The 230,686-nt window shown below is 40.3% G+C and carries 194 protein-coding genes, 4 tRNA genes, 4 pseudogenes and 2 CRISPR repeat arrays (2 of these 204 only partly in view); of the genes and pseudogenes, 74 read left to right on the top strand and 128 right to left on the bottom strand.

Annotation, left to right across the window (positions count from 1 at the left end):
• On the bottom strand, positions 1-212 hold the 5' end (the start) of the coding sequence (locus LKM37_05500; GenBank protein ID MCI1720454.1) for a M6 family metalloprotease domain-containing protein. It extends 1,945 nt beyond the left edge of the window; 212 of the gene's 2,157 nt are visible here — the first part of the coding sequence; its start codon is at positions 210-212; its stop codon lies beyond the left edge, outside the window.
• 46 nt (positions 213-258) lie between these two features.
• Between LKM37_05500 and LKM37_05495 the strand changes: the two genes are divergently transcribed.
• The 8 genes from LKM37_05495 to alr all read left to right on the top strand — a co-directional run bounded on the left by LKM37_05495 (position 259) and on the right by alr (position 9,560).
• Positions 259-1,245 carry a PCMD domain-containing protein gene (locus tag LKM37_05495; protein ID MCI1720453.1) on the top strand — a complete coding sequence of 329 codons (987 nt, stop codon included), beginning with the start codon at positions 259-261 and terminating at the stop codon, positions 1,243-1,245.
• Complete coding sequence (locus LKM37_05490; GenBank protein ID MCI1720452.1) at positions 1,245-2,354, top strand: hypothetical protein; 1,110 nt, start codon at positions 1,245-1,247, stop codon at positions 2,352-2,354. Before LKM37_05495 ends, LKM37_05490 begins: the two co-directional genes overlap by 1 nt.
• 26 nt (positions 2,355-2,380) lie before the next feature.
• Positions 2,381-4,072: a lipid A phosphoethanolamine transferase gene (locus tag LKM37_05485; GenBank protein ID MCI1720451.1), complete on the top strand. Its 1,692-nt coding sequence runs from the start codon at positions 2,381-2,383 to the stop codon at positions 4,070-4,072.
• Between the two features lie 69 nt (positions 4,073-4,141).
• Entirely contained in the window at positions 4,142-4,885 is a 744-nt protein-coding gene (locus tag LKM37_05480; GenBank protein ID MCI1720450.1) for a glycosyltransferase, read from the top strand.
• 27 nt (positions 4,886-4,912) lie between these two features.
• On the top strand, positions 4,913-5,656 hold the full coding sequence (locus LKM37_05475) for a lipid-A-disaccharide synthase N-terminal domain-containing protein (GenBank protein MCI1720449.1): 744 nt from the start codon (positions 4,913-4,915) through the stop codon (positions 5,654-5,656).
• Positions 5,657-5,697: 41 nt separating this feature from the next.
• Positions 5,698-7,335: a hypothetical protein gene (locus LKM37_05470; GenBank protein MCI1720448.1), complete on the top strand. Its 1,638-nt coding sequence runs from the start codon at positions 5,698-5,700 to the stop codon at positions 7,333-7,335.
• Between the two features lies 1 nt (position 7,336).
• On the top strand, positions 7,337-8,311 hold the full coding sequence (locus LKM37_05465; GenBank protein MCI1720447.1) for an SDR family NAD(P)-dependent oxidoreductase: 975 nt from the start codon (positions 7,337-7,339) through the stop codon (positions 8,309-8,311).
• A 142-nt stretch (positions 8,312-8,453) separates the two neighbouring features.
• Positions 8,454-9,560: an alanine racemase gene (gene alr, locus LKM37_05460; GenBank protein MCI1720446.1), complete on the top strand. Its 1,107-nt coding sequence runs from the start codon at positions 8,454-8,456 to the stop codon at positions 9,558-9,560.
• Between the two features lie 13 nt (positions 9,561-9,573).
• On the opposite strand, the gene holA is transcribed toward alr, so the two are convergent.
• The gene (gene holA / locus LKM37_05455) at positions 9,574-10,614 is read right to left on the bottom strand and encodes a DNA polymerase III subunit delta (protein MCI1720445.1); all 1,041 of its coding nucleotides are present in this window, start codon (positions 10,612-10,614) and stop codon (positions 9,574-9,576) included.
• A gap of 77 nt (positions 10,615-10,691) precedes the next feature.
• On the opposite strand from holA, the gene LKM37_05450 reads away from it, so the two are divergent.
• The 6 genes from LKM37_05450 to LKM37_05425 all read left to right on the top strand — a co-directional run bounded on the left by LKM37_05450 (position 10,692) and on the right by LKM37_05425 (position 17,443).
• The gene (locus LKM37_05450; GenBank protein ID MCI1720444.1) at positions 10,692-11,084 is read left to right on the top strand and encodes a type I restriction enzyme HsdR N-terminal domain-containing protein; all 393 of its coding nucleotides are present in this window, start codon (positions 10,692-10,694) and stop codon (positions 11,082-11,084) included.
• 29 nt (positions 11,085-11,113) lie between these two features.
• The gene (locus LKM37_05445; GenBank protein ID MCI1720443.1) at positions 11,114-12,523 is read left to right on the top strand and encodes a CCA tRNA nucleotidyltransferase; all 1,410 of its coding nucleotides are present in this window, start codon (positions 11,114-11,116) and stop codon (positions 12,521-12,523) included.
• 121 nt (positions 12,524-12,644) lie between these two features.
• A complete protein-coding gene (locus tag LKM37_05440) occupies positions 12,645-13,292 on the top strand; it encodes a hypothetical protein (protein MCI1720442.1) in 648 nt (215 codons plus the stop codon).
• Between the two features lie 298 nt (positions 13,293-13,590).
• Positions 13,591-14,937 carry an aldo/keto reductase gene (locus tag LKM37_05435; protein MCI1720441.1) on the top strand — a complete coding sequence of 449 codons (1,347 nt, stop codon included), beginning with the start codon at positions 13,591-13,593 and terminating at the stop codon, positions 14,935-14,937.
• A gap of 164 nt (positions 14,938-15,101) precedes the next feature.
• Positions 15,102-15,401, top strand: coding sequence for a cation transporter (locus tag LKM37_05430; protein MCI1720440.1), 300 nt, complete (start codon positions 15,102-15,104; stop codon positions 15,399-15,401).
• Between the two features lie 29 nt (positions 15,402-15,430).
• On the top strand, positions 15,431-17,443 hold the full coding sequence (locus tag LKM37_05425) for a copper-translocating P-type ATPase (protein MCI1720439.1): 2,013 nt from the start codon (positions 15,431-15,433) through the stop codon (positions 17,441-17,443).
• 143 nt (positions 17,444-17,586) lie between these two features.
• On the opposite strand, the gene LKM37_05420 is transcribed toward LKM37_05425, so the two are convergent.
• Positions 17,587-18,843, bottom strand: a complete 1,257-nt coding sequence (locus LKM37_05420) for a hypothetical protein (GenBank protein ID MCI1720438.1) — start codon at positions 18,841-18,843, stop codon at positions 17,587-17,589.
• Between the two features lie 105 nt (positions 18,844-18,948).
• Between LKM37_05420 and LKM37_05415 the strand changes: the two genes are divergently transcribed.
• A tRNA-Ser gene (locus LKM37_05415) sits at positions 18,949-19,035 on the top strand.
• Positions 19,036-19,053: 18 nt separating this feature from the next.
• On the opposite strand, the gene LKM37_05410 is transcribed toward LKM37_05415, so the two are convergent.
• A complete protein-coding gene (locus tag LKM37_05410) occupies positions 19,054-19,905 on the bottom strand; it encodes a leucine-rich repeat domain-containing protein (protein MCI1720437.1) in 852 nt (283 codons plus the stop codon).
• A gap of 110 nt (positions 19,906-20,015) precedes the next feature.
• On the opposite strand from LKM37_05410, the gene LKM37_05405 reads away from it, so the two are divergent.
• Positions 20,016-20,102 (top strand) — tRNA-Ser (locus tag LKM37_05405).
• 363 nt (positions 20,103-20,465) lie between these two features.
• On the opposite strand, the gene LKM37_05400 is transcribed toward LKM37_05405, so the two are convergent.
• Positions 20,466-21,572 (bottom strand): leucine-rich repeat domain-containing protein, encoded by a 1,107-nt coding sequence (locus tag LKM37_05400; GenBank protein ID MCI1720436.1) that lies wholly within the window; start codon positions 21,570-21,572, stop codon positions 20,466-20,468.
• 262 nt (positions 21,573-21,834) lie between these two features.
• On the opposite strand from LKM37_05400, the gene LKM37_05395 reads away from it, so the two are divergent.
• The gene (locus LKM37_05395; GenBank protein MCI1720435.1) at positions 21,835-22,860 is read left to right on the top strand and encodes a WYL domain-containing protein; all 1,026 of its coding nucleotides are present in this window, start codon (positions 21,835-21,837) and stop codon (positions 22,858-22,860) included.
• A 12-nt stretch (positions 22,861-22,872) separates the two neighbouring features.
• Here the strand turns inward: LKM37_05395 and LKM37_05390 are convergent, their stop codons facing one another.
• Positions 22,873-24,087: an aldo/keto reductase gene (locus tag LKM37_05390; protein MCI1720434.1), complete on the bottom strand. Its 1,215-nt coding sequence runs from the start codon at positions 24,085-24,087 to the stop codon at positions 22,873-22,875.
• Between the two features lie 192 nt (positions 24,088-24,279).
• Between LKM37_05390 and LKM37_05385 the strand changes: the two genes are divergently transcribed.
• From LKM37_05385 to LKM37_05375, 3 genes are read left to right on the top strand one after another with little or no spacing between them, the layout of a single operon-like run.
• The gene (locus tag LKM37_05385) at positions 24,280-24,597 is read left to right on the top strand and encodes a type II toxin-antitoxin system RelE/ParE family toxin (GenBank protein MCI1720433.1); all 318 of its coding nucleotides are present in this window, start codon (positions 24,280-24,282) and stop codon (positions 24,595-24,597) included.
• 1 nt (position 24,598) lies between these two features.
• Positions 24,599-24,910: a HigA family addiction module antitoxin gene (locus tag LKM37_05380; GenBank protein ID MCI1720432.1), complete on the top strand. Its 312-nt coding sequence runs from the start codon at positions 24,599-24,601 to the stop codon at positions 24,908-24,910.
• Positions 24,911-24,913: 3 nt separating this feature from the next.
• Positions 24,914-26,188 (top strand): hypothetical protein, encoded by a 1,275-nt coding sequence (locus LKM37_05375; protein MCI1720431.1) that lies wholly within the window; start codon positions 24,914-24,916, stop codon positions 26,186-26,188.
• Here LKM37_05375 and LKM37_05370 read toward each other — a convergent pair.
• Positions 26,175-26,531, bottom strand: coding sequence for a multidrug efflux SMR transporter (locus LKM37_05370; GenBank protein MCI1720430.1), 357 nt, complete (start codon positions 26,529-26,531; stop codon positions 26,175-26,177). The two genes, LKM37_05375 and LKM37_05370, sit on opposite strands and share 14 nt — an antisense overlap.
• A 167-nt stretch (positions 26,532-26,698) precedes the next feature.
• On the opposite strand from LKM37_05370, the gene LKM37_05365 reads away from it, so the two are divergent.
• Together LKM37_05365 and ybaK are read left to right on the top strand one after the other, a co-directional pair.
• Positions 26,699-27,994 (top strand): transglutaminase-like domain-containing protein, encoded by a 1,296-nt coding sequence (locus LKM37_05365; protein ID MCI1720429.1) that lies wholly within the window; start codon positions 26,699-26,701, stop codon positions 27,992-27,994.
• Between the two features lie 147 nt (positions 27,995-28,141).
• The gene (ybaK, locus tag LKM37_05360; GenBank protein MCI1720428.1) at positions 28,142-28,627 is read left to right on the top strand and encodes a Cys-tRNA(Pro) deacylase; all 486 of its coding nucleotides are present in this window, start codon (positions 28,142-28,144) and stop codon (positions 28,625-28,627) included.
• A gap of 128 nt (positions 28,628-28,755) precedes the next feature.
• Here the strand turns inward: ybaK and LKM37_05355 are convergent, their stop codons facing one another.
• The 7 genes from LKM37_05355 to LKM37_05325 all read right to left on the bottom strand — a co-directional run bounded on the left by LKM37_05355 (position 28,756) and on the right by LKM37_05325 (position 35,610).
• Complete coding sequence (locus LKM37_05355; GenBank protein ID MCI1720427.1) at positions 28,756-29,448, bottom strand: hypothetical protein; 693 nt, start codon at positions 29,446-29,448, stop codon at positions 28,756-28,758.
• A 27-nt stretch (positions 29,449-29,475) separates the two neighbouring features.
• Positions 29,476-30,168 (bottom strand): hypothetical protein, encoded by a 693-nt coding sequence (locus LKM37_05350; GenBank protein ID MCI1720426.1) that lies wholly within the window; start codon positions 30,166-30,168, stop codon positions 29,476-29,478.
• 340 nt (positions 30,169-30,508) lie between these two features.
• Positions 30,509-31,198: a hypothetical protein gene (locus tag LKM37_05345; protein ID MCI1720425.1), complete on the bottom strand. Its 690-nt coding sequence runs from the start codon at positions 31,196-31,198 to the stop codon at positions 30,509-30,511.
• Positions 31,199-31,225: 27 nt separating this feature from the next.
• Positions 31,226-31,918: a hypothetical protein gene (locus tag LKM37_05340; protein MCI1720424.1), complete on the bottom strand. Its 693-nt coding sequence runs from the start codon at positions 31,916-31,918 to the stop codon at positions 31,226-31,228.
• A 27-nt stretch (positions 31,919-31,945) separates the two neighbouring features.
• Positions 31,946-32,638: a hypothetical protein gene (locus LKM37_05335; protein ID MCI1720423.1), complete on the bottom strand. Its 693-nt coding sequence runs from the start codon at positions 32,636-32,638 to the stop codon at positions 31,946-31,948.
• Between the two features lie 8 nt (positions 32,639-32,646).
• Entirely contained in the window at positions 32,647-33,987 is a 1,341-nt protein-coding gene (locus LKM37_05330) for a C10 family peptidase (protein ID MCI1720422.1), read from the bottom strand.
• Between the two features lie 249 nt (positions 33,988-34,236).
• A complete protein-coding gene (locus tag LKM37_05325; GenBank protein MCI1720421.1) occupies positions 34,237-35,610 on the bottom strand; it encodes a tryptophanase in 1,374 nt (457 codons plus the stop codon).
• A 275-nt stretch (positions 35,611-35,885) separates the two neighbouring features.
• Between LKM37_05325 and LKM37_05320 the strand changes: the two genes are divergently transcribed.
• Complete coding sequence (locus LKM37_05320) at positions 35,886-38,519, top strand: bifunctional YncE family protein/alkaline phosphatase family protein (GenBank protein ID MCI1720420.1); 2,634 nt, start codon at positions 35,886-35,888, stop codon at positions 38,517-38,519.
• Positions 38,520-38,581: 62 nt separating this feature from the next.
• Here LKM37_05320 and LKM37_05315 read toward each other — a convergent pair whose 3' ends face one another.
• The 11 genes from LKM37_05315 to LKM37_05265 form a co-directional block, all read right to left on the bottom strand.
• Positions 38,582-39,874 carry a hypothetical protein gene (locus tag LKM37_05315; protein ID MCI1720419.1) on the bottom strand — a complete coding sequence of 431 codons (1,293 nt, stop codon included), beginning with the start codon at positions 39,872-39,874 and terminating at the stop codon, positions 38,582-38,584.
• A gap of 59 nt (positions 39,875-39,933) precedes the next feature.
• Entirely contained in the window at positions 39,934-42,087 is a 2,154-nt protein-coding gene (locus LKM37_05310) for a carbohydrate-binding domain-containing protein (protein MCI1720418.1), read from the bottom strand.
• A gap of 178 nt (positions 42,088-42,265) precedes the next feature.
• A complete protein-coding gene (locus LKM37_05305; GenBank protein ID MCI1720417.1) occupies positions 42,266-43,207 on the bottom strand; it encodes a helix-turn-helix transcriptional regulator in 942 nt (313 codons plus the stop codon).
• Positions 43,208-43,430: 223 nt separating this feature from the next.
• On the bottom strand, positions 43,431-44,771 hold the full coding sequence (gdhA, locus tag LKM37_05300; GenBank protein ID MCI1720416.1) for an NADP-specific glutamate dehydrogenase: 1,341 nt from the start codon (positions 44,769-44,771) through the stop codon (positions 43,431-43,433).
• Positions 44,772-44,954: 183 nt separating this feature from the next.
• Positions 44,955-45,971 carry a 2-oxoacid:ferredoxin oxidoreductase subunit beta gene (locus LKM37_05295; GenBank protein ID MCI1720415.1) on the bottom strand — a complete coding sequence of 339 codons (1,017 nt, stop codon included), beginning with the start codon at positions 45,969-45,971 and terminating at the stop codon, positions 44,955-44,957.
• 12 nt (positions 45,972-45,983) lie between these two features.
• Complete coding sequence (locus LKM37_05290) at positions 45,984-47,816, bottom strand: 2-oxoacid:acceptor oxidoreductase subunit alpha (GenBank protein ID MCI1720414.1); 1,833 nt, start codon at positions 47,814-47,816, stop codon at positions 45,984-45,986.
• Between the two features lie 240 nt (positions 47,817-48,056).
• A complete protein-coding gene (locus LKM37_05285; GenBank protein ID MCI1720413.1) occupies positions 48,057-48,650 on the bottom strand; it encodes an OmpH family outer membrane protein in 594 nt (197 codons plus the stop codon).
• 85 nt (positions 48,651-48,735) lie between these two features.
• Complete coding sequence (locus LKM37_05280) at positions 48,736-49,329, bottom strand: OmpH family outer membrane protein (protein MCI1720412.1); 594 nt, start codon at positions 49,327-49,329, stop codon at positions 48,736-48,738.
• Between the two features lie 39 nt (positions 49,330-49,368).
• Positions 49,369-51,867, bottom strand: coding sequence for an outer membrane protein assembly factor BamA (gene bamA, locus LKM37_05275; GenBank protein MCI1720411.1), 2,499 nt, complete (start codon positions 51,865-51,867; stop codon positions 49,369-49,371).
• A 17-nt stretch (positions 51,868-51,884) separates the two neighbouring features.
• Entirely contained in the window at positions 51,885-52,580 is a 696-nt protein-coding gene (gene uppS / locus LKM37_05270) for a polyprenyl diphosphate synthase (protein MCI1720410.1), read from the bottom strand.
• A gap of 65 nt (positions 52,581-52,645) precedes the next feature.
• Positions 52,646-53,596, bottom strand: coding sequence for an NAD(+)/NADH kinase (locus LKM37_05265; protein MCI1720409.1), 951 nt, complete (start codon positions 53,594-53,596; stop codon positions 52,646-52,648).
• 120 nt (positions 53,597-53,716) lie between these two features.
• Here LKM37_05265 and LKM37_05260 point away from each other — a divergent pair, with 120 nt between their 5' ends.
• The 5 genes from LKM37_05260 to LKM37_05240 all read left to right on the top strand — a co-directional run bounded on the left by LKM37_05260 (position 53,717) and on the right by LKM37_05240 (position 59,115).
• On the top strand, positions 53,717-54,442 hold the full coding sequence (locus LKM37_05260; protein ID MCI1720408.1) for a pyridoxine 5'-phosphate synthase: 726 nt from the start codon (positions 53,717-53,719) through the stop codon (positions 54,440-54,442).
• Between the two features lie 83 nt (positions 54,443-54,525).
• Positions 54,526-55,146: an OmpH family outer membrane protein gene (locus LKM37_05255; GenBank protein ID MCI1720407.1), complete on the top strand. Its 621-nt coding sequence runs from the start codon at positions 54,526-54,528 to the stop codon at positions 55,144-55,146.
• Complete coding sequence (locus tag LKM37_05250) at positions 55,147-56,337, top strand: glycosyltransferase (protein ID MCI1720406.1); 1,191 nt, start codon at positions 55,147-55,149, stop codon at positions 56,335-56,337.
• Between the two features lie 6 nt (positions 56,338-56,343).
• Entirely contained in the window at positions 56,344-57,297 is a 954-nt protein-coding gene (locus tag LKM37_05245) for a phosphoribosylaminoimidazolesuccinocarboxamide synthase (protein MCI1720405.1), read from the top strand.
• Positions 57,298-57,336: 39 nt separating this feature from the next.
• On the top strand, positions 57,337-59,115 hold the full coding sequence (locus LKM37_05240; GenBank protein ID MCI1720404.1) for an ABC transporter substrate-binding protein: 1,779 nt from the start codon (positions 57,337-57,339) through the stop codon (positions 59,113-59,115).
• Here the strand turns inward: LKM37_05240 and LKM37_05235 are convergent.
• The 8 genes from LKM37_05235 to LKM37_05200 all read right to left on the bottom strand — a co-directional run bounded on the left by LKM37_05235 (position 59,112) and on the right by LKM37_05200 (position 67,151).
• Positions 59,112-59,927 (bottom strand): glucosamine-6-phosphate deaminase, encoded by an 816-nt coding sequence (locus tag LKM37_05235; protein MCI1720403.1) that lies wholly within the window; start codon positions 59,925-59,927, stop codon positions 59,112-59,114. The genes LKM37_05240 and LKM37_05235 overlap by 4 nt on opposite strands.
• 53 nt (positions 59,928-59,980) lie before the next feature.
• The gene (locus tag LKM37_05230; protein MCI1720402.1) at positions 59,981-61,594 is read right to left on the bottom strand and encodes a DNA repair protein RecN; all 1,614 of its coding nucleotides are present in this window, start codon (positions 61,592-61,594) and stop codon (positions 59,981-59,983) included.
• A gap of 1 nt (position 61,595) precedes the next feature.
• Positions 61,596-61,928 carry a DNA-directed RNA polymerase subunit omega gene (locus tag LKM37_05225; protein ID MCI1720401.1) on the bottom strand — a complete coding sequence of 111 codons (333 nt, stop codon included), beginning with the start codon at positions 61,926-61,928 and terminating at the stop codon, positions 61,596-61,598.
• Positions 61,929-61,939: 11 nt separating this feature from the next.
• Entirely contained in the window at positions 61,940-63,103 is a 1,164-nt protein-coding gene (gene bamD / locus LKM37_05220) for an outer membrane protein assembly factor BamD (protein MCI1720400.1), read from the bottom strand.
• A 45-nt stretch (positions 63,104-63,148) separates the two neighbouring features.
• On the bottom strand, positions 63,149-64,114 hold the full coding sequence (gene trxB, locus LKM37_05215; GenBank protein ID MCI1720399.1) for a thioredoxin-disulfide reductase: 966 nt from the start codon (positions 64,112-64,114) through the stop codon (positions 63,149-63,151).
• Positions 64,115-64,194: 80 nt separating this feature from the next.
• On the bottom strand, positions 64,195-65,142 hold the full coding sequence (locus LKM37_05210) for a nucleoside recognition protein (GenBank protein ID MCI1720398.1): 948 nt from the start codon (positions 65,140-65,142) through the stop codon (positions 64,195-64,197).
• 25 nt (positions 65,143-65,167) lie between these two features.
• The gene (locus LKM37_05205) at positions 65,168-66,583 is read right to left on the bottom strand and encodes a PorT family protein (protein ID MCI1720397.1); all 1,416 of its coding nucleotides are present in this window, start codon (positions 66,581-66,583) and stop codon (positions 65,168-65,170) included.
• A 7-nt stretch (positions 66,584-66,590) separates the two neighbouring features.
• Positions 66,591-67,151 (bottom strand): sigma-70 family RNA polymerase sigma factor, encoded by a 561-nt coding sequence (locus LKM37_05200; GenBank protein MCI1720396.1) that lies wholly within the window; start codon positions 67,149-67,151, stop codon positions 66,591-66,593.
• Between the two features lie 171 nt (positions 67,152-67,322).
• Between LKM37_05200 and LKM37_05195 the strand changes: the two genes are divergently transcribed.
• Entirely contained in the window at positions 67,323-68,084 is a 762-nt protein-coding gene (locus LKM37_05195) for a NigD-like protein (GenBank protein ID MCI1720395.1), read from the top strand.
• Between the two features lie 130 nt (positions 68,085-68,214).
• Here LKM37_05195 and LKM37_05190 read toward each other — a convergent pair whose 3' ends face one another.
• From LKM37_05190 to LKM37_05175, 4 genes and pseudogenes are all read right to left on the bottom strand, one after another.
• Positions 68,215-68,793: a rubrerythrin family protein gene (locus LKM37_05190; protein MCI1720394.1), complete on the bottom strand. Its 579-nt coding sequence runs from the start codon at positions 68,791-68,793 to the stop codon at positions 68,215-68,217.
• Positions 68,794-68,819: 26 nt separating this feature from the next.
• Positions 68,820-69,248: a transcriptional repressor gene (locus tag LKM37_05185; GenBank protein ID MCI1720393.1), complete on the bottom strand. Its 429-nt coding sequence runs from the start codon at positions 69,246-69,248 to the stop codon at positions 68,820-68,822.
• A 156-nt stretch (positions 69,249-69,404) separates the two neighbouring features.
• Positions 69,405-71,667 (bottom strand): annotated as a pseudogene (locus LKM37_05180) (inorganic phosphate transporter).
• A gap of 166 nt (positions 71,668-71,833) precedes the next feature.
• Positions 71,834-72,775, bottom strand: a complete 942-nt coding sequence (locus tag LKM37_05175; GenBank protein ID MCI1720392.1) for a DMT family transporter — start codon at positions 72,773-72,775, stop codon at positions 71,834-71,836.
• Between the two features lie 186 nt (positions 72,776-72,961).
• On the opposite strand from LKM37_05175, the gene LKM37_05170 reads away from it, so the two are divergent.
• The 3 genes from LKM37_05170 to LKM37_05160 all read left to right on the top strand — a co-directional run bounded on the left by LKM37_05170 (position 72,962) and on the right by LKM37_05160 (position 76,128).
• Positions 72,962-73,663, top strand: coding sequence for an amino acid racemase (locus tag LKM37_05170; GenBank protein ID MCI1720391.1), 702 nt, complete (start codon positions 72,962-72,964; stop codon positions 73,661-73,663).
• A 53-nt stretch (positions 73,664-73,716) separates the two neighbouring features.
• Positions 73,717-74,952: a dicarboxylate/amino acid:cation symporter gene (locus LKM37_05165; GenBank protein MCI1720390.1), complete on the top strand. Its 1,236-nt coding sequence runs from the start codon at positions 73,717-73,719 to the stop codon at positions 74,950-74,952.
• Positions 74,953-75,648: 696 nt separating this feature from the next.
• The gene (locus tag LKM37_05160) at positions 75,649-76,128 is read left to right on the top strand and encodes a pyridoxamine 5'-phosphate oxidase family protein (protein MCI1720389.1); all 480 of its coding nucleotides are present in this window, start codon (positions 75,649-75,651) and stop codon (positions 76,126-76,128) included.
• Between the two features lie 59 nt (positions 76,129-76,187).
• On the opposite strand, the gene LKM37_05155 is transcribed toward LKM37_05160, so the two are convergent.
• From LKM37_05155 to LKM37_05145, 3 genes are all read right to left on the bottom strand, one after another.
• A complete protein-coding gene (locus LKM37_05155) occupies positions 76,188-77,429 on the bottom strand; it encodes a class I SAM-dependent methyltransferase (GenBank protein ID MCI1720388.1) in 1,242 nt (413 codons plus the stop codon).
• Positions 77,430-77,495: 66 nt separating this feature from the next.
• A complete protein-coding gene (locus LKM37_05150) occupies positions 77,496-78,833 on the bottom strand; it encodes a hypothetical protein (GenBank protein MCI1720387.1) in 1,338 nt (445 codons plus the stop codon).
• Between the two features lie 205 nt (positions 78,834-79,038).
• A complete protein-coding gene (locus LKM37_05145) occupies positions 79,039-80,328 on the bottom strand; it encodes an ATP-binding protein (protein MCI1720386.1) in 1,290 nt (429 codons plus the stop codon).
• A gap of 207 nt (positions 80,329-80,535) precedes the next feature.
• On the opposite strand from LKM37_05145, the gene LKM37_05140 reads away from it, so the two are divergent.
• A complete protein-coding gene (locus tag LKM37_05140; GenBank protein MCI1720385.1) occupies positions 80,536-81,003 on the top strand; it encodes a DNA-binding protein in 468 nt (155 codons plus the stop codon).
• A gap of 321 nt (positions 81,004-81,324) precedes the next feature.
• Here the strand turns inward: LKM37_05140 and LKM37_05135 are convergent, their stop codons facing one another.
• The 38 genes and pseudogenes from LKM37_05135 to LKM37_04950 all read right to left on the bottom strand — a co-directional run bounded on the left by LKM37_05135 (position 81,325) and on the right by LKM37_04950 (position 120,671).
• Positions 81,325-81,543, bottom strand: a complete 219-nt coding sequence (locus LKM37_05135; GenBank protein MCI1720384.1) for a hypothetical protein — start codon at positions 81,541-81,543, stop codon at positions 81,325-81,327.
• An 87-nt stretch (positions 81,544-81,630) separates the two neighbouring features.
• Positions 81,631-81,831, bottom strand: a complete 201-nt coding sequence (locus LKM37_05130; GenBank protein MCI1720383.1) for a hypothetical protein — start codon at positions 81,829-81,831, stop codon at positions 81,631-81,633.
• Positions 81,832-81,843: 12 nt separating this feature from the next.
• Complete coding sequence (locus LKM37_05125) at positions 81,844-82,221, bottom strand: hypothetical protein (protein ID MCI1720382.1); 378 nt, start codon at positions 82,219-82,221, stop codon at positions 81,844-81,846.
• A 261-nt stretch (positions 82,222-82,482) separates the two neighbouring features.
• Positions 82,483-82,662, bottom strand: coding sequence for a hypothetical protein (locus LKM37_05120; GenBank protein MCI1720381.1), 180 nt, complete (start codon positions 82,660-82,662; stop codon positions 82,483-82,485).
• A 78-nt stretch (positions 82,663-82,740) separates the two neighbouring features.
• Complete coding sequence (locus LKM37_05115) at positions 82,741-83,106, bottom strand: hypothetical protein (protein ID MCI1720380.1); 366 nt, start codon at positions 83,104-83,106, stop codon at positions 82,741-82,743.
• 2 nt (positions 83,107-83,108) lie between these two features.
• Complete coding sequence (locus tag LKM37_05110) at positions 83,109-83,324, bottom strand: hypothetical protein (GenBank protein MCI1720379.1); 216 nt, start codon at positions 83,322-83,324, stop codon at positions 83,109-83,111.
• A gap of 11 nt (positions 83,325-83,335) precedes the next feature.
• Entirely contained in the window at positions 83,336-83,953 is a 618-nt protein-coding gene (locus tag LKM37_05105; GenBank protein MCI1720378.1) for a hypothetical protein, read from the bottom strand.
• A gap of 440 nt (positions 83,954-84,393) precedes the next feature.
• Positions 84,394-84,657: a hypothetical protein gene (locus LKM37_05100; protein MCI1720377.1), complete on the bottom strand. Its 264-nt coding sequence runs from the start codon at positions 84,655-84,657 to the stop codon at positions 84,394-84,396.
• A gap of 22 nt (positions 84,658-84,679) precedes the next feature.
• A complete protein-coding gene (locus LKM37_05095; GenBank protein ID MCI1720376.1) occupies positions 84,680-85,531 on the bottom strand; it encodes a DNA-processing protein DprA in 852 nt (283 codons plus the stop codon).
• Between the two features lie 21 nt (positions 85,532-85,552).
• Complete coding sequence (locus LKM37_05090) at positions 85,553-87,088, bottom strand: hypothetical protein (GenBank protein ID MCI1720375.1); 1,536 nt, start codon at positions 87,086-87,088, stop codon at positions 85,553-85,555.
• On the bottom strand, positions 87,022-87,603 hold the full coding sequence (locus LKM37_05085) for a DEAD/DEAH box helicase (protein MCI1720374.1): 582 nt from the start codon (positions 87,601-87,603) through the stop codon (positions 87,022-87,024). Before LKM37_05085 ends, LKM37_05090 begins: the two co-directional genes overlap by 67 nt.
• A gap of 144 nt (positions 87,604-87,747) precedes the next feature.
• Positions 87,748-87,870 (bottom strand): annotated as a pseudogene (locus tag LKM37_05080) (DUF1848 domain-containing protein).
• 448 nt (positions 87,871-88,318) lie between these two features.
• Positions 88,319-88,504 (bottom strand): hypothetical protein, encoded by a 186-nt coding sequence (locus tag LKM37_05075; GenBank protein MCI1720373.1) that lies wholly within the window; start codon positions 88,502-88,504, stop codon positions 88,319-88,321.
• A gap of 374 nt (positions 88,505-88,878) precedes the next feature.
• A CRISPR array of direct repeats spans positions 88,879-90,013; the repeat unit is 36 nt; unit sequence ATCTACAATAGTAGAAATTTATAGGCTCATCTAGAG.
• A 247-nt stretch (positions 90,014-90,260) separates the two neighbouring features.
• Positions 90,261-92,222 carry a DEAD/DEAH box helicase gene (locus tag LKM37_05070; protein MCI1720372.1) on the bottom strand — a complete coding sequence of 654 codons (1,962 nt, stop codon included), beginning with the start codon at positions 92,220-92,222 and terminating at the stop codon, positions 90,261-90,263.
• Positions 92,223-92,367: 145 nt separating this feature from the next.
• A CRISPR array of direct repeats spans positions 92,368-93,113; the repeat unit is 36 nt; unit sequence ATCTACAATAGTAGAAATTTATAAGCTCATCTAGAG.
• A 182-nt stretch (positions 93,114-93,295) separates the two neighbouring features.
• Positions 93,296-93,568: a CRISPR-associated endonuclease Cas2 gene (gene cas2, locus LKM37_05065; GenBank protein ID MCI1720371.1), complete on the bottom strand. Its 273-nt coding sequence runs from the start codon at positions 93,566-93,568 to the stop codon at positions 93,296-93,298.
• 3 nt (positions 93,569-93,571) lie between these two features.
• Complete coding sequence (gene cas1, locus LKM37_05060) at positions 93,572-94,552, bottom strand: type V CRISPR-associated endonuclease Cas1 (protein ID MCI1720370.1); 981 nt, start codon at positions 94,550-94,552, stop codon at positions 93,572-93,574.
• Positions 94,553-94,554: 2 nt separating this feature from the next.
• Positions 94,555-96,558 (bottom strand): hypothetical protein, encoded by a 2,004-nt coding sequence (locus tag LKM37_05055; protein ID MCI1720369.1) that lies wholly within the window; start codon positions 96,556-96,558, stop codon positions 94,555-94,557.
• A 7-nt stretch (positions 96,559-96,565) separates the two neighbouring features.
• Positions 96,566-100,453, bottom strand: coding sequence for a transposase (locus tag LKM37_05050; GenBank protein ID MCI1720368.1), 3,888 nt, complete (start codon positions 100,451-100,453; stop codon positions 96,566-96,568).
• A gap of 21 nt (positions 100,454-100,474) precedes the next feature.
• Complete coding sequence (locus tag LKM37_05045) at positions 100,475-102,034, bottom strand: hypothetical protein (protein MCI1720367.1); 1,560 nt, start codon at positions 102,032-102,034, stop codon at positions 100,475-100,477.
• 14 nt (positions 102,035-102,048) lie between these two features.
• Positions 102,049-104,025 (bottom strand): AAA family ATPase, encoded by a 1,977-nt coding sequence (locus tag LKM37_05040; GenBank protein MCI1720366.1) that lies wholly within the window; start codon positions 104,023-104,025, stop codon positions 102,049-102,051.
• Positions 104,012-104,668, bottom strand: a complete 657-nt coding sequence (locus LKM37_05035; GenBank protein MCI1720365.1) for a hypothetical protein — start codon at positions 104,666-104,668, stop codon at positions 104,012-104,014. Before LKM37_05035 ends, LKM37_05040 begins: the two co-directional genes overlap by 14 nt.
• 267 nt (positions 104,669-104,935) lie before the next feature.
• Positions 104,936-105,118, bottom strand: coding sequence for a hypothetical protein (locus LKM37_05030; GenBank protein ID MCI1720364.1), 183 nt, complete (start codon positions 105,116-105,118; stop codon positions 104,936-104,938).
• Between the two features lie 43 nt (positions 105,119-105,161).
• On the bottom strand, positions 105,162-105,710 hold the full coding sequence (locus tag LKM37_05025) for a hypothetical protein (protein MCI1720363.1): 549 nt from the start codon (positions 105,708-105,710) through the stop codon (positions 105,162-105,164).
• 107 nt (positions 105,711-105,817) lie between these two features.
• A complete protein-coding gene (locus LKM37_05020; GenBank protein MCI1720362.1) occupies positions 105,818-107,467 on the bottom strand; it encodes a hypothetical protein in 1,650 nt (549 codons plus the stop codon).
• 3 nt (positions 107,468-107,470) lie between these two features.
• The gene (locus tag LKM37_05015) at positions 107,471-107,656 is read right to left on the bottom strand and encodes a hypothetical protein (GenBank protein ID MCI1720361.1); all 186 of its coding nucleotides are present in this window, start codon (positions 107,654-107,656) and stop codon (positions 107,471-107,473) included.
• Positions 107,632-108,591, bottom strand: coding sequence for a hypothetical protein (locus LKM37_05010; protein ID MCI1720360.1), 960 nt, complete (start codon positions 108,589-108,591; stop codon positions 107,632-107,634). The genes LKM37_05015 and LKM37_05010 overlap by 25 nt, the downstream gene beginning before the upstream one ends.
• Positions 108,592-108,626: 35 nt before the next feature.
• Positions 108,627-109,019 carry a hypothetical protein gene (locus LKM37_05005; GenBank protein MCI1720359.1) on the bottom strand — a complete coding sequence of 131 codons (393 nt, stop codon included), beginning with the start codon at positions 109,017-109,019 and terminating at the stop codon, positions 108,627-108,629.
• Positions 108,982-109,269, bottom strand: a complete 288-nt coding sequence (locus tag LKM37_05000) for a hypothetical protein (GenBank protein MCI1720358.1) — start codon at positions 109,267-109,269, stop codon at positions 108,982-108,984. The genes LKM37_05005 and LKM37_05000 overlap by 38 nt, the downstream gene beginning before the upstream one ends.
• A gap of 685 nt (positions 109,270-109,954) precedes the next feature.
• A complete protein-coding gene (locus tag LKM37_04995; protein ID MCI1720357.1) occupies positions 109,955-111,778 on the bottom strand; it encodes a DUF4153 domain-containing protein in 1,824 nt (607 codons plus the stop codon).
• Between the two features lie 599 nt (positions 111,779-112,377).
• The gene (locus LKM37_04990) at positions 112,378-113,940 is read right to left on the bottom strand and encodes a DASS family sodium-coupled anion symporter (GenBank protein MCI1720356.1); all 1,563 of its coding nucleotides are present in this window, start codon (positions 113,938-113,940) and stop codon (positions 112,378-112,380) included.
• 157 nt (positions 113,941-114,097) lie between these two features.
• The gene (locus LKM37_04985) at positions 114,098-114,889 is read right to left on the bottom strand and encodes an SdiA-regulated domain-containing protein (GenBank protein MCI1720355.1); all 792 of its coding nucleotides are present in this window, start codon (positions 114,887-114,889) and stop codon (positions 114,098-114,100) included.
• A 66-nt stretch (positions 114,890-114,955) separates the two neighbouring features.
• On the bottom strand, positions 114,956-115,429 hold the full coding sequence (locus LKM37_04980) for a CYTH domain-containing protein (protein ID MCI1720354.1): 474 nt from the start codon (positions 115,427-115,429) through the stop codon (positions 114,956-114,958).
• 63 nt (positions 115,430-115,492) lie between these two features.
• Positions 115,493-116,137, bottom strand: a complete 645-nt coding sequence (locus tag LKM37_04975) for a hypothetical protein (GenBank protein ID MCI1720353.1) — start codon at positions 116,135-116,137, stop codon at positions 115,493-115,495.
• Positions 116,138-116,218: 81 nt separating this feature from the next.
• On the bottom strand, positions 116,219-117,130 hold the full coding sequence (locus LKM37_04970; protein ID MCI1720352.1) for a lamin tail domain-containing protein: 912 nt from the start codon (positions 117,128-117,130) through the stop codon (positions 116,219-116,221).
• A 66-nt stretch (positions 117,131-117,196) separates the two neighbouring features.
• Positions 117,197-118,615 carry an OprO/OprP family phosphate-selective porin gene (locus LKM37_04965; protein ID MCI1720351.1) on the bottom strand — a complete coding sequence of 473 codons (1,419 nt, stop codon included), beginning with the start codon at positions 118,613-118,615 and terminating at the stop codon, positions 117,197-117,199.
• A gap of 297 nt (positions 118,616-118,912) precedes the next feature.
• On the bottom strand, positions 118,913-119,455 hold the full coding sequence (locus tag LKM37_04960) for a peptidoglycan bridge formation glycyltransferase FemA/FemB family protein (protein ID MCI1720350.1): 543 nt from the start codon (positions 119,453-119,455) through the stop codon (positions 118,913-118,915).
• 5 nt (positions 119,456-119,460) lie between these two features.
• On the bottom strand, positions 119,461-120,006 hold the full coding sequence (locus tag LKM37_04955; protein ID MCI1720349.1) for a hypothetical protein: 546 nt from the start codon (positions 120,004-120,006) through the stop codon (positions 119,461-119,463).
• A gap of 98 nt (positions 120,007-120,104) precedes the next feature.
• Positions 120,105-120,671 (bottom strand): flavodoxin, encoded by a 567-nt coding sequence (locus LKM37_04950; GenBank protein MCI1720348.1) that lies wholly within the window; start codon positions 120,669-120,671, stop codon positions 120,105-120,107.
• 204 nt (positions 120,672-120,875) lie between these two features.
• Here LKM37_04950 and LKM37_04945 point away from each other — a divergent pair, with 204 nt between their 5' ends.
• The 4 genes from LKM37_04945 (at position 120,876) to LKM37_04930 (ending at position 127,029) form a co-directional block, all read left to right on the top strand.
• Positions 120,876-122,024, top strand: a complete 1,149-nt coding sequence (locus LKM37_04945) for a hypothetical protein (GenBank protein ID MCI1720347.1) — start codon at positions 120,876-120,878, stop codon at positions 122,022-122,024.
• 22 nt (positions 122,025-122,046) lie between these two features.
• The gene (locus tag LKM37_04940) at positions 122,047-124,992 is read left to right on the top strand and encodes a hypothetical protein (protein MCI1720346.1); all 2,946 of its coding nucleotides are present in this window, start codon (positions 122,047-122,049) and stop codon (positions 124,990-124,992) included.
• A 37-nt stretch (positions 124,993-125,029) separates the two neighbouring features.
• A complete protein-coding gene (locus LKM37_04935; protein ID MCI1720345.1) occupies positions 125,030-126,025 on the top strand; it encodes a PrsW family intramembrane metalloprotease in 996 nt (331 codons plus the stop codon).
• A 62-nt stretch (positions 126,026-126,087) separates the two neighbouring features.
• Positions 126,088-127,029 (top strand): hypothetical protein, encoded by a 942-nt coding sequence (locus tag LKM37_04930; GenBank protein MCI1720344.1) that lies wholly within the window; start codon positions 126,088-126,090, stop codon positions 127,027-127,029.
• A 36-nt stretch (positions 127,030-127,065) separates the two neighbouring features.
• Here the strand turns inward: LKM37_04930 and LKM37_04925 are convergent, their stop codons facing one another.
• The 5 genes from LKM37_04925 to ileS all read right to left on the bottom strand — a co-directional run bounded on the left by LKM37_04925 (position 127,066) and on the right by ileS (position 133,418).
• The gene (locus tag LKM37_04925; protein MCI1720343.1) at positions 127,066-128,007 is read right to left on the bottom strand and encodes a DMT family transporter; all 942 of its coding nucleotides are present in this window, start codon (positions 128,005-128,007) and stop codon (positions 127,066-127,068) included.
• Positions 128,008-128,090: 83 nt separating this feature from the next.
• Positions 128,091-128,175, bottom strand: a tRNA-Ser gene (locus tag LKM37_04920).
• Positions 128,176-128,240: 65 nt separating this feature from the next.
• On the bottom strand, positions 128,241-128,915 hold the full coding sequence (locus tag LKM37_04915; protein MCI1720342.1) for a lipoprotein signal peptidase: 675 nt from the start codon (positions 128,913-128,915) through the stop codon (positions 128,241-128,243).
• A gap of 16 nt (positions 128,916-128,931) precedes the next feature.
• On the bottom strand, positions 128,932-129,267 hold the full coding sequence (locus tag LKM37_04910; protein MCI1720341.1) for a TraR/DksA family transcriptional regulator: 336 nt from the start codon (positions 129,265-129,267) through the stop codon (positions 128,932-128,934).
• 647 nt (positions 129,268-129,914) lie between these two features.
• A complete protein-coding gene (gene ileS / locus LKM37_04905; GenBank protein MCI1720340.1) occupies positions 129,915-133,418 on the bottom strand; it encodes an isoleucine--tRNA ligase in 3,504 nt (1,167 codons plus the stop codon).
• A gap of 111 nt (positions 133,419-133,529) precedes the next feature.
• On the opposite strand from ileS, the gene LKM37_04900 reads away from it, so the two are divergent.
• Complete coding sequence (locus LKM37_04900) at positions 133,530-134,060, top strand: CvpA family protein (GenBank protein ID MCI1720339.1); 531 nt, start codon at positions 133,530-133,532, stop codon at positions 134,058-134,060.
• A 9-nt stretch (positions 134,061-134,069) separates the two neighbouring features.
• On the opposite strand, the gene tsaB is transcribed toward LKM37_04900, so the two are convergent.
• From tsaB to xseA, 19 genes are all read right to left on the bottom strand, one after another.
• Positions 134,070-134,831: a tRNA (adenosine(37)-N6)-threonylcarbamoyltransferase complex dimerization subunit type 1 TsaB gene (tsaB, locus tag LKM37_04895; protein ID MCI1720338.1), complete on the bottom strand. Its 762-nt coding sequence runs from the start codon at positions 134,829-134,831 to the stop codon at positions 134,070-134,072.
• Between the two features lie 2 nt (positions 134,832-134,833).
• Positions 134,834-136,162, bottom strand: a complete 1,329-nt coding sequence (locus tag LKM37_04890) for an efflux RND transporter periplasmic adaptor subunit (GenBank protein MCI1720337.1) — start codon at positions 136,160-136,162, stop codon at positions 134,834-134,836.
• A 36-nt stretch (positions 136,163-136,198) separates the two neighbouring features.
• A complete protein-coding gene (locus LKM37_04885) occupies positions 136,199-137,596 on the bottom strand; it encodes a TolC family protein (protein MCI1720336.1) in 1,398 nt (465 codons plus the stop codon).
• Positions 137,597-137,669: 73 nt separating this feature from the next.
• On the bottom strand, positions 137,670-137,867 hold the full coding sequence (locus LKM37_04880) for a hypothetical protein (protein MCI1720335.1): 198 nt from the start codon (positions 137,865-137,867) through the stop codon (positions 137,670-137,672).
• Between the two features lie 48 nt (positions 137,868-137,915).
• Positions 137,916-138,122 (bottom strand): hypothetical protein, encoded by a 207-nt coding sequence (locus LKM37_04875; GenBank protein ID MCI1720334.1) that lies wholly within the window; start codon positions 138,120-138,122, stop codon positions 137,916-137,918.
• Between the two features lie 258 nt (positions 138,123-138,380).
• The gene (locus tag LKM37_04870; protein MCI1720333.1) at positions 138,381-140,522 is read right to left on the bottom strand and encodes a peptidase domain-containing ABC transporter; all 2,142 of its coding nucleotides are present in this window, start codon (positions 140,520-140,522) and stop codon (positions 138,381-138,383) included.
• A gap of 295 nt (positions 140,523-140,817) precedes the next feature.
• Complete coding sequence (locus tag LKM37_04865; GenBank protein MCI1720332.1) at positions 140,818-140,964, bottom strand: hypothetical protein; 147 nt, start codon at positions 140,962-140,964, stop codon at positions 140,818-140,820.
• Positions 140,965-141,232: 268 nt separating this feature from the next.
• Entirely contained in the window at positions 141,233-142,396 is a 1,164-nt protein-coding gene (locus LKM37_04860) for an AhpC/TSA family protein (GenBank protein MCI1720331.1), read from the bottom strand.
• Between the two features lie 110 nt (positions 142,397-142,506).
• Positions 142,507-142,911, bottom strand: coding sequence for an HIT family protein (locus tag LKM37_04855; GenBank protein ID MCI1720330.1), 405 nt, complete (start codon positions 142,909-142,911; stop codon positions 142,507-142,509).
• A 77-nt stretch (positions 142,912-142,988) separates the two neighbouring features.
• Complete coding sequence (gene greA, locus LKM37_04850; protein ID MCI1720329.1) at positions 142,989-143,462, bottom strand: transcription elongation factor GreA; 474 nt, start codon at positions 143,460-143,462, stop codon at positions 142,989-142,991.
• Between the two features lie 74 nt (positions 143,463-143,536).
• On the bottom strand, positions 143,537-143,839 hold the full coding sequence (locus LKM37_04845) for a hypothetical protein (GenBank protein ID MCI1720328.1): 303 nt from the start codon (positions 143,837-143,839) through the stop codon (positions 143,537-143,539).
• Between the two features lie 14 nt (positions 143,840-143,853).
• Positions 143,854-144,795, bottom strand: a complete 942-nt coding sequence (locus tag LKM37_04840) for a bifunctional riboflavin kinase/FAD synthetase (protein ID MCI1720327.1) — start codon at positions 144,793-144,795, stop codon at positions 143,854-143,856.
• 3 nt (positions 144,796-144,798) lie between these two features.
• Positions 144,799-149,061, bottom strand: a complete 4,263-nt coding sequence (glgP, locus tag LKM37_04835; GenBank protein ID MCI1720326.1) for an alpha-glucan family phosphorylase — start codon at positions 149,059-149,061, stop codon at positions 144,799-144,801.
• On the bottom strand, positions 149,058-150,530 hold the full coding sequence (locus tag LKM37_04830) for a glycoside hydrolase family 57 protein (protein MCI1720325.1): 1,473 nt from the start codon (positions 150,528-150,530) through the stop codon (positions 149,058-149,060). Before LKM37_04830 ends, glgP begins: the two co-directional genes overlap by 4 nt.
• Positions 150,531-150,590: 60 nt before the next feature.
• Positions 150,591-151,898, bottom strand: coding sequence for a glycosyltransferase family 4 protein (locus LKM37_04825; GenBank protein MCI1720324.1), 1,308 nt, complete (start codon positions 151,896-151,898; stop codon positions 150,591-150,593).
• On the bottom strand, positions 151,895-154,018 hold the full coding sequence (locus tag LKM37_04820) for an amylo-alpha-1,6-glucosidase (GenBank protein ID MCI1720323.1): 2,124 nt from the start codon (positions 154,016-154,018) through the stop codon (positions 151,895-151,897). The genes LKM37_04825 and LKM37_04820 overlap by 4 nt, the downstream gene beginning before the upstream one ends.
• 94 nt (positions 154,019-154,112) lie before the next feature.
• Positions 154,113-156,194, bottom strand: a complete 2,082-nt coding sequence (locus LKM37_04815) for an alpha-amylase family glycosyl hydrolase (GenBank protein MCI1720322.1) — start codon at positions 156,192-156,194, stop codon at positions 154,113-154,115.
• Positions 156,191-156,376, bottom strand: coding sequence for an exodeoxyribonuclease VII small subunit (xseB, locus tag LKM37_04810; protein ID MCI1720321.1), 186 nt, complete (start codon positions 156,374-156,376; stop codon positions 156,191-156,193). Before xseB ends, LKM37_04815 begins: the two co-directional genes overlap by 4 nt.
• Positions 156,377-156,382: 6 nt before the next feature.
• Complete coding sequence (xseA, locus tag LKM37_04805; GenBank protein ID MCI1720320.1) at positions 156,383-157,708, bottom strand: exodeoxyribonuclease VII large subunit; 1,326 nt, start codon at positions 157,706-157,708, stop codon at positions 156,383-156,385.
• 113 nt (positions 157,709-157,821) lie between these two features.
• Here xseA and yihA point away from each other — a divergent pair, with 113 nt between their 5' ends.
• The 7 genes from yihA (at position 157,822) to LKM37_04770 (ending at position 166,833) form a co-directional block, all read left to right on the top strand.
• Positions 157,822-158,469, top strand: coding sequence for a ribosome biogenesis GTP-binding protein YihA/YsxC (gene yihA, locus LKM37_04800; protein ID MCI1720319.1), 648 nt, complete (start codon positions 157,822-157,824; stop codon positions 158,467-158,469).
• A gap of 22 nt (positions 158,470-158,491) precedes the next feature.
• A complete protein-coding gene (locus tag LKM37_04795) occupies positions 158,492-159,439 on the top strand; it encodes a ribose-phosphate pyrophosphokinase (protein ID MCI1720318.1) in 948 nt (315 codons plus the stop codon).
• A gap of 39 nt (positions 159,440-159,478) precedes the next feature.
• Positions 159,479-160,327 carry an NAD(+) synthase gene (gene nadE, locus LKM37_04790; protein ID MCI1720317.1) on the top strand — a complete coding sequence of 283 codons (849 nt, stop codon included), beginning with the start codon at positions 159,479-159,481 and terminating at the stop codon, positions 160,325-160,327.
• Between the two features lie 21 nt (positions 160,328-160,348).
• Positions 160,349-160,633, top strand: a complete 285-nt coding sequence (locus tag LKM37_04785; protein ID MCI1720316.1) for a hypothetical protein — start codon at positions 160,349-160,351, stop codon at positions 160,631-160,633.
• A gap of 23 nt (positions 160,634-160,656) precedes the next feature.
• Positions 160,657-161,964, top strand: a complete 1,308-nt coding sequence (gene der, locus LKM37_04780; GenBank protein ID MCI1720315.1) for a ribosome biogenesis GTPase Der — start codon at positions 160,657-160,659, stop codon at positions 161,962-161,964.
• A gap of 251 nt (positions 161,965-162,215) precedes the next feature.
• Positions 162,216-165,344 carry a TonB-dependent receptor gene (locus LKM37_04775; GenBank protein MCI1720314.1) on the top strand — a complete coding sequence of 1,043 codons (3,129 nt, stop codon included), beginning with the start codon at positions 162,216-162,218 and terminating at the stop codon, positions 165,342-165,344.
• 19 nt (positions 165,345-165,363) lie between these two features.
• A complete protein-coding gene (locus LKM37_04770) occupies positions 165,364-166,833 on the top strand; it encodes a RagB/SusD family nutrient uptake outer membrane protein (GenBank protein MCI1720313.1) in 1,470 nt (489 codons plus the stop codon).
• 82 nt (positions 166,834-166,915) lie between these two features.
• Here the strand turns inward: LKM37_04770 and LKM37_04765 are convergent, their stop codons facing one another.
• The gene (locus LKM37_04765) at positions 166,916-168,418 is read right to left on the bottom strand and encodes a beta-lactamase family protein (GenBank protein ID MCI1720312.1); all 1,503 of its coding nucleotides are present in this window, start codon (positions 168,416-168,418) and stop codon (positions 166,916-166,918) included.
• Positions 168,419-168,653: 235 nt separating this feature from the next.
• Between LKM37_04765 and LKM37_04760 the strand changes: the two genes are divergently transcribed.
• Both LKM37_04760 and LKM37_04755 read left to right on the top strand, forming a co-directional pair.
• Positions 168,654-171,839 carry a TonB-dependent receptor gene (locus LKM37_04760; protein ID MCI1720311.1) on the top strand — a complete coding sequence of 1,062 codons (3,186 nt, stop codon included), beginning with the start codon at positions 168,654-168,656 and terminating at the stop codon, positions 171,837-171,839.
• Between the two features lie 19 nt (positions 171,840-171,858).
• Positions 171,859-173,334: a RagB/SusD family nutrient uptake outer membrane protein gene (locus tag LKM37_04755; protein ID MCI1720310.1), complete on the top strand. Its 1,476-nt coding sequence runs from the start codon at positions 171,859-171,861 to the stop codon at positions 173,332-173,334.
• Between the two features lie 124 nt (positions 173,335-173,458).
• Here LKM37_04755 and LKM37_04750 read toward each other — a convergent pair.
• The 4 genes from LKM37_04750 to LKM37_04735 all read right to left on the bottom strand — a co-directional run bounded on the left by LKM37_04750 (position 173,459) and on the right by LKM37_04735 (position 179,100).
• Positions 173,459-173,533 (bottom strand) — tRNA-Pro (locus tag LKM37_04750).
• An 83-nt stretch (positions 173,534-173,616) separates the two neighbouring features.
• Positions 173,617-174,891, bottom strand: coding sequence for a pyridoxal phosphate-dependent aminotransferase (locus LKM37_04745; GenBank protein ID MCI1720309.1), 1,275 nt, complete (start codon positions 174,889-174,891; stop codon positions 173,617-173,619).
• A gap of 45 nt (positions 174,892-174,936) precedes the next feature.
• On the bottom strand, positions 174,937-178,536 hold the full coding sequence (locus LKM37_04740) for an ATP-binding protein (GenBank protein ID MCI1720308.1): 3,600 nt from the start codon (positions 178,534-178,536) through the stop codon (positions 174,937-174,939).
• A gap of 33 nt (positions 178,537-178,569) precedes the next feature.
• Entirely contained in the window at positions 178,570-179,100 is a 531-nt protein-coding gene (locus LKM37_04735; GenBank protein ID MCI1720307.1) for a 23S rRNA (pseudouridine(1915)-N(3))-methyltransferase RlmH, read from the bottom strand.
• Between the two features lie 64 nt (positions 179,101-179,164).
• Between LKM37_04735 and LKM37_04730 the strand changes: the two genes are divergently transcribed.
• Together LKM37_04730 and LKM37_04725 are read left to right on the top strand one after the other, a co-directional pair.
• The gene (locus LKM37_04730; protein ID MCI1720306.1) at positions 179,165-179,617 is read left to right on the top strand and encodes a DUF4783 domain-containing protein; all 453 of its coding nucleotides are present in this window, start codon (positions 179,165-179,167) and stop codon (positions 179,615-179,617) included.
• Between the two features lie 58 nt (positions 179,618-179,675).
• On the top strand, positions 179,676-180,845 hold the full coding sequence (locus tag LKM37_04725) for a sigma-54 dependent transcriptional regulator (GenBank protein ID MCI1720305.1): 1,170 nt from the start codon (positions 179,676-179,678) through the stop codon (positions 180,843-180,845).
• Positions 180,846-180,861: 16 nt separating this feature from the next.
• Here the strand turns inward: LKM37_04725 and LKM37_04720 are convergent, their stop codons facing one another.
• Both LKM37_04720 and cmk read right to left on the bottom strand, forming a co-directional pair.
• A complete protein-coding gene (locus LKM37_04720; GenBank protein MCI1720304.1) occupies positions 180,862-181,995 on the bottom strand; it encodes a hypothetical protein in 1,134 nt (377 codons plus the stop codon).
• Between the two features lie 5 nt (positions 181,996-182,000).
• Entirely contained in the window at positions 182,001-182,738 is a 738-nt protein-coding gene (gene cmk, locus LKM37_04715; GenBank protein MCI1720303.1) for a (d)CMP kinase, read from the bottom strand.
• 105 nt (positions 182,739-182,843) lie between these two features.
• Here cmk and LKM37_04710 point away from each other — a divergent pair, with 105 nt between their 5' ends.
• The 5 genes from LKM37_04710 (at position 182,844) to LKM37_04690 (ending at position 188,170) form a co-directional block, all read left to right on the top strand.
• A complete protein-coding gene (locus tag LKM37_04710; protein MCI1720302.1) occupies positions 182,844-184,640 on the top strand; it encodes a helix-turn-helix domain-containing protein in 1,797 nt (598 codons plus the stop codon).
• Positions 184,641-184,714: 74 nt separating this feature from the next.
• The gene (locus LKM37_04705; protein ID MCI1720301.1) at positions 184,715-184,888 is read left to right on the top strand and encodes a hypothetical protein; all 174 of its coding nucleotides are present in this window, start codon (positions 184,715-184,717) and stop codon (positions 184,886-184,888) included.
• Positions 184,889-184,946: 58 nt separating this feature from the next.
• Positions 184,947-186,041 (top strand): 4-hydroxy-3-methylbut-2-enyl diphosphate reductase, encoded by a 1,095-nt coding sequence (locus tag LKM37_04700; GenBank protein MCI1720300.1) that lies wholly within the window; start codon positions 184,947-184,949, stop codon positions 186,039-186,041.
• Positions 186,019-186,585 (top strand): elongation factor P, encoded by a 567-nt coding sequence (gene efp, locus LKM37_04695; GenBank protein ID MCI1720299.1) that lies wholly within the window; start codon positions 186,019-186,021, stop codon positions 186,583-186,585. Before LKM37_04700 ends, efp begins: the two co-directional genes overlap by 23 nt.
• 67 nt (positions 186,586-186,652) lie before the next feature.
• On the top strand, positions 186,653-188,170 hold the full coding sequence (locus LKM37_04690) for a transglutaminase-like domain-containing protein (GenBank protein MCI1720298.1): 1,518 nt from the start codon (positions 186,653-186,655) through the stop codon (positions 188,168-188,170).
• A 43-nt stretch (positions 188,171-188,213) separates the two neighbouring features.
• Here LKM37_04690 and LKM37_04685 read toward each other — a convergent pair whose 3' ends face one another.
• Entirely contained in the window at positions 188,214-188,894 is a 681-nt protein-coding gene (locus LKM37_04685; GenBank protein MCI1720297.1) for a class I SAM-dependent methyltransferase, read from the bottom strand.
• Positions 188,895-189,253: 359 nt separating this feature from the next.
• On the opposite strand from LKM37_04685, the gene LKM37_04680 reads away from it, so the two are divergent.
• Together LKM37_04680 and LKM37_04675 are read left to right on the top strand one after the other, a co-directional pair.
• Positions 189,254-190,633: a GntP family permease gene (locus LKM37_04680; GenBank protein MCI1720296.1), complete on the top strand. Its 1,380-nt coding sequence runs from the start codon at positions 189,254-189,256 to the stop codon at positions 190,631-190,633.
• Positions 190,634-190,767: 134 nt separating this feature from the next.
• Positions 190,768-191,439, top strand: a complete 672-nt coding sequence (locus tag LKM37_04675) for a flavodoxin (protein ID MCI1720295.1) — start codon at positions 190,768-190,770, stop codon at positions 191,437-191,439.
• Here the strand turns inward: LKM37_04675 and LKM37_04670 are convergent, their stop codons facing one another.
• A complete protein-coding gene (locus LKM37_04670; protein ID MCI1720294.1) occupies positions 191,440-192,837 on the bottom strand; it encodes an insulinase family protein in 1,398 nt (465 codons plus the stop codon).
• Positions 192,838-192,905: 68 nt separating this feature from the next.
• Here LKM37_04670 and LKM37_04665 point away from each other — a divergent pair, with 68 nt between their 5' ends.
• The 17 genes and pseudogenes from LKM37_04665 (at position 192,906) to LKM37_04585 (ending at position 214,487) form a co-directional block, all read left to right on the top strand.
• Positions 192,906-194,894, top strand: coding sequence for a DNA polymerase III subunit gamma/tau (locus LKM37_04665; protein ID MCI1720293.1), 1,989 nt, complete (start codon positions 192,906-192,908; stop codon positions 194,892-194,894).
• A gap of 4 nt (positions 194,895-194,898) precedes the next feature.
• Positions 194,899-195,621, top strand: a pseudogene (gene lptB, locus LKM37_04660) (LPS export ABC transporter ATP-binding protein).
• Positions 195,622-196,011: 390 nt separating this feature from the next.
• Complete coding sequence (locus LKM37_04655; protein MCI1720292.1) at positions 196,012-196,527, top strand: hypothetical protein; 516 nt, start codon at positions 196,012-196,014, stop codon at positions 196,525-196,527.
• Positions 196,528-196,550: 23 nt separating this feature from the next.
• Positions 196,551-197,423, top strand: coding sequence for a 16S rRNA (cytosine(1402)-N(4))-methyltransferase RsmH (gene rsmH / locus LKM37_04650; protein ID MCI1720291.1), 873 nt, complete (start codon positions 196,551-196,553; stop codon positions 197,421-197,423).
• Between the two features lie 26 nt (positions 197,424-197,449).
• Positions 197,450-197,773, top strand: a complete 324-nt coding sequence (locus LKM37_04645; protein ID MCI1720290.1) for a hypothetical protein — start codon at positions 197,450-197,452, stop codon at positions 197,771-197,773.
• Between the two features lie 23 nt (positions 197,774-197,796).
• Complete coding sequence (locus LKM37_04640) at positions 197,797-199,932, top strand: transpeptidase family protein (GenBank protein ID MCI1720289.1); 2,136 nt, start codon at positions 197,797-197,799, stop codon at positions 199,930-199,932.
• Positions 199,919-201,448, top strand: a complete 1,530-nt coding sequence (locus LKM37_04635; GenBank protein ID MCI1720288.1) for a UDP-N-acetylmuramoyl-L-alanyl-D-glutamate--2,6-diaminopimelate ligase — start codon at positions 199,919-199,921, stop codon at positions 201,446-201,448. The genes LKM37_04640 and LKM37_04635 overlap by 14 nt, the downstream gene beginning before the upstream one ends.
• A gap of 42 nt (positions 201,449-201,490) precedes the next feature.
• Positions 201,491-202,771 carry a phospho-N-acetylmuramoyl-pentapeptide-transferase gene (mraY, locus tag LKM37_04630; GenBank protein ID MCI1720287.1) on the top strand — a complete coding sequence of 427 codons (1,281 nt, stop codon included), beginning with the start codon at positions 201,491-201,493 and terminating at the stop codon, positions 202,769-202,771.
• Between the two features lie 47 nt (positions 202,772-202,818).
• A complete protein-coding gene (murD, locus tag LKM37_04625; GenBank protein ID MCI1720286.1) occupies positions 202,819-204,159 on the top strand; it encodes a UDP-N-acetylmuramoyl-L-alanine--D-glutamate ligase in 1,341 nt (446 codons plus the stop codon).
• Between the two features lie 32 nt (positions 204,160-204,191).
• The gene (locus LKM37_04620; protein ID MCI1720285.1) at positions 204,192-205,499 is read left to right on the top strand and encodes an FtsW/RodA/SpoVE family cell cycle protein; all 1,308 of its coding nucleotides are present in this window, start codon (positions 204,192-204,194) and stop codon (positions 205,497-205,499) included.
• A gap of 44 nt (positions 205,500-205,543) precedes the next feature.
• Positions 205,544-206,569 (top strand): annotated as a pseudogene (gene murG, locus LKM37_04615) (undecaprenyldiphospho-muramoylpentapeptide beta-N-acetylglucosaminyltransferase).
• Between the two features lie 180 nt (positions 206,570-206,749).
• Positions 206,750-208,117, top strand: coding sequence for a UDP-N-acetylmuramate--L-alanine ligase (gene murC, locus LKM37_04610; protein MCI1720284.1), 1,368 nt, complete (start codon positions 206,750-206,752; stop codon positions 208,115-208,117).
• A gap of 11 nt (positions 208,118-208,128) precedes the next feature.
• Entirely contained in the window at positions 208,129-209,013 is an 885-nt protein-coding gene (locus LKM37_04605) for a hypothetical protein (GenBank protein ID MCI1720283.1), read from the top strand.
• A 61-nt stretch (positions 209,014-209,074) separates the two neighbouring features.
• Positions 209,075-210,502: a cell division protein FtsA gene (gene ftsA / locus LKM37_04600; GenBank protein MCI1720282.1), complete on the top strand. Its 1,428-nt coding sequence runs from the start codon at positions 209,075-209,077 to the stop codon at positions 210,500-210,502.
• Between the two features lie 34 nt (positions 210,503-210,536).
• Positions 210,537-211,928, top strand: a complete 1,392-nt coding sequence (ftsZ, locus tag LKM37_04595) for a cell division protein FtsZ (GenBank protein MCI1720281.1) — start codon at positions 210,537-210,539, stop codon at positions 211,926-211,928.
• 55 nt (positions 211,929-211,983) lie between these two features.
• Positions 211,984-213,606 (top strand): glutamate--tRNA ligase, encoded by a 1,623-nt coding sequence (gene gltX, locus LKM37_04590; GenBank protein ID MCI1720280.1) that lies wholly within the window; start codon positions 211,984-211,986, stop codon positions 213,604-213,606.
• Positions 213,607-213,611: 5 nt separating this feature from the next.
• Positions 213,612-214,487 (top strand): hypothetical protein, encoded by an 876-nt coding sequence (locus LKM37_04585; GenBank protein MCI1720279.1) that lies wholly within the window; start codon positions 213,612-213,614, stop codon positions 214,485-214,487.
• Between the two features lie 308 nt (positions 214,488-214,795).
• Here LKM37_04585 and LKM37_04580 read toward each other — a convergent pair whose 3' ends face one another.
• Positions 214,796-214,993 (bottom strand): cold-shock protein, encoded by a 198-nt coding sequence (locus LKM37_04580; protein ID MCI1720278.1) that lies wholly within the window; start codon positions 214,991-214,993, stop codon positions 214,796-214,798.
• Positions 214,994-215,185: 192 nt separating this feature from the next.
• Here LKM37_04580 and galE point away from each other — a divergent pair, with 192 nt between their 5' ends.
• On the top strand, positions 215,186-216,295 hold the full coding sequence (gene galE, locus LKM37_04575) for a UDP-glucose 4-epimerase GalE (protein ID MCI1720277.1): 1,110 nt from the start codon (positions 215,186-215,188) through the stop codon (positions 216,293-216,295).
• Positions 216,296-216,316: 21 nt separating this feature from the next.
• Here galE and LKM37_04570 read toward each other — a convergent pair whose 3' ends face one another.
• From LKM37_04570 to LKM37_04495, 16 genes are all read right to left on the bottom strand, one after another.
• Complete coding sequence (locus LKM37_04570) at positions 216,317-217,120, bottom strand: hypothetical protein (GenBank protein ID MCI1720276.1); 804 nt, start codon at positions 217,118-217,120, stop codon at positions 216,317-216,319.
• Between the two features lie 20 nt (positions 217,121-217,140).
• Positions 217,141-217,770: a uridine kinase gene (gene udk, locus LKM37_04565; GenBank protein MCI1720275.1), complete on the bottom strand. Its 630-nt coding sequence runs from the start codon at positions 217,768-217,770 to the stop codon at positions 217,141-217,143.
• 44 nt (positions 217,771-217,814) lie between these two features.
• Positions 217,815-219,209: an asparagine--tRNA ligase gene (gene asnS / locus LKM37_04560; GenBank protein MCI1720274.1), complete on the bottom strand. Its 1,395-nt coding sequence runs from the start codon at positions 219,207-219,209 to the stop codon at positions 217,815-217,817.
• Positions 219,210-219,304: 95 nt separating this feature from the next.
• Entirely contained in the window at positions 219,305-220,129 is an 825-nt protein-coding gene (locus LKM37_04555; GenBank protein MCI1720273.1) for a GDSL-type esterase/lipase family protein, read from the bottom strand.
• 21 nt (positions 220,130-220,150) lie between these two features.
• Positions 220,151-221,383 (bottom strand): alkaline phosphatase, encoded by a 1,233-nt coding sequence (locus tag LKM37_04550; protein ID MCI1720272.1) that lies wholly within the window; start codon positions 221,381-221,383, stop codon positions 220,151-220,153.
• A gap of 178 nt (positions 221,384-221,561) precedes the next feature.
• Positions 221,562-222,047: a biopolymer transporter ExbD gene (locus LKM37_04545; protein MCI1720271.1), complete on the bottom strand. Its 486-nt coding sequence runs from the start codon at positions 222,045-222,047 to the stop codon at positions 221,562-221,564.
• Positions 222,048-222,058: 11 nt separating this feature from the next.
• Positions 222,059-222,634, bottom strand: coding sequence for a biopolymer transporter ExbD (locus LKM37_04540; protein MCI1720270.1), 576 nt, complete (start codon positions 222,632-222,634; stop codon positions 222,059-222,061).
• A gap of 3 nt (positions 222,635-222,637) precedes the next feature.
• A complete protein-coding gene (locus tag LKM37_04535) occupies positions 222,638-223,045 on the bottom strand; it encodes a hypothetical protein (GenBank protein ID MCI1720269.1) in 408 nt (135 codons plus the stop codon).
• Positions 223,046-223,050: 5 nt separating this feature from the next.
• Positions 223,051-223,860 (bottom strand): MotA/TolQ/ExbB proton channel family protein, encoded by an 810-nt coding sequence (locus LKM37_04530; GenBank protein MCI1720268.1) that lies wholly within the window; start codon positions 223,858-223,860, stop codon positions 223,051-223,053.
• 114 nt (positions 223,861-223,974) lie between these two features.
• Positions 223,975-225,006 (bottom strand): type I asparaginase, encoded by a 1,032-nt coding sequence (locus LKM37_04525; GenBank protein MCI1720267.1) that lies wholly within the window; start codon positions 225,004-225,006, stop codon positions 223,975-223,977.
• Between the two features lie 59 nt (positions 225,007-225,065).
• Positions 225,066-225,893: a TatD family hydrolase gene (locus LKM37_04520; GenBank protein ID MCI1720266.1), complete on the bottom strand. Its 828-nt coding sequence runs from the start codon at positions 225,891-225,893 to the stop codon at positions 225,066-225,068.
• A gap of 3 nt (positions 225,894-225,896) precedes the next feature.
• Positions 225,897-227,027, bottom strand: a complete 1,131-nt coding sequence (gene dprA / locus LKM37_04515; GenBank protein ID MCI1720265.1) for a DNA-processing protein DprA — start codon at positions 227,025-227,027, stop codon at positions 225,897-225,899.
• Between the two features lie 131 nt (positions 227,028-227,158).
• Entirely contained in the window at positions 227,159-228,208 is a 1,050-nt protein-coding gene (gene queA / locus LKM37_04510) for a tRNA preQ1(34) S-adenosylmethionine ribosyltransferase-isomerase QueA (protein MCI1720264.1), read from the bottom strand.
• A gap of 89 nt (positions 228,209-228,297) precedes the next feature.
• On the bottom strand, positions 228,298-229,089 hold the full coding sequence (gene truB, locus LKM37_04505; protein MCI1720263.1) for a tRNA pseudouridine(55) synthase TruB: 792 nt from the start codon (positions 229,087-229,089) through the stop codon (positions 228,298-228,300).
• Between the two features lie 29 nt (positions 229,090-229,118).
• Positions 229,119-229,559, bottom strand: a complete 441-nt coding sequence (gene rpiB / locus LKM37_04500; GenBank protein MCI1720262.1) for a ribose 5-phosphate isomerase B — start codon at positions 229,557-229,559, stop codon at positions 229,119-229,121.
• Between the two features lie 59 nt (positions 229,560-229,618).
• Positions 229,619-230,686 carry the 3' portion of a S41 family peptidase gene (locus tag LKM37_04495; protein MCI1720261.1) on the bottom strand. Its footprint extends 684 nt past the window's final position, so the window shows 1,068 of its 1,752 coding nt (coding positions 685-1,752); the start codon falls outside the window, past its right edge; it ends in the stop codon at positions 229,619-229,621.

Below are 230,686 nucleotides of genomic sequence, written 5' to 3'. Positions count from 1 at the left end.
AGATAGCCGTCTTTTCCCTCAGCAACTATGTAGCCGGCCGCTGTTTTCTTATAGCCAAAATGTTCATCTCCGTAAAGACGCACAGCTACCCTGCTGCCATCCGGCTGCCTTATTTTTACTATATTTGATACCGCTTTTACTGCATAGGCTTCCGCTGCGCAGAACAATGAGCATGTTGCCAAAGCAATAAAACGGAGTATAGAATTTGCCATAAGCTCTATCGTTGAGGACAAATTTACAACTTTTAAATGATAATATATGAAACATACTGCACACAGATTGGCATTTTATTTTTCTCTGCTTACTGCTGCATTCTGTATATCAGCCAACTCCGATATTTATGCACAAAGCGGACAGGAGTATCTTATTGAGAAGGGGGGAACTTTTGACAGCTGGGTTACCAGAGAAATAAAAGAGTCCGGCATAATTGGCGGCAATACAAAAAACATTTACAGCATTGGTCCGGAAAGTGAAGTTAAAGGGGCTGTTGCCTACACGCCTCCTGCCGGCTGGGTGTGGGGATGTTCAAACGTGCTGGCAATTGTGAAAGGGGTAGTAAAGACTAGCTGTTCTGTTTTCCCTGAAAAAAGGGGGAGAGGATATTGCGCCAGATTGGAAACAAGAATGGAAGACGTAAGAGTTGCAGGCCTGATTAATATGCATGTAATAGCCTCAGGGACAATCTTTTTAGGGCACATGATTGAGCCTATAAGAAACACCCGCAACCCGCAGTCAAAGTGGACATGCGGAATTCCTTTTACCGGAAAACCTCGCGCAATCTCCTTTGACTACAAAGTAATTGTCGGGAATAAAAGGATAAAATCCACGGGCTTTAGCTCAATAAAAGTAATTGGAGATAATGATTATGCAGACTGCACGGTACTGCTGCAAAAGAGGTGGGAAGACAAGGACGGAAACGTCTTTGCTTTGCGCGTAGGTACTGGTGCAGAGAGATTTACAAGGACGGAAAATGAGTGGCAGAATGGGCATGTTCTGGAGATACACTACGGAAACATTACGGACAAGTCATATTACAAATCATACATGGGACTGATATCAAGTGAATTATCCAACTATACCATTAATTCAAAAGGAAAGTCAGTTCCCGTTCAGGAGATTGGATGGGCTTCCGCCAGCGAGAGACCGACGCATATAATAATCAAATTTTCATCCAGTTACGGAGAAGCTTATGTCGGAGATATCAGCAACCGGTTATGGATTGATAATGTGAAAATTGTGGAGTAATGAAGCAGCGTTTTTTACAACTGACTATTATCGCAACGGGATTGATTTTGTGCTGCAGCACTATGCAAGCGCAGAAGCAATCAGATACGGCACGCGTGCAGAAAAAAACAGATACAATACGTGCGCAGAAAAAGTTTGACTTTGCATTTATTGGAGGACCCAATTATGCCTCAGACACAAAGCTCGGGCTAGGTGCGGTGGCAACGGGAAAATATTATACAGTTCGCGACAGTCTTACCTCCCCGTCTAATGTGGCAATATTTGGAAATATCTCAACATCAGGATTTTTCAGCTTAGGCATAAGAGGAAATAATTTCTTTGAGGAGGACAGAAACAGAATAGACTATGAGCTAAAATTTTACTCATTTCCATCTAACATCTGGGGCTTTGGATATTATAACGGAGACAATGATTCAAACGAAAGTTCATATAAAAGAATTCAAGTATCATTCAAGGGAGACTTCATGCATGAACTAGCTCCCAATTTGTTTGCAGGTCCGCACCTTGAATATGATTTTATACGCGGCTCCAATTACAAAGATTCAACTTTCATAATCGGCCTGCGCAATATAACCAGGTCTTTTGGCTACGGCGCAGCAATATGCTATGATACAAGAGATTATATTCCAAATCCTTATTGCGGCACATACGTCAAACTATCCCAAATTAACTATGTTGAACCGGGACAGAAGCCCTATTTTAAGAGCATCTTAAATGCCGATTACTATAAAACCGTATGGAAGGGCGGGGTTATTGCATTAGACTATTACCAGGAATTCAGCTATGGCAAAACGCCATGGACAATGCTTGCGCTTATGGGAGGTTCCTACAGAATGAGAGGCTATTATGAGGGAAGATATAGAGATAAAAATTTAGTATGCTTCCAGGCAGAATTAAGGCAGAATATTTGGAGGAGACACGGCCTGACTTTCTGGACAGGCGCCGGAAATATCTGGGGCATAGATAAATTCCAGTGGGGACACACCCTGCCTAATGTTGGAATTGGCTACAGATTTAGGATTAAGAATAGAACAAATGTGAGACTGGATTACGGATTGGGAAAACATTGGCAAAGCGGTATCACATTTCAGATAGATGAAGCATTTTAATTGCAGCAGCAATTGCCTAGTATACAATGAATTTTAAATTATTAAAAAATCAGAAATTTATATTCTGGCTATTTCAGGCAGTGCTGATGATAACCAGCGTGCTGTTGCTGTTTACTGAACCATCGGGAGCTTGCGTAAAAATTGCAAACATCCTCTTCCCTCTTGGTGTCCAAATTATTCTGTTTTGCTTAACAAGGCGTCCCGGAATAGTTTTTCTTATTCTGTTTCCAAAACTTTTTTTTGACGCTTTTCAATTTGCGCTTATCAATCTTTACGGCGGCTCAATTATAGGCTCGGATATGTTTCTAAACGTTGTAACTACTTCTGCATCAGAAGCGGGAGAAGTCCTGGCCAGCCTTACCGGAACAATTCTGATGGTCTTTTTAATCTACATTCCGTCTATAATTCTTGCAATAAAATCTGCAAAGAGCAAAGAGAAAATAGAGTGGAGGTGGAGAAAAAAAATATTGTATTGCGGCGGAATCATTTTGGCTGCATCCATAATCTTCATAACATCCGCATGCCGCTTTAAGGATGATATCTATCCTGTTAACGTCATTTACAATCTTGAATATGCCACAAAGAAATGGAATAGAGTAGAGAAATATAATGAAACGTCTAAAGGCTTTACTTACAATGCATTCAGAGAGAACGGCAAGACAAGGGAAATTGTAGTGCTGGTTTTGGGAGAGACTTCCCGCGCTGCAAACTGGAGCCTGTACGGCTACTCCAGAGAGACCTCTCCGCACACAGATTCTCTTGCTTCCTCTTCAAATCCTGTTGTAGGAGGTGGCAGCAATCTTGTGGTTTTCAAGGATTTCTTGACGCAGTCTAATACAACACACAAAAGCGTACCTATAATTTTATCCCCTGCGGAAGCGGGAAGATATGGTCTGCTCTATAAATCTAAAAGTATTGTCTCCGCCTTTAAAGAGGCCGGATTTAAAACCATATACATTAAGAATCAGAACTATGACAAGAGCATAGTGCACAGTTATTACAATGAGGCAGATGAGAAAATTTCCGTCAGCAGCAAAATCCGCAGCGTTCCGGATGAGGCCGTTTTGCCTGAACTAAACAAGGTCCTGCAAAAAGACACTACCGGCAACCTATTCATTATAATCCACTTATACGGCTCACACTTTGCATATCACAGCAGGTATCCAAAGCAATTTGCCTATTATACTCCCGACAGGCCAAAGTCAATTTCTAAAAAATACAGAAAAGAGCTTATCAATTCTTACGACAACAGCATACTTAACACAGACTACGTAACATTCAAGATAATTGAGGCTATAAAGAGCCAAAATGCCGGCAGCGTTGTAATGTGCCTTGCAGACCACGGGGAGGATTTGATGGACGACAGGCGCGGAAGGTTCCTGCATGCCTCTTTAAATGCCACCTACTATCAATTGCACATTCCGTTTTACGTCTGGTTTTCTGACAATTACATAAAAAACTGTCGGGATAAATATGAGCAGACCATAAAACATTCCTCTGCGCCACTCTCCACAAATGCTGTGTTCCACTCCCTTCTGGATTACGCGGAAATTCACACAAAATACTTAGACTCAACTCTTTGCATAGGTTCTCCAAGGCTGGAGGAGAAAGAGAGAGAATATTTGACGGACCACGATATTCCAATGAAGCTCCGCCTGCTGCCTCTGACAAAGTATGACTATGAACAATTTGAGGCAAGAGGGATGAAAGTTCGCTAATTATGTTCTAAATGGAATTAATGCTTTCAATTCCGTTATATTGATTAAATTTGCGCACATTTTTGAAATATGAATCAGACATCAAAATACAGATTTACAATAATATCCCCTATTTTTAACGAGGAGGGAAATGTCCGCAGGCTGGCTGATGAGCTGGGCAAATTCATGGAGATTTCCAAGGAACCGTCAGTTTGCGTTCTATTTGTAAATGATGGTTCAGCAGATAATTCTTTGCAGCTCATTAAAGATGAGTGCTCAAAGAGGAAAAATTTCTTTTACATCTCGCTTGCCCACCGCACCGGATTAAGCGGCGCAATCAAAGCGGGATTTGATAATTGCTTCTCTGATTTTGTAGGATATATAGATGCAGATTTGCAGACAACGCCGGAAGACTTCAATTTGCTTCTGCCTTATATTATTGACTACCCGCTTGTTATGGGAATACGCGCAAACAGGAAAGATTCCGGCTGGAAAAACTTCCAGTCAAAATTTGCAAACGGTTTCCGCAAAATGTTTACTCACGACGGAGCAACTGATACGGGTTGCCCGCTAAAAATTTTGCAAACGCCGTATGCAAAAAGAATCCCGATGTTTACAGGCATGCACCGTTTTTTCCCTGCGCTGATTCAGCTGCAGGAGGGTGGAAAAATGAAGCAAATACCTGTAAGACACTTTCCAAGAACAGCGGGCGTCTCCAAGTACAATGTGTGGAACAGATTGATTGGACCTCTTAAAGATTGCTTTGCATATAGGTGGATGAAGAAGAGATACATCAATTATTCCATAGGGGAAGATAACATCAATTCCAAGTAAGTTCCCGATAGATAACATAAGCAGGCTATGCAGCAAGCAGTTATATCTCATTGGATTATATACGGACTGGGCTTTTTGGCACAGGGCTTTTTCTCTTTGAGAATTCTTGTCCAGTGGATAATGAGCGAGAAGGCAAAGAAAGTTGTATCCCCTACTATCTTCTGGGTATTCAGCATTGCGGGCTCTTATTTATTTTTTGTATACGGATGGCTCAGAAATGATTTTGCTATCATGTTCGGTCAGGTAATCTCCTATTACATATACATTTGGAACCTTAAGGTCAAAGGGGCATGGAATATAATAAGGACAGATTCAGGAGCTGAAAGCGCCGTCGCGGCAGAAGGGATAAAAGTTCCCGCTCCCCAATATTGGAGGCTGGCTCTGCTTGCAATACTTGTGATAACTCCGGTAATTGGAATCGGATACATCTTAAGTGATTGGCAAACGTTTAAGGCTCAATGTTTTTATAATGAATCAATACCTTCCATGCTTGTAATATACGGCTCGCTCGGCCAGCTTGTATTTACGCTCAGATTTATTTATCAATTTATCTACTCTAAAAAGAGAAATGAAAGCCACCTTCCGGCAGGTTTTTGGATAATCAGCCTGGCAGGTTCCGCAATTATTGTTTCATACGCGTTTATAAGACTGGACCCGGTTCTGGCACTAGGACAGTCCATCGGATTTATTTCATATTCAAGAAATTTGATAATTTTGCACAAAGCGGATAAAAAAGAGAAAGAACAAACCGCTGCAAAGTCCGATAAATAATTAACAAGGGTTACCGCAAAAGAGATAAGAGTTAAGGAGTTATGAAAAGACGTACAGTCATATTCATGCTGATTTTAGCGGCATTGCTGCCTCTTTTAATAATGAGGGAGTTTACCCCAAGCAATGAACTGCGTTATTTAAACATTGCTGATGAGGCAATTGCAAACGGAAACTTCTTTGCATTTACGGACCACGGAGTTCCGTACGCAGATAAGCCACCTCTGTATTTTTGGATTGCAATTGGACTTAAGAGTCTGTTTGGCAAGCACATAATGTTTTTGCTGAGTCTTCTATCCGTAATTCCGGCCTTTGTAATTGCCTGGATAATGGATAGATGGACGGGAGATAAGCTGCGTCCGGAAGAGCGGACCGCAGGAACTCTTATGCTATTCACATCACTGTACTTCCTGGCATCTTCTATTGTTTTGAGGATGGATATGCTAATGTGTATGTTCATAGTACTCTCATTATATGAGTTTTACAGAATGTACACAAACAAGGACGGAGAGATAGCGGCAAAAAATAAAACCAGAGTAAAGACAGCAAGGCAATATAGAATAAACAGAGCGCTGCTTCCGGTTTTTGTCTTCCTTGCTATATTTTCCAAGGGCGCCGTTGGATTCCTTGTCCCCGTAATATCCATACTTGTATTTCTTGCCGCAGACCGCAACCTGAGAGTAACGGGAAAATATCTTGGATGGAGATTCTGGACAATTTTACTATGCCTTTGCATTGCCTGGTTTACAGGGGTTTATATAGACGGTGGTTCATCATATCTGCACAATCTGCTGTTCAATCAGACAGTTAACAGAGCCGTAAATTCTTTCCATCATAAAAAGCCTTTCTGGTACTATGGCATTGCATACTGGTATGCGATTGCTCCTTGGTGCATTCTATGCATAGTTGCAATCATCAAAGGCTACTACAAGAGAATTATGCACGGCACACGGGAGAAACTTTTTGCATGCATTGCATTCTCCACAATCATAATGCTCTCATTCATAAGCTCAAAGATTGTCATATATATGCTGCCGGCAATTCCGTTTTTCATTTACCTGATGATTATTTTGCTGCCAAAGATGAATAACGGAGGATGGATAAAAGCTTCAATTGCAATCCCCGCGCTGCTGCTGATTATTGCATTTGCGGCATCGCTTCCAATGAATCAAATCATAGCTAAAATAAATGAGGCAAATCTCGGAAGTCCTCTTGAACTGCCTAAGTTATGGGCTCCGTATCAGATATTTACACTAATTCTTGCACTTGGGGGAATAGGAGCATTAATCTTTATTAAAAAGAAAAATCTGTCGGGAGCAATAATATCAATAGCCTCTTCCATTTTGATTATGCTGTTTGCAGGAAGTTTGTCTATGCGCAGTCTTAACAAATATGTTGGAATTAAAGAGGGGTGTGAGAGAGCAATTAAAACTGCTAAGGCAAATGGGGAGACGGTTTGCTATTATGACTTTAGTTCAGGCCCGAATCTTGATTACTATTTGAAGCAGCACGGGATGAAAATAAAAGAAATTGAAAAGAGCGAAATATCTGATGTAAAAGGAGTTATTGTATTTTGCAAGACTCGCGATATTAGAAAAGACAGTCTGCTGAACAAGAAAGTTGCGGCGCTGCCGAGGGAAGAAGGAGGAGGAGATATTTCCATAATTGAAATACCAAAATAATATGAAAATTTTAGTTACAGGCGCCGCCGGATTTATTGGAGCACAGCTAATTAAGACGCTTATAAAAAGAGGGCACTCCGTTATCGGAGTGGATAATCTTAACTCTTATTATGATGTTGAGCTTAAGAAAGGGAGATTAAAAGACATAAGGGCGGAGAAGAAAAATGCTGCGCGCTTCACATTCAAAAAGCTGGACATTACAGATTATGCATCTTTGGAGAGATTGTTCAAACAAGCTCATTTCCAGAAAGTTTGCAATCTTGCAGCACAAGCCGGAGTGAGATACTCTTTTGAAAATCCTGCTGCTTATGTGCAAAGCAATCTGCTGGGATTTTTTAATGTGATGGACCTTTGCGCAAAATATAAAGTAAAACATTTTATCTACGCAAGCTCCAGCAGCATTTACGGCAACAATGCCAAAGTCCCTTTCTCTGAAGAGGATAGAGTTGATGACCCGCAGAGTCTTTATGCCGCAACAAAAAAGTCTGATGAACTTATGGCTTATGTCTATTCTCACCAGATGAAGCTGTCTTGCACGGGACTAAGATTTTTTACTGTTTACGGACCTTGGGGAAGGCCTGACATGGCTCCGTTTGGCTTCATGAAAAACATATTGGAACACAAGCCGATACGTGTATTCAACAACGGAAAATTAAGCAGAGATTTTAGCTACATAGATGACATTGTGGAAGGCATTGTTAAAGTGATAGAAGGACCATCTAATTCTCCGCACCCTGTTTACAACATTGGAAATAGTCATCCGGTAGAACTTATGGATTTTATAGGAACCATAGAAAAGGTTGCCGGTGCAAAAGCCGTTAAGAAATTTACGGGGATGCAAAAGGGTGATGTCTACACCACTTACGCAAGCACAAAATTGCTGGAAAAAGATTATGGCTTTAGGCCCAACACTCCTCTGCTAAAGGGGATTACAGAGTTTTACAAATGGTATGTAAAATTCTATAAAGTAAAATAAACACAAAAATTTTCTCTCTTTGTAAATGCGCACCTGCAAAAAAAGCTGTTTTTCAACTACTCAGAAACGCTTTTGCAGATAACGCAACGCATTTTTTTATAAATTTGCGGCCGTTTAAGTGAACGTTCTTAAAAATAAAATAATGGATAAAGAGACTTTTGTTCAAATGGAGATTAGCTACAAGGCTGCTCTTCATAATTACAAGTATTTCAGAAGCAAACTGAAACCAAGCACTAAATTGCTTATTCTTATTAAAGCAAATTCTTACGGACACGGCGCTGTAGATTTTGCTAAACTTATGACCAAAGCGGGAGCTGATTATTTTGCTGTCGCTCATCCTGTTGAAGGCGTTGAACTTAGAAAAGGCGGTATTAAAAAACCTATTCTTGTTTTGACAGCAGGAACTGACTATTACAAAGAGATTATTCAGAACAATTTGGAACCCGGTATCCCAAATATTGAATCTTTGAAGAAATTTGACTCCGTTGTAAAAGCTATGAAAGTAAAGAGCTACCCTGTTCACATTAAACTAGATACAGGAATGCACAGACTTGGCTTTATGGAGAGCGAACTTCCTGAGCTTCTTAAATATTTAAAGGCTCACAAAGAGATAAAAGTTAAATCCATCTATTCACATCTTGCAGCATCTGATGAACCAAAGTGGGATAAATTTACTCTTGGACAGATTGCTCTTTATGACAAGATGGCTCCTCAAATTGACAAAGCAATTGGATATAAACCTATCCATCACATACTTAACTCCGCAGGAATTGAGAGATTCAGCAAGTACCAGAAAGACATGGTTCGCCTGGGCATTGGTATTTACGGCATCAGCGCTGTTAACCAAAAGTATGTAAAACCTGTCGCGAGCTTAAAGTGCAAGATTCTTCAGATTAAACACCTTGTACCTGCAGACGGTACGGTTGGATACGGCCGCCACGGCAAGATTGACAAGCCTACCGTAACAGCCACTCTTCCTGTTGGTTATGCAGACGGCATTAACCGCCACTTTGGACGCGGCAATGCCAAGTTCATGCTAAAAGGAAAGATGGTTCCTACAATTGGAAATATCTGCATGGATATGTGCATGATTGATATTACAGGCGTTAAAAATGCAAAAGTTGGAGACGTTGTAACAATCTTTGGAGAGAAACCAACAGCACAAGACCTTGCAAAAATCTTGGATACAATACCTTACGAGATTTTCACCTCTATAGCAAAACGTATTAAGAGAGTAGTTGTAAAGTAAATTTTTACGCAGGCTAAATTAATATTTTAGCCAGCAGTTCATTAAGAAGAGCGCCGTCCGGAGAAATTCCTCCCCCGGCGCTTTTACTTTTAAGATCACAATCTTTTATGTAGGCAACAACAGCCATTGTCTTAATTAATGGAAAATTGCGGGCGGCGTTTTCATATTCTTTCTCTCTAAAGCCAAACATTCCGCACTGCTGAGCCGCCTGAAAAAACGGGACTTTATCTCTAACCTGAACAGCCTCAGCCTTAAGCAGCTGATTAAAATAGTAGAACATAGCTCCAAGAGTCATTTGAATTGGAAACTTCTTGGGATTGTCTCCAAAAACTTCAGCAATGGAGAAACTTTTGCGCCTGTCTTTCTCCCCTATCGCCTTGCATAGCTCAAATGCATTAAACTCCCTGCTTATGCCGACATTCACCTCTATATCCTTGACAGTTATACGTTTACCATCAATGCACTTGAAGAGCTTATCAATTTCCAAAGTTATCTTGCGCAAACTTGTCCCGGTATACTGCCCCATGAGCTGAGCCGCATCCTGGTCAATTTCATAGCCGCTATTTTTCACATAGTCAATTATCCAGGAAGAAATCTTCCATTCATCCAGGGCGTAAGTCTCCAGAATTTCCGCAGCACCTTTTGCTTTCTTATAAAATCCGCTCCGTTTATCAACGCTCTTATTGGTAAAGGCGAGCGCCAGAACGGTCTCTTTTACAGGAGAATTAAGATACATTTCCAAAGGCTCCAGCGATGAAATTTGCTGAGCCTCCTTTACAATAATCAGCTGCCTTGGGGATTCTACAGGATAGCGTCTGCACAAAGAAACAATCTGCCCCGCATCAATATCCGACCCATAAACCAAAGTATAATTAAAATCCCTTGCCTCCGTGCTAAGTACGTGTTTATCAAGAGCTTTAAGAATCATATCCAAATAATAAGGCTCTTCTCCCATTAAAAGATAAACGGGACGGAACTTCCCGTTTTTAATATCGGACATTATAGAAGCAAACTTCTTTATGCTCCCCTCTTTATCAATTCTAGTTGCTGCCATACTCAAAATTAACGGCCTCTGCCGCAGCCCAAAATTAGACAAATTTATTATCATGGCAAATTCCTATCTTTGCAGATATGGAAGTGTTTGACCCGCTCAGAAAAAAAAATGTCGCCCTTACTCCGGAAGAGAATGTAAGGCAGAACTTTATAAAGTGGCTTAATCAAAAAAGAGGCTGGCCGCTCTCCATGATGATGAGCGAGACTGAAATTAAAATAGGCGCCGTAAAGTTCCGCTGTGACATTGTCTGCTATAATAAAACACTTGACCCTCAAATGATTATAGAGTGCAAAGCTCCTGAGGTAAAAATAACTAAGGACACATTTGAGCAGATTTGGCGTTACGCGCTTATCCTAAAAGTAAAGTGGCTGGCAATTACAAATGGAGTTGCTACCTTTGCCTGCGAGTATAACAGCAAAGAGGAGAAGTATGAATTTATAAGTGATGTTCCGCAGTACGGCGAGCTGTAGTTTCATCCCGACAGTTTAATAAAATTTTGATGAATTTTTTAGAGAATAAAATATTTGAGATTATAAGTAAAACTGCAGAGCAACAAGGCGTTAGAGCTTTTGTGATTGGAGGATACGTGAGGGACTGTTTCTTGCAGAGACCATGTACCGATATTGACATTGTTGCGGAGGGGAGCGGAATTGAACTTGCACGGGGAGTGGCAAAAAAAGTGAAGACAAAAGTTTCCGTCTTCAAAAATTTTGGTACCGCAATGCTTAAATATCACGGGCTGGAGGTTGAATTCGTGGGGGCCAGAAAAGAGTCATACAGAGCAGATTCCAGAAAACCAATAGTTGAAGATGGAACTCTTAAAGAGGACCAGGAGAGGAGAGATTTTACAATAAACGCCCTAGCGTTCAGCTTGCAAAAAGAGGATTACGGAAATTTAATTGACCCGTTCGGCGGAGTTGCAGACTTGCAGAAAGGTCTCATTCGCACCCCTTTAGACCCGGACGTAACATATTCAGATGATCCGCTGAGAATGATACGCGCAATCCGTTTTGCCGCACAGCTGCAGTTTACAATTGTACCTGAATCACTTGAAAGCATAAAGAGAAATAAGGAGAGACTTAAAATTCTGTCGAGAGAAAGAATAGCAGAAGAGCTTAATAAAATTTTAATGACTCCTAAGCCTTCTATCGGATTCCAGCTGCTGCAGGATACTGAACTTCTGCCCCAATTTCTTCCGCAGATCAGCAACTTGCAAGGCGTTGAGACTCTGGAAGGTAAAGGCCATAAAGATAATTTTGCACATACGCTAAAAGTGGTAGACAACATCTGCCCTCACACAGATAATTTGTGGTTGAGATGGGCAGCGCTACTGCACGATATTGGCAAGCCGGCGACTAAAAAATTTGAACAGGGAACAGGCTGGACCTTTCATAGTCATGACCTTATGGGAGCCAGAATGGTACCCGGAATTTTCAAGCAGCTGAAGATGCCTCTTAATGAAAAAATGAAGTATGTGCAGAAAATGGTAAGGCTTCATCTGCGTCCCATAGCGCTTGTGGAAGAGAGCGTAACTGACTCTGCAATAAGACGTTTACTTTTTGATGCAGGCGATGATATTGACGATTTGATGACATTGTGCGAGGCAGATATTACTTCAAAAAATGATGCAATTGTACGCAAGCACAAAAACAATTTTCAGCTTGTCAGAGAGAAACTTGTAGAGGTTGAGGCTAAAGACGCGCTGCGGAATTTTAAGAATCCTATTACCGGCGAGGTTGTAATGCAATACTTTGATATTCAGCCTGGGAAAGAGATTGGAGTATTAAAAGAATATATCAAAAATGCCATTCTGGATGGCGTCATTGAGAACAACATCAAGCAAGCGCTGGCCCTTATGAAGAAAAAAGGAAAGGAGATGGGGCTAAAGAAAAGAGCAGCCGCTCAATAATTCTTTATTTGTAGATAAAATCTTCTTGTTTGTCTAAATTATTGGAAAAAACAGCATCCCTTGCATACTTTCGCACAGGATTTGATAATTACTCAACCGTTGACGAAAAATAAAAAGAGAGATGAAAAAGATTTTAGTATCATTCCTGACAATCGGTCTTACATTAATGTATTCATTTACATTTGCACAAGACACAACTCATGTAAACGGTAAATTCAATCACCACATGATGGCCCCCGGTCCTCAAGTGATGACCGCGGAGCAAATTGCAAAAGCTGAGACAGAGAGAATGCAAAAAAATTTGCAGCTATCAGATCAGCAATATAAGAAAGTGTACAAAGTAAATCTTGCAGAGGCCCAAGTTCTTGCAGGAAGCAGCAATAAGAAAAATTCTGATAATCAGAATGGAGGAGGTTTCCAAGGTGGTCCTATGGGCGGCGGCCCCGGTGGAATGGGTCCCGGTATGGGACGCGGACAACGTCCGGATATGCAGCAGGGAGGTATGCACCAGAGAGATACAACGGGATTCAAGAGAGGTCACAAGATGATGCCGGGGTTTGCTCCTAAGTGCACGCCGGAAGAGGCAAAGGCTGCAAAAGAGAAGAAAATGGCAAGACTAAAAGAGATTCTTTCTGACTATCAATACAATATGTATGACAAAGAGCAGACAGAAAAAGAGATGAATGAGAATTGCCCTTTCTGTAAAGACAAAAAGAGTTCGCAGGATAGCAATAATACGCAGAGCAATACTCAGAGTACAAATAATTAATTGGTGCGATCATTAAAATTTACTTCATATTAGTTTAAAAATCAGGGGCCATTCACAATAACTTTAATATAACCCTACATAACCACATTTTGATGGTCCCTAACAGCCCGGCGTTAAAAACCGGGCTTTCTTTTTTATCCCATCACTACCCAATACTCAACCGGCCTCAACCAAAAAGAGAGATTCCCTACCATTTTTACAGATTAGGAAGATGCCATGATTATTTGAGAGTTAATTTTGCTTAAATTTACAAGGTGAAACAAAATCTGTCGAGATAAAAAAATTAAAAATTAAGAATATGAGCAACGATAATAATTCCGGGAAAAAAATCAGCCGCCGCAGAGCCATTGAGATTATGGGACTTGGAGTGGTCGGCGCAGCCTCTTTAATGTCATTTAAGAGCAATCCTTTTCTGAATGATATTTCTGAAAAGATTAAAAAGGGCGGGATTAAACTTGTAGATAAAAGGAAAAATCCTAAAAACGGAGACATGATTGCCATGCTGGGATTTGGCTGCATGAGGTTCCCTACAACTGGAGAAGGCGGAAGAAGAGCTCCTATAGATGTAGCTAAGACTCAGGAACTTGTAGACTACGCATACTCTCATGGAATTAACTATTATGATACTGCTTATGTTTATCACGGAGGAAAATCTGAGGGTGTTATTGGAGCAGCTCTAAAAAAATATCCGCGCAAGAGTTATTTTTTGGCGGACAAAATGCCGGGTTACAATGTGAAAGTTAAAGAGGACGGCCCAAAATTTTTTGAGGAGCAAATTCAACGTTGCGGCGTGGATTACTTTGATTATTACCTTCTTCACAGCTTGCAGAACCGCCAAAGCTATGACAAAGTTTATGAGGAGATGGGCTTGTATGATTACCTTGTTGAGCAGAAGAAAAAGGGAAGAATACGCCAGCTTGGATTTTCTTTCCACGGAGATATGCCGTTCTTTGATTATTTGATTGACAAGCATCCATGGGATTTTGTGCAGGTAGAATTGAACTATCTGGATTGGAAGGGACAGGATGCGGAACATATCTACAATGCTCTGGCTAAGAGGAATATACCTTGTATAATAATGGAACCTTTAAAGGGCGGAATGCTTGCTTCTCTTAGCACCGATGCAGATGCTATCTTTAAGAAAGCAAATCCTAATGCAACCGTAGCATCTTGGGCTTTCCGTTATGCCGGCTCTCTTTCTGACGTAATGGTAATCCTTAGCGGCATGACTTATATGGAACATCTGGAGGATAACATTAAAACATTTACCGGCTTTAAACCACTTACGGATGCTGATTATGAGACTATAAATCTGGCAGTTGCAGAGTATCAGAAGTTCAAGAGAATAGGTTGCACCGGCTGCAGATATTGTATGCCTTGCCCGTTTGAAGTTGAGATCCCGACAGTTTTTGCAACTTATAATCAGCTTGTTATGGATTCCAACATACCTGATATGAAGGCGCAAAATACTGATGATTACAAGAAAAAATCTAAGGCATTTTCAGAGGCATTTCATAAGGCATTTGCCAAGGGCGGCGGTGCGGATAAGTGCATGAAGTGCGGGACTTGCCTTCCTAAGTGCCCTCAGCATCTGGAGATTCCATCATTGATGTCCATGATTAACGGTACGCTTGAAAGCTTGTAATATTTGCAAAAAACATTCAATATTTCGCCGCAGCCGGCTCAGCCGCAGCCGATCCCTTTTGCGCTAGCAAAAATAGGGGAGGCGAGAATGGATAAGGCGAGACGAAACTATTGATGTTTTTTGCAACATAGTTGCAATCAATATTGAGTACATTTGCAATTGATATGACAGTAATCAAAAAAACATTCCCGATAAAAAATATGGCCTGCGCAATGTGCGTGGCTCATGTTCAAAAAGCGCTGGCAGCAGTACCGGGCGTTAAGGACGTTAACGTTAATCTTGCAAGTAACAGTGCATTAGTTGAGTACGATGATGCGGCCGTTACCCCGGAGAAGATGAAGGAGGCAGTTGTTGGGGCAGGATACGACATGGTCATTGATGCGGCAGGCGCAGCACCCGAGGCTTTGGACGAGTCTCAAAAAAAAAATTCAAAGGGCTTCTTAGGAAAACTATTTGGGCGGTAATAATTGCCGTTCCAATCATGGTCATAGGGATGTTTTTCAAAGGCACCCCGGGCAGCGGGCGTTACCTCCCCTATGCAAACTATATAATGTGGGCTCTTGCCACTCTCTCTCTATTTGTCTTTGGCAGAGACTTTTACAAGAACGCGTGGAATCAGGCAAAACATTTCTCATCCAACATGGATACGCTTATTGCGCTCTCTACCGGAACTGCATATTTGTTTAGCGTATTTAATACTTTGTTCCCCTCCGTATGGACAAGCCGCGGACTGGAGAGCAACGTCTATTTTGAATCTGCGGCAGTCATCATTGCTTTTATTCTGATAGGCAGGACATTGGAAGAGCGTGCAAAAAACAGCACCAACTCCGCCATCAAAAAGCTTATGGGACTTCAACCAAAAGAGGTAACAGTTATTATTGAAGATGAGCGAGTTACATCCACAAAGGAGTGTGAACAGAATGAGTGTGAAAAACGCCGTGCAAAAAAAATCATTACTCTCCCGATAGAGAAATTAATGCCCGGCGCAATTGTCATGGTTAAGCCGGGAGAGAAAGTAGCTGTGGATGGGAAAGTTACGGAGGGGTCCTCTTATGTGGACGAGAGCATGTTAAGCGGAGAATCTGTTCCGGTTCTTAAAGAGCAGGGAGCAAAAGTTTACGCTGGAACAATTAACCAAAGCGGAAGTTTTAATTTCCGCGCAGAGGAAGTTGGTGAGAAAACAGTTCTGCATCAGATAATTAAACTTGTACAGGAGGCTCAAGGCAGCCGCGCTCCTTCTCAAAAGCTTGCAGATAAAATTGCCGGAATTTTTGTGCCGGTTGTTATGTGCATTGCTCTTGTTTCATTTATTGCATGGAATATTTTTGGAAGCTCTAACTCATTCACATACGGGATGTTATCGCTGGTCACAGTTCTTGTAATTGCATGCCCTTGCGCGCTTGGTCTGGCCACTCCTACCGCAATTATGGTAGGAATAGGACGCGGAGCATCAGAGGGAATTTTGATTAAAGATGCGGAGTCTCTTGAACGAGCGCATAAGATTAATATTGTGGCAGTTGACAAGACCGGAACATTAACGGAAGGGAGACCGCAAGTGACCGATGCTTTTTGGGGAGAGAAAGAAAAAGAGAAATTTCAGCAGATTTTAGGAGCTATGGAGAGCAAATCTACGCACCCTGCAGCTCTCGCTATTTCAGAGGCTTACGGGAATTCATGTGCAACAGGTTCTTGCAATTCAACGGAAAAAATGACTGATAACAATTCCGGTGAAGATATAAAAATCACTGAATTTGAGAATCATGCTGGGCTTGGAATTTCAGCTGTTGCAGATGGCGTAAAATATTTTGCAGGCACGCCGGCACTTTTAAAAAATAATGGCATCGCGATAGATAATAAATTTTCTGTAGCCGCGGAACAGTTTGAGGAAGAGGCAAAAACAGCAATATTTTTTGCAAGCTCAAATGAGGTTCTTGCCGTAATTGCCGTTGCAGACAAAATAAAAGAGAGTTCAAAAGAGGCTGTCGGGATACTGAAAAACAATGGGATTGACGTTGCAATGCTCACTGGAGACAACGCACAAACTGCTGCAGTTATTGCAAAAGAGGCGGGCATTTCTAAATTCAAAGCATCAGTGCTACCTGCTGAAAAAGAGCAAATTGTGAGAGAATGGCAAAGCGCAGGAAAAGTTATTGCAATGGTTGGAGACGGCATCAATGACAGCGCTGCGCTTGCACGCGCGGACGTTAGCATTGCAATGGGAAGCGGAAGCGATATCGCAATGGATGCGGCAAAGATGACGATTGTTTCTTCTGATTTGCGCAAGATTTACAAAGCCGTGCGACTATCCCAAAAAACTGTCGGGACCATAAAGATGAACCTCTTCTGGGCCTTCATTTACAACATAATAGCAATTCCGATTGCCTCCGGAGTGCTCTACCCTTTCAACGGATTTCTGCTGAATCCAATGATTGCCGGAGCGGCCATGGCAATGAGCAGCGTCTGTGTTGTGAGCAACTCTTTGTTGTTGAACTTCAGAAAGTTATAATAGGCACCCTGTACCCCAGGCCGCAGGCCCGCGACCGTAGGGAGCGTGCCTTTCCGCGGCGGTAGCCGCGTAGACCACAAGGCATTACGCCGCTTTGTGGCGGAATGCTCTGCATGTGAGCAGAGCGAGCATGCAGAATGGCCCTATCTCTCATCCGCATCCTCCAAATTGGTAGTATCCCATTTGAAAGAATAAACCACACCATTGATTGGCAAGTTTACAGCTATCTGATTTACAGATGGATCATATTTGGCAAGCGCATATCCGCTAACTGCATTTTTTGGTGCAACCATGTAATTTTTAAGGTAACCGATGTTATTCTGCTGAACCTTAATCATCTCATTTGTCATATAGCCGTTAATCAGAACAGTCCCGACAACCGCAGACTCTTCAATTACAAAGGATGAAAAATCATGGGCAAAATTACTGCCCGGTGAGTGATAACCCCAATCATCATAATATGAACTGTTTATAGCGGCGTCCAAAGTTGCGGCGGTAACAATTGCCGCCATAGAAAGGCCAAATGCCGTCCATGCTTGCCTGTTATTTACCCGCCTAACATACTCATCATGAGAGAATAATCTGACTCTGCCGCCTCCGTCCGTGATTGACGCATTATCAAAATTGAAGTATGCATTCTCCGGAGAATTATTCTGTATGTAAACATTTACAACGTAATATCTTCCGTAATAGTGTCTGTACTTAACATTTATAGAAACGTATAAACCATTGAGAGTGTAATACTTCCAAACATCTCCGCTATTGTCCGTCAGATTTTTAACCTGCACATCAGAGGCCTGATTCCAAACCGGCTTCTTTGTCTGTGCGTCGTAATTTACTGAATATCCGTTGCCTGACTGAGTGTAAGTATCATTCTGCAACTTGCCGTTATCATAAACATACTGATAGCAAGTATCCCCTTTCTCTGTAAAAGTGGTCTTAATTCCATCCAAGGTCCCATCTTTGTAAGTTTCATGCTCTTTGATTAATCCGCTCTCATAATATTCTGTAAATTCTCCGTCATTCTGCCCGTTCTTAAAAGTCTGTTTAATCCAAACTTTTCCGGATGGATAATACGCCTCAAAAGCTCCGTCAAAAATGGTGTTGTTATCATCATTTTCATCCATGTAAGAAACGATTCCTTTTGCCCTAAGCAGATTGCCTTTTGTATAATAATCTTTGAAATCATTGTTCGCCCCTACAACTCTATAATACTCAGAGGATTGCTTATTGTCAGCCTTAGTGGCCTGCGAGTTAAAATAATATGTTCCCTGATAGCTCTGAACCTGCTGAACATTTTGGCTCCCGACAGTTTCATCTTGAGCTGCTGCAGAAACAGCAGAGACACCCACCGCCGCACAGCAGCAAACTATCGCGAAGAATAAATTGAACTTTTTCATTTTTAAAGAATTAAACACTCTTGTCTTTTGTCAAAACTACGCAAAAAACAGACCAAACAGATTTACAGCTAACCACTCACTTTTTGTACATTTGCAACCCATTAAGGAAAGATGCCGGAGCGGTTGAACGGGACGGTCTCGAAAACCGTTATGCGGGTAACCGTATCGGGGGTTCGAATCCCCCTCTTTCCGCAAAGATTATGAAGACTCTTAGTGCTCTCTTATCTGCTTGAAATTCTTCCAGAAAGGGGCCTTTAAGTAAAGTCCTCTTCTTCCCTTTGGTACATACAAGATACAATCTCGTCTCTCCGGAAATACAGTGTTGGCAGAGTCCTCAACTTTAATTGGCTTATCCCAATGCACATAAAGAGATTTTAAAGATATGCAGTAATTCAATGCATAATCTCCTATTTCTCTCACCGATTTTGGAATATTCAAAGATGTAATATTGCTTCCTTCCAAAGATTCATTTCCAATTAATTGCAGCGTATTTGGTAAATTAATGCTGCGCAGTCCTGTTCCTGACAAGGATAAATATTCAATGCTTTTAATTGATGATGGAATTGTTATAGACATCAATTTTTCACAATCCATAAAAGCTTGTTTTGTTATGTAACTCATAGAGTTGCTAAGAGTAACGGTTTTAAGACTTTTGCAGTCTTGAAAACAGAATTCCCCAATTCTCTTTACGGAATTTGGCAGAACAATAGAAACAATGCCGCTCTCGGAAAATGCCTCCTCGCCAATATTAATAATTGTAGCAGGCAAGGTCACAGATTTTAAATTTTCACACCCTTCAAATGCCCCGTTGCCAATGCCGGTAACTCTATATGTATGACCATTGTATGTTACAGACGCAGGAATTACACAAGAAGAAAAAACATAGTCCGTTCTTAATGTATCCATTTCACCACACCCTTTAACGACCATTGCATTGCCTTTATTGAAATTATAATATAGCTCCCCTATTTTGTATTTTGGAGCATCCGTATCTTGGCCTAAGCAGTTTAGACTTGCAGCACATACGATAACTATAGCTGACAATATATTTCTTAACTTCATTATCATTCCGATTATTTTTCTGCTAATTTAAATATTTTTATCCTCACGACGGGTTACTATGTCCTTGCTAGATTTTTCATTAATTTTTATACCTTTGCACACGCAAACGGGGAGAGATGGCAGAGTGGTCTAATGCGCCCGTTTGGAGGGCGGGTTGACGGGTAACCGTCACTAGAGTTCGAATCTCTATCTCTCCGCAAAACAAATTTCAGCAGCAGCCGCAAAATATTGCGGCTGCTTTTATTTTGGCGCAAGTCTGCCCAAACTTGTTTGAGGCAGGCGAAAGACAAAATAAAAAAGTAGCGGAACGCTGCTGCTGAAATCGCTTTGCAAGGGCCCCCGCGGCGAGCGGCAAGAGAATGCGCAGCGCAAAGCGCGAGCAAAATCTCTGCCGAGCGGCAAGAGAATGCCGGAACCTCAATCTCTGCAAAAAAACCATCCGGTGCCGGGTGGGTGTCGCACCCACAATCTGTCCGCCTTTCGGCACACTCCTACTACTGTTTGAGGCCATCCGGCTCCGGAGGTTCCATTCTGGATAAAAATAAAATCACAATAAAATTTCACTCACCTGCATAAGGGCAATTGGCACTTTTTTTTGATAAGTAACCAAAACATGGACAATCCTTAGATGTTTCCTTGAAATAATCACAAGTATTGCAGTCATATTTGCAGTCATTATAATAACACCTATAAGCGCTTAACAGTCTCCTAACAAATGGAGAATCAAGCACTAATTTATTACTGTCGCGATAATATAAAGTTCCATCTTGAGAATAAAATGTTTTATTCTCCGGGCTTATGTCTATATAAGGCGGACATCCCTCAAAATCAACTGGTGCTTCATAATAAAAAGAAGATGCTATTTTTTTAAGAGACGCGGGGAGTTTCATATATAACAATCCAGGAAATGAATAATATCCTATTGATTCAACACCTTCTGGAATGACAACTCTGCTAAACCAATAACCACAAACAAACGCGTCATCTTCAACAATTTTCACAGATTTAGGAATATGTATCTCATCTATTTTGGTAATGTAAAAACAAGCGTATGGTATCATTTCCAGATTATCTGACAACTTTACCTTTTTGCAGGCAGTAAAACAGAAAGCCCCATCCCCCAAGATTCTAACTGAGTCTGGCAAATTAATCTCAACAATATTTTCACAACAGGCAAAGGCAAGTTGACCAATTTCCACAAGAGAATTATTGAACTTTACTGAATTCATAGATGAATAGCCACAACATGCATAGTTTCCAATATATTCAACACCCTCTAAATGAATGTATTCACTCTTCTCCGGATAATGAACAATAGCTTTTTCATCTTCTGAAAAAACATAACCATCTTTAAATATAAAACTCTTAATCCGTTCAGAATTAGACAACACTTTATTTAAGATAGAGAGACGTGTGGAATCATCATAAACTCTAGAATACAAATGGCTTAAATAATCAGATTCATATCCATAATCATTCTTGGTTTTAGGAAATGAAATATTACCGATAACGATTTTTTTAATACAAACAGGTAGTTGTACATTGTTTAATGAATCAAATAAATCCTCATCTATAGCTCCTTCAAGTGTTAGCACTTGTACATCATTATTGGTCTTCAGCCATTCATTTATCTCTTGGATTTTAAATGTGTACTCCTTTTCAATCATAATATTCAATGATTAAAAAAAACCATCCGGTGCCGGGTGGGTGTCGCACCCACAATCTGTCTGCCTTTCGGCACACTCCTACTACTGTTTGAGGCCATCCGGCTCCGGAGGTTTCCGATTCTGGATGCAAAGTAAAATCACTATTGTGCAGTCTTTCTGCACACTTAAAATCTTTTTCATAATTCAGCTAAGAAATTCAGCCTTTGACAAAAAATGTCACAGCAAAACAATAAATTTGCGCTTGATATTAAGAAAGAACGGTATGCCAGTAACAAAAAACACAATGCTGCGACTTGCAACCATTGATAGATGTTTGCGTAACCGCTTTAGAAAGTGGACAATACAGGATTTGATGGATGCCTGTTCTGATGCGCTTTATGAGTATGAGGGAAGAGAAGAGGAGGTAAGCCTCAGAACAATCCGCTCTGACATTGCGCTGATGAGGAGTGACAAACTTGGCTACAATGCACCTATTGTTGTCACCGACAGGAAGTTCTATGCCTATGATGACCCGGATTATAGCATTACACAATTTCCACTGCACAAAGAAGACATTAACATACTGTTTGGAGCAATAGATATAATACGTCATTATCAGGCATTTACACAATTCAAAGGAGCGGAGGATGTAATCAGCAGATTGCAAGACCATATAAACACTACCGTTGAACATGAACAGCCAATCATATATCTAGATACAAATCAACAGCTTAGGGGACTTGACAAAATCAGCGTGCTGTACAATTTGATATCTGAAAAGAAGGTTGCAAAAATAACTTACAAATCATTCAAGTCTCTCTCCAGACACACATTAAGCGCATCGTGCTATATACTTAAAGAGTTCAATAACAGATGGTTTGTGCTATGCAGCATTAAGGGAGAAAGAGGTATTTTCAATCTTGCCCTGGATAGAATTGAGGAGATTTCAGAGGATGAAAAAGAGAAGTTTATAGAGAATACATTCTTTAATCCGCAAACATATTATGATGATATAATTGGTGTCACAAAGTCCAATGGAGACAAGGCACAACGTATTGTGTTGCAGGTAGATGCAGACCAAGCACCATATATTCTTACAAAGCCATTGCACAAATCTCAGAAGTTAGAAGAAGGTAATGAAAACGGTATCATAATTTCTTTGAACGTAATTCACAACCTGGAACTAGAGAGAATAATATTGAGTTATGGAGAGCACATTAAAGTGCTTGCACCAAGATTGTTAAAGCACAATATTTTGAAGAAGCTAAAACAAGCCTATGACAATTACGGGAAAGGTAAAGATGTTTAAGTCCCGATAGTATTAGTATCCAAACAGTTCAGCCGCTTTCTCCATTCCCTCTATAATCTTTACTCCAAACGGACATCTGGTTTCACATCCGCCGCATTTAACACACTCTGACGCGTGATGCGCAAGCAACTTGTAATGTTCGCGGACAGTCTCAGGCACAGCACTTTGTTTACTGCATTGCCTTCCGCATTGCCCTGCGTCCCGTTGCTCAGAATTACCTGATTTTGAATTCCTTGGCTTTGCAAGATTGTAAAATTTATTCACGCTTGCTATGTCAATGCCGGATGTGCATGGAGCACAATGTCCGCAATACATACAATGACCTTTCCACGTGAACTTTTTCATTGTGGAAATTGCAGAGGCATAATCCTTTTCTTTATCTGTCGCTGAGCACCAATCAATTGCAGATTTCATTTCAGCTGTGCTCTTGCACCCTACCATGACGGCTGCAACGGCCGGTCTTGTAAGTGCGTAATTTATAGCCTGTACGGGAGTCAGAGCCTTTCCAAAAGGAGAGTCAAGTTCGTTCAAAATATCCCCTCCGCCATATACCTTCATGACATCAATTCCAACTCCAAGCCGCTCGCAAGTCTCATATAATTTTTCCCTGTCCGCATCAATATTTTGCAAAGCGTTCTTATAATGATCCTCAGCCCATAAATCCTCAATGACTTCAGTGGCCGGCTGCATATCATAACAAGGATTAATGGAGAACATCAGAACATCTATAATCCCCGTTTCTACAGCCATTTGAGCCACCTTTGGATTGTGGCTGCTCATGCCAATGAAATGAATTTTTCCCTCTTGCTTATATTGCTGGGCAAGCTTAACAATCTCACCATCAAATACTTTGTGGAAATCTTTCTCAGCATCTATATAATGAATCATTCCAACATCCACATAATCAGTACCCAGTCTTGTCAGCAAATCATCAAAGGAATGTTTTGTTTTATCAATATTACGTGAACGCAAATACTGTTCCTTTTCCCAGATAGAGCACAAATGTCCCTGAATTATAAACTTATCACGCCTGCCTTTGATAGCTGCACCAAGAGCGGAACGCAAATCGGGATTAGAAGCATACAAATCAAAGAAATTTATCCCCGCCTTTTCTGCAAAATCAAAATCCCTTGCAACATCCTCTGGCTTCTTGCCGGAGAAGCCCTCGCACCCAAGGGCTATTGCACTTACATTCAGACCTGTACGGCCAAGTTTACGGTATATCATAATAAATAATACTCCATTAAATCATTACCCAAATTTACAATTTGTTTTATTGACTTCAATGCAAAATCGTAAACTCAAAGAATTATACGATATGGCATCCAAAAATTAAAATCACACTTTAGATTTGCAAAATAAGAAATAATATATCGTTCACTTTTTTTGTGAACATCAATTATTAATATTAATTTTGTGATGGAGATTATTTTTGATAAACAGTACCTTTCAGAGTTATACTACACTGGAGAATGCAAGGACAAACAACATAGATATCAACCTCAAATAATAACAAGATACATAAGAAGAATAGAACTGTTAGAAAGTGCAAAAACAATTTCAGAACTATATCAGTACAAATCCCTTAATTACGAGATTTTAAAGGGAGAAAAACAAGGGATATCATCAATAAGAGTCAATAGACAATATAGAATAGAATTTACCGTCACAACAATAAAAACAGAGACCACAATAACTATATGCAACATAATAGAATTATCAAAACATTATAAGTAGCATGGCAAATTTAGGATACGGAGCATACGCAACCCACCCAGGGGAGATTCTTAAAGAGGAGATAGAATACCGAGGCATTTCGCAAAGAAAGCTTGCAGCTGATATGGGGATATCACATACTGTTTTAAATGAAATTTTAAACTCAAAAAGGCCTTTGACGCCTAACACATCCCTTCTTTTTGAGGCAGCATTAGGAGTTGAGGCTGACACACTTATGCGTATTCAGACAAAATACAATATGCAAACCGCAAGAGGCGATAAAAAGCTGGCCAAACGATTGAATGAGATTAGAAAAATTGCAGCAATGCTGTAAAATATGAATATAAAATATCAAATATTAGCTCTTCTGGCTGTTGGAATATTATTTTCATTTTCAAATGCTTATGCCCAGCAGCGGATGCCTGTTCCGTACTACCAGCAACTTAGCAGCGCTAGCAGCAACAACGGCAGCAGCAGCAATGGCATCACAAGAATGACCGGCAAAGAGTTCATAAAATCTCTGGACACTGTAGGATTTTACAACGCACGCGGAGAATATCTCTCCATTAACCCGGCAGGAATGCGCCGCAGAGACTCATTGACAGTAAGGCAGATACTGGCAGGCAATGTACCTGATTCTTTGAAATATTTTAAGAATATTGTATTCACGACAGATATTGTTGACAGCATCCCTATTCTGCGCCGCAAGCACAGAGTTGAAATTCAGGCACTTCCGGATTATCTATCTGTCGGGACCAATGAAGATTTTATAAGAATGCCAATGACGCCAAAAGCGGCAATTGAAATAGCAGACTCCCTATACTGCTCTTTGCCAACTGCTTACTTGACTGATAAAATTGCAGATGCGGCAGAGGGCTCAATTGATCCATTCCCCTTCCGTCCGGTCAAAGACAGAAACTGTCAGCCTTACGTTTTTGAAGACAGCAACAATGCCATCAATGAATTGTTCAAAGTAAAAGGTTATCACTTTGGCCAGCTTATAAGCGGTCTAAAGAAAGATGTGATATTATCCTATAAAACAAACTATTACAGAGAACTTACAGATGAAGATTCTGCCTCATTAGCAGCAAGAGGTTATACTCCTGACGGAATATCCAGGTATGAAACAATCTACGGTTGGAGGCTGGAAAACGGGAAAAACATTCAGCCGTCATACAGCAAACATGTAAATTGGTATGTAGATTACAGCCACGGCATTCGCTTGATATACAGGACAATTAAAATAGACGGCAAGAAGTATGATATCTATGACGTTCTGCAAAGCCCTAAACTTTATAGAATTATAAGCGATGAACCAGAGTGCATGCAGAAGACGGAGAGTAACACGGAGATTGGCAATGAGCAATTTACCCCTAGCACATTGATAATCAGTTATGGAGAGAGGAAAGACACAACTGCTTTATATAAAGCCGTAAAGAAATATGGTGCAAGTTTCATCTACAAGTACAACAACTTTAACGCAATTGCAATCTCAATCCCAAAAGAGAAAAACATAGGTGATGCAATAATCTACTTCAAAAAGATAAAAGGCGTTCTGTCAGTTGAAAGAGATAGGATTTATCATTTGGATGGAGCTCCTAGTGCACAATAGACTTAGAGAAAATATTGATAATCAGGACTCCGCAAAGAATCAGAGATAGACCAATAATTGCGGGCCAATCAAGATGCTGTTTTAAAATAACAACACCAAGCAAAGCAATCAGCACCATTCCGGAACCGGCCCATACTGCATAAGCCAACCCCACTGGCATGGTTTTCAGAGTTTTATCCAAAAAGAAAAGCGCGGCAAAATAGGCAATCAGAGTGATGATTGTCATTCCAACTTTTGTAAACTGATTTGTAAACTTTAAGAGCAGCGCCCACGCAACCTCACATATAATGGCCAATATCAAGAAGATATACTGTTTCATTTTCCTTTCGATAACTTTCTGCAAAGTTACTCATTTATAGATGAATAACAAACTCGTAAGATTTTCTGCAAAAAGTTTCTTCAAAATTTTGAAGCAAAAGAAACATTTGTACGTCTAATAAGAAGAAAGAAGAAATTAATCAATAAAATGCGCTAGCCATTTTAACGCTTAGCGACAATTGGTAAAATATTATGAAACAGACATTTTTACAAAGTTGTGCCACAACGGCAATAATTTTAATGTTACCCTTTCTGGCAAATGCACAGAACAGCAAGAAGCAAGACAAAACATCACAAACAGTTAAGACTCAGACTATTGATACAGTAGCTGTTAAAAATTTTGAACAAGTAGTCAAAGATTTTGGCACCGCAGTTACAGAGCAGAGCAAATCTAAAAAACATGACTATAACGTTCTTGCAAAAGAATACAATGATTTTTATGCAAAGTACAAAGCGCTGCCTGACGAAATAAAAAAATACTATCGGGATGAAAAAGGATTTGACTTTAGCGCATTGTATTATAACCTAGCCTGTTACAACGCAAGAGTTGGCAATAAGCAGATGGCGCTTGCCGCAATTGACAGCGTTGCAAAATATGGCACCGAGTCTTACAGCTGGGCAATGAAAGATGAGGACCTTGCGTCCTTAAGAGGAGAGCAAAAGTTTAAAGATGCAATGACAGCGTTGAGAGAAAAGACTGATTATCAGCATATTTTACAGCAGTCTGCCCCTTATGCTCCCGACAGTGTAAAGTTTCATTTTACTTATGCCAACCCAGATGACAGCAATCTGGTGCGCGTGAGAATGAAATTTAATCTGGACAGCATTGCCGGTAACGGAGATGAACTCTCTAAGATTGAGAAGATTATGTTTTGGGTTCATAATACAATCCGCCATGACGGAATGCACGGAAACCCATCTCCATATAATGCAATAAATATGGTTGAGTCTTGCAAGAAAAGCGGAAATGGTTTGAACTGCAGAGGATTGGCAATGCTCCTAAATGAGTGCTACCTGGCAATGGGATTCAAATCCAGATACGTCACATGCATGCCAAAGGTTTACATCAATGATTGTCACGTAATTAATTCTGTGTATTCCAACACATTGCACAAGTGGATTTGGATGGACCCAACATTTGCCGCATTCATGATGGATGAAAATTACAATCTGCTTTCCATAGAAGAGGTGCGTGAAAGATTCAAAGATGGACGCACAGTCCGGCTTAATGATGATGCCAACTGGAACGGACAGAAAAAGTCACAACAAGAATATTTCGATTACATGAGCAAGAATCTGTACTATGTAGAGTGCATTAACCATACAGGCTTTGATACAGAGACTTACATTCAAGGACACAAATACACTCCGGAGGAAATTGCACAGCACACATACATAGATTTATGTCCGCAGAATTACAAGCCGGACAGAAGCAGCAAAGAGGTCACAACGGACAGCAAGCGGTTCTGGGAGAATCCATATAGATAATCCGTACAGGCTGGATTTTGCAAAATTCATTGATTATCAAAGTAGTGTGAAATGACGCTAAGCCATAATGGCCTGGCGTCATTTTTTAATTATCTAAAACTCAGCACGTTTTGCAAAATCCAGCCTGACATTGTAAATTTGCGCACAATGAAAATCAACAAAACAAACGCAGCACGCCTCCTGGACAAGGCCGGCATCAAGTATGAGCTTGTGCCGTATCAGGTGGATGAGGAGAATCTCTCCGCACAGCACGTTGCTGACAGCCTTGGAGAGGACATCAATCAGGTGTTTAAGACACTGGTTCTCAAGGGAGACCGCACGGGGCATTTTGTTTGCGTTGTTCCCGGTGATGAAGAGGTAAATCTGAAAATGGCAGCAAAGGTATCAGGCAACAAGAGCTGTGATTTGATTCCGCTAAAAGAGCTGCTGCCAACAACAGGCTACATTCGCGGAGGGTGCTCACCTATCGGGATGAAGAAAAAGTTTCCCACTTTTATTCACGACAGTTGTTTGCAATTTCCTTATATCTACGTTAGTGCTGGCATCAGAGGGCTGCAGGTAAAAATTAATCCTCAGGATTTAATTAAGGAGACCGGTGCAGCAATTGTGCCACAACTTTGCAAAACTAACTGATAATCAAATTATTAAAAAGCATCGCTAAGGCAAAAACAGGGGTAGCGCGCCTCTGTAAACATCTGTATATAAGAGATTTTTACAAAGTTGTGGCACAACATTGTTGTCGTTGCTATGTAACTACAATATTATTCCCAGCTCTCCGTCCAGGCAGGGTATGGCGGATATTTGGAATTCCAAACATCAACAGGCAATGCTTTTGACATTATTTCTTTTGCATATGACACTGATTCTGTTTTTCCCACATTTGAAAAATGCTCAGTAAAGGGACGATAAACGGTTCTTATCTCTGAGTACTTCCTGGTAGTAAGCCTTCCATGAAAAGCAAAGTCATCTCCATTTACTGCAATGGTTCCGTCTTCAAGCCCTACGAGTTTCCACTCCATTACAGCCTTTCCTTTGTAGAAGAAACTCAAAATTTTTGAATTGGAATCAACACTGCATGATAAATCATATCTTTTATATTCAGAGGGAACTACTCTGTACAAATAAACAGAATCTTTTCCTACAAATTTATAATAAGACACGGCGGGATTATCAACTCTGTTCATGTCTATACAAACATCCACAAAGTCAATAATTCCTTTAGAGTTTATGTTAAAAGAGGTAGTATAACGGCCGTACCAGATTGTAGATGTCAGGATTTTATTCAAGCTGCTGCAGTCAATGGTTGTATTTACAGACATTATTTTATTGGCACCGTAAAAAATCTTGTTAGGTCCAAGATTAGAGTAATCCTTAATGTCATCCTTGCTGCAACTTGCAGATACACAAATTATTATTGTAAGCAATAAACCTAAAGCACCATTAATTTTTTTCATAGTTGCTTCTATTTTATATTATCAATATTATTCCCAACTCTCCGTACAGGCAGGGTCTGGCTGATATTTGGAATTCCAAACATCAACAGGCAATGCTTTTGACATTATTTCTTTTGCATCTGACACTGCTTCTGCTTTTCCTGCATTTGAAAAATACTCAGTAAAGGGACGATAAACGGTTCTTATCTCTGAGTACTTCCTGGTGGTAAGCCTTCCATGAAAAGCAAAGTCATCTCCATTTACTGCAATGGTTCCGTCTTCAAGCCCTACGAGTTTCCACTCCATTACAGCCTTTCCTTTGTAGAAGAAACTCAAAATTTTTGAATTGGAATCAACACTGCATGATAAATCATATCTTTTATATTCAGGGGCAGCTACTCTGTACAGATAAACAGAATCTTTTCCTACAAATTTATAATAAGACACGCCGGGAAAATCAACTTTGTTCATGTCTATACAAACATCCACAAAGTCAATAATTCCTTTAGAGTTTATGTTAAAAGAGGTAGTATAACGGCCGTACCAGATTGTAGATGTCAGGATTTTATTCAAGCTGCTGCAGTCAATTGTTGTATTTACAGACATTATTTTATTGGCACCGTAAAAAATCTTGTTAGGTCCAAGATTAGAGTAATCCTTGATGTCATCCTTGCTGCAGCTTGCAGATACACAAATTATTATTGTAAGCAATAAACCTAAAGCACCATTAATTTTTTTCATAGTTGCTTCTCTCTTATATTATCCAAAGACATGAAACTGTCTTTATGATTGATATCATTCTAATTATCAAATGCAAGTGATTGTATAATACTGCATGTGATTTTTAGTTATTTAAGAAATATCATTAGCGAGAAGTAAGCCAGAGCGAAACTTTTCAAATGACTTTGCAGTAAGAAGTTTGTAGTAATGATAATAAGGCATAAAAAATAACAGGCATTTTGCCTGTTATTTTTTTGCCCGCGCGGAGCGCGTGCATTTCCGCGGCGGTAGCCGCGTTAACCACAGGGCAATGCGCCGCTTTGTGGCGCATTGCTTAGCAGTCTGCTATGTAACTACAATATTATTCCCAGCTCTCCGTCCAGCCGGTAAGTGACGGATATTTGGAATTCCAAACATCAACAGGCAATGCTTCTGACATTATTTGTGTAACACCGGAAAGACTCAACCAACGTTCAGTATAGGGGCGATAGACAGACCTTATCCCAGAGTACTTCCTGATAGTAAGCCATTTATAAAAAGCAAAGTCACGGCCATTTACTGCAATGGTTCCGTCTTCAAGCCCTACGAGTTTCCACTCCATTACAGCTTTTCCTTTGTAGAAGAAACTCAAAATTTTTGAATTGGAATCAACACTGCATGATAAATCATATCTTTTACATTCAGAGGAACCAACTATTCTGTACAGATAAACAGAATCTTTTCCTGTAAATTTATAAAGAGACACACCTGGAAAATCAACTTTATTCATGTCAATACAAACATCCACAGAGTCAATAATTCCTTTAGAATTTGTGTTAAAAGAGGTGGTATAACGGCCGTACCAGATTGTAGATGTCAAAATTTTATTCAAGCTGCTGCAGTCAATGGTTGTATTTACAGACATTATTTTATTGGCACCGTAAAAAATCTTGCTAGGTCCAAGATTAGAGTAATCCTTGATGTCATCCTTGATGCCATCCTTGCCACAACTTGCAGATACACAAATTATTATTGTAAGCAATAAACCTAAAGCACCATTAATTTTTTTCATAGTTGCTTCTATTTTATATTATCAATATTATTCCCAACTCTCCGTCCAGGCAGGGTATGGCGGATATTTGGAATTCCAAACATCAACAGGCAATGCTTCTGACATTATTTCTTTTGCATATGACATTGCTTCTGTTTTTCCTGCATTTGAAAAATACTCAGTAAAGGGACGATAAACGGTTCTTATCTCTGAGTACTTCCTGGTAGTAAGCCTTCCATGAAAAGCAAAGTCATCTCCATTTACTGCAATGGTTCCGTCTTCAAGCCCTACGAGTTTCCACTCCATTACAGCTTTTCCTTTGTAGAAGAAACTCAAAATTTTTGAATTGGAATCAACACTGCATGATAAATCATATCTTTTATATTCAGAGGGAACTACTCTGTACAAATAAACAGAATCTTTTCCTACAAATTTATAAAAAGACACGTCGGGAAAATCAACTTTGTTCATGTCTATACAAACATCCACAAAGTCAATAGTTCCTTTAGAGTTTATGTTAAAAGAGGTAGTATAACGGCCGTACCAGATTGTAGATGTCAGGATTTTATTCAAGCTGCTGCAGTCAATGGTTGTATTTACAGACATTATTTTATTGGCACCGTAAAAAATCTTGTTAGGTCCAAGATTAGAGTAATCCTTAATGTCATCCTTGCTGCAACTTACAGATACACAAATTATTATTGTAAGCAATAAACCTAAAGCACCATTAATTTTTTTCATAGTTGCTTCTATTTTATATTATCAATATTATTCCCAGCTCTCCGTACAGGCAGGGTCTGGCTGATATTTGGAATTCCAAACATCAACAGGCAATGCTTTTGACATTATTTCTTTTGCATCTGACACTGCTTCTGCTTTTCCTGCATTTGAAAAATACTCAGTAAAGGGACGATAAACGGTTCTTATCTCTGAGTACTTCCTGGTGGTAAGCCTTCCATGAAAAGCAAAGTCATCGCCATTTACTGCAATGGTTCCGTCTTCAAGCCCTACGAGTTTCCACTCCATTACAGCCTTTCCTTTGTAGAAGAAACTCAAAATTTTTGAATTGGAATCAACACTGCATGATAAATCATATCTTTTATATTCAGGGGCAGCTACTCTGTACAGATAAACAGAATCTTTTCCTACAAATTTATAATAAGACACGCCGGGAAAATCAACTTTGTTCATGTCTATACAAACATCCACAAAGTCAATAGTTCCCTTAGAGTTTATGTTAAAAGAGGTAGTATAACGGCCGTACCAGATTGTAGATGTCAAGATTTTATTAAGGCTGTTGCAGTCAATGGTTGTATTTACAGACATTATTTTATTGGCACCGTAAAAAATCTTGTTAGGTCCAAGATTAGAGTAATCCTTAATGTCATCCTTGCTGCAACTTGCAGATACACAAATTATTATTGTAAGCAATAAACCTAAAGCACAACTAAATTTTTTCATGACTTTATTTAATTATGAACATTTGACAGAATTCTTAAATCTTGGTTAAAGGTATATTTCTTATTTGGTTTGAATACACTTGCATTAACATTAGCGGTATAATTTTCATATTGAGAAGAATACTCATAATCCCTATTGCTATCAGAATAAAACGCCCCCCAGCCGAAATTGCAGTGAATGTATTTATAATATAGGTTATAATTGTATATATTGAGCACCGTGTTCTCAACTAAATTACCCTGTTCATCATAAGCCCTTACCTCATCAGTAATTTCTGAAAAACCATCAATAAGCCAAACATGACCTCTCTTAGCGTCCGTAGTATCTCCTCTGATGATAACAGGATGACTCTGCGTTAGTGATAATCTGACAGCCGGATATGTAAAGTCATGTGTATGGCTTTCGTGGACAAATCCCAATCTTGTTAAGCCTTTTTTTAAAAAATACCTACTTACTGATGAACCATCTGTGCCATATTTTATGCCCTCAGCGCACGCAACTGCATAAATAAATTTCGATACCTCATATTTTCTTATTGTATCTGAGTTTAAATCACTCTTGGTTTTCCCTTGGTTTATTATGCTCCAATTAAATGTATAAGTGATGCCGTCTTGGGTATAGGAGCTTGGATAATTGTAATATGCTGCTAATTGTGCAACCGCGATTGGTCCGCACCCCATATGTGGGTTTTTCCCCCTGCACTGTGCTCCCCCATAATTATTGGCATAATAGTTAAAAGGATCATCCTGATCCCATGCTGTTGTGATTAGAGGGCCATATTTTGCTGTTATTACTGAAGTTGTAATAGACTCATAACCATCCTTATCAGCCACCCCTTTGGTTTGGACTTTGTTGATGTGACTACTATTGCAAGAATCGATTTGATAATTATGGTATTTTTCAATAAGATTAAGGACGTAGTGCTGAATACTGCTTGTGTCAATGTCAGATAGGTTGAGATTGCCTTTTTCTGAAAACATATATATTGCACCATCATCGCGTTTGTCTGCAGAAGCAAGCGCATAGCCTTGATTATTAGAGAAGTTAAATAAATAGAAAGATGGGGCTTCCATCTTTCCTGCTTTAGTAAATGTACCTTTTCCCGAAATCAAGGATGATATCTTTACAAATGATGAAACAACTCTTGCATTGCTTGAGGAAGATTTGGATGAAGGGTCAAGTGCATTTAGAGTTTTTAGACAGAGATTCAACGATTGACTTTCTGATACTATGTAAGTGGAGTCCATCGCAACAATACTAACGGGGTCTGTTTTTGGTTCCGGCATCTTGCCGCAGCTGAAAAAAAGAACGGCAGAAAAAAGAAGCAAAAAAACTCTCAGTTTTTTCATAGTTGCTTCTATTATATGCTATCAAAATCATGAAACTTTCTTTATGATTGATATCATTCTGATTATTAAATGCAAGTGATTGTATAATACTGCATGTAATTTTTAGTTGTTTATGAAATATCATTAGCGAGAAGTAAGCCAGAGCGAAACTTTTCAAATGACTTTGCAGATAAGTTGTTTAGCGGACAAAAAAATAACAGGCAAAATGCCTGTTATTTTTTATGCCTCATTATCATTACTTGATGATTATTACAGGCGTTTAAGCTTAACGGTAAAGTGACGCATCAGCGGCGCCTCCCACTCTATTGCAACACCGTGAGTTATTGACTCTCTCCTGTCATAAACATTCTTAAGAGCGGCAGCAATCACATCCATGTGGTTATCTGTATAGACTCTTCTAGGAATAGCCATCCTCAATAAATCCAAACCTCCAAAACGATTCTGTCTTGTAACAGGATCTCTATCTGCCAAGATATACCCTATCTCACAGGCTCTTACGCCAGCCTCAAGATAAAGCTCGCAAGTCAAAGTCTGTGCAGGAAATTCCTCTTTTGGAACATGAGTCAAAACTTTATCCGCATCTACAAAAATTGCATGGCCGCCGGCAGGACGCTGATAAGGAATCCCGTATTCATCCAATTTATCAGCAAGATGCTGTACCTGATGTATTCTTGTATTAAGCATATCAAACTCAGTATTCTCCTCAAGACCAACAGCTAACGCATTCAAATCACGTCCGTTCAAACCGCCGTAAGTAATATATCCTTCAAACGGAATGCAGAACATTTTTGCCCCTTCATACCAATCTTTATTATTAGTAGCAATAAAGCCTCCCATATTCACGATAGCATCTTTTTTGGCACTCATTGTCATACCGTCAACATAAGAAAACATCTCCAGCGCAATCTCCTTAATGGTCTTATTTTCATACCCTTTCTCACGCACTTTAATGAAATAAGCATTCTCTGCAAAACGCGCTGAATCCATTACAATTGGAACTCCGTACTTCTTGCAAACCTCACTTGTCTCTCTAATATTCTGCATGCTAACAGGCTGACCACCAACAGTATTGTTAGTAACTGTCAGGACCATAAAAGGCACATTCCCCTTATTTTCCTTAAGAACTTTCTCCAGTTTTTCAATGCTTACATTTCCCTTAAAAGGAATCTCCAGCTGAGTGTCTTTTGCTTCATCTACAGTTACATCAATGGCCTTGGCCTTGCGGCTCTCAATATGACCTTTTGTTGTATCAAAGTGAGCGTTTCCTGGAATTACATTGCCGGGCTTTACCAAATAAGAGAATAAAACATTCTCAGCGGCGCGGCCTTGGTGAGTTGGAATCACATATTTAAACCCAGTGATTTTTTGAACTTCCGCCTCAAACTTATAAAAAGAAGTTGCGCCGGCATAGCTCTCATCTCCAAGCATAAGCGCAGCCCATTGTCCTTGGCTCATAGAGCCTGTGCCTGAGTCTGTTAGAAGGTCTATATAAACCTCCTCCGCCTTAAGTTGAAATACATTATAATATGCTTTTTTAAGCCACTCCTCACGTTCTGCGCGAGTGCTTTTTCTGATGGGTTCAACCATCTTTATTTTCCAAGATTCTGCAAATGGCAGTTCCATAATATCTATTTTTATTTAGGTTAATTTTTATTAGAATTTCAAATTTCAGTTACGCAATTTAATAAAATAATATCCATCGCGATAATTATTAAATCAATATTTGCATTTTTGCTTACACAAATGCGTCAAAACAGCATTTTAGATAAAATACAAACGGATAAAAAGAGGTGAATTCTCTTAACTTTGTGTGAAGAAATAATTCTGAAGAGAAGACTACTCCTTAAGAAGAGTAACTTTGAAGTGAGGAATAAATTTCAGAGAGAAATAATTTTATCATGAAAAAATTTTTATCCGTTTCCTCAATAGCTGCCGCAGCAATGCTATTAATTATGCCCGCTGTATTTTGCAATTATGCAACAGCACAAAGCAAAAAGAAAAGCAGGAAAACAGAGCAGCAATTTGAGAAAAGTTCCAGCAAATTAAAAAGGGCTGTAGCGCTTGGAGAGAGTCAGAAAGACTCTGCAGGAGAGGCAATTAAAGCGGAAGCTGTTACTCTTCCTAACGGATGGAAGCTGACTCCGGTTGGGAAGCAATTCAAACTTGGAGACCTCCCTCTTAACATGGCGGTTTCTCCAAATCAGAAGTGGCTGGCAGTGACCAACAACGGATACGGCAGGCAGTGCATTCAGCTCTTTAATACTAAGGAGGAGCGTGAGACTGACAATGTCACAATTCCTATGAGCTGGTATGGAATCTGTTTTTCTCCCGACAGTAAAACACTCTATGCGTCAGGAGGTAACGAGAATAAAATAAGAATATATTCTGTAAGCGATGATGGGAAACTTGCACAGGCTGACAGCATAGTAATGGGAAAACCATGGCCAAATCATATCAGTCCGTCAGGAATAGTAATATCAAAGAAATATGGTCAGCTGCTGGTAGTTACAAGAAGGGATAACAGCATTTATATTTACGGGCAATCCAAAAATAAAAACGCTGAATTACAAAACAGAAACAACAAATCTGGAAACAGCAGCGGAGAAGTTTATAACCAGCTGATTAAGAAAGTATCAGCAGGCAGCGAGTGCTATGATATAGTATTATCCAAGGATGAAGAGAATGCTTATGTTTCTTGCTGGGGAGGGAAAAAAGTAAAAGTTTGGAATCTAAAAAAGCAAGAGTGGACAGAGAGCTATGATGTTGGGAATCACCCAAATGAACTATGTTTGGATAAAGACGGAGAGCGTCTTTTTGTTGCAAATGCAGATGATAACAGCGTAAGTGTGATAGACTTGCAGAATAAAAGAGTTGAGGAGATTTTAAATGCGGCGTTGTTCCCTAATTCACTGGCAGGTAGTACAACAAATGGATTGTGCATTTCACCTAAGGGAAAGAAACTTTATGTTGCAAATGCAGATAATAATTGCGTCACAGTGTTTGACATTTCAGAAAAAGGAGAGAGCAAATGCCTGGGATTCATACCTGTAGGTTGGTATCCGACAAATGTAAAATGCGCATCGGGCAAACTTTGGGTTACAAACGGCAAAGGTCTTAAGTCAGCTCCAAACCCTTACGGTCCTGAGCCTGCGGATGTTAGAGAAGACTTTGGACATCATAGCGGAGACTCACACAAGACACAGGGCGTGGAGTACATTGCAGGGCTTTTCCTTGGCGCGCTATCAGAAATAGATTTGCCAGTAGATGATAAACTTGCTGAGTATTCAAAACAAGTATATGCCAATACACCTTATAATCAGGCAAATGACTTAACAGCAGAGGGCGAGCCGGGCAATCCTATTCCTGCAAAAGTTGGTAATCCAAGTCCTATCAAATATGTATTTTATATTATACAAGAGAACAGAACTTATGACCAAGTTCTAGGAGACATCAAGGAGGGAAATGGAGATTCTTCACTTGTGCTTTTTGGAGATAAGGTAACTCCAAATCACCATGCGCTTGCAAAACAATTTGTGCTGCTGGATAATTTTTATGTTAACGCAGAAGTCAGCTGCGACGGACATAACTGGACTGTAGGAGGTTACGCTAATGACTTTTTGGAGAAGACATGGCCAACCTACTATAGCGGCAGAGGAGATTATTATGCAGGAGAAGGAGCACAAGAGATGGGAAATAACACCAGCGGATTTATTTGGGACATGTGCAAGAAGATGGGAGTTTCATACCGCACTTATGGAGAATTTGTCTATAGAAAAAATGGAGTCCTTGTTCCATCTGTACCCTCTTTGGCTGACCATTTTTGCAAAACTTATGAGCCTTGGAATCTTGCCGTAAGAGATACTATCAGATACGGACAATGGGTCAAAGATTTTGATTCTCTGGTTGTTGCAAATGCAGTTCCGCATTTTCAAATTGTGAGAGTTCCAAATGACCACACAATGGGAATGAGAATTGGACAGCGCACTCCATTTGCATTTGCGGCAGACAATGATTTAGCTGTCGGGATGATAATAGACCACCTTAGCCACTCGCCTATTTGGAAGGAGAGCGTTGTTTTTATTGTTGAGGATGACGCGCAAAACGGTGCGGACCACGTAGATGCGCACAGAAGTCCTTGCTATATTGCAGGCGGTTTTGTAAAGCGCGGATTTGTAGACCACACCCCTTACACAACAACTTCCGTTCTCCGCACAATGGAACTTATACTTGGCTTACCGCCTATGACTCAATATGATGCAAGCGCGCGCTCAATGTGGAGATGTTTCTCTCCAACCGCAGATACAACTGCTTTTCATTTCCTTCCCGCCAACATCAATTTGGATGACCGCAATGTCAAAAAGGATAAATGGCAGGCAATGTGCGAGAAATACAATTTCAACAAAGAGGATGCGGTGCCCGATGTAGAATTCAATCAAATGTTGTGGCATGCAATAAAAGGAGACGGAACTCCTTATCCTGCAATAAGACGTTCCGCCTTCTTAACGTATACAAAAGATGCGGACGATGACTAAGGGTAATATTTACAATAAAAAAAGCGGGTATAGCCCGCTTTTTTATTGCACTCAATAATCTTTTACTGTAAAGTTCCTGAACCGGTTAAAGTGCTGTAGGTTAAGGTATAACCGTTTTTATTAATCGTTCCGTTATTGGTGATTGTGCCCACATAAGAATTGCCGGTCAAATTCCATGTTCCGTTAATAACAGCCTTAGTTGATTTGCCCGTGTTTGCATTATTGTAAGCCCCGCTCCAAACAATACCGCTGTTAACTGTTACTGTAGCAGTTCCGTAGGAGTCTACTAAAATATTTCCCGTGTAAGTTTTTCCGGAAGTACCCGCAAGTATCAGATATGCAACCGGACTTGTTGTTGACCACCTTGTATTGTAATCTACTTTCAACAAATTACCTGATGCAATGCTTAATGTTGCATCTGTTAAAGTAACCGTGCCCGTAGTGCTGGTAGTTATTTCAATTAGCGGAGCCGTTGAGCTTGTGGAAGTTAGCGTACCTCCGTTCACGTTTATTTTTCCGTCGTAACCGGATGCATCACCGGAGCCGCTCTGCAAAATCATCATTGCGCGGGAGCTTGAGCTGGATGAGATGGAGCTGTTATTAATTGTAATTGAGTTACTTCCCTCAATGACTCCAATTTCTCCCTGGGATGAAGAGCCTGTGATATTATTTACGGTGATTGTGCCGGTTGAATAAATTACCGCACAATCTGTTCCCGTAGTTTTGTATGTTCCTCCAGTAACTGTAACGGTACCGCCACCTCTATCTGTCGCTATTACAGAGCTGTTGCTGCCTGCTGTTGTGATAGTTAGATTGGTCGCATTAATAGTGCCGCCACCTGTTGCATGTATGCCTCGCGACAGATTGCTGGTGCAATTCATTGTAACGTCGCTTACTGTAACGGTTCCGCCATAGGCAACAATTGCATTTGCACCTTTAGCGCTTGTGGTAATTTTTCCTCCGCTCATAACAACTTTTGCAGAACTGCCTGATGCTAAGATAGCTGCATTGGTTCCGTAAAAACTGCTGCCGTCAGAATCTGAGGCATCTCCGGCGCTCTTTACAATTGTATCATTTGTGAGAGTCAATGTCCCGTTTGTAACTTTTATGGCATTTTGGTCTGCCGTTGTAGATGTGTAGGTCTTTCCTGATAGTGTGGTTGAACTCCCGTCAGACAGAGTATAAACTCCGCTGGATGAAGAAGTTGTAGTTGTTCCTCCGGTTGTAGTACCTCCTGTGGTAGTTCCCGTAGTAGCACCAGTACTTGCACTAGTAACGGTGCCGCTTCCTCCTGTGCATTCTGCAGCCAATATTGCAGCTGCAATAATAAATGCAAATAATAATTTTTTTTTCATAACCCTTAATATTAAATGGTTTTAGTACAATGTGTTATCCCAGATTAATTTTTAACTTTTTATCTCCCCGGCTGTCCTCCGCCGCCCGGATTGTCGCCTCCGCCGTTTGTAAACGTGCCAACTTTTGTCACGGTGCTGCTGGTTGTAAATGAGGTTATTTTTGAACCTCCGGAATATGTTGCATCCGTGTAATAATTATGGAAAGATGTTCCTCCGCTTATGCTCCCTCCGCCGTAAATATTATATGTAGAAGATGTTGCAAAGCTTGGAGTTGAGACCAGCAAAACCATTGAGCTGTAGGTCTTTGGAATCTTAAACATAATTACGCTGTTGCCGCTGGAATTTGTAATGTTTACGCAATTCCCCGCACCGCCTGAACCTCCGTAAAGCAGAGTGTTTTGAGTTGTAGAACTGGAAGGAGTGCTGCTGTCTCCTCCTGTGCCAATTATAATTCCGCCCGTAATAGTGAAAGTATTTTGGTCACAGTCAAATCCCGCCTCAGGTGTTGTAGTCCCGACAGCTAAAGTAACGCCGCCCGTAATTGTCATAGTACCATTGGAATCTATCGCATCATTATTTGAGCTGAAACAATAAGTTTTGCCGCCGTTAATAACAATTGATTTAGCCGCATTAATGCAGTCATCATAACTCTGCACCTCTATGGTACCGTTATTTATTGTCAGAATTGCCTTGCTCTCAATGCCTTCGCTCCCCTCTCCACCTGAAGTAACAACCGCAATTGCACCTCCGTCAATTGCAAGATTTCCCTCTGCCTTAATACCTTTTGGAGATGAATCATCATTACCGTACGTATACTTCTGACCTGTCGTGACAATACTAATTGTTCCACCTGAAAATGTAGCCGTCCCGTCAACAGAAATTCCTTTGCCAGCAGCACCAGTAGATTTTGCATCCAAAGTTGCGCCGCTAAAAGTCAAATTTCCATCTGCGTTTATGCATGCAGGAGAAGAAATATCTTTATCATCCGTATCATAAAATGCCGGACCGGTGGTTTTTAAAGTGAGCGTACCTCCTGTAATTGAGACGTTTGCATCACTCTTAATTGCCTTTGCCCCATTGCCTCCTGCCTGCAATGCAAGAGTTCCTCCGCTTATGGTTACGTCACCTGTAGAATTAATTCCATGTCCTTTCTCTCCCGTAGTTGTGCTTGTAATTTTTCCGCCGGTAACTTTTACATAAGGGGTAATTCCATTATCATCTACGCCATCATTATTAGTATCAACTTTTTCATAACTGGCTTTAAGTCCGTCACCGACAGATTTTATAACTATCTCTCCTCCATTAACTTCTATGGTTCCCTCTTCCGCCTCAACAGCATCTCCCGCAGAAGTAACATTCAGCAAACCGCCAGTCATCACAAACTTATCATTAACATGTATCCCGTCCTTAACGGCCCCGGTAACAAAAACAGTTGCTCCATGACGAATGCGAACATAATCGTCGCTGCATATTGCATGCTTGTAATTACCTTGTACAGAGAGCTTTCCGGTGCCGCTAAAAACAATTTGCCCCTCGCTGAAAAAAGTTCCCTTACAATCCTCCGCAGATGGAACATTAGAATAACTGCTGGCATCAGCAAGAGTATTAGTTGTACCGGAAGTAAGCACAGCAAAAGTTGTCTTTGAAGATTGAATATTAATTGCCGCCCCGGTAGTACTTGTAATATTTACTCCGTTAAAAATCAGCTCAAATTTCTTGTCGCTGTAAATTTTTAATGAACCGTCTGTTGTAGTTCCCGACAGCGTATAGTATACATTTTTTATTGTGGAAGTAATTGTCACATTTGCTCCATCCACAACTGCAGTGATACCGGAAGGGAGTGCGGACAACGCCGCAGATGTTCCTGAATATGTAATTGTTACAGGAGTTGAAAAAGTTGAATTTTCCAAATAATCATCATCGGCTGAATCAACAGCATCGCCGGATGAATCATCCGCTAAAGAATTTCCGGAACCATTTGCATTAATTGTGGTCTCCGTTGGAATTGTAATTGTAGGGTCTGAGGCAGAAGCTGTTGTCATACCGGTGCTTGAAACGCTGCCGGAACCATCAGATGAACTGCCGTCTTTTATACAGGAAGTAAGGAAGCAAAATGCTGTAAAACAAAAAAATAAGAACTTAAAATAATTGTTAATAACGCCTAAAGGGTTGCCCTCCTTGGGGCCATCCGCCTTTTCACTTTTGCGTTTCATAATTGTGTGGTTTTAACTTTAATATTTTTGGTCTAGTACGCTACAAAATTAGTCAAAACCAGTGCCAGTAATAAAATGAAAGCGGCGTATATGCCTAAAACATAGGGATATGCACCGCAATCAGCTAAAATTTATCGACAAACAGTTAAAATTTATCGACAAACAAATTTAACTTTTGCTAATTCTTTGATCTATAGTCATTTGGAGTGAAACCAACTTGCTGCTTAAAAAGCCTTGTAAAATGCTGCGGATACTTGAATCCCAACTCATACGCCACCTCGCTCACAGACCTTGTTCCCTCCAAAAGTTTCTCTTTTGCCTGCTCTATTACAAACTTTTGAATATGTTCCTGTGCAGAAATTCCTGTCTCCTTTTTCATTAAATCCCCAAAATAATTTGATGATAAATTTAACTTCTCTGCACACTGTGCAACACTTGGAACACCCTCATTTTCAGCCCTTCCGGAAGTGTAATATTGGTTAAGCAAACTTTCAAATCTTGTTAGAATATCTTTATTTTCATTCTCTCTTGTAATAAACTGCCTGTCATAAAACCTATCGCAATAATCAAGCAGCAGCTCTATATTGCGGACAATCAGCTTCTTGCTGTGCTTATCTATATCATGATGCAGCTCGCCCTGAATTTTCTTCATGCAGTCAATTACTATAGCACGCTCTTTTTCAGACAGATGCAATGCTTCATTAACTTCATAAGAAAAGAAATGGTAGTTTAAAATATTCTGTCCCAGAGACGTTCCTCTTATCAAATCTGGATGAAAAATAAGTCCCCATCCTTTTGGTACAATATGTTTCTCCTTTGTAATAAAGCCGTACACTTGTCCAGGCGCAGTTGTGACCACCGTACCCTCCTGATAATCATACTTCTGCCTGCCATATGTCATGTCTCCGCACTTAACCTCCTTAAGAAAAACACAGTAAAGAGAGTATGCCGCGCGCACTCCGGCTATCGGCGGCATAGTGGAAAAATCCACAACTGTCACCAGCGGATTCAAAGTTTCCAGCCCAAATAAATCATTGTATTTCTGGACGGTATCAATCTTTACAATCTCGCCGGTCTCCTTAGCTATCCCATTGAGATTATTGTTTTTTTGCGCTTTCATAACAAACTCTTTTTACAATGCTAATCTAACAATTTTAACATCACAAAGGTATTTCTATTATTCCCGACAGATTTATACTTATTACTTTTTGTCTTACCATTATTACTGAAAGCATAAAAATTTCACATAAAATTCATGAGCACAAGCATAAAAAAAAGAATACAAAAAGCATAAAAAAAAGCCCGCAGAAACTGCGGGCCTTTTCTTTATAAGTAGTTATCAATTAGATAATACCCTGATCAAGCATAGCGTGAGCAACCTTCATGAAGCCGGCGATGTTGGCACCCTTAACGTAGTTAATATAACCACCTTTCTCAGTACCGTATTCAACGCAAGCATTGTGGATGCTCTCCATGATAGAATGAAGTCTATCATCAACCTCTTTAGCAGACCAGCTGATATGCTCAGCATTCTGAGTCATCTCAAGACCTGAAGTTGCAACTCCACCGGCGTTAACAGCCTTACCTGGAGCAAACAAAATCTTAGCCTTCTGGAATGCCTCAATAGCTGCAGGCTGGCAACCCATGTTGGAAACCTCAGCAACTGCCCATGTACCGTTCTTCAAAAGCTCCTTAGCATCAGCCTCGGAAACCTCATTCTGATAAGCGCAAGGGAAAGCGACATCACACTTAACGCTCCAAGCTTTCTTTCCTGCAATAAACTTAGACTCAGGGAATTTCTTTGCAAATGGAGCAACGATGTTTTGGTTAGTAGCTCTTAGGTCAAGCATATAATCAATCATCTTCTGGTTCATTCCGTTAGGAATAGAGATGACACCATCGGGACCAGAAATAGCAACAACCTTAGCACCTAGCTGAGTAGCCTTTGTGCAAGCTCCCCATGCAACATTACCAAAGCCGCTGATGGCAACCTTAAGACCTTTAATGTCTTTGCCTGCCTTATGAAGCATATGCTGTGCAAAATAAAGAGCGCCAAAACCTGTAGCCTCAGGACGAACAAGTGAACCGCCCCATAGCTGGCCTTTGCCTGTCAAAACGCCTGTATTGTACTCTCTTGCAAGCTTCTTGTACATTCCGTACATGAAACCGATCTCTCTTCCGCCAACTCCTATATCACCTGCAGGTATATCTGTATCCTTGCCAATAACTCTCCACAATTCCATCATGAATGCCTGGCAGAATCTCATAACCTCATTGTCAGATTTTCCAACTGGGTCAAAGTCAGAACCACCTTTGCCACCACCCATAGGAAGGGTAGTAAGTGAATTCTTAAATGTCTGCTCAAAGCCCAAGAACTTTAAGATAGAAAGGTTTACAGAAGGATGGAATCTAAGTCCGCCTTTGTAAGGTCCTATAGCGCTGTTGAACTGAACACGATATCCGTTGTTAATTTGGATTTCGCCTTTATCGTCAACCCAAACAACTTTGAAAGAGAATATTCTCTCTGGGATAACAATTCTCTCTACAATTTTAGCTTTCTCAAACTCAGGATGTTTGTTGTACTCTTCCTCTATTGATTCAAGTACTTCTTTAACTGCCTGAAGATACTCTTTTTCCTGGCCGTACTTCTTTTCCAAGTCTGCCATTATTTTTGCTGCTTTCATATAATTATGAATTTATTAATGTTAAACTATTGTAAATAAATAAAATATTCTGTTTTAATTTTTTTTGTCTTTGCAGTTCTTTATTCAAAATCTCTGCCATATCTCAAAAAAGCATTCAAATTTATAACTTTTTTCTGCACAATGTGCTTATAATTTGAAACTTTTTTTTGCCGACAAATTCAATTACTTAACCTCCCATGTAGCGCCGCTGTGAAGCAGGTCATCCATGCACTTTACCTTGGCCTTGGATTTAACCTGGTCAATCTGCGCATAAATGCTGTCATCATAGGTCTTATCAGCTACATCTCTGATAACTCCCAAAGCAACAGGATAATCCGGATACTTCATATCTACAAGCATGCTGTGGATACCAAAGTTGTCCTCCTTAGAATTATGGACAAGCAAATCCTTCTCTGTAATTCCGTTCTCTCCAATCTTAACAACTTTAAGTTTAAGACCGTCAAGAATAATTCCTTTATCTCTGTTAGTTCCAAAAATCATAGGCTCTCCGTCCTTAAGAACAATTGTTCTATCTGCACGTACGGAGCGGTCAGAAATCTCAGCATGTGTTCCATTATTGTAAATCATGCAGTTAACAAGCATCTCAATAACAGAGGTTCCGTCATGCAATGCTGCTCTTACCATAATTTCCTGGTTTAAAGCAAGTTCTGAGTCCAAGCTTCTGGCAAAGAAAGTACCTCTTGCTCCAAGAACAAGTTCGCCCGGAGTAAACGGATACTCAATTGTTCCGTAAGGGGAAGTCTTTGTAACCATTCCATATTTGGAAGTTGGAGAATACTGTCCTTTTGTTAAACCGTATATTCTGTTGTTAAACAGGATGATATTTGTATCAATGTTTCTTCTGATTGCATGAATAAAATGGTTTCCGCCAATTGCAAGAGCGTCGCCGTCACCGGTCATCTGCCAAACGGAAAGATGAGGATTAGCAACTTTAATTCCTGTTGCAAGAGCAGATGCTCTTCCGTGAATTCCGTGGAATCCGTAAGTATTCATGTAATAAGGGAAACGGCTGGAACAACCTATACCTGAAACAAATACAAACTGCTCTTTGCTATAGCCCCTGGCCTCGCAAACCTCAGGCATTGCCCTTAAGACTGATGCAAGAACCGCATGATCTCCGCAGCCCGGGCACCACTTAACTATCTGATCGCTTTTAAAATCTTGTTGTGTATATTTCATAACTATTCCTCCTTATTTAAGATTCTTAACTGCATCTACAATCTCATGAACCATAAATGGCTGGCCCTGAACTTTATTAAATTGCTCATACTTAAACTGCGGAAGTTTAGCGCGCAAATAATCTGCAAATTGTCCGCTGTTTAGCTCGCATACAAGAATCTTCTTAAACTTCTTAAATACATCGGCAGTATTTTTTGGAAGCGGGTTGATGTAATCAAATCCTGCAAATCCAACTTTAACTCCCTCGTTAAGAAGCTGAGTAGTAGCTGTATATAGATGTCCGTAAGTTCCGCCGAAACCAACAAGAAGAATGTCGCCCTCTTGATTGCCAATAACTTCCTGCGCAGGAATGAAGTCTGCCATTGCAGCAACTTTTGCCGCACGGGCTGCAACCATTCTTGCATGGTTCTCAGGATCAGATGATAGAGGGCCGGCAGGAGCTTTCTCCAAACCACCTACTCTATGCTCAAGACCCGGTGTTCCAGGAAGAGCCCATTTTCTTACAAATGTCTTTGGATCTCTCTCATAAGGTTTAAATTTACCCTCGCACTTTGTTACGATAGGAGGCGTAATAGAAGGGAAATCCTTCATTGATGGAATCTTCCATGGCTCGTTGCCATTTCCAAGATAACCTTCTGACAAGAAGATAACAGGCATCATGTGCTCCATTGCAAATTTGCCGGCATAGAAAGCTGCTCTGAAACAATCAGATGGAGTGCGTGCGCACATTACCATGATTGGGCACTCTCCGTTTCTTCCGTAAAGAGCCTGATCCAAATCTGTCTGCTCGGTCTTTGTAGGGATACCGGTAGAAGGGCCGCTTCTCTGAACATCTACAATTACGATAGGAAGTTCCGTCATGCATGCAAGTCCCATTGCCTCAGACTTTAATGAAAGACCGGGACCTGATGTTGTAGTAACTGCCATGCTTCCTGCATAAGCAGCTCCAATAGATGTGCATATTCCTGCAATCTCATCTTCGCACTGCATTGTAACAACTCCAAGCTCCTTGTGAATTGCAAGTTCCTCTAGAATTGCTGTAGCAGGTGTAATAGGATAAGAGCCTGCAAACAAAGGTCTTCCGGATTTTTCAGAAGCAGCGATAAGACCCCATGCAGTTGCCTGGTTTCCGCTGATGCTTCTGTAAACTCCCGGTTCCAATTTTGCCGGTTCGATAGTGTAAGTATTACCTATTGCGTGAGTATTGTGAGCATAATTATAACCGTCGTTAAGTACCTTAATATTAGGAGCTACAAGCGCCGGTTTTTTTGCAAATTTTTTCTTTAGATAATCTTCCGTGAAATTAAGAGGACGGCTGAACATAAAATAACACATGCCCAATGTGAAGATATTCTTGCACCTTACAATTGATTTAGGGTCCAAGCCGCTATCCTTAAGGCTCTCTTTTGTTAGAGAAGTAATTGGCGCCCAAATAACGTTATAATCCTCTAGCTTAAGCTCTTTGATAGGATCCAATGTCTTAAAGCCGGCCTTTTCCAGTCCTTGCTCGTCAAATGAGTCCTGGTCCAGAATGATACTTCCGCCCGGTTTTGCAAACTTTGCATTTGCCATCAAAGCGGCCGGATTCATTGATACCAGCACATCTGCCAAGTCACCTGGCGTCTTTACATTTGCCTGTCCAATATGCACTTGAAAACCGGAAACTCCGGACACAGTCCCCTGTGGAGCGCGGATTTCTGCAGGATAATCCGGAAATGTAGAAATCTCATTTCCATAAAGAGCGGAAGCATCTGCAAACAGAGTACCTGTCAGCTGCATGCCGTCTCCGGAATCACCTGTGAATCTGATGACCACATCTTGTGCATCTATTACCTTGTGTTCCATTTTTTATTTAAATATTTAAATATATAATTACTATTAAAGAAATTTCCCAATTAAAATTCCCCTCTGCCGCCGGACACAAATATATGCAATTTTCTTATAGGTTACAAGAAAAAAGAAACAAATCTGTTACAAATTTTAACAAAACTTCATTTTTACCTTACATCCCTGATTTATAATAATTTGCAATAAAATAAAAAAGGCGTCCCTGACGGGGCGCCTTTAAATTAAGATTATTCAAACTTACTTTGCAGCCGGCTTTGATTCAGCAGCTTGCTGTCCAAATTGAGTAGGCTTCGTCTTGCTTGCAGGGATTTTAAGTTCTGCCTTGCATAGAGGAAGAATATCCTCGCTTTGAGTCTCATTGATGTAGATAAGAGCACCAATTGAGGTATCAAAAATGTAGGTAAAGCCATGAGACTTTGCAACCTTGTCAATAGCAGCCTGTGCTTTCTCAGCGACAGGTCCCATTAATGTCTCCTGGCGAGCGCTCAAATCTTTCTGTGCGGTCTCTCCGAATTGCTGCATGCGCTGCTGCAAATCATTAAGTTCCTGAGTCTTTGCATCTAGTATTGTCTGGCTCCAAGTAGCTTTATTATCCTGATAAGCCTTAGCTTTGGCATTAAAGTCATTCTGCATGCCAGTATACGTCTCCTCCAAATCACTAGAGTATTTCTGTATTTTAACTACAGCGGAATCTCTCTCAGGCATAAGTGCAACAAGCAGTTGAGAATTAATGTGACCAAATTTAAAAGTTTGCGCTGAAGCCTTTCCCGGAACCATTGTAACCGCAAGGGCGGCAAAAGCAACTGTCAGCAGTGTTAAAATTTTCTTCATGTTATTTCTAAAATTAATATTATTTATTTTTCTTTTTGAAAACTATCTCTTTAATGCCAAGGCTATACTATTCCAAGCCACTGAATTACTGTGCATTCAGTCTGCTTATTACAACGCTGCTCAAATCACTTTCAGCATTAGTATAAACCACACCCTTAAGAGAAGAGACGTCAAAGATAATCATAAAATCTCCCTCCTGGGCAACTGCGTTAATCGCCTTTTGTACTTTATCTCTTACCGGTCCAAGAAGCTCGTCAGATTTTTTCTGCATTGTACCATCCTGTCCAAAATAAGATTTCTGTAAGTCTTTTGCAGCTTTCTCCTTCTCAATTATCTCATTCTCTTTCATTTGCCTTTGAGTGGAATTAAGCGCAGATTTCTGCTGCTGGTAAGAATTATAAAGTTTCTCTATCGCAGAGTACTCATTATCAACCTTTGCCTTATACTGCTTGTTAAGAGCCTCAAGTTTTTCCTTTGCAACTTTGTACTCCGGAAGCGCCTCCAAAATTGTCTCCGTATTTACATATCCTGTTTTCTGAACTTTAGATACAGGACCGGTCTGAGACGTTACAACTTTTGGATTGACAACACCTTTTTTAACATACGCTCTGTTTGTCTGCGCGCAAAGCGGCATTGCGCAAAAAATACTTAAAGCCGCCATAACTAAATACTTCTTCATAAATGTTCCTCCTACATTAAAACTATTTATGTTTAATTTTTAAAACTGCTGACCAATCAAGAAGTGGAACTGGCTTCCGCCTCTCTTCATGCTCTCATTAGGAACCGGATCAAATCCATATCCCCAATCAACACCCAACATACCAACAACCGGAAGCATAACTCTAACGCCGACACCCATGGACCTCTTGATTTGGAATGGATTAAAGCTAGAAATGTCTTTCCAGCAATTACCTCCCTCCATAAATACAAGGGCGTAAATTGTTGACTGAGGCTGTAATACAACCGGGTATCTTAATTCAACAGTAAACTTATCATAAACGTGTCCTACGTAAGCATTATTCTCGGTTGGTGTCAAAGAGTAATTTGGATAACCTCTAAGTCCAATGATATCAGAACCGTACGTGTTATACCCGCTCATTCCGTCACCGCCGACTTCAAATCCTTCAAATGGAGAATACAAAGCCTTTTTGTAGTAACCCAAATAACCCCAGTTTGCAGATGTTCTCAAAACCAAATTGCCAATAAGCTTTAAGTAAACGTCACCTTTAAATGTCCATTTATGGTACTCAATCCATCTATATCTATCTTGGTCGGATTCTTTTTTGTAATCCTCATTTGACTTATTTCTAAACAAAGAGTAAGGCGGGGTAAGTTGCACGCTAGCAACAAAATCCGAGCCTGCTCTTGGATAGATTGGCTGGTCTGTTGAGTTTCTCTCCAGCGTTAAAGTATAACTAAAGTTGTGAGAGAATCCTGTCTTAAACAAGAAGTTATAATTCCAATTGTGCAGCTTGTAAGTCTGCCAGCTTAATGAGTGATAAAGGACAAAATAATTATCAGGCCATGATAAGCGGGTTCCTAAACCTGCGGACGCCCCAAATACCTCCATGTACTCATCTGAATTCTGATAGTAGTAGCTGGAGTTTGTCTGCCTTGTAAAGTATGTGGAAATGCTAAGAGATGTTGGTTTTGTTCCAAACAGCCAAGGCTCTACAAAGCTAGCTGACAATGCAGTATAATAAGTACCGCTGGTCTGGAATCTAATTGACAAACTCTGTCCGTCTCCAAGAGGAACGGGTCTCCATGCATGTTTCTTAAATATTCTCTTTATGGCAAAGTTGTTAAAGCTTACGCCCAAAGTTCCTACAAATGTATTGCCGCCCCAGCCTCCGGAAAGTTCCAGCTGGCTGTTTGGTTTCTCCTCCAAATTGTAAGCTATATCAACCGTACTGTTATTCTGATTAGGAATTAAACTGTATCCTTTTTCAGATGCGGCAGTCTCCGGATTGAAGTGTCCGATAGAGGCAATCTCTCTTATAGAACGCTCGAAATCAGACTGTGAGAAAAGGTATCCGGGCTTGGTAAATAAAGCTCGTCTTGCAATTTTCTCAGCAGTAATATTGTTTCCGTTGATGATAATTCTGTTAAATGTTGCCGGCTTGCCTTCATAAATTCTCATCTCAACATCTACTGAATCACTCTCAATATTTTTCTCTACCGGCTGAATGTTAAAGAACAAATAGCCATTATCCGTATAAAGTTTCTTTACATCCTGGTCTTGCTGCTTAGGGTCCCCGTTTAAACGTTTATCCATTGTAACAAGGTCATATATATCGCCTTTCTTAATTCTCAAAACTGAATTCAGCTGGTCCGCAGAATAGATGCTGTTGCCGGTCCAGGAAATATTTCTAAAATAATATTTATCTCCCTCGTCAAATTTGAAATCAATCTGCAACCTGTCGGGAGATATATAATACATTGTATCCTTGACAATTCTGGCGTCTCTGTATCCTTGCTCGTTAAAGGTGGATATCAGACTGTTCTTGTCATTCTTAAATTCTTTCTCATTAAACTTCTTGGATTTGAAGAAGTTGAAAAGACGCTTGTCCCTGGTCTTCTTCATGGACTTCATCAATTTCCAATCTCCCACATCCGTATTCCCCGCAAATGTAATCTTCTGAATTCTAACCCTCGGACCCCTATCTATATGGAAAGTTACTCTTACCGCGTTATTAATAACGGTATCAGTCTCTTGCGTAAGATTTACAGCGCATTTCAAGAATCCTTTCTCTGCATAATATCTCTTGATAATGTCTGTAGATGACTTGATTATGTAATCAGAAAGCTCAGAACCTTTCTTAAGTTTTAGCCTCTCATCCAAATCTGATTTCTGGCCGCTGCGCACACCCTCAAAAATCCATCGCGATACTCTTGGGCGCTCAACCAGGTGAATGCCAAGTGTAATAGTATCATTTTTTCCAATGGAATCTATATAGAGTCCGGCGTCAGAAAAATATCTCTGTGCCCAGATGCGCTTTAGAATGTCCGACACGTCGGAGCCGGGGATTGTGATTTTATCTCCTTTGGAAAGTCCTGTGAATGAGATAATCTGGTCCTCGCTCAAATACTTTATTCCGGTAACTTTTATTTTCCCGATAGTGTAGGTCTTTGGATTATCATAATCAACTTCCTGCGCCGCAAGGGAAATAGGAACAATGGCCAATGCCAACAATAAAAAAGCTTTTAGTAGTTTCATGTACTGCAGTTAATTTTTTAAACTTTTCCGTACCTTCTCTCCCTCTTAGAGTAGGCGTCTAAAGCTTGCCGGAGCTGAGTTTTGCGAAAATCGGGCCAAAGAACATCCGTGAAGTAATACTCTGTGTAAGCGGTCTGCCAAAGCATATAATTGCTTATCCTCTGCTCTCCGCTTGTGCGGATAAGCAGGTCAGGATCCGGTATGCCGGCCGTGCTAAGACAGCTCCCGACAGATTCTTCTGTAATTTGCTCTCCCGGGTGCTCGCTCATGAACTTGTTCAGAGCCTGCACTATATCCCATTTCCCGCTGTAGCTCAACATTACAATAAGGTTTGTCCCCGTATTGTTTGCGGTCAGAGCCATACAGTCATCTATCTCTTTTATAAGGGGTTTAGATAGTTTGGAAAAATTCCCTATAACCCTAAATCTAACATTATTTTTCATGAAAGAAGGAGTCTCCGCGGTGATGGCCTTAAGCATTATTCTCCACAACCCCTCGATCTCATCCTGCGGCCTGCCCCAGTTCTCCTCAGAGAATGCAAAGACACTCAAGTACTTTATTCCAAGCTCCACGGCCAGCTCGCAACACGCGCGGACGCTCTCAACCCCCTCCTTATGCCCTTCTATCCTCTCTTTTCCGCGTTGCTTAGCCCAACGGCCGTTTCCGTCCATTATGATTGTAACATGCTTTGGCAGTCTCATCTCCTGTGTCATTTCTCCCGATTTGTGAGGGGCAAAGATAACAAAATTATCAATGTATGAAAGTGCTCAGCTTAAGGTTATTTAAGATTCCGTTTATCGGCTCCCCAGAAGAATTTTTCATTAAGAGCTTTTATGAAATTATTATCTATGGAAACTATGCTGACGGTGCTTTTCCCTTTGGATATTTTTATTCTGGAATCTGAGCGGACATTGAAAAATCTATTATCGGCAGATACGAGCGCATCATTTGAACGAGTGCTGAAGAATACCTCTATTATAGAACTGTCGGGAACTACAAGAGGTCTGATATTCAAATTGTGAGGCGCAATTGGCACTATAAGCAGCACGTCTGACTGAGGCATTACTATGGGACCTCCCACGCTAAGGGCATAAGCCGTGGAACCCGTTGCGCTGCTGATAATTACACCATCCGCAAGATACCGCGGAAGCGTTGTTCCGTTTATGGAAATTTCCATATCCAGCATTGCAGTTCCGTTGCGCTGAATTGATATTTCATTTAGCGCGCAAGGATAAAAATCTAACGGCGTACCGGCATAATCTATCTTTAGCAAGCTCCTTTTTTCTGTTGAGAAATCTTTCCTTAACAGTCTGTCAATCCACTCATTGCCGCTAAAAGAGTCAGGTTCCGTATTGCTGTCCGCAACCTTTGCAGTTGTAAGAAAACCAAGGCGCCCAAAATTGATTCCCGCAATTGGAATATTTCTGTCCCTCACCAAAGCAACGCCGTTAAGAAATGTGCCGTCGCCTCCCAAAGAGAGAAAAAGTTCCGTGCTCTGCGGTATATCTTCTGAACCGGAAAATAGAGACGCTCCCTCCAGCGCATTGAGAATAGCTCCGCTTCCGGATGGTTTTGATTGAGCTTGATTTATACTGTTTATCAAATAATTATAAAAAGGCTCATAAAATATCAGCCTTATATTTTCATCAGATTTTAATCTTTGAAATAATAATCCAAGTTCCGGAAAACTCTCCTGTCCTATTGTCCTGCCAAATAATGCAATATCCATCTCTTTTGTATTATCTGCCCGCAGAATATCCTCCGGGCCTTATTTTTGTGCAAGTTATACATATTTTCCATACTTTTGCTCTGCGGGCAATTGTGTCCGATGATTTTTAAAGATTTAACAATGCAAAAAAATAATACAAGATTAAGCGTCAATATCAACAAGATAGCAACGCTAAGAAATGCCAGGGGCGGAGACATGCCAAATGTCGTAAAATGTGCCCTGGACTGTGAAAGATTTGGAGCTCAAGGAATTACCGTACATCCGCGTCCTGACGAGAGACACATTAAGAGGCAGGATGTTCTGGACCTTAAGCCGGTTCTGACAACTGAATTTAACATAGAAGGGAATCCCAGGGAACCGTTTATTGAATTGGTTCTTAGCGTATTGCCCGCGCAGGTAACTTTGGTTCCGGACGCGGTTGACGCCATAACATCCAACAGCGGCTGGGATACTATAAAGAATAAGAAGTTCTTGCAGGAAGTTTGCAAAAGATTCAAAGATGCAGGAATACGCGTCTCTATTTTCATAAACCCTGATATTGAGATGATAAAGAATGCCTCCGATTGCGGATGTGACAGAGTGGAGCTTTACACGGAAGCTTACGCAAAGCACTATAAAGAGAACAGAGAGCAGGCAATTGAACCTTATTATAAGGCTGCATCTGAGGCTGTTAAGTGCGGACTTGGATTAAACGCCGGACATGACCTTAATTTGGACAACCTGAAATATTTTAATGAGGTAATTCCGGGACTTATGGAAGTCTCTATAGGTCACGCGCTTATTTGTGACGCGCTGTATATGGGGCTGGAAAATACCATACAGGCATACAGAAGGCAGTTGGTATAATTTTACTATTTTTGCATAAGATATCTGTCGCGACAGTTATTAAATAGAATTCACACAAAATTTAAATAGAAAATTAATTTCTCATGAGACAATTAAAGGTAGTATTGTGCATTGCGCTTGCAGTACTTGCATGCTCTTGCAAACAGGGTTCAAAGTCTAACCAAACAAAGCAGATGGCTCTTCCTCCTGCGGGGAGCATAGTTTATGTACGTTTGGATACTCTTGTTAATCAGTACGATATGTTTAACGATATGAAGTCCGATTTGGAAGCTAAAGTTCAGGACATTCAGAATGATTTGCAGAGCAAGGGAAGAGATTTCCAGACTGACGCAAGTGATTTTCAAGCAAAAATCAACAAAGGCCTTTTGACCCGCGCACAGGCAGAGGAGCAGAATCAGGTTCTTTCTAACCGCCAGGCAGATCTTCAGAATTTGAGCCAGCAGAAACAAGCTGAGATTCAGCAAGAAGAGAGCGACATGTACAATAAAATTCTGGATAACGTAAAGGCATATTTAAAGAAGTATAATGAGAGCAAGAAGTTTGCTCTTATCCTTACCACAAGCGGAGCAACCAACACGGTTCTTGCAGGCGACGAGTCTCTGGACATCACAAATGATGTACTGGAAGGACTTAATAATGAATACGTTAAGAACAAGAAAAAAGATAAGGGAACAGAGGATACAACTTCCGATTCCAAAAAATAAATGAAGATTGCAATACTCTCTTGCTTTTATCCCTACAGGGGCGGAATATCGCAGTTTAACACTTATTTGCTGAAAGAGCTCTCAAAAAAGCACACCGTAAAGGCATTTAATTTTAAAAGGCAATATCCGGAATTCCTATTCCCGGGCAAGACGCAGTACGTTTCAAAAGATGATAATGCCGTACCCGTAGAGTCTGATTCTCTGCTGGATACGGCAAATCCTTTTTCTTACATCTCTACGGCCCGCAAGATTGCGGTGTGGAAACCGGACGTGCTGATAACACGCTATTGGATGAGTTACTTTGCCCCGTCACTTGGATATGTAGCAGGACGTCTGGGCAAATGCGCGACAGCTGAAAAATCAGAGTTCCCCCATTGCAGGCGCATTGCAATAATGGACAACGTTATCCCGCATGAGCATCACTTTTTTGACGCCCCTCTCACAAAATACTACATAAAACGCAATGACGGTTTTGTACTTTTGAGCAATGCCGTAAAGGATGATTTGCTTGCGTTATCTCCTAATTCTAATTGTGTTACAATTCCGCATCCGCTGTATTCCAACTTTGGAGAACTGATGAATACTTATGAAGCGCGCAAAGCGCTGAACATTCCCGGTGCGGACGGAAGCTTTGAGAGGTTATCAGTGGAGAACAGAAAAGTGCTTCTGTTCTTTGGACTTATAAGAGATTATAAAGGGCTGGATATTTTGCTGCACGCAATGCCTCTGCTGGACAAATCTTATTTTCTGGTTGTGGCGGGAGAGCCTTACGGAAGTTTTGATAAGTATCAGCAAATCATTGATTCTCCGGAATTTGCACAGTGCAGAGATAATATAATAGTAAACACTAATTATATTCCCGACAGTGACGTTAAAAAATATTTTTCTGCCTCCGATGCATGCGTTCTGCCATACAGAAGCGCAACTCAAAGCGGCATAAGTTCCATCTCATGGAATTTTAATGTACCGCTTATTACAACTCCGGTTGGCGGACTTATTGAGAGCGTTGGAAAGGCGGGGACAGGACTGCTAACAGAATCAATTACCCCACAGGGAGTTGCGGACGCAATAAAAAAATACTTTGCAGAAGGGTGCAAAGAGAAGTATATTTACAACATCAAAATGCTGAAGCAAAAGCTCAGCTGGGAGAATTTCTGTATTCAACTGGAAAATTTTATTAAAGCTATTTAATGCTATATGGACTCAATCGTAAAAACAAATTTTGACTTCAAGGGTCAGACAGGCAAGTACACCGGCAAGGTGCGTGATGTTTATTTTATTAATGACAAATATCTTGTCATGGTTGCAACAGACAGGATATCAGCATTTGACGTGGTTCTGCCGCGCGGTATTCCTTACAAGGGACAGGTGCTTAACCAGATTGCATCTCAGTTCCTGGACAAGACAACGGACATTGTCCGCAATTGGAAAATCGCCTCTCCAGACCCAATGGTTACGGTTGGGTACAAATGCCAGCCGCTTCCGGTTGAAATGATTGTAAGAGGTTATCTTACAGGAAGTTCATGGAGGTCATATAAAGCAGGTGCAAGAGAAATCTGCGGCGTAAAAATTCCTGACGGAATGAGAGAGCACCAAAAATTTGAGCACCCTATTATCACCCCTACCACCAAAGCGGAGATTGGAGGCCATGACCAGGATATCTCAAAGGAAGAGATTATAAAGCAAGGACTTATACCGGCAGATATTTATGAGAAAGTAGAAGACTACACTCTTAAAATTTTCCAGAGAGGTTCAGAAATAGCTGACAGCCACGGACTAATATTGGTAGACACCAAATATGAATTTGGCCTTTTGGACGGAGAAGTTTGCCTTATGGATGAAATTCATACTCCCGACAGCTCCCGTTATTTCTATAAAGAGGGGTATGCGGAGAAGTTTGCAAAGGGAGAACAGCAGAAGCAGCTGTCTAAAGAATTTGTGCGCGAATGGCTGATGGACAACGGATTCCAGGGCCAGGCAGGACAGAAAGTTCCGGAGATGACGGACGCAAAAGTATCTGAAATATCCAACAGATATATAGAACTTTATGAGGCCGTTACAGGCACAAAATTTGTAAAAACTCCGTATGACGATAAAGTGTACGAGAGAATAGAAGAGAACATTAAAAACATGCTTGCAAGGCTTGAATAAGCCTCTGTCCGCCGGCGGTTTTTAGCAAATATTTTTGTTATGAAGGGTTATAATAAATTTGCGGCGCTATGCGCGCTTGCTTTGTTTTCATTTGCAATATCCTTGCCCGCAACAACTTACGCACAAGTACCTGTTACCATTTCTAAAGAGATAGTAAAGGTTAACGGAAAGCTTATGTATGCGCATGGAGTAAAAAAACAGGAGACGCTTTACTCAATAAGCAAAGCATACAAGGTTACCATAGAGGAGCTGCAAAAATATAATCCCGCTCTGGCAAACGGACTGAAGGAGGGAACTCTGCTATATATCCCTGTAAATCCTGAAGAGGATGCAACTGTTAAAACTGCTGATAATGAGAAATCTGCAAAGAATAACAAGGATGCGGACAACTCAATTCAAAGCAGTAAAAATCAGAGTGCAAATGTTCAGGGCAGCACAAACGGAAAACCTGTCGGCGACAATAAATACATAGTACATGAAGTTAAGTGGTATGAAGATTTGGATGACATTGCAAATGAGTTCCATGTAGATAAGAGCGTGCTGATTAAAGAGAATAATATCACAGACCCTACCTTAAAAGGAGTTCAGACGCTTCGCATACCAATTGCTGCAATAAACAGCAAATCAACAGATTCTGCAGCAAGCGGCAAAAAAAATAATTCACAGGCAGCAAGCAAACAAGATAATTCTGCAGTCAGCAACAAGCAGGAGATTGCAGAGCGCAACGTAAATGCCGGCAGTGAAAATGTAGCGGCAGGCTCCGTCCCCGTTAAAGTTGCAATAATACTTCCGCTTAACAGCAAGAGCGCAAAGCCAAATACAAATTACATGGATTTTTACGCGGGAGCTCTTTTGGCTATTAATGATTTAAAGGAATCAGGCGCAAATGTCACAGTTAATACTTTGGACCAGAGTGAATTCAGCTCTTCACAGGCAATGATAAATTCCGGGAAGCTTACCGGCTGCAATCTAATCATAGGCCCTGTAAGAAGCTCTAGCATAAGAGATTTCATACCTTACATAAACAAGCACGCTATTCCCCTTGTATCACCGCTGGACCCTTCCGCAGATTCTCTTGTAAACAAAAGCAAGTATTTATTTCAGGTTCCTCCAACAGTAAATACTCAATTCCGCAACTTGGTTATGGAGGCAAAAAATGAATACGAGACATCTCCAAATGGCAACGTAGTTGTCATCTATCAAAATGGAGGAAATGATAAATGGGCCGCAAATGAAGTGATGCAACTGCTTAAAAAAGAGGGAATTAAATTCACCGAGATTGCGTATACAATCCTGCAGGGAAGAACTATCGGGAGTACCTTTAAACAGAAAATTGCAGCGGACAAAGAGAACATTGTTATTGTGCCCAGCTACAATGAGGCTTTTGTGAGCGACGTTTTAAGGAATCTTGACATTCTGGAGATGAATGATAAAATTTCTCTTTACGGCACTCCAAAATGGAGGTCATTTGAAGCTGTGGATGTCTCTGAGTATAACAAGTTTGAACTTAAGCTGTCCATGCCTTACTATGTAGATTTTTCTAACGAGGACGTTCAGAGATTTACAAAACAATTCAGAGCGCTTTATAATACGGAGCCTTCCGCAAATTCATTTAACGGATACGATGTTACAAAGTTCTTCTCCCTGCAAATTATCAACGGTTTAAACTCCGGCATTAATAATGAAGATGAGCTGGAGAAGGGTGAAATGTTGCAGCAAAGTTTTGGATTCCGCCGGAAAAACAGCAATGCCGGCTTTGAGAATGTCTCAACAACCGGCATCACGTATAAAACAGATTATACTGTAACCAAGGATTAATACTTTAACATATTTTCCGGGTCCAGATTATCCTTCTCAATATCTTTGTAATAGTTTACAGTTCCCACTTTTAGCTCAACCGTAGAAGCGTCGTCGCAAACTATAATTCCAAGCGGATGCATCTGAAGGATGCTAACTGTCCACATGTGATTAACTGACTCCTCAACTGCATGACGCAGTGCGCGAGCTTTGTTATGTCCGTTAACAAGAATCATAACCTCTTTTGCATCCATTATCGTACCTACTCCAACGGTGCAGGCAGTCTTTGGGACAAGATTAATATCATTGTTAAAGAACCTGGAATTAGCTATGATAGTGTCAGTTGTAAGAGTCTTTACTCTTGTTCTGGAAGAAAGTGAAGAGCCCGGTTCATTAAATGCAATGTGACCGTCCGGACCAACTCCGCCCATGAACAAATCTATTCCGCCAAAAGATTTAATTTTCTCCTCATACTCATCGCACTCTTTATCAGGGTCTTTTGCGTTTCCATTAAGAATATGAATATTCTCCGCAGGAATATCAATATGGCTGAAGAAATTCTCTTTCATAAAAGTATGGTAGCTCTCCGGATGGTTTTCCGGGATTCCTATGTATTCATCCATGTTGAATGTTACAACATTCTTAAAAGATATTTTTCCGGCTTTGTAAAATTTAATAAGCTCTTTGTAAGTGCCTATTGGTGTGGAACCTGTCGGGAGTCCAAGAACAAAAGGATGCTTCTTAGTTGGCTTAAAGGCATTGATTTTTTTAACTATGTAAGTTGCCGCCCACTTTGACAATTCACCATAGTCCTTTTGAATAATTAACCTCATGATATTTAACGTTTATAATTAGTTTTCTTTTTGTATCCCGACAGTTAGTGCATTTAAACTCCCAAAAGCACCTTTGCATTTTCAACTGCCGCGCTGCTCATTTTTTCTCCGCTGAGCAATCTTGCAATCTCCATAATTCTATCCTTGCTGCTGAGAACTTTTATTTTTGTCTGCGCATGCTTTGTGTTATCAAACTCCTTATACACAAGCAGATGCGTCTTTCCTTTTGATGCTATCTGCGGAAGGTGCGTTATTGCAAAAATCTGCATATTCTTTCCCATGTCGCTCAGCAATCTTCCCATCTTATCTGCTATGCTTCCGGAAACTCCAACATCAATCTCATCAAAAATCATTGTAGGCATTCCGATATATTCGGCCATCAATTTCTTTATGCAGAGCATTATTCTGGACAACTCACCGCCGCTTGCAATCTTCTGTATTTCAACCATTCTCTCAGCTCCGTTTGCGGTAAACATAAAATGGATTTCATCTTTGCCGGACGGGGAACACTCCGCAAGATTGGAGAGCTGAACATCAAACCTTGCATTGGGCATCTCCAAATCTTTTATTGCACCCTCCAATTTTCTGCTCAGCTTTGGAGCAAACTCTCTTCTTTTTTCAGAAATCAAAAGCGCAATGCGCTCTCTCTCCTTCTTGCTGTCCTCCAGTTCTTTTACCAGCTTAACATGCTGTTCATCACCCTTTTCTGTCTGTCTCAGCTTATCTGAAAAATCATCTTTGATTGCAATCAGCTCTTTTATTTCAGAACAATTAAAACGCTTAAGCAGAGCATACAAATCACTCATTCTGTTCTCTACTTCTTCCAGCCTTCCGGGAGAAACAACCACATCCTCCTCTTTTTTCTCCAGCTCGCCTAAAATATCTTTGCACTCAATTCTGCAACTCTCAATTCTTTTAGCCAAATCTGAAAAAACGGGGACAAAGTTAGAACACTTTTCCAAAAGCTGACCCGCATCCTTGAGATTTTGCAACGTAGATGTGCTATCTCCTGATAATAAATTAATTGCACCTGTAATGGAAGATTTTATCTCCTCAGCATTTGCCAGCTGCTTCTGTTCAGCATCCAGCTCCTCCAGCTCCCCCTCTTTTAAAGAGGCCTCATCTAATTTTTTAAATTGAAACTCTCTATATTCTCTATCCCGACGGTCAGCCGCAATTTGCGCCTCTAGTTTTTTCAGCTCTTCCTGCAGCTCAATAACTTTCTCATATTCAGCCCTATATTTAACCAGCAAATCCCCGGTACCGCTGAAATAATCAAGAACTTTAAGCTGGAAATCTTTGTCATTCAAAAGCAAATGCTTATGCTGGGCATGCACGTCTACCAGCCTGGATGATATATCCGCAAGAGCTGCGCTTGTAACAGGCTCATCATTAATGAATGAGCGAGATCTGCCGGAAGGAGCAATAACTCTCCTCAAAATGTAATCTTTCCCATCTGCCTCAAATTCACCCTCTACCACACAATTCTTATCAGCTCTCTTTAGAACATTTAAATCTGCCTTAACTCCCAATAAAAGAGAAATGGCGCCTAGCAAAATAGATTTGCCGGCACCTGTTTCACCCGTGATGATTATCAATCCGTCAGGGAAATCAATGTCCAGACTCTCAATGAGAGCGTAATTCTGTATGGTTAATTTCCTAAGCAAACTAAGACTCTATCTTACGCCAATAAATTTCTCCGTTCTGGAACTCTTTAATGGCGGTAAGCGTAGGCTTTGGAAGCTTCTCATAGTGGCGAGATATCTCTATCTGCTCTCTGTTCTCAAATGTCTCTTCCAGAGTATCAGCCATGTTATTATTGGAGAACTCCTCCAACTTGTCAGACAACTCTTTCTTTAGCTCTGCAGCAATTTGGTTAGCCCTTTTGGCAATAATAACCGTTGATTCATAGATGTTTCCGGTTGTCTGGGATAATTCTATAATATCCCTTGTAACAGTATTATCCGGAACTTTTTCCACTTTCTTCACTTTTTCGTCCATTATTTTTTCTCCTATTTATTTTCTGTTTTTTTATCGGCCGCCGCTTTAGCTGCATCTGCCTTCTCTTTTTCCGCCTTCTTTGCCGCAGCCTTCTCCTCTCTCTCTATTTTTCTTGCAGCTCTTACATCTGCCCTGTTCTCCTTCTCTATCTTTCTCTCCTCAGCTTTTCTTTGCTTTACAAGAGCCTTATCATCAGAGACTCCCAGCGCCACGCTGTTCTTGGCCTCCTCTATTCTTACAGCCTTTTTAGCATCTTTAACTGCCTGCTTTGCACTTCTCCTGTCTGCCTTAACAGTAGACTTTGTCTTTGGAACAACGCCCTCAACTGTCTGCTCACCTGTATTCTGCGCCTTTGCTATCAGAGTAGAATCAGTATCCTTCAAACCAGCTATCTTGCGCGCCTTTACAAAGTTAGCATCCAAAATCTTTCTTTCAACCGCATTAGGATATTCTCCTACAAAGTTATAATAATCGTCAACATAAGTCATATATCTCTCCTTCTGTTTCTCAGGAACGCTCATCTGGGCAAACTTGTAGGAAGACATTGCAGTGTAATATAAAACCTGCTCTCTGTATTGATTATTTGAATTATCCTTAAGTACTGTCTTTAACGCATAATGTGCTGCCTTGTAGTCCTGCATGTTATAATACAGCTTAGCAGCCTCAAAACTCTTTCTATCCAAACGCTCCTGGAACTCGGCCATCATAGCTTTGCAGATATTATAGTACTGGCTCTCAGGATGTTCATACATGAAACTTGTAATTATAGTCATCGCTTTTGAAGTTGGAGTCTGGTCCAATTCCCAGCGGTAAGTTCCTTCATACAAACATTTAATTCTCAAAAATTTAGACTCTTCTGTAAATGGGCTTCTAGGAAACACCTCCAAAAATTTAGCAAAATTCTGCTCCGCTGTTACGTAATCTCCGTATCTGTAGTTGCTCATTGCATTGTAGTACTGTACGGAATCTTCCTTTTGCGTTCCCTGCGTTGGAAGTATAAGACTCTCAAACAATTCCGCAGATTTTCTAAATTTGCCCTTGTTATAGTAGTCCATACCAGCTTTGAACTTTACGTCAACATCGTCGCTCTTAAGCAGCGCGTCGTAATAGCTTTTGCAACCCCCGGCAGCTAAAACCACAAATAACAACGCCGCCAATAATTTTAGATTTTTCATGTTTCCTATTTTGAATGCCCTGGTATAGGCAAATATAAAGCCAAATTATTCTCCCTGCAGGAATTTGTCCACCTCAACCGCGGCCTTGCATCCTGCCGCCGCAGCTGTAATTGCTTGTTTATAATGCAAATCCGCAACATCTCCCGCTGCAAAAATTCCGGGGACGTTAGTCTTTGGACTCCCGGGTTCCGTAATGACATAACCCTCGGCATCCATATTTATCCAAGGCTTAAATACCTCAGAATTAGGATGATGCCCAACCGCAAGAAACATTCCCCATACAGGAACAATTCTTACAACACCACGCTTGCCATTCACAACCTCAGCCTCAGCTCTATCCGCCAGCTTCTTGTCCAATATTTTAACTCCTGTCACACCACTCTCATCTCCAACAACTTCCAAAGGTTCGCACTGCCACAAAACCTCAATATTTTCTTTAGACGCAACCCTCTCCTGCATAGCCTTGGATGCTCTAAAAACATCTCTGCGCACAATCATAGAGACCTTTTTGCATATTCCCGACAGGTATACAGCCTCTTCGCATGCGGTATCTCCGCCGCCAACAACCGCAACCTCCTTATTCTTATAGAAAAAGCCGTCGCAAGTTGCGCAGGCGCTCACCCCGCTTCCGCGGAATTTCTGCTCTCCGGGGATATTAAGATATTTTGCAGAAGCACCTGTCGCGATGATAACAGTATCAGCAAGTACCTCTTTATCAGTATCTATTGTTAATGTAAACGGCCTCTTGGAAAAATCCGTTTTGGTTATTACTCCGCTGCGCACATCCACTCCAAACCTCTCCGCCTGCTGCTTCATGCGCGCAACAAGTTCTCCTCCGTCTATGCCGTCCGGAAAACCGGGAAAATTGTCTACCGTAGTTGTTGTGGTAAGCTGTCCGCCCAGCTCCATTCCGCTGTAAATAACCGGATTAAGATTGGCGCGGGCCGCATAAATTGCCGCCGTATATCCCGCCGGACCGCTGCCGGCTATTAAACATTTTATTCTCTCCATACAAATAATCTCCTCTGCTCAAAGGGCAACAACACCGCCTTTGGCAACGGGCTGCAAATTTAATAAAATCAGAGAGAAAATCAAGCGGACGCTTTCCTCCGGTCGCTCAGGAAAAATTCCAGGCGCTCCTCCCATACAAGAACAAATGAGCCAGCCCAGCGCGTAAGCAGGATTATCCACCAGATTCCTCCCACGGAAGTGAACAATATCAAATCTTCCAAATTACTGTGGGATATTGCAATATGAGAATTCAGCAATTGTATTTCTCTTTCAGAAACATGTCCGCTCTCTTTCTCCTGAAACATCACCGCGGCGCCATAGGCAAGCCCAAGCGTGTTAGCTACAATCCACAAGAATGATGTGTTTGGAGAGAGTCCGAAAAATTTAAGAGGCCAGTTAAGGAATCTGGAGATTACGTTTATGATGCCAAACTCTTTAAGTATCTTCTGCAGAACGGATAACAAGAATATCAGGATAATAATTTTAAGACATAATTTCACAAGAGAGATTATCCAATCCTTAAACATTATCCAAAACGGAGGATTTGCAATTGCCGCAGAACTTGCTGTTGTTGCCGCCTCCGCAGGCATTATGAGATTAAGAAAGAATGCCAATGCAATTCCGCTTAATGTTCTGATAATCACAATCCTTATAGCAGATGAGCCGGTCTTCTTCTGAACAGCCGTCTCTACAATCATGCTATGGGAGCACATTACCATCACGGCAAGAATTGTCATGCTGCGGCGCGTAAGCCCAAGAGTCACGGCTGCTGCAATTGCCGAGTAAACATTTACAAAGTAGCCGCTTACGTAGGCAAGAGATGCCTCGCCAGGCAGTCCCACAAACTTCATTATAGGACTTACCGCATTGGAAATCAATGGAATAATATTAAGCGCACGCAGAATAAAAATTACGGCGGAAACAGTTGCCGTAATCTCTACAATCCAAATTGCAGTCTTCTTTGCGGCAGGGATAACATCCTTAACGCAATTCCAAAGTCGCCTTCCAATTGATAAACGTTCGGTCATGGCGGCAAAGATAATCAGAAAAGTTCTAGTAGCTTAATCTTATGCCGGCTTGTAATGAAAGTCCAACGCGGTTGTTTGTACGGATACTTTCCAGCTGGAACGAACGTCCGTTTCCGTTATGCGTTCCACCAACGGAACCGGTGCATTTGCCGTTAACGTAAAACACCTCCATAGCCTTGGGTTTGAAGTAGTAAGAGACTCCCGGCTGGACATATATTCCTACATTTTTATACACTTTGAATTCAGCTCCGGCGTCTGCGGCAACTGAAAACTGCAGTCCCCTGACTTTAAATTTTCCAGAGCTAAGTTTCTTGTTGTCAACATTTTCCATTCTTCCTGCAACTCCTTTCTCAACCATTCCGCCACCCTCTGCATAAAGAGTAAATCTGCCTGCATTCACAAAATTCCATTTTGCCGCAACTGGAATCCCTATATAATGAATGTGCTGTCTCAAATTATACTCTCCCGCTGCAACATCAGAATTAAGCAGGGAGTAAACAACACCGCTCTCTATGGATAATTTTCCGCTGTGTCCAATTTTTCTCTCTACTGTTATCCCGACAGATATTGGCTGTTTATGGGAGTAATCCACAGGAGAAGGAGACACTGCAAATGCCTGTAACAGAGTATACATACTGCTGTTGTCTATAGGAGAGGAAGCATATAGGTCAGAAGAGCCGCTATTATTTTTTGTTCCTCCCGCATTGCGCATCATAAGTCCCGCAGTCCATCTTCCCGTACTTGAAACTCTTATAGGTTCCCCTGCTTCATAAGTTCTTCCAGTCTTCTTATATTTTTTATTGTAATTTTTAGAAGCAGTCAATCCATGCTCGCCGTTAACTCTCTGCTTAATAGTCTCTTGAGCGGGCTGAGCATTCCCCCCTACACTCTGCCAAAAACCGGGATTCCGTACTTGCGCCAACATTACAAACTGCCTGCGCTTTGCACTTGTTCCTTTTTGCAATGTTTGTGACTGCCCGTTTTCAAGCGGAGAACCAAAACGTATTTTCAAATCATAATTGCCCGGAGCATTTGCATTCTTTGTTGTAACTGCGTAGTGTGCTGCAGGAGAAGTGCTTGCAGATGCGACCAAAGGCGAAGCGGCAGAAGATGTTATGCCAGATGCCGGCTGAGATTCTGCTTGTAGTGTTCCCGTATCGCTCTTTTTATGGAGCGGAGAAAGTATCAGTACAGCCAGCACAACAGCTGCCGCAGCAAGGGAACTCCAAAGAATAATTCTTCTGCCGCCGGCAAAATGCCTTCTCTCACCAGACACAGCTCCAACCTGCCTGCTGCCGGCATCAATCTTAGCAAGATCATGCTCAAGGCTCTCCCATCCGCTTTTTAGCTTGTCTTCTGTAACAGGCTCATTAAAAGCATCTGCAGACTTTTTCACAGCTTTCAGCCAATCTTCATTAATATGTCTGTTATCTTTTAACACAATGTATCTAATTTACTTTTTCTATTCCGTTCTTTTGACAATAATCATTTATTTTATCCGCAAGAATTCTCTTTGCCCTGAGCAGCTGAGATGATGAAGATTTCTCTTTGATTCCAAGTGCCTCCGCAATTTCTCTGTGTGATTTCTCTTCTATCACAAACATGTTAAATACAGCACGATACCCGTCCGGCAACTCCTCTATAAATTTCATAATTACGGATTGCGGAATTCTCTCTATATCTGTCGCCGATGGCTCCTCTATTTTTTTTAAAGCCTCCTCACCTTCATTCTCCCCAATTCTCTTATTTTTTCTAAGCCACTCAAGAGCTTGATTTGCCATCACTTTAGAGAGCCAGGCTTTTAAGGAACCTTCACCTCTCCACTCAAACTTGTCAAAAGAACTAAATATTTTAATGAACCCGTCATGCATTACATCCTCAGCAGTCTCTCTATCAGACAAGTATCTCATACAGATACCCAAAAGGTACCCTGCATAAAGCCTGTACAGCTCTCGCCTTGCTCTGATGTCATTTTTCCTGCAAAGCAGGGAAATTTCGTTCTCCTGCATAACTTGTTCTAGTACTAAATGCTATTGAAAGAAAAATACTGCAAACGAATTTTAAAATAATTTTGTGCAGTATTTTTAACTTTGCCGCGTTTAATTAGTGGTTTCAAAGATAGAACTCATAAAACAAAAAGAGAACTATCGTGAAGAAAATAATAATAAAATTTATATAAAATGAAGATTACTAAGATTTTAACATTTGCCGTGTTACTTATTGCCGGCACAATTTTCACTAGCTGTTCATGGAATGACAGCAATGACAATGGAGGAAGCAATCTTGCCCTTGTTACAATTAATGTAAACACAGACAAAACAGTCTGGGGACTTACAGATGACAGCAAGAAAATTTATTTTAATCCCAATTCCACTATAGTATCACAATACAAAGCCGTTCAGGGACAAAGAGCTATAGTTTACTTTAATACTCTTTCTGAGGCAGTATCCGGATATGACTACAATGCCCAGGTTACCGCAATTCAGGATGTACTTACAAAGAATGTTGTAAAGGTAACTACGGCTGCAGAAGACACCCTTGGAAATGATGGAATTAAGATAATAAATGCCTGGATAGCAGGAGGATATTTAAACATGCAGGTGCAGATGTACTACAGCGGCACTGTAACGCATTATCTAAATCTTGCTGATAACCAATATAATCAGACAGCAGATGAGAAAAAGAGTGGTTATGTATCATTGGAGTTCAGACACAAAGCGGGTACGGATGCAAAGCTTGGCGGAACTCTTGTAACCGGATACGTATGCTTTAAACTTTCCACTTACGCTCCTGATATTCAAGGAGAAGATGGCATATATCTGAGATACACTTCTCTTGATAAAGCCACTGATGAGTTTGACTACATGACAATTAGCAACTCTACAAAATCTGTTATAAAAGGCGGTGCATTCAGCAGCGCACCATGGAACTCAGTTAAATAATAATATTGGAATACAGTAAAATAGGCAAGACTATTTAGAAAAAAAGAGGATGATTTTTTAAGTCATCCTCTTTTTTTACTATTACTACTTTTACTTTTGCGCGAACAAAATCTGTCGCGATAAAAAACTGCTAATAGTTGTTTTTCTTAACCTCAAAATAAGCCTGAGGGTGCAAGCAAGACGGGCACTTTTCAGGAGCCTTCTTTCCAACAAATACAAAGCCGCAGTTTCTGCACTGCCACTCTACAACCTCATCTCTTTCAAATACTTTTCCGGCCTTTACTCTGCCAAGAAGCGTAAGATATCTCTTCTCATGCTGCTCCTCTACAAGACCAATTTTTGTAAATGAATTTGCAACATCATCAAAGCCCTCCTCTTTTGCAATCTTTGCAAACATAGGATAGTCATGACTCCACTCTCCATGCTCTCCGGCAGCCGCAGCCTCCAGATTTTGAGCTGTATTGCCAATTACTCCCGCAGGATAAGATGCAGTAATTTCTACGTTTCCTCCCTCTAAATACTTAAAGAAAATTTTAGCGTGCTCTTTCTCTTGTTCTGCAGTCTCCGTAAAAATAGAAGATATCTGCTCAAAGCCCTCTTTCTTTGCAGCACTTGCAAAAAAAGTATACCTGTTTCTTGCTTGTGATTCACCGGCAAAAGAAATCAACAGATTTTTTTCTGTTTTTGAACCTTTTAAACTTTTTCCCATAATCTCTTATTTTTTAAAATATTAATTTAATTCATTCTGTTTTTTTGATCCTTATCCGTTGTACCAATAATTTGGATATCAATCTTTTTAACACTGAATCCCGGGATTTTTCTATGCGCCAGATAATTATTTACAAGCGCTACAAGTTCAGGGTCATCATAATCTTCATATCCGTTCTTTGCACAATCATAAAGATGCACATGATCATAAGTGTTAACATCAAAATACATCTTGTTATTTGAACTGTAACGTCTTACGAGTAATCCTACTTTATCGAAAGATTCAAGGACATTATACACAGTTGCCTTTGTAAGGGTTGGGTATGTCTCTTTTAAAACATCACTTACCATATCAGCACTGGCATGTCCGAGCTGCTTCATGGTATCATAAACGGCAATTCTTTGGGGCGTCGCCTTTAGGCCGTTTTCCTGAATAATTTCTTTTGTCGTCTGCATAGACTCTTAAAAACTGTTGTAAAAAATATTAATAAACTCTCGCCTCCCGCTTGTACTCAAGGGGGGGGAGGCGGTGCGAATTTATTTATAACAATTTTAAAAAACAAATTTTTTTAGGCTCCAAGTGCATAAAAGCGGCATCTTAGCAAAAACTTATTATTTTGCCAAAAAGTACTTCTGAGCCTTAAGCAGATTCCTAAGCTGAAGGACAATCATTTTTACCTCTGCAATGATATTAAAATAGAGAGCGCTGCTGCGTACGGTATTCTTATTCTCCTTGTTTCTCTGAATCTGACGCTTGATAGCCTCAGCCTGGGTCTCAAAGATATTATCTCCAAGGGAAATAACCTCATCTATATTATCAAAGTTGTTGGCGGAGAGCATATTGCTGACTTTTCTGAATACAATTGAGAGCTTGTCGTTCATGTCCTTTAAATCTGCAACCTGCTCTGCGGACAATCCCTCATGATTATTGTTAATGTGGTCAAATGCAACTTTTGTTATCTGATAAATGGATTTTGTAACCTCATCCAGATAATCAACAACCTGAACATAGTAGTGACCCGTCTCCACATTATTTTTGTTGAACAGTATAAGCGTGTCTACGACATTATTTTTAAGGTCGCTAGCAGAGTGATATAAGTTTGCAGATTTCTGCAGCATCTCTTTTAGGAGCTTCCTGTTCTCATTGAAATGCACCATCTAGAGTCTGAGAGTAAACAAATTCTATTTGTGATATAGAGTCTGATATTCCCTTGGAACATTTTTCAACTACCGTAAGTTTCTCATTATTAGAGGCGTCTGCAAGGGCAATGCTCTCTTTTTTGCTCTTCTTGTAGTGGCTTCTGTAAAGCAGCCAGCATGCAAGTAATGTAAGAGCTATTACGGCAACCAGCTTGCCAAGCATTAATATCTCTGCAACGCAGAATGCTACTACAAAGGCTATTAGCGCAGTAAGGAACCATCCGGAAATTACGGTTAAGACGCCGGTAATTCTGTAAACAGCACTCTCTCTGCCCCATGCGCGGTCTGCAAGAGAAGAGCCCATCGCCACCATAAATGTTACATAAGTTGTTGAAAGAGGGAGTTTTAAAGATGTTGCGGAAACAATCAGCAGCGCTGACATAGTAAGATTCACGGAGGCGCGCAGAATATCAAATGAAGCGCGGCCTGCATCTGACTTCTCAGCGGAGAAAGAACTTACCTGGTAATCAGAAGGATGCTGAAATCTCTTATTTATGGCTCTTAGCAAACCTGCCGGCAATGCAAATTTTACGGCGCTGTTAATATCCATTGAGAGCCTCACGATAGCTCTTGATACGGAAGTAGAACCAAACTTCTCCACACCTTCATCCTGCCTTGCAAGATTGACCTCAGTATCAGTTACGTGCCTTGCCTTCTTGGATGTCCATATTGTGATAGCCATTATGATTCCGGCGGTAAGAAGCATTAGAGGATTTGCTTTAACAGGCGCTGCAAGAGAACTCATAAGCAAGTTTGAGCCAACCGATGCAGCAGGCATGCCTGCGCTTACCGCAGCGGAAGCAGTTGAATATGAGTCATATCCTGCAATGCTTACTCCTATAAAGTTGACCAGGTCATTCCCCGCAAAAGCAAGGGCAAGGGCAAAAGTGCCGGCCAGTACTGCAATGTTTAGAATCTTAACTTTAAGACATGCAAGCAAATACATCAGCACTGTCCAAAAGGCGAATAGCAGTCCAAGAGTGCTCCACAAATGTGCGTCAACAAAATTAAACAAGCTGTCGGGAATAACAGCAGTACCCTTAAGTCCCTTGAATAGAGCAAAATATGTAATTGCGGTCAGGGCAAATCCGCACCAAAGCGCTCCTGCAGTTTTAACTTTTTTGGTATAGTTGAAGGAGAAAAGCAGACGTGCCACATACATAACCACGCTGCCCGTAACAAACGCTATGACAACAGATACCAGAATTCCCGATATCATTCCGAGCGCCTTTCCACCATTTATATATTGTGCAAGATTTGTGACATTAAGCGCAGGGTCATGCGCAATTTTGAAGAGCGCTATGCAGACGGAAGAACCCAGCAGCTCAAAAATCAGAGAGACAGTTGTGGATGTAGGAAGTCCCAGAGAGTTAAAGATATCCAGCATTATAACATCCGTAAGGACAACTGCAAGGAAGAGCATCATCACATCAAAAAACGTGAACATCCCGGGGTGGAAAACCCCATTGCGCGCTACTTCCATCATTCCGCTGGAGGTCATAACTCCAACCAGAATTCCAATTGTGGCCACCGTATAAATTATTCTCCGCGGAGCCGCTTTGGAACCGATTGCGGAATTTAAAAAGTTAACGGCGTCATTTGCAACACCAACCATAAGGTCCAGTACTGCAAAGGCTATCAATATGATAAGCGCTACTAAATAAATTGTCTGCATATATTTTCTCTCTTTTTAATTCTTTTATTTCCGGCTAAGCCCGCTAAAAAATCGGGTCATATAGCCATCTGTCGGGAGGCAAAAATATATGTGAATTGTTGCATAAATGTTATGCAACTGTTAAGAGTTTAAGAATGTTAAATTATACCGGTTAAACAGCTAAAACCTAGTCTTTTTTAGGAATATTATTTTGCTCGGCGACGGGAGATTCCACCGCTTCCTCCTGCTTTTTGGGTTTCTGGTTAAGTATTATAATGAACACCGCCGTAAAGACAAGCGCCATACCCAAACCCTCTGAATAAGAGAACTTTTCCGAGAAAAATATCAGGCCGTTAATGACCGCAACAAGAGGCTCCATGCAACCAAGGATTGCGGTAACCGTTGAGCCAACCATCTGAACAGCATAGATTAATGCAAAGTCACTTACAAGCGTAGGAATTATTGAGAGCGCTAAAGCGTTTGCCCACTGACTGCCGGTTGCAAGCGGAGTGAAATGAGCTCCGTCTTTTATAAGAACATTGCAGAAAAATAAAAATGCGGAGAAGAACAGGACATAAAATGTCATCTTCATTCCGTTCATTTTCATAATGATAGGAGAATTGTTAACACCTACTATATATGTTGGATATGTGATAATTGTCACAAGGACCAGCAGGAATCCTATAAGAGAAACATGCTGTCCGCTGAATCCGCCGCTCAAAAAGAAAACTCCGAGAACGCCTGATATAATGGCAATTGCCTTGCCCCATGAAAATTTTTCATGAAAGAAAAGCATCATTACCGTTGCAACTACAACCGGATAAAAGAAGTGGATTGTTGTTGCTGTTCCGCTGGCCATGTACTTGTAAGATGCTGTAAGAAAAATACTTGTAGCTGCATAGAAAATAGAAAGAAGGAACATTGTGTAGATTTCTTTCCAGTTCATTTTAAGGCTTACATGTTTTACCTTGCATATAATCCACATGAAAAATGCAGCAAACAGGAAACGATAAAAACATACGGAATCCAACGCTATTCCGCTATTTAACAATGGAATAGAGAACAACGGAATGAATCCGAACGTTGCGGAGGCAAGCATTGCCAGCAGTAAGCCCTTAAATTTTTTCATGATAAAACTTGAAGCGAGCAGCCGTGAGCGGCCACAAAAACGGCGGCAAAGATACTCTTTTTAAAATTAATGTAATTAATTAGTTACATTTGTCCCTGCAAGCGGATATCCTCAATGAGATACCTGTAAGCAGGAATTGCAGAATTTTTAGCTATAGAAATTGCTGCGAATTTTATAATTTGGATAATGCACACAGATAAAACATTAGGAGTTCTGGGGGGAATGGGACCCGCTGCAACAGCAGATTTTTTAAAAGTTCTTGCAGAAAAAGTTCCCGCATCTACAGACCAGGAACATCCGAGGATGATAGTTTATGAAAATACTATTACTCCCGATAGAACCACATATCTTCTGGGCAAGGGACCTGACCCAAGGCCCTATCTATTAGACGGTTTGCAGACTTTGACAAAATGGGGCGCAGATATAATTTGCTGCACTTGCAATACCGCGCATTTCTTTATTGACGAGTTCCGCGAGCAGGGAAAATTCACCGGACCGATTGTTCATATTATTGACGAGACCATCCGCAAGGCAAAAGGAATTTGTCCGGAGGGGGCATGGCTTACTGCAACTCTTGGCACCATGAAGACAGGCTTATATCAAAAACATGCGGCGGCATGCGGCTACAATTTTAATATTGCCGAATATCCGGTACAAGTTGAAATTCACGATGTTACAGATATGGTAAAAGCGGGTCGCATACGTGAAGCTGGAGAAAAATTCAGACCAATTGTAGAGGAGCTTTGGAGAGAAAAAGATGTTCCTATCGTGGGGGCATGCACGGAAATTCCAATTGCCTACGCTGCAACCGGACTGCCTGCAGAAAAATTCATCTCTTGCCTATCCGCCCTTGCAGACGGCTGTGTAAGAGAGCTTTATCACAAATAATAAATTGCAGCTTTAACAGCAATACAACAAGCTGTCGGGAAAAAAAGATTTTTATGAAGCACTTTAAATTAGCCTTACCTTGGCAAATCCTTATAGGCCTCGTTCTTGGATGTCTGTTTGGATATTTTTTATACGGTTACGCACATTATATTCAGTGGGCCGGAGATATCTTTCTGCGCGCCCTTAAAATGATAATCATCCCGATGGTTTTCACCTCTCTTGTTGTGGGAGTTGCAAGCATTCAATCTTCTGCGGACCTTGGGAGAATTGCCGGAAAGACTTTGCTGTACTATGTTTGTACTACAGTGGTAGCCATTATAATAGGGCTGTTGCTGGTTAATTTTTTCAAACCCGGAGTTGGGGCAAATCTTCAGCTCCCGACAGCAGATTTAAGCGGAGTTGGGAAACCGACAACCACTCTTTATGACCAGGTCATTCACATCATACCGGAGAATATTTTTGCAGACATTGCCGCGGGTAATTTACTGCCGATTATTTTCTTTGCTATCATTTTTGGATTCTTTATCACGCGCTGCAATGACAAAACGCGCACTACATTGGTAGACTTGTGCAACGCTGTAAATGACGTAATTATGAAGATTACGCTGTTTATAATAAAGCTTGCCCCTTATGGAGTTTTTGCTATCGTTTCAAATATGGTTGCCAAACAGGGAGGAGATTCAGGGAAACTATTTGCCATGATTGGCAGTCTTGGATTCTACCTGATAATTGTATGGGCAGGTCTGCTGATCCAGTTCTTTGGAGTGTTGCCGAGCCTGGTATACGGACTTGGAAGAGAGAATCCGTGGAAGCACATGAATAAAATGTCAACCGCCATACTTACCGCATTTACAACATGTTCCTCTGGTGCGGCGCTTCCGATTTCTTTGAGAGACACACAAGAGAAATGCGGAGTTTCAAAAAAGATTGCAAGTTTTGTATTGCCGCTTGGAGCAACTGTAAACATGAATGGAACTGCTCTATATGAAGGAGTTACAGTGCTATTTATAGCCCAGGTTTATGGCGTGGATTTGAGCATTGCACAACAGATTATTATCATTGGCACCGTGCTGTTATCCGCGATTGGCGCTGCCGGAATTCCAATGGCAGGATTTGTTATGCTTTCAATTGCACTTAGCGTTGCAGGACTTCCGCTGGAGGCCATGGGTCTTGTGTTGGCGATAGACCAGCTATGCGATATGCCGCGTACCGCAGTCAACTCATTTGGAGATGCTTGCGGCGCCGTCATCATTGCCAAATCCGAGGGCGAGAAGCTCACCATTTCATAATAGCTCTACCAGGCTTTTCCCGCAAAGTGTCCCCAAGGCCGCGCTTCACATACATGTTTCCCCGAGGCTGCAGGCTTTCCGAGCACGTGTACACATGGTTGCAGGCTTTCTGCGCAGGTGTACTCATAGGGCACTCTGTGTATCATCACATTACGAAAGATCTCAATTTTAAATCAGCGATGTTTTGTAACTATCTGATTTTCAATATTGCCCCAGACTATCCCAAATCAGACAGTTACGCTTGTACCCAAGGCCGCAGGCCCGCGACCGTAGGGAGCGTGCATCCTCGCGCGATAGCGCGTCAAACCACAAAACGGCACGGCGCTTTGTGCCGGGCCGTAGCATGCGAGCAGAGCGAGCATGCATTGGAGCGCAGCGCATTGAAGTGGGATAAACCACATACAAAAAAAGCCGCCCCGTATTGCGGGGCGGCTCTTTTCAAAACAAAACAACTTATTAAACCTATGAAATTTTTGACGCCGGTCCTTACCTAAGGGACGAGCAAATTTCACTTGTATCTTTTGCAAAGCTTCTGCCAAAAAATGCTCCCCACTGCTTAAAAGCCACGTTTTGCCGCAAATTCATCACCAACGCCATAATTTTATAGACAAAACTAATTGTACGCTTCCCAACATGGCTCATAGTTAACACGCACTGAGTTTTCACATAGTCTTTGTTTTTGTAACTTTGCATTATATGAAATACGATACTACAGGTTTAAGAAGACAAGAGAAGGCTATGCCGGAGGCAGATGCCAGAAAAATACTTACAGAAGGTGAATACGGCGTGCTATCTATGCGCGCGGAAGATACTGGTGCTTATGGTGTTGGGATGAATTACGCATGGGACGGAGAGGATAAAATATACTTTCACGGCGCTCCAAAGGGACGCAAGTATGAATTGATGCGCGCATGCAACAAGGTGTCTTTCACCGTTGTAGGCAAGACAGAGAGAGTGCAGAGAAGATTTACAATGGCATTTGATGATGTGATTGTAGAGGGAACTATTCAAATGGATTTACCTGAGGAAGAGGTGCATAAAGCACTTCGTCTGATACTGGAAAAATATTGTCCGGATGTCCTTCCTCAAAGTGTTCCTTATGAGCAGAAGATGGCGCCTCACACTTGCGTTTTCCGCATGGATATCACAAAAGTTTGCGGCAAGAGGTCTATCTAAAGACATGCACAAATTATACTGCGGCAAGAGGTCAATCTAGTGTTCTATATATCAATATTTTAGGCCTTTTTGCAGATTACGATGGAATGCTTGCCCGGTCCGATTCCGTCCACCTCTTTTTCAATTTTTAGTCCCGCCGTTTCAATCAAACGAGTTAAATCCTCTGCGTTGAACATTTTGCTGTTGCCGTTGGCAAGCGCTGTAAAATAGAGACTTATCTGCGTCAGGCAGAACGCTGTTGTTTCAAACTGCTGCCTGTCCCAAATAGTTTCCATTATGTAAAGCCTTGTTTTCTTGCTCATTGCAGCCGCCGCACGTTTAAGAATAGAAATCACCTGCGCCTCTGAAAAACAATCCAGGAATTGGCTCATCCATATAACATCGTAGCCTACAGGGAGTTTAAATGATTTGTCCAAAAGATTTCCGCCAAAGCCGTCAATTCTTTCCGCTCCTTTTTTGCCGCGAATATTTTTCTTCATCATCTCCAGCTGTTGCGGAAGGTCTACAACAGTCACATTCACAGCGGGATTCTTCTTCACGCACTGCAATGCAAAAAGCCCCGTGTTGCCTCCAACATCCAAAAGTTTTTTAGCAACCTGTCTCTTACCAGTAAAAGATTTATTATCGCAAGATGCTGAACCACCGGTATTTACACTGCCGTCAAAAATAATATCCAGCGCCTCATCAAAAGAATTATCAGAATAATAATGATCAAAATCAAACCAGCTCTTTTGAACATCTGTCGGGAGCTTGGACAGTCCCTCATAAATTGTAGGCCAGCTTCCAAAATGCTTTAAGCCAGCAGGTTTCCCCTCATCAAGCGCCTTCTCCAAATTAAACCACCCCTCATAATTAACGTCGTGATTAAACGCAATGTCAATCTTGTTGCGCTCTTCATTCAGCAGAAACCAACCAATCTTGGAGAGGAAATATTTTTTGTCATCCCGATAGACTGTTCCCGTTGTTAGGGCAGACTCCATCAGCACCTTTGCAGCATACCTGCTAAAACCTGTCTTTGCGCATATCTCACTAAGGGTTAATCCTTTATGAATCTTTAACGCAGCAGCGGAAGAAACTTTCTCACTTGCCGAGACAGCACATTCAGAAGATTTTTTAGAATCAGCTGCCGCACCGCTGGAAGCTTTTGCGAGCATGTCAAAAATGCCGCGCTTCAACATAATATGTGCAACTTCAAACGTGACAGGCCCATAGGCAATTTCCGCCGCTTTGCGCTGCGCATCAATTGCCCTCATCTTTACATCATGCCCGTATGCTTTCTTAAGATTATCAGAGATTTTCATAACGGGTACAAATTTATAAAAATAAACGCAGGCTGGATTTTGAAAAACGTCTTGACTTATTGCAATTTAATTAATCGGCTCCTTCATCTTTGCTGCAAAAGCGGGAGAGTCATTGGAAATCAGATTCCACAAACCCATGTATCTCAAATAAAACTCCACGCCGCCATTGAAATGACCGGTAGAAGTCAGCTCAACATAGTGTGCGGTTGGCCAATGTGAAACGGCGGAAGTTGCATTTATATAAGGAACGTAATCATCTGTTCTAGTGTGATATACATAAAAAGCAGTTTGTGATACGGGGTAGTTGATTAGAGAATTTTTCTTGAATGCCTGATATAGTTTTAAAAATTCTGTGTTGCCGTTGAACGTCGGATAAGCAAAAGCATCTGCATTCAAAACTTTTGTAATATCAGTGCCAAGCAATGAGTGCCATTCAGATAACTGCTTGGTAGAAAAGATATTAACAAGCCCTTGTGAAATCATTCGCTGAGCATAAACTTTAGAATCATCCAAGGTCAGCTGCTCCCCGTAGCAAATTCCTCTGATTAAAAAAGGAATATACCCCATGTGAGCATACGACGTACCAGCCTGAGACATAAAGTATTGCCAAGTTGCTTCCATATCGTACACGCCGCCGCCGGCATGCGCCGCTTTGACTCTCGCCCCTACTCCTCTGCTCTCCAGCTCCATCAAAAGGGCAACCGTAGAAGTACCTCCCTGCGAATATCCAATCAATTGCAAATCAGTAGAATTCTCTTTTATCCCGACAGATTTTAAGTATTCCCTTGCTGCCTCAATCATATCCGCGCAAACAATCCCGGTAGACTTAATATGCAAATAAGGATGCTGCAAATCAGCAGTCTTGCTTGCCCCATATCCCAGATAATCAGCCATAACCACCACATGTCCCATAAGCACCGGAGCAAGCTCATACTCAAAATTCTGAGTAGAAGGAGCTTCATCAATATCCAAAGTTCCGTGCTGAATGCTCACCAAATGATCATAACTTTTTGTCCCAGCAGGATACGCAACAACTCCGGAAGCCGTAACCTCCTTGCCATCCACACCCTTTGTCTTATAGGTAATTGCAGCAACGTGCACATCATTCAAATAACCGGAAACAGTACTGGAAGAAATACCGTAATTCTTAACATACGGCGCAATCATGTCCGCAAACTGCTGCTTTGTAATAGTGCGCTGCGCGGTAACTTGCTCAAAATAAGTATATTCTAAAGGGAGACTGCAGCCTTCATCCTTGCTGCTCTTGCTGCATGAAACAGCCGCGCACAAGAATAAGAGCAAGATTAAAATATTAGACACACCTGCCAAACCACGCAAATTGCCGGCAAAGCTATGGCGCTCATCCAGAATAAATCTGAAAAATTTTCTGTCGCGATAAATCATTTTATGCCTTTTTATTCTCCGTATACTGCAGTTTGTCTTCCCACTGCCATAAACCAAGGAAATGAATGAATTTTAAATATTTACAAAATAAACTGCGCAAATTTAGTTAAACGTGATAAAAATGACAAAACAGCAAGTCCTCAGCAGAGAGAAAAGCAACGCTCAGATTCTTCAACCCCTCCCGGACTTTTCCCATTGCTACACATTAAATTATTCCAGCAGCATACAAAGGAACGTTAGTCATCCAATCTTGTTCTTTGTACTGCAGCAGAGAGAATCTATATGCATTTTTTACTTTATATTTTTCACAAAACATTTTGAAACTTTTTGCGTGCACGTTAATGCCAGCCTTTGCCTCTATTGGGAAAACATCTGCATTGCCTTGAACGAGAAAATCAATTTCAGCTGTACTTTTTTCATTGGTCCAATAATAAGTGCTGTCGTGATGAGCAACCATAAGTTCTTGCATAACAAATTGTTCCGTCATTGCGCCTTTAAACTCCGTAAAAACGGAATCACCATCAATCATAATTTTACTATCCAAATGAGAGAGCGTTGACAGCAGTCCGATATCAACCAAAAACAATTTAAAAACGGAAAAATTTTCATAAGCCTTTAGAGGAATTGAAGGCTTTGAAACTCTACAGCATTTTGAAAGAAGACCGCAATCTAAAAGCCAATAAATTGCCATTTCATAATCTTTTGCGCGAGCACCTTGGCGAATAATTCCGTAAACAAATTTTTTATTTTCTTTTCCAAGTTGTGCAGGAATACTGTTCCAAACCAAGTTAAGCCGTGGAATAATTTCAAATGGTGCATGCTTTGAAAAATCTGCCTGATATGAGTACAAAATATTTTGATGGACATGCTCCACTTTTGAAAGATCCTTTGTATCTACATAAGTTTGAACGGCTTCCGGCATTCCACCAACAAAAAAATACACTTTCAGCAAGTCACATAAACGACTATGTAAAATTGAAACAGTCTCCCAATCTCTACTCAATATTGCACTTACGTAACTCTCTTGTCCAACCGCATTTAAAAATTCAAAAAATGTAAGCGGCTTAATATCAATAAAATCTACCTTCCCGACAGGGAATGATGTACCTGAGTGCAACGCTATGCCTAAGAGAGAACCAGCAGCAATAACGTGATATTCAGGGGCATCTTCACAAAAATATTTTAATGATGCAAGGCCTCCTTCAACGGATTGAATCTCGTCAAAAAAGATAAGAGTATTATTAGAATTAATGTTAATTCCCAGATACGTACTCAAGGCGGAAATTATCCTTTTAGGATTTAAATCTTGTTTAAACAGATTTGCAAGCTCAGGAGCATTCTCAAAATTCACGTATGCCATGTTCTGATACTGAGTGCGACCAAACTCTTTTACAATCCATGTCTTCCCAACTTGTCTGGCACCGCGCACAATAAGAGGTTTCCTGTTTTTGTTCCCTTTCCAGGCTATCAAATCTTGCATTTTATCTCTTTTCATAGCATAAAGTGTTAATAATTAACGCAAAGATATAACTTTTCATCGTTATCCACACTTTTATCCGGATAAAAATAATGTGTTATCGCACTTTTATCCGGATATAAATGCTGATATAGCACGCTTTTATCCACATCACTGGGCAGGATGCAGCGGCAACACTCCAACACTAAGAAACACAAATTCTTATCTTTGTAAAAATCATACACAATGCTAACAGACAAACCATACACCTGCAAAAATCTCTCACCTTTCTACTTATACGGAATGAACGAGACAAAAAGATATGCAGTCAGCATCAAAAATCATGAAGAAATTGTAAACGTCCTAACGCAATTCTGCAAAGACAAAAAAATCAAAGGCGGACAAATCATTGGCATTGGGGCAGTTAAAAGCGCCACGCTCCGCTTCTTCAACCCTTCTACAAAACAATACGTAGACAAAACTTTTGATGAGCAAATGGAGATAGCAAACCTCACCGGCAACATCTCCCTAATGAATGGTGATGTCTATCTGCACCTTCACGCCACCTTTGGCCGTGAAGACTACACCGCCATTGCCGGCCACCTGCTAAAAGCCACCCTCAACGGCGCCGGAGAATTCATTGTCACCAACTACTCCCTCACCCTACCGCGCGTAAAAGATTCCAAAATAGGGCTGAATGTTTTTGATTTTTGAGGGTTCCATAGCCTTTAAAAATGTTAATCATCACATCGTCTGCATGTTGCAAGCTTACGTTGTGCTTGTTTTGGTGCAGCGCAACGTTGCATAGTCGTCATTATCAAGCAATTAAAGTTTTTATAGGCTATGAAAACGCAAGGCAAGTCACGGAAAGCGATGGTAACTCAAGGCAAAAAAATAACAGGCACAAAATGCCTGTTATTTTTTTTGCCCGCGACCGTAGGGAGCGTGTCTCCTCGCGCGACAGCGCGTTAAACCACTATGCAATGCGCTGCTTTGTGGCGCATTGCTTCACAGCACGCAAAGCGGGCTGTGTTATTATTTGTTCCAATCATGGAACTGCTGCTTTTCTTTTTCCTTCCTCTTAGCCAAATGCAGCAGCAACAATCCAACACCAAGGAACACAAAAGTTCCTGTTAATGACTGAGTAAAAGCATATCCAGGAACCTCACCTTGCCCGGAAGCAATAAGTTCACAGATAAAAACGATAAACTCTAAGCAACCAACAACAATAGCAATATATCCACAAGTTTTCATATCAAAATAGATTTTAAATCAATTAAATAAATCAGATAACTAATAAAGCCGACAATAGCGGAATCTTTAACAGCCATTGATTGATAATTATTTATTTGCGTCAATGTAATTAGCCTCATCCTTCTTTTTAGAACAAAGGATAATAATCAACCCAATAATTGGGGAAAGAAACATACAGGCTATCAGACTCATACCGTAGCCAATCTTTCTGTTTTTTCCAATAAGCGCAACTAGTGAACAAATAATAATCCACCCAATAAGTTGTGCAATCAAAGCACCAGCATCCATAATTTAAATTTTTTAAAAGTTAATATTTAGTTTTTCTTTAGCTATCTCCTTAAGTTCCAGCAGTTTCTTATAATTATTCTTATTCTTTGTAATCTCCTGGAACAAATCATCAGCAATGGCAACCTTCTCAGCATCAGGAGAGAAGATATCAGGATGGCATCTCTTTTTTAGCACGTCATAAAGTGCCTGCGCCTTCTTAACATCAAATGCTGTCTTTATAGTTTGTCCAAAATCCACATCTCCCTCTTTCATCACTTTATCTCTAATCATCTGTTTTTTAGAAGGTTTAGACTGTCGGGAGGAAAAAAGAATTATTATTATCATCACGATAGCTATGAATTCTGCTATCGCAATCCAGAACCACACATTTTTAAAAAGTATCTTAATCATTGTAAATAAGCGTTTTAATAGAATTATAAGTTATCTGAAAAATAGAGAGCAGCATTTAGTTGCCCAGCAACATATATTCCTTCAGCTGCCACCGCAAACCATAATAGCCCTTATCCCCTGACCTCAAGTGTATCCCATCCCAGCACAACCAATCTTCTTACTAGCGTATCATCAGATAAAATTGTATCACCTATTGCTTGTATTTCACCTCTATCCAATTGCCGACCTGAAAAAGCCACAATCCTAAATCCGCTAAACAATTTAGAAAAATGGTGCTTGTATGATGGTTCTCCTCTTGGATATTTTGGCTTTCAATAAAGTAGGAGAATCACCGGTTATAAAAGAGCGCCTTGCGGCATCATTAAAACTACTAATCAGCTTTGCCCTTTCAGACCTATCCTTAAACCAGGTGACAACATTATTCCATGTATTTGCAAACATTATATTATATTACTTTAATTTGATTATCAAGAACATATACGAATTGCATCATTTTAAGTGCAACACATTTTTAAATTTTTACAGCAACTCAAACGATTGAACAAGAGACTCATACTTATTCAGCAGATTGTGACGTGAACTGACTTGAAGCTGATATGCTTTACCGTTCTTATAAAAGAAAATTGCAACCATTGGAACACCATCCTGTTTGGTTGTATATTCAACAGCCCTTGCCCCGCAGAAAGTTGTGAAATCATGTGCAACACCACCTTTTGCAAGATCTTCAGCATAACCGTCAAGATCCTCCTTATCAAGTTGTTGCTGCTCCGCGTGACTAAGTGCCTTGTACTCACTATCCTTTGTCCAGTCAGAAATACTAATGTGATATATGCAAGCTTTTTCAGCATCATTCTTATTTGTAGCACCAACATAAGAGAATGCCATATTTACATCACCATTCTGCCATGAGCCATCTCCAAGAATTTTTTATTAACGCTCAACGCAGCAGGACACTTAACCCTAAACCCGGCATCTTTAAAGGTCTGATAACTCAACTTGGAATTGTCAACTTTATCATTTTGTTGATTACCGAAATTATAATTGCCACAAGAAAGTGCAACAGTGCAAACAGCTAAAATAGAATAGATTATCAGTTTTTTCATAGTATTAAATTCTAAAGAAATTCAAACGATTGCATAAAAGATTTAAACTTGTTTCCCAAATCTTGTCGCGTAGCTACTTGTAAAAGATAGCCGTGCCCATCCCTATAAAAGAAAACGGCTTTTGTGGGAAGTTCCATCGGTTCAAATGAATATAAAAGAGCCCTTTCCCCACAAAAAGTCACATAATCATATTTAATCCCATCTTCTTTAAGCTTAGAAGCGTATTCATCAAGAGTACCCTGCTCAAACTTTTTTCTCACACTTTTATTTGCCTGCCTATACCCGTCAGATTCATTACAATCAGTGATGTTTATATTATAAATACAGCCTTTATCAGGATCTTCTTTATCCGTCACTCCAATGTACGCAAGCGGGTCACTACCAGCATTTCTTGCACTCGCAATAAGATGATAATTAATCTCCAATTTTGCCGGACATTTTATTTCGAATCCAGCCTCTGAAAATGTTTGGTAACCGCTTGTAGTCACGATAGTTGTATCAACAGCTTCCGGCATTATCACCGCAGTAGAATCCGCACTTGCATCATTATTATAAGACTGCGCATTATTGCCGCATGAAATTACGACAGCGCAAATTGCTAAGATAGAACAGATTATCAGTTTTTTCATAGTATATCTTTGTAAAATTATATTACAAAAATACACTATGAATCACCCCGCCTCAGAGATTTGCAAGGCTTGCAAAAGTTCTTCTTTTGTAAAAATCACACACCATGGTAACAGACAAACCGTACACCTGCACCTTCACGCAACCTTTGGCCTTGAAGACTACACCTACATTGCCGGCCTCCTGCTAAAAGCCACACTCAACGGCGCCTGAGAATTCATTATTACCAACTACTCCCTCACCCTACCGCGCATAAAAGATTCCAAACTAGGGCTGAATGTTTTTGATTTCAAGTGATTTATAATCTCGACAGATAATTTGAAGTAACAAAATTCTTTAGCTTCTAATGCTAAATCTTATACATAGGATTGATTCAGATTTTTTATATTTCCTAGCATTATTATGTCACCTGAGTTTTTATAATAATGATATAAATGTTATTCTAAAATAAAGTGCCCCCAAAAAGGTCATCACTTTTTGTTTTTATTGTGTAGCAATTACACCTTCCTTTTTTTACTTTTACAACACCTTCAGCGGAAAGAGAATCCAAAAAAGCCTTAGCTCTCTTTTTATCCCACTTTAATTTTAGAGCATTAACGACCTCTTCTGGGCTCATTGTCCTAGATTGTAATAGATGCAATATTTTTGTTTGAATTAATTCCATATTGTCAATTGCATTATTGCATTCCTCAATTTGCCCTTCCATATCAACAGGTCGAGCGCCCATGCTAATAAGTTCGTTGTTCGCATTTTTTTCTGTTACGATTGGGACACGAACATAAATAGAAATTATGCCAGAGTTTTTTTTGTTGCATTTTCAGACCGCTTATTACCCCGCTCCATGTACCGCCTTTATCATCCGACTCAGCAACAAATATATCATTTGCTAAACCATACACGACTGCATTTCTTGCCATAGCTAAACCTACATCCCATCCCGCTTTAGGGTGAAAATAGCTAAGTACTAGCACATCACCAGCAATTATCTCTTTATATAAATGATTATAACCACTGCTAAAAGTAGTTATACCCTGAGGTAAAACCACTATACTTTTCCCATTTGCTGCAAGAGTTGACTCTAAAGCCTGTCTATCAATGCCTTTTGCATAACCGCTAACCACAACTTTTTTTGCAGAAACGCATTTTTTCGCAACATTATCTGTAAATTGTAATGAGATTGCGCTTGCTTTTCGAGATCCGACAATAGCAACAATATCTTCCTGTAATAATTTTCTATCCCCTTTAGTATAAAGTACTAAAGGACTGTTTTTTACCATAGTTTGCTTAAGGTGTCTTGGATATTCTTCTTCCCAAATAGTTGTCAATTGATACCCCTGTTCTAACAAACTTTCCACCATAAATGCATAATTAGGGACCTGTTTTTTTGCCAAATTAATGCGCTCTATTTCATCTGCATTCATTAGAAAATCACGAGTCTTAATATCATCAGAACTCATAAAAAAATCTGATAATGAGCATTGCGATTTAAAACACTTAATTAGGAGATCCATTTTATTAGCTGTATACATTCCATCCATGTGCGCCAATGCCATCCAATATGAATACTCTGTACTTTCCATATTCATCATTATATATTATACCTAAATATTATCACCACCTACTGTTTTTGCAATTACCAAGATACATATTCCTGCGACACCTAACTCAGAAAGCCTTTTACTTATCTCTTTAATAGTAGCCCCACTATCATAAACATCATCAATCAACAGTATTACTTTTCCTCTAATCTCGTCAGATAGCTTATAATCAAACGCACCTTTAATATTTGCAGATTTACCATAATGTTGTTGATATATCTTTTGAGGTTGTGTAACACGCGTTTTTATCAAACCATCAGAAACGCGTATTTTAAGAATTCCGCCCATTGAATGAGCAAAATGTTTGACCAAGTCACCAGAAATTGTTGCCGGAACATACAGAATCATATCAAACTTAAAATTTTTAAATGCATGATAATATGCCCTAAGAGACTGGGATACAAGAGACTGCGGAAAATCTCCACCATTTTCATATTTACACCTGTGAATTATTCTTCCAACACTAGACACCCCATAATACGAGGCAGCCACACCAGCTATCATTTTAGTATAATTTACTAATGGCAACTCAGGGAAGAATGACTCGTTAAATTCTTTAATATCCTCTAAATCTTCTTTGTTTGCATTAACAAACATTTTTTTTAATCCAGTATTATCACATGTATTAGCATAATCTGCAGCATCGTTGTCACCCAAGTAATTGCATAAGAACTTCATTCTAGGTTCCTTTGTATAAATGTAGTTCACCATTTGCTGCAAATCTGCACACTTTGCCTCTTTTAGCATCTCATATTTGGTAAGATCTAAATTTGGAGCATTATACTGGTATTCATATTTTTTTCCTGTTCTCAATAAAACTTCTTTGATAATACCTTGCTCAATCAAATCCTCTTTTATAACCCTTATAGCAGATTGTTTCAAATTGGTTCTCATCATCAATCCCTTCTCACCTAATTGCTCATTTTTCACTGCATCAATGAATGCCTTATATTTATTTTCAGAAGGACGAGCATTGTCTATGAACGATTTCGGGAGCAAATAATCCTCCATTATACCATCTTCATTTTTATTCGAATTAAAAAACAATATAACGACGGTTGGTTTCCCATCACGACCCGCACGACCAATTTCCTGATAATAATGGATGGGAGAAGCTGGTATTTGCAGATGGATAACAAATCTGATATCAGGCTTATCAATTCCCATTCCAAGAGCATTAGTGGAAACTAGGCACTTCCATTTATTCTCCATAAAACCTTGCTCTATCTCTTTTCTTGTAATTGCATCAAGCCCGGCATTATAATCGATTGCATTAATCTTTTCTCGACTTAGCCAACGAGCATAGATACACGTTTGGACACGTGTTCCAGCATATATAATGCCTGTGCCATCAAGTTTATTAAGGTTGTGTTTAAGCCATAACATCTTTTCATCTTCTGAACTTGTTTCAATTACAAATAGTCTGAAATTTTTTCTGATAAGGTTACATCTAATTGTGGTTAAACTAGAACCTAACTGTTCCTCAATATCCTTCTGTACCCTTTCTGTAGCAGTTGCCGTAGTAGCAAGGACTGGCATATCGGCAGGAAGATAATTTCTAACAAGGTTTTTAATTCTCCTGAATGCTGGTCTAAAATCATGTCCCCACTGTGATATCGTATGAGGTCCTCATCAACAACAACCATCGATAGTTTAATATGTCTTACTGCTTCTTGCCAAATATCATTTTCCTGACGCTCTGGTGCAATATATAGAATTTTCACCTTTCCATCTATTGCATCTTCTATTGACTTTTTATTATCATCCAAAGATTCCTCACAATTTATACACCTAGCGCTTATATGCAAGGTTGAGAGCGATTTTACCTGGTCTCTCATTAAGGCGATCAAAGGGGAGAAGACAACAGTAACACCATCAAATAAAACTGCAGGATACTGATAACACAAGGACTTGCCAAATCCGGTCCTTGCAATCATTAGAATTCTCTTACCTTGAAGAATTGCATTTATTGCTTTCCATTGCTCATCATAAAAATGCTCTATTCCAAATATCTTTAAAAGAGTGGATTCAGCTTGCTGGCGAGAAATTTCCATGGTTTCTATTTTTTCAATTTATTTACCAATGATATTATCAAACAATTGGTCAGTTGCTTTTATTCGTAGATAGTTAGCTAATGCCATTTCTTTGCTAGCGATGTAACCGCAAAATGCACGCTGTCCTTTAGATTTTTTGACCAAAAACCAATCTGAATAAAATGCAGGAATATCAGTACATCTGCTGGCAGATACAATAACAGGTGAAAGCAGCGCCTCCACTGTCTGACCATTATCTAGTAATATTGAAGATTTAACTAACTGCATTGTAAGTTTGACACTTCTAAGTTAAGCAAATTGATCGTCTTTTCCTATAAATAGCTATTTACAAGATTTAAATTGTTATACTCTTAAAGCCTAATTTTCATTGAGATATGTGCAGAAAATATCACCACACGCACATGTTCCTATTTTGCCTAGTTCTGAAACCGTAACCTTGATAGTGAAGAATGGCATTACATGTACATTAAAACAATTTTGTAAATTCCGTTAAACGTGTATTCGCTGCTCCCCAACACGGACCGACACTAACAAATTGGCTATATCAATGGTATCGATATCTAGCACATTGAAAATCGTTCAAACATTTATTAATCGCAGCTATCTTTGCCTCAGGAAAAAACTTCCCAGCATGAAGATCCGCTCTATCTAGAGCTATTTTTGTTAGCAAAATTCAATCTGCGATGGCGTAATCTATGTTCGCTGACTTTTTTATTTAATCTATATTCCAATACGCATCCGGATCCCCTTCGAAAATATCATCTATTTCTTCATCACTAAAACCCATAACATCTTGAGCGTAAGAACCTGCATATTCCCCATAGTGTTCCTCTCCATATATAGGATCTTCTTCATATCCATACTCATCATAATCTTCGTACTCATCATAAAATCTTGACATATCTCAAATATTTTAAAATTATTATTGTCTTTTCGAATACAAATATATAGCCGATTGACGAACCCTATTTTCGCTACTAAGACTTTAATTCAGCAAATTGTGACGTGAACTCACCTGAAGCTGATATGCGTGGCCGTTTTTTTGAAGGAAAATCGCAGCCTGGCACTTAACCCTAAACCAAGCATCTTTAAAGGTTTGATAACTCAATTTAGAATTATCAACTTTTTCATAGTATATCTTGTAAAATTGTATTACAAAAATACACTATGAATCACCTTGCACTAGGGATTTGCAAGGCTTGCAAAAAACAAGATTTACAAATGCTGTCTCCAAAATTATAGTCTTATATCAGTAATACAAATAGTAAATTTAAAATTCACAATCCCAAATATTTATCAGCTCATATAGAGAGTAAAGGGAGCCAAACAACACTTTGGTGTATCTACAATAGTAGAAATTTATCAGCTCATCTAGAGGATGATGAGGAAGAAACTCATGAATCCATATCTACAATAGTAGAAATTTATCAGCTCATCTAGAGCAAAGCAAAAGGGCTTTACAATAAAGTATCTACAATAGTAGAAATTTATCAGCTCATCTAGAGAAGATGCTGAGGATACTATAAAAGTCATAATCTACAATAGTAGAAATTTATCAGCTCATCTAGAGAAGATGCTGAGGATACTATAAAAGTCATAATCTACAATAGTAGAAATTTATAGGCTCATCTAGAGCAACCAAACAGTTTGGAACTTATGGGAATCTACAATAGTAGAAATTTATAGGCTCATCTAGAGTATCTTTTGCTCAAGGCTATTTTTCTTGTAATCTACAATAGTAGAAATTTATAGGCTCATCTAGAGTTAGGTTTCACTATGGAGAGAATAAACTATCTACAATAGTAGAAATTTATAGGCTCATCTAGAGCACAATTCAGCGAAGAGCATAAAAAGTTATAATCTACAATAGTAGAAATTTATAGGCTCATCTAGAGTGTATCCAAGCATGCACCTCTGAAAGATGGATCTACAATAGTAGAAATTTATAGGCTCATCTAGAGCTTAAAATGAAAGTACTATTTATAGTATTTATCTACAATAGTAGAAATTTATAGGCTCATCTAGAGGGGTTTGTCCTTGCAAGAGCGTAAAATCTACAATAGTAGAAATTTATAGGCTCATCTAGAGCGCTTATAGTTCTACCAAAGTTAAGGAATCTACAATAGTAGAAATTTATAGGCTCATCTAGAGAATGATGAGAACATTAGACTTCGTAAAAATCTACAATAGTAGAAATTTATAGGCTCATCTAGAGAATTAAAACATCATGGAAACAATTTATTTTATCTACAATAGTAGAAATTTATAGGCTCATCTAGAGAATCTTCAGAAATACTGATAAAGAGAGTATCTACAATAGTAGAAATTTATAGGCTCATCTAGAGTATATCTTGCTGCAATATTCTGTGGTAATATCTACAATAGTAGAAATTTATAGGCTCATCTAGAGAGTTCATCCCTGTTGAGCACCACAAATTTATAGAAAAAGCTTTAATTATCAAACAAATATAGTGAAGCATAACTAAACTTAAGCAAAACTAATTTACCCCACCCTAATTATGACAAAAATATTATAACCCTGATAATGAATAATTTATAAAAATTAAGTCCATTTTTATAAATGAGGTTTGCAAAGTACTCTTGCTAACCATTACGACTAGAAAATTCACATAAACAAATTCATCGTTGAGAAAAGATTATTCCCCAAAAAGCTTTTGCCACCATGTCAAAGAATTGAGCCTGTATATCTCCTTTTTATTTTCTCGAATTTCTAATTCTCTTAGTGACAATAATTTTTTAAGCCTTACAATTTCTTCCTCTTTAGAGTTTACCTGAGCGGATAGTTGATTCACATTCTCTTCAGAATCTTGTAAATTTTTAAGAAGAGAATAATATCTAGTACGCATAGATATAATAGACGCCCTATGATTTTTTAGTTCAATATTGGTATCATTCAACTTTTCTTCAACTTCGTTTTTTTGGTTTTGCACTGATAAAAGTTTTATATATAAGCTTTTATAAAAGCCCTTATATCTATGGAATAAATGTAATTTAGTCGCAATAAATTTCGTAAAGGCAGGTTTTTTCCTATCATCTCTAATCGCGACAGCCTTATCAATATTAGACAACATATCTTCAGCTAAATTTTCCTCAAAACAAGCAATACTTTTTTTATATAATTCATCTGCTTTTGTAAAATCTATTTCCCTTGTAATGAGAGTATTCGGTGTTTTCTGCTTAGCAAAATTGACCACGTGACTATCAACTTTTATACAATTCTCATTTATAGGATAGCGCAAATGTAATCCATTAAGTGTTCGACACCTGCTTAATGCGACATATACATGGCCAAAATCAAAACAATCTGGCAAGTCAGCAATAACACTATCAAAAGTTAATCCCTGGCTCTTATGAATTGATATTGACCATGCTAACTTTAATGGAATTTGAGAAAAAGTTCCCTTAACAACGGTCCGGATACTTTGCTCTTCTTTATCCCAAATAAATTCAATATTCTCCCATACAGCTGGCTTAATACTTACCTCATTATTTGGCAAATGAGATTCTTTGGATAAGGAAACGGTTACTGTTTTTGATTTTTTATCAATTCTTTTAACAATACCTATAGTTCCATTATAATATTCAAATTCTCCCAGCACCGGATTATAGCTGTTTTTCAAAATCATAACCTGCGCCCCAGGTCTTAAACAAATCTCCAATTCCGCAACCATCATTTTTTTGGGGAAATCATCTGTAACTTTACCTACAAAAGTGCACGTCTCTGAATCAAGTTTTTCAAATTGTTCCTCATTATATTTATTAACCAAAGAGTTAAGAGGGGCAAGCATAATGGGATGTTCCTTCTTCTCTATTTGCAATTCCTCCCTTGAATTTTTAATCACCCTTTCATTGAGTATTTCTAAATCCTTAATAGAAACATCCTTAACGCGTATTTTATCAAGAAGAGAAATAAAAGCAGATTCACTCTGTCTATACGGTTTCACAAGTTCAATATGAATAGGATTGCATTCTTTATAAACTCTTGAACTGAAAAAATATTGAGTATCATAAAACTCTTTTAAAAAATCAAACTCAGAAATTTCATCATCAAACCCTTTGATTATGCCTGTCTTATTCACAATCGGCGGGAGTTGAAAAACATCCCCGATTAATAGTACCTTAACACCGCCAAATGGTAAATCATGTCTGCTTCTATATGCTTTAAGAATCAAATTTATTGCATCTAACCTATCGCACCTGACCATTGAAACTTCATCAATAATAAGAAGTGATAAGTTCCTAATGATTTCGAGTTTTCTCTCATTATATTTTAAATAATTAAATATTTCAGGAGACTTTAGACGCTTGTCCTCTGGTAAAAAAGGTGTATTGTAATCTAGTTTAAAAAAAGAAAAAATTGTCTGGCCTCCAGCATTCACCGCAGCAACTCCAGTAGGCGTTAGCACAACAGCATTCCCATTAAAAATTTGTCTTATATACTTTAAAAAAGTTGTCTTCCCAGTCCCAGCTTTTCCTGTAAGAAAAACAACTTGTTTATCAGTGTCAGTAATAATTCTAGCAGCGTTAAAAAATTCAGCATTATCAGGATCTAGTCTAACACCATCTACAATAATATCTTTATCATCCGTATTTCCCATTACATCAAAAATATACTCAAAATCTTATTTCAAAGTTAACTAAATATACATCAGCACTTTCGTATTAGACCTTTAAATTATCGCACAAAAATATGCCTTGCCATCTTCATTAAATAAGATTTGCAAGGCTTGCAAAATCAGCAACCATCACAATAGTAGAAATTTATAAGCTCATCTAGAGAAAAATAATAAAATGAAAAATTATCCTAATCTACAATAGTAGAAATTTATAAGCTCATCTAGAGAATAGACACAATTTTAAGTCTGTTTTATCTACAATAGTAGAAATTTATAAGCTCATCTAGAGAAATCCCCAAGACGTTGTCTAAACGTTGGATCTACAATAGTAGAAATTTATAAGCTCATCTAGAGTAAAAATGAAAAAGATGCTCACTTATTAATCTACAATAGTAGAAATTTATAAGCTCATCTAGAGCATCTCTTTCTGCACCAAAGAAGAGAGAATCTACAATAGTAGAAATTTATAAGCTCATCTAGAGCTTAAATGTAGGCTATGGAGTTATAGTCATCTACAATAGTAGAAATTTATAAGCTCATCTAGAGTCTGCTTCTCAGAAAGCAGGATCCCCAAATCTACAATAGTAGAAATTTATAAGCTCATCTAGAGAGAAGGTACAAGACAAGGTAATTAAAAATCTACAATAGTAGAAATTTATAAGCTCATCTAGAGAGTCGTGAGATTTCCACAATGTCAAATGAATCTACAATAGTAGAAATTTATAAGCTCATCTAGAGTCAGAATTATTTGTATGTAACAACAACAAATCTACAATAGTAGAAATTTATAAGCTCATCTAGAGGTGTGAAATGAACTTTGCGAGTTTTTGAGTCAGTATCTACAATAGTAGAAATTTATAAGCTCATCTAGAGAGTTCATCCCTATTGAGCACCGCAAATTTATAGAAAAAGCTTTAATTGTCAAACAGATATAGTGAAGCATGACTAAACTTAGACAAAACTAATTTACCCCACCCCCAGGAATCTCAAAAAGATATATACCTGAAAATAAGACGATTACAAAAAAGAGACTTCACATCAAAAAATAAGGTTTGCTAGATATAAACTATATCCTTATCACGATAGATGGAATTCCCGTACTTTATTGTGTTATTATCTTTTATATCAAAAATCATAACACTATCCCCTTTATCAAAATTCCCAGTAGAAAAAGCTGCAATAACACCTTTAATGTTTTCCCTAACCACAAAAGTATTATTCACCTCATAAACAGAGTATTGTAGTCTGATTGCACCGTTTTTAGTTAAAAGTTTAGAAAATTTATTTCTAACCTTATCATTACTGATATCATAACTTATAACTAGCATTATTTAAATATTAAAAACAGGATATTGTGATATAGGTTTATCATTTAAAAAACATCTATAGTACTCCAGAATAAATTTATAAAAATCAGATTTATATGAAATTAGTGCATCGAAAAAGAATTTGTGATAATCTTTGTTTTTTTCATACTTCAACCTGAATTCATTATTGACTACCAGAAAATCTGATTCCTTACATTGTCCGTAATTAATTGACTTGCGAACCTGAGCGTCTATAATACACCTAAATGGCTCCATCAAATCACAAACCAAAGACTTTCTCTTATACCACGGTCTGTGATAAACGCCAATGTATAAATCAAAACCAAACATTCTAGCAAATGTTTCCATATAGTTAAAAAGGATTGTGTACCCTATATCCAAAGTGGCATTGATAAAATCCAATCTTTTGCGCGGTTCCCTTGATGACCAACTAAACTTGTGATAATAAGCTGTAAAAAAAGCCTTTGCCGCTGAGCCTTCTATCCCAAGTACGTCCTTATAATTACCTGCATTTGGTAATGCCTTTTGTAATTTTTTACAAAGCAGGACAGACTGCACAGTCAAGTCATCAAGCATCCTAGTTTTCAATAATAATTTAATTTGATTTGCAATCTTGTTTTTTACTATCAACTGAGCTATTGAAATATTATCAACAGAAAAAGCATACTGCCTTTTTCTCAACATATAATTAGCTTCAGAAGACAGATACCAAAAGAATACAGGCCTTAGATTTGCCTTCATGACAACTAAGGCAATGTTAAACTTTCTGCAATTATCTATCAATGGCGTAGTTATAGAAATATCTCCAACAACGAATAGAGCCAAGATTTTTTGGAATGGCATTTTTGTAAGAGTGACAGACTTGCCAGAGACCACATCATCTTTTTCCAAAAAAAGCTCGCCATTACTAACTCTCAATGTTCTGTGTTCAATGCAATTCAAGACAAAAATTGTCCTGACATCAACACTTTTCTGAGAAATCATAATTAGGCATAAATAAATGGCAGCAACATAGCACGATTCCAAATATCTTCTTTATTTTTCAAACTGCTTAATGAAACGGCCCTGCTATCTACATATTTTTTAAAGAACTGCGATTGCTTTTTTAAATCATCTAAAATAAAATTGTATTTGGCATGAAATTTATTTTGATTATTTACCAATGCATAACACTGAATAATAGGCAATGCCAAAGTTTTAATAACAAATCCATTGTCCTCTTTTAATAAATTTTCTATGGCATCGCTAAAATACTTTTCCACGACAACTTTATTTAAAGAACTGTTTTCCATCCATTTTGCTATTCCTTCCCATTTCTGTATTAATGGAAACGGGTACTCGCTGTTGTAACTATCTAATTTCGTCAAGTCAACAGCTGGCAATTTGGTTGAATTATTTACGCACAATTCTAATGCACGTAATTTACAGTATGACAATAAAATCCAAACATTTTTAAAATCACAAATCTTGCCATAATCTTCCGCACTTTTTCCGCTTTGTTCTTTAAAACAATCGCGAGCATTTGCTATATCTCTTTGTCTGTGATAAATAGTAAACAAATATGAAGCAGTTTTAGAAGCGGTTGTAATTGCATAATCCTTTGAATATTCGAAATCTTCCTTCGCCTTGTCAAAATTATCAACGTAAGCATAAGATTGTGCAAGTGTGCCAATAATTGCAGCAGTTGGCTCATCTTTATTCACATCAGTGTTTCCAAATATTCTAGGAACATCATTCGTTATTTTCTCCTGACAAGCCCACAAATCATTAAGGTCTTTAACAGCACTGTCAAAATCGTAAGCATTAAATTTAATCTGTGCATCCCTTAAAGAAAAACTAATATATTTTTCCCATTTTCTAAGTAATCTGGTTTCAGAGACAGTTCCAAGTTCAGAAAACATAGCTAAGACATCTGTCCTCTTAAATGGTGATTCAATTTTAATCTCTCCGATATGAGAAAAATACTCAGCAAAAAGCACGGTAAGCTCTATGCGCTTATTTAATGGAATGAGCTTGCAACCAACATTAACGTACTCATTTATAAAAATGTTAACTAAACTTTTAACATTAACAAGATAACCATGAAAGGACCTTTCAGAAATTTCAAATTTCAGCAGATCATAAAACATATCCCATACAATAAGATAGCTATCTGAATTTTTTCTTAGCCTTTCAAATATTTTTTTAGCAATACCAATGCTGGTAAAAATATGATTTGAAGCCTGTTGGAATACAAGTGTCATCGCCATCAAAGGATTTTCTTCAACATACAGGACAGGGTCTCCTCCACTAGTAAATTTACTACATGAGCACCCAACTATTTTTTTATTAACAACGTTTGCCCCCCTACCTAATATTCCACAAATAATATCAGCAACATTGATAAAAAAAGAACTAGTATCATTGGAAAAGCAGATTTCAATCTTAATATCTCTCTCTGCCTCTATATGATGAACATATGATTTTATCTGCTTGGCTAAATCCACATGGTAACTTTTATACCGCAGATAACGTTCATCACTCTCAGACGCTAATAACTTCTTACTATAATCATCGTAAGGCAGTCCAAACACTATGTCCTTTCTAGAGTCTATTAATATTTGGACTTCATCTCCCTTATTCAAAGCATAAGTTGTTAAATACTCTGTGATAACAACTGTAACAGCTACGAGCCACCAATTCTGATTATTAGCATACAACGCAGGTTTGCCCCTGGAAACATATATGCTATCAGCCAGAGGTAAAAAAATATTCTTGCAGGCCTCTTTGTTCCCTTGACTCAAACCACAATAATGAAACCGATCACCTCCAATAAGATCATTTTTGTTGTTTGGCGCAACATTCCCAAAGCCAAAAGAGACATATGATTCCTTATATTTTTCCTTGAGTTCTAGTTCATTATGCAATATAGAAACACCGCAGACAAAAGAATTGTCATCTGCAGACATGTCAAAAGAACCCGTTTCATCTAAAGCAAAAAAATGTTTCATATCTAAGTTATTTATTATCAACTAGTGTTGTTGCTAGTTCGTATGCCTTAATACACTCAGCAGAAATCAAATAAGCCGCATTATCATCACCACTTTTTATGTATTTACGTGGATTGTCATCGTACTCTTTTGAAGTATCAAATCCGCATACGTGGCACCTTATAATATCCTTACCGTCAGTTTTATCCCTTTCCAACCAAACAGACTTTCCATCTGGGGTCTCAATTTTTTTAGCATTAGGGAATTTTCTTAAATCAGGTGCAAATTGTCTATCGTTAATAGCACCACAGCAAGGACATGTCTTTGATGTTGCAGCAGCATCCACAAAGAATACGATTCCAAACTGATTCTTAATTTTCCCTTTTCCTACTGCTACATTATCATAATTTTTCATAGCCCTAAAAGCAGGTACAAGGTGCAAGATATGAGAACTATCCTGCTGTATCCGGAATAATTTCTTTAACAATTGCATTTCAAAAAAATTATAAAGTCCAAGACCTGCATATTGTTCAACATTAATACTTCTACCTGCCATACCCTTCTTAATACCAATTGGCACCCCGCTAATCCCCAAAACAATTTGGTCTTTAAATGGCTTTGACAAATCTTCTAATGAAATATAGACCTTATAATTATACTTTTTAAGAAGAAATGCAATTACACCAACCATATTTGCAACCACACCAGACTTTAGATTATCAGCTGGTTCAAGTTCAATAAGCTGGTCGATTTTTGACTTCACATCTTCCCCTTGCTTCTCCAAGTTCTTTAGTTCCACAAACTGTTTTAGCATATCTGAAATCCTATCGATAGGTAAAGTATCTTTTAATTCTGCTACTGCAGCTCCAAAAAATGGAACAAGTCCTTCCTCTCCGTTTTGCTTATCTACAAAATTGTCAATAATCAAATCACTGGTCTGATTATGAGAATACCATTCTAGAACTCTGCCTGGGTTTGTCTGCATTTGAAATTGAAGTTTGCGGATATATGCAAGCTGTTGGAGTTTTATTTGTGTCTTATTAGGTTTTACATAATTTCCCGAATTGTCTTTAACCTTTACCTCACTTAAATCCACTAACACTTTCTCTCTTTTTTCCTGTCCATCAATAACAATAGTGGTTTCTACACGTAAATTTGATAAATCCAAAATATTGCGCTCTTCCAGGAATTTATGCTCCCACTGTTTTTTCTCATTATTAAATAATCTTGTATATATTCTGAAACCGCCCTGTATTTTTTTATCCTGATCAATGACACAAAGTGTTGCAAGTTCATTTTGTCCTCTGTCAATTCCAAAAACATAAAATTTCTCTTTAGAAATATCTTGCTTTTTGAGTTTAGTTTTTATGGTAACATTACCCAAACTTGACAACCCACCTAACCCCTCTATAAATTTTTGTTCATCAGTTTTTCCCAATAATCTATCATGGAAATCCTTAACAGCAATTTCTTGCTTTTTATCATCCTTATAATTATCTATTTGTTCCCTAACTGATACATAACTACCACCTTGAGGAATGTAATCGCATAAAAAATGGGCAATCATTTGGAAACGCGAGTAACGCTTGTCTCCTTTATCAGACATAGGATAATCAGGAGTAGGTTTGCGGTAAGACACTCTAAATTCAGGAGTTAAACGCCATGGAGAATTACCGTCAAATATAGAATTCCAGTCTTTAGTAAATTGATTGCTTTCCGTTTTACTCTCCTTTATAATATCCTGATTAACAATTGGCAACAATAAGCATTTCTTGTTTTTTACTAACTCTTCAAGAGCGTCTCTGCTCAAGATTCTGTTTTCTAATTCATAGCCATTAGCATCTACTTCTTTCTTGATTTCCTCAAAGTTTTTTCCTTTAAAGTTCAAATTAAACTCATAATTCCATCTCTTCTCACTTATAAAACTTATCCATTCCTTTATATTCCTTTCCTCCTTTTCTTTATCGGAAAGAGCCGGTTGTTGAATATTACTAACATTATTATATATCCCACGCGCATTATTCTTCATTAGTTCCGCCATTCTCTTTTTCCTTAATTGTTTAGCAATAGTGCGCGACGTGATAGAATTAACAAAATAGCTAACATATCCATCTCCATTACGGTCCATTTTGTCATAAATTCTGTCTTGCTTATCCAATGGCACCTCTTGTAACAACACATATTTATCTCCTGTTTTATCCTCTATAATGGCCGCATAATGAGTAACTTTATTCTGTTCGGCTGCACCTGTTATCTTATCTCGCATAGTTGCAAATAGCTTTCCCTCTTGCATTACAGTCTTTTTATATATTTGCGTTAAGTTGTAATACTCAGCTATTTCATTCCTTAATCCCCCTCTAAAAAGGCCTATTTTTTGTTTTGCAATTTTGAAACCGTCAGAATCTTTTTTGCTGTCAGCCCAATCAGATATTGATTTTTTGTACCCCTGCCCGCTCCCGCCAAAATCGTCCCATTTTATTTCATTAGACAGAGCCTTGATTTTTTTTACAATGGATTGTTCATCAGAAGGGTTTCCATACTCCAAAGTAGATATAAGAGCATTAAGTTCTTGAAGTTTAGCATATAACAGAAAATGAACGTTATTAGGTTTCACATCAAAAAAAGTATTCAAGAATTTCTCACATGCAGCTACTGGCAAATCAATTTCACTGTGATATTTAGCCTTTGCTAAACTCTCCCAAGCAAAATCAAATGCAACCTTTATTGGGTATGCCTCAATATTAAATTTATTTTTATCTGTCAACTCTTCATAATCCTTTGCAGGACTTTTAGCTTGTCCAATACCTCGCAAAAAATCACTTAATGATTCCTCGGTTTTATTTAAATCTTTGCTCAATTCCTGAGCAACTTCTCTGTGTACTATGACAGGAATTGGTTTGTACTTAAACATAAGCCCCTTTTTAACAACATTAGCTCCACTACTCTTCATTAATTCAATCTTTTCTTTTGCCGGCATGTTCTCCAAGCTGTTTTCAAAGAATAAATAAGATTTAAAACTCTTTAATATTGAATCTAAGCCTAACTGAACGATTTCACCTTTAATGCTGTTATCTGTTGAATTAGGGTCCTTTATAGCTGTCTTAGGATTTAGGGTCGCCCGGCAAAATGGGACATTGCCTCCATTTTCCTCAAAATATTTCTTTTGCTCAGCGATGCTAGTGAGCAAGTCATTTTTAGACTTATAATCTGTCGCAAATTTTATTAGTTTTTTGTTATCAGCTCTAGAATCGTCCAACTTATTTATTTTTGGAAAACTAATTTGACCATAACACAATGGTTGGAGCGTATCACAAACAATATTTACCAGAGATAAAAACATTTTTCTAAGTTCAACTTCATCAGGCTTATTATCTGTCCTGTTTATTTTTATAGCTAACTTAAATCGTTTTATTTTCTCCTCTACTACCGAATATTTTTGAGATGCGCTGACCAAATTGTCTTTCCAATAATTCAATATATATTGCAACCTCTCAACACCCAAGATATCCTTTGTATCTAATTCAGATATATTTATTATCCTTGAATTAGGCATTCTTTGACCTCTGCCATCTTTCCAAAAGCCATCAAACTCTATCTTTTTACAAAGAATTTTATAGTAATCCTTGTCCAATGCAACTTGATCTTTTCTATAATATACTTGCTGCCAATCCAATAGGAAAGCTCCAATTTGTTTAAGACATATATCAATTTTATCTAGTGATAACTCAAGATTTGACTTATCACTAGAAGAAACACTTTTTTTAATTCTTTCTTCTGAGATTTTAACCAAATCACCCAACTCTCTGTGACTTACATATATTTCTCCATTATACCCTTCCTTTTGAATTTTCGTTTTTTGCGTTAACCCAAAACGCAAAGTTTTTGAAATCTGATAGTTATTTACAATGTTTTTCATATCAATAAATTATTAAATTAATTATCTTCCTACTGAGATAAGTTTCCATCCCACGATTTCTTTCTTTTTATTATAGCTCTTTATGGCAATACCATTAACTTGCATTCCATCAGCTAATTGCATCTTGCTTACCAAATTGCTGTCAACAAAATTTTCATCCACAAATCCAAAACCGTTGCCCGCCTTTATGCTAATAACTCCTGAGACTGCGCGATAGAACGATGTCTTTAAAGGATCAAGCTTTGATTTTTCCCCCCAGGCAATTTTACTTGGAGCTTCTTGATTAATTTGTTGAAAATCCACATTATACAAATCGCCCTCTTTCATTTCCTGGTTTATGATTCCAGTATACCTGAAAAAGCCGCTCCTATCATCTTCAGTTAAAAAACTTGCAAACCCCTTAGTTTTATTTACATAGGTAATCAAAACTGTTATGCTATCTTTTGCAAAAAGAAGATCATCTGCTTCAGATGAATGTGAATTGTAAAAATTAACATTATTCTCAAGCAACTTAGCATCTTTATACCAACTTTGAGTTTTTGCATTTTCCTCTTTCCTGTCAATCTTTTGCCAATTCTGCATTCTCGTTTTTGAAGAAATACTGAACTCGGTTTTAGCCTCATCATAAAAGCCCTTTTCAGCCATTAGTTCTGCGACTGAATCTCTTAGGTTAACTATCATTTCTTCTTTGTTTCTACACAATAGCCCTTTGCAATAACAAGAAAGTGCCATATCATCATCTCTATGCCTGAATGAATCGCCCAATACCTGCCATGGCCAAAACACTTTTGACTTTGTTTTAACAAACGGTATTAACAAATCGGCAACTTTATCATTCTTATGAATAGCTAGAAGTACCTTAGCTTTAAAATATATCGGGTACTCATAATCATGGTGATTTTCAATTAAATCACTCATTTTAGGTAAAAATGTTTCTGCTTTTGCTGTAAATTCTTTAACCTTATCTTTATCCTCAACTGCCTCATAATGAGAAATATTAGAAATCAGACAGTCAGAATAAGCTATGTAGAGCTGCTCTGCAAATGACATTATATTTTTACCGTTATAAGATGTCTTCTTATAGTCTTCCGGAAGAAAAAAATCCAAACCTACAGAGTCAATTATTTCACAATATTTCAAATCTCCCTTAAAACTTTTATGCAACATCTTGACATAAAAGCTATAACCTGTAGAAGGCTTAGTGATGTATAATTCAGATGAATAATTCAAAAGCGAATCAAGCTTTTTTAGCTTTTCCTGATCCAATAAATCAGCTTGAGAATTAAAAATAGCACTCACCCATTTGCCAAACGCCCATGGAAGCTGATTGTAAAGCATTTCCTCTTCAGGAGGCATGTTAAGAGATATTATATCCTCTAATCTGCTAATGAAGTCACTAGAGTTTTTGTCAGCTATTGCTTTTTTCATTAAATCATAGCACACCCACGCAAAATCTCTCTTAAGCCAAATATCATCATACTCATCCTCAGCCAATAACTCTTTGGATAAATTGTACGCTTCTTCAAGCTGGCCTTGCTTTCTTAAACTTCTTACTTTATTAGAAGAATCAAAATCACTCATATATTGAATTGGTATTAATTAAAATGCTCAATAAAATTCTGTAAAGCAGCATCATCTGTTCCCAAAGTACTTTTAGGCTGAGCATAAGTATAAACATGTTTTTTATTGTAGAAAAATTCTATATATGCAGAATCTGCCTCCGTTTGCAAGTAATAAATATCGCTCCAATCTTTTTGCTCAATATTTAAAACTTTTACATCACACTCTTTGGCAACATCCATGATATTATCATGCATAACTTCTTGGAAATCAGACTTTGGCTTAAAAGGCAGAACTCCGTGATAAATTATAGACTCACGACAGATATTTTTACAAACATCAACAAAATCGGCATCATTGCTATTGAGAATCATAATTTTACCAGAATATGATTTATTATTATACCAAAGTGTTAATTTGCAAAGCTTTTCATCTTTCATAAATGCCAGAATATGCTGATAGGCAGCAATCCTACTCTCCGTGCAATTAATATCTTGCTTCCGAGCTATCCTCTCAATATTCTTAAATCTATAATCCAAAAAATTCTCACCATCGGGGACGAAGAAATTAAATTGGCTTGCATTACATTTAACAATTGGCTTAAATTCAAATTGATCTACAGCAGAAAACTCAGGAGAAGACATGTGCCATAAATACTTAGTGGCCCTAGTAACAACAGTATAGGCCCACCTATAATACATTTCCGTATTTTTCCCCATTAGAGCATTCATATCCGCAAAGACATAAGCCCACTCTCCACCTTGCGCCTTGTGGCAAGTGATTGCATAACCATACTTACATTGCAATGCATTATAGTACGGATCATTTTTTATCCTGAGCCTAAAACTTTCATCTTTTGGTTTTAAACCTATAGCCCTCATACGTTGCTCAAAATCAGCCCATAGAGCCTTTTGGATAGAAATAGGCACAGCTCCACATGAATCAACTAAAAAATCATCCAGGATATAAGTATCAAAAGAAGAAAAATCTTGACCGCAAATAGTGACTTTCCTGAAAGTCAGTTTAATTTTTTCTTTTCCCACAAAAGGATTATGCACTTCAACTTTACTTTTAACATCTTCTGCCGTTACAATAGTACCATTGAATAATTCAAAAGGATTACTGTAATTATTTTTTGTTATTAAGAGTAAATCTCCTGCTGTTATAGTTTGCTGCTCACTGCCATATTTGATTTCTCTGATTAATTTATTGTAATGGAGGGCAACAGAATTAGAGTGCGTAATTACAATTATATCGTTAATCGAATTGCCAGAAAGGATTTTTTTGTATTCGTCAATAAAATTATTAGGCTCTAAGCAACAAACATCATTGCTGTCAGAAATTCTAAACTTATTAAACTCCTTACGATTAATACTATCGCGAATAAGAAGAGAATTTTGATAAATACCGCTGGAAGAGACTTGCCTAACTACCTCATTCAGAGTAGAAGATATAATCTTAACATTGTAATGTTCTGTCAAATAATCTGCATCAAGAGCAGGAGAAATATTTTGAAACACAGGGGGCAACTGAGCATAGTCACCCACAAAAACAATTTTTCTATGGGAACCCAAGAGGTTACAATACAAGAATAAATCTTTTAGAAGAAAACCGGAGCCAAAACGAAACATATCTCCATCTGAATAAACGTCAGAAATCATTGATGCCTCGTCAATAAAGTAAACACTGTCTATAGGATCAGTATTTTCTTTTAACTTAAAAATCAAAAAATCATCAACGCTATCTAGTTCATGTTCAACTCCATATATGGTTTTATGAATAGTAGCAGACAGTTGATTCAATCCTGTCTTTTTCCCAAGGATTAATGCCGCCCTCCCCGTAGGTGCCATCAATCGAAAATTGCGTCTACCTCCAAGAATATTTATAAACTGCTTCAAGAGAGTTGTTTTACCAGTACCAGCAGAACCCCTAAGAATAAAGACTTGCTCTTTTTTATTTAAGAACGCTTCAAACTCCTGAATAGCTACCCGCTGATCACTAGTAAAATCCATAATTAATGAAATATAACCGCTTTATCTCAACTGCCTCCTTAGCAGTTTCGCCTCCCTGGACGGCTTTGGCCTTTCTAGTGTCCTCAAGATTGAAACACCAAGCCATCCATGCATCATGAGATGAAAACATCGGGTCCATTATTTGTTGAACCATTGGATCGTATGCCTTTGCTTCCCGCCACGGCAACTCCCTCATACTCAGGACACTCTTATAAAAATTTATACCATTATTATTATTACGATTCACTCTAATGGCCTTAAACTTAAAGCGCGTTTGCTTGGGATCATTTTCATTTGCATAAACAGCAAAAATGACCGGGCAAACTTTACAATTGTAAAGAACAACAAACAAACAATGATTTCTGTGATAGAAAGCAGAACGCATCAGCAAGTATGAGGCGTATAATCCCTTATCTAGCACATGTTTTCCACGGAACTTCCTGCTGTCCGGCAACTCATAGGTAAAATCATCGGCCACAGTTTCATCCACAAAAAAAGCTGGATTTTTGAACGCTATTGCACCACCCAAATTACAAGCGGGAGCTTGCAGCAACTCATCCTCTTCCGAAACCCCGGGAGATTCAATATAATCTACTATTTCTATATCCTTGTCAAAGCCAGGGATATTAGTGATGTTTTTCATAATTCACTCAAATTTAGTAAAAAATCAGGAAACATAAAATAAAGACCACTATATTCATCCTGGCTATCATTCTCATTTTCAATGTCATCATTTTTAAAATATGATTCTTCCCTAATGGGGAGTTTTTCTTTTCTATTTTTGTCATTCATAATCTCACAACATTAATCCCAAAGAAGACCAGCATCATCAACATAGGGATCTAAACCATTTTCATCGCCAGAATACTTTTCAACTTTATCTCCATGGCATCTCGGACAAATGATTGTATCATTCATCTACTCTAAACGTACCACCGCATTCGCACTTCAAATTTGCATTTAGCTCATCATAGTCGCGTTGCGTCTCTTTTCCACATTTATCACAGTATAGAAAGGCACAACTCATTCCTACACCTTTTCTTGCAAATATTTCTCCGCAGGAAAGACATTTATAATAAATCCGCTGACCCATAATTAAATAATATTAGAAGTTTAACTTATTGTAATTTAAATATTTACTCAAATTTGACATATTTCCTGTCCAGAATTATTTTTTTTGCCATTGCCCTACCGCCCGTCACACAATAAAACTCAGCCAGTGGGCCAGGCACCTTTGCGTAAAACGCCTCCCTAATCCTGGAACACTTCTCATTAATTGAATTCTTGGTTGGATTCACCAAATCATCCAAACTTCTGGAAATAATTATTGGATGCTCTCTATTGCTGATGCTTTTATATATTCCCGACAGTTCTTTTTTATATTTTGGCAAGTCCTTAAAAGCTATGCCTTTAGGGTGCTTTAGGAAAAGGATGTACACGGCCTTTGGCAGCGGAGACAACTCAACTTCTACATTGTCATAACCGGGAAGGAAAATGCGAAAGTCTTTGGTTATAACTACGTTGCTGAATGTCAAATCCAAACGGCACAACTTTTCTATCTCATCTCCGCCAATTCCCAGCTCCTTAAGTTTACTGACCCTATCTTTTATCTCATCGGCAATCCTCTGTGCTTCAGCAGAAAGCGTGCTAATTTTTCTGCTGCATGCAGGTAAATTACTACTCATAGCTCTTGTCTAACAAATTGTTAAACAAAAGTATTAAGCAGACAAATTGAGATTAGATTTTTGCAAGCCTTGCAAAACTTGCGGGCTACACAGATTAAACAAGAGACTTATCTAAAGATTACAAGCTTCCTGTCAAGAGTAATTACCTTAGTTTCTCCACGTTTACCTGTAATAAAATAATTTCTAGCAATAGACTCACTAAGCCTATACATAAAAGCCTCTCTTATTCTCGAGCATTTTTCATTTAATGAATTAGAGCACGGATCTACAAGACTATCAATACTTTTTGAGATATCATCAAGATTCTCACGACCGCTGATAGACATGTAAATTTTTGTCAGTTCATCTCTATAATCAGATAAATTCTTGAACGCAATTCCTTCTGGATGCTTAAGAAAGAGAATGAAAAGAGCCTTTGGAAGAGGCGACATCGGAATTACGGCATTATTATAATCCGAAAGAATTATTCTGTAATTTCTAGTAACAACAAGCCTGCTAAGTTTATCAGGCGTATTAAGTAAACTTATTATAACGCCCTTCCCCACACCCATTTGCAGAAGTTTATCAATAGATTTTTTTAACTCATTTAAAAGAATTCTCTCTTTTTCTATATCAAAACTACCTCGGTCAACTATTTTCGGGCCAGAAAACTCATCTTTCTGCTTTTGTTCTTTTTCAAAGGCAAAGGTGGAAACCACTTCATTAGCAATAGCCTCAACAGAAGCTTCTTTTTGACGCTTTATTTCCTCCTTTATATTTTTTTCTTCTTCTCTTTCTTCGTCGGTTGGTATAGGACGAAATCGCACTACACCATCATATTTTTGAAGACCAGTTAGGTAGTAAACAATTTGCGAGTGCAAAGTAGCGCCGCCTTTTTTAACGGGTTTAAGCTCATAATATGAGAACCTGTAATAAGACCTGCCGTCAATTTCTTCTACACAATTATAATCTTCTCCATCGTCATCCAAAGCACATTTATAATGGATAAAAGATGGACGGATATTATCAGGGGTGCATTTGCAAGGACGCGGTAATTTTACTGCGTATAAATCTTGGTATGCATCTGTATATTGCACAATTCCGACATTGTGCAAATACTTCAATATAACATCATAGCTTAGTTTACCAATTTTCCTATTAATATCATATTCACTTATTTGTTCTCCATCATAAGTCAAATTTTTTGACAGATCTAGCGCAATGGCGGGAAGATAGCGGAACTTGAAACCTTTTTTTTCAAAGAGTTTTGACAGTTCTACAAAATTTTCTCTAATATATTTATTATGAGGCTCATCATATTCATTTTCTAGGTAAATAATTTCATCGGCAGCTGGTTCAAAAGGAATATCTGTACTTAAGAAAATCTCTCTATGAATAGTTTCCGGATATTCTTTTCTACAAGTTTTAACCTCTTGTTTTTCTTTCCATTCGGAAGTACCAGGGAAAGGTTTCAAATCATTTGGAATTTGATAAGTAAATTCATCATAAATCTTATCCGCTATATACGGAATAAAAAAAATTGAATAGGACAAATACAAAATGATAAAGACTCCAATTGCAGAAAGCACTTTCAATGTTACATTTATAATTCTTTCAGTGCGATTCCAAATCCGGTATTTGCTATTACACTTAAGAGGACCTTTAACTGGCTCTGTAAAAGCCTCATATAATACAGAATTTATATCACCAAAGTCATCGTCGCCAATCAAAATCGCCGTAGCAAATATTGCGTACACTATTAAAATTATCCACCACATAACTTATTCAAATTTTACAAGATTTCTATCCAGAGCTATGACCTTAGGCTCACCGCGTTTGCCCGTTACAAAATACTTTGATGCAAGAGATTCATCAAACTTTGAGACAAAGGCTTCTCTGATTCTGGAACATTTTTCATTGATGGAATTCTTGGTTGGATCCGTCATATCAGCAATGCTTTTTGCCATATCTCCAATGTCTTCCTATTACTGATAGTCAAATAGATACGCTCAAGCTCCTCTCTATATTGGGAAAGCTCCTTAAACCTTATTCCGTCGGGATGCTTAAGAAAAAGAATAAAAAGCGCCTTAGGCAGCGGAGAAAGTTCTATCTCCATATTATTGTAGTCAGGCAAAATGATTCTGTAATCCTTGGTAATCACCATACTGCTTAGTTTTTGGTCTGAATGAAAAAGCTCTTTGATTACCATCTGGCTCACGCCAAGAACTCTTAAACGGTTTATACGCTCTTGTATTTCTCTTGTAATTTTATCTGCCTCGCCTCTGGAGAAACCGTAATCAGCGGTTTCATTCCTTGGCACATCGTGTTCTTCTTCACATGATGCAACAGCATCTTCATAGTACTGATAATCAATTCCACGAAAGTACGTATACAGGGCGTGAAACGAATTATTAAATTTGGTTTCCTTAAATTCATAATAAGAGAAAACATACTTATCATCCTCTTCACCAATATACTTGATTAAACCACATTTAATCTCAGGAGAGCCAGGCAGGAGGCAAGAAAGAATCTTATTATAAGTCAGTTTGCTTACATCTATTGGTCTGGCGTGACTACTCAAGTTTGGCAAATAATACCTGACAGCATCAAGAGCATTTAAGTGTTTATAAGTCTCAGGGAAAAAAGTTAAACGATAACTGGCCTTGTCCTCTTCACAATCACCTAAGTCCTGAAGCCAAAAATCAAAATTAATGCTGAGTTGTTCATTAACTTCTTTATAATAACTTGACTCTATGTAAATTATCTCGTTTCTATCCGGTGTAAAAGGCAGACCTTTGCTAAAATATACATTAGGCAGGGTCAGCTTTTTAGGTTTTAAATATTTTTCATAAAAGGCCCGAGACTCTTCACTGCCTCCGAAAAGTTTTTCTATATCAGTCATTAAGTTTGGGATAGTTTAAATTTCAGCTGGACAAATTAATTAATTAATTCAAATTTCACAAGATTCCTATCCAGGGCTATGACCTTAGGCTCGCCTCGTTTGCCCGTTACAAAATATTTTGATGCAAGAGATTCATCAAACTTTGAAATGAAGGCTTCCCTAATTCTGGAACATTTTTCATTGATGGAATTCTTGGTTGGGTCCGTCATATCAGCAATGCTTTTTGCCATATCTCCAATGTCTTCTCTATTACTGATAGTCAAATAGATACGCTCAAGCTCATCTCTATATTGGGAAAGCTCCTTAAACCTTATTCCGTCGGGATGCTTAAGAAAAAGAATAAAAAGCGCCTTGGGCAGCGGTGAAAGTTCTATCTCCATATTATTGTAGTCAGGCAAAAAGATTCTGTAATCCTTGGTAATCACCATACTGCTCAGTTTTTGGTCTGAATGAAAAAGCTCTCTGAATGACCAACTGGCTCACGCCAAGCACTCTTAATCGGTTTATACGCTCTTGTATCTCCCTTGTAATTTTATCTGCCTCACCTCTGGAGAAACCGTAATCTGCGGTTTCATTCTCCGGAACATCATGTTCTTCTTCACATGAAGCAATAGCAGTCTCATCTTCATAATGTTCATAATCAATTCCTTTAAAATACTCATAATAATCACAGAACATGTGATCATAACCTTCATACTTGAACTCATAATAAGAGAAAACATACTTGCCATCCTCCTCACCTTTGTACTTTATGAAGCCATGCTTAATCTCTGCAGAACCTGGCAGGACGCAAGAAAGAATCTTATCATAAATAATTTGGCTGATTTCATCCGGCGTTGCATTCGGGCTAAGATTGGGCAGATAATATCTGACAGCCTCTCTGGCATTGAAGTTTTTGTAAGTCTCCGGAAAAAATGTTAGCCGATAGTCAGCATTGTCTGCTTCACAATCTCCAAGATTCTGAACCCAAAAGCCGAAGTTAACTGCTAAAAAAATGATTTATCTCCTCATAATACTTTGATTCTATGTATATTATTTCATTCTTATCCGGCTTAAAAGGAAGGTCTTTGCTAAAATACACATCTTCAAAACTATAGGGGGGTCTGGAAATCTGTGTTTAAACTTTACAAATCTGTCAAAGCTATAGGGGGGGGCCAAAAAGTTTTCTAAAAAAATGGAAGTTTGGGTCTGCGTTGATCTGTATTTATAACTTTACACCCTGCTCTATATCTGTCAAAGTAATCATCTGACTTCTTGCGGCCAAAAAGTTTTCTAAAAAAATTCTTCATTTAAGTTTAAGTTTGGGTCTGCGTTGAATTTGCTGTTTAGGTAAGCAAATTTACATAAAACTACCCTTATTTTTTCAAGAAGATGTTCGCATCATAGCATGAAATATCTGAGATTTCCCCTCTTTGTAAGAGACAGTAAGACTTCCGATTACAAGCATGGAGGAGTCGCCCCTGAAGACCAGGAGTTTTTCAGGATGAGTATGCGCCTCTTTTAGGATGCCAGGATTATCCTTGATGTATTTCCCTATCGGGAATGAGAAAAGGATTTTGTCCCCTGTTGCCGGGCTAACTTTTATTGAATCTTTATCGCAGCTTACACGTATATCCTGCTGAACCATAACATTATAGTCGCCAAGATCTACATTGGCTCCGTCAGAGGAGAAATATAGTTCTGCATTTTTCTGCGTGTAGTCAGAATCATCATAGTCGTAATCAAAGTTGAATTTTCCGTATTTGCTCTCCACAATTTCATGGCCCATGGCCCCGCTCAAATAGTCATAAATATCTTTTGCCTCTGCATACTCTTTGATAAGTTTTTGATTAGTGGAGATTTTTGCAACATCTATATTTGCCGTAATCTTATGAGTAACAGGGTCTAACAGATGAAGCTGCGACAGCTTCTGCTCAAATCTTTTTGTCTGTGAACAGATTCCTATGCTGCTTGCGGAGACTCCGGGAATGTATGTAAAAACGGCAACCGCACAGAAAGCAATCAACAGCATTGCACGGAATTTTTTGGTTTTTTCAGTTGCAAGCATCAGGACAAACAGAGTCATCAGCACACCCACAATAATCAGATACACACGCTCTTGCGTTAATCCGTATTGAGCAATTCTGTGGCATGCGCCTATCCAATAAAGAACCAGCGGCGGAATTGCAATCCATGTAAAATTCTTGTAAAACCAATCATAGTAGCGCTTTGGAAGGACGTACTGCAGCACAAATCCAATCAAAGTCACCGCCACAAATGCGCTCACCATATATGCAATATCTCCCTTAGGCAGGCTCCATTTGCAAACTATCGTGATAAAATAAATGAACAGTATAAGCGTGTAAATGAGAATGGTAGGAGACATTACAAAATCTACAATGATATGAGATATTTGGTGATTTTTAGTACCGCTCTCCTCCTCTTTGCTCATAAAGTTGCAGAACAATAGAGGTGCAACAATAAAACAAATAAAATACCCACAGGCGTAAGAGATATGCTCGGAAATAGAATTACTGATTTCAAAAATATAGTTAACAGATAAGACTATTAGCACCACCGCTAATATTGAGATAGCACAAATCAAAATTGTAAATAAGCCATGAATAGTCAGATTTACAGCACGGTGTGCAAACTGCTCATTAGTTCTAACATGGCCGCCAAAGTCCAAATACAGCAACATGAAAGAGAGAATTATTGTGACCGCAAAATACTTTGAATCTGAATTGATGAAGTTATCCAGATTAATAAAAAGCAAAGGGATGAAAAAGAAATATGATGCTATATAAAGGTATTTCCAAACAGGTGTTTGTGCTCCGGTTTGCACTCTGACTTGTGCACCTGTCTGCGCTACGTTTTGTGTTCCGGTTTGCACTCTGACTTGTGCACCTGTCTGCGCTACGTTTTGTGTTCCGGTTTGTCTTCCGGTTTGCACTCCAGTTTGTTGCCTGGAAATCAGAATTTTATGCAAAGTGTAAATAATAACGAACAGCTGAAAAGCAAATGCTGCTACATTATAAACATGTGAACAATACGCTTTGCCTGCAGCTGAAATGTTATTGTCATGTGGTCCTCCAAGAATAACAGCAACAAACATCAGCACAAACATAGTTGCGCCAAATGCAAACTCCACAGGAAACTGTTTAATAGTCTTAACAGTCTCTTGCCAAACAGATTTAAGCTTATTCATAACCTTATGATATTTTTACCCTAACGGTTATGCCTAATATCAAATTGCAAGCCAAAGATTGTATGCAGAGTTGAAGTTATGTCTTGCCCTGCGGCCATGAGGTTTTAGGCACAATTGCCGCGCTGAACGCAGCCCAGGCAATAAGCCGTTAAAAAACCGTAGGCGCAAGCAAGAGCATAACAAGACTTTGCATAAGATAAGTGTTGCAGTGCGCCGAGGTTGCATGTGCCGCCTTGCGTCACATGCAGAGCATTCCGCCACAAAGCGGCGTAATGCCTTGTGGTTAACGCGGCTACCGCCGCGGAAAGGCACGCTCCCTACGGTCGCGGACTCGCGGCACTGCCGCTTGTCTTGGGCACATCCGGTCGCGGGTATGCGGCCTTGGAGAGGTACAAGCGTAACTGTCTGATCTGGGATAGTCTGGGGCAACATTGAAAATCAGATAGTTACAAAATATCGCTGATTTAAAATCGTGATCTTTCGTAACATATTGATATACAGTATCCCCTATGGGGTACACAATCCAATCTGAGATAATCTGAGATAATCTGAGATAATCTGAGGGAATCTGAGGTAATCTGAGATAATCTGAGATAATCCTAGAAGAAAACGCCGTTAGTGTAGCCCAGCCAGCGGAGCATGGTGTCTCCCCAAACCATAATCATAACCCAGGAGACTACCATCATGGTCATTCCAAATTTGAAGGTGTCACCCCAGCTGTAATGGTTTGTGGTATAAAGCAATGCGGCTGGTTTGGAGTTGAACGGCAATACATATACGTGCTCTATAAGCAGCGCTACGGGGAAGGCAAGGCTCATTATAGGATAGTGGAACCTCTCTGCAACACCAATAGCTATCGGGATAAAAATAAGAGCCCTCATTGTCTTTGACTCAAACAGCAAGGCGCTGAACAGCATTATTCCTGTCATTATCATGTAGATAGCCCAGAAAGGAGTTTGAGCGGAAATTCCCATTGCGTTAAATGAGGCATCCACCATTGTGACAGGAAGGCCTGTAGCATCCAGTCCTGCGCCCAAAGTATATGCGCCGGCGGAGAAAAGCATCAGGTGCCAAGGGATGTCAACTTCATTCCATTTTACAATTCCAATTCCAGGCATCAGAGCAATTACAGCACCAATGAAGGCAACTGCAGTTTCATTTATATGTGTCTGTTTATCAGTAGCCCACAGCAAAACCACAAGCAGGAATATCGCGATAGCTTTATACTCTTGGAAAGACATCTTTCCCATTGAGTCCAGCTCATTTTTCAAATAAGCCATGCCGCCTGGAATTTTTGGCTTTCTGTCTTCCGGCTTAACGGGGAATATAATCTTTGTACCTATCAGCAGTCCAAGGATTAACAAGATTATCGCCAATGGGAAACCAGCAATAAACCAATCCTGATAACTGAACATGTCCATACCCATTGCGCCTGCAATCAAAGAGGCGGCCAAAAGGTTTGCACCAGAGCCGGTAAGAAATCCGGAGGCGCTGACATTATTCTGGAACAGATTCTGCAGCACCATGTTACGTCCAAAGTTTGTTCTCTTGTCCCCGCCGGTATCTCCGTAAATTGCACAAATTACCATAAAAACGGGAAGAAGAATAGCAGCCTTAGCCGTTGTAGCTGAGATAATTGCAGATAGTATAAGGTTTAGTACAAGAAAGCAGACAACCAGCATTGTAGTGCTCTTTCCAAATTTTACAACCAGCCACAGTGCAAGCCGCTTAGCCACCCGCGTTTTTACCAACATGCTGGCCAGCACAAACGACAAGATATTCAGCCACATAACAGGGTGACCCAATTGAGCGTACGCAACTTTATCCGTTGTAACATGAGTAAGCACAATGCCCAAAATCAAAAGCAAAGATGTAAGATAATTAGGGATAGGCTCTGTAACCCAAAGGATTATGGCTGCGGCAAAAATTGCAAGCATTGCATAATTTGCCCGGACAAACTTGGCAGCCCCCAGCACATCATACCTTGCAAGCGACGCATCTTTAAGACCAGCAAAATTCAGATGGTCCAAAAAAGGGATCTGCGCAAACCAATAGATATAAATAAATGCTATTGCAGCCAAAGGTCCTCCAACAATAGCCATCCATTTTTCAAAACCGGATTTCTGCATCTTGGGCAGTTTCTCAATCTTGTAATTGTTCATGTCCAGGACATTGAATGCATTATTATGCTCCGCGACAGATGCATTGTATTATTTTGTCCGGCTGCAATTGCCTGTGCCTGTGTATTCTCCGCCATAATATACTTTGTTGAAGTAACTAGAATAAGTAAATATTTATATCAGTTTTAAACTCTATTTTCTAATTAAAATATGCAAAAGGAATTTTCCAAATATGAGAATTGGCATCAGACCCAACCCAATAACATTTGTCCTTATAGTCAACAGATAATGCCTCGCCTTTTGTGATAAAAGCTACAGAATATGTTTTTAAAAGATTAAGGTTAGCATCGCAATGATAGATACTTTGCTTTTGGCTATCCATAATCCAGATTGTTCCATTTTTTTGGTCATAGCATAAATCAGAAAGATAACCCGCAAAAGTGACTGTGACTTCCTTTGTAATTTTCTTAGAGGCAAGGTTATACACAAATATTTCTGTAGGTGACGCCTGATTTGCTATGTATAAATTTCCGCCGCCGCAGGTCAGACCTTCAAGGCCTTTGTTCGCGACAGCATTTGGTACCGTTATGGTTACGACTTTCTCCAGCAGCCCGCTGTTAAGATGCCATACGGTCATCGTTCCCTCATCTGCAAGATAAATATCGCCTGTAGAAGGATTCACTGTAACTGCCTCAAAATCATTAGTTCCCTCATACACTTTAGAATTTGTGGTACCGTCTAAATTCAGCTTATATAATATTCCGCCGTCACAGACCGCATAAAGCAAAGAGCTGTCGGGAGTCATACAAAGTCCTGACAATCCGCTCAATCCAGTTGTTGAAAGTTCTGTATATGTAGCTGAATCAGTTCCATTTCCTGAACCGCCGCCCTGGTCCGGGCCGTGTTTTGTACACCCTTCCGCAACAAAAACAACAGCAGCGCACAAGATTGCAGCAGCGAAAAATTTATTAAAAAAAGAAAAAGTCTTCAATTTACTAACCTCATTAATAATAAAATACGTCGGTCATCCGTATGAAGGACAACCGACGCAAAATAATTACTTCCAATTTTTATAAGGATTCTTCATCAACATAGAGTTGTAATATTTTACATCTCCTGTAACCTCCTGGCCAAGCCAAGCCGGTTTGTCAAATTTTTCATCCTCAGAACCAAGTTCTATCTCAGCGACAGTTAGACCATCGTTATCTCCGTAGAACTCATCAACTTCCCAGGTGCGGCCATTGCCGGCAGGAACCAGATAACGAGTCTTGTCAATAACTCCGGGCTCGCAGATTTTCAGCAAATCTTTAACCTCTGCGGTAGGAATTTCTTTCTCCCACTCAAAGCGGTCTGCGCCTGAAGCGTTGCCAATACCTTTAATAGTGATATATCCTTTCTCTCCTTTAACTCTCACTCTTACAGTTCTTTCAGGAACTGAGCTAAGATAACCTTGAGTGATGCGTGTTGCTTTTGTAACCTCTTTTTTGAAGTCACCTGCAACCAAAAATTTACGTTCTATTTCTTGTGCCATTTCTTAAAATCTTTAAATAAAATAGACAGCCGCAGGTTTTATAAGCCTGCAGCAATCTAATTATTACTCATTTGCAAGAGGTTTATCTGACATTCCAATTACGCGCTTGATAGCCTGAAGATAATTAATGTTCTCCACACCCTCTAGTCCGCAATCTTTTATTGTCTTCTTAAGGTCCTCAACCTCAGTAGATTCAGAATTAATAGTAACAACCTTAGCTCCGTTAATTAGGACGTTGCCGTACTCGCAGATAGTGTCATTTACCATGTAGCCAAAGCGCTGCTTGTGAACGCGAACTGCCGCAAGGTCCGGATTAGCTTTAACCATCGCGATGAATTCTTCATAAGTATAAGTCTCTTTAGTAAGTTTTGGCATCTCTACCATGAAGGCTGGAAATACCTCTTTCTCAAGAACTTCTTTGCTTATAGGGAATTCCCCTTTCATTAGAGGATTCCACTGCTCAAAACCGTCAACAGATTTAACATAAGTTTTTATGTCCATTTTTCCGTTGCGGATTTTTGTGTTGTTAATATCATTTTTTCTGGAGATGATATAAATCTCATCGCTGCTTCTCTCCCAAACCTTCTCAGGTACAGGGACTGACAAGCGTGCCATTCTTTCTGCCGCTTTGCAGAAGCATTGTCCAAAGGAGCGGAATTCAAAACGAGGTTTTGAAATCTCTCCAATTTTCATCTCTTCTTTTGCCATATCTTTTTTTTATTTTTTTTAAATCAGACATCAGCAATCAGTGATTAACTCACTGAATGCTAACGTCTAATCAATTTGCTGTTAGTTTAATTTATGAGTGAACTTATTAGCGCTTGGTGTTGTGCCGTTTGTTTTGCCTAATGTAGCTTCTGTTACGGAATAAAAATCTCCGGTACCATCTGGAATACGCGCAGCAACTGTAAATACATATTCAACAGCCCCATCCCAAGTATCTGAGATAGCAGGAGTTGTGTTAGCAGAGTTAACAAAACTGTCAACGGTCTTGCCGTCCTTGTCTTGTAAAATTACAAGCAATGATTTCTTTCCGGAAAGTCCCGTAGTAGATGTTCCAAGATACATGGCGCCGGCAGCAGCTGCATCAGCAGAAAGGTCAGTGCCCTTGCATCCCATTATAGCATAACTCTTTGCACCAAGCTTTGTTCCTTCTGCAACCTGAATTGTAGCAGCAGTTCCATCTACAAAGTAAGCATCAGATGCATTCTTTGCAAACTTTATTCCGCTGATTACTACAGCCTTATCACTTGTATTATAGATTTCTATATACTTGCCGTCTGAGTTAACTTCATTAATCTTTATATCTGACAATGAACCTAAACCCTCGCCTACAGTATAGCTTTGCTCAGCTGATGTAAAACTCTTATCGTTATTGCTGACTGCTGTAATTGTGTATTTTACAACGGCTTTATCTGCCTGTTTTGGAATTACTGCAGTATATGTCGTACCACTTAAAGTCATATCTACTGACTGAGCAGCACCGCCATTTACTGTATAGTTTAATGTAGCAGATTTAATTCCGCTTAAATCATAAAGAACAGCGGAAATTGTAACTGCATCATCTTGAGTAGCGGTTGTAGGAGTACTTGCAATGGCAGATACTGAAGGTACGCCAACAAACATTTTGTCTTTTACGCATGAAGACATCACCAATGACAATGTAAGAACTGTCATGATTACTGTTAAAAATTTCTTCATAATATATTTCATTTATTTTATTATTCTTTGTAAATTTCTAATATTCAATGTATTCTGTCGTGATTATTAGAAGTCAATTTCAAAACGCATAGCAAGCATGTTGTAATCTACTCCGCCCTTGCCCTTCTTATCTACAATCTTTGTATAGTCGCTGGTAGCTTTTCCGTTTGCGTCATAACCTGTCTTAAGTTTGCCCTTGCCATTTGCATAACGGTCATTATCATTGTACTGATAGTTAACCTGGATTTTTACATTATTGGTAATATAATAAGTCAAACCAAGAGTGTAAGCCTGAGCAGAACCTCCATAGATTGTCTGGGAGTTCAAGTCACAATACTCATATCTTCCAACTACCTCTAAATCACCCCAGCTGCGGCCCCTTTGAGGTTGGGTAAATTCACCTTCTGCAGAGTTATATCTCTGATGACCTCCAAACAAAAGATATCCTACATAAGCATACCATCCCTTGAACTTGTAAGTTGGTCCGTCATTTTTGATATAAGTGTTATTGCCAATGTACTCGCTCTGGAATCTTAAACCTTTGTAGAAACCTGCTAGCTCAAAGCCATATAAGAAGTCATGGTCAACGTTTGGAATAACGTCTGTATCAAGATATTTCTTACGGTTGATAGAAGTAGAGTTTCTTGTGCTGAATCTGTCTCCGTTATAATCGCTCTCTGCAACGTCAGATTTTGGAGTTCTGTAAGAAGCGGCTGCACCAACGTGCAAACCGTAATTTGTCTGATCATAGAAAGGCATTACAACCATCTTGCCTGTAAAGCTGTGACCTGAGCTGCGGCCATAATCCTTGTTATTATCCTCAACATTTGTTCTAATCTCCAAGTCCTTAACCTCCTGGAAATGAACGCCTGCCTCAGCCAATAACCATTTATAGCTGTAAGCTGCCTGGAATCCAAGGTGACGAGAAGGTGCAAATGTCTGGACAATCATAGGACGCTCAATGAACGGAAGATATCTGGAAGTTGTAGTCTCTTCCATTGAGAATCCCTCCTTAAAGTTACCCGCTTTAAATTCAAAGTTTTTAAGTCCATAATATGCGACAACAGCATCCTTAAGTTCAAAAACTCCGTCTGCAAAGTCTAAGTCAACCTCTCCATAAAAGTCTTTTAATTTGGCCTTTACGGCAAATCTTGCCCTGCGGATAGAGACCCCGTCTCCAATCTTGTCAAAGTTCTTGTCATTGCCAAAGAAGGTAGCACCATCAACTTGGACTCTATTATCAAACCAGAATTTATAACTCTGGTCAGGAGCCTCAAAAACAAGTACTCCGTCTCTGTCCTCAGCGGAAAGTTGAAGTCTGTTAACTGCAACTCCATACTGATTGTAGCGGACGTCGTTTATTTGCCTGGCGGCTGCGCCGGTTTTAATGCACATCTTGTGCTTGCAACTGTCTTTCTCCTGAGCACTTAAGCTAAAAGAAAACAGCAACGCTGTGATCAACAAAAATAAAGTTTTGCTTTTCATAAAGTTAAATATTAAAATTAAAATAAATTATTGCAACTTGTGTAATAGTCTCAATTCCAAGTAATAAATTCAAAATTTATATGTGGGTATCTTGGTTGCCGTCTTGTAAAAAGTCGCCGTATCAGATGCGGGTCTTGGTTGCCACGGCACAAAACTAAAAAAAATTTCTGCAGCTGATTCGCCGCAGAAATTTTTCCTTGTAACATTTTGATTAAAATTTTGTTACCTTTGTGTGCCCGTCTGTTTTTTAGCTATTTTTCGCTGCTTAAGATTCTCAAATATAATATCCCCTGTTACTCAATTCAGATGCCTGCAAAATGGAAAATGCCTTTTCCTTAGCGGATAATCCCAACATCCCATCTGATGATAAATTTTACCTCCAAAACCGCTTTTAAAAACATAAAGTCCGTGCATCGGATGGGACGGTTCAGTATTTGGCGCAATTCCAAACATATCATACTCATTGCAGCCATATTCTTTTGCAATATTAATAGCCTTCCATTGCAATGCGTAGGTAGGCATATAATTACGCATAGATGAGGACGATGCGCCATAAAGATATGTGGCTCTGTTATTAGAAATAATTAAGAACATTGCCGCCAAAGGAATATTATCTACGCAAGCAATTAAAAGCTTTACCTGAACAGCTTGCTTATCATCTTCCATCTTTGCGGCAAACACAGATTGGAAATAAGATATGTCATTAATATTTAAGCCATTCCTCTTTGCAGTCTCTTTATACAACTCATACCACACATGCAAATCTTTTGAAGAACCTATTTTTACCTCTACTCCTTTTCTTCCGGACAGTCCGATATTGTATCTGGTTTTAGGTTTCATCTTTGCTAATATAGAGCTTTATTATCAGATAAATCCAAGATAATTGTATTGGACGGAAGGATATCGCTGTTTGCCTTCACAAGGTTGTGATTCTGCGTGCTGTAATTCACCTGAAATTCCTGATAAGTTTTTTCCGGAGCTCCAAGCCACTCTCCATTCTGATTATAATCAGACTCTTTGCACCAATGTGAGCGCCAGTTTAAGTCATATCTTATGGCCACGCAATCCCTTGGCAGATATGAGCGTATGGATTCCGATAGTTCCTCTAAAAACGCACCCTGTCTCTCTTCCGAAGGTTCTATTTCCGGACCATAAGGGACATAAGCAACACAGTCATTATCATTATAGTACTGCAAAAAAAGCAAGAAATCAGCCTGGGTATAAGAGTACCCGCCAACATTTAAATATAAATCTCTATTGCGCGCTTTATAATCAAATGCAAAAGATTTAAGTCCCTGCCGTTTTTTTACACGTGACCAAAAAGATGTTTGCTGGATAATTGGAGTGTCGTAAACATCAATAATTGATTTGTTTTCTATACTTAATTCCATAAAAACTCACTAAAAAAAAGACCCGCCATTGTTTTGTACAAAGGTAGGCCTTATATCAAAGCGAGTCAAGCCCGTTTCAAAAAAGAGAAGCTATTGTTTTAAAATTTCAAACTCTTTACCCAAGACTCTAAAACTGAAACTTTTGCGTTAGGCTCAAATCTTTTTGCAGGACGCCATGATGTCTCTTTTGAACAAGAAGGATGCAGGTATTTATCTGTATTGCCCGGAGCGCTTGAACCTGATGTGCAGAATGGAACAACAATTTTTCCGGAGAAGTCATAGCTCTCCAAAAATGTGTTAATTATAGTTGGCGCCTGATACCACCAAATTGGGAACCCTACAAACACCACATCATACTCTTTCATATTCTCGCACTTCCCTTTTATAGCGGGCCTGGAGGCTTTATTATTCATCTCGATAGTGCTTCTGCTGGTTTTATCTTGCCAATTTAAATCTGCCTCTGTATAAGGTTGTTCCGGAGTTATTTCATACAAATCTCCGTTTACTGTTTTTGCCAATGTCTTTGCTAGCTGGCGAGTGTTTCCGGTGCATGAAAAATATGCAACCAATACTTTTTTGTTATTCATAACATTTGTTGTTTTAGTCTGGCACGTTGCTGCCGCAGAAATTGTCAGCAGACAAAGAGCCATTAAAATTTTCCTCATATCAATTATTATTTAATTCTTTCTATTGCAAATGTATAAGTTTTAAGACTATCGTGAGTTATATAAATTACTGATTGTTGTATACAAATTACTGATGTTCATAATTTGATAATTTTATGTTGTGAAAAAATGGGACAATTTTAGTTTATATTTAGTATATTCGCATTACCTAACTGATAACTAACCATAAACAAACATAAAAACATGAAAACACAGCAAAAAAATGTTCTCTGGATTGTGTTAACTGCAATCCTAGCCTATGTTATTGGAGCTTTCCTAGGATTTCCTTTTTCCCAGGGAGGATTAACCTCTGGAGATTTAGGCGGCATCAGACGCGCAAACAAACAACAGGAACTTGTTAACTCACCGGCTGATTTAAAACTTGCAGAAAAGTATCAGTCAGATTCCAATTACCGCAACACTCTTACTGCCGGGTATGGCATTTTATATGTCCAGACAAAGGCAACACTTGCAACAATAGAATCTTTGAAAAAGGAGACAGGTTCCGTAAAAGAACTTGCTTCATACTCTGTTACAATGAATGAGATAACTGAGGTTGGCAATCAGCTTGCAACTACGTTAGAGGGTGGTTTACAAGGGCTTAAAGCTGTAAGCGAGAAAAAACCTGCAGATAATTTAACATTTAAGCTGAGCCAGTCTCTTAACCTGTTCCAGCTTATGAACAGCCGTCTTGCGGACTTGGAAGAGTTCTCAGAGAAGACACAGCAACTGGGCGCACAGAAAAAAATTAATGATGATGTTCTTAAAACATATTCAGAATTTCTTGTAGAGTCCTCTGACATTGCCTCATCATGCGGAGATAATGCAAGAGCTAAAAGGACTTTGGGATTTTTTGGAAAAGCAGCCGGCATGTCCGGAATTTCTATGGCTGCAACTAAAAATGCCGCCCTAAATTATGCAGCAGTAGCAGGAAGTGTCAACCTGAGAAGCAATTGCGGCCAGAGAGCTGCAGGTGTCATAAAAGATATCTTTTTAAACTTACAGACTAACTCAGCTATGGTTGGGCAAGGTGCTACTAACTCAGCTATGGTTGGCAAAAACGCTACTAACTCCGCTATGGCTGGCAAAAATGCTGCTAACTCAGCTATGGTTGGCAAAAATGCTGCTAACTCATCTACGATTGGCATGATTACCGTGGAGCCAATCCTAATGTCCAGGGATGCTGGCAGCATGTCATTGAAAATGTCTCAGATGGGAGGCGTTGGAAGAATTGAAAAATTTAAACCGCTTGTTTCACTTACCTCAGAAATGACCGGCGCTATAATGAACGTAGCTACAAATGCAGGCAAAGGCATGGGCAGACAAGAAAGATACAAACCTCTAAATCCGTAAATATCAATTATTCTCAAAGGACATGTTAAAAAAATTGCTGCTGCTTACGGCACTTTTGGGCTTGTGCATTCAGCTTTCCGCGCAGAAGTTTCTTAAGCAAGTAGAAAATGACCACGTGAACATAATAATGGCGGGAGATTATCTCTCGCCATTTGTTCCATACATCCTAAAGACTTATGACAGAGCCTATAACGCTCATGCAAATCTTTGGGGATACCGTCCTAAAAAAACATATCTGTTTCTGAATGATTTACAAGACGACGGCAACGGAGGAGCATGCGTTACCCCGTATAATTTTATTTCAGTCTATGTTGCGCCTCCAAGTCTGCATTACAACATAATGCCTAATACGGAGAGATTTCAGGATATATTCAACCATGAGGAAACACACATAGCAATGTGTGATAAAACGGCCTCTCCGGATGAGATATGGCGCAAAGTTTTTCTGGGCAAAGTTGGAACTGATGCCCATTCGCCCCTTTCAGCTGTCGCGAGCTTCCTGACAACTCCAAGATGGTACTCTCCAAGGTGGTACCAGGAGGGCATTGCAATTTTTATGGAAACATGGTTAAACGGCGGAGTAGGCAGATCCATGGGCAATTACGATGAGATGTTTTTCCGCACGCTTATTAAAGATAACCAGACTTTATACACTGTCACGGGACTTGATGCAGAGGGCACTGCAAAAGATTTCCAAGTTGGCGCCAACTCCTATTTGTACGGCACCAGATTCGTTAATTATCTGGCAGACAAATATGGAGTTGAAAAAATGATGATGTTCTTTAACAGGAAAGACGGCACCCGCACTACATTTATTAACCAGTTCAAAAATGTATATGGCAAAAGTCTCTCCTCTGTATGGAATGAATGGAGAGATTATGAAAAAGTTTTTCAGCAAAAAAATTTGGATTCTATTGCAAGATACCCAATTACAGAGACAAAGTTCCTTACTTCACGCAATATGGGTTCTGCCTCTAATGTGGTGTACAACAGCAAAAGAAAAGAATTTGTTGTGGGTGTAAATCACCCCGGGGAACTTGGCTACGTATGCGCAATTAACAGTGAGACCGGAAAGACTAGAAAGCTTGCGCCGGTTGAGAGCAGCACTCTTTATGACGTATGCTATATAGCCGTTGATGAGGAGGGAGACCGCTTATTTGTAACTACTCAGAACAACGCTTTCAGAGGACTTGCGGTTTACGACATGGGAACAGGTAAAAAACTGCAGCAGAAGTATTTAACCCGTGTTTCATCTATTGCATACGATAAAGCAAATAATAGATTGTACGGCCTTATGCATAATGAGGGAAAAACAACTTTGCTATACTACAACAAGGACTTGAGCAAAATGGTTACGCTGTACAGCTTCCAGCTTGGAGAAGTTTTGAGCGATCTTGCTATTTCTCACGACGGGAAAACAATTATGGGATGCCTTAACAGTCTTGACGGCGAGCAATCTTTAATTGAATTTGATGTTAGGGGGATGGACCTTGGACACTTGGAATATAAGACTATATTCAGAGACCCCGGCACTACTTTAAATCAATTTGATTACTCCTTGGATGACTCATGTGTAATTGGAACTTCTTATTATACAGGTGTTGGAAACTTATGGCAAATCAACCGGAAAACCGGAAAGTTTGATTTGCTAACTAACGTTGAAACAGGCATTTACTCACCAGTTGAGTATGGGAAAGATTCACTATTTGCAATGCAATTTTTCCATGAAGGATTGCAGCCGGTAACTCTTAAGAGGAAAATATTAACAGAGGCAAACCCAATTGCTTTTCTTGGACAAGAGGCTTATGATAAAAATCCTGTCCTAAAAGATTGGACAAAAATGGTAAAGGATATTCGCGCTCTGCCCGATACAGTTAAATACAACACTGACGTTGAGAACTACAGCTCTATTAAAAAATTAAGTCTTAACGGCGCATATCCGGATATAGCGGGATTTAAAAATACCATTGTTGCAGGATACAGAATGAATTTCTCTGATCCTCTTGGTTATCATAGTCTTAAGCTATTTGCAGGTGTTTCTCCATGGAGCAATTATAAGACATGGAAAAAAATACATATTGGAGCAAATTGGTCATACGGATTTTGGAGTGCGGATGCATATTTTAACAAGTGTGATTTTTATGATTTATTCGGCCCAACAAAAGTTGGAAGAGCCGGATATTCTGTCGGGATTACATACAAACGCCCCCACATCTTAAGAGAGCCGTTCAACTGGACATGGTATGCTAATATTTCTACATACGGAATGTTGGACGCAATGCCTCTTTACCAAAATATCGCTGTTGATGTAAACAACATGCAATCAGCCACTTTAGGCATAAGCGCCAGCAAACTTATGGCAACTTCCGGAGCTGCTCAATATGAGGCGGGATACAGTTGCTCCGCAACATTCAGCACTTTTCTGGTAGGAGGAAAATTTTTCTCTCAGGTAGATGCTACTTATGACAAAGGCTTCCCTATCCCCGGAGTGCGCAATATGTCTTTCTGGCTTAGGGGCGCTGCCGGAAAAGTTTTTGGAGATAAGAATTCAAGTTTTGGATACACGTATTTTGGAGGATTTCGCAATAACTATGTAGATTACCAAAGCGCTTTCTTGTATAGAAGTTCTGAGGCTATGCCGGGCGCAAAAATTGATGAGATTTCAGCACGGGAATATGGCAAGCTGACCGGAGAGATAATTGCACCCCCTATCCGTTTCAGCAACATAGGACTTCCTACGTTTTATCCTAGAAATCTGCAATTTACAGCTTACAGTACTTTTTTGGCTACAGACCCTTTCAACAGCAATAGAGAAAATTACATAAACGTTGGAGGACAATGTTCTTTGGAACTTGTGCTATTCTCTTATCTTAAAACAACATGGAGCGTAGGATATGCCCGCATGCTGCACGGATTTGATAAAAACAAGGGACGCTGGATGTTCTCTCTAAAGTTGCTTACACTGTAAAAGCGCAATATTTTTTACTTAGATACTAAACAAATTTATGCTCTACCTTATAGCCCTTCTGCCACCTATTTTGTTCATCCTTGTACTGTTATGGTTGGACAGCTTTTCCTTGGTGAGAAAGGACGTGCTGTTGCTCTCATTTGGTTTTGGCATTATCTCAGTCCCGATTGCTTACTTTGTAATAAGAGGACTTGGAGCCATAGCACCTTCTGCCGGAACAATTGGAGACCCTATAATTGAGGAGGTTATAAAGGGAGCATGGATACTGGTTCTGCTCAAGCACCGCCGCTGCGCATTTTTTATTGATGCAGCTTTGTATGGCGCAGCAATAGGTGCCGGTTTTTCATTTTTAGAGAATATTCTGTACATCTATTTCAATCCAGATATAGTTGTAGGGACAGCACTCGTAAGGGGCTTGGGTACTGCGATTATGCACTGCGGAGGAGTAATAAGTACTGCAGTGATAATGAGCTGGATTGCCAACAAGAAAAAATCACCTTATGCTTTTTTCCCTCTAGCTCTGATTCCTGCAATGATGCTGCATATTTTGTATAATTTAAATAATGTAGCCGCCCATCCTCTTCTTTCCCCAATGCTGCTTCTATTTGTTACCTTGCTCACTGTATCTATTTGGACTATAGTGCTTTTCTCGTATAATGAAAAAAGCATAGGCAATTGGATAGAAGATGAACTCTCCTCTGAAGTAAAAATGCTTGCGGCAATGAAAAACGGGACTTTTTCAAATTCCAAAGCGGGACAATTTATGATGTCCGTAAAGGAACAATTTAAGCCGGAGTGTTTTTTTGATATGTTTTGCTACGTAAGACTCTATTATGAATTATCACTTGCAAGCAAAACAAATATGATGAGGGCGGAGGCCGGGTTCCCGATAGTTAAAAATAAGGAAACATCAGATAAAGTACTGGAATTTAATACATTAAAAAAGCAAATAGGAGCTACGGCACAAATGACTCTAACTCCAATTGTTAAACAGAGCAGGCTTAATGAGTGGAAGATTGACTCCATGTCTTAACCGTTAATTTAAAAAATGAAATTAACTTGCATGAAAATAAAATAACCTAAATATCAAATAATATGGACACTAAAAAGAAAAACATTCTTTGGATTATCGTAGTTGCAATTTTTGCATACGTTGTTGGTGTATTGCTGGGATTCCCATTTGCACAGCTAGGACTTTCAACCGGAGATTCCGGACTAATCGGGCGCGCAAACAAACATCAGGAACAATTAACTTCTCCTGCTGATGTTCAGCTAGTTGAGAAGTTTGAAACAGACACCGCTTACAGGAATAAATTAATTTCCGGCTACGCGACTTTATATGTTCAGGCAAAAGCCACAACGGCATCTATCGTGACCCTAAAACAAAAAATAGGCGTAGTTAAAGGGCTGGAAAATTATATTGACCCGATGAATGAAGTGATGGGAATAGGCGAACAGCTGACGGCACTGCTGGAGAAGGACTTAAAGGGACTTGGCAATGTGAGCAACAAGAAAAAAGTTGCCAATCTTAGTTTGGACTTAAGCCAGGCTCTTAATCTGTTCCAGCTGATGAATTATCGTCTTAATGATTTGAATGCCTTTACGTTAAAGATGAATGATTTTGTAAAACAACGTCAGCTAAATAGTGAAATTCTGCAATCCTATTCGGAGTATATTATTCAGGCGTCATCCCTGGCATTTATGTGCGGAGACAAAGCAAGCGCATCTGATAAATTAGGTGAGCTCTTAAGGAACCAATCTCTTGCTCACGCAGCGGTTGACGCAGCAAGCGCGGCAAATCTTAAATTGTTTTATTTAATTCCGCAGATTGCAAAAATTAATCCCGGCATGCTGCATGGAGTTTGCTGTGTACCTTGTTTACTCATAGGTAAAAACCCTTCCCCTACACAATTAAAATCTGCAGAACAAGGCAAAGTGCTGAATGAGGCGTTTAAAGGAATTGATAGAATTCCTAATGTTATTTCTTTGAGCGAACAATTAAGCGGAATCGGCCATCCTAGCATCCAATTTATATAGACTAGAATCCGGATAATTAAATGCGCTAAGGCAAATTTATTTTTCCACAGCTGTCCCCTTGCTGACGGTTACTAAGAAGACTCCGGCAAAGACAAGAAGTATCGCGGCGCCCTGCAGCCATCCAAAAACTGCAAGGCCCGCGATAATGCTTACTACACAGGCAACTATGGGCTGCACATAATTGTACATGCTCACGATAGTTGGTCTTAAAACCTTTTGTCCCGTAATCATAAATATGTATGCAAAGAAGGTAGCACCAACAACAACGAATGCAGTCTCGCCCCACGTCTTTACAGATATTGCGCTCCATTGCAATGCCATCAGGTGGCTGAAAGCTAGAGGAATGATCATCAATGAGCCAAACAGAAACATCCATTTTTCAAAGGTGATTATATCATATTTCTGTATAAGTCTTTTGAATATAGTAAGATAGCAGGCAAAGGAGATTTGGGATACAAGGCAAAGGATATCACCCAGCAAATTTCCTGATTTAGAACCAGTTGCTCTTGCGCTTGCCAGAATTAAAATCAATGCTCCAGCTGCTCCGCACACAACTCCGATTATTTTCTTTCCCGTCACAGGCTCCTTTAAAAAGATGGCTGCAAGAACCATCGTTATGATGGGTAATGTTGTTGTAATAATGCTTGCATTTATGGGAGATGTGATACTCAGACCTATAGTGAAGCAACATTGATTACATACAAGTCCAAGCAGAGCTGCCAGCGCCAGCATTCCCAAATCGCGCGGAGGAACCTTTGTATTCCCGCTTCCATTGTTCTTTGATAATGCTTTTTTCCGCCCAAAAAAAAGAGATGCAATCCAGAAAAGAACGGCCGCACCTATCACTCTAAAAGCCACCATGTCTATACCGGCAATGCCGTTGTTCATGGCGTCTTTTCCTATCGGAGACATAAGACCCCAGATAAGACACGCAGAAAAAATGCTAATGTGACCCCTTATAACTTTACCGTCTGCCATGATTAGGACCAAAAATAAACCCGCTTATCTCTTTGGGCATAAGCGGGTTTAACCTTGTAACTTGCTCGTTGTGAGCTGTTTAGCGGAGAGATAGGGATTCGAACCCCAGGAGGCTTGCACCTCAACAGTTTTCAAGACTGCCGCAATCGACCACTCTGCCATCTCTCCAAATGAGGGTGCAAATGTAAATGTTTTTTTGCCATTTGCAAAATTAAGGTTACTTGCCTCACAGATTATTCCTCCTCTTTCTTCTCCTCTGGTTTTGAATCAGAAGCGGAAGCCGGCTGAGTTGAGAAAAACTTGTACTGAAATATAATCAGATACAGGACTCCGCAGGTTATGCATGCATCAGAGAAGTTGAATATCGGACGGAAAAATTCAAAATCCTGTCCTCCCCAGAACGGGAACCATGATGGCAGAACGGTGTGATATACAGGAAAGTAGAACATATCCACAACCTTGCCGCAAAGCAGCGGAGCATAGCCGTTTCCAAATGGAACCAGGGAGGCAACATTAGTATAAGATGATTGCGAGAATATTTTCCCGTAGAATGTGCTGTCTATCATATTCCCGATAGCTCCCATCAAAATAAGAGTGCCGCCAATCAATACTCCCCACGGAGCTTTCTTCTTTGTAATAAGCACATTTAAATACCAGATAATCAAACCAATCAGTACAAGTCTGAACAAGCTCAAAAACAACTTGCCGGCAATTCCGCCAAGCTGCATTCCAAATGCCATTCCGTTGTTCTCAATAAAAAGAATCTGCGCCCACTGTGATGTTCCAAACATGGGGATAGATTCCCCAACCATCATGTGAAGCTTAACGTAAAACTTAATTGCCTGGTCTATAAATAATAGCAGAACTACAAGCCCTGCTATTATCCACTTTTTATTTTTATCTGTCATTTATCTGCGGTGAGTATTATTGTTTATTCTTATCCTCTACGCTCAAAGTTGCGTGAGGGACAAGAAGCAATCTTGCCTTTGGAATCAATTTACCTGATATTCTGCTGATTCCATAGGTTTTGTTCTCAATTCTTACAAGCGCAGCCTCCAAAGATTGAATGAATTTATACTGTCTTTGGGCAAGCTCTCCGCTCTCCTCCTTGCTAAGAGAAGAAGCACCCTCTTCCAGAACTTTAAATGTTGGAGAAGTATCCTCAATATCATTGCTTGTACTGTGAGTCATTGCAGCGCGCAACATCTCATAGTCATCTTTTGCCTGAGCAAGCTTCTTAAGGATAACCTCTTTAAACATCTGAAGATCAGCATCGCTGTATCTCTCCTGAACATGAGGCTGGCCATTCTCATCTATCTTTATCTCTTTTTTTATATTTGGCTTATCCTCTATTTTTGAAGCTTTTACAACTGGCTTTTCAGCCGGTTTTGGAGCAACCATTTTCTCTACCTTTGCTTCAACTTGCTTAACAACTTTGCTCAAACCTTTCTTTACAACCTCTTTCTTCTCCGCAGCCTTTTTTACAATTTGCTTTACCACTTTCTTAACGGCTTTCTTTGTAACCACCGGTTTCTTTGGAGCAACTTTCTTAACAGGTTTCTTGGCAACAACTTTTTTAGGAGCAACCTTCTTAACTTGCTTCTTTACAGCAGCTTTCTTAACAGGCTTTTTAGCAGCAACCTTTTTTGCAGCCGCTTTCTTAGGGACAACTTTTTTTACAGGCTTCTTTGCAGCAGCCTTCTTAACCATGGGTTTCTTAACAACTTTCTTTACCTGTTTCTTTGCAGCAACTTTCTTTACTGCAACTTTCTTTTTAGGTGCAACTTTCTTAGCGCTCTTTTTTGGAGCAACTTTCTTTGCAACCTTCTTAGCCACTTTTTTAGGAGCCGCTTTTTTTGCGGGGGCTTTCTTCACCTTCTTAGCTTTTGTTGCCATAACAGTAAATATTAATTGTTAATCTTTTCTACTTTTATTTTTATAGTGCCGCCCTCATCCCATTCAACATCAGCACTTTCTGCTATATTGTCCGCAAGCGTAATCTTTTTTGCCAAAGTTTGAGAACAAACGTAATCATTAAATTTGACAAGACTATCTGCAATTTCTTTTTTATTCTCGACAGTTACATATATCCTGTCGGTGACCTCAAAGCCTGAATCCTTTCTTAAATTTTGGATTCTGTTTACAAGTTCTCTTGCAACTCCCTCTTTCTTAAGGTCTTCTGTTACATTTATATCCAGGGCAACGGTAAGAGCTCCTTCAGTTGCAACCAGCCATCCGGGCATGTCTTCTGATATTATCTCATAATCAGTGCTCTCCAGGATGACGTCCCCGCTTGCAAGATGCAATGTATAAGTTCCTGTCTTATCCGCACCTGCGCTCCTCTCTATCTCTGAAATTTCTTTCTGGGTAAAATTAGCAAAAGCTGCGGAAATATCTTTCATCTGCTTGCCATATTTTTTGCCCAAAGTTCTGAACATTGGCTTTATCTTTTTGGTAATCAGACCCTCAGTGTCTGTTATGTACTCAACCTCCTTTACATTAACCTCATTTAGCACAAGTTTCTGCACTTTTTCCAGCTGCTCTTTAATTCTTGGGTCAATGACAGGAATCATAATCTTTGCAAGAGGCTGACGCACTTTAAGTTCCGCCTTCCTTCTTAATGCAAGCACCATGGAGGAACTAACCTGAGCAAGCTCCATTCTCTCTTCCAAATCCTTATCTATCAATGATTCATCAGCATCCGGCATCATTGTAGCGTGAACTGAGCTCTCCTTGTGGAAATGACTTACAGCATTCAAATCCAGGAATAGCCTCTCCATATAGAACGGAGCAATAGGCGCACCCAGTATCGCGACAGTTTCCAGGCATGAGTAAAGTGTCTGATATGCAGCAAGTTTATCCTCATCCATCGTACCGCCCCAAAATCTCTTTCTGTTTAATCTTACATACCAGTTGCTCAAATGGTCGCAAACAAAATCCTGGATTTTTCTCCCGGCGGTTGTCACATCATAATCCTCATAACAAGCTTTGACATCTTTGATTAGAGAATTAAGATAGGACATTATCCAGCGGTCAATCTCCGGACGTTTAGCTACCGGTATCTGCGGAGCGCTGTTATCAAATTTATCCACATTGCCGTAAAGCGCAAAGAATGAATAAGTATTGTATAGTGTCCCAAAGAATTTCCTTCTTACTTCATCTACTCCTGACTCATCAAATTTTAAGTTATCCCAAGGCTGAGCGTTAGTAAGCATATACCATCTTAAAGCATCCGCTCCGTACTCCTCCAGCTCTTTAAACGGATCAACTGCATTGCCAAGTCTCTTGCTCATCTTCTCCCCTTTCTTGTCCAAAACCAAGCCGTTGGAAACTACTGTCTTATAAGCAGGTGTACCTGACACCATGGTATGAATAGCATGCAAAGTATAGAACCATCCGCGGGTCTGGTCAACACCCTCCGCAATAAAATCTGCAGTTTGCCCAAACTCCGGTTTTCCAAGATTTTTCAGCCACTCCTGAGCATAAGGCATTGCGCCTGAATCAAACCAAACATCTATCAAATCAGCCTCTCTCTTCATTGGCTTTCCGGAAGGAGAAACAAGGATTATATTATCAATTATTGGTTTGTGGAAATCTATCTTATTGTAATTTTCGTCTGAAAAATCTCCCGGTACAAACCCTTTATCTTTCAAAGGATTAGACTTCATAAATCCCGCTTTTACAGAGGCCTCTATCTCATCATAAAGTTCCTTTGCGCTCCCTATGCACTTCTCCTCTTTTTTATCGTCCGTTCTCCAGATAGGAAGAGGTGTTCCCCAAAATCTGCTTCTGCTTAAGTTCCAGTCCTGCAGGTTCTCCAGCCACTTTCCAAAACGTCCTGTTCCGGTGCTCTCCGGTTTCCAGTTGATAGTATTGTTAAGCTCTATCATCTTATCTCTTGCAGCGGTTGCTTTAATGAACCAAGAATCAAGAGGATAGTAAAGCACGGGTTTATCAGTTCTCCAGCAGTGCGGATAAGAGTGCACGTGTTTCTCTATTTTAAATGCCTTCCCCTCTTGCTTTAGCATTACGCACAAATCAACGTCAAGTGTCTCTGCATCAGCAGGAAGTGAATTATCATAAGCATTCTTTACATATCTGCCGGCATATTTTCCATAAGCATTTTCATCAACCCTCTCCTTTACAAACTGGGCATCCAAATCTTCCAGCTTATAGAATTTTCCCTGCCTGTCAACCATTGGTCTCCAAACTCCCTCTTTGTCTTTAAGCATAAAAGGAGCAACATTATTTTGCTTTCCGGCACGATCATCGTCCGCACCAAAGGTTGGTGCAATATGCACAATACCAGTACCATCCGTAGTTGTTACGAAATCTCCGGTGATGACGAACATTGTGTTTTTCTCCGGCTTAATCCAAGGCATCAGCTGCTCATATTTTATCCCTTGCAGCTCCTTGCCTTTCATTGTCTTTCCGCCATCCAGAATCTCAAATGGAACAACTTTATCTCCAGCCTTATAAGCGCTAAAATCGCCATTTTCTCCCTTTGGATTGAAGTAAGCATTAACCAGCTCCTTAGCCATTACATAAATTGCAGGCTTTCCATTGTATGGGTTAAATGACTTTATTCTAACATATTCAATACCGGGACCTACGCAAAGCGCAACATTGGAAGGAAGTGTCCAAGGTGTTGTAGTCCAAGCCATAAAGAATACTTCTCCCTCCTTAAAATCTGAATTGCCGTTGCCGGCGGAAGAATTACTATCGGGAGCTTTAAATAAGAACTCAGACTTTGCGTCCTTAAGTACCTTAAACTGAACAGTTACCGTTGTATCTTTCACATCTCTGTAGCATCCGGGCTGGTTAAGCTCATGGGAGCTAAGACCTGTTCCGGCGGCCGGAGAGTACGGCTGAATGGTATATCCTTTATATAGTAATCCTTTGTTGTACAAGTCTTTAAGAAGATACCACAATGTCTCTATGTAACGATTGTCATAGGTAATGTAGGGGTCATTCATATCTACCCAGTACCCTATCTGCTCCGTAAGCTGCTCCCACTCCCTGGTATATTTCATAACCTCTTTGCGGCACTCGGCATTATAATCCTCTACAGATATGGATTTTCCGATATCCTCTTTTGTAATGCCCAGCTTTTTCTCAACTCCCAGCTCAACAGGAAGGCCATGAGTATCCCAGCCCGCTTTTCTCTTTACATAAAAGCCGGTCTGCGTCTTAAAACGACAATAGGCGTCCTTAATGGAACGCGCCATAACATGGTGAATACCAGGCATTCCATTAGCGGAAGGAGGACCTTCAAAGAACACGAACTTAGGTGCGCCTTCACGCGCCTTAAGAGTGTTCTCAAAACACTTTTCAGCTTTCCACTTCTTAAGAATTTCCTTGTTAACTTCTACAAGATCAAACTTTTTATACTCCGCAAAACCCATGTGCAACTCCTTTTTGTGCTATTTGTAAGACTACGGTGATAGTTCACATTTACAGAGAAATATCATCTCAATTATTAGGGCGCAAAGTTATAAAAAAGATTTATCTTTGCAGACGTTATGTCCGCATCCGTAAACATCATAATTATAGCTTGCGCGATTGCAGCCTGCATTTGGGGCGCATGGAAGGGTTTTGCAAACCAAATCATTGGGGTTATTGCAATACTTCTGGGCATTTGGGCATCCGCCAAGATTACCCCGTTTTTCTCTAATGAACTTTACGATATTTTTGATGAGAAGATTTCACCTCCCGTTATGAAAGTGGTGACTTTCATACTGTTGCTGGTGCTTATCATAATTATCTGTCATTTAATCGGTAACGCTCTGAAAGGCGCGGTAAAACTTACTTTGCTTGACTGGCTGGACAGATTGCTTGGCGCTTTTCTGTGCCTGTTTAAAGTTCTGCTGATTTTATCAGTCTTCGCTTGCATAATAAACTATACCGCTACTTTGCTGGGAATCAGCACGACAGAGCATTTGCGCCAATGCACCGGCTTTGACATGCTGCTGAATTTTTCAGACAAGGTGTTTCCTTTCCTGAAAGATGCATTTGCGGAAGTGAAGGATGATATGGCAATGCTGACGCTGTAAACTTCTCAGTTATAGTAGTTTCTTTGGTTTTCCCGGAATAAAATCCTTTAGATAAGACGGCTGAAAATATGCTCGGTCTTTAAAGTCCTGCGCCTGCAAAGCTTTGAATGCCTGAATTCTAAGTCCTGTAGCATGAGGCAGCTGTTCAGAGAAGAATGCATTTTTAAAGTTCACGACAGGTGAAGATTCGTTTGCGGCTTTCAACATTTTTTGAAATTTCTCTGCACCGTTGCCGGTGAAAAGAACGGGATGCCCCTGCAGCTCTTTTGAAAAACTGTCGGGAGTCAAAATCTTAGACTCTGTTTTTGTAAGCTGCTCTCCGGCAGAATTGAAAACTGCCGTATAAACCTCCATGCGGCCTGCGTCTATCATTGGAACTATCAGATAATCCGCTGAAGAGGAGATAATTGCGGCACGTCCCTGCATTGCCTTGTGCAGCTGCTGGTTATCCATTGCGCACTGAGCAATTGCAGCCAAAGTGCTAACTCCAATCAGAGGGAGATTTGCACCATAGCAAAGTCCTTTGGCAAGCGATGCGCCAACCCGCAAACCGGTATAACTGCCTGGTCCTTCACTTACTGCAACGGCAGCACAATCTGCAGCCGTTAGCTTGTTCTCTTTAAGGATTTCATCTACAAAACGGGCAAGCAAAGTTGCATGCGCCTTTGGAACATTTGCATATTTCTCTGCAACTATTTTTTCACCATCTGCCAAAGCTGCTGAGCATGAGTCTGTTGCAGTCTCCAGAAGAATTATAATTTTTTTATCCATTTTTATCCTACTGAAACCGATACATCTCCATCGCTCTTTGCGGCAGGTTTGCTATCCATAACTTCACCTTTGCTCACCTTAACTTTTGTGCCGTTGTTTAAACCTTTGCTGATTGCGCTGAAAGGTCCTATGACAACTTGAGTAGTATCTGAAATTCCATCTGTTATTTCTATTGAATTCAAATCCTGAATCCCCGTCTTTACAACCCTTGCGGATACAGTTCCCGTCTTCTTGTTATATACAAAAACTCTTTGAATTACATCCGTAGTTGAATCCTTTGCAATGCTCTTGCCCACAATGTCTTTGCGGGTTGTAATAGCCTGCAGCGGAAGGGTAAGAACCTTGCTCTTGCGGCTTGTCTGAATTTGAACGGAAGCAGACATTCCCGGGCGGAAAGGAGTTGGATTTTGAGCCAGCAAATCTTGATAGGACTCCGGCAGTATTACAACTTTTACAGCAAAGTTTGTAGCTGTCTCAGTGGTAGTTGCAGTCCCGCTGTTCTTTGAAGAATTTGCTACCTCCGTAACAACTCCCTTGAATTTCCTGTCGGGATAAGCATCAACTGAAATTTCAGAAGTATCCCCCTTCTGCAACCTTATTATATCATTCTCATTTACATCAACTACAACTTCCATCTGGTCAAAATTTGCAATCCTCAGCATCTCTGTTCCGGCCATCTGGCTGGTACCTACAACGCGCTCACCCTTCTCAACTTCCAGCTTGGAAACTATGCCATCCATGGGAGCGTAAATTGTTGTCTTTATGAGATTTTCACGTGCTTCTTTCAATTGAGCCTCCGCACTTTGAATGTTATATTTTGCCGCATTTAGCTGCTGCAGCGCAACCTTATATTCAGATGTAGCGGCTTCATAATCGGAGGTAGAAATTGTACGCATTGCATACAACTTTTTATTTCTTTCATAATTCTGCGTGGACTTTGCAACCTGAGCCTTTTGCTGCTCATAAGCGGCGCGCGTAGCATTCAGAGAAGCCTGAGCCTGATCAACTGAAGAGAGATAATTATCCTGCTTAATTTTAATAATCAAATCTCCCTTTTTAACTCTGTCCCCCTCCTTGACATTAAGCTCTATAATTTCTCCGGAGACGTCCGGGCTGATTTTAACTTCAGTTACCGGCTGAATCTTTCCGTTGGCAGGAATGCTCTCCACAATATCCCGTCTAACAGGCTGTTGCACATTTACCGCAATGGCTCCGCCGCTATTGCATTTTTTAACAACAACCAGAATTACAATCAGCAGCACCGCCGCAAGAATCCAATAAATTTTCTTCTTATTGCCGCTGTTAACATTGCTATTTTTTGTCTTATCCATAACAGAAATTTTTCTTTTTTTTACAATCCCGACAGTTTATAGAGAGATTGGAATTCCTTTATAAAAATCTAAAATTTTTGATTCAAACAGATACTGATATTTTGCCTGAATAAAGTCAGACTGAGCTTTAAATAAATTCGCTTTTGCAACTCTGTAGTCTGTTCCGCTAAGAGCCCCGACATTAAATTTATTCTCAGTATATGTGAATGATTCTTTTGTAGATTCCAGCGTAACTCTTGCCGCCTTAACTTTTTGCAAAGCTGAATACTCTTCATTATAAGCAGTTTGCACATCCTTATAAAGATTTTGCTTCTGAATTTCCAAATCAATTCTGGAGCTTTCTACCGCAAGCCTTGCATTCTTCACATTAGTGCGATAGCTCAATCCATTGAATATTGGAACATTAAGAGAGAAACCCAAAGAGTGCTGCTTGTTCTTATCCAGCTGCGGGAAAAACGCTCCGCCCTGTCCGTCAGTAAAGAAGGTTCCATATCCTGCAGATGCAGAGATACTTGGATAAAGGCGAGCCTGCTGAACCTTCAAATCCAGCCTGCTCTTGTCCAAAGTAAGTTCAGCCGCTTTTATCTGCGGAAGGTCAAGCGCTTTTGCATAAACAACATCTAAAGCCTCAGCCTCATAAAGAGTGTCTGCTGAATTTTCCGCAGGCGCAATAACGCTCATTCCTGCTGTCTGCTCAGGATGCAAATCCAGCAATTGAGTAAGAGTCAGCATATTTGTACGCACATTATTCTGCGCATCAACAAGAGTTGAGGCCTCATTTGCATACTGCGCCTTCATTTCCAGAAGAGTGCTATATGCCTGGCTTCCTGCATCTACAAGCTGCTTGCTCTTCTCCACCTGCTGTGCAATGCTCTCCAGATTTTCCTTTGCGGTCTTCTCAAGCTCCTGTGCAAGAAGAACTTGCAAATAGGCCTTTGTTATCTGAATTGTAATATCATTCTTTAATTTTTCTACTTGCTGTTCTGCAATCTGCAGCTGAGTCTTATTGCTTTTTAGAGTATTTATTTTTGACAAGCCGCTAAAAATAGTCTCTGAAGCGCTTGCGCTAAAAGATGTACTCTGGCTCAATTTATTTTGAATAATCTCCAGCGTCTGCATATTAACGGAACGTCCCCAGCTCATATTGTGAGATGCGGAACCATCAACACTTGGAAGAAAATCCAGCTTGCTTTGCAAGATATTATTCTTTGCCTGCTGCACGGAGAGCTGATTCTGCTGAACCTGCAAATTATGCTCTTTTGCATATTCAATGCATCTCTCCAAACTCCATGGCACGGCATAATTTCCGGGACCATTTCCAGTCTCCTTGCCTGCATTCTGCGCACCAGCATAAACAACTGAAGCGCAACACACTAAAATACAGAATATAACCCTCATCATTTTCATAGGTGCAAATATAATTAATTTAATCAAAAGGGGCAGGTTTTCGCCCGCCCCCCGATGGCTCAATTTTTGGGCCACAAAATGTGTACAAAGACAATTGGCTCTACCTTGCCGGATAAGGGCTTCCTTGTGAAATCCGCATTAAAAAGGCAGTCTGATTCCTCTTGTTGAGCTTGCTCAAATATCTCATCAATGCCCCTACTCCATATCCAATTAGCTCTATTAGCTTTGCCACGTTTGGATCTCTTCCTCCCGCCACGGTAATAGCCTCGTATTCCGTTATTTCCGTAAAATTTTTCATGGTTTTTGTTTTTCATAGAATTAATAAAATTGTTATCGGCAATCATAATCACATCACTTTAACAAACGGCTTGCCGCTGGCGCCGTTCCTAAATCCTCTCTTGAAATCCTCCCCATACTCCTGGGCAAAATTTACAATCATCCCAATAATTATCGCAATCTTCCTCAAAGTACCAAAGGAGATTCCGCCTCTCATCTGCAACTCTCTGCGCTCCAAACTAATGAAGCCCCTCTGCTCAAACATCTTCTCTTCCATAACATTATTGTTTTTTACAGACAGAAATGGCGCGTCTGCTTCCGCCGGGATTTCTCCCCAAATATTATAACCGGTTATTTTTCCAATTCAATTTCATGATAGTTCCATGATAGTTTTATGATAATCTCATGATAATCTCATAATAATCTCATAATAATCTCATAATAATCTCATAATAATCTCATAATAATCTCATAATAATCTCATAATAATCTCATAATAATCTCATAATAATCTCATAATAGTTTCATAATAATCTTATGATAATCTTATAACATTATCTGCAATCTTAAGATTGGAGCTTTTGTGGGTAATCATGATTACGCTGCGTCCAGCCGACCTTAAATCTTGCATAATCCTAAGTACGTAATTTTCAGACTCTTCATCCATAAAAGACGTTGCCTCGTCAAAAATGTAGAGCGCCGAAGAACGGTATAACATTCTGGCAATTGATATTTTCTGCATTTCTCCTCCCGACAGGGTTTTACCCCTTTCCCCAACATAAGTCATCAATCCGGATGGCAGGGCTCTCACAAAATTTTCCATCCCTAACTCTGCACATATCTGAACAACGCGCTCTATATCAGGATTGTCACCCCCGCATGTTATATTATCCAAAATTGTTGCATTAAAAAGATGACAGCGCTGAGCTGAAATTGAAATATAGCGGCGCCACTCCGCAAGTTCAATAGTCTGAATATCAAGAGATAGCCTATCTTTAAAATTAACAAATATTTTCCCGCTGTCGGGATTTAAATCTCTCATCAGCAAAGAACCAAGAGTACTCTTGCCGCACCCGCTTTCACCAGCAATTGCCGTTATGCAACCGCCTGGGATAACGCAGCTGAATTCATTAAACAATTTTTCCCTGCCCGGATACCTGAAATTCAAATTGCTCAATTCTATATTCCCCGCCCTCTCCGCACTGCAATTCTCTAAAAGAGAGACTCTTTTATATCCGGCTTCCTTATTGCCCTCTGCGCTTCCTGCCACTTTCTCCTCATCCAAATCTGTAATATCAAATAATCTTTCAGATGACACAAGAGCTTGATTTATAAGAGAATTCATTCCAACAAGATTGTTCATCGGAGCGGTAAAAAAGGCGCTGAGCGTATAAAAAGATACCAGCTCTCCCACCGTCATCTGCTGTTTAAAAACTGCAAAACCGCCAACAACTATTATTGTTGCCAGGAGCAATTTTGATATTCCTTCCCCAGCCTCTCCAAAAATAGAGACGGCCCGCCCAGCTCTATAAATTTTCTCCGTCATAGCGGAATAACTCTCTTCAGTTTTTATTGTGGACAAAGATGCTGCTCCAAAATGACGGACACTCTCAGCACCCTCTACGCTATCTATAAAGTCTGATTCAAACTGAGCTCCCCTGACTGCTAAGTCCCTGCTATACTTATGGTTAATATGGTCAGATACAAAATACAGCACAACATAAAAAGGAATAAACAAGAGAGTAAAAAGGGCCAGTCTCCAATAGAAAGTAAACATCAGAACTACTACCGCCGAAAAAGTTAGGATACTAACAAAGATAGAGACCAGCCCATCTGAAATGAATGTTCTTATATTAAAAGCATCTGAAATTCTGGAATTTAAATCACCGCTCGTATGCTCTCCAAAAAAGCTTGAAGGCAGCTTAAATATTTTATGCAAAAAGGAAAATATCAAGCCAGTATCTATTTTAATTCCATTCCGCAACAAATAAATTGTTCTACAATATCCTATGTAAAGAGCTAGCGGAATTAGAAGTACAACAGCTGCAGAAATAATCATAAGCAGGGAGATATTCCCCTGCGGAATAGCCTTATCTATAATCTGTTGCAGAAACAAAGAGTTGCACACTCCAATACAAGTCAGAGCTATAGAACCAATAAGTGCAAGAATGATTTCCCGCTTGTGAAATTTTAAAATTCTAAACAGTCGCAAATACTTATTCTCCCTCTGATTTCTCTTTTCAAAATTATCTCCCGGGACAATAAATATTACATATCCTGTCCACTCTTTAATAAATTCATCAGCTGAATATTTTTTAAACTCACCGCCGGCAGGATCCATTACAGTAACCTTCCCTTTTTCAACCCCGTAGATTACTATAAAATGGAACATTCCATCATTCCTCTGCATATGCGCAATAACAGGTGAATGAAGATCTCCCAAATACTTGAGCGAATCCTCTTTAGAAGTACTGCATTTAAAAGCTTTTCCACTAAGGCCCAGCGACTTAGCACCATCAATAATCCCCAAAATGGTAATCCCCTCCCTGGTGCATCCGCAAGCCCTTCTGACCTCCGAAAGAGAGACATTAACTCCATACCACGCGGCCACAGAACAAAGACTCGCTGCTCCGCAATCATATTCATCCTGCTGTCTAATCTTTAAATTACCCTTCATAAAATTTCACTTCTTAAATTTTCCACACAACATTACTCTCCTAACATCACCCCACTTAATTTTCCTCCAACAAAAGGCATCATTACCTCTGTCAAAACAAAAGGTGCTGCATTTTGCAAACCCCACAATATCAAACGCCTCAACAATGCAGCACCTTGCACAAAACATTATGATAACACACTATTAAAAGCCAGGTTCAGTTTAGTTTAGTTCAGTTCAGTTTAGTTCAGTTCAGTTTAGCTTAGTTTAGTCTGGTCTAGTTTAAATTTGCTTGGTTTAGTTTATTCTTTTTGGATTAGCTTGTAAATAAAATGGCCCCCGCACAAATAAATAGCGCTGCCGCAATGGCAGCCAAATAAAAAAATGAAGTCCTTTTATTCATCATAAGCATCATTGCCTCAGCTGATTTCTTCATTCTTTTTAATTCTCCGTTCTCTTCCATATCGCATCTATTTCTAAATTTTTCTGTGCAAATATGGAGCGTGGAAAAAATAATTGGTTGCCAAATCGTAAATTTATCCTGCAAAAAAATCCGGATTTGGAAAAACTTGCGTCTTCATAGGCCATGAAAACGTTAATTCCTTGATAATAAGGCAATTAAAAGAACACGCTAGGCATAAAAAAGCTTAGCGTATTGCTGTAACACACTGGTAATGTGATAAATGACTTTTTTAAAGGCTATGAAAGACCGGTCGTCCTGAAATACATTATTACAATTTGCTAATTGCAATATCCAGGTTCTTCATATTGAAGATATCCCTTCCGGCAATAGTGCCGCTCTTGTCAAACAGGAACATTGACGGGACATTGGTTATGTTGTAAGTACTTAGTGCAGGGGAAGATGCGCCCATACCGTCACATACATTTATCCAAGGTAAAGTCTTGACAACCGATGCCCAATTTGTTTTATCGGCATCTATGCAAACCTCATATATTTGGAATCCTTTCCCTTTATACTTTTTATACAATTGAAGCAATTCTGCATTAAGCATTTTTTGAGAATTATCTGATGCGCTCCAGAACAACAACATGAACGGCCTGCCCAGCAATGAGTTAAGATGCTGTGTTTTAGCCATTAAATCTGGCAGAGCCAAATCAGGGAATGCAGTTTCTCCGGCATTTTGTATTCTAGAATTAAGTTCCATGTAGTTGTTAAACCTTGTAACTTCTCCCTCTAGTACCTTGATATAAGGAGAGTTAGGATACTTCGGCTTTAAAGAATCGCAAACCTGCTTAAAATAAACTCCATCCGTAAGCTGCGCAAACAGAGGAAGATTCTCATTAAACTGTCTGTAAAGCTGAGTAATATTTGTGAATGAATATGGATGTTTAAGAATGCTCTTTATTGAATATTGTTTCTGCTTAACATACAGATGTCCAAGCTCATACCTCAATCTAACTGCACCGTCCTTATCTCCGATCTTATCACATGTCAGCAATTGAACTGTAAGAGAATCAAACACTTTCTGAGCACGGACAATAGAATCATTAACCTGATTTAAAAGTTTTGACTCCTCTGAACCGCTTATTTTCAGCAATTTGCCAAGAGTATCAACCGTAATTGACGCCTTGTCTCCAGGGTCCAGAAGCAATGATGCCACAGTAGTTCCATGATAAGTTATGTAGTAAAAATTAGGAGATGCATCGGGCAGCTTAACTCTGTATTTCACAAACCCTTTCTTATTTGTCGTAAGCGTATCTATAGTAACAAGCTTGTTCATGTTAAGCATGTTAAGAACAACTTTTTTCTCAGATGCCCCTTGGATGACAGCTTTAATTACCGCAGAATCCTTATGTCCGCAAGATACTAAAAACAAAGAAGTTGCACCAATCACAAAGATTGAAGCAACTCTTAAAAATGAAAACTTTTTCATCAGAAAATTCTCTTTATATATCATAACAGGTATTGGCCTGCTATTATTCTTTTTATATCACAACAAGTTTCTGCCTGCTATTATTTATATCACGACAGATTCCTTCCTTTTTATTTCTCTTTTTGATACTCTTTTGCAATGCTCTCAGCTATTGCCTTCATCTCATCGTCAGGAAGATGCATCTTTTCCTTTTGGAAATTCAAGTCTTTCTCGCTCTGCAAAGGTATCAGATGTATGTGAGCGTGAGGGACTTCCAAGCCAAGCACTCCAACACCAATTCTCAGGCAAGGGATTGCGCGTCTCTGCGCTCTTGCAACCTTCTGTGCAAACTTCCATAAACCGGCATAATACTCAGGGTCATAATCAAATATATACGGCTTTTCATCTTTGGGAATTACAAGGGTATGCCCTTTTACTATTGGGGCAACATCCAAAAATGCAATGTAATCCTTTGTTTCTGCAACTTTGAAACAAGGAATCTCACCTTTAATTATTCTTGTAAAAATTGATGCCATAATTATTTGATTTTTAAATAGTTAATCTTGCCAAAATTAAAAACATCCTGTCGGGATTAAAAATTATCTTCCCCGAATTAAATAGAAATATCCAAAATCTGGAACTTGATAAGACCTGCTGGGGCATTTACCTCTACAGTCTCACCCTTCTTGTGTCCCATAAGCGCCTTGCCTATAGGAGTTGAGGCGGCCAGCTTGCCCTCTGCAAGATTAGCCTCGCTCTCTCCGACAAGAGTAAACTCCATATCTTTCCCTGTCTTTAAATTCTTGACCTTCACTTTGTTAAGCATGCTTACTTTTGTAGTATTCAGCTTGGACTCATCAATAATTTTTGCAGTAGCAATTAACTCCTGAATCTGGGATATCTTAAGCTCCAGCATTCCCTGAGCCTCTCTTGCTGCATCATATTCCGCATTCTCAGAAATATCTCCTTTATCCCTTGCCTCTCCAATTGCTTTGGAGATAGCCGGCCTTTGAACTGTAATCATATCATTCAGTTCCTTCTTCAATTTATCCAGGCCTTCAGCCGTCAAATAATGTATCTGTCCCATATTAGAAAAAATTAAGAAGAACCCCGTTTGGCCGGAATTCCTCGTCTTTACTTATGCAAATATAAGAATTATTTTTAAAACTTAGGTTTCATCAGCTCCGACAGGATTATCATATCCTCCGGGTGTTCTTTCAGCCTTTTTTTAAACTGCTCAAACTTGTCAACCTCCTCTCCGTCCAAATCCTGCGCACTATTCGCATCGGCGCCTGCACTTCTCTGATTTTGCGCGCCTCCTGCCTCTGCGCTGGAGCTTACGTTGCTCTGCGCATCATACGTATCTGTACCGGCGTTCCCTTGCGGTTGTCCGTACCGGTAAGTTTTTGCAGAATTACTATCTGAAAAGTTGTTATTCATACCTACAATTTGTCTGCTTTGCATACAAATATAAACAATTACCTCAAAACAATATGCGGCAGCGCGGCGGAAAGGGAATTACGGGCCTGCTGCTTATCAATGCAAAGCTGCTCCTTCAATCTCTCCAAAGAATCAAATTTACTCTCCTCCCTCATTCTGCCCGCAAATTCAATCTTCATATCCAGTCCGTAAATATCCTCGTCAAAATCCAGGATGTGAGTCTCTATCGTCTTCTCATTATTGTCCCCGACAGTTGGCCTTACGCCTATGTTGCAAATTCCCATGTAAGTCTTTCCGTTGACCTCAACATAAACTGAGTAGACCCCATTTTCCGGAACAAGCTTAAGCGGATTGTATAATTTTAAATTAGCTGTCGGGAATCCAATTGTTCTCCCTATCTGCTTGCCTGAAACCACAACTCCCTTTAAACCATATCGATACCCAAGATAAGAGTTGGCCTTCTCTACATCTCCGGCCTCCAGGATGTGACGAATTTTTGTACTGCTGATAATTTCGCCCCCTTTAAATTCAGGGTTCACACCTGCGGAGCCGACGCATTCATCCACTCTAACTACCTCTATGCCAACCTTATTGGCAATCTGAATCATCTCCTCCTGCGTCTCGTTAACATCATGTCCTATCTTGTGGTCATAGCCAATAACCAGAGTGTCAATATCGTACTTCTTCTTAAGATATACGCTTAAAAATTCTTCGGTAGTCAAAAGGCTGAACTCTTTTGTGAATTTAAGAATGATAACCCTGTTGACGCCTATATCTTTTATAAGGTCTCTCTTTTCTTCCAAAGTTGTAAGAAGTCTCAGATTATAAGCCTGTTGCTGCAATACGCTGCGCGGATGGGGCCAAAAAGTTACCACGGCGCTTTTCTCTCCCTTAGCCTTTGCAATTTCACAAAGACGCGCCAAAACTTTTCTGTGCCCTAAATGTACTCCGTCAAAAAAACCAGTAGCTGCTGCTATCATAATTTACAACCATTTTACGAGTTCAAAATCCTGCCTGTGAGGCATAAGTTTATTATACGCATACAACCTGCTCGCCACCAAATATGTACCGGTTTTTTCCGGCATCAGGTTGCAAACATAAGTTGCCTTCCCGTCATCAAAGCTCTCTAATTTGTACGGGAACACTCCCTTGATTGAAAGTTCGCCTCCATTCTTTGGCGCATCCAGAACATCGCTTGTACTCTTCTCCGTAAGAAGCAATTCCAACCCCAAATCATCCGGACTCACCTCTCCAAGCTGAAGCACAATCTTTGCCTTGTATTCTTTCCCTAACAAAAGGACACCGCTTGGAGTATCTATTTTAGCCTGTGAAACAAGTTCTATATCAGACCATTCCCTGCGCATCCTTCTCTTCCAGCTTGCAATCTCTTTGGCAATTGCAAAATCTTTCTCAATCAGCATGTGCTTGCGCGCGCACAAAGGAATATAAAATTGTTTCAGATAATCTTCCATCATCCTGTTTGTTGTAAAATTACATGCAACTTCAGCAACGCAATTCTTGATGGTATCAATCCAGGCAGAAGATATTCCCCTCTTGTCAACATCGTAATACCTTGGCGCAATGTCAGTTTCCAAAATATTGTAAAGAGTTGCCGCATCCAATTCATCCTGGAATCCCTGGTCATTATAAGAGCGCTCCATCTTCAAGGCCCAGCCGGCTCCCTCCTTATATCCTTCTACCCACCATCCGTCGAGAACTGAAAAATGCATTACTCCGTTCATCACGGCTTTCTCTCCGCTGGTGCCTGACGCCTCCAACGGTCTTGTTGGCGTATTCATCCAGATATCAACACCTTGCACAAGATATTTTGCAAGTGAAATATCATAATTAGGAATGAAAACTATCTTGCCGATAAACTGCGGCATCTTGGAAACCTCTACAATCCTCTTAATTAAATCTTGCCCCGCTTTGTCAGCCGGATGCGCCTTTCCTGCAAATAAGAATTGTACAGGTCTCGACGGGTTATTAATTATCTGGTCCAGCCGCTTTAAATCTGTAAAAAGCAGATAGGCGCGCTTGTAAGTTGCAAACCTGCGGGCAAATCCGATTGTCAGTATTTTATCATTTAACGTGCTGTTAATCTTGACAATGTCATGAGGAGCATAAGGATTTGCAGTGCCTGGCTCAGATAAAATTTCTTTAACTTTTTCTATAAGTTTTTTCTTCAATTTTTTCCGCACTGACCAAATTGTGTCATCCGGAACATCGCGGAATCCCTGAAAACAGCTGCGGTCATAGTGGTGTGAAGAAAAATCTTTTCCAAAAACTTTTGCATGAATCTCTTTCCATTCCGGAGCGGTCCATGTTGAATAGTGTACACCATTTGTAACATAGCTGATATTCAGCTCTTCCGGAAGATATCCCGGCCACAATCCGGAGAATATTTCTCTGCTCACTTTTCCGTGAAGCCAGCTGACTCCGTTAACCTCCTGTGAAAGATTTGCGGCAAGATTGCTCATGGAGAATTTTTCATCGTGATTATTAATGTCCAATTTTCCAAGATGCATTATATCATTCCATGAAATTTTCAAATGGTCCGGGTCATGGGACAAATAAGTTCTCATCATATCTTCTGAGAATGCATCATGTCCGGCCGGAACAGGGGTGTGAGTCGTGAACAAAGAGGAACTGCGTACAACCTCAAGCGCCTCTGAAAATGATAGATTATCATTCTGAATGTATTCCCTTAATCTCTCCAATCCGGTGAATGCGGCATGCCCCTCATTGCAATGATAAACATCAGCGTAAACACCTAATAATCTGAGAGCTCTGATACCGCCTATTCCAAGCAGCAACTCCTGTTTTAATCTGTTTTCCCAATCTCCGCCATAAAGCTGCCCCGTAACTCCGCGGTCTTCCGGCAAATTGTCATCTATGTCTGAATCCAAAAGGAACAAATTTATTCTGCCAACCCTAACCTGCCAGATGCGAGCGTAAATATTTCTTCCGGGAAAAGCCACGGAAACTTTTTGCCACTTGCCGTTATTGTCCATTACAGGCTGAGCCGGAGTCATGCTAAAGTCCTGAGGATCATAAAGTGATATCTGGTCTCCGTTTGCAGAAATTTTTTGAGTGAAGTATCCGTACTTGTAAAGGAAGCCTATTGCGGTCATATTCACATTCATATCGGAAGCTTCCTTCAAATAATCGCCCGCAAGAATTCCAAGTCCGCCGCTGTAAATTTTTAATGAAGCATCCAGACCGTACTCCATGCAGAAGTATGCAATGCGAGGCGCTTTCTCATCTTTTTTAAGGGACATGTATTGATGAAAATGTTCTACCACGCTATCAAGTTTTCCCACAAATTCCTCATTAGCAACTAGTTCCTTATACTTCTTAAGGTCCATCAAATCCAGCATTGCAATTGGATTACCCTCTGATTTTTTCCAAAGCGCAGGGTCTGCAATTTGAAACAATTCAATTGCCTCCTGATTCCAGCACCACCACAAATTTTTAGAGAGTTCATCCAAACCTTTTAATCTGTCGGGAAGAGACTTCTTAATCATAAGCTGCTTCCACTGAGGAGGTTCTACATTAAATTTCTTTACCTCCTGCTCCGGTTCCTCAACAAATTCAGGAAATGCTCCGTTGCGTTTAACAACCTCTTCCAAAGCTTTAATGTAAGCGCTCTTGTAATAAACTATTACGTTATCCCACAAAGAGACAGATGAGACATCCTTTGCATTTGCCTTATAATCTTTCTCTTGCGCATCATTAAGACTTGCAACCTCTTTTATCTTTGCAACAACTCCATCAACAACTTGTCCGTAATTAGAATCATTGCGTTGCAAAATTGCAATTCCGGGATGCTCTTTTTTGTAGTTGTCATTTACCCAGACGCCAAACCCTGCAAGCGATGTTGTTATTGTAGGAACTTTAAACGCCAGACTCTCCAGAGGAGTGTAACCCCATGGTTCATAATAAGATGGAAATACTGTCAAATCCATCCCAGGAAGAATGTCATAGTATGACTTATTAAAGATTCCGTCATTTCCGTTCAGATAAGTTGGAACATAAACTACGCTGACATCATCTTTTTCAGGATCAAAATTAAAAGGCCTCATCCTGTTAAGGATTGCATCATACTCTCCATTAGCCAAATAGTGGGTGATGTATGTTTTGTAATTCTCGCTGCCTTTTCCTTCCAGCTTGGCTGCCAAGTCTTTATCGGGGCCGTTGTTGCCGGCCGGTATCATCACAAATGCAAGAATCTTTCTCCCCTTCCATCCCTCATTTTTTAGTTTGTCAATGGCATCTAGAAAAACATCAATGCCCTTGTTCTTATATTCATATCTTCCGCTTATCCCAATTATTACAGTATCATCCGGATAATCAATATTATACATCTTTGATGCTATAAACAGCATTAGCTGCCTTGCAGCTGAACGTACTTTATCACACTCTCCCTCCGCAGGTGCAATGATACTGTCAAATCCGTTTGGAGTTATGAAATCCGGCTTGCGTTTTAAAAACAGTTCGCACTCATTTGCCGTAATATTGCTGACCGTTGTAAACACATCCGCATTTTGAGCCGCCGTCTTCTCCAGGGAATGCTTTGCAACAACATTAAACTGCCTTGCCTTCTCATCTGCATCATACAGATTTATAGAGTCATACAGCGGCATATTATTGCAGGCAAGACATCTTCCAACAACCGTTGCATGAGTTGTAAATACGGTTCCTATTGCAAGATTCTGGTGCTTTATATAAAGCAGTCCGGCAGCACTCATCCATTCATGGAACTGAGCTACAACCTTATGATGCGGCTGCATATAAAAGTTCACAAAACTCTCAATGACCTTACCCGTCGCGAACCCAAAAAGAGTAGGCTCTACATAATCCCATTGCCCGCTAATAGAATCCAGTTTAAAGTCTTCCCACAGCTTTGCAAAAATCTCATCTTTTCTAGTGATAAAAGAGGAAAAATCTACAAGAATCGCGATAGGTTTTCCCGCAACGTTCCATCTTCCTATCCTCACTCTAAGCCCCTCATCCGCAGCTTGTTTCCTCCATGAATGAAACAGAGTCTGATCCTCTGAGAACTCCGGATTTTTTTTAGTTTCCATCCAGATATCAGGACCTATCAATATGTGGTTTTTCCCGTATTCCTTACTAAGATTATGTGCTTTTGTTGCAATGACGGTATGGATGCCGCCAACCTTGTTGCAGACTTCCCAGCTAACCTCAAACAGGTAGTCCGCCTTTTCTATTTTACCTTGAATCATTTGCTACTCTTTTTTTTCCCGACAGTTGTTTTTGCCGTCGCTTTTTTTACAAGCTTCAATATTTCAGCCTGCTCTTTTCTTTTTTCCGCGGCAACTTTTTTCTTACTCTCCGCGCTCTCTTTTTTAACAGTTACTTTCTTTTTTTTCTCAGCCGGCTTCACAGCCTTTGCCATTTTCTTCTTTACTGCAACTCTCTTTGCCACAGCCTCTTTAGGCTTTGACGCAGCTGGTTTCTCAACCTTTTCAGCCTCAGTTTTTTCCGGCTGCGCGACATCCCCTTTTGCAGATTTCTTTACTCTTATTTCAAAATCGCTCAAGACATTCATGTAATTAATGAACGCCTCATAAGGAGTATTGTACGGATTGAAATATTTGTGCACAGCTCCGTCAGAGAAAAACTTTGTGCACATATAATAAAAATGATCACTCTCCTGCAGCTTGCCAAAATCTGATATAAGAGTCTGGCTCCCGGATGCAAGCACATTTTTCTCCAAAGCGTAAAGCTTCTCAAAAGCCTCATTCTGAAGCTCATTGCCGAGCCATGCGCTGGTATCGCGCTCCTCATCCGCCCATGAAATTGCAAACGGAACATGCAGCGGAGCAACAGGCTGATGAATTTCCGTAACCTCTGAAGGAGTTCTGAATTTTATCTTGGTTCCCTTTAAAACAGCACCCGGCAAAGCTCTCATAAAATCAAATATTCCGCTTTGCACTCCCTGGTGCTCTCCAAAAGTTTCATAATCCATAAATAGATTTATTACATCATCTCCCTTTGCCGCATCATTAACCCATCCGGCATATTTTTCTGCGGTAATAGGCCATGAAGGATTGCTTCTATCTGAAAATCTGAATGCTATATCATCACTCAATCCAAAATTTCTAAGCAATAATTTCTGACGCGGATTTATTGCATTGGTGTATACAAAGTTAGGACTCTTCCAGCCAAGAATATGTTTTGCCCCCTCTGCCAGCATAGTATTATAACCCATGGACGCAACGGCGGCACCTATCTCATCTGAATAAATAAGCTCTGTATTTCTAAAAGCTTTTGGAGCAACGCCAAAATATTTCTTGATTGTCTCCGCATGCAGATTAATCTGATACCTAAAGCTTTCCATACTTTTTAAAGAGGCAAGAGAATGGTAGTAAGTCTCTGCAAGAAATTCCGCGCAACCAGTCTCGGCCAATTTTTTAAAACTGTCTAAAACTTCCGGACAATGTTTTCTAAACTGCTCAAGCGCAACTCCGCTTATGGAAAATGCGACTTTAAACTCGCCCTTGTTTTGTTTTATCAGTTCCAGAAGCAGCTTGTTCATAGGGAGATAGCACTTCTGGGCAACTCTGCGCAAAATTGTCCTGTTTGCAAACTCATCATAGTAATGGCTATCTATGCCTATATCAAAAAATCTGTACAGGCGCAATCTGTCCGGCTGATGAACCTGGAAGTACATGCATAAAGACTTTTCCATATTACTTGTTTTTACTTAACTTCTTAATAAAAATTCCGCGCAAATTTCAGGGATGCGCAATTACCTTTTTGCCTCTGCAATTACCTGAGAATAAATATCTTTTATCTTAAGCGCAGCATTATCCCATTTTAGCCTGTTAACCTCATCCGCACCGCATCTTACGCTCATCTTTGAGATTGCAGGATAATTAAGCAGCGCATAAATAGAATCCGCCAAGGCGTCTATATCCCAAAAATCTACCTTAAGAGCATACTTCAAAACTTCCGCTACTCCGCTCTGCTTAGAAATAATAACGGGAACATTTGACTTCATGGCCTCCAGAGGAGAAATACCAAAAGGTTCTGACACAGATGGCATTACGTAAACATCTGAATAAGAAAACATCTTGCGTACGTCAGATCCCTTTAAAAATCCGGTAAAATGAAAACGGTCTGCAATTCCAAGTCTTGCCACACGCCTAATTGAGCGGTTCATCAAATCTCCGTTGCCCGCCATCACAAATCTGACTCCATTATATTTCTTTAAAACTTTTGCAGCAGCCTCTATAAAATATTCCGGCCCTTTCTGAAAAGTGATGCGTCCAAGAAATGTTACAATCTTCTCATCTACACCCCTTTGCACATCCATCTTTTTGTAGGCGGAAAAATCTACCGCATTGTGCACGGTCACAACTTTCTTTGGGTCAACTCCATATTTGCTAATAACAATGTTGCGGGTAAGATTGCTCACGGTTATCACTTTGTCAGCCGCCTGCATTCCCATCCTCTCAATGTCATAAACTATCTGATTCACATTGTCTCCGCTTCTGTCAAACTCCGTTGCATGTACATGAACTACAAGAGGCTTCCCGGAGATATTTTTTGCAGCAATTCCCGCCGCATAAGTAAGCCAATCGTGAGCATGAATGACATCAAAATCATTTTGAGCCGCAATAGAAGCTGCGACCATAGCGTAGCGCGCAACCTCCTCCATCAAATTGGTTCCGTATTTTCCGCTGAACTTATATTTGTCTCCGTACCTTACTCTGAACATTTCATATTCAGATTTTTTTCGGCGCTCTTCTATCTCCTTTACAGTTAGCCTTTTAAACTCATCGGGATCTACATACGGAACTAAAGTGCTGCTAACTTTTAAAAATTTTACATTCTTAAAAAAGTCGCTCACTTTTGTCCAGCTCTTCTCAAAAGAGACATCAGATGCATTTATGATATGTGCTGCGCTAGCATCCTCATCTCCGCTTGCTGACGGCATAACAAACAGAACCTCAACTCCATTGTTTGACAATCCCTTTGTGATTCCATAACAAGCAGTTCCAAGACCTCCGCTAATATGGGGAGGAAATTCCCATCCAAACATTAAAACTCTCATCTCTTCACCCCTCCCTTTTTGACTTTGCCGGCTGCTGCGGGAACTCTCTTTTTGCCGGCTTTCTTATTGGCGCTCTTCTCTTTAACGCTGCCGGTAACACACTCTGCACCAACAGGGTGAGGAACCGGAAGCGGTTCCTTGCTTCCGAATCTGGAAAGCATATATTTTGCTCTAATCAACTCTCCTACGCTATTAGCAAAAGATATACATCCGTGAGGCAGGAACGGAGGATTTCCATCATACATTTCAGAGATAGTGCCTATTCCGTGAACCGTCATATCCTCCTCAAAAGCATGTATCAAATGCATCCCTTTTGAAATCCAGAATTTTCCCTGAAGTCTCAAGCAAGAATTTATATAAGGTCCTAAAATCCAAGGATATGCGCATCCATTGTGATGAGCATAATCCCTTGCAGACTGATTCCCCTCATACACACCCTTATACAGCGGATTCTTAGGAGACAAAGTTCTTATTCCTCTTGTTGTAAGAAGTTCTCTCCCGACAGATTCCAGCACTTTCATTTTGACCTCATCTTCTATTGGCGAGTACGGTACAGAGCAGGCCATCAGCTGGTTAGGACGAGTATAAATATTCTGTCCCTCCTCATCTACATAGTCTGCAAGGTGCCCCCTCTCTTCACTCCAAAAATAATTGTAATAATTATCCTTTATGGATTTGATAACCGGAGCAATGTGCCTGGCAAAATTTCCATCTCCAAATTTTTCATCAAGTTCTGTGTAGTAGCACAATGCATTGTACCATAAGGCATTAACCTCCACCTGATATCCTCCCCTCTCTGTAATCGGCTTCTTATTCACATCATAAACATTCATCCATGAAAGAGCCGTATCTGTTTTCTTTGCCCAAAGCAATCCGTTGCCGTGGAGCTTTATTTCATCTCTTCGTCCATCTAAAAATGATTCAAGAATCTCCCTCATCACTTTCCCGTACCTCTTCCAAATATCCTTCTGAACTCTCTCTTTCACAGAGACATCCACTTTATTTGAATCATTGAATTTCCAAAAATCATCTTTCCAATCCTGATACTCTTGCAAAGTTTTAAACATCCACAAAGGAGTATCCGGCTGATTTGAAGGGGCAACAAGCTGATTTAGTTTTTGCGTACATGCGTTCTCCATCACCTTGTGGAATTTCTCCTCATCCCCGTCATTGTAAACAGTCAAACCAGGCAGCGCAATAAAACTGTCGCGGAGACACTCATAATCCCAAGAATATCCGCTGCAAATGCTATACTCGCCGTTGTTCCTGATTATGAACTGCTTGCCCGCTATTTTCATACAATCATCATAGCTGTTGCGGCGGTTGTCCCTTTTCTTTATTTCCTCAGCAAACCTGGAAATCAGCTCTTTAGAGATTGCAGGAGAAGTGCTTGCGGAGAGAATAATGCTCTCCCCTTTTTTAATCGGCACCTCAAAATAACCCGGTACAAATAAATCCTCTCTGTCATCAAAACCCCTTCTGCTCTCCTCCTTGTACACAATATTATAATACCAATCCGGACATGCCACCCAATCATTCTTCTTGCTAAGTTGCAGATTTAGAGTAGGAAAACCTTTATACATACAAAATGCAACGCCATTATCAGCGGGCGTGAAGCGGGTATCCGCATCAGTATTTGCTTTTGTAAGAGCATGAATATTACGGAAAGCCAAAAACGGTTTAAGCCTCAGAGTTGCGGTTGAAGGAGACTCAAGCAAAGTATATTTAATAAGAACCTCTTCCGTCTCCCGCACAAACATAATAGTCTTGCTAAACAGCATATCTCCAACCTGATAAGTGATTGTAGATGAATAGTTCATCTGAAAATCTACAATATACTTATGTCCTCTTGGTTCATAAACAGCTCCGTATGAAGCAATTCCAAGGTTAAAGCATTTGCCGTGCTGAACAAGGCTCTCATGAATATTAGAGAGCAGAATATGCTTCTCACCTCCAAAATTATCTATCGGGACTACCAGAAGCCCATGATACTTTCTGGTATTGCAACAGACAATAGTAGTGTTTACATAACCTCCTGCGCGGTTAGAAAGAAGAATCTCTCTTGCAAGAGAATACTCCAGATTCACCAGCTTTTCCTTATTAAATTCCAAATATGCCATATGCCGCAAATTTACAAAACTGAATTCTAACTTGTAAAAACAGAGCAACTTTCGGCTAAAGTGCACGCTTTTATTACCAAAAAGTTGCAAGCCCTTACATCATCCTCAATACCTGAGCGGTGCGTGAAGGAAGGTAGAGAGAAATCTTTCCTCTGCCGGACTCGTCCGCCCCAAACTCCTCCTTGTGAGCAACTTTTCTCTCATTTCTCTCAAATCCGTCAAACTCTTTCCAATCGGTATCAAGAACTTGCTGCCACTTTGCCCCCTCTCTTGCCGCCGCTCCCGTAGAACAAATATATTTCTCATAAGAGCCGGAAGGCGAGAAGTTAAAAGCAAATAAATATTTTCCTCGCGATAGTATAATTACTTGATTTTGAATGTCATTGTAAATAGAGACAGGGCGGCTGCAGAGAATTTCTCCGCTGCGGAAAAGAGAAATCATTGCAGCGTCAAAATTATTCAAACTGCTGTATCTTAACAATTTATTATCGCACAATGACCACTGCCTGCGAGCATAAAAATAGGACCAGTTGTTTCCCTCTCTTGGAAAATCTATCCACTCTGGATGACCAAACTCATTCCCCATAAAATTCAAATACCCATCCCCGGCGGTAGCTATCGTGAGCAACCTTATCATCTTGTGAAGCGCTATGCCCCTGTCAATTACAAGACTTTTAGAAGTAAGGTTCATTTTGTCATACATCTCTTTGTCCAGCAGCCGGAAAATAATTGTCTTATCTCCAACCATTGCCTGGTCATGGCACTCGGCATAACTTATCGTTTTCTCATCCTCTCTCTTGCGGACAAGTTCCCAATACATATCCCCCACATTCCACTGTTCATCAGGCAGTTCCTTAATCCACTTTATCCAGTGATCCGCAACTCCCATGCTCATGCGGAAATCAAAACCGGTCCCGTACTCGGCCCGAGGAGCCGCAAGGCCGGGCATTCCGCTCATATCCTCTGCTATTGTAATTGCCTCATGTTTAATCTCATGCACCAAGATGTTCGCAAGCCCAAGATATGTAATTGCGTCATCATCCACATTTGCATTAAAGTAATCTTCATAGGAAGTAAAAGATTTGCCAAGACCGTGGTCCCGGTAAATCATGCTGGTAATTCCGTCAAATCTGAAACCGTCCAGATGATACTCCTGCATCCAGAACTTGCAGTTTGACAGCAAGAAGAAAATAGTTTGCGGCTTTCCGTAATCAAAACATCGCGTGCCCCAGGCGGGATGTTCTCCCCGCGGACCGGCATGAAAATAGAGAGTTTTTGTACCGTCAAAATTAGAGAGCCCCTCTACCTCATTTTTTACGGCATGGGAATGCACTATATCCATCACCACCGCAATCCCCATAGAATGAGCAGTATCCACAAGACTCTTAAAATCTTCCGGAGTCCCAAAGCGGGAGCTCAATGCAAAAAAGCTGGAGACCTGATACCCAAAAGAACCATAATATGGATGCTCCTGCAAAGCCATAATTTGCAGGGTATTATATCCCAATTTCTTTATGCGGGGCAGAACGTCTTTTTTAAAATCTGCAAATATTGCTATTCCCTCCTTCTCTCCGCTCATTCCTATATGCGCCTCATACACAAGAGGATTCTTGCGCTCTGATTTTTCACCCTCAAATTTATATCTCCACTTATAAGGTTTCGCCGGGTCCCAAATTTGAGCAGAAAAAATTTTTGTGGCGGCATCCTGCACGCACCTTGTTGCGTATGCCGGAATCCTCTCACCTTCAGATGTTCCGCCGCTCTCATCATTTCCGCCGCTATTATTCCACTGCACTATCCACTTGAACAAAGAACCGTGAGGAGCAGAATCTATCGGGACCTTGAGCTCCCAGTCACCGCTCCAACCATCCGCAGCAGTAGCATAACTCTCCAAAATTCTCCCCCCCGCAATCTTATACATCTTCCAATCATCAAACTTTTTCCAGCCATTGAAATCACCTATCACCCAGATATTTGAAGCATTAGGAGCCCACTCGCGGAAAACCCTGAAATTTTTCTCCGCATGAACTCCGTAAAAGAGATGATTATTTACTGCGGACGACAGTGTGTTTCCGTAACCCGCAATAGTCTCCTTGGCAATTATCAGGCGTTGATATCTCTCCGTGATAATCTTCTTGTAAGGCTCTAAATATGAATCTCTTTCAAAAATTCTCATTTAATATTATCAAACTTTTCCTTGTAGCCCTGCAATTCCTCCTTGCAAAACTTAATCAATTCCATGGCCCGCTTCAGGCCGCTCTCCAACTCTGTAAATGAGACATTTGGATTCTCAATCTTCTTCACAAGAGCATTCAGTTCCTGCACCGCCTGCTCATAAGTTTGTTTCTCTTCCGCCATAATTTTCTATTTTTCTTTTTTTACAATCACACTAACTTCTCCATCCCGCATCATAATGCGCAGATGAGAACCATCATGTATATCATTGACAGATACAGCCTTGCGCCCATCCGCAAAAATAACGCTGTACCCCTTCTCCAAAATCTTCATAGGGCTGGAGCTTAGCAGCCTCTGTTCCAGCAGCTTAATCTCATTCTCTTTTAGAGTGAAGTATTTTGCTATTATATTCCCGATAGCTATTCTCTTTTGTTCCAGCATGTTCTGCTGCCTTAGCACTGCGGTTCCGCAGATAAAGGTAACTCTGGAAACAAGCTTCTCCAGCTTTTGGTCCTCTTTTTCAAAATACAGATTGACAGCTTTTTGCACCCTATCTCCAAACTCTCCGATTTTTTGCCTCTCAGCAGAAAAAATATCTAACAGAAAAGCGGCTGCGGCTGTTGGAGTTTTAACAGGGTGACTGGCAACTATATCACAAATGTGGACATCCCTATCGTGACCTACGCCTGTCACAACAGGAAGCGGGCACTCCGCAATTGCCTTTGCTACAAGGTATTCGTCAAAGCAGGACAAATCCATCTGGCTTCCTCCTCCGCGGATAAGCGCCACAATATCAAATTCTTTCTGACGTTCTGCTATTAGGGCAAAGGCTTTTGCAATGCCTGCCGGAGCCTCCGCGCCTTGCATTGGAGCCTCAAAGAGTTCTGTTTTAAAGCGTACGGATTCCACCTGATTTTGCTCATTCACAGAGCCTTCCTTAATATGCTTCATAAAGTCTCCGTAGCCGGCGGCACCTTCAGAGGAAACTATTGCAATCCTGCATGGAAGAGCGGGAATAGCCAGCTCTTTATTCCGGTTAATCAGTCCCTCCTTCTCCAGACGCTTGATAGTCTGCTGCTTGCGCGCCTCCATATCCCCAAGCGTAAAAGAAGGTTCTATGTTAACTATGTTAAGCGAGAATCCGTAAACAGCTGAGAAAGTAGCTTTTACCTTAACTAAAATTTTTATTCCGCCTCTTAAATCTCCTCCGGCAGTCTCCCGGAACAGAGGAGTAAGCAATCTGTTCTTCTCTCTCCAAATTGTAGCTCTTGCCTTTGCTATCACCTTATCTCCTCCCTCTTCCGTCTGCACAAGCTCCATGTAGCAATGTCCGCCTGGCCAGTTGTTTGTAACGCTGCTGATTTCAGCCGCTACCCATCGCGAGTCAGAAAATGAACTCTCTATCTCTGTCTCAATTTCCTCTAAAAATTCTGAGAGAGTATAACGCTCTTCTGACGCAGCACCGTCGCTCAGCTCCTCATCCTCATCTACCATATTTAATTTATATTCAGCCATTTATTCCCCCTCTAAAAAATTGTTGATAAAACGGTGATTTCTTCCCGCCCAAACGCTCTGCAATTTACAACAAATCTCTGATTTTTTCTTAAATTTGCCACAAATCCAGAGAGATGAAAATTACAAAAGCGGTTTTTGCCGGAAGCAGCACTAACATTAATAATAAGCCAAAGCAGAAACTCCCTGAATTTGCGTTTATTGGAAGGTCCAATGTGGGTAAGTCCTCCTTAATCAACATGTTATGCGGAGGAGCGCAGAAGCTGGACGGAACAAAAGAGAGAAAAGTTGTTTTAAAAGAGCTGGCAAAGACGTCATCATCGCCGGGCAAGACAGTTTTGGTGAATCATTTTATGATAGACGGCAGCTGGTATCTGGTAGACCTTCCTGGTTATGGTTTTGCTAAAATTCCAAAACCGCAAAGAGACGCGCTGGCAAAAATGAACAATGAATTTATTAACAACTCCAAAGAGCTTGTTAATCTTTTTGTTTTGATTGATTCCAGACACTCCTTGCAGCAGATGGATTTGGTGTTTATGCAGAGCCTTGGAAAAGCGCAGATTCCTTTTGCGATTATTTTTACAAAAGCGGATAAACTGGGAAAGGAAGCGGTAAAAAAATCTGTCGGGAGTATAAAAAAAGAGTTGCTGGAATATTGGGAAGAATTGCCGCCGTGCTTTATCAGCTCCGCAGAGAAAGGGACAGGCAAAGAGGAGATACTCAATTACATAGATGAAATTTTGAATTCAATTAAACACAACTAATCTAACTATAAAAAATATCATCATCATGGAACATCCTATAAAAATTTTCTCTACAAGAAACTCCAGATACCTTGCGGAGAGAATTGCAAAGTCTTTAAAAATGGATTTGGGAAAAGCTGAAGTCACCGCGTTTAGCGATGGAGAATTTCAGCCTATTTACTTGGAGAGCGTAAGAGGAAATACGCTTTTCATTGTATGCTCTACATTCCCTCCTGTAGAAAACCTTATGGAGCTGCTGCTGCTTATTGACGCAGCGCGCAGAGCTTCTGCTTATAAGGTAATTGCCGTTATGCCATATTTTGGCTGGGCAAGACAGGACCGCAAAGACCGCCCAAGGGTTTCCATCGGAGCCAAGCTGGTTGCCAATCTTCTTGCTGCCGCAGGGTGCGACCGCGTGATGACTGCAGATTTGCACGCAGACCAAATTCAGGGATTCTTTGATTTCCCTGTAGATCACATATATGCAAGCTCCATCTTTATGCCGTACTTGCGCTCTTTAAAAATTAAGGATATGTCAATTGCAGCTCCCGATATGGGAAGTGCAAAGAGGGCAAATGCTTATGCAAGAATTTTAGGATGCCCAATGATTATATGCCACAAGAGCAGGGAGAGAGCAAATGTTGTTGGCTCAATGACAGCAATTGGAGATGTTGAGGGGAGAAATGTTGTAATTGTTGATGATATGGTAGATACTGCCGGCACAATGTGCAAAGCTGCTAAAATGCTGATGGACAAGGGAGCAAAGAGCGTCAGAGCTTTGGCAACGCACGCTGTTTTGAGCGGAGCGGCATACGAGCACATATCACAATCTCCGCTTAAGGAGCTTGTAGTAACAGACACAATTCCTTTGCGCGCACCGGAAGGAGCAGACACAAGCAAGATTAAGGTAGTATCTGTCGCTGAGCTATTTGGAGACGTAATTGACAAAGTATATAAGGATAAATCTTTCTCTACAAGTTTTATTTATTAGAGAATTTTTTCTCCCGACAGTTTAATATCTTTTTGCAACATGCTTATTCATAAGGAGTTTACAATTGACCAAATTCATGATACCCTGGTTGAGGGAATCAGAAAATATTTTGCAGATTGTAAAGTAAAGAGGGCAATTCTTGGATTGAGCGGCGGGATTGATTCTGCCGTTGTGGGAGTGCTTGCTACGGAGGCTCTTGGGGTTGACAATATGCACGCCTTTATGATGCCAAGTGAGTTTTCCACATTGCACTCTATTCAAGATGCCGTGGATTTGGCTGAGAATCTGGGCATTAAATATGATGTAGTTGCTATTGGAGAAATCTACAAAAGGTATATGAGGGAACTGGAACCTGTGTTTGGCCTGCACAACAAATGGAATGTTGCGGAGGAAAATTTGCAGGCCAGAATCCGCGCAAATCTCCTGATGGCTTACTCTAACAAGTTTAATGCATTGGTTATCAACACATCCAACAAGAGCGAGCTTTGCATGGGATATGGTACTTTGTATGGAGATTTGGCGGGAGCATTGATGCCGATTGCAGATTTGTACAAGGGAGATATCTATGAATTAGCATATTACATTAACAGCAATAACAATGAAGTTATTCCGCAATCTACGCTTACAAAGGCGCCTTCAGCGGAACTTCATCCCGGGCAAAAAGATTCAGATTCACTTCCTGAGTATGAAATTATGGACCCCCTTCTTTACGCAATGAACGAGGGCGGAAAGAGCGCAGCGCAGCTTATTAAAGATGGCGCCGACAAGGCTGTTATTAAGAGGATTACGGAACTCATGAGCAAGTCTTCATTTAAAGTTCATCAGCTCCCTCCTATCCTTAATATAAGCAGCAAGCCGATTGGGTACAAAGAGAAGTGGCTCTTATAAAACTTTGAATATCAATTTTATATGAAGGTAATATTAATCTCCGTAGTGATTGTTGCGCTTTGCGTGTTCGGGCTCTGCATTAATATTATTTTTAAAAAGAACGGAGAGTTTCCTGATGGTGAAATATCTCATAATAAAGAGCTTAGAAAACGCGGAGTGGTCTGCATGAAAGAAGAGGACGAGGCTATATGGGGAGATGCATCTGGAAAGAAAAAGAGCGGTGCGCACAAAATAAAAAATGCAATGGATGAGGAGTGCAGCGGCTGCACCTCAGCAGATTGCGCGCTTAAGAAATTAATTAAATAATACCCTGTCGGGAGGAAAAAAATATGGGAATTGTTGCAATAGTAGGACGTCCAAACGTGGGCAAATCAACGCTTTTCAACAGAATGGTTGGAGAGAGGAGAGCAATTGTAGATAAAGAAGCCGGAGTCACAAGAGACCGCCACTACGGCAAATGTGAGTGGTGCGGCAAAACTTTTTCTGTTATTGATACCGGAGGATACACTTCCAATTCAGATGATGTCTTTGAGAAAGAGATTAGGAAACAAGTACTTGCAGCAATTGATGAAGCGGATGTAATTTTGTTCATGTGCGATGTTGACACCGGCATAACAGATTATGATGAAGAGATTGCGGATATTCTGAGACGTTGTAAAAAGCCTGTAATTCTGGCCGTTAACAAGGTTGACACAGGAGATAAAATGTACGGGTCTTATGAATTCAACAGGTTTGGACTTGGAGAACCTTACAGCATTGCTGCGGCAGATGGAGGAGGGACCGGAGATTTGATGGATAAAATTTGTGAAGTGCTGCCAAAGCCAAAAGAGGAAGATGCTGAACTTGAGAAGCTTCCAAAGATTACTATTGTGGGGAGACCTAATGTAGGAAAATCTTCTATGACAAATGCGCTGCTTGGAACTGATAGAAATATCGTTACCCCGGTAGCCGGAACTACCAGAGATTCAATAAGTACCAGGTACAATAAATTTGGCTATGACTTTATGATTGTGGATACGGCAGGATTGAGAAAGAAAAACAAGGTAACGGAAGACCTTGAATTCTACTCAGTTATGCGTGCCGTTCGCAGCATAGAAAATTCAGATATCTGCATACTGATGATAGATGCGCAGGAAGGAATTCAAGCGCAGGACATGAATATATTCTACCTGATCCAGAAGAACGGGAAAGGATGCGTATTTGTCGTAAACAAGTGGGACACAGTAGAAAAGGACAGCCAAACCATGAAAGATTTTAAAGAATCCATTCTGGAAAAAATTGCTCCGTTTAACGATGTCCCTATCATATTTACTTCAGTCATAAACAAACAGAGAATATTTGATGTTCTAAAAGAGGCCATGGAGGTCTATCAAAATTACTCCAGAAAAATTCCTACGGCCAAGTTAAATGAGGCTTTGCTGCCGGAGATAGAAAGCCATCAGCCGCCTATGTACAAGGGTAAAGATATCAAGATAAAATTCGTAACCCAGCTGCCCACAAAGACTCCTTCATTCGCATTTTTCTGCAACCTCCCGCAGTACATCAAAGACCCTTACAAACGCTTCTTGGAGAACAAGTTACGCAGTCACTTCAAATTCACAGGCTGCCCGGTCAACATTTTTTTGAGGCAAAAATAAACTCGCTCAAACTTCCAATTTATAAGTCATTTTTTACTCAAATCGGGAACTTTTTGAACGGCATGCCGTTACAAAAAATCCCCGTTTAAGATTCTACGATGCACTTATTTTTCTAAACGTTGCAATTACACGTAAAAAAAAAGTAACAAATAAATTACAATTTTGTTACCACGGTAGATATAATTCATTACTTTTGCTATAGTAATTATTAGAATTACTCAAGCTATTATTAACTATAACCAAACAAATCAATGAAAAAACTATTCTTGTTTGTGCTCGCTGCATTGTGTTCAACAATGATGCTCGCACAAAAGGTTACGGTCTCAGGTACTGTGACTTCTAAGGATGACGGTCAACCTATCCCTGGAACTAACGTTCAGGTTAAGGGTACAAAGACCGGTGCTTTCACAGATGAAAAAGGTAAGTACACAATTGCCAATGTTCCGGCAAATGCTACGCTTGTTTTTTCGTCTATAGGTTTCAACACACAGGAAGTTGCTGTTGGCGGAAGGGCAGTTGTCAATTTAGCCATGGCCTCCAGCTCAACTACTTTGGATGAAACAATCGTTGTTGCTTACGGTACCGTTAAAAAAGGTTCCTATTCCGGTTCAGCCACTGTTGTAAAACAGGACGCTATTAAAGATGCCCCGGTAGTAAGCTTTGAACAAGTACTTGCAGGTAAAGCTGCCGGTGTTCAAGTTGCTTCCTATTCTGGCCAGCCTGGTTCACAGGTAGAGATTAACGTCCGCGGATTTGGCTCATTCAATGCCGGCAACCAGCCTTTGTACGTAATTGATGGTGTCCCTGCAACAAGCGGAGACTATGGTTCTGGCAACATTTCTTCCAGCGCCATGAACTATTTGAACCCAAGCGATGTTGAGTCCATCACTATCTTGAAGGATGCGGCAGCCGCTTCATTGTATGGTTCACGTGCATCCAACGGAGTTGTCCTAATCACAACAAAGAAAGGAAAAGCTGGAGACCTGACCTCTACATTCAAGGCATCTCTTGGTCTTTCTTACTTTGCATATAACAACTACCCTGAGTGCTCAGATTCTGAGACGGAAGAGTTGGAAAGACAGAAATTCTACAATTACGGTCAGGACAACCCTACAAAATGGAAAGGAAAATATGCAACTCTAGATGACTATACTGCTGCAATGCTTGCAAAGAACTATCCTGCAAGAGATTACTCAAAGTATATTTATAAAGATTGGGAAGACGTTCTGTTCCGCAAAGGCAGAAACCAAACTTACGAGTATAGTATCACAGGTGGCGGCGAGAAAGGAAAAGTTTATGCTTCTATCGCTTATACAGACCAGGAGGGTGTTATCAAAATTGATAAACTGCGCAGATTCTCTACTACTATTAATATGGATGCACAGGCTGCAAAGAGAGTAAAGATTGGAGCAACACTTCAGTATTCTTGGCAGTATCAGGATGGCCACCAGGACGGCTGGTCTTCTAAGGATAACCCGTTCTTCATTTGGAAAGTTGTTCTAACTGACAGATGGCCTTATAAATATAAAGATTCAGGTGAACTTTATCTAGAGCGCATGAGCACCAGATTCAACACAATCAACCCGGTTGCTTCTTACAAAGCTCAGGTAAATGATGCATGGCAGAATCGTTTGATGTTAAAAGGATGGGCAGAAGCTACAATCACTGACTATTTGAAAATCAAGACTATATTAAGTAACGACTGGGAGAATGAACATGACCGTTTTGCATGGTTATATGGTCACCCTAATTTCTATGCTTATAGTGATGTTGGAGGTTATGCATCTGACAGACACCGCAATGATGTCAGAATGGTTTCTTCTACTACTGCTAATTTTGATAAAACATTTGGAAAGCACCATGTTAGCGCAATGCTAGGATGGGAGGCTGAGAGAGACCGCTATAAGATGACATCTATCGGAAAAATAGATTTCAAATATTTAGGCGCAACTGAGTCTTATCTTGCAGCTAACTTTGATGATGGTTATTCATACTCTAGAGAGGAAGGTTTGCTTTCATTAATCAGCAACTTGAATTATGATTATGATGCAAAATACTATTTGACAGGTACTTTCAGACGTGATGGTTCCTCAAGACTTGCTTCAAATTCTAGATGGGGCAACTTCTGGTCAGTATCAGGTTCATGGAGATTTGCCAATGAGGAATTCTTAAAATATGATTGGTTAAATGATGGTAAGATCCGCAGCTCTTATGGAACAAGCGGTACTCTACCTTCCAGCTATTTTGGCTACATGGCAGTTTATGATTATGGCAATTATGGTTCACAAGGTGCAAGTTATCCTTCAAATGTTGCCAATACAGATTTGACATGGGAGAAAAACAAGAACTGGAACGTTGCATTGGATGCTACTATTTTTGATAGATACACATTAACAGCAGAGTACTACCACAAGAAAACTACCGATTTGCTTTTGGATGCTACAATTCCTTCAACTACAGGATTCTCCACTTCACTTATGAACATTGGCGCAATGGTCAATCACGGATGGGAACTTTCATTGAATGTAGACATCATTAAGAAAAAAGATATGGATTTGTCAGTTGGTGCAAACTGGGCAACCGTTCACAATGAGGTTAAGGCCTTGTCAAAGCCAGGTGAGGAAATTGTTAACGATGTATGGATTTGGAAAGAGGGATACTCCTTCTATCAGTTCTACACAAGAGATTACCTAGGAGTTGATAAGACAAACGGAAAACCTCTATATGCAGAGGGTTCTTATTACAAGAAGGGAGATGTTGTTGACCAGGACGTTACATTAAAGAACGGAAAGGTTATAAAGAGCGGCGAGACAATGCCTTGCAACAGTTTCAACTACACCCCTACCACAAGACAAAATGCAAGCTCAATGATTATTGACGGCAAGACTTCTATTCCAAAGGGTTATGGCGGATTCAACGCAAACTTCAGATGGAAGGACATCACTGTATCAATGGCTTGGTCATACAAATATGGCGGCTATCTATGGGACGGTGCAACGGATGAACTTGCAAATGATGGTTACAGAACATTTACACAGCCTATTCTTAAATCTCAGAGAAATACTTGGAGAGAGGATAACACTAACGGAAATATTCCACGCCGTATCCTTGGAAACAATCAAGGAGGTTACTACAATTCAACACGTTATCTGCACAAGGATAACTTTATGAGACTTAAGAACATGACAGTTTCATACAGCATTCCTAAGTTCATTACAGATAAGCTTACTCTTAAGAGCGCCAGATTCTATGTTGCAGGAACTAACCTTCTTACAATCTCTAACTCGGAGCTTGATCCTGAGGTTGAAGCCGACGGTTATTACAACTACCAGATGCCAACTCTTAGAACAGTTACATTTGGCGTAGAAGTTACATTTTAACTAAATGACATACAGAATTATGAAAAAGATATTAAGCATAATAATGTCAATCGGAGTTATTCTATCCATGAACTCTTGCAAAGGATTTCTAGATGATACTCCTACCGATTCCGTTCCAGCATCAAGAGCTGCAGTTACACTTGAGGATGCCGGAGTTGCCGTCAACGGTTTGTATACGTATTTGAAATACTACACACTATACGGCGGAACCATGATAACCATGGGCGATATGAGAGCCGATAACTTGTACCCTAAAGAGGTCAGCGGTACCGGAAGTATCGCTTACGCTTTGGAATACGAGCCTTCTGCAAATACATATTTCTCTTTGTGGACATCTTACTATACAACAATCATGAGAGCTAACACTCTTATTCAGAGTCTTGCTGCTCTTAATGTTACAGATGCAGATGATGTTGCTACAAAGAATAATTACTTAGGAGAGGCTTACGCAGTCCGCGCCCTTTGCTATTTTGATTTGGCAAGACTTTATGGAATGCCTTACATGTATGATAAGGGTGCTTCACTTGGAGCAGTTCTAATCACAACTCCGGTATCCCCTTCAGAGGCAAAATTGCCTAGAAGTACTGTCGCTGAGACTTATGCACAAGTTGCATCTGACCTTACAACCGCACTTCCTCTACTTTCTTCAGACAAGAACCTTGGCCACTTCAACTATTGGGCAGCTAAGCTTCTTCAGGCAAGAATGTACCTGTATATGGGTAACTATAGCGAGGCATACAATGCTGCAACAGAGGTTATTAAGAAGTCCCCTTACAGCTTGGTTCCTAATGCTGATTACCTATCATCATGGGGCGTTGAAGGAAACGACGAGGCTGTTCTTGAGGTTCTTGTCTCTACAAACGGTGATATTGATAGTGACGGCGGCTTTGGCGGCGGTTTCTACAATTATCTATGGTTTGATGATGGAAATGCAGGAGCAAGCGTTGTCCCTACTTTAAAGTGGAGAAAACTTTTTGCATCTACTCCTAATGATGTCCGTGCACAGATGATTCAGTATGATGATCCTGTAACCGGCGTTAAGAAGAGCGGAAAATATTGGCTTAAGAAATTCATAGGCAACAAGACTCAAGGTTATACTTTCAGACGTAATAACCCTCATATCTTCAGACTTGCAGAGGCTTATCTAATTGCAGCAGAAGCAGGTATTGAGACAGGAGCCGCAGATGCCAGCGATTATTTGGATGCAGTAAGAAGAAGAGCTGATCCTACCGTTACAAAAGTTGCTGCTACAAAGGCACTTGTAGACGAGGAGAATCAGAAGGAATTCATCGGAGAGGGACACAGATTCTTTGATATCATGCGTCGCGGCGGCAAGCTTACAAGAAGCATGGTTGCTGACCCTGATGATTTTGCAGGCGCAACTCCTTACACAATTTCCTGGGATGATTACAGAGTTGTTCTTCCTATTTCACACAATGAGCGTGTAACTTATCCTGAACTACAACAGAATCCTGGTTACAAAGAGTAAATTAGCAAGGACTTTTAGTCCGGTACAATAATAAAAAAGGCGGCTGAATTTCAGCCGCCTTTTTTATTTTCAATAAAACCTTTTAATCACCAAAGGCACTCATTACAGTACCAAGCAAATCATAAAGGCTTGTGTCAAAATCTATATCCTCACGATAGCTGCGTGAATTGCAAAGCACAACGGCATTAACGCCCTTCTTGCCTCTGACCCAAAGAGTTCCGGTACCTGCAAGATTGCCGCCGTGATAAGAAGCCCAGTTTGTAAAATAAGAATGGTTTAATCTCCAGCCTAATCCATAATGGGAATAATTAGGGGAAGGAGTATACATCAAATCCAAAGTACTGCTCTTTAAGATATCCGGAACAACCGTCCCATAATCCTCAGCACAAAGAAGTTGCATAAGCTCCGGTGCGGAAGCTATAATTGCGCCGCAAGAACTTACCACCTCCATAGGATTCAAATATGCATTGCCGCCGGAAGCCTGAGAATAGAATACAACCTCATTGCTTCTCTTCTCCGCTCTTGTACTCTTATCTACCCACATATCTGTAACACCGGCCTTTGCAGTAACTTCTCTCAAATAAGTTTCAAAAGTTTTTCCCGTAAGTTTCTCTACAATCCTGCCCAATATGCAGAAACCCATATTAAAGTAATGATATGTACTCCCGACAGCTGATGACATGGAAACGTGATGAACCAGATAATCAATTCTTTGGTCCAGAGTCATGCTGGAAATTGGTTCAGATGTATCAAAAATCAGCTGGTCAGTCCAACCGCTGTTATGCTGCAAAAGATTCTTAACTGTAACGCTGGTTACTCCGTTAACATAAGGATAAGTAGATGTCTCAGGAAATTCACTCTGCAGAATGCCGCCAGTTCCAAAAACTTTGTCATTCAAATCCAATTTGCCTTGCTCGTAAAGAGTCATAATGCACAATGCCGTTTGCTGTTTGGAAACACTTCCAAGTCTGAACAACATATTTGGAGTAACCCTTATATGTGCGTCTTTATCAGCAAATCCATAGCCGGCAGAATATACAAGCTTCTCATCTTTGGTTGCAGCAAGCGAGATTCCGGGAATATTAAAATTCTTCATTATGGTGTAAGCCTGATTGTCAAAAGTAGCATTGCCATTACGCGCTAAAAGCCAAAAGTAAGAGTGGGCCGTTCCATTCTCCGCAACTAATGTAATCTTTACTGAATTGGACATATCAATAGCGGTTTGTCCGCTGACTACGGGTACTCCGTTAGCATAAAGGGTTGCTTTATCGGAGATTGAAAAGTCCGGTATCAATGAAGTCAGGGAGACCCCATCAGGTACTGTAATAAGAACAAGGCTGTCAACAATAACACCCTTGCAATCTTCTTTTAAAGAAGATGCCGTATTAGTGACTGAATTGATGTTAAATCCATTCAGCGCATGTAGTCCCGATTTCGTAGTTGACGGAGGGGTAACAGGACTGTTTCCGCTTCCGCCGCAGCTGGAAATATTGCATGCAATGAAGGCAGAAATAAAGAGTATAAGCACATACCTGGCAGATTTTAACAACCTGTCGCGATGAAAAAATAAATAATTGCTGGACATATTCCGTTTAGATTATATAACAAAGTCCAAAGGTACTAAAATTTGATTGCGGTGCACTTGGAGCTGAAAATAAAGTTTTGCGATGCGATTCTCACGTGAAACGTTGCAAAAAAAAATAACAATTTTGTTATAAAATATATTACAAATATGTTACGCCTCAAAATTAATGCGTACCTTGTGCAACGGAAATGAATATTACATTACCAAACTAAAACAATAACTTAAAACAGACCTAATGAAAAAAATCTTTTTATTTGCGCTTACAGTGTTGTTGTCTACAATGATGTATGCACAAAAAGTTACCGTATCAGGTACGGTTACTTCCAAAGATGACAGTCAACCGGTTCCTGGAGCAAACGTTCAAGTAAAGGGGACAAAGATTGGCGCTTTTACGGATGACAATGGTAAATACTCCATTGCCAATGTTCCGGCAAATGCTACTTTGGTATTTTCATCCATCGGTTTTACAACTCAGGAAGTTGCAGTTAGCGGCAGAGGTGTCATTAACGTACAGCTTTCCGCAGATGCAATGGCATTGGATGAGACCATTGTAGTTGCCTATGGTACTGCAAAGAAAGGCACTTATACAGGTGCTGCGGCAGTAGTAAAAAATGATGCTATCAAGGATGTCCCGACAGCTTCTTTTGAGAATGCTCTTAACGGAAAAGTTGCAGGACTTCAGGTTACGCAGAGTTCAGGACAGGTTGGTTCCACAACCTCTATTCACATTAGAGGTATCGGTTCCATGAATGCTTCTACTGAACCTTTGTACGTAATTGATGGTGTTCCGGTTTCACAAGGAGACGCCGGACAAATGTACGGATACACTTACTCTACCAACAACGTCATGAGCACATTAAACCCAGATGATATTGAGAGTATTACAGTATTGAAGGATGCGGCTGCATCATCACTTTACGGATCACGTGCAGCAAACGGAGTTGTAGTTATCACAACCAAGAAAGGAAAATCAGGAAGACCTTCCATCAACTTTAAGACTTCCGTATCTCTTTCACCTTCATGGGCAACAAAGAACTACTCATCTGCATCTGCAGAGGACCAGGTTGCTATGGAGTATGAAATTTTCTGGGATTACAGATTGCAAAGCGGTCACACAGAGGCACAAGCCAATGCTTACGCTCTAAAGCAAATCAACACCGGAGACAGATGGAAAAAACACGGATATGTAATTACATCAGAAGACACCGGACGTTATACAAAACTTAACATCGGCGTTGTAGACGGAGCAGAGAAGAGATTAAATAAATATTATGACTGGAACAGCGATTTGTTCAAGATGGGTGTTTACCAGACTTACGATCTTTCCGTCAGCGGTGGTAATGATCAGACAACTTATTATTCTTCAATAGGTTATACTAAAGATAAAGGCCGCGTGATTGATAATAAATTCACCCGCGTATCCGGACGCTTGAACGTTAACCAGAAGGTTGGAAAGTTCTTTGAGTTTTCTACAAACGTAGACCTTGGAAGAACTAAGACAATAGGATTCAACGATTCCAGAAGCACAAGCAGCAACTACTTCATGGCTTCCAGAAATATGTTGTTCCCTTTGTACTGGCCTTATTATTATGATGATGAAACAAAACCTTATCTGAAGTTTAACGGATATTGCTATAACCCTAATTATTATCATGATAAATGGTCAAACTCATCTAGGACCTTGAAGATTAGAGCATCAGAGACTCTAACTTTCCACATACTTCCCGGACTTGATGCAAAGACAGTTTTCTCTTATGATAACGCAGAGACATTGGATCATTATTATGTAAGTGCAGAGCACTACAACGGTGCAGGTACCGACGGAGAAGTTGATGAAATGACGACCAATTCTAATAAGATGGTTTCTTCATCTACAGTCTCTTACAACACTACATTTGCAGAGAAGCACACAATTTCCTTGCTTGCAGGTTTTGAGGCAGAGAAGAACAAGACTGATTTCCAGCGTTCTACCGGTACATTCCTGCCATCTACAGTCCATACCGTAGCAACAGCAGGAGTTGTTGATGCTAACGCTTATAACTGGGGCAATTCACTTGCTTCCGTATTGAGCAGGGCAGAGTACAATTATGATAACAGATATTACGCATCCGCATCATTCAGACGCGACGGTTCTTCTAAGCTTGGCAAAGATAACCGCTGGGGTAACTTCTGGTCAGTAGCAGGCAGCTGGAGAATTACTAATGAGGAGTTTATGAAGAGTGCTCCTTGGATTACCAGCTTAAAGCTAAGAGCATCTTATGGTGTTAACGGTACGCTTCCTTCCAACAATTATGGTTGGAGATCTCTTTCTGCATTTACCCTTAAGTATCAGCAGAATCCTGGTAGCATCATCAGCACAACAGCAGATGAGAACCTTACATGGGAGACTAACTACACAACAAATATCGCATTGGAATTTGGTTTATTTGATCAGAGATTATACGGTACAATTGAGTGGTTCAACAGAGATTCCAAGGATTTGCTACAAGATGTTCCAATTCCTACAGTAACCGGTTATTCTTCTAAACTTCAGAACATTGGAAAGATTAACAACAAGGGATTTGAAATTGAATTAGGCGGCGACATTATCCGCAACAAGCAGATTACATGGAGCGCAAGTGTTACAGCTTCTATTCTTAAATCACAGGTTAAGAAACTTTACGGAGGAGAGGACATTCTTTGGTCTGACCCTACAGGCGATGATGCCCGTGCAAATTACATCTACAGAGAGGGACAATCTACCCTTGCATTCTGGGGACGTGAATGGGCAGGCGTTAATCCTGCAAACGGAAGACAAGTATGGTACATCAACGGAAGCAAAGAGGAAGAAGCTTCATTCCAAGATGGAGTTAACGGCAAATTTAAATATGCCGGAAGATGGGCTTCTTATGATTATAATGATGCTTATGAGAAAATCATAGGTAACGGTGTTCCAAAGATTTACGGAGGCATCAATACTGACGTTACATGGAAGAACTTCACACTTGGATTAAACTTCATTTACAAACTTGGCTGCTGGCTGTATGACGGCGCAGAGAAGGATATAAATGATGATGGTTACTATTGGACAAGAACTCGTTCTGCATTTGTTGCAAAGAACAGATGGACTCATGAGGGCCAAAAGACTACAGTACCTCAGATTCAAGGTGTTGACTTAACAGACGCTATGATTAAGAGTACTCGTCACCTACATCACGGAGACTTCTTAAGACTAAAGACTGTAACATTTGGTTATAATCTACCTAAGAACTGGATTTCCAAGGTTGGCTTGCAGAATGCAAGAGTATATTGCAGCGGCACTAACCTACTAACATGGGCAGCTTATAGAGAGGTTGACCCTGAGACTAACCAATACAGCACAAGAGGTTGGGAAACTCCTTTCTGCAAGGTTATTACCTTTGGATTGGAACTTGGTTTTTAACTGATAAAACTGTAAGAAAATGAAAAAATTATATACTACACTATTAGTTGTATTGAGCTTGTTTGCTTTCACATCCTGCAATGATTTCCTGGATATGAAACCTACAAATAGCGTTGACTCAAAAGGCTCCGTTACAACCGCAAGAGATGCAGAAGTTGCTATCAACGGTTTAGTCAGAGAGATGTTGAGTACTTCTCTGTATGGCCGCAACATATTGCTTTACGCAGATGCTAAAGGCGGAGATTATACGGTTGTTTCAAACGGAAGAGGCTCAGACGCCCTTTATACATTTAGCCATACTTCTGTTTCCGGAACATATTCCGGCTTCTGGAGCGTAGGTTATACTTGCATTGCGCAGATAAACAGCGTTTTGGAGAGCATTGACGCAGTTGAAAAAGCCGGCACAAAAGAGGATTTCAGCGACGCTAAAGGTCAGCTGTATACTTACAGAGCAATGATTTATTTTGATCTTGTAAGAATGTACGGAAAAGACTACAACGTTGATAAATCAGCTTTGGCAGTTCCTTTGGTAACGGCAAGCCTGGCAACAACTGAGAAGCCTTCACGTGCTACTGTTAATGATATTTATACTCAAATAGTTAGCGATTTGAAAACAGGCGCAGGCTTGATTGGAAAAGATGCTAATAACGGCTATATCAATTACTATGGCAACCTTGCAATTCAGGCAAGAGTTGATATGGAAATGGGTAAATATGCTGAGGCTCTTGCAGCTTGCAAAGAGATTATCAGTGACGGTGATTATTCCTTGTATTCAAATTCAGAATGGGTAGATTCATGGAAGAAACAGTTTGGAAGCGAGTCAATTATAGAATTTGCAGTTAACATCAATGAGGCTGACCACGGCTCTGCTTGCCTTGGTGAAACAATAAGCCGCGAGGGTGACTGCGATGGTGATTCTGACGGATTGTTTGTTGCTAGTGACTTCTGGCTGGCAAGAATGAAGGAAGATGCAAGCGATGTCCGCTGGGGCATCATGGCTTATGATGAGCTTTCTAAGACAAGACTTGGCTCTTGCTATAAATATCTTGGAAGCACTTCATTGTCAGGTGATGGCAAAGCAGGATATACTGCAGTTAACATCAAGCTTTGCAGACTGTCAGAGATTTATCTAATTGCTGCAGAGGCCGCATTAAGAACCGGCAATTTGAGCGCAACTGACGGAGCTGCTTACTATCTGAATCAGATTAGAAAGCGTTCTCCTAACTTGGCTCCTGCTACTGAGTCAACTGTTACTCTTGATATGATTCTATTAGAGAAGAGCAAAGAGTTATTTGGAGAGGGTCAAAGATATTGGGACTTAATCCGCTGCAACAAGAGCATCACTTATAATGATGTAATTGACGGAGGAGAGGGAGAGCTTCCTCACCCTTACAGAGAGTCAACAATTGACAGAACATTCTTTAGAACTATCCTTCCTATTAGTCAGGATGATATCAATACAGATGCAAATCTAGTACAGAATCCTGGTTATTAATAGATTATATGTCGCGACAGATTGATTGCCGCGGAACAAAAAAAGAAGCGCCCGTGAAAACGGACGCTTTTTTTTAAATATTATTTTAAAATAAAACCGCCAAATACTCGGCGGTTTTAAAATGTCGGGATACCCCGACTCGAACGGGGGACCTCCTGCACCCGAAGCAGGCGCGCTAAGCCAACTGCGCCACATCCCGAAACTTCTCCTTGCGGAGCAAATCAAATGCTCCCTGCGGAGCAAACTCGCACCCCTTGCGGAATGCGGGTGCAAATATAAAAATTATTTGCAGAACTTCTTATCAAACGCTCTCTTTAACTGCCCCATCGCCAGCTCAACCGTAGCTCTGGGACAACCAATGTTAAGCCTCATAAACCCTTCTCCTCCAGGACCAAATACAGCCCCATCATTTAGAGCAAGATGAGCATCATCAGCAATAAAACTGCAAAGTTGTTTTTGAGTCAAACCAAGATTCCTAAAGTTCAAATAAATTAAAAATGAAGCCTGAGGTTTAATCATAGTAATAAGCTGTGTTTTGTGCTCAGACATCTGCCTGCCTCCTTTTACCTTTGAGATAGCATCAAAAATAAAATTATCTCTCAAGAATTTCTCAACATAATTTATGTTGCCCTGCATATATTCAAGCGCCTGCTTTAACCACTCGGAACCCTCTGGCGTATAGACATATCTGTCGGGAATAAAAGAATAAACATTGCCTCCGTCAAACTCTCCGTCATCCAAATATTTAGCAAACGTGTCATGCAGCTTTTTGTTTGTAGCAATCCACTCGCTGCTGCCAAGACCGGCGCAGTTGAAAGTTTTGCTTGGAGCATGGAATGTAATGGTATTCAGTGCTTGACGAGCATTAACAGTTGCAAAAGGGATGTGCTTTAAAGGGGGAAATGTCAGGTCACAATGGATTTCATCTGACAGCACAAGCACTTTATTCTGCAAACAAATTTTTGCAATCTCTTCTAGTTCCCGACGGGTCCATGCTCTTCCGCCAGGGTTGTGGGGATTGCAGAGTATCATAGCTTTGCAGCCTTTTATCTTTTTACGGAAATCATCAAAATCCAGCTCAAATTGCTGCTCTTTAGCTGCAGCATTTCCTTTAATGGCAATGTCTTTTAATTTCAAATTGCAATTGACAAGCTTGCAGCCCGCAGCAAGAATCTGCAGACGGAACGGAAAATAGACCGGAGGCATGATAAGGACTTTATCTCCCGGCTTTGTGAAACATCTTAAAGCGTGGCACAAGCCAACAACAATGCCCGGAACAAAACCTATGTTTTCCGCTTTGATGCTCCAGTTATAACGCTTTTTAAACCAGTAGATTATAGCCTTGTACCAATCTTCCGGACGGCGCGCATAACCCAGCACCTCATGTTCATTCCTTTTGTTCAGCGCGTCCATCAAAAAAGGCGGCGTGCGGAAATCCATATCCGCCACCCACATTGGGAGAAGATTTTTTTTATGCCATCTCTCCACAACCGCATCCCATTTTAAGCAATCAGTATTTCTGCGCTCAATGATTTCATCAAAATTATATTTTGCCATAAATATTATATTTACAACCGTGTTAATTATCTATTTTATAATGATTTATCCTTTATACTTAGGAAGGCTGAACGCAAAGTTCGCGCCGCCAAGTTCAGACTTAGAATACCATATTTTTCCGCCGCTCTGTTCAATTATGCTCTTGCTGATTGCAAGTCCAAGTCCGTTGCCGCTGCTCTTTGTGGTAAAGTTTGGAGTAAACAATTTTGGCATATCTTCCTCTTTAACGCCGTCTCCATTGTCCTCCACGGCAACCACATAATCATCCCCTTTGTCCTGCAAAGAAACTCTTATGAATCCCTTGCCAGTCTCGCTTACTTTCTCAAGCGCCTGTATTGCGTTGGAAATCAGATTAACAAGGACTCTAACTATTTGTCCCTTGCGGGCGAATATCATGCATTTTTCAGAATCATATCCATAAGAAATTCTAATATTATCTTGCGTATCAAATAGTATTTTTTGCTCCCGGATAAGTTCATACAAATTAACTTCAGCATTATCTTCCACAAAGAATTTTGCAAAACTGCTAAATTCAGAAGCAGTGTTTGAAAGGATATCTATCTGCTCCAAAATTGAATTCCCCGTATCTTCAAATTTCTCCTCCCATCCAGGGGCATTTCTCTTCTTAAGCATTATAAGCCTCTGAATACTAAGCTTCATCGGAGTCAGAGGATTTTTAATTTCATGCGCAATTCTGCGGGCCATCTCGCTCCATGCCCTTTCTCTTTCAGTCTGCGCCATCTGTTTTGTGCTCTCCACCAAAGAGTCCACCATCTTGTTGTACGCCCCTACCAAAAGTCCAAGTTCATCCTCGCTCTTATAGTTAATATGTTCAGGCTTCTTTGATACATCTATAAACTGCATCCTTCCGCTTATCTGCGCAAGAGGCCTTGTAACGGAATTGGAAAGTACTGTGCCAAAGAAGATTGCAATAATCAGCAAAATGATATAAACATTAATGATTGCTGCTACAACGGATGACAAATCTCCTCTTAATGAGGAAGTCTTTGCAAAGTACGGGATGTTCACAATGGCAATCATCTTGCCGTTAACATTGAATATAGGCGAGTATAAAGAGTAATAATGAAAGACTCCAACCCTCTCTTTATTAAACACTTGGCTTCTTGTCTTAAGCACCAGTTCAGAATATGCCTTTGGATTCATTCTGGATGACAGAACATATTTGTCAAAAAGCTCCGGCTTTGTAGAGCGGATTAATTTTCCGTGAGGGTCATACAAGTTTATATCGGACTGCGTATCATTTGCCAGGCGGTCCATTGCCTGGAACAAATCATTGGAATTAATATCGGTGTAATCCCTTGCGTATGAGCAAAATGTAGAGAGCGTCTTCTGCACCGTCTGAATTTTTTCCTCCAGCCTCAGCCTGTTGCTTCCGTTATAGTAATTGATACTGAACCACACGGTGCCAAGGGCCATTGCAATAAGCGCAACAACCAGTGCGGTAGTAAGCAAATATGTCATTTTCCTCCTCAGAGATTTCTTTGGACCTCTCAATCTGGAAACAGCTCTAATTCTGGACCTTCTAACCCTCAGGACTATAAAGAAAATAGCGCAATAGAAAAGCATCAGATAAGAGAAGGAAACCAGATAAGGGAAGAAAGATCTCTTTGGACGGCTTATTACCACCAAGTTATCATCTGAGACCTGATTAATGAAATGGACACATTTATCTTTAATTTCCACGGCAAATCCGTCGGGAGCTTTATAAGCAGAAGATGAGATAGGATAATTATAATTACCCTTGTAAAGTGTCAGCCTTCCGCTATAATATTTTGCATAAGAGTATTCCGACGGAATATTGACATTGTCTTGCTGCTGATAATCAAATAGTTCTGCCGGATAGCCGGATGGATCCTCTGCAAACCTGGAATCAATTTCTATGTATAAATTTATAGGGCCATTCTCCGTCAGGTATTTAAAAATTCCAAGATATCCAACCTTTCCTTTGTAATTGCTAAGATAAAAGAAACTGCTTCCGTCTGCTATCGGCATTGCATTATACTGAGTAAGCAAAGCATCATAATACTGCATGCAGTCAACAAGTTGCGGCAACGGCAGCACATCATTCGGACGGCAAATTGTTAAACTTATAAGATATTTTTGCTTTATGCTTTGGAAATAAAGTTCAGAAAATCTCTGCTCCAAAAGTTTAAGGTTTTCCTTTGGAAGATTAAGAATTACAGCAGACAAAGGGTCCTTTGCAAGCTTCATTTCAATAGAGCGCAGTTCCAGCTCAAGTCCCAAATCTCTCTCCACGGAGAGTTTGTTAGTTACCACTTTGCTCCACTCGCACTCCTTCTTAAAGCTAAGATAATTAGTTGTCAACAAAGTATATAGAGCGGTAGCAAAAATAAATATCAAAATGTTTCTTGCAGAGAGCAGGTAATAATTTCTTTTTATCCCGATAGTTTTTGCAGCATTTTGCAATGAGAAAAGCAAATCCAAAAACAGCAGAGCATAAGAGAGATAGCAGAGCACGGAATAAAAATTCAGCTGCGTTATTCTATACAATTCCAGCACAATTGTGGAATTGTTAATAAGAGAGCGCAGCGTAAAGTTTATATAAACAAATAGAACTATCGGGAGTAAAATTATTGGCGCCAGAACAATTTGCCTTCTCCAGCCCGCATGTGTTTTGACATAACGCAAGCAGTTGGTTCTGAGCATATAAATGGCCAGCACTATCAGAAAGACATATAAATTATTCAGCAGCAAATTGCCAAGGGAAGAGAATATTCCTGCATCTGCATAAAGAGTAGGAGAGAAGAAATCTGAGTCTAGCCTCAGGTATCCTCCAAATTGAAAACACAATACGCGCAAGACAGTAATGCCCGCCGCAAAAATCAGAAAATCTCTTAATGTCCTTCTCCTGTAGAAAAGAGCAAAAAATCCGCACAGCGCAAGGACAAGAGCTATCCAAACAAGAAGGCTCACGCTCTTTGAGCCTCTAAACGCAACATCCTCAACCACAGCAAATAGCACATCTCCTTCCTTATCCTTTACAATTGCTCCGTCATCAAAATTTATTGGTACAATATCCAGCCGCCTGGAGAGCTTAAGCCTTGGATTTATCGTAGAAGAACCCGTTGCGTCGGAAGACCTGGAGTCTGTCTTTATAAGAAGACCCGCAATGATTTTTTGATTCCCCTTTGCATATACTTTTACAACATACCAGGAAGTACCCAAGTTCACATACTGTTCATTTCCTTTTAGATATGCGAACGGGGAATCAAATTGATTTTGGCTCCCCATATAATGAATCCTGTAAAGCTGCATGTATGCAGTAGCATCAATATCCACTTCATCATTGCTTATAGGGAACTGATTTACCCAAGACTGCAGCGTATCGGCGCAATAGCGGTACAAAACCATATCGCTTGGAAAATCCTCAAAACTAAGCCATTGAGAAGCTGGCTTATTAAGCGATTTGTTGGCGTAATCCTCCAAAATCTTCTCTCTCTGCTGAACAATTTTTTCTACTCTTGCAGCTTGCCCCTTCAAAGAAGTACTCTGCGGAGTAACAAAAAAGGAGACCGCGGCAATAATAACGGCTGCAGCAAAAAACAGCAGAGCGCTAGTGCTTTTGAAAAATCTTTTTATATTCCCGACAGTATCTTCAAACATTGGAAATCAGTTAATTATCGCCAATTTAAATATCTATTGATGATGATAAGGCTCACCCCTCATAATTGTAAACGCTCTATATAATTGTTCAATAAAAATAAGCCTTACCATCTGGTGAGAAAAAGTCATCTTTGACAATGATACTTTTTCATTTGCCATTTCATACACCTCTTTGGAAAAACCATACGCTCCGCCGATAACAAAAAAAATCTCTTTATCACCTCCCCCGCAAGATAGCCTTTGCTCCAAATGCCGTGCCCATCCGACTGAATCAAAAGATGTTCCGCGCTCATCCAATAAGACCACCCATGCACCTCCGGCAACTTTCACGGCACCACCTCTTCCCGCCGGCACATCCTTCTTGCCGCCTGAAATCTCTTTAAGTATCAGGGAGCCCTCCTTATCCTTTATCTGCCCTTCCGTAAGAGATGCGGCATTTTTTAAAGCCGGAATATATGTTGTGGAAAACTTAACATAATGTTTCAGCCTCTCCTCATAAATCTGCATTCCGCTTGTTATGTAGGGGAAATCGGTTTTTCCAACACATATCAGAGTCACTTTCATACTTGCAAAAATAGCCATTTTTACCCAATATGGCTTGATTTTTGCAATTTTCCTCGCTCACATTATGCATTTAAATATTAAGAACATACGGACACCCCTTTTAACTGCCGCAGCTGCAATGTGTATTGCGGCTGGTTTTTTTGCGCTAAGCTCCTCTGACGTTCCGCAAAGAGAGGGAGGTGATGTCTTTGTTCCAATATCCAAATACATTCAGAAAGGAGATGCAGAGAAACTATCTGCGTGGTTTGCAAACAATCTGGAGATGGAAATTCTTGGAAACCCCACAGACTGCAGCAAAGTGCAGGCGACCCAGATTATGAAAAATTTCTTTGCAGAATTTACCCCAAAACGTTTTACCATTCTTCACAAAAGCGGCAATCCTCCAATGAAATACGCAATTGGAAATCTTACTGCCGGCGGGGACAACTTTAGAGTAATTCTTCTTGTAAGAACTCAGCCTTCCCCTGCGCAAATTTTGCAAATACGCATTGAGCGCAACTCTGGAGCTGTAAATTAGCACATTCTATCTTTTTGTTAAATTTGCAGACGCTTAAGTGAAGTTTTAACAGATTAATATGAAAGTACTTATTATAGATGACGAGAAGAGCATCCGCATGGCTTTGAAGGACATCCTTGAGGATGAGGGACATGAGGTCTCATTAGCTGAAGACGGGAAAAAAGGGTTGGAGCAGGCGCTTGCCAATAATTTTGATGTTATTTTCTGCGATATAAAAATGCCCGGCATGGATGGTGTAGAAGTGCTGGATAAGCTTGTAGCTGAAGGGGTTGAATCATCTGTCGTGATGATATCGGGGCACGGTTCCATAGACACCGCAGTTGAGTGCATTAAAAAAGGAGCCTTTGATTTTATTCAGAAACCGCCAGATTTAAACAGGATTCTTATTACTCTAAAAAATGCCAGCGAAAAGACTTCCATAGTCAAAGAAAATAAGACGCTTAAGAAGAAAATTTCAGGCACCGGAGTTCAGGAAATTATCGGAAATTCGCCCGCTATAAATCAGGTAAAGGCAATAATAGATAAAGTTGCCCCTACTGATGCGCGCGTGCTTGTAACGGGTTCTAACGGAACAGGCAAAGAGCTGGTAGCCAGATGGCTGCATGAAAAAAGCAACCGCGCTCAAATGCCGTTCATAGATGTTAACTGCGCTGCTATTCCAAGCGAACTTATTGAGAGCGAATTGTTTGGACATGAGAAAGGAGCGTTCACTTCTGCTGTAAAACAGCACAAAGGAAAATTTGAACAGGCAGACGGCGGAACACTATTTCTGGATGAGATTGGAGACATGAGCCTTCCTGCTCAGGCCAAGGTACTTAGAGTTCTTCAGGAGAATAAATTGACAAGAGTTGGGAGCGACAAGGACATCAACGTTAACGTTAGAGTTGTTGCCGCCACAAATAAAAATCTGTCAGAAGAGATTAAAAAGGGAACCTTCAGAGAGGATTTGTATCAGAGACTTAGCGTAATTATCATACACGTTCCAACACTGGCTGAGAGGAAAGAGGACATCCCTATTCTTGTAAATTTCTTCATAAAGCAAATTTGCACAGAGGGCGGAATGCCTATGAGGAAAATCAACAACGATGCTATAGAAGAGCTTAAGAAACATTCATGGAGCGGAAATATCCGTGAACTGCGCAATGTTGTTGAGCGCTTGTTAATTCTTGGCAGCAACCCGATTACAAAAGCAGATGTGGTTGCCTACGCTGCCCCTATTTTTAAATAGCGGTCTCCGCCTTAATCTATAATTCAGAAACAATTTTATCCATTGCTCCTTCCCGCAAAGAGAAGCTGCTCTGCCATAATTGAATTTCCGGGCCTGAAGTCTCTTTCATTCGCCTCAAAATGAAGCGGACAAAGATAATCCCCAGCACAATATAATTCTCTCTTATTGAGTTCATTCCACGGATTCGCATTCTTTCGGCCTTTGTGGTTGGCAGCAGTCTTTCATACAATTTTTCCATCTCACCCAGAGGCAGCGTGATAGAATTTTTATCACGATAGCCACAGTCATAAATCAAATCTTTGAAGGTGTCAAAGGTGCCGGAGGAACCAATAAGAATTTTTGGTTTATACTCTTTTATCTTTTCCCAAAGTATCTGCAGCGCTTCATCACAATAAACAAGGAACTCATCAATCACTTCATTCTTAATAGGTTCACTATAATTGAATCTTTCCCTCATCCGCGCCATGCCAATTGGGAAGCTGTGTTCCCAGAGGATTTTGGCTCCGTCGGTGATTATGAATTCGTCTGAGCCGCCGCCGATGTCTAGCAGCATATAAATATCCCCACTGTTATATGCATCTGCCACCGCATCTGCATTCGCCTCTGCCACTGAGCCGATTCGTTTAAAGTCGCTGCGCTCCATGCGCTCATCTGGCTCAGTGGCAGAGGCGCAACCGAATCTTATCTTCTTGCTGAATTGGGGCACACTCAACATGACGCCGCGGAAAATAAACATAGCCTCAACATCCCCGCTAATTACCTGGATATCAATTCCAAAACGCTCATCCATAAATGAGACAAACTCCCGGCCGTTCTTTGCATCCCTTACCGCGGAAGTTGCAAAGGGATAAACCGGAACTTGCGTATTATATTGTCCCTCAATCTTTTTGACGTGCCATAAAATTTGCTTCATAGCATCAGACGCCGTCTCAAATGCGACAGGCTTAATAACTCCGTCTGCAAGACCTGCCGCCCCTATTCTAGAAGGAGCCTTAAAAAGACAAATGTACTTCACTCTTTTTTGCCGGACACCATCAATGCTAACATCAGCCATATTCACCTCTGCTACAAGCAGATTGAATACATTGGTTCCCATGTCAATTACTGCAATTATTTTCCGCGGTTTCTCCGGAGCATTAATAACACTCATGATAATTATTGCCCGGACGGAAGTTTAATAGAGGGTTTAAGAATTTGAAGATTAAAATTGGGTTTTAGGATTGCATTAAGCCAATCTATTTCCTCCTCCATTGTCATGCTGCTATTGTCCAGAACAATAGCATCTTTTGCCTTTGTAAGAGGGTCTTTTGCTCTGTGTTCATCAATGTCATCTCTCTTCTTCAGAGCTGCAAGTACCTCATCATAAGTATCTTTAGCTCCCTTCAACTTAAGCTCGTCAAAGCGGCGCTTAGCTCTTACCTCAGGGGACGCAGTCATAAAAATTTTTAATTCCGCATTTGGAAATACCGCCGTTCCTATGTCCCGACCATCCATTACAAGTCCTTTATCGCCTCCCATCTTGCGCAAAATTTCATCCACATATTCTCTTACAAAAGGAACTTCTGCTATCCTGCTTACCAGTCCTGAAATTTCAGATGTTCTAATTTGTTTCTCCACATTAGAACCATTTAAATAAGTCATGCTTTTTCCGTCGGGACAGGAAGTTTTAAAAGAAAGTTCTATTTTATGCAGCACTTTCTGCAACCCCTCAGCCTCAACAACACCCTTATTATCAATAAATCCGTTAGTATATGCAAAATATGTAACCGCCCTGTAAAGAGCTCCGCTGTCTGCATAAATATATCCGAGTCCTTCCGCTACAAGTTTGGCAAAAGTGCTTTTACCCGTAGAGGAGTAGCCATCTATCGCGATGATTATCTTACCATTAGCCATAAAATTCTCCTTTTCTGTTAATGCAAAGTTAATAGAATTTATTTTGACTATATTCGCAATTCAAAATTCCGTTTAAGAGATATTATTCTGTTTGAGAATAAAATTATGAGACTAAGAAATATAAAATTACTTCTTGTTGTTTTGCTATCGCTTATTCAAATCAATATCGCGACAGGCACTAGCCCACAACTAGATTCTATCAGAAAAAAATTACCTCATCTGTCAGGAAAGGAAAAGCTGGTTGCGCTGAACAATCTTTGTCAAATTGCGGGAAACATAAATGATTCCACCCAAGAGTTGGACTGCATAAAAGCCTATATGTTAGAGGCTAAAAAGCAGAACAACATAGGAGAGGAAGCCTATGCAAGAGAACTCAGGCTTAATTGTTTGTATAATTATTATATGAGAGATCAAATGGCAAGGGAGCTGCCGGAGAATCTTTCATTTTTCTCAGAACACAAATTGTGGCAACAGTATTACAGCAAGTGGACGCTAATTGTGGAGATGTATTTGTATGATGGAAAATTTCATACGGCATTAAGGGAAGTTGAAAAAATTTATACAGATGCCCGCAACAGAAAAAATGATTACGGCATCGGGATTTCTCTGTCATGTCTTGGCAAGACTTATTTGCACATGCGCATGGACAAGGAGGCTGCAAGAAAATTTGAGGCTGCAGTAAAATATTTGAAAAAAAATAAAGACAACGCAACTGACCTTGTAGACACCTATCGTGATTACTGCGTGGTCCTCAATAATTTAAGAGATTATACAAAAGAAGCATCTATAGCGCTGGAATGGAAAAAAGTTTTGGACAGCTATAAAGAGAGATATAAAAAAGAGGGTACTGATATTTCCGCACTGGATGATTTTTACCGCAAGTGCTACGGGGCGCTCGGATTGGCGGAGACAGGCCTGCATGATTTTAAGAGCGCTAAGCCATTCTTAGACATGGCAATGGAGCTTTCAAAAAATTCCTCTCCTCTTGCGCAAGTGGATGCCCTGGATAACTTATCTACTTACTGCATAGAGGCTAAAGAATTTGAACAAGCCTTAAAGTATGAAGCTAAACGTTTTGCTTTGGATAGTGCAATGGGCAATGGCTTTGGGCTAATTGGTGTTTATGAAAAACGCGCAGATATTTATATGAGATGCGGAATGAAGGCAAAAGCAGCGGATGAATACGAAAAGCTCATACCATTAAAAGACTCTCTAAACGCCTCAGAAACAAGCAGTCAATTAAATGAATTAAGTACTCTGTTCAAAGTGGACCAGCTCAAACTGGAAAAACGCGCAAGCACTTATAGGCTTTACGCCGCAATTATTGTTTGCCTGCTGCTAATTGCAATTCTGATAACTGCAATAATTTATGCCAGAAGGTTAAATGAAAAGAACAGAATTATTTATGAAAGACTGAGGGAAACACACAGGAGAGAAGAAGCGGCGGCAAAGGCTGCTATTGAATCTCAAAAAACTGCCGGTAACTCAGAAAGACAAACTTCGCCTGATGCAAGCACTTCTCAAGATAGTTCTCAGCCTGAACAGGAAGAAGTTATTTATCAGCGTCTTAACAACATAATGCAGAAAGAAGAATTGTTTAAGAATCCTTTGCTTGGAAGAGATGACCTAGCTGCAAAAGTGGGAACCAATAGGAGTTATCTTCTGGATATTATTAAGAACTGTTCTGAGGATAAGAGCGTTACGGATTTTATTAATGGTTACCGTTTACGCAATGCTTCTGTTATGCTGATGAGAAATCCTGAATTATCCATCACAGAAATTGGGGAATCATCCGGCTTTAATTCCCGCAGTTCTTTCAACCGGCTTTTCTTGGGAAGATACGGAATGACTCCGTCCGAATTCAGGAGAATTTCCAAAAAAGAGGAGAAAGAGAGGCCATAACTTCCAATTTTAGCACAGCCAGTGCCAAAAATTTGCGTATATTCGCACCGCTGAGTTTTATTCTTGCTGTGTCTATGAAAAAGAAATGGTACCGCTCCAAACATAAATGGCGCTATCTTCTGATTGCTCTAAAATACTGTACCACACCTGGTAATGTATACCGCATCGCATGCGGAAAGTCTAATGACAAATGGGGCTATATAGTCATTGAACTTGTTAAGTACGGAATTTTCAAGAAAGAAGATTAGCCGGCCGCTATTCACAAAAAATTGCGGCTAAAAAGAGTAAAGTGTATCTTTGCGCCTGATGCGTGTTAAAGTAGAAATAGACAAGAATTCAGGCTTTTGCCACGGAGTTATACGCGCCGTGGAGACGGCTGAGAAGAATCTTTCTCCCGACAGTTCCCTTAATACATTGGAAAACAGCAGCAGCTCAAAAACGCGCAGCCATGCACATTTATATTCACTTGGAGCAATAGTGCACAATGGCTCGGAGCTGGAGAGGCTTAAAGTTAAAGGATTGGAAGTCATAGATATAGAGCAAATGAAAAATCTGCACAACACTTCCGTCTTAATCCGCGCACACGGGGAACCTCCTGAGACCTACCAAATTGCCAAAGAAAACAAGATTAATTTAATTGACTGCACCTGTCCGGTTGTGCTGCAGCTGCAGAAAAAAATACGTGAAACTCCTGGACAGATTGTGATTTTTGGGAAGATGGGGCATGCGGAGGTTAATGGGCTTGTCGGGCAGGCGCGTGGGCGTGCTGTTGTTATTGAAAATACTGATGACTTGGATTCTTCAGATGTGCTGGAGCCTGCTCACCTAAAGTCGCTACGCTCCATGCGCTCGCTAGGCTCAGCGGCATCTTCAGAATCTCATTGCTATAATATTGAAATAGCAAGGCAATCTGCGGGCTCCAGCAGTTCCAAAGGAGCCACAATAGATTATACAAAGCCTATCAACATCTTCTCGCAAACCACAAAAGACCCGGACGAATACGAGCATGTATGCGCAGAAATCAAAAAACGGATGGCCCCCGGAGTAGAATGCACCGTACACAACACAATCTGCAGGCAAGTAGCCGGCAGGCACTCCAAACTGACGGAATTTGCACGTTCACACAACGTTATCATATTTGTAAGCGGCAAAGAGAGCTCAAACGGAAAAGTTTTATTTGATTTATGCAAATCCACAAATCCGCGCTCATACCACATTCAGAGCCTTAAACAAATTGATAAAGAGTGGTTTAAAAATGGCGACACCGTAGGTATATGCGGAGCCACCTCAACACCAAAATGGCAGCTGGATGCTGCATCTAAATTTTTGAAAATAAGCCTAAATAATTATATTTGCGCCAAATTTTACACATTGATATATGGCAACTACAGGAGATTTTAAAAACGGAATATTTTTCCTATTCAACGAACATCCTTGCCAGCTGGTTTATTTCCAGCACGTTAAGCCGGGCAAAGGAAACACTATCGTGAGAACAAAATTTAAAGATTTAAACACCGGCAAGCTGTTGGAACACACTTATGGCGCTGGAGAGCGCATAGACCTTGTATCTGTGGAGAGAAGACCTTACCAGTTCCTTTACAAAGACGATACGGGCTACAACTTCATGCATAAAGAGACTTATGAGCAAGTTCATCTAAATGAGGATTTTGTAAGCAATGCAGACCTTATGAAAGAGGGACAAGATGTTGAGATGATGGTATGGGCAGACAAAGAGGAAATTCTTACATGTGAGCTGCCTCAGTTTGTAACTCTGCAAGTCACTTATACAGAGCCTGCTGTAAAAGGCAATACCTCTACCAACGCTCTTAAGGAGGCAACTTTGGAGACCGGCGCAAAAGTTATGGTTCCGCTCTTCATCAATGAAGGAGAGAAAATAAGCATCAAAGTAGAAGACCGTTCATACGGAGAGAGAGTAAAGGAATAGGAAAAATGCTTACCTTTAAGTCCGCAATCTGGAACAATCCGGTTGCGGATTTTTTTTTACTAATCTTATGAAAAAATTATTTTTATCAGTCGTCGTTTTGGCCACCGCAATTTCCCTTTGCGGATGCCAGCCCAAAATGAAACTTAATTCTGACGGAACCGTCAAGATAGATAATAGCGAACTTGACCAGATGATAGAGAACGGAAAGTTTGCAAAGGCAAAAAAGATTATTGCTAAAGAGCTGGCCATGAACAATTTGTCTGATTCCACAAAAATGGCTATCAATTTTGAGACAGAGAAGATGAACAGAATTGCGGCAGAATTTAATCAGACAGATTCTACAGTAATGCCGTACATAAAAAAATATATTCCTGATGTTACTCCTAAGCAAATACGCGAGTGGAAAAAGAGCGGAGCCCTTGAGTGCAAAGTAATTGACGGGAAGACATTCTATTTTAGAAAGGCGGCAAGAAATCTTTTCCGCATAGATACTCTTGCTAAAAAGACATTTGAAAAAGTTGAAGGCCCAGAACAAGGTCTTGGCAAATTTTTAAGCAATTACCTAGCCGGAGTAGTAAGTGCCGCAAAAAAGCCGATACCTGCAACAGACAAGCAGAAAGCAAGTTATGTGGAACCTGTTACCATGACTTTACATTTTTCCATGGAGGTTGACCCTGATGCCGTACCTGCAGGACAAACAGTTAGAGTATGGCTTCCCTATCCAAGAGTTACTCCAAAATACAATAATGTAAAATTGCTAAGCGTGTCACAGCCAGACTACAAACAGTCACCTGTTTCCAACATGCGCAGCTGCCTGTATATGGAGAAAATTTCCAACGGCAAAGACACTCTTAAATTTGGTTATGATATCACTCTTACTTCTTACAATCAGTACTTCACATTTGACCCGCGGGATATAAAACCGTATGACACAAGAAGCAACTTTTATAAGTTTTATACATCCCAAAGAAAGCAACACGTTGTTTTCTATGATGACATTAAAGCTCTGACAAGCAGCATAGTAGGAAAAGAAACAAATCCATACCAGAAGGTTTTGAAAATCTGGAGCTGGATTAACAATCACACAGTTTGGGCAGGTGCAAGAGACTATTCCACCATACCAAATATTCCGGAATATGTGCTTGCAAATAAGCACGGAGATTGCGGAGAGGTTTCACTTCTTTTCATCACGATGGCCCGTATCGCCGGTGTTCCTGCAAGATGGCAAAGCGGCTGGATGCTTCATCCGGGAGATATAAATTTGCATGACTGGGCGCAGGTTTATTATGAAGGAATTGGATGGGTACCTGTAGATCAGTCATTTGGCTTTGTAACAAGCAAAGATGAAGATGTACATTTATTCTACAGCAAAGGACTTGACGCGTTCAGATATGTAGTCAATGATGAATATGGAGACCTTGCTCCTCTTTACCCTGCAAAAATATATCCTCACTCAGATGAGGTTGATTTCCAGATGGGTGAAGTAGAGTGGAAAGGCGGCAACGTTTACAACAACAAATGGAGCTCCTCCATGAAAGTAGACTACATCAGCCCGGCATTCAACCCAGCAGATACTTACAAATAGGATTGCTACTTGAGGACTTTTTTATAATCCGCTGGCTGCTTGATTATTTCTTCCTTATAATAGATAATCCGTCGCGAATAGGAAGAGTGATAAACTCTACCCGCCGGTCGTTTTTTGCAGTGAGATAAAATTCAACAATCCCGGAAGTTTGCGCATCAAGTTTTAAAATGTCCGGTTTGAGTTCTTCCGTTTTTATCTCCTGAGCCTCTTTTTTCTGCAGCGCCTCTTCCAGCTTGCCGCTCCATAACACATTGTCTGCCAATATGTAACCTCCTTCCTTAACAAGCGGGAAAACTAATTCATAATATGCGGGATACTCTCTTTTGTTTGCATCAATGAAAACAATGTCATATTGATTTCTGCAATCCTTAAGAAAAATTTTTGCATCGGTAAAATGCAAATCAATTTTATCTGTTACCCTTGCACGCTCAAAACCTTCTCTGATTAAATCTTCTAGTTCATCATTTATTTCAACTGCATCAACATGCGCACCGCCTCTTGCAAGCCGAATAGCAGAGTAACCTGTAAAAGTTCCAAGCTCAAGAACTCTTTGTGCCTTAACCTGTTGCACAAACAACTCTAAAAAGGCCCCCTCTTCCGCACCAACCAACATACGGGCATGATTTGTCCGCGTGTGGGTTTGACGCACCAGCCATTGAAGAGCCTCATCCTCTTTAATGCCCTTTGCCTTCTCCCAGATATTTTCCAGCTGCTGCTTGTCCATTGAATTTGTATTTAATTTGCTGTTGCAAAGGTATGCAAATAATTACCTATCTCTATAATTATCTAAATGACAACAACTTGCTATCAGACTCTCTATTAGGGAAGCGTTCGGTTGCAAGATGCTGTAGCCCAGCATGTTGCATTAACAGGTAATTTTGCATGCTCTCTCAGCTCGCATGCAGAGCAATGCGCTACAAAGCAGCGCATTGCATTGGGGTTTGACGCGCTACCGCGCGAGGAGACACGCGCCTCCGGCGCGGACTCGCGGCTTTGCCGCTCGTCTTGTTATTACTTGATGACTGAAAATCAAATGATTATGGAAAAATCTTCAAGTATGATGTTATTTTGTAACTTTGCAACATGCTGATAGTAATCTCATTCGTTGCAGCTATTGTGCTGCTGATTATCTCAATTTCCAAGTGGAAAATTCACCCGTTTCTTGCCCTTATGGGGATTAGCCTTTTGCTGGCTATTGTGCTTAAACTTCCGCTTGATGCTATCCCGGATATCATAGGAAAAGGATTCGCATCCACGTTCACAGGCATTGGAATTGTCATCATCTTGGGAATGCTGATAGGCAGCATATTAGAGGCGAGCGGCGCCGCAATAAAACTTGCAGATGTTGTTGTAAAAACTGTCGGGAAAAAACACCCGGAGCTGGCTATGCTGATTATGGGATTCATCGTTTCTATTCCCGTTTTTTGCGACAGCGGTTTTGTTATTATGAACCCTATCCGCAAAGCCATGAGCCGCAAAACCGGAGTATCCCCTGTGTCAATGGCAGTTGCGCTGGCGGCAGGACTTTACTGTTCACATGTTTTTATTCCGCCCACACCTGGTCCGATTGCAGCTGCCGGCTTTTTGGGAGTTGAAAACAATCTTCTGGGAATCATAGGTTTAGGAACGTTAATTTCTATTCCTTGTTTGGTTGTAGCCTATTTTTATGCAAGATATATTGGAAAGAAAACGCACTCATCAGAGGAATCTGTTGTTGCCTCAGCGATAGATAATACTGTAAATTACAATGATTTACCATCGGGGTGGGCGGCATTTGCCCCTATTATTATCCCGATAGTTTTTATGGCCGCAGGCTCTGTTGCAAGTCTTATTGGCATTGATGCAAACAGCGCAGGAGGAGGCGGATTTCTTTACAAGCTCCTCGTCTTTCTGGGCAAGCCAATCATCGCTCTAACAGCAGGTTTGCTGTTTGCTCTGGTGCTGCTCCCATACATAAAAATGCGCGGCGGTTCATTTAGAACTATCACTGAAGATTCGTTAAAAACAGCCGGGCCAATTCTTTTTATCACTGCGGCAGGCGGCGTGCTCGGCGGAGTCATTACCTCCGCAGGTTTTGTGGAATTAATCAAAAGCCACGCATCCGCAATATCATCTATCGGGATACTATTCCCGTTCATCATTGCAGCCATTCTTAAAACAGCGCAAGGCTCTTCTACTGTGGCAATTACAACAACCGCCGGAATTATGGGAATGTACTCCAGCGGTTCATCCATGATGGCGGCGCTTGGACTAACATCTCCGCTTGCAGCAGTTCTTACAGTACTAGCAATAGGCGCAGGCGGCATGACCGTTTCCCATGCAAACGACAGTTACTTTTGGGTTGTCACAAGCTTCAGCGGGCAGGACACAAAAACGGGTTACAAAACACAAACCGTCTCCACGCTTTTGCTTGGCCTAACGGCAATTGCAACGATTGTAATTTTAAAGAGCGTGCTTTTATAATCAACTGATTGTCAAAGAATTTTACAAAGTTGTGGCAGAACATGTAAAAAAGGTAAAACAATCTGTAATTTATATAATTGCAGAGATGAAATACCATTTACCTTTGCTGTGGAAAATTTGATTATATGTATATTATGAAAAAGATATTTTGCATTTTGCTGTCCGGCTTTGTCCTGCTTGCTGCTTCATGTGCAGGCAAAATTTCAAAGAATCAATCAGTTGATATTGAAAAGAATACAAATAATTTAAAAAAGGATAATATAAAAAGTAAAAATAATATGGGCGCACAACAAAAAGTATTAGTAGCCTATTTTTCTCATGCAGGAGAAAATTACAGCGTAGGCGTTATCAAAAAAGGCAACACAAAGATTATAGCGGAAATGATTGCAAATCAGATGCATGGAGATTTGTTTGAAATGATACCAATAAATGATTATTCAAGTAATTATAAGGTCTGCGTAAAAGCTGCAGCAGAGGAGAAGAGACAAAATGCAAGGCCGGCATTAAAAAGCGATACAATAATTGAAAACTATGATGTGATTTTTATTGGATACCCAAATTGGTGCGGGGATATGCCAATGATTGTATATACATTTTTGGAAAAGCACAACTGGCAAGGAAAAACAGTAATACCCTTCTGCACAAATGAAGGCAGCGGACTATCTGACACCGAGCACAGTATAGCAAAGAGTTGCAAGGGTGCAAAAACTCTCTCCGGACTCTCCATAAGGGGTTCAGTAGCGCAGAATGAACAGGAAAAGGCACTACAGCAAGTAACTGACTGGCTTAAGAAGTTAGGATTTTAGTTATTCAAACACCAGCATGGACATGCGGTTCCACCTGAGAACCTCTTTGGCAACCGATTGAATTTGCTCTGCGGTTACGGAGTTTATCCTGCGGACAGTTTCATCTACAGGTTGTATTTTCCCGGAAACCAACAACGACTTGCCCATCGTAAGACACTGTGCCTCAGCATTATCGTTTCCTATCAGCAACTGCCCTATCAATTGTTTTTTTGCAGCAGCAAGTGCGCGCGCAGAAATCTTTTTTGTCACTGCAAGCTCCAATTCCTTTTTAATCAGAGTGATACACTTTTTAAAGAAAGGTTTATCGCATCCAAAATAAATAGAAAACGCTCCGGTATCCTGATACAAAATATAATTTGCTTCTACCGTATAAACCAGCGCATTCTTCTCACGCAGAGAGAGATTCAGCCTTGAGTTTGATGCAGGTCCGCCTAAAATATTTGTCAGCAGAGAGAGTGCCATCTTCTTATCTTTATCATAGACAGAGTATGCGGAGCATCCGATGATGCAGTGGACTTGTCTTAGTTTTTTCTCGACAGTTTCATTGAATTTTTTGCCTGCGGCTAATGCCTTTGCAGCAGCAGCTTTTGCATCAGCTGTTTGCACAGCAGCTTTTGCAAATGCAGGCTTGTTGTCACCTGCTCGCTTACATGTGGTTGAGGAAGAGTCCTGTTGAGCCAGCTGAGCGCATGGAGCGCCAGCGACTTTAAGCGAAGCGGCTCCAACAGGCTCTGACTCATCTCCTAAAACAGGCTCTGACGCAGCAACAACCCTAAGTGAACTTGCCGGCCTCCACTCATGCAGCTCTTTTTCAACCTCCGCTGCAATCTCCTTTGTATCAAAGTCTCCTGCAATTGTAAAACTCATATTGCCTGGAGTAAAATACTTCTTCAAATTTTTCTGCAGAACGGCAGAAGTAATTGGCTCAATTGTTTTTTTCTCACCCAAAATCGGAAGTCCAAGTTTGCTGCCCGCAAAAAGTTTTGATTCAAACGTATCATAAATCTGATCTGAAGGGGAATCCAGATATGTTATAATCTCATCATACACAACTGTTTTCTCCTTCTTTAACTCATCTGTCGGGAACTTAGAAGCAAACGCTATCTCAAACAAAAGAGATATAGCCTTCTTTATATCTTGCTTAAGCACAGTAGAATACACCACTATCCTCTCCTTGGTGGTAAAAGCATTAAGTTCTCCGCCTACTTTTTCCAAAGTGCTGTTTATTTCTATGGAATTCTTTTTAGAAGTTCCTTTGAATAACATGTGCTCCGTAAGATGCGCAAGTCCATTATATTTTTCCTCTTCATTGCGTGTGCCAAATCTTGTACTTAAAGCACAATATGCTACTGGTGAAGATGTTCTTTTGAATGCAAAAAGCATGTTTTCTTTGTTCATGATAAAGTTCCTAAATAGCAACATTAAACGGTCGGCAAAATTAGAAAATATTCTTACTTTTGTGGTATATGGAAAAGTTTATTGTTTCTGCAAGAAAATACCGCCCGGCAACGTTTTCAACATTGATTGGGCAAGACAGCATAGCAACTACGCTTAAGAATTCTATAAAGCGCGGGCAATTAGCTCACGCATACCTGTTTTGCGGCCCCAGGGGAGTAGGAAAAACAACAACCGCAAGAATATTTGCAAAGACCATAAACTGCATGAATCCGGGCCCCGATATGGAGCCTTGCGGCGAGTGCGAATCTTGCAAATCTTTTGACGAGGGACGTTCATATTGCATTCATGAACTGGACGCTGCGTCAAATAACTCCGTAGATGACATTCGCGCTCTTACGGAAAAAGTTATGATACCTCCGCAAATTGGAAAGTACAGCGTATACATTATAGATGAGGTACATATGCTATCCACGGCCGCATTCAACGCTTTTCTTAAAACGTTGGAAGAGCCGCCTGCGCACGCAATTTTCATTTTGGCCACAACGGAGAAACAAAAAATAATTCCAACAATATTAAGCCGCTGCCAAGTCTTTGATTTCAACAGGATATCTATCCCCGATATTGTCAAAAATCTTAAGCAAATAGCTGAGAAAGAGCAGGTCACGATAGATGATGAATCTCTTCATGTTATTGCGCAAAAGGCTGACGGAGCAATGAGAGATGCTCTGACTCTTTTTGACCAGGTTGTTGCATTCTGCGGAAATACAGTTAAATATGAGGAAGTTATAAAGAATCTGAATGTCCTTGATTATGACTACTATTTCCGGTTAACCGACTTGTCTCTTAATGGAGATTTTGCAAATTCACTTGTATTGTTTGATGATGTTTTGCGCAAAGGCTTTAACGCATTATACTTTGTGGACGGACTAGGCAATCACTTGCGTAACTTACTGGTTTGCAAGGAGAGCGCCTCTGCAAAACTTTTGGAAGTTTCTCCTGCCCTGGAGAAAAAATATAATGAGCAGGCGCAAAAATGCCCGCTGAAATTTTTGTTCAATGCACTTGCTTCAACTGAAAAGTGCGCAGGTGAATTTAACCGCAGCGGCAATCAGCGGCTCCTGGTGGAGTTTATGCTTGTGCGCATCAGCCAAATTACCGGTGCCAAACCAGTTGCTCAACCTGCTGCCCAACCTGTTGTAGCTCCTGCTGTTCAACCTGTTGCAGCTCCTGCTGCCCAACCTGTTAAAGCTGAAGCACCTGCTACAGAACCTGTTGCAACTGCACAACCAGCGCAGGCAGGTGCAACTGCTCCAGAACCAACAAAAGCAGTTGCAACTGAGTCCAGCGAGCGCATGGAGCGAAGCGACTTTAAGCGAGCGGACTCCAGTGCAACTGCAACTCAACCTGCCGCAGCACAACCAACTGCCGCACAACCAGTCGCAGCAACTGCACAACCTGCAGTAGTACAGGCAGGCGCAACTGCCGCAGAACCGACAAAAGCAGTTGCAACTGAGTCCAGCGCAGCAACTGCAACTCAACCTGCCGCAGCACAACCAGCAACGCAACCCGCTGCAAACGGCATAAGCATTGCATCACTCATGGCAAAAGCCAAACAACAAGACACCGCCGCAAAAACGCCGGAAAAGCCGCTTGACTTCATGGGACCTTCTGAACAAGAAGAAGTTACAATAGAGAAAGTAAAGAAAGCATGGGAAAAACTGGCAACAGAATACACCACAAAATACCCGACACTTGTAAAATTTGCCGCCACAATAAAAAACACTGTCCCCGTTTTGGAAGAGGATAATCTCACGGTAGATTTTCTTGTTGGCAACAGCAATCAAAAAATGTGGATAGAAAAAAATGCCGGCAAGCAAATGGCAGATTTTCTAAGAAAAAATCTTAACAATAAAAATGTACACCTTGCCATCAAAATAAAGACTCAGGAGCAAATAGGGAAAAAGATGTATTTACCTGAAGAGCAAGAAGATCACATAAAGAACACCAACTCTGAAGTTGCAAAATTAAAAGATGACCTCGGGCTTCAATTAAAATAATATTATGCGTTTACGTTGTACAAATCTGATTAAAAAATACGGTCTTAGAACTGTTGTCAAGAATGCATCTTTTGACGTTCAGCAAGGTGAAATCGTTGGTCTGCTTGGCCCTAACGGAGCCGGAAAAACTACCAGCTTCTACATGATTACAGGTTTGATAAAGCCAAATGGAGGGAAAATTTTCCTTGACAATGAAGACATTACAGCTCTTCCAATGTACAAGAGAGCTCAAAAGGGAATTGGATATCTTGCACAGGAGGCCTCTGTCTTCAGGAAACTTAGCGTAGAAGATAACTTAAGATCTGTAATGGAGCTATCTGACTTAACAAGAGAGCAATGTGACGCAAGATTGGAGCAGCTGATTAAAGAGTTTTCTCTGGAGAAAGTCCGCAAAGAGTATGGTATTCAGCTAAGCGGCGGTGAGAGAAGAAGATGCGAGATTGCGAGGGCGCTCGCGATAGATCCTAAATTCATTCTGCTTGATGAACCATTTGCCGGAGTTGACCCTATTGCCGTAGAGGATATTCAACACATCATATCTGAGCTAAAAACAAAAAACATAGGAATCATTATCACAGACCATAATGTGTATGAGACACTTGCAATCACAGACCGCGCATACCTGCTGTATGAAGGAAGCATTCTTTACAGCGGCACTCCGGAGGAACTTGCAAGCAATCCCGACGCAAGGCGCAAATATCTGGGCACCAACTTTGACCTTAGAAAAGCTGTGCTTCATGATAAAAAAGATGAGAACGGAAATCCTATCCCCGACACCGGAAATGAGAGCCGTTACGGCGCAACTCCAAACAAAGTGGAAGAAAAGCAAGATGAAAGCTCAGAAAATGGTCAAAACAAGAAATTTTCTGCTGATGATTATTATAACTCAAAATTTGATGATAAAGCAGAAAAGCTTGAAAAAGAGTAATTAACAACAATTTTTATTAAGCCGGACAGTTTTCTGCCCGGCTTTTTTTTTGTCCTTTTATTCTTATCCGGTCCATGCTTGTTCAAAAGTAGTGGAGAAAATGTGGATAAATTTGGAAATAAGTGTAAGAAAGTGGAAAATTTTTCGTTAATTTTGCACAGTTGATTTTCCGATTAAAAAAACAAGCAGATGGTTAAATTTATTGGCGAATATGAAGTTAAGCTGGATGACAAGGGAAGACTTGTTGTTCCATCTGCTTTTAAGAGCGCAATGACTAAGGATCTGCTTAAGCAAGAGGCCATGGAAGCCGTCGCAATGGGCAGAAAATCAAATAAATCTGAGGACAAAGAAATTGAGCTTTCTTTTGTTGTTAAGAAAGACCTGTTTGCCAATTGTTTGGATATGTACCCATACGATGAATGGGAAAAAGAATCAGAACAGGTAAAAAACAAATTAAATTTCTTTAAAGAAGAACACGCCATGTTCTGGCGTGAGTACATGAAGGGCAGAGCATCAGTTACCGCAGACTCTAAATTCGGAAGAATAATGATTCCAAAGAGTATTCTCTCTAGTATAGGGATAAAGAAGGAAGTTGTCTTTGCAGGCAATGACCACAAAATTGAGATTTGGGCAAAGGAAAAGTATGGCAAGGAGGAAATGTCCCACTCAGACTTTATTAAACTTACAGAGAAGATTCTGGGTTAAGGATTTATAAAAAACCTAAAAATATGCCTGCATACCACAAACCAGTAATGCTGAGCGAGAGTGTTTCTGCGCTTAACATTGATTCAAAGAAAAACGGAGTTTTTATTGACGCTACGCTTGGCGGCGGAGGCCACACAAAAGAAATTTTGCGTCAGCTTGGCTCAAAAGGAATGCTTATAGCATTTGATAAAGATTCAGATGCAATCGCCAATGCTCCTAAGGATAAGAGAGTTATCCCTATTCACAACAATTTCAGGTTTGTAGAGAACTTTGTGAAGTATCTGGGAATCAATAAGGTAGATGGCATCATTGCAGACCTGGGTGTGTCTTCTCATCAATTTGATACTCCCGACAGAGGCTTTTCGTATAGGTTTGACGCACCTCTGGATATGAGAATGAACAGGCTTGCAAAACACAATGCAGAGTGGGTTGTAAACAATTATAAATCAGAAGATTTAGAGAGAATTTTTAGATTGTACGGAGAGTTGGAAAATGCAAGGAAAATAAGTGAACTTATCTGTGCCGCACGCACAAGATGCAAGATTATGACAACAGGAGATTTGTGCAAGATACTTGCCCGTCTTTACAATCAGAAAACAGAGAAGAAATTTTTAGGTAAAGTATTCCAAGCACTTAGAATAGAGGTAAATATGGAGATGCGCGCACTGGAAGATTTTCTTGCCGGAGCAATGCAGGTTTTAAGTCCGGGCGGCAGACTTTCTGTTATTACCTATCATTCTTTAGAAGATAGAGCTGTTAAAAATTTCATTAGAGAATACAAGGATAATGGTGTTTTTGAGAGTGTTACAAAGAAACCTCTTGTCCCTACAGATGAAGAGCAGGGAGAAAATGCCAGAAGCCGCAGTGCAAAATTAAGAGTAGCGGAAAAGAGATAATATCTGTCGCGACAGAGAAAAAAAGGATGGGGTCAAATTTCAACATAAGAAGAGATGTTCTTGGAGGTCAGTTCCTTTCCAAGAAAAAGATGGCGGGACAGTGGCTGTTCATCCTTTACATTTTCTTTTTGATATTGCTCTATATAACTATAAATCTGGGCATTGAGAGCACACAGCTTGCACAGAGCAAAAACCAGAGGGAGCTGAAAAACTTGAAGGCGGATTACACAAGCAAAGCTGCAAAGCTGCAGTATCAGAGCAAAAGAGGAGAGATAGAGCAAAGATTGCTGGACGGAGGCTCAACACTTAAGAGCCCGGACAAACCGGCGTATAGAATTAAAAGCGAGTAATATAGAGGGGGAGAGAAAAGATAATGGAGAGAAATGATTTAATATTCAAAAGGATAGCTTCACTATATCAGCTATTTATTTTGGTAGCCCTTTGTGTAATAGGAAGAATTGTTTATCTCCAGTTTATTAACCCAACGGATGTGAAAGACACGGATATTTCATATAGAGATGAAGTTATAGATGCTGTAAGAGGAGATATCCTTGCAGAGGACGGAAGGCCGCTTGCAACAAGTGTCCCCTATTACAAAATCAGAATTGACTGCACCGTTGCAAGCCCCGACACTTTAAAAAAATATATAGACGGACTGAGCAAGAATCTTGCTGAGTTCTACGGTGATAGAACAGCAGGGCAATATAAGGCATACATACTTGACGGAAGGAGAAAAGGGAAAAGATATCTGGCTTTGGGAAACAGACTTGTGGATTATTCAGAGCTGAGCCAAATCAAAAAATTCCCTCTTTTCAATAAGGGAGCAAACAGGGGCGGAATTATAGTTGAAGAAAAATATAAGAGGAACAATCCTTATGGGAGACTGGCTTACAGAACAATAGGATTCATTAATACAGAGGGAGTTGGAGTTGGAATAGAAGGAACATGGGATTATTATTTGAAGGGTACGCCGGGACATCAGATTGTTCAAAGAATGCTTGGAGGAGAGTGGATTCCGGTTAACACAAACCAAAATATTCCTCCTCAAGACGGTTATAATATTAGAACAACAATTAACGTAGATATTCAGGAAGCTGTGGAAAATGCTCTGAGGAACCAGCTTGAAAAGGGAGGAAATGTTGACGGAGCAACTGCAATTGTCATGGAGACAAAAACAGGTGCAATTAGAGCGGTTGCAAATATGAAGAATGACGGCAAGGGCGGATTTGATGAATCATACAACTACGCAATTGGAGAGGCGAGCGAGCCGGGTTCTGTTTTGAAACTTGTAACATTAGTCTCCCTTTTGGAGGATGGATATGTTACCCTTGAAACTCCGGTTGATGCAGGCAACGGGCACTTTAGTTATGGAGGTCATGTTTTCTCAGATAGCCACGGCGGTCTTGGAATGATTAACGTGCTGAAGGCTTTTGAGCACTCCTCCAATGTTTGCTTTGCAAAACTTGCAGTACAGTTTTACCAGAATAATCCTAAAAAGTTTGTGGACAGAATTCAAAATATGAAATTGGGAGAGAGGTTTCACCTTGATATTCAAGGAGAAGCGCCGGCTACAATTTATTCTCCCGATGATGCCATGTGGTCAGCTTCCACATTGGCTTCCATGGGATTTGGATACGGAATGTTAATCACTCCGCTACACACTTTAACTTTTTACAACGCAGTTGCAAATGACGGGAGGATGATGAAGCCGTATTTCATAGAAGATTACGAGAAAGACGGAGAGATTGTAAAACAGTTTAAGCCTCAGGAAATAAGCGGCTCCATCTGTTCTAAAGAGACTGCCCGCACGGCAAAGATTGCCCTAAGAGGAGTTGTCACGGAAGGAACCGGCCGCAGCCTAAATAATCCGAATTATTCTATTAGCGGCAAAACCGGCACAGCCAGAAGGGCTTACGGAGGAAAACAAGGTTATGAGAAAAATGGAATGAGAAGATACCAGGCAACTTTCTGCGGATTTTTCCCATCAGAAAATCCAATCTATACTGCCATTGTAATCTTGTATTCCGGAGATACTCCGGGAAACTTTTACGGCGCATCTCAGGCAGGTCCTGTATTTAAGGAGATTGCAGATTTCATATACGCCAACTCGCCGGAATGGAATCCAGTGATGGATGGAAAATTTATTGCCAAAAGCGGAAGACGCCCAAGCATTGCCAAGGGCAGAGCTTCAGCAAGCAAAGTTGCAGTAGAATATTTGCCGATAGCAAACAGGAGCATGCTGATTGGCAAGCTGGAAGGGCATAAATGGGTTGATTTCCAATCAGATACATCATCCATATTCCCTGTAAGCTTCCCTATTTATAAAGACTCCTTGGTAGATGTTACGGGGATGGGACTTAAGGATGCAGTTTTTGTTTTGGAAAATCAGGGATACAAAGTAAAATTCTCCGGCAGCGGAAGAATAGTGGCGCAGAGTCCTAATGCCGGAAGCCATGCTCCTAAAAACACAATTATTAATTTACAATTAACCAACAATGAAACTAGGTGATTTATTAAACGGTGTTAAGGTAATAAGAGAATTCCTTGGAACAGAGGAACTTTCTCAGGGCACTGCCGCATGCAGCGTTGCAAACGCCGCAAAGGTTGGCAGAATTACGGCAGATTCCAGAGAGTGCAAAAGAGGTTGCATGTTCATAGCCGTTAAGGGCGCGGATGCAGACGGACACAGATTCATTGGCAAGGCCATTGAAGCGGGTGCGCAATACGTTGTATGTGAAAATATTCCGGAGGATGAGGAAATTGCTGTAAAAGCCGGAAAGAGAGATGAACTTACATACATAGTTGTAGAAAACGGAAGAGAAGCGGAGGCAAAAATTGCAGCAAATTATTATGACAATCCTTCTCATGCCCTTAAGCTGGTGGGAGTTACAGGAACTAACGGAAAAACTTCCATTGCCACCCTTTTATACAACATGTTCACAACTCTTGGTTATAAGTGCGGATTAATTTCCACAATTGCTAACTACATAGGACAGGAAAAATTCCCAACAATCAATACAACACCAGGTCCTATTCAGCTGAATGCGCTTATGGATCAAATGGTTGCAAAAGGGTGTCAATATTGCTTCATGGAAGTAAGCTCCCACGCAATAGACCAGGGAAGAATTGCAGAGTTAAAATATCGCGGGGGCATCTTTACAAACATTACTCATGACCATCTGGATTATCACAAAACTTTTGAGAACTATCGCAACTGCAAAAAGAAATTTTTTGACACACTTCCCGCAGATGCATTTGCCCTTACAAATATAGATGACCGCAATGGCGAGTACATGGTACAGAATACTAAAGCTCAGACATATACATACTCATGTGGAAATGTAGCGGACTTCAAAACAAGAATTTTGGAGCAGAGCATAGAGGGGATGCAGCTTAACATTAACGGCACAGACGTTTGGTGCAATTTCATCGGCGTTTATAACGCAGAAAATCTTACCGCCGTTTACGGAACGGCAATGTTGCTGGGCGCTCCTCATGATGAGGTAATTAAAATTATGAGTACGCTTCACTCCGTTGCAGGACGTTTGGAATATTTTAAAGGAAAGGACAATGTGATTGCCGCCGTTGATTACGCGCACACTCCCGATGCATTGGAAAATGTGCTAAAAACATTGCAGGCGCTAAAACCTAAAGGAGATTTGGTTTGCGTATTCGGGTGTGGCGGAGACCGTGACAAGACTAAGAGACCGGAGATGGGAGCAATTGCAGGGACCTATGCTACAAAGATTTACGTAACCAGCGATAATCCGCGCAGCGAGGATCCAATGGCAATCATACAAGACATTAAAGCGGGTATGAATGATGAGGCAAAAGCAAAAGCCAATTTTATTCCCGACAGATTAGAGGCAATACGCAGCGCAATCCTTACGGCAAAACCTGAGTCTTTGATTCTCGTTGCGGGCAAAGGTCATGAAGATTACCAAATTATCTGCGGAGTTAAGCATCACATGGACGATAGAGAAACTGTGCAAAAAGCTTTTAAAGAGAGAGAAAATTTAAGTTAAAGGACGGACACATCCGTGATATTTTTAGAAAAAATATAGATTATGATATATCATTTGTTTCAATGGCTTCAGTCGCAAGGATTTGATTTCCCGGGCGTTAACCTTGTAAGGTTTATCTCCTTCAGGGCGCTGGTGGCAACTATGACATCACTGATAGTTGCACTTTGGATTGGTCCTGCAATCATACGCCGCTTACAGAAGAAACAAATAGGAGAAACCATTAGAGACCTTGGACTAGAAGGACAGCTGGAGAAAAAAGGAACACCTACAATGGGAGGAAGCATTATTCTTCTATCCATTTTAATCCCGACACTTCTGTTTGGAGATTTGAAAAACGTCTATGTCATTCTTATGATTCTGACTACAGTATGGCTTGGCCTTATTGGTTTCCTGGATGACTCCATTAAAGTATTTAAAAAAGATAAACAAGGCTTAAAGGGCAAATACAAAATCTACGGACAGATCTCTTTGGGACTAATAGTTGGAATTGTATTATGCTTTAGCGACCAAGTAATTATAAGACAGCATGTAACGGCCGACACTCCTGGTGCAAAGGCTGTTGTCGTACAAGAGGCGGGAGAACAAAATGTGCTTTACTACAAAGATGTAAAGAGCACAACAACAACAATTCCGTTTGTAAAACATAATGAATTTAAATATTCATGGCTTGCTCCGGGACAGGGACACGTTAAAGATGTAATGACAAATATTGTCTACATCATTATTGTGATTTTCATCATCACGGCCGTTTCTAACGGAACAAATTTAACAGACGGAATGGATGGGCTCGCCACCGGAATTTCTGCAATAGTCGGAACTACACTTGGAATTTTGGCATACGTATCCGGTAATGCCATATATTCTAACTATCTGAGCATAATGTATATACCAAATGCAGGAGAAGTAGTGATTTTCATGGCAGGCTTTGTGGGGGCGCTTATTGGATTCTTGTGGTTTAACGCATATCCTGCACAGGTATTTATGGGAGACACCGGCTCTTTGGCAATTGGAGGAATTATTGGAGTTGCCTCATTGCTCATCAGAAAAGAGCTTCTGATTCCTATTTTCTGCGGAATCTTCTTTGTAGAAAGTTTGAGCGTTATTATGCAAACTGCATACTTCAAATACACAAAAAGAAAATATGGAACAGGTGTAAGATTGTTCAGAATGAGCCCTTTGCATCACCATTACCAGAAGGCAAATCCCGATGCAATTTTTCAGCATCCGCGACAGATTTATCCAGAGGCTAAAATTACAGTAAGGTTTTGGATTGTCGCAATATTGCTTTGCGCTGTTTCCATTATCACATTAAAGATAAGATAGACAATAAGTTATATTATATACACCGTCGAGACTAAAAAAAAATTAATATGGCAAAACAAAGACTTGTAATACTTGGAGGAGGAGAAAGCGGAGTGGGTTCCGCTGTTCTTGCTAAGGTTAAAGGGCTGGATGTTTTTCTGACCGATAGCGGACAAATTAAGCCCGACTTCAAAAAGACTTTGGAAAAATTTGATATTCCTTATGAAGAGTGCGGTCACACGCAGTCGGCCATACTTAATGCTGATGAGGTAGTTAAGAGCCCCGGTATTCCTGAGGATAACCCTCTTGTAATGTTGATAAAAGAGAAAAGAATCCCTATTATCTCAGAGATTGAATTTGCAGGACGCTATGATACCGCAAAGAAAATTTGCATTACCGGAAGCAACGGCAAAACAACTACAACTTCCTTAATCTATTATATGCTTAAAAATGCAGGACTTAATGTCGGACTTGCAGGCAATATAGGTAAAAGCTACGCTTATCAGGTAGCCACGGAAAAGTTTGATTATTACGTAATTGAACTTAGCAGTTTTCAGCTGGACGGGATGTATCGCTTTAAAGCTGATATTGCAATTTTAATGAATATTACTCCGGATCATCTGGACAGATATGAATTTAAAATGCAGAATTATATTAACGCAAAATTCAGAATCACTCAGAACCTTACAAAAAAAGAGTGCTTTGTATTTTGCGCAGATGACCCTATTACTGCAAAAGAACTTGACAAGATTGTCTTGACAGCAAAGAAGTTGCCTTTCACTCAGAAGAAGACAGTTGAGCAAGGTGCGTTCATAGATGAGGACAAACTTTATGTAAGATATGAGGATGATGAGTACTCAATGTATATGAAAGAACTTGCGTTGCCGGGCAAACACAATCTGTATAATCAGATGGCTGCCGCAATTGCAGCAAAGGTTGTAGAGATTGATAATAAAGTGATTAGAGAGTCTTTAATGTCTTTCCAGGGAGTTGAGCACCGTCTGGAAAAAGTTCTTACCGTTAAAGGAGTTTTATATGTAAACGATTCTAAGGCAACTAACGTTGATGCCGCATGGTATGCGCTGGACAGCATGACAACTCCTGTAGTTTGGATTGCAGGCGGAAAAGACAAAGGCAATGACTACTCTCAACTTTACGAGCTTGTTAAAAATAAGGTTAGAGTTCTAATTTGCATGGGATTACACAATGAAAAACTTCATCAATGCTTTGCAGATAAAGTTGATAAAATTATTGATGTAACCTCTGCAAAAGATGCTGTTGCCGTCGCTTACAAATACGCAAAACCTGGAGATACGGTTCTGCTATCCCCATGTTGCGCAAGTTTTGATTTATTTAAGAATTATGAAGACCGCGGAGAGCAATTTAAGAATGCGGTTAAAGAGCTTTAATTTAATATACAACTAGTACACAAGCTTTTATAATGCTGGGATTTAACATAGATAAGACGCAGGAAGAAGTAATGAACAGGCTTCACGGAGACAAGGTAATATGGGTTATCATATTATTCTTATCTCTGATATCTATAGCCTTGATTTATTCTTCCAGCAGTTCTCTGGCATTCAAAGAGCATACGACCAATTTCTCTTTCCTAATTAAGCAGCTGAAATTTGTCGTACTCGGACTTGTCGCGCTATATATATGTTACAAAATTCCATTGAGGTGGTACCGTTTTCTTGCAACTCCGGCATTGATTATCAGCATTTTGTTGCTTGCTCTTGTGCCTGTTATAGGACAGGAACTAAACGGGGCAAAGAGATGGCTGAATTTTGGAGGAGTTACCTTCCAGCCTACTGAACTTGCTAAAATAACAGTAGTGCTGTATCTGGCGAAGACGCTGGAAACAAGCAGCTTGGAAAGTTTTGGGGAATTCTTCCTAAAGGTTCTTGTACCTGTCGGGATTGTCTGCATACTTATTATGCTGGGCAGCGTTTCCACAGCATTATTTGTTGGAATACTTTGTCTTCTGGTTCTGTTTATAGGCGGTGTTAAAAATTCGCACCTAATTAAAACTCTAGGACTTGCAGGCGGTGCGCTGGTACTGATTTTTATGTTGCACTTATCCTTTGGATTGTTCCCAAGAATGGACACCGCAACAAGCAGAATAAAAAGATTTTTTAAGAATGATGAGGTTAGCCAATCAGCGATGACTGCAGAGCAGAAACAGGCAAAAGCAGATGAAACATTCCAGGCGGATATGGCAAAAATTGCAATATCCTCCGCCCCGATTCTTGGAAAGGGACCTGGCAAAAGCACTCAGCGTTACGTACTTCCGCATCCCTATTCAGATTATATATACACAATTATCGTGGAAGAATATGGGATACTTGGAGGCTCATTTGTTCTCATGTTGTATTTGTGGTTTTTATACCGATGTATTATGCTGATGAAAACGTGCAAGACGGTATTTTCATCCATAACGGTTGGCGGACTGGGACTCTTGATAACAATTCAAGCGCTGTTGCATATCCTTGTAAATGTGGGTATTCTCCCGGTTACAGGACATACGCTTCCGCTTGTGAGCCTTGGCGGAACTTCATTGATAATATTGAGCTGCGCCTTTGGAATTGTGCTTGCCGTCAGCAGGACAAAAGAGTCCAGCATTAATGCATCAATTGCTACTGCAGGTGCCGATGCAACAGCAACTGTTGCCGCAACATCGGAAACAAGTAAAGGTACAACGGCAAAAGGAGAAGGCAATAGCGTAGCAGGCGGAGAGAATGAACAATAACTAGTTGAACTGTAGGAGATAAATTAATATTAAACAATTATACGATGGCTGATTTGAGAGTGATAATAAGCGGAGGAGGAACGGGTGGACATATATTCCCTGCCATTTCCATTGCTAACGCAATAAAAGAATTGAGACCGCAAGTCAAAATACTTTTTGTAGGAGCTTTGGGAAGAATGGAAATGGAAAGGGTGCCCGCAGCCGGATACGAGATTAAAGGTATCCCCGCAAGAGGATTAAAAAGACCTCTTTACAACCCGGCAAATATTGGCGTGGCCTTGGATTATTTGAAATGCCGCAAGATGGCAAAAAAAATAATCAAAGAATTCAAGCCGGATCTGGCCGTTGGTGTTGGAGGTTATGCAAGCGCAGCCATAGTAAGTGCGGCTGCAGGAATGGGAATACCTGTTCTGCTTCAGGAGCAAAACTCCTATGCAGGCATTGTAAATAAAGAGAATGGAAACAAGGCAGATAAGATATGCGTTGCTTATGATGGAATGGAGAGATTTTTCCCAAAGGATAAAATAATCCTTACCGGAAATCCTATCAGGAAAGAGATGACAAAGTGCACTCCTCAAATGAAAGAAGAGGGATATAAATTTTATCATCTGGATCCTATGCTTAAGACCGTGTTTGTAGTTGGCGGAAGCCTGGGCTGCAGGACTTTAAACAGCTGCATGAAGAGAGCTATAGAGGAGAATGCAATTGAAAACTTCCAAATTATCTGGCAGTGCGGCAGATATTACAAAAAAGAGATAGATGCATTTATGGAGAATCATAAATGTAAAAATGTATACTTCACAGATTTTATAGGGAGAATGGATTTAGCATTTGCCGCTGCGGACGTAGTTGTCAGCAGAGCCGGAGCAGGCACAATATCAGAACTTTGCGTTGCAGGAAAATGCACCGTATTTGTTCCGTCTCCAATTGTTGCAGAAGACCATCAGACCCATAATGCAATGGCCCTTGTAAATAAAAATGCGGCAGAGATTGTAAAAGACGCAGAGGCAGAAGAAAAGCTTATGCCAATGATAAAATCTCTTCTATCATCTCCTGCTAAAATAGCTGAATATGAGAAGAATATCTTAACGCTGGCAAAACCTGACGCATCCAGAACAATAGCGGAAGAATGCCTTAAGCTTGCAGAAAAAAATGAAGGAAAGGGTGGAAATATTTCAGCAGATTTAACGGGAAAGGCTGCAAGAAAAGAGTATAAAAATGTCTATTTCATAGGCATCGGCGGAATAGGAATGAGCGCAATAGCAAGGTATTATAAACATGCCGGATGCAATGTCAGCGGATATGACCGCACTCCAAGCGACATCACAAAAGCGCTTGAGGCAGAGGGCATTGCAGTACACTATGAGGACACTCCTTCTTTAATCCCGACAGATAAAGAGAACACTTTAGTTATCTATACGCCTGCAATTCCTTCAGATATGAAGGAACTTGTAAAAGTAAATGAGGAGGGTTATGAAGTTGTAAAACGCTCCCGCGCTCTGGGTCACATCTCTGCAAATCAAGATTGTCTTGCAGTAAGCGGCAGTCATGGAAAGACCACTACAAGTACCTTGCTTGCACATATTTACACAAGCAGCGGCGTTGGCTGCAGCGCATTTTTGGGAGGAATTTCAAAGAACTACAACACAAATCTTTTGCTGAGCAAGAACCCCGTTCTTGTTGCTGAAGCGGATGAATTTGACCGTTCGTTCTTGCAGCTGTTCCCTCACATAGCCGTTGTAACTGCCACAGACCCTGACCATTTGGACATATACGGAAATGTAGAAAATATGCGCGCGGCATTTGCACAATTTGCCTCTCAAATAGATGCGGGCGGATACCTGGTAATGAAAAGAGGAATCAAATTAGATTTAACAAACGTAAAAGCAAAAGTTGTCACCTACTCTTACAAAGACAAGGCGGACTTCTATGCTTCTGATATAAAGCCAATTATTGAGGGAGGAAAAAACACCGGGCATTTTGATTTCACAATTAATTATTCCAGGGAGCTAATTGGAGGAACAGGAAAAATTGAACACTGCACTGTCGGAGTTCCGGGGTGGGTTTATATAGAAAATTCAGTAGCCGCAGCAGCAGTTGCATTGCTTGGAGGAATAAATGCGGATGAGATAAAGAAAGCAATTGCATCATTCTGCGGAGTAAAGAGAAGATTTGACATACATTATAACTCTCCGGAAATCACCTACATAGACGATTATGCACATCACCCTCAGGAGATAAGCACAACAATAAGCTCTATCAAAGAGGCATTCCCGGGAAGAAAGCTAACCGGAATTTTCCAGCCGCACTTGTACACAAGGACAAGGGATTTAGCACCCGACTTTGCTAAAAGTTTAAGTATGCTGGATTCTCTGATTCTCCTGGATATTTATCCTGCAAGAGAGCTCCCTATCCCGGGTGTAACTTCCAAGATAATTTTTGACAAAGTTACTGCGGAAGACAAGGTAATGATAATGAAAGAGGAACTTATGGACCTTATGGATAAGAGATTAGATGAACATAAAATTGATTTGCTGGTAACATTTGGTGCGGGGAATATAGACAGATTTATTGAACCTATCACAGAACTGATAGAAAAAAAATACGGTAAAAAGTAACCGTTAAAATTATGTGGCGTAAAGTTTTAATGACGTTGATTTATTTGTGCTTGACCGCAGCTCTTGTTGCGTACTTTTGGAGTGCGCAATGGCTTGCCAGTCAGAACATAGCAAAAGAACGTTGCCGCGCCATACATGTAACTTTGCTGGATAGTTCATTAAATAAATTCGTCTCAAAAAATGAGGTAGTAGATATTATCAACAGTTATAACGGAAACGTCATAGGAAAGCAAAATGGCAAAATAAATTTGGGCAACCTGGAGAACTTGCTGAATATGAAGAGCGCCGTAAAAGAGAGTCAAGTCTCTCTTACTCGCGACGGTGTACTAAATATTCAAATTAAACAGCGCAAGCCTATCATAAGAATTGAGACAGAAAACGGGGGATTCTACATAGATGAAGATGCATTTGTATTTCCGCTTATAGAAAAATACACATCCTATGTTCCAATTGCAACCGGTTATATTCCTATCTCAATTACGCCTGAAAAGCAAACGCTTAAGCAGATGGATAGCACCAACTGCATACGCAAGCTGCTTAAGCTTGGTAAGTTCCTGCAGGAGAATCCTTTCTGGAACGCACAGATTGAACAGATTTACTTTCAGCAAAACGGAGATGTTGCAATGTATACAAGAGTTGGAAAGCAGAGAATTGTTTTTGGAGAGCTGGATGACATACCTCAGAAGTTTAAAAAATTGTACGCATTCTATAAATATGTGATTCCAAATACCGGATGGGATAAATATAGCACGGTGAGCTTAAAATTTAAAAAGCAGATTGTTTGCACATTGGCCGGACAGGAGAAAGCATGGGACGTTCCCGCAGACACTCTAAAAATTCCCGCCAATACCGCGCAAAAAGATTCCACGGAAACGGAAATGACAACAATAAACTGATTATAAGTTAATTATAAGAAATATATAAAAATTTAAAATACTGCCAAACATTAAAATCATTATGAAAAATCTAATTGCAGCTGTTGATCTTGGAACAACAAAAATTGTTTGCACCGTCGGAGAAAGGACGGCCAGCGGAGTAAAAGTAATCGCCTACAGCGAGGTTCCCTCCAAGGGAATAGAGAGAGGAAGAGTTGTTAATGTAAAACAAGCTTTGATGTCTCTTGACCCTGCCGTAAAAAATGTAGAAAAGCAAATTGGCAAAAAGGTAAATCAGGTCTTTGTAGGTATTGCAGGTCAGGACATTAAATGCATTAGCCCGGAGCCTTGCCAATTTATAAGAGAGAATGCGGAGGAGATGATAACTCAGCAGGAGATTAATGACATTACAACGGGAATGTACAAGTCTAAATCTGAGGACGGATACAAAGTAATTTACGCTGTTCCGCAGTCATACAATGTAGACAATTACATGAGCGTTAAAGAAGCTGTCGGGATGATGGGAAAAAGCATTGTCTCCAGATTTAAATTATTTATAGGGAAGGATAACTCCAGACAATTGATTAAGAATGTGTTACAGATGGACAGGCTAGACATGATAGACCTTGTTCTGGAACCCGTCGCATCAGCAAAGGCAGTATTGACTGATGAAGAGATGGAAGTCGGAGTAGCACTTGTGGATATAGGCGGAGGCACATCTGATGTAATAGTAATCCAAGATAATATTATCAGACATGCCGGCATTATCCCGTTTGGCGGAAATAGCGTAACAGAAGATATTTGCATCGGATGCGGCATATCACAAAGACAGGCGGAAAAAATTAAAAAACAATTCGGCAGCTGTTTCAGCGATTATGCAGATGCTAATCAAACTATTCTTATCCAAGGAGTTGGCGGCAGCAATGACAAGGAAATACAACTAAAAACTCTTGCAAAAATTATTCAGGCAAGAATGGAAGAAATTCTTGAGGCTGCATGCTATCACATTGAGCAATCCGGCTTCAAAGATGCAATAAGAGGCGGCCTTGTTCTAACCGGCGGCGGAGCTCAGATTAGGAATATTATTAACCTTGCAAATTATGTTACCGGAATGGAGGCAAGAACAGCCAGTCCTACTAATTATACAATTGATGACAGCTCTGTAGATGAGGCAAAAACAACCGCAGCGTCAACATCAGTAGGTCTGCTTATTCATGGCTTCCAAATGATGGAAAATGAGGCTATAAGTTGCGAGAATTCCGTTATTGAGTTCCCGACAGAAGTAGAAGAGGAGACAGCTGTACCTGAGGCTGCAGCACCTGTTGAACAAAAGAGACCAAGAATAAGCAAGTGGGGTTCCAGAAAAAGGAGCCAGGAAAAAATTCAGCAGAAAGAGAGAGAAAAAGAGGAGGAAGAAAAACCAAACAGCGGCCGCAAGAGCGGAGGAATCCTTGGCGGTCTGTTTAGCGGCACAAGCTTGTTCAGCAATGATTATTCAAATGAGGCATAATACTCACGTATTTAGAATATTATAAAAATTATATATGATGGAAAATAACGATATTTTTGGACCGGGAAGTTCCGATTATCCAGAAGAGTTCCCCACTAGCAAGCCGATTATAAAAGTAATCGGAGTTGGAGGAGGCGGTGTAAACGTTGTTACGGAGATGTTCCACCAAAACCTGAAGGATGTTGACCTGATGATTTGCAATACAGATGTTCAATCATTGGAGTTAAGTCCTGTAGCAGAGAAAATTAAGCTAGGCGGAAATTTGGCGAAAGGCCTTGGTGCGGGATGCGATCCTGAACGCGGAAAACTTGCTGCGGAAGCCTCTATCCAGGCCATTAAAGATTCGCTCTCCGTAGACACAGAGATGGTCTTTATTACGGCATGTATGGGAGGAGGAACAGGAACAGGAGCAGCTCCGGTTATTGCAAAAGTTGCAAAAGATATGGGCAAGCTGACCGTTGCTGTTGTGACAATACCGTTCAGAGATGAGGGGAAAGAGGAAGTCATCAGGGCAATGCAGGGTTTAAGAAAACTCCAGAAATACGTTGATAGTCTTTTGATTATAGACAATCAAAAAATCTATAAAATCTTTGGAGACTTATCAATGTCAAAGGCATTCAAGAAGGCAAATGAAGTCTTGGTAATTGCCGTAAAAAGTATTTCCGAATTCATTACAAAACCTGGCGTTATTAACGTAGACTTTGCTGATGTAAAAATGGTAATGCAAGATGGCGGAATGGCAATCATGGGTATTGGAGAGGCAGAAGGGCCGGACAGAGCGCAGGAGGCGGTAAAGCAGGCATTTGAGTCCCCGCTTCTAAATGACTGCAACCTATCCACTTGCAAGGGAGCACTTGTTTACGTTTGCTGTTCTTATGATGTAGTTAAAATGTCTGAACTAAATCAGGTAGTACAATATGTTACAAGCTACACCGGAAATCCAAGCAAATTCAAGAGAGGCCTTATCAATGACCCGGATATGGGAGAGAAGATAAGCGTTACTATAGTCGCGACAGGATTTAATGTACAGAATCTACCTGAAGTTGAGGCAATTAACCCTAACATCCATGTAGTTGACAGAGACGGAGATGAAACAAAAGAGCCTACAAATGTCCTGGACTCAAAAAAGACAGTTTTAACCAATCCTAAAAACCCGTTAACAGGTAAAGATGTTGAGGTTGGAGATGGAGGCAGCGGGCCTTACACAAGCAAATATGCAAAGGGAGAGAAGCCTGCGCTAATTGTGGACGATGACAGCGACATTTTGCGGCTGGAAAATGAGCCCGCATATATGAGGAAAGGAAAAAAAAATGAAATAAAGAGAGCAACGGAAGGATTTGATTCTCAAGGTTATATGTTAAAGAACATGGATGGTAAAAACATCCTCTCAACTGATAACTCCTTCCTTCACAAAACACAAGACTAACAATTAAAAATGGCAGATTGAAAAATCTGCCATTTTTGTATCTTTGCAAACAGTTATGAAAGATAAAGTTACAAGAGTAAGATTTGCTCCAAGTCCTACGGGTCCTCTTCACATGGGAGGCGTGAGGACAGCGCTATACAACTACCTTTATGCAAAACAGCAAGGAGGCGTATTTGTGCTAAGAATAGAGGATACAGATTCTCAAAGATTTGTACCGGGAGCCGAAAAATATATTATTGAATCTTTAAAATGGTGCAATATACTCCCGACAGAAGGTATTGATAAAGAGGGAAATGTAGTTGAAACTCCAAGTGCGGAGCACCCTTTTGCCCCCTATCGCCAAAGTCAGAGAAAGCCCATATATCGCAAATATGCAGAACAGCTTATTGCAAGCGGCAATGCATATTATGCATTTGATACTCCGGAAGAGCTGGACGCAAAAAGGCAAGAAGCAGAGGCAAATCACTCCACATTCATCTATAATTTCCAGAACCGCAATCAGTTAAGGAATTCTTTAACTATGCCCGCTGATGAAGTTGAAAAACTTTTAAAGACAACAAATCACTGGACAATCAGATTCAAAATTCCGGAAGGAGAAACGGTAGCAATGGACGATTTAATCCGCGGCCACATAGAGGTTGAAACAAATACGCTGGATGACAAAGTTTTATGGAAAGCGGTGGATGAACTTCCTACATACCATCTTGCAAACATAGTGGATGACCATCTTATGGAAATAACGGAAGTAATCCGCGGTGCGGAATGGCTTCCTTCACTTCCTCTGCATTACCTTCTATATAAGGCATTTGGCTGGCAAGATTCTCAGCCGCGCTTTGCACATCTTTCTCTTTTGCTTAAACCGGACGGCAAAGGAAAACTTAGCAAGAGAGATGGTGACCGTCTTGGATTTCCCGTCTTCCCTCTTAAATGGACCAGCCCAACAGGTGAGGTATCAAGAGGTTACAGAGAAGATGGATATTATCCGGAAGCTTTTGTAAACATGCTTGCGCTGCTTGGATGGAATCCGGGAACAGAGCAGGAAATTTTTACGCTTGATGAACTTGCCAAAGTATTTTCTTTTGACAGAGTTATAAAATCGGGCGCACGCTTTAATCCGGAAAAGGCAAAATGGTTTAATGAACAATACCTTAGGATGAGAACTCCTGAACAACTTGCAAAAGAATTCATACCAATCTTGCAAAATTCTGAGGCCCAATGTCCTGCAGTATCAGACTTAAAATTTATAACTCAAGTTTGCGGCTTAATAAAAGAACGCGCTCACTTTGTAGGAGACTTCAGCGGAATTTGCAAATGCCTTTTCAAGGCTCCGGAAAATTATGAAGAAAAAGATGTAGCAAAATTCTGCAAACCTGAAATCAAAGCAGCAATGGAGAAAATGCTTGAACATATCAAGGCTGCCAAAGTAGAAGATTATCCGTCGGGAGGAAAAAATTCAGAAGATATTGACACTTACAAAACTCAGTGCTGCAACAAAATAGAGGAAATGCTTACAAGCTTCATCAATGAGAACGGATGGAAGATGGGAAGCATAATGAATACTATTCGTCTTTATTTAACGGGAACTTCCTGCGGCCTTGGAATTGCCGATTTGATTTATTTCATGGGCAAGGAAGAGGCGGTGAAAAGAATAGAGAAAGGAATAACTAAAACATTTTAACTAATATGAAGAAATTATTGTTACTGGTTATTGCTCTTGGAGTTATAGCCGCAAACGCATTGGCTCAGAAGAAGGTTACTTTTTACGGCAACCAGAATCAGGACCAATCATCCGTTCAGGGGCAGCAGGTTAAACAAGGTGAGATTAAAAAAGACATCTTGTACGTAGATTATTTCACAAAGTCTCCAGACCTTCCTGTAGTTTATATGCAAGCTGCAAGAAATCAGGTTATTGCCGGACTTATCAACCGCGGAAGATTGCAGATAGTTGATGGAGAAAGTTTTTACCGCGGAGGATTTTCCCGGAGAAGTTCAGAAGATATGATTAAGAGAAGCGGTGCCAGATATGTTATCTGGGGTACGTTGGACCGCTATGAATATAAGAGAGAGGGCAAGCCGGGCAAAATGAGCTGCATGGCAAGAATGCATGTTTCTCTGTATGGGCAAGATTTGCAAAACGGCAGAATGTTTAACCCCGATGATATCCAAATTTCAGGCTGGGGCCCCAACATGGATGCTGCTGATGCAGAGGCGCTTAGCAATATTTGCAACAGGATAGATTATTTTGTTGAGGAGAATTGCAAGTTTGAAGCTCCGGTACTTCAACTTTGTGACCCGGACGACAGAGGCAGAGTTGATTTGTATATTGGTGCGGGAAGCGATATGGGAGTAAAAAACACAGACCAGTTTGAAATTTACAAAATCACCGATATTCAAGGGCATTCATCCCAAACAAAAATTGGAACCGTAACTGTAAGAGGCGTTGAAGGCGCTTCCCTATCCAGATGCAGAACCAAGAAAAAACAAGCCAACGCTATTGTTGAGGCATTCAACAGCGGCGCAAAGCTGATTGCAGTCTCCGCAGGTGAATCCTTGTTTTAACAGATTTAACATATCCAATAGATAATCCATTAGCGGAGCGGCTGTAAGACGCGCAGACTGGCGTACAACGCCAGTGCATCCTCGTGGCGAAGCCACGTAAACCCCTAATTGCCTTGCCGCTTTGTGGCAAGGCAACTTTTTTGCAGCTTGCTGCAAAAAGGAAAAGGCAAGGCAACTTTTTTTTGCAGCTTGCTGCAAAAAGAGAAAGGCAAGGCAACTTTTTTTGCAGCAAACTGCAAAAAAAAAGAGCGTGCTTTTCAGCACGCTCTAAAACTCATTAAAGTGAAAACTAATATTATACTGTAGTATTATATTTTCTCAACATTAACTGCGTTCATTCCCTTCTTACCTTGCGCCTCATCATACTTTACCTTGTCACCCTCGGTAAGTCTAACGCCTTCTTTAAGGCCTGTTCTGTGTACGAAGATGTCCTCGGTACCGTCTGTTGGGATTATAAAACCAAATCCCTTCTCAGAGTTGAAGAATTTTACTGTTCCTTCTTTCATTGTAAAAAAAATTAATTGGTTAAAAATGTTCTGCTAAGGTATAAATAAAATGCCCCGTTGTATCAAATACTGCAAAAAATCTTGATTATTTCTTAACTATAAAGGCCAAATAGCCCATTTTTAGCCCATAAAAGTGTAAATTTGCGCCGTCCGCAGGGGAGAACGGTCAGTTTAATCTTAAATTAAAAAGTCATGAAAAATAAAGGTCTTATTTTAATTACGGGGGCTACAGGCTACATTGGCTCTCACACAGTTGTTGAATTAATTAATGCCGGGTATGATGTTGTGGGGGTGGATAATTTTTACAATTCCACCGCAAAAGTACTAGATGGAATTAAAAAAATAGTTGGATTCAATATAAAGTTTGAACAAGTAGATTGCTCTGATTATAAGGCCTTTGAAAAAGTATTTGATAAGTACCCGCAAATTGAGGGAGCTATTCATTTTGCAGCGTGCAAAGCTGTTGGAGAGAGCATAGAGAAGCCGTTGCTATATTACCGCAACAATATTGTATCTCTTCTGAATTTGATTGATTTGATGAAGAAGAAGGCAAAGCGCGCTAACATTGTATTCTCCTCATCTTGCACTGTTTACGGACAGCCGGCCAAGAAATATCTTCCAATTCCGGAAACTGCTCCGCTTGTAAAATCACCATCTCCCTATGGAAAATCAAAGCAGATGGCGGAGGATATTTTATCCGATAGCGTAGTTGCTTTTCCTGAGTTAAAAGTCTGTGCGCTAAGGTATTTCAATCCAATAGGCGCGCATCCGACTGCATATATCGGAGAACTTCCAAACGGAGTTCCAATGAATCTTGTACCATTTATCACCCAGACCGCTGCAGGAATCAGGGACCATTTGAATGTTTTTGGCGATGACTATAATACTCCCGACGGCTCATGCATAAGGGATTACATCTATGTTGTGGATTTGGCAAAGGCTCATGTAAAAGCTTTGGACAAACTTCTTGGAGAAGAACCGCAGGCAAAAAAAGCCGCAGTTAAGAAAATAGTTGTAGCAAAAAATTCACCTTATCCTGCTGCCGAAGCAAGCGGAAGATGGTTTGTTTATAATCTTGGAACAGGCAAGGGACTCTCTGTCCTTCAGCTTGTTAAGGGCTTTATCAAGGCAACCGGAGTTAAATTCAATTATGTAATTGCCCCTCGCCGAAAAGGTGATGTTGAGCAAGTTTGGGCTGACCCATCTAAAGCCAAAAAAGAGCTTGGCTGGAAAGCCGCAACTCCTATAGCTGAAGTATTGAAATCTGCATGGAAGTGGCAGCAGACTTTGCCAAAAAAATAGCAAGCCGCCAAACAAGGTTATTTACTGAGCAATAAAGCGATAGACAATTTCACCAATTTGCGGATTGGCTGCAGTTTCTGATGCGGAAAAGCGGGAACGTCTTGCTGCATTTAGTGCTGCTGCACGAATGCATCCGTCTGAAACAGAAGAACCCTCAATTATTTGAGCGCCGGTAACGTATCCGTTCCTGCCAACGGAAATTCTGACACTTACATCTCCTCCGCTCTGGCATTTGTAAACAGGTATGGGAAGAGAAAAAGCATTACGGCCGTCAAGAGTCCACGATAAAACAGAAGGCCCTTTATATGGCTTAGCATCAGACTTTTTCACGGGCGCTGCATTAGGAACATTATCAACGCCATCGGGTTGAATATCATATTTCCTTGCCTCCTTGATTCTTTTCTGAACCTCAGCCGCCTCTTTGTAAAGTTCCTTAGTATTGCTGTTGCGGTCATCTTTTAAAGACCCGCCGCTCCGTTGAACCGGAATGCTCTTATACTCTTGCACCGGCCGGCCGGCAAGTTGTTCAGCAAGCTCGCTCTTTGCAAGATTTTTAACCTCCTCTTGCTTCTGAATCTTCTCATCTTTCTGCTCCTGCGCTAGCTTTCCCTCAGAATCAGTAACGAATGAAGTCTCCTGTGTAACAACGGTATGGATGGATATAGCAAGAAGGATAATCAGCAAAATCAAATGGAACGCAATAGTAGCAAAAAGCCCAATGTGCTTCCCTTTTTTCACACGGGCTTCATACAATTGCTCCTCCGATTTCTGTTCAGGAACACTATTTTTTTGATTCTCCTCCACGGTCTCTTTTAAAAATTCCACTCTTGAGTTTAACCGTTAAACTATTTTAATGCAATCTTCCCCTTCAGGGCTTTCTCTATTGTAGCCACTAAAATATTGATAGCTACAGTATTGTGACCTCCCTGCGGCACAATTATATTTGCATATCTCTTGCTTGGCTCAATGAACTGAAGATGCATGGGCTTTACTGTTTCCTGATATCTCTTAAGAACCTGCTCAACATTTTTGCCTCTCTCCTGAGTATCTCTTCTAATCACTCTGCTCAGGCGGTCATCAGCATCTGCATCCACAAACACCAATATATCAAGCAATTTGCGTAGCTCCTCACAAGTGAAAATCAAAATGCCCTCAATAATAATAATTGTAGCAGGCTCAATATGAACAGTTTCCGTTGTTGACCTGGAACACGTGACATAAGAATAAACCGGCTCCTCTATGCTCTTCCCCGCCTTCAGCTTTTTTAAATCGCTTATAAGCAAATCAAAATCAATAGAATTGGGGTGGTCAAAATTGTGCACCGCCTTCTCCTCCGGAGTAAGATTGCTGCTATCCTTGTAATAAGAATCTTGAGAGATGACAACCACATCCTCCGGCTTCAACAATTTTTTCAGCTTGTTTACAACAGTTGTTTTTCCGGAACCGGTCCCGCCGGCAATTCCAATGATTAACATGATATTTTTATTTTTATTTTCTGTCGCGACAGATATTTAATTACCTAAAAATCAGCATTTTTTGGAGTTCTTGGGAATGGTATCACATCTCTGATATTGGCCATGCCCGTAACAAACAAAAGCAGTCTCTCAAAGCCAAGACCAAAGCCGCTGTGAGGACAAGTCCCCCATTTCCTTGTGTCAATATACCACCACAAATTCTTGGTGTCCATCTTAAGCTCATTGATTCTGTTCATCAATTTTTCATAAGAAGCCTCCCTCTCTGAACCGCCGATAATTTCTCCAATCTTAGGGAACAAAACGTCCATTGCCTTAACGGTTTTTCCGTCATCATTTTGCTTCATGTAGAATGCTTTAATATCCTTAGGATAACCAGTTACAATTACAGGTTTCTTAAAATATTCCTCTACAAGATATCTCTCATGCTCGCTCTGCAAATCAATTCCCCAGCTAACCGGATACTCAAATTTCTTTCCGCTCTTCATAAGAATATCAATCCCATCTGTGTACTCAAGTCTCTGGAACTTGGTGTCAACCACACCTTTAAGACGCTCAATAAGACCTTTGTCAAACATATCGTTCAAGAACTGCAAATCCTCCGCACAGTTATCCAAAGCATACTGAACAAGATGCTTAATAAAATCTTCCGCAAGCTCCATATTATCATTGATATCATAGAAAGCCATCTCCGGCTCAATCATCCAAAACTCTGCAAGATGTCTTGGAGTATTTGAATTCTCTGCACGGAACGTAGGACCAAAAGTGTAAATCTTTCCTAGAGCTGTTGCTCCAAGTTCTCCTTCCAGCTGACCGCTAACAGTAAGAGCTGTTTGCTTTCCAAAGAAATCATCCTCAAAATTTACCTTGCCGTCTTTTGTCTTTGGAATATTATTCAAATCCATGGTGGTTACCTGGAACATCTCTCCGGCACCCTCGCAATCAGACTCTGTAATCAGCGGAGTATGAAGATAGTAGAAACCTCTCTCATTAAAATATTTATGAATGGCAAATGCCATTGCGTTCCTGATTCTAAAGACGCATCCAAAAGTATTGGTCCTCATTCTCATGTGAGCAATCTCTCTCAAAAACTCCATTGAGTGTCCCTTCTTCTGAAGAGGATAAGTTGCAACATCTGCAGTCCCGTAAATCTCAACGCTTTCAGCCTGAACCTCTACGCTCTGTCCCTTGCCCATGCTCTCAACAAGTTTACCTTTAACGCAAAGACATGCACCGGTTGTAACGTCCTTCAAACTCTCCTCAGAGAATTTTTGTCCGTCACAAACAACTTGAATATTTTTAACGGTGCTTCCATCATTCATTGCAATGAAAGCAACATTTTTATTTCCTCTTTTTGTTCTTACCCATCCCTTTACAACAACTTCACTACCAGGCTTCTCCTGGAACAGCTGCTTAATGTTTTTTCTCTGAATTTCGCCCATTTTAAAATACTCCTATTATCAAACGTTTATATTATTCTCTATTATTTCTAACTTAAACTAATCTTTTCTTTAGTTCCAATTTTAATCCCGACAGTCTATCTCACGTATCTTTTTATCGCCTTCGCCCAAATGGCATAACCCTCCGCCGTAACGTGCAATCCATCAGGAGATATAGCCGGATTCATCACCTGGTCCTTTGCCGGCATGTTGAGGTCAGCCTTGCCTCCCGCCAGAAACAGCGGGTACAAATTTATAAACTTAACGTGTTCTTTGCGAGCCACCTCTGCCAAACCCGCATTAATTTCAGAAATCATAGCGGTCTTGCCGGTCAATCTTTTATATCTTTTAAAACTCTCATTTATAGGGAGCAAGCTCATCATATAAATTTTTGTACGGGGAGTTTCAGCCTTTATTTTTTCAACTAAATTTTTTACCAAAACAATAATAGAATCTGCTGTTAAATCATGACTTACATCATTGGCCCCGGTAATTAAAAATATTTTTTTAGGCTCTCCTTTAACAACATCTCCCAATCTGTCAGAAATTCCATCTGCTATGTCACCAATAATTCCGCGGTTTCTGATAGCCCCTCCCCTTCTTGCAAGCCTCTGATTTGCAGCAGGAAAATAAGTATCCCATTTGCCACCTTCTATTAAAGAGTTGCCAAGAAAAACAATGTCTTCTTTGCAAATCGGACTCTCCTTTGCAAACTGTTCAAGTCTTGTATAATAATAATTAGTGTACTTAGCCCCATCTTTCTGCGCCATCGGATTTAGGTTCTGAGCCTCGGTAGCAGTCTTTACAAGATCCTGAGCATCAGCTTTTAGCATAGACGCCGTCAGCACAGCAAAAACAGCCGCGGAAAAAATTACCACGTGCAGAACTGCAGCAATAAATATATTACTTTTTCTAAATGACATCTTTATACCAATATCCCTATGCTAATTCTTTAACTCGCCAAATCCCATAGCCTTATAGATTTTCTTAGGCAGGTCAATATTATTTTGTCTTCCGCTAAACATCTGACTGCAAGCGCCTACGGCAAAAACGGGAACGGCTCCTCCTGTATGTGAACTGGTAGTCCATCCAATGTGCGCCACCTTGCTCAAAGAATCAACAGGCTCCTGCTTCAAATAATTATCAACGGTAATTTTTTCCTTCTGAACTTTCTTTAAAGTAACATCCACTCCGGATAAATCATAAGTGTAACCCTTTGTACGTCCAAGAGTTAGACCGCCGGTTTCATGATCGGCAGTTACAACTATTAAAGTCTCTTTTGGATGTTTCTTATAAAATTCAAAAGCCACTTTTATAGCTTCATCCATATCAATGGTTTCTGTAATAACACCAGTCATGTCATTATCATGAGCGGCCCAATCAATCTTTCCTCCCTCACACATCATAAAAAATCCTTTGTCATTAGGCTTGTAAAGAAAATCTATTGCAGATGTAACTACCTGCTTAAGAGTTAAATCCTTTGGACCTCTCTCCATCACATAAGGAAGGATATCATTAACTCTGGATGTGTCAGACTGGAAAAGAATCATTTTTTTTGCGCCTGCGGCTTTCTTTGCTTTATAATCATCTACTCCATAAGCAACTGTATATCCGCACTTTGCAACGTTATCATAAATATTCTTTTTTGCATTTGCAATTTTTTTGTTGTTAACGCCGTCAAAACCGCCGCCTCCAAAAAAGTCAAAACCGCTCTTTGGAAGCTGCATTGCTATATCATAATACCCGTCCCTGTCAGCTGAATGCGCATAAAAACCGGCAGGCGTAGCATGATCTATCGTGACGGTAGTCATGATTCCAATCTTAACTCCGGCATCATGCAAAAAATAAGTAAACTGTCTCAAATTTGTAGAGTCCGGTCCCATCCCGACAATATTATTTCTTGTCTTATGCCCTGTAGCCAAAGCAGTTGCAGCGGCAGAAGAACAAGTAATCATATTGCTGTAAGAATAAGTTGTTGCCATTCCCATAACCGGAAACTGCGTAAAACAAAGCGGATCGCTTCCCGGAACGTGACCATTTTCTGTAGCAAGATATGCCTCAGTAAGAGAGACATGGGAAAAGCCCATTCCATCTCCAATAAAAAAGAAAACATACTTGGCCCTTGGAGCCTGTTTCTTCACCGGTGTCTTTGCATAAGATGCTGAAACAACAAACATTACAGCAGCCAAACACAAGACTGTTCTACGTACAATTTTATTAAATTCCATCTCTTTTATAGATTATTTCATTATCCCGGCAGACGGCAAAATAAGCCGCAGCGGAGCCTACAAATTTAGCAATAAAAAAAGCCGCAGAAAACATCTGCGGCTCTTTTTATTATATATACAAAGGTTACTAGTCAGCAAGTTTTGCAGCTGTAGACCTTGTACGTGCAACATACATGATTTTTAGAGCGGAGCAACGTCTTAGCTCTTGCTTGATATCGGAAATGATACCCATGCGGACGTTCTCATCAGCTTTAATGGAAACAGTCATTAATTCCTTGTCTCCCTCCGCCATACCCTCTCTTTCAGAGGCTATGAAGTCGCGGATATCGCCAACTGTTCTAAATGAATCATTTAATTGGATACGTGCGTCTGTTCCAAACTGTATCTGCTTAGAAGGTATAGGCGTACCAACGTAGATATATGAAGCCAAATCCTTTCTCTCCAGCTTGACATTCTCAGTTGCCTCCGGCAATTTAACCGTAACCAACTTATTAGTCTGGCGGAATGAAGTTGAAATCATAAAGAAGAACAGCAACATGAACACAACATCAGGAAGTGATGCAGTGCTAATTGCCGGAGCTTTCTTTTTATTACTTTCTCTAAATCTTCCCATAATAATTTCTCCTATTTGCCTCTAACATCTCTTGGTTCTGCCTCTGAAATACTCTGAGGTATTGCATCACGAACTATCTTCTGATGATCCTCATCCAGCGCAGCATACTTCTTTCCATAGTTTTGCATTGCAAACGCGTCGCGGACCTCATCAAATGCTCTAACAATTTCATTTTGAACTTGTATGTAAGCATTGTAACTAGTACCACGGTCATTCTGCAAGGAAACAACACCCTTGGAAACCGCATAATTGCCAAATCCCTTAACGTTGATAGTCTCTCTTTCCGGAAGATTAGGATCGTTTGCAGGATTGGTAATAAATTCAACTATTTTATCCTTGATTTGACTCACGTCCATAGGCTGAGAACCAACCAAAATTCTATCATTGGAGTTAATCTTAACAATGATCACATTTCTACGGTTGATCTTTACATCTTGCTGCTGCTGGTGCTCTTGCATAGGAGGTAAACGTCTCTGAATACCTTTATCTACATCCATGGTTGTTGTAACCAGGAAGAAAACCAGAAGCAAGAATGCAATATCGGCTTGCGAACTTGCGTTAATCTGAGGAGTTTCTTTAGTAGCCATAATTTATTTTCTCTGTTTGAATAAACCGCTCAATACTGAGCACAAGAAAGCGCCGACAAGAAGGATAATACTCAAAATCAATGAAGCATCAATCCACTTTAGCGTCATGTGCGTAGGAGGAGTGGTAACGTGAGCATCAACCGGATTGCCGGAAGCAATCAGGAATGATACCAAACATAATAATACTACAACACCAAATTCCCAAAGGGTCTTCTTGTTGCTGCCGCCTGAACGATAGAAGAAAGGCAATACCAAAGTGATAACAACAGCTAAAGCGCAAAGAATGTAAGCCCAATCAAGAATTGTGCTGACCATCTTGTTCCCGGAGCCATTAAGAACATAAAATCCCAGGCAGACGATAACAGAGATGATGTATATTATGTATGTAAAAATTTTTGCTGATTTAGACATACCAATTATTTTTTATTGCTAAAGTGAGTTAAAACATCAACAAAGCTGATGGAAGCATTTTCCATTCCGTTTACGATGCTATCAATTCTAGATACGATGTAGTTATAGAACAACTGAAGGATAATAGCGACGATCAAACCACCAATGGTAGTGATCAAAGCGACTTTAATACCACCGGCAACAACGGTTGGAGAAATATCTCCTGCTGACTCGATAGCATCAAATGCCTGAACCATTCCAACAACTGTTCCAAGGAATCCCAACATAGGAGCCAAAGCGATGAACAATGCAATCCAAGTAAGTCCGCTCTCTAGCTGACCCATCTGAACTGAACCGTAAGAAGTGATTGACTTCTCAACAACATCCAAACCTTGATCCATACGGCAAAGACCCTGATAGAAGATACTTGCAACTGGTCCGCGAGTGTTACGGCAAATTTCCTTTGCTGCGTCAACGCCACCATTGTTAAGAGCCTCATCAACCTTCTTTACAAGTTTGTCTGTGTCTGTGCTTGCAAGGTTAAGATATATAATTCTTTCAATTGCAATAGCAAGTCCAAAGATAAGGCACAAGATGATTGTAGCCATGAATCCGGGACCTCCTTCAATGAACTTAATCTTAATCTGCTGATAAATAGGCTGGTCAGAACTTCCACCCATTAGTTCCTGAGATGACATCTGAGAAGCTTGTGCAGGGGCAGGAGCAGCTTGAGCTGACGTTGCAGGAGCAGCCTTTGTAGAGTCCTGTGCAACTGCGTTCTGGGCAGTAAAGGCCATAATGCCAGCGACTGCCAAAAACATGAAAATTTTTTTCATAAATTTTTTTGTGATTTAATATTAAACAATGTATTTGTAGTTATTCGTTTGTCTCTTGGAAAAACCGAGGCGCAATTTACGCAATTTTTTCTTACAAAAATCCGCCAATGCAAACTAAATTGTAACCTCTCCCCTCAAATTTATCAACATATTTTTCTTAACTTTTTCTATATCAGCATATTTACCCATTAAAACAAATAATTTGGCCAAGGCGGCCTCAGTAGTGCTGTCATAACCGCATATAACCCCTATTTTCTTTAATGCCGCGCCTGTTGCGTATGCGCACATGTCAACGCTACCTGCCTGACATTGTGTAACATCCACAATTATAACCCCCTTTTTAACTCCTCTTTTAATGCTATCCAGGAACTCCCTGTTGGTAGGAGCATTGCCGGAACCGTAAGTCTCCAAAATAACAGCCCTGCAACCCTTAATGTTAAAGGCTGCATCCACTGCCTCCGGAGATATTCCGGGGAATATCTTTACTATCGCAACGTTGGTATCTAGTTTTGTGCTAATTTTCAAAGGTTTATCCCACTTTGCAGGATAATTTATGACAGATGTATTATACTTAATATGTATGCCGACATCAGCCAGCACGGGATAATTTGCGGATCTGAAAGCTCTAAAGTTCTCGGCATTGTATTTTGTTGTCCTGTTCCCTCTATATAGCTGACTCTCAAAGTATATGCAAACTTCAGGGACCATCGCCCTGCCATCTTTTCTCACCGCCGCGGCAATTTCAATAGAGGATATGATATTTTCCTTTCCGTCTGTCCTTAACATTCCTATCGGGAGCTGGCTGCCTGTAAGCACTACCGGCTTTTCCAGATTCTCCAGCATAAAGCTCAGAGCAGAAGCGGTATACGACATTGTGTCTGTGCCGTGAAGCACAACAAAACCATCATATTTACCATAATTTTTCTTAATAAGGAGAGACAATTTTACCCAAAAATCCGGAGCAACATCAGAAGAATCAATGACCGGGTTAAATGAGTATGTATCAATATTATACCCAAATTTTTTAAGCTCCGGAACCTCCTCCTGAATCTGGCTGAAATCAAAAGGAACAAGCGCCAGAGTTTTTGCGTCTTGCTTCATTCCTATTGTTCCGCCGGTATAAATCAGCAATAGCTTTCTTTTCATATCCTTCTTATTATCAAACAATTATATAATAATTTCCCCGATAGTTTTATATTATCATTCTATATTCCAAATAGCTCCTCTGCATTTTTTGTTGTTTGGGCAGCCACATCCTCTACGCTGCAATGCTTTATTTCTGAGACTTTTGCAGCAATGTAAGGAATATATGAGCTCTCATTTCTTTTGCCGCGGAATGGGACAGGAGTGAGCCACGGAGAATCGGTCTCCAGAACAATACTTTCTAACGGAATGTTTTCCAATGCTTTGGCGACTCCTGCATTTTTATATGTCACAACTCCACCTATTCCAACTTTAAAATCTCCATACTTCTGAATCCTTTCAAATGTCTCCGGACTGCCGCTGAACGCATGAAATACCCCTTTGATTTTGTGCGTGTTGCTGTCTTTCCCAAATACATGGTTTTCCAAAACGCGGAACATTTCATCGGTTGCGGAACGCTCATGAATAATGATGGGCAAAGAGTATTGTTCCGCCATATCTATCTGAGCAGAAAACACTTCCATCTGCTCTGCAATAAATTCCTTGCTCCAGTATCCGTCCAGTCCAATTTCTCCTACAGCATAATACCTTACAGATGAAGTAGTTGCACTGTCGTGAGAAAAATTGGCAGACTGCTTCATCTGCTCAAAAACAAAATTCAGCTCCTCTTTCCAATTCGCCGCAACTGATGTTGGATGTAACCCCATGGCCATAAAGGCATTACACTGATGTTTGTCAAAACACTCTTTTTGTCTCCGATAGTATGTAGAATCTATTGAAGGGAAAATCCACTTTTCCACCCCCGCATCCAACGCACGCTGCAGCACTTCTTCTCTGTCTGCATCAAAAGCCTCGTCATAAGGATGTGTATGTGTATCAACAAATTTCATAAATCAGCCATTATCTTCCGCATCTTGCCGGTTCCGCCTTTTAAGCTTATACTCCCCCTTATCGTCCGCCACTATCTCCCCCTCCAGCTCAAGCTCCAAAAGAATCAGCGATGCAGTATTAAAATCATACCCGGTATTCTGCACCACATAATCTACGCCCCTTGCAATTACAGGTGATAAAGTTAACAATATTTTCTCCCTTTTCCCATTGGAGGAGCTAAACAAATCCTGCTGAAGAGAAACATCGCTCCCTACGCTTTTTGTCCAGCCCAGACCGACGGGAATAGTCAGCGTATTAATGCAAGCAGATGCCACATTTTTAGATATCAAATAATTGCATCCATAAGAATTTGCGTCGCAGATTCTCCCCGGAACTGCAAAAATCTCTCTCCCATAGGAACTTGCATATTCAACGGTGCTCATGGAACCGCCATAGACCCTTGTCTCCGCAACCAACAGTCCCTGTGTCATTCCCGCTATTATCCTGTTTCTCTGCAAAAAATTTCTCCTTAGTGCCGGAGTCTCCCTTGGGAACTCCGTTAAAATTCCTCCGCCAGAAATCATCTTTATAGCATCATCTCTGTGAGATGCGGGATATATCAAATCTATTCCGCAGGGCAAAACTGCTACAGTCTCCATCCCGTTCTCCAGCGCGGCCCTATGCGCGGTTATATCTATCCCAATGGCAAGTCCGCTGACTATAAGCGGATTATACGCATTATCTGAAAATGAAGAAATTAATGTTTTGCATGAATCGCTCCCGTACAAAGATGCTAGCCGCGTCCCCACAACCCCAAGGCTGCGCGCATTATTAAGATTACCATTGCCTTTAAAATACAAAACAAATGGAGCATCCTGGCAATCAAGCAATTTCTGAGGATAATCTTTGCTTGAGATATCTATTATGCGCACTTTTTTCTCTTCATACCACAAAGCCTCCTTTTCCGCCCAATCCAAAAGTCCCTTGGAGTGCAATTTTGCACCGGATCCGCGGCGGCAAAGCGCATTATCTATGGTTTCATCATCTGCTTCAAATATCTCCTTTACAGTTGGATACAATTCCAGCAAGGCTCTCCCCGCAACCGGATTATTAAAGAACACTTTGCTCAATGCGCATAAATAATTCTCATTCATAAGATAAATTTAAAAAGGGCCGCAAGATATTCCATCCGCAGCCCCTTTTTATGCCATAGGGTAAATTTATCCTTTTAAAAAATCCGGAAAAAGAAAAAATTAAGGCCTGTCAAAATTTATAGTCAATTTGACTAAATGACAAGCATTGCATCTCCGTAAATGCCAAATTTATAACCCTTTTTAATTGCAAGCTTATAAGCGGCCATCACTTTATCATAATCACCAAAAGCGGCCTGAGTCATAAGCATTGTAGAGAGAGGATAATGGAAATTTGTAACTAATGCATCAGCAATTGCAAAATCATAAGGCGGGAAGATGAATTTGTTTGTCCAGCCGTCAAAAGGCTTAACCTGATTTGTAGTTGTGACAGGTGTCTCCAAAGCCCTAAGGACTGAGATTCCTATCGCAAATATTTTATGTCCCTCCTCTTTTGCCTTGTTAATTTTATCAGCGGTTTCTTCCGGAATTATCATTCTCTCGGAACCCATCTTATGCTTTGAAAGATCCTCAACATCAACACCTACAAAATTTCCAAGTCCGATATGAGATGTAAGGAATGTGTATTCAATCCCTTTTATCTCCATCCTCTTAAAAAGCTCTCTGCTGAAATGCAAACCTGATGCTGGGGTTGCAACTGCTCCTTCATTTTTTGCAAAAATTGTATTAAATCTCTCAATATCAATCTCTTCCGGACGGCTTCTGATTTCTTTTGGAATTGGAAGTTCACCTACGCTGAAAAGCGTCTTTTTAAAATCATCATAACTTCCATCATATAAGAATCTTAAAGTTCTTCCTCTGGAAGTTGTGTTATCAATAACCTCAGCAACCAAAGAATCATCATCTCCAAAATAGAGCTTGTTGCCGATTCTTATCTTTCTTGCAGGGTCAACCAGAACATCCCACAATCTCTGCTCCCGGTTAAGTTCTCTTAAAAGAGAAATCTCAATCTCTGCGCCGGTCTTCTCCTTGTTTCCTCTCAGTCTTGCAGGGAAAACTTTAGTATCATTAAATACAAAAAGGTCTCCTTCTCTGGCGTAGTCAACTATGTTTTTAAATACTTTATTGTCAGTGTTTCCGTTATTTTTATGCAGCACCATAAGCTTGCACTCATCCCTGTATTTGGGAGGATATTTTGCAATTAAATCCTTTGGAAACGCAAAATTAAATTGTGATAATTTCATAATGTTAGCGTAATCAATGCGTTATTTATACGAAACAAAAATGAAAAAGTTACAGACGATATGAAATTTTCTCCCTGAAAACAAAAATGCTATATCTGCAATTTGTCTCTATTGATACCTGCAATTTGTTCAAATTGCTCAACTGAAATGGCGTTATCCAGAATGTAACCGCCTGACGCAGTTCTTGTAAGACCGCTTAAAAAACCTCCGCTGCCCAATGATACACCCAAGTCTCTTGCTATTGAACGAATGTATGTTCCTTTGCTGCAGGAAATTTTCAAAGATATCTCCGGAAGATTTTCCGGAACCGAAAAGTTCACCCCATCAAGCCCCTTTGCATCAAGCACTTCCGCAGAATAAACAGTAATTCTGGATGGTTTAAGGACAATGTCGTCTCCGCCGCGTGCGATATCATAAGCCCTTACGCCGTCAACAAATTTTGCAGAAAAACTTGGAGGAACTTGGTCTTGTTCTCCAATCATGCCGGCAACCGCCTCTTTTATTTTGTCAAGCGTGATATGCTTATACGGGAAATTTTTATCTATAGGGTGTTCTCTGTCAAAAGATGGCGTTGTTGCTCCAAGAACTATCTTGGCAATATACTCCTTGCGCTCAGACTGCAGAGACTCAGCTAGTTTTGTGGCTTTCCCTATGCAAATAAGAAGGATGCCGGTAGCAAGCGGATCCAAAGTCCCGGCATGCCCAACCTTCAGCTTATGATTATGGAAATGCTTTTGCAAAGCAAATTTCACTTTTCTCACAGCATCTGCGCTTGTCCACTTATACGGCTTATCCAATACGATGATAATACCGTCGGGATAATCTTCCATGTGCTCTGAGAGACACAGCTTGCTATCCTTCTGTATTACAGTTAGTCCCACTTGAAGTTGATTTGAATTTTAAAATACTTTTACTCGGCGACAGGAATTTTATCTATTCTGCGCTGATGTCTTCCTCCCTCAAATTCTGCTGACAGATAGGCATTTATAACAGCTTCAGCCTGCTCAAGCGAAATAAATCTTGCCGGCAAAGTGAGAATATTTGCATTGTTGTGTCTCTTTGCAAGAGCCCCAAGTTCCGGAGTCCAGCAAAGGGCGGCTCTGATTCCCTGATGTTTATTAAGTGTCATTGAAATTCCGTTGCCGCTGCCGCACATTGCTATTCCAAAATCAACATCTTTATTCTCCACTGCAAGTGCCAGGGGATGAGCAACATCGGGATAATCCATACTCTCAGTTGAATGAGTTCCAAAGTCTTTTATTTTGTAGCCGGCTTTCTCCAAAAAAGGTTTAAGGGTTTCTTTAAGCTCGTATCCCGCATGATCAGCCGCCATTCCAATTAACTGTGCCATAATTATTTAATTAAACTATTATCTATCGTGAACTAAATTATTATCTCTCTCAAAACAAATTATTTGCCTGCAACGTCAAGGCTTTTAACTTTTGCAACAACGTTATCTATCTTAATAATAAATGGATAGAAAGCATCATTTTCCATTGACGAATATCTGCCTACAAGTCCTTTCATCTGGGTCTCCAAAATTCCGCTGCTCTTTGCCCACTCCCCGGGTTTTGGAACAACTCCGTTCTTCTTTGCAAATGCCAGGAATCCGCTTCCAAAATCCATTTTTGAAAGCAAGATTTCCAGTTGCGGCAAACTCTTAACCTGCCTAAGCTTATCTCTATATTTATCTGCAAGCAAAGCGCTGTACTGCATTTGCAAACTCTTGTCATTAACCTTTATAAGAAATTCAGAAACACCCTGGGTATCAAGAGGTACAAAGACATCAGGAATAATTCCGCCGCCACCGTAAACCACTCTCCCCTTTGGAGTTGTATACTTTAACTTTTTGTCCATCTTAATGCTGTCCACATTCTGCATCTCTCCATGCTGATATCTCTCCAAAATATCATACATATAATCGGGCGAATATGGTTTCTGAATGCAACGTCCCGTAGGAGTGTAATAGCGTGCAACCGTAAGCCGTATTCCGGAATTGTCAGAGAAATTAATTGGCTCCTGAACAAGTCCTTTTCCAAAAGAGCGGCGCCCTATGATTGTACCTCTGTCATTATCTTGAATTGCTCCGCTGACAATCTCACTGGAAGAGGCAGAGTTCTCATTTATAGCAATATACAGTTTAAGGTCCTGACAGGTTCCCCTTCCGTCTGCGTAGAAATCCTCTCTTTTTCTCATTCTGCCCTGCAAGTAAACTATCTTCTCTCCCTTCTTTAAGAATTCATTTGCTATCAGCAGCGCCTGGTCAAAATAACCGCCGGGATTATCACGCAAATCCAGCAGCAAAGATTTCATCCCCGCCTTCTTAAGCGATGTGACAGATGTCATAAACTCCTGGTAAGTTGTTTTTGAAAACTTTGATAACTTAATATAGCCCAGGCGTTTATTTAGCATCATGCTTGCATCAAGACTCTTAAGCGGAACTATTCCGCGGGTAATTGTGAACGGAATAAATCCAGC

This window comes from Bacteroidales bacterium (assembly GCA_022647615.1).
Classification (GTDB): domain Bacteria; phylum Bacteroidota; class Bacteroidia; order Bacteroidales; family UBA932; genus Egerieousia.
Note: the sequence above shows the minus strand (reverse complement) of the source record. Positions and strands in the feature narration are given on the sequence as shown.

Coding starts and splice junctions, on each gene's coding strand:
- LKM37_05495 (MCI1720453.1), top strand. CDS start 259: ATGAAACATACTGCACACAGATTGGCATTTTATTTTTCTCTGCTTACT.
- LKM37_05490 (MCI1720452.1), top strand. CDS start 1,245: ATGAAGCAGCGTTTTTTACAACTGACTATTATCGCAACGGGATTGATT.
- LKM37_05485 (MCI1720451.1), top strand. CDS start 2,381: ATGAATTTTAAATTATTAAAAAATCAGAAATTTATATTCTGGCTATTT.
- LKM37_05480 (MCI1720450.1), top strand. CDS start 4,142: ATGAATCAGACATCAAAATACAGATTTACAATAATATCCCCTATTTTT.
- LKM37_05475 (MCI1720449.1), top strand. CDS start 4,913: ATGCAGCAAGCAGTTATATCTCATTGGATTATATACGGACTGGGCTTT.
- LKM37_05470 (MCI1720448.1), top strand. CDS start 5,698: ATGAAAAGACGTACAGTCATATTCATGCTGATTTTAGCGGCATTGCTG.
- LKM37_05465 (MCI1720447.1), top strand. CDS start 7,337: ATGAAAATTTTAGTTACAGGCGCCGCCGGATTTATTGGAGCACAGCTA.
- alr (MCI1720446.1), top strand. CDS start 8,454: ATGGATAAAGAGACTTTTGTTCAAATGGAGATTAGCTACAAGGCTGCT.
- holA (MCI1720445.1), bottom strand. CDS start 10,614: ATGGCAGCAACTAGAATTGATAAAGAGGGGAGCATAAAGAAGTTTGCT.
- LKM37_05450 (MCI1720444.1), top strand. CDS start 10,692: ATGGAAGTGTTTGACCCGCTCAGAAAAAAAAATGTCGCCCTTACTCCG.
- LKM37_05445 (MCI1720443.1), top strand. CDS start 11,114: ATGAATTTTTTAGAGAATAAAATATTTGAGATTATAAGTAAAACTGCA.
- LKM37_05440 (MCI1720442.1), top strand. CDS start 12,645: ATGAAAAAGATTTTAGTATCATTCCTGACAATCGGTCTTACATTAATG.
- LKM37_05435 (MCI1720441.1), top strand. CDS start 13,591: ATGAGCAACGATAATAATTCCGGGAAAAAAATCAGCCGCCGCAGAGCC.
- LKM37_05430 (MCI1720440.1), top strand. CDS start 15,102: ATGACAGTAATCAAAAAAACATTCCCGATAAAAAATATGGCCTGCGCA.
- LKM37_05425 (MCI1720439.1), top strand. CDS start 15,431: ATGTTTTTCAAAGGCACCCCGGGCAGCGGGCGTTACCTCCCCTATGCA.
- LKM37_05420 (MCI1720438.1), bottom strand. CDS start 18,843: ATGAAAAAGTTCAATTTATTCTTCGCGATAGTTTGCTGCTGTGCGGCG.
- LKM37_05410 (MCI1720437.1), bottom strand. CDS start 19,905: ATGAAGTTAAGAAATATATTGTCAGCTATAGTTATCGTATGTGCTGCA.
- LKM37_05400 (MCI1720436.1), bottom strand. CDS start 21,572: ATGATTGAAAAGGAGTACACATTTAAAATCCAAGAGATAAATGAATGG.
- LKM37_05395 (MCI1720435.1), top strand. CDS start 21,835: ATGCCAGTAACAAAAAACACAATGCTGCGACTTGCAACCATTGATAGA.
- LKM37_05390 (MCI1720434.1), bottom strand. CDS start 24,087: ATGATATACCGTAAACTTGGCCGTACAGGTCTGAATGTAAGTGCAATA.
- LKM37_05385 (MCI1720433.1), top strand. CDS start 24,280: ATGGAGATTATTTTTGATAAACAGTACCTTTCAGAGTTATACTACACT.
- LKM37_05380 (MCI1720432.1), top strand. CDS start 24,599: ATGGCAAATTTAGGATACGGAGCATACGCAACCCACCCAGGGGAGATT.
- LKM37_05375 (MCI1720431.1), top strand. CDS start 24,914: ATGAATATAAAATATCAAATATTAGCTCTTCTGGCTGTTGGAATATTA.
- LKM37_05365 (MCI1720429.1), top strand. CDS start 26,699: ATGAAACAGACATTTTTACAAAGTTGTGCCACAACGGCAATAATTTTA.
- ybaK (MCI1720428.1), top strand. CDS start 28,142: ATGAAAATCAACAAAACAAACGCAGCACGCCTCCTGGACAAGGCCGGC.
- LKM37_05355 (MCI1720427.1), bottom strand. CDS start 29,448: ATGAAAAAAATTAATGGTGCTTTAGGTTTATTGCTTACAATAATAATT.
- LKM37_05350 (MCI1720426.1), bottom strand. CDS start 30,168: ATGAAAAAAATTAATGGTGCTTTAGGTTTATTGCTTACAATAATAATT.
- LKM37_05345 (MCI1720425.1), bottom strand. CDS start 31,198: ATGAAAAAAATTAATGGTGCTTTAGGTTTATTGCTTACAATAATAATT.
- LKM37_05340 (MCI1720424.1), bottom strand. CDS start 31,918: ATGAAAAAAATTAATGGTGCTTTAGGTTTATTGCTTACAATAATAATT.
- LKM37_05335 (MCI1720423.1), bottom strand. CDS start 32,638: ATGAAAAAATTTAGTTGTGCTTTAGGTTTATTGCTTACAATAATAATT.
- LKM37_05330 (MCI1720422.1), bottom strand. CDS start 33,987: ATGAAAAAACTGAGAGTTTTTTTGCTTCTTTTTTCTGCCGTTCTTTTT.
- LKM37_05325 (MCI1720421.1), bottom strand. CDS start 35,610: ATGGAACTGCCATTTGCAGAATCTTGGAAAATAAAGATGGTTGAACCC.
- LKM37_05320 (MCI1720420.1), top strand. CDS start 35,886: ATGAAAAAATTTTTATCCGTTTCCTCAATAGCTGCCGCAGCAATGCTA.
- LKM37_05315 (MCI1720419.1), bottom strand. CDS start 39,874: ATGAAAAAAAAATTATTATTTGCATTTATTATTGCAGCTGCAATATTG.
- LKM37_05310 (MCI1720418.1), bottom strand. CDS start 42,087: ATGAAACGCAAAAGTGAAAAGGCGGATGGCCCCAAGGAGGGCAACCCT.
- LKM37_05305 (MCI1720417.1), bottom strand. CDS start 43,207: ATGAAAGCGCAAAAAAACAATAATCTCAATGGGATAGCTAAGGAGACC.
- gdhA (MCI1720416.1), bottom strand. CDS start 44,771: ATGAAAGCAGCAAAAATAATGGCAGACTTGGAAAAGAAGTACGGCCAG.
- LKM37_05295 (MCI1720415.1), bottom strand. CDS start 45,971: ATGAAATATACACAACAAGATTTTAAAAGCGATCAGATAGTTAAGTGG.
- LKM37_05290 (MCI1720414.1), bottom strand. CDS start 47,816: ATGGAACACAAGGTAATAGATGCACAAGATGTGGTCATCAGATTCACA.
- LKM37_05285 (MCI1720413.1), bottom strand. CDS start 48,650: ATGAAGAAAATTTTAACACTGCTGACAGTTGCTTTTGCCGCCCTTGCG.
- LKM37_05280 (MCI1720412.1), bottom strand. CDS start 49,329: ATGAAGAAGTATTTAGTTATGGCGGCTTTAAGTATTTTTTGCGCAATG.
- bamA (MCI1720411.1), bottom strand. CDS start 51,867: ATGAAACTACTAAAAGCTTTTTTATTGTTGGCATTGGCCATTGTTCCT.
- uppS (MCI1720410.1), bottom strand. CDS start 52,580: ATGACACAGGAGATGAGACTGCCAAAGCATGTTACAATCATAATGGAC.
- LKM37_05265 (MCI1720409.1), bottom strand. CDS start 53,596: ATGGATATTGCATTATTTGGCAGGACAATAGGACAGGAGAGTTTTCCG.
- LKM37_05260 (MCI1720408.1), top strand. CDS start 53,717: ATGCAAAAAAATAATACAAGATTAAGCGTCAATATCAACAAGATAGCA.
- LKM37_05255 (MCI1720407.1), top strand. CDS start 54,526: ATGAGACAATTAAAGGTAGTATTGTGCATTGCGCTTGCAGTACTTGCA.
- LKM37_05250 (MCI1720406.1), top strand. CDS start 55,147: ATGAAGATTGCAATACTCTCTTGCTTTTATCCCTACAGGGGCGGAATA.
- LKM37_05245 (MCI1720405.1), top strand. CDS start 56,344: ATGGACTCAATCGTAAAAACAAATTTTGACTTCAAGGGTCAGACAGGC.
- LKM37_05240 (MCI1720404.1), top strand. CDS start 57,337: ATGAAGGGTTATAATAAATTTGCGGCGCTATGCGCGCTTGCTTTGTTT.
- LKM37_05235 (MCI1720403.1), bottom strand. CDS start 59,927: ATGAGGTTAATTATTCAAAAGGACTATGGTGAATTGTCAAAGTGGGCG.
- LKM37_05225 (MCI1720401.1), bottom strand. CDS start 61,928: ATGGACGAAAAAGTGAAGAAAGTGGAAAAAGTTCCGGATAATACTGTT.
- bamD (MCI1720400.1), bottom strand. CDS start 63,103: ATGAAAAATCTAAAATTATTGGCGGCGTTGTTATTTGTGGTTTTAGCT.
- trxB (MCI1720399.1), bottom strand. CDS start 64,114: ATGGAGAGAATAAAATGTTTAATAGCCGGCAGCGGTCCGGCGGGATAT.
- LKM37_05210 (MCI1720398.1), bottom strand. CDS start 65,142: ATGACCGAACGTTTATCAATTGGAAGGCGACTTTGGAATTGCGTTAAG.
- LKM37_05200 (MCI1720396.1), bottom strand. CDS start 67,151: ATGCAGGAGAACGAAATTTCCCTGCTTTGCAGGAAAAATGACATCAGA.
- LKM37_05195 (MCI1720395.1), top strand. CDS start 67,323: ATGAAGATTACTAAGATTTTAACATTTGCCGTGTTACTTATTGCCGGC.
- LKM37_05190 (MCI1720394.1), bottom strand. CDS start 68,793: ATGGGAAAAAGTTTAAAAGGTTCAAAAACAGAAAAAAATCTGTTGATT.
- LKM37_05185 (MCI1720393.1), bottom strand. CDS start 69,248: ATGCAGACGACAAAAGAAATTATTCAGGAAAACGGCCTAAAGGCGACG.
- LKM37_05175 (MCI1720392.1), bottom strand. CDS start 72,775: ATGAAAAAATTTAAGGGCTTACTGCTGGCAATGCTTGCCTCCGCAACG.
- LKM37_05170 (MCI1720391.1), top strand. CDS start 72,962: ATGCACACAGATAAAACATTAGGAGTTCTGGGGGGAATGGGACCCGCT.
- LKM37_05165 (MCI1720390.1), top strand. CDS start 73,717: ATGAAGCACTTTAAATTAGCCTTACCTTGGCAAATCCTTATAGGCCTC.
- LKM37_05160 (MCI1720389.1), top strand. CDS start 75,649: ATGAAATACGATACTACAGGTTTAAGAAGACAAGAGAAGGCTATGCCG.
- LKM37_05155 (MCI1720388.1), bottom strand. CDS start 77,429: ATGAAAATCTCTGATAATCTTAAGAAAGCATACGGGCATGATGTAAAG.
- LKM37_05150 (MCI1720387.1), bottom strand. CDS start 78,833: ATGATTTATCGCGACAGAAAATTTTTCAGATTTATTCTGGATGAGCGC.
- LKM37_05145 (MCI1720386.1), bottom strand. CDS start 80,328: ATGAAAAGAGATAAAATGCAAGATTTGATAGCCTGGAAAGGGAACAAA.
- LKM37_05140 (MCI1720385.1), top strand. CDS start 80,536: ATGCTAACAGACAAACCATACACCTGCAAAAATCTCTCACCTTTCTAC.
- LKM37_05135 (MCI1720384.1), bottom strand. CDS start 81,543: ATGAAAACTTGTGGATATATTGCTATTGTTGTTGGTTGCTTAGAGTTT.
- LKM37_05130 (MCI1720383.1), bottom strand. CDS start 81,831: ATGGATGCTGGTGCTTTGATTGCACAACTTATTGGGTGGATTATTATT.
- LKM37_05125 (MCI1720382.1), bottom strand. CDS start 82,221: ATGATTAAGATACTTTTTAAAAATGTGTGGTTCTGGATTGCGATAGCA.
- LKM37_05120 (MCI1720381.1), bottom strand. CDS start 82,662: ATGTTTGCAAATACATGGAATAATGTTGTCACCTGGTTTAAGGATAGG.
- LKM37_05115 (MCI1720380.1), bottom strand. CDS start 83,106: ATGGCATTCTCTTATGTTGGTGCTACAAATAAGAATGATGCTGAAAAA.
- LKM37_05110 (MCI1720379.1), bottom strand. CDS start 83,324: ATGAAAAAACTGATAATCTATTCTATTTTAGCTGTTTGCACTGTTGCA.
- LKM37_05105 (MCI1720378.1), bottom strand. CDS start 83,953: ATGAAAAAACTGATAATCTGTTCTATCTTAGCAATTTGCGCTGTCGTA.
- LKM37_05100 (MCI1720377.1), bottom strand. CDS start 84,657: ATGGAAGGGCAAATTGAGGAATGCAATAATGCAATTGACAATATGGAA.
- LKM37_05095 (MCI1720376.1), bottom strand. CDS start 85,531: ATGGAAAGTACAGAGTATTCATATTGGATGGCATTGGCGCACATGGAT.
- LKM37_05090 (MCI1720375.1), bottom strand. CDS start 87,088: ATGCCAGTCCTTGCTACTACGGCAACTGCTACAGAAAGGGTACAGAAG.
- LKM37_05085 (MCI1720374.1), bottom strand. CDS start 87,603: ATGGAAATTTCTCGCCAGCAAGCTGAATCCACTCTTTTAAAGATATTT.
- LKM37_05075 (MCI1720373.1), bottom strand. CDS start 88,504: ATGTCAAGATTTTATGATGAGTACGAAGATTATGATGAGTATGGATAT.
- LKM37_05070 (MCI1720372.1), bottom strand. CDS start 92,222: ATGGGAAATACGGATGATAAAGATATTATTGTAGATGGTGTTAGACTA.
- cas2 (MCI1720371.1), bottom strand. CDS start 93,568: ATGCTAGTTATAAGTTATGATATCAGTAATGATAAGGTTAGAAATAAA.
- cas1 (MCI1720370.1), bottom strand. CDS start 94,552: ATGATTTCTCAGAAAAGTGTTGATGTCAGGACAATTTTTGTCTTGAAT.
- LKM37_05055 (MCI1720369.1), bottom strand. CDS start 96,558: ATGAAACATTTTTTTGCTTTAGATGAAACGGGTTCTTTTGACATGTCT.
- LKM37_05050 (MCI1720368.1), bottom strand. CDS start 100,453: ATGAAAAACATTGTAAATAACTATCAGATTTCAAAAACTTTGCGTTTT.
- LKM37_05045 (MCI1720367.1), bottom strand. CDS start 102,034: ATGAGTGATTTTGATTCTTCTAATAAAGTAAGAAGTTTAAGAAAGCAA.
- LKM37_05040 (MCI1720366.1), bottom strand. CDS start 104,025: ATGGATTTTACTAGTGATCAGCGGGTAGCTATTCAGGAGTTTGAAGCG.
- LKM37_05035 (MCI1720365.1), bottom strand. CDS start 104,668: ATGAAAAACATCACTAATATCCCTGGCTTTGACAAGGATATAGAAATA.
- LKM37_05030 (MCI1720364.1), bottom strand. CDS start 105,118: ATGGGTCAGCGGATTTATTATAAATGTCTTTCCTGCGGAGAAATATTT.
- LKM37_05025 (MCI1720363.1), bottom strand. CDS start 105,710: ATGAGTAGTAATTTACCTGCATGCAGCAGAAAAATTAGCACGCTTTCT.
- LKM37_05020 (MCI1720362.1), bottom strand. CDS start 107,467: ATGTGGTGGATAATTTTAATAGTGTACGCAATATTTGCTACGGCGATT.
- LKM37_05015 (MCI1720361.1), bottom strand. CDS start 107,656: ATGGCAAAAAGCATTGCTGATATGACGGATCCAACCAAGAATTCCATC.
- LKM37_05010 (MCI1720360.1), bottom strand. CDS start 108,591: ATGACTGATATAGAAAAACTTTTCGGAGGCAGTGAAGAGTCTCGGGCC.
- LKM37_05005 (MCI1720359.1), bottom strand. CDS start 109,019: ATGGTGATTACCAAGGATTACAGAATCTTTTTGCCTGACTACAATAAT.
- LKM37_05000 (MCI1720358.1), bottom strand. CDS start 109,269: ATGTTCTGTGATTATTATGAGTATTTTAAAGGAATTGATTATGAACAT.
- LKM37_04995 (MCI1720357.1), bottom strand. CDS start 111,778: ATGAATAAGCTTAAATCTGTTTGGCAAGAGACTGTTAAGACTATTAAA.
- LKM37_04990 (MCI1720356.1), bottom strand. CDS start 113,940: ATGAACAATTACAAGATTGAGAAACTGCCCAAGATGCAGAAATCCGGT.
- LKM37_04980 (MCI1720354.1), bottom strand. CDS start 115,429: ATGGCACAAGAAATAGAACGTAAATTTTTGGTTGCAGGTGACTTCAAA.
- LKM37_04975 (MCI1720353.1), bottom strand. CDS start 116,137: ATGGCAAAAGAAGAGATGAAAATTGGAGAGATTTCAAAACCTCGTTTT.
- LKM37_04970 (MCI1720352.1), bottom strand. CDS start 117,130: ATGAAGAAATTTTTAACAGTAATCATGACAGTTCTTACATTGTCATTG.
- LKM37_04965 (MCI1720351.1), bottom strand. CDS start 118,615: ATGAAAAGCAAAACTTTATTTTTGTTGATCACAGCGTTGCTGTTTTCT.
- LKM37_04960 (MCI1720350.1), bottom strand. CDS start 119,455: ATGAAACCTAAAACCAGATACAATATCGGACTGTCCGGAAGAAAAGGA.
- LKM37_04955 (MCI1720349.1), bottom strand. CDS start 120,006: ATGGAATTAAGTATAGAAAACAAATCAATTATTGATGTTTACGACACT.
- LKM37_04950 (MCI1720348.1), bottom strand. CDS start 120,671: ATGAGGAAAATTTTAATGGCTCTTTGTCTGCTGACAATTTCTGCGGCA.
- LKM37_04945 (MCI1720347.1), top strand. CDS start 120,876: ATGAAAACACAGCAAAAAAATGTTCTCTGGATTGTGTTAACTGCAATC.
- LKM37_04940 (MCI1720346.1), top strand. CDS start 122,047: ATGTTAAAAAAATTGCTGCTGCTTACGGCACTTTTGGGCTTGTGCATT.
- LKM37_04935 (MCI1720345.1), top strand. CDS start 125,030: ATGCTCTACCTTATAGCCCTTCTGCCACCTATTTTGTTCATCCTTGTA.
- LKM37_04930 (MCI1720344.1), top strand. CDS start 126,088: ATGGACACTAAAAAGAAAAACATTCTTTGGATTATCGTAGTTGCAATT.
- LKM37_04925 (MCI1720343.1), bottom strand. CDS start 128,007: ATGGCAGACGGTAAAGTTATAAGGGGTCACATTAGCATTTTTTCTGCG.
- LKM37_04915 (MCI1720342.1), bottom strand. CDS start 128,915: ATGACAGATAAAAATAAAAAGTGGATAATAGCAGGGCTTGTAGTTCTG.
- LKM37_04910 (MCI1720341.1), bottom strand. CDS start 129,267: ATGTTTAAAGAGGTTATCCTTAAGAAGCTTGCTCAGGCAAAAGATGAC.
- LKM37_04900 (MCI1720339.1), top strand. CDS start 133,530: ATGTCCGCATCCGTAAACATCATAATTATAGCTTGCGCGATTGCAGCC.
- tsaB (MCI1720338.1), bottom strand. CDS start 134,831: ATGGATAAAAAAATTATAATTCTTCTGGAGACTGCAACAGACTCATGC.
- LKM37_04890 (MCI1720337.1), bottom strand. CDS start 136,162: ATGGATAAGACAAAAAATAGCAATGTTAACAGCGGCAATAAGAAGAAA.
- LKM37_04880 (MCI1720335.1), bottom strand. CDS start 137,867: ATGAAAAATTTTACGGAAATAACGGAATACGAGGCTATTACCGTGGCG.
- LKM37_04875 (MCI1720334.1), bottom strand. CDS start 138,122: ATGGAAGAGAAGATGTTTGAGCAGAGGGGCTTCATTAGTTTGGAGCGC.
- LKM37_04870 (MCI1720333.1), bottom strand. CDS start 140,522: ATGAAGGGTAATTTAAAGATTAGACAGCAGGATGAATATGATTGCGGA.
- LKM37_04865 (MCI1720332.1), bottom strand. CDS start 140,964: ATGGAAGAGAACGGAGAATTAAAAAGAATGAAGAAATCAGCTGAGGCA.
- LKM37_04860 (MCI1720331.1), bottom strand. CDS start 142,396: ATGAAAAAGTTTTCATTTTTAAGAGTTGCTTCAATCTTTGTGATTGGT.
- LKM37_04855 (MCI1720330.1), bottom strand. CDS start 142,911: ATGGCATCAATTTTTACAAGAATAATTAAAGGTGAGATTCCTTGTTTC.
- greA (MCI1720329.1), bottom strand. CDS start 143,462: ATGGGACAGATACATTATTTGACGGCTGAAGGCCTGGATAAATTGAAG.
- LKM37_04845 (MCI1720328.1), bottom strand. CDS start 143,839: ATGCAAAGCAGACAAATTGTAGGTATGAATAACAACTTTTCAGATAGT.
- LKM37_04840 (MCI1720327.1), bottom strand. CDS start 144,795: ATGATAGCAGCAGCTACTGGTTTTTTTGACGGAGTACATTTAGGGCAC.
- glgP (MCI1720326.1), bottom strand. CDS start 149,061: ATGATTCAAGGTAAAATAGAAAAGGCGGACTACCTGTTTGAGGTTAGC.
- LKM37_04830 (MCI1720325.1), bottom strand. CDS start 150,530: ATGGAAAAGTCTTTATGCATGTACTTCCAGGTTCATCAGCCGGACAGA.
- LKM37_04825 (MCI1720324.1), bottom strand. CDS start 151,898: ATGAGAGTTTTAATGTTTGGATGGGAATTTCCTCCCCATATTAGCGGA.
- LKM37_04820 (MCI1720323.1), bottom strand. CDS start 154,018: ATGGCATATTTGGAATTTAATAAGGAAAAGCTGGTGAATCTGGAGTAT.
- LKM37_04815 (MCI1720322.1), bottom strand. CDS start 156,194: ATGAGAATTTTTGAAAGAGATTCATATTTAGAGCCTTACAAGAAGATT.
- xseB (MCI1720321.1), bottom strand. CDS start 156,376: ATGGCGGAAGAGAAACAAACTTATGAGCAGGCGGTGCAGGAACTGAAT.
- xseA (MCI1720320.1), bottom strand. CDS start 157,708: ATGGCTGAATATAAATTAAATATGGTAGATGAGGATGAGGAGCTGAGC.
- yihA (MCI1720319.1), top strand. CDS start 157,822: ATGAAAATTACAAAAGCGGTTTTTGCCGGAAGCAGCACTAACATTAAT.
- nadE (MCI1720317.1), top strand. CDS start 159,479: ATGCTTATTCATAAGGAGTTTACAATTGACCAAATTCATGATACCCTG.
- LKM37_04785 (MCI1720316.1), top strand. CDS start 160,349: ATGAAGGTAATATTAATCTCCGTAGTGATTGTTGCGCTTTGCGTGTTC.
- der (MCI1720315.1), top strand. CDS start 160,657: ATGGGAATTGTTGCAATAGTAGGACGTCCAAACGTGGGCAAATCAACG.
- LKM37_04775 (MCI1720314.1), top strand. CDS start 162,216: ATGAAAAAACTATTCTTGTTTGTGCTCGCTGCATTGTGTTCAACAATG.
- LKM37_04770 (MCI1720313.1), top strand. CDS start 165,364: ATGAAAAAGATATTAAGCATAATAATGTCAATCGGAGTTATTCTATCC.
- LKM37_04765 (MCI1720312.1), bottom strand. CDS start 168,418: ATGTCCAGCAATTATTTATTTTTTCATCGCGACAGGTTGTTAAAATCT.
- LKM37_04760 (MCI1720311.1), top strand. CDS start 168,654: ATGAAAAAAATCTTTTTATTTGCGCTTACAGTGTTGTTGTCTACAATG.
- LKM37_04755 (MCI1720310.1), top strand. CDS start 171,859: ATGAAAAAATTATATACTACACTATTAGTTGTATTGAGCTTGTTTGCT.
- LKM37_04745 (MCI1720309.1), bottom strand. CDS start 174,891: ATGGCAAAATATAATTTTGATGAAATCATTGAGCGCAGAAATACTGAT.
- LKM37_04740 (MCI1720308.1), bottom strand. CDS start 178,536: ATGTTTGAAGATACTGTCGGGAATATAAAAAGATTTTTCAAAAGCACT.
- LKM37_04735 (MCI1720307.1), bottom strand. CDS start 179,100: ATGAAAGTGACTCTGATATGTGTTGGAAAAACCGATTTCCCCTACATA.
- LKM37_04730 (MCI1720306.1), top strand. CDS start 179,165: ATGCATTTAAATATTAAGAACATACGGACACCCCTTTTAACTGCCGCA.
- LKM37_04725 (MCI1720305.1), top strand. CDS start 179,676: ATGAAAGTACTTATTATAGATGACGAGAAGAGCATCCGCATGGCTTTG.
- LKM37_04720 (MCI1720304.1), bottom strand. CDS start 181,995: ATGAGTGTTATTAATGCTCCGGAGAAACCGCGGAAAATAATTGCAGTA.
- cmk (MCI1720303.1), bottom strand. CDS start 182,738: ATGGCTAATGGTAAGATAATCATCGCGATAGATGGCTACTCCTCTACG.
- LKM37_04710 (MCI1720302.1), top strand. CDS start 182,844: ATGAGACTAAGAAATATAAAATTACTTCTTGTTGTTTTGCTATCGCTT.
- LKM37_04705 (MCI1720301.1), top strand. CDS start 184,715: ATGAAAAAGAAATGGTACCGCTCCAAACATAAATGGCGCTATCTTCTG.
- LKM37_04700 (MCI1720300.1), top strand. CDS start 184,947: ATGCGTGTTAAAGTAGAAATAGACAAGAATTCAGGCTTTTGCCACGGA.
- efp (MCI1720299.1), top strand. CDS start 186,019: ATGGCAACTACAGGAGATTTTAAAAACGGAATATTTTTCCTATTCAAC.
- LKM37_04690 (MCI1720298.1), top strand. CDS start 186,653: ATGAAAAAATTATTTTTATCAGTCGTCGTTTTGGCCACCGCAATTTCC.
- LKM37_04685 (MCI1720297.1), bottom strand. CDS start 188,894: ATGGACAAGCAGCAGCTGGAAAATATCTGGGAGAAGGCAAAGGGCATT.
- LKM37_04680 (MCI1720296.1), top strand. CDS start 189,254: ATGCTGATAGTAATCTCATTCGTTGCAGCTATTGTGCTGCTGATTATC.
- LKM37_04675 (MCI1720295.1), top strand. CDS start 190,768: ATGAAAAAGATATTTTGCATTTTGCTGTCCGGCTTTGTCCTGCTTGCT.
- LKM37_04670 (MCI1720294.1), bottom strand. CDS start 192,837: ATGAACAAAGAAAACATGCTTTTTGCATTCAAAAGAACATCTTCACCA.
- LKM37_04665 (MCI1720293.1), top strand. CDS start 192,906: ATGGAAAAGTTTATTGTTTCTGCAAGAAAATACCGCCCGGCAACGTTT.
- LKM37_04655 (MCI1720292.1), top strand. CDS start 196,012: ATGGTTAAATTTATTGGCGAATATGAAGTTAAGCTGGATGACAAGGGA.
- rsmH (MCI1720291.1), top strand. CDS start 196,551: ATGCCTGCATACCACAAACCAGTAATGCTGAGCGAGAGTGTTTCTGCG.
- LKM37_04645 (MCI1720290.1), top strand. CDS start 197,450: ATGGGGTCAAATTTCAACATAAGAAGAGATGTTCTTGGAGGTCAGTTC.
- LKM37_04640 (MCI1720289.1), top strand. CDS start 197,797: ATGGAGAGAAATGATTTAATATTCAAAAGGATAGCTTCACTATATCAG.
- LKM37_04635 (MCI1720288.1), top strand. CDS start 199,919: ATGAAACTAGGTGATTTATTAAACGGTGTTAAGGTAATAAGAGAATTC.
- mraY (MCI1720287.1), top strand. CDS start 201,491: ATGATATATCATTTGTTTCAATGGCTTCAGTCGCAAGGATTTGATTTC.
- murD (MCI1720286.1), top strand. CDS start 202,819: ATGGCAAAACAAAGACTTGTAATACTTGGAGGAGGAGAAAGCGGAGTG.
- LKM37_04620 (MCI1720285.1), top strand. CDS start 204,192: ATGCTGGGATTTAACATAGATAAGACGCAGGAAGAAGTAATGAACAGG.
- murC (MCI1720284.1), top strand. CDS start 206,750: ATGAGCGCAATAGCAAGGTATTATAAACATGCCGGATGCAATGTCAGC.
- LKM37_04605 (MCI1720283.1), top strand. CDS start 208,129: ATGTGGCGTAAAGTTTTAATGACGTTGATTTATTTGTGCTTGACCGCA.
- ftsA (MCI1720282.1), top strand. CDS start 209,075: ATGAAAAATCTAATTGCAGCTGTTGATCTTGGAACAACAAAAATTGTT.
- ftsZ (MCI1720281.1), top strand. CDS start 210,537: ATGATGGAAAATAACGATATTTTTGGACCGGGAAGTTCCGATTATCCA.
- gltX (MCI1720280.1), top strand. CDS start 211,984: ATGAAAGATAAAGTTACAAGAGTAAGATTTGCTCCAAGTCCTACGGGT.
- LKM37_04585 (MCI1720279.1), top strand. CDS start 213,612: ATGAAGAAATTATTGTTACTGGTTATTGCTCTTGGAGTTATAGCCGCA.
- LKM37_04580 (MCI1720278.1), bottom strand. CDS start 214,993: ATGAAAGAAGGAACAGTAAAATTCTTCAACTCTGAGAAGGGATTTGGT.
- galE (MCI1720277.1), top strand. CDS start 215,186: ATGAAAAATAAAGGTCTTATTTTAATTACGGGGGCTACAGGCTACATT.
- udk (MCI1720275.1), bottom strand. CDS start 217,770: ATGTTAATCATTGGAATTGCCGGCGGGACCGGTTCCGGAAAAACAACT.
- asnS (MCI1720274.1), bottom strand. CDS start 219,209: ATGGGCGAAATTCAGAGAAAAAACATTAAGCAGCTGTTCCAGGAGAAG.
- LKM37_04555 (MCI1720273.1), bottom strand. CDS start 220,129: ATGTCATTTAGAAAAAGTAATATATTTATTGCTGCAGTTCTGCACGTG.
- LKM37_04550 (MCI1720272.1), bottom strand. CDS start 221,383: ATGTTTGTTGTTTCAGCATCTTATGCAAAGACACCGGTGAAGAAACAG.
- LKM37_04545 (MCI1720271.1), bottom strand. CDS start 222,047: ATGGGAAGATTTAGAGAAAGTAATAAAAAGAAAGCTCCGGCAATTAGC.
- LKM37_04540 (MCI1720270.1), bottom strand. CDS start 222,634: ATGGCTACTAAAGAAACTCCTCAGATTAACGCAAGTTCGCAAGCCGAT.
- LKM37_04535 (MCI1720269.1), bottom strand. CDS start 223,045: ATGTCTAAATCAGCAAAAATTTTTACATACATAATATACATCATCTCT.
- LKM37_04530 (MCI1720268.1), bottom strand. CDS start 223,860: ATGAAAAAAATTTTCATGTTTTTGGCAGTCGCTGGCATTATGGCCTTT.
- LKM37_04525 (MCI1720267.1), bottom strand. CDS start 225,006: ATGAAAAGAAAGCTATTGCTGATTTATACCGGCGGAACAATAGGAATG.
- LKM37_04520 (MCI1720266.1), bottom strand. CDS start 225,893: ATGAAATTTGTTGATACACATACACATCCTTATGACGAGGCTTTTGAT.
- dprA (MCI1720265.1), bottom strand. CDS start 227,027: ATGAATGAGAATTATTTATGCGCATTGAGCAAAGTGTTCTTTAATAAT.
- queA (MCI1720264.1), bottom strand. CDS start 228,208: ATGAAATTATCACAATTTAATTTTGCGTTTCCAAAGGATTTAATTGCA.
- rpiB (MCI1720262.1), bottom strand. CDS start 229,559: ATGGCACAGTTAATTGGAATGGCGGCTGATCATGCGGGATACGAGCTT.